Annotated in this window: 198 protein-coding genes, 1 tRNA gene and 1 pseudogene; 104 read left to right on the top strand and 96 right to left on the bottom strand. The window is 65.9% G+C overall.

The window, feature by feature from the left end; translation table 11 throughout:
* Positions 1-88: 88 nt before the first annotated feature.
* Positions 89-1420: a response regulator gene (locus DSAT_RS00970; RefSeq protein ID WP_020885703.1), complete on the bottom strand. Its 1332-nt coding sequence runs from the start codon at positions 1418-1420 to the stop codon at positions 89-91.
* Between the two features lie 111 nt (positions 1421-1531).
* On the opposite strand from DSAT_RS00970, the gene DSAT_RS00965 reads away from it, so the two are divergent.
* From DSAT_RS00965 to DSAT_RS00930, 8 genes are all read left to right on the top strand, one after another.
* Positions 1532-2065, top strand: a complete 534-nt coding sequence (locus tag DSAT_RS00965) for a tetratricopeptide repeat protein (RefSeq protein ID WP_020885702.1) — start codon at positions 1532-1534, stop codon at positions 2063-2065.
* Positions 2066-2203: 138 nt separating this feature from the next.
* Positions 2204-3013, top strand: coding sequence for a phosphate ABC transporter substrate-binding protein (locus DSAT_RS00960; protein ID WP_020885701.1), 810 nt, complete (start codon positions 2204-2206; stop codon positions 3011-3013).
* 77 nt (positions 3014-3090) lie between these two features.
* Positions 3091-3978, top strand: a complete 888-nt coding sequence (gene pstC / locus DSAT_RS00955; RefSeq protein ID WP_020885700.1) for a phosphate ABC transporter permease subunit PstC — start codon at positions 3091-3093, stop codon at positions 3976-3978.
* Positions 3979-3988: 10 nt separating this feature from the next.
* Positions 3989-4915 carry a phosphate ABC transporter permease PstA gene (gene pstA / locus DSAT_RS00950; RefSeq protein ID WP_020885699.1) on the top strand — a complete coding sequence of 309 codons (927 nt, stop codon included), beginning with the start codon at positions 3989-3991 and terminating at the stop codon, positions 4913-4915.
* A 282-nt stretch (positions 4916-5197) separates the two neighbouring features.
* A complete protein-coding gene (locus DSAT_RS00945) occupies positions 5198-7624 on the top strand; it encodes a methyl-accepting chemotaxis protein (protein WP_020885698.1) in 2427 nt (808 codons plus the stop codon).
* Positions 7625-7698: 74 nt separating this feature from the next.
* Positions 7699-8805: a DUF814 domain-containing protein gene (locus tag DSAT_RS00940; RefSeq protein WP_020885697.1), complete on the top strand. Its 1107-nt coding sequence runs from the start codon at positions 7699-7701 to the stop codon at positions 8803-8805.
* A 356-nt stretch (positions 8806-9161) separates the two neighbouring features.
* Complete coding sequence (locus DSAT_RS00935) at positions 9162-11474, top strand: DEAD/DEAH box helicase (protein ID WP_020885696.1); 2313 nt, start codon at positions 9162-9164, stop codon at positions 11472-11474.
* A gap of 4 nt (positions 11475-11478) precedes the next feature.
* Entirely contained in the window at positions 11479-12078 is a 600-nt protein-coding gene (locus DSAT_RS00930; RefSeq protein ID WP_020885695.1) for a class I SAM-dependent methyltransferase, read from the top strand.
* A 504-nt stretch (positions 12079-12582) separates the two neighbouring features.
* Here the strand turns inward: DSAT_RS00930 and DSAT_RS00925 are convergent.
* On the bottom strand, positions 12583-13857 hold the full coding sequence (locus tag DSAT_RS00925; RefSeq protein WP_020885693.1) for an adenylosuccinate synthase: 1275 nt from the start codon (positions 13855-13857) through the stop codon (positions 12583-12585).
* A 132-nt stretch (positions 13858-13989) separates the two neighbouring features.
* On the opposite strand from DSAT_RS00925, the gene DSAT_RS00920 reads away from it, so the two are divergent.
* A complete protein-coding gene (locus tag DSAT_RS00920) occupies positions 13990-15429 on the top strand; it encodes a transglycosylase SLT domain-containing protein (RefSeq protein WP_020885692.1) in 1440 nt (479 codons plus the stop codon).
* On the opposite strand, the gene DSAT_RS00915 is transcribed toward DSAT_RS00920, so the two are convergent.
* Entirely contained in the window at positions 15352-15690 is a 339-nt protein-coding gene (locus DSAT_RS00915; RefSeq protein WP_152490172.1) for a hypothetical protein, read from the bottom strand. The two genes, DSAT_RS00920 and DSAT_RS00915, sit on opposite strands and share 78 nt — an antisense overlap.
* Positions 15691-15831: 141 nt before the next feature.
* On the opposite strand from DSAT_RS00915, the gene DSAT_RS00910 reads away from it, so the two are divergent.
* Entirely contained in the window at positions 15832-17109 is a 1278-nt protein-coding gene (locus DSAT_RS00910) for an AICARFT/IMPCHase bienzyme (RefSeq protein ID WP_020885690.1), read from the top strand.
* Positions 17110-17605: 496 nt separating this feature from the next.
* On the opposite strand, the gene DSAT_RS00905 is transcribed toward DSAT_RS00910, so the two are convergent.
* The 3 genes from DSAT_RS00905 to DSAT_RS00895 all read right to left on the bottom strand — a co-directional run bounded on the left by DSAT_RS00905 (position 17606) and on the right by DSAT_RS00895 (position 20278).
* Entirely contained in the window at positions 17606-19678 is a 2073-nt protein-coding gene (locus tag DSAT_RS00905) for a methyl-accepting chemotaxis protein (protein WP_020885689.1), read from the bottom strand.
* 160 nt (positions 19679-19838) lie between these two features.
* Positions 19839-20060 (bottom strand): type II toxin-antitoxin system HicA family toxin, encoded by a 222-nt coding sequence (locus DSAT_RS00900; protein ID WP_020885688.1) that lies wholly within the window; start codon positions 20058-20060, stop codon positions 19839-19841.
* Complete coding sequence (locus tag DSAT_RS00895) at positions 20057-20278, bottom strand: type II toxin-antitoxin system HicB family antitoxin (protein ID WP_040370423.1); 222 nt, start codon at positions 20276-20278, stop codon at positions 20057-20059. The genes DSAT_RS00900 and DSAT_RS00895 overlap by 4 nt, the downstream gene beginning before the upstream one ends.
* Before the next feature lie 661 nt (positions 20279-20939).
* Here DSAT_RS00895 and DSAT_RS00890 point away from each other — a divergent pair.
* The 5 genes from DSAT_RS00890 to DSAT_RS00870 all read left to right on the top strand — a co-directional run bounded on the left by DSAT_RS00890 (position 20940) and on the right by DSAT_RS00870 (position 31658).
* Complete coding sequence (locus DSAT_RS00890; RefSeq protein ID WP_020885686.1) at positions 20940-22001, top strand: NAD(P)H-dependent flavin oxidoreductase; 1062 nt, start codon at positions 20940-20942, stop codon at positions 21999-22001.
* A 95-nt stretch (positions 22002-22096) separates the two neighbouring features.
* A complete protein-coding gene (locus tag DSAT_RS00885) occupies positions 22097-24001 on the top strand; it encodes an autotransporter assembly complex protein TamA (RefSeq protein ID WP_020885685.1) in 1905 nt (634 codons plus the stop codon).
* The gene (locus tag DSAT_RS00880) at positions 24001-28500 is read left to right on the top strand and encodes a translocation/assembly module TamB domain-containing protein (RefSeq protein WP_020885684.1); all 4500 of its coding nucleotides are present in this window, start codon (positions 24001-24003) and stop codon (positions 28498-28500) included. Before DSAT_RS00885 ends, DSAT_RS00880 begins: the two co-directional genes overlap by 1 nt.
* 120 nt (positions 28501-28620) lie before the next feature.
* Positions 28621-30609 (top strand): BCCT family transporter, encoded by a 1989-nt coding sequence (locus DSAT_RS00875; RefSeq protein WP_020885683.1) that lies wholly within the window; start codon positions 28621-28623, stop codon positions 30607-30609.
* Between the two features lie 104 nt (positions 30610-30713).
* Positions 30714-31658 carry a radical SAM protein gene (locus DSAT_RS00870; RefSeq protein WP_020885682.1) on the top strand — a complete coding sequence of 315 codons (945 nt, stop codon included), beginning with the start codon at positions 30714-30716 and terminating at the stop codon, positions 31656-31658.
* Between the two features lie 33 nt (positions 31659-31691).
* On the opposite strand, the gene DSAT_RS00865 is transcribed toward DSAT_RS00870, so the two are convergent.
* From DSAT_RS00865 to DSAT_RS00855, 3 genes are all read right to left on the bottom strand, one after another.
* A complete protein-coding gene (locus tag DSAT_RS00865; RefSeq protein WP_020885681.1) occupies positions 31692-33131 on the bottom strand; it encodes a lipopolysaccharide biosynthesis protein in 1440 nt (479 codons plus the stop codon).
* 67 nt (positions 33132-33198) lie between these two features.
* Entirely contained in the window at positions 33199-34470 is a 1272-nt protein-coding gene (locus DSAT_RS00860; RefSeq protein ID WP_020885680.1) for a glycosyltransferase, read from the bottom strand.
* A 152-nt stretch (positions 34471-34622) separates the two neighbouring features.
* Positions 34623-36134, bottom strand: a complete 1512-nt coding sequence (locus DSAT_RS00855; RefSeq protein ID WP_084712735.1) for an O-antigen ligase family protein — start codon at positions 36132-36134, stop codon at positions 34623-34625.
* Between the two features lie 86 nt (positions 36135-36220).
* On the opposite strand from DSAT_RS00855, the gene DSAT_RS00850 reads away from it, so the two are divergent.
* The 5 genes from DSAT_RS00850 to DSAT_RS00830 are packed head-to-tail and all read left to right on the top strand — an operon-like array spanning position 36221 to position 40678.
* Positions 36221-36943, top strand: coding sequence for an ATP-binding cassette domain-containing protein (locus DSAT_RS00850; RefSeq protein WP_020885678.1), 723 nt, complete (start codon positions 36221-36223; stop codon positions 36941-36943).
* A complete protein-coding gene (locus tag DSAT_RS00845; RefSeq protein ID WP_020885677.1) occupies positions 36934-37677 on the top strand; it encodes an ABC transporter permease subunit in 744 nt (247 codons plus the stop codon). Before DSAT_RS00850 ends, DSAT_RS00845 begins: the two co-directional genes overlap by 10 nt.
* On the top strand, positions 37674-39074 hold the full coding sequence (locus DSAT_RS00840) for an FG-GAP repeat domain-containing protein (protein WP_020885676.1): 1401 nt from the start codon (positions 37674-37676) through the stop codon (positions 39072-39074). Before DSAT_RS00845 ends, DSAT_RS00840 begins: the two co-directional genes overlap by 4 nt.
* Positions 39062-39985, top strand: coding sequence for a hypothetical protein (locus DSAT_RS00835; RefSeq protein WP_020885675.1), 924 nt, complete (start codon positions 39062-39064; stop codon positions 39983-39985). Before DSAT_RS00840 ends, DSAT_RS00835 begins: the two co-directional genes overlap by 13 nt.
* A 57-nt stretch (positions 39986-40042) precedes the next feature.
* Complete coding sequence (locus DSAT_RS00830; RefSeq protein ID WP_020885674.1) at positions 40043-40678, top strand: phosphate-starvation-inducible PsiE family protein; 636 nt, start codon at positions 40043-40045, stop codon at positions 40676-40678.
* A 158-nt stretch (positions 40679-40836) separates the two neighbouring features.
* Here DSAT_RS00830 and DSAT_RS15275 read toward each other — a convergent pair whose 3' ends face one another.
* Positions 40837-41928: a radical SAM/SPASM domain-containing protein gene (locus DSAT_RS15275; protein ID WP_161656076.1), complete on the bottom strand. Its 1092-nt coding sequence runs from the start codon at positions 41926-41928 to the stop codon at positions 40837-40839.
* A 136-nt stretch (positions 41929-42064) separates the two neighbouring features.
* Between DSAT_RS15275 and DSAT_RS00820 the strand changes: the two genes are divergently transcribed.
* The 4 genes from DSAT_RS00820 (at position 42065) to DSAT_RS00810 (ending at position 44384) form a co-directional block, all read left to right on the top strand.
* Positions 42065-42688: a TetR/AcrR family transcriptional regulator gene (locus DSAT_RS00820; RefSeq protein ID WP_020885672.1), complete on the top strand. Its 624-nt coding sequence runs from the start codon at positions 42065-42067 to the stop codon at positions 42686-42688.
* Positions 42689-42845: 157 nt separating this feature from the next.
* Entirely contained in the window at positions 42846-43364 is a 519-nt protein-coding gene (locus DSAT_RS00815) for a carboxymuconolactone decarboxylase family protein (RefSeq protein ID WP_020885671.1), read from the top strand.
* Between the two features lie 389 nt (positions 43365-43753).
* On the top strand, positions 43754-43903 hold the full coding sequence (locus DSAT_RS15475) for a hypothetical protein (RefSeq protein ID WP_020885670.1): 150 nt from the start codon (positions 43754-43756) through the stop codon (positions 43901-43903).
* Positions 43896-44384 (top strand): hypothetical protein, encoded by a 489-nt coding sequence (locus DSAT_RS00810; protein WP_040370415.1) that lies wholly within the window; start codon positions 43896-43898, stop codon positions 44382-44384. The genes DSAT_RS15475 and DSAT_RS00810 overlap by 8 nt, the downstream gene beginning before the upstream one ends.
* Here DSAT_RS00810 and DSAT_RS15665 read toward each other — a convergent pair whose 3' ends face one another.
* The 19 genes from DSAT_RS15665 to DSAT_RS00720 form a co-directional block, all read right to left on the bottom strand.
* Positions 44385-46316, bottom strand: coding sequence for an amino acid adenylation domain-containing protein (locus DSAT_RS15665; RefSeq protein ID WP_020885669.1), 1932 nt, complete (start codon positions 46314-46316; stop codon positions 44385-44387).
* A 96-nt stretch (positions 46317-46412) separates the two neighbouring features.
* Positions 46413-47096, bottom strand: a complete 684-nt coding sequence (locus tag DSAT_RS15265) for a hypothetical protein (RefSeq protein WP_020885668.1) — start codon at positions 47094-47096, stop codon at positions 46413-46415.
* A gap of 331 nt (positions 47097-47427) precedes the next feature.
* The gene (locus DSAT_RS15470) at positions 47428-47976 is read right to left on the bottom strand and encodes a virion core protein, T7 gp14 family (protein WP_020885667.1); all 549 of its coding nucleotides are present in this window, start codon (positions 47974-47976) and stop codon (positions 47428-47430) included.
* Positions 47973-48503 carry a hypothetical protein gene (locus DSAT_RS00795; RefSeq protein WP_020885666.1) on the bottom strand — a complete coding sequence of 177 codons (531 nt, stop codon included), beginning with the start codon at positions 48501-48503 and terminating at the stop codon, positions 47973-47975. The genes DSAT_RS15470 and DSAT_RS00795 overlap by 4 nt, the downstream gene beginning before the upstream one ends.
* Positions 48500-50914, bottom strand: a complete 2415-nt coding sequence (locus DSAT_RS00790) for a phage tail protein (protein WP_020885665.1) — start codon at positions 50912-50914, stop codon at positions 48500-48502. The genes DSAT_RS00795 and DSAT_RS00790 overlap by 4 nt, the downstream gene beginning before the upstream one ends.
* A gap of 2 nt (positions 50915-50916) precedes the next feature.
* Positions 50917-51489 carry a phage connector family protein gene (locus DSAT_RS00785; RefSeq protein ID WP_020885664.1) on the bottom strand — a complete coding sequence of 191 codons (573 nt, stop codon included), beginning with the start codon at positions 51487-51489 and terminating at the stop codon, positions 50917-50919.
* 135 nt (positions 51490-51624) lie between these two features.
* Positions 51625-52026: a hypothetical protein gene (locus DSAT_RS00780; RefSeq protein ID WP_020885663.1), complete on the bottom strand. Its 402-nt coding sequence runs from the start codon at positions 52024-52026 to the stop codon at positions 51625-51627.
* Between the two features lie 25 nt (positions 52027-52051).
* A complete protein-coding gene (locus tag DSAT_RS00775; RefSeq protein ID WP_020885662.1) occupies positions 52052-52978 on the bottom strand; it encodes a major capsid protein in 927 nt (308 codons plus the stop codon).
* Positions 52979-53737 carry a hypothetical protein gene (locus DSAT_RS00770; protein WP_020885661.1) on the bottom strand — a complete coding sequence of 253 codons (759 nt, stop codon included), beginning with the start codon at positions 53735-53737 and terminating at the stop codon, positions 52979-52981. It abuts the gene before it with no gap.
* A 2-nt stretch (positions 53738-53739) separates the two neighbouring features.
* A complete protein-coding gene (locus DSAT_RS00765; RefSeq protein WP_020885660.1) occupies positions 53740-54174 on the bottom strand; it encodes a hypothetical protein in 435 nt (144 codons plus the stop codon).
* Positions 54171-55871, bottom strand: a complete 1701-nt coding sequence (locus DSAT_RS00760) for a portal protein (RefSeq protein ID WP_020885659.1) — start codon at positions 55869-55871, stop codon at positions 54171-54173. The genes DSAT_RS00765 and DSAT_RS00760 overlap by 4 nt, the downstream gene beginning before the upstream one ends.
* 10 nt (positions 55872-55881) lie before the next feature.
* Complete coding sequence (locus DSAT_RS00755; protein WP_020885658.1) at positions 55882-56112, bottom strand: hypothetical protein; 231 nt, start codon at positions 56110-56112, stop codon at positions 55882-55884.
* Positions 56105-56791, bottom strand: coding sequence for a hypothetical protein (locus DSAT_RS15960; RefSeq protein ID WP_152490170.1), 687 nt, complete (start codon positions 56789-56791; stop codon positions 56105-56107). The genes DSAT_RS00755 and DSAT_RS15960 overlap by 8 nt, the downstream gene beginning before the upstream one ends.
* 41 nt (positions 56792-56832) lie before the next feature.
* Entirely contained in the window at positions 56833-57381 is a 549-nt protein-coding gene (locus DSAT_RS00745) for a GNAT family N-acetyltransferase (protein ID WP_020885656.1), read from the bottom strand.
* Positions 57378-58133, bottom strand: coding sequence for a phage terminase large subunit family protein (locus DSAT_RS00740; protein ID WP_020885655.1), 756 nt, complete (start codon positions 58131-58133; stop codon positions 57378-57380). Before DSAT_RS00740 ends, DSAT_RS00745 begins: the two co-directional genes overlap by 4 nt.
* Complete coding sequence (locus DSAT_RS00735) at positions 58133-58870, bottom strand: terminase large subunit domain-containing protein (RefSeq protein ID WP_020885654.1); 738 nt, start codon at positions 58868-58870, stop codon at positions 58133-58135. Before DSAT_RS00735 ends, DSAT_RS00740 begins: the two co-directional genes overlap by 1 nt.
* Positions 58830-59294, bottom strand: a complete 465-nt coding sequence (locus DSAT_RS00730; protein WP_020885653.1) for a hypothetical protein — start codon at positions 59292-59294, stop codon at positions 58830-58832. The genes DSAT_RS00735 and DSAT_RS00730 overlap by 41 nt, the downstream gene beginning before the upstream one ends.
* Position 59295: 1 nt before the next feature.
* The gene (locus DSAT_RS00725; RefSeq protein WP_020885652.1) at positions 59296-59580 is read right to left on the bottom strand and encodes a hypothetical protein; all 285 of its coding nucleotides are present in this window, start codon (positions 59578-59580) and stop codon (positions 59296-59298) included.
* On the bottom strand, positions 59577-60065 hold the full coding sequence (locus DSAT_RS00720) for a hypothetical protein (RefSeq protein ID WP_020885651.1): 489 nt from the start codon (positions 60063-60065) through the stop codon (positions 59577-59579). Before DSAT_RS00720 ends, DSAT_RS00725 begins: the two co-directional genes overlap by 4 nt.
* 496 nt (positions 60066-60561) lie before the next feature.
* On the opposite strand from DSAT_RS00720, the gene DSAT_RS00715 reads away from it, so the two are divergent.
* A complete protein-coding gene (locus tag DSAT_RS00715; protein WP_020885650.1) occupies positions 60562-60807 on the top strand; it encodes a YgdI/YgdR family lipoprotein in 246 nt (81 codons plus the stop codon).
* A gap of 152 nt (positions 60808-60959) precedes the next feature.
* Here DSAT_RS00715 and DSAT_RS00710 read toward each other — a convergent pair whose 3' ends face one another.
* Together DSAT_RS00710 and surE are read right to left on the bottom strand one after the other, a co-directional pair.
* Entirely contained in the window at positions 60960-61508 is a 549-nt protein-coding gene (locus DSAT_RS00710; RefSeq protein WP_020885649.1) for an OmpH/Skp family outer membrane protein, read from the bottom strand.
* An 8-nt stretch (positions 61509-61516) separates the two neighbouring features.
* The gene (gene surE, locus DSAT_RS00705; protein ID WP_020885648.1) at positions 61517-62278 is read right to left on the bottom strand and encodes a 5'/3'-nucleotidase SurE; all 762 of its coding nucleotides are present in this window, start codon (positions 62276-62278) and stop codon (positions 61517-61519) included.
* A 319-nt stretch (positions 62279-62597) separates the two neighbouring features.
* Here surE and DSAT_RS00700 point away from each other — a divergent pair, with 319 nt between their 5' ends.
* Positions 62598-63620 carry a 3'-5' exoribonuclease YhaM family protein gene (locus tag DSAT_RS00700; protein ID WP_020885647.1) on the top strand — a complete coding sequence of 341 codons (1023 nt, stop codon included), beginning with the start codon at positions 62598-62600 and terminating at the stop codon, positions 63618-63620.
* On the top strand, positions 63596-64255 hold the full coding sequence (tmk, locus tag DSAT_RS00695; protein ID WP_020885646.1) for a dTMP kinase: 660 nt from the start codon (positions 63596-63598) through the stop codon (positions 64253-64255). Before DSAT_RS00700 ends, tmk begins: the two co-directional genes overlap by 25 nt.
* Before the next feature lie 245 nt (positions 64256-64500).
* On the opposite strand, the gene DSAT_RS14670 is transcribed toward tmk, so the two are convergent.
* Positions 64501-64875, bottom strand: a complete 375-nt coding sequence (locus tag DSAT_RS14670) for a flagellar protein FlaG (protein WP_020885645.1) — start codon at positions 64873-64875, stop codon at positions 64501-64503.
* Positions 64876-65199: 324 nt separating this feature from the next.
* Between DSAT_RS14670 and DSAT_RS00685 the strand changes: the two genes are divergently transcribed.
* A complete protein-coding gene (locus DSAT_RS00685) occupies positions 65200-66102 on the top strand; it encodes a flagellin N-terminal helical domain-containing protein (RefSeq protein ID WP_020885644.1) in 903 nt (300 codons plus the stop codon).
* Positions 66103-66450: 348 nt separating this feature from the next.
* Here DSAT_RS00685 and rnc read toward each other — a convergent pair whose 3' ends face one another.
* Positions 66451-67188 (bottom strand): ribonuclease III, encoded by a 738-nt coding sequence (gene rnc, locus DSAT_RS00680; RefSeq protein ID WP_020885643.1) that lies wholly within the window; start codon positions 67186-67188, stop codon positions 66451-66453.
* Between the two features lie 89 nt (positions 67189-67277).
* Positions 67278-68102, bottom strand: coding sequence for a LexA family transcriptional regulator (locus tag DSAT_RS00675; protein WP_020885642.1), 825 nt, complete (start codon positions 68100-68102; stop codon positions 67278-67280).
* A gap of 220 nt (positions 68103-68322) precedes the next feature.
* On the opposite strand from DSAT_RS00675, the gene DSAT_RS00670 reads away from it, so the two are divergent.
* Positions 68323-69000, top strand: coding sequence for a LexA family transcriptional regulator (locus DSAT_RS00670; RefSeq protein WP_020885641.1), 678 nt, complete (start codon positions 68323-68325; stop codon positions 68998-69000).
* An 11-nt stretch (positions 69001-69011) separates the two neighbouring features.
* Here the strand turns inward: DSAT_RS00670 and DSAT_RS00665 are convergent, their stop codons facing one another.
* Positions 69012-69272 carry a helix-turn-helix domain-containing protein gene (locus tag DSAT_RS00665; RefSeq protein WP_020885640.1) on the bottom strand — a complete coding sequence of 87 codons (261 nt, stop codon included), beginning with the start codon at positions 69270-69272 and terminating at the stop codon, positions 69012-69014.
* A gap of 380 nt (positions 69273-69652) precedes the next feature.
* Here DSAT_RS00665 and DSAT_RS00660 point away from each other — a divergent pair, with 380 nt between their 5' ends.
* From DSAT_RS00660 to DSAT_RS00645, 4 genes are all read left to right on the top strand, one after another.
* A complete protein-coding gene (locus DSAT_RS00660; protein WP_020885639.1) occupies positions 69653-70336 on the top strand; it encodes a LexA family transcriptional regulator in 684 nt (227 codons plus the stop codon).
* A 275-nt stretch (positions 70337-70611) separates the two neighbouring features.
* Positions 70612-71478 (top strand): 3-methyl-2-oxobutanoate hydroxymethyltransferase, encoded by an 867-nt coding sequence (panB, locus tag DSAT_RS00655; protein WP_020885638.1) that lies wholly within the window; start codon positions 70612-70614, stop codon positions 71476-71478.
* 10 nt (positions 71479-71488) lie between these two features.
* Entirely contained in the window at positions 71489-72445 is a 957-nt protein-coding gene (locus DSAT_RS00650; RefSeq protein ID WP_020885637.1) for a nucleoside recognition domain-containing protein, read from the top strand.
* A 14-nt stretch (positions 72446-72459) separates the two neighbouring features.
* The gene (locus tag DSAT_RS00645) at positions 72460-73152 is read left to right on the top strand and encodes an aspartate/glutamate racemase family protein (RefSeq protein ID WP_020885636.1); all 693 of its coding nucleotides are present in this window, start codon (positions 72460-72462) and stop codon (positions 73150-73152) included.
* Between the two features lies 1 nt (position 73153).
* Here the strand turns inward: DSAT_RS00645 and DSAT_RS15250 are convergent, their stop codons facing one another.
* Entirely contained in the window at positions 73154-74362 is a 1209-nt protein-coding gene (locus DSAT_RS15250) for a hypothetical protein (RefSeq protein ID WP_020885635.1), read from the bottom strand.
* A gap of 181 nt (positions 74363-74543) precedes the next feature.
* On the opposite strand from DSAT_RS15250, the gene DSAT_RS00635 reads away from it, so the two are divergent.
* The 14 genes from DSAT_RS00635 (at position 74544) to DSAT_RS00575 (ending at position 89101) form a co-directional block, all read left to right on the top strand.
* The gene (locus DSAT_RS00635; protein ID WP_020885634.1) at positions 74544-75203 is read left to right on the top strand and encodes a DNA alkylation repair protein; all 660 of its coding nucleotides are present in this window, start codon (positions 74544-74546) and stop codon (positions 75201-75203) included.
* A 10-nt stretch (positions 75204-75213) separates the two neighbouring features.
* A complete protein-coding gene (locus DSAT_RS15035) occupies positions 75214-75504 on the top strand; it encodes a S24 family peptidase (protein ID WP_328285308.1) in 291 nt (96 codons plus the stop codon).
* 239 nt (positions 75505-75743) lie between these two features.
* Complete coding sequence (locus DSAT_RS00630; protein WP_020885633.1) at positions 75744-76673, top strand: LAPAL motif-containing putative phage structural protein; 930 nt, start codon at positions 75744-75746, stop codon at positions 76671-76673.
* Between the two features lie 421 nt (positions 76674-77094).
* Positions 77095-80586, top strand: a complete 3492-nt coding sequence (gene dnaE / locus DSAT_RS00625) for a DNA polymerase III subunit alpha (protein ID WP_020885632.1) — start codon at positions 77095-77097, stop codon at positions 80584-80586.
* 158 nt (positions 80587-80744) lie between these two features.
* Positions 80745-81134 (top strand): 6-carboxytetrahydropterin synthase QueD, encoded by a 390-nt coding sequence (gene queD / locus DSAT_RS00620; protein ID WP_020885631.1) that lies wholly within the window; start codon positions 80745-80747, stop codon positions 81132-81134.
* Positions 81131-81595, top strand: a complete 465-nt coding sequence (dtd, locus tag DSAT_RS00615) for a D-aminoacyl-tRNA deacylase (protein WP_020885630.1) — start codon at positions 81131-81133, stop codon at positions 81593-81595. The genes queD and dtd overlap by 4 nt, the downstream gene beginning before the upstream one ends.
* An 85-nt stretch (positions 81596-81680) precedes the next feature.
* Positions 81681-82820, top strand: coding sequence for a PP2C family protein-serine/threonine phosphatase (locus tag DSAT_RS00610; protein WP_020885629.1), 1140 nt, complete (start codon positions 81681-81683; stop codon positions 82818-82820).
* Entirely contained in the window at positions 82813-83253 is a 441-nt protein-coding gene (locus tag DSAT_RS00605; RefSeq protein ID WP_020885628.1) for an ATP-binding protein, read from the top strand. Before DSAT_RS00610 ends, DSAT_RS00605 begins: the two co-directional genes overlap by 8 nt.
* 3 nt (positions 83254-83256) lie before the next feature.
* Complete coding sequence (locus tag DSAT_RS00600; protein WP_020885627.1) at positions 83257-84984, top strand: CgeB family protein; 1728 nt, start codon at positions 83257-83259, stop codon at positions 84982-84984.
* Between the two features lie 26 nt (positions 84985-85010).
* Positions 85011-86438 carry a glycosyltransferase family 9 protein gene (locus DSAT_RS00595; protein ID WP_020885626.1) on the top strand — a complete coding sequence of 476 codons (1428 nt, stop codon included), beginning with the start codon at positions 85011-85013 and terminating at the stop codon, positions 86436-86438.
* A 161-nt stretch (positions 86439-86599) separates the two neighbouring features.
* Positions 86600-87460 carry a bifunctional methylenetetrahydrofolate dehydrogenase/methenyltetrahydrofolate cyclohydrolase FolD gene (gene folD / locus DSAT_RS00590; RefSeq protein ID WP_020885625.1) on the top strand — a complete coding sequence of 287 codons (861 nt, stop codon included), beginning with the start codon at positions 86600-86602 and terminating at the stop codon, positions 87458-87460.
* A 100-nt stretch (positions 87461-87560) separates the two neighbouring features.
* Positions 87561-87902, top strand: a complete 342-nt coding sequence (locus DSAT_RS00585; RefSeq protein WP_020885624.1) for an STAS domain-containing protein — start codon at positions 87561-87563, stop codon at positions 87900-87902.
* A gap of 203 nt (positions 87903-88105) precedes the next feature.
* Positions 88106-88540 carry an MOSC domain-containing protein gene (locus DSAT_RS00580; RefSeq protein ID WP_020885623.1) on the top strand — a complete coding sequence of 145 codons (435 nt, stop codon included), beginning with the start codon at positions 88106-88108 and terminating at the stop codon, positions 88538-88540.
* A gap of 159 nt (positions 88541-88699) precedes the next feature.
* Complete coding sequence (locus DSAT_RS00575; RefSeq protein WP_020885622.1) at positions 88700-89101, top strand: hypothetical protein; 402 nt, start codon at positions 88700-88702, stop codon at positions 89099-89101.
* 89 nt (positions 89102-89190) lie between these two features.
* Here DSAT_RS00575 and DSAT_RS00570 read toward each other — a convergent pair whose 3' ends face one another.
* The 3 genes from DSAT_RS00570 to DSAT_RS15465 are packed head-to-tail and all read right to left on the bottom strand — an operon-like array spanning position 89191 to position 91387.
* Complete coding sequence (locus tag DSAT_RS00570; RefSeq protein WP_040370403.1) at positions 89191-90264, bottom strand: radical SAM/SPASM domain-containing protein; 1074 nt, start codon at positions 90262-90264, stop codon at positions 89191-89193.
* A complete protein-coding gene (locus DSAT_RS00565) occupies positions 90261-91259 on the bottom strand; it encodes an NAD-dependent epimerase/dehydratase family protein (RefSeq protein ID WP_020885620.1) in 999 nt (332 codons plus the stop codon). The genes DSAT_RS00570 and DSAT_RS00565 overlap by 4 nt, the downstream gene beginning before the upstream one ends.
* Entirely contained in the window at positions 91232-91387 is a 156-nt protein-coding gene (locus DSAT_RS15465; RefSeq protein ID WP_161656075.1) for a hypothetical protein, read from the bottom strand. The genes DSAT_RS00565 and DSAT_RS15465 overlap by 28 nt, the downstream gene beginning before the upstream one ends.
* A 305-nt stretch (positions 91388-91692) precedes the next feature.
* Here DSAT_RS15465 and DSAT_RS15245 point away from each other — a divergent pair, with 305 nt between their 5' ends.
* From DSAT_RS15245 to DSAT_RS00550, 3 genes are read left to right on the top strand one after another with little or no spacing between them, the layout of a single operon-like run.
* Positions 91693-91989: a hypothetical protein gene (locus tag DSAT_RS15245; RefSeq protein WP_152490169.1), complete on the top strand. Its 297-nt coding sequence runs from the start codon at positions 91693-91695 to the stop codon at positions 91987-91989.
* Between the two features lie 50 nt (positions 91990-92039).
* Positions 92040-93146 (top strand): DegT/DnrJ/EryC1/StrS family aminotransferase, encoded by a 1107-nt coding sequence (locus DSAT_RS00555; protein ID WP_020885618.1) that lies wholly within the window; start codon positions 92040-92042, stop codon positions 93144-93146.
* An 11-nt stretch (positions 93147-93157) separates the two neighbouring features.
* Complete coding sequence (locus DSAT_RS00550) at positions 93158-94963, top strand: glycosyltransferase family 4 protein (RefSeq protein WP_020885617.1); 1806 nt, start codon at positions 93158-93160, stop codon at positions 94961-94963.
* 67 nt (positions 94964-95030) lie between these two features.
* On the opposite strand, the gene DSAT_RS00545 is transcribed toward DSAT_RS00550, so the two are convergent.
* The 15 genes and pseudogenes from DSAT_RS00545 to gmd all read right to left on the bottom strand — a co-directional run bounded on the left by DSAT_RS00545 (position 95031) and on the right by gmd (position 110571).
* Positions 95031-96767 (bottom strand): radical SAM protein, encoded by a 1737-nt coding sequence (locus DSAT_RS00545; RefSeq protein WP_020885616.1) that lies wholly within the window; start codon positions 96765-96767, stop codon positions 95031-95033.
* 46 nt (positions 96768-96813) lie between these two features.
* Entirely contained in the window at positions 96814-97827 is a 1014-nt protein-coding gene (locus DSAT_RS14665; RefSeq protein ID WP_020885615.1) for a hypothetical protein, read from the bottom strand.
* Entirely contained in the window at positions 97824-98981 is a 1158-nt protein-coding gene (locus DSAT_RS00535; protein WP_020885614.1) for a hypothetical protein, read from the bottom strand. Before DSAT_RS00535 ends, DSAT_RS14665 begins: the two co-directional genes overlap by 4 nt.
* Positions 98978-99676, bottom strand: coding sequence for an acylneuraminate cytidylyltransferase family protein (locus DSAT_RS15660; RefSeq protein ID WP_020885613.1), 699 nt, complete (start codon positions 99674-99676; stop codon positions 98978-98980). Before DSAT_RS15660 ends, DSAT_RS00535 begins: the two co-directional genes overlap by 4 nt.
* Positions 99673-100779 (bottom strand): glycosyltransferase family 4 protein, encoded by a 1107-nt coding sequence (locus DSAT_RS14655; protein ID WP_020885612.1) that lies wholly within the window; start codon positions 100777-100779, stop codon positions 99673-99675. The genes DSAT_RS15660 and DSAT_RS14655 overlap by 4 nt, the downstream gene beginning before the upstream one ends.
* Entirely contained in the window at positions 100769-102100 is a 1332-nt protein-coding gene (locus DSAT_RS00520) for a glycosyltransferase (protein ID WP_020885611.1), read from the bottom strand. Before DSAT_RS00520 ends, DSAT_RS14655 begins: the two co-directional genes overlap by 11 nt.
* On the bottom strand, positions 102097-102384 hold the full coding sequence (locus tag DSAT_RS15810; RefSeq protein ID WP_020885610.1) for an acyltransferase: 288 nt from the start codon (positions 102382-102384) through the stop codon (positions 102097-102099). The genes DSAT_RS00520 and DSAT_RS15810 overlap by 4 nt, the downstream gene beginning before the upstream one ends.
* Positions 102385-102525: 141 nt before the next feature.
* Positions 102526-102636 (bottom strand): annotated as a pseudogene (locus DSAT_RS15905) (polysaccharide deacetylase WbmS family protein); the annotation flags it as partial.
* Positions 102637-102638: 2 nt separating this feature from the next.
* A complete protein-coding gene (locus DSAT_RS00510; protein WP_020885608.1) occupies positions 102639-103646 on the bottom strand; it encodes a sulfotransferase in 1008 nt (335 codons plus the stop codon).
* Between the two features lie 9 nt (positions 103647-103655).
* The gene (locus DSAT_RS00505; RefSeq protein ID WP_020885607.1) at positions 103656-104696 is read right to left on the bottom strand and encodes a DegT/DnrJ/EryC1/StrS family aminotransferase; all 1041 of its coding nucleotides are present in this window, start codon (positions 104694-104696) and stop codon (positions 103656-103658) included.
* Positions 104693-105739 carry a GNAT family N-acetyltransferase gene (locus DSAT_RS00500; protein WP_020885606.1) on the bottom strand — a complete coding sequence of 349 codons (1047 nt, stop codon included), beginning with the start codon at positions 105737-105739 and terminating at the stop codon, positions 104693-104695. Before DSAT_RS00500 ends, DSAT_RS00505 begins: the two co-directional genes overlap by 4 nt.
* Positions 105739-107628 (bottom strand): asparagine synthase (glutamine-hydrolyzing), encoded by a 1890-nt coding sequence (asnB, locus tag DSAT_RS00495; RefSeq protein WP_020885605.1) that lies wholly within the window; start codon positions 107626-107628, stop codon positions 105739-105741. The genes DSAT_RS00500 and asnB overlap by 1 nt, the downstream gene beginning before the upstream one ends.
* 107 nt (positions 107629-107735) lie before the next feature.
* Positions 107736-108536 carry a glycosyltransferase gene (locus tag DSAT_RS00490; RefSeq protein ID WP_020885604.1) on the bottom strand — a complete coding sequence of 267 codons (801 nt, stop codon included), beginning with the start codon at positions 108534-108536 and terminating at the stop codon, positions 107736-107738.
* Entirely contained in the window at positions 108533-109477 is a 945-nt protein-coding gene (locus DSAT_RS00485; RefSeq protein ID WP_020885603.1) for a GDP-L-fucose synthase family protein, read from the bottom strand. The genes DSAT_RS00490 and DSAT_RS00485 overlap by 4 nt, the downstream gene beginning before the upstream one ends.
* On the bottom strand, positions 109474-110571 hold the full coding sequence (gmd, locus tag DSAT_RS00480; protein WP_040370457.1) for a GDP-mannose 4,6-dehydratase: 1098 nt from the start codon (positions 110569-110571) through the stop codon (positions 109474-109476). Before gmd ends, DSAT_RS00485 begins: the two co-directional genes overlap by 4 nt.
* Positions 110572-111020: 449 nt before the next feature.
* Here gmd and DSAT_RS00475 point away from each other — a divergent pair, with 449 nt between their 5' ends.
* The 8 genes from DSAT_RS00475 (at position 111021) to DSAT_RS00440 (ending at position 120649) form a co-directional block, all read left to right on the top strand.
* Positions 111021-112796, top strand: a complete 1776-nt coding sequence (locus tag DSAT_RS00475) for a 6-hydroxymethylpterin diphosphokinase MptE-like protein (RefSeq protein ID WP_020885601.1) — start codon at positions 111021-111023, stop codon at positions 112794-112796.
* Between the two features lie 151 nt (positions 112797-112947).
* The gene (locus DSAT_RS00470) at positions 112948-113691 is read left to right on the top strand and encodes a hypothetical protein (RefSeq protein WP_020885600.1); all 744 of its coding nucleotides are present in this window, start codon (positions 112948-112950) and stop codon (positions 113689-113691) included.
* A complete protein-coding gene (locus DSAT_RS00465; protein ID WP_020885599.1) occupies positions 113688-114260 on the top strand; it encodes a DUF2764 family protein in 573 nt (190 codons plus the stop codon). The genes DSAT_RS00470 and DSAT_RS00465 overlap by 4 nt, the downstream gene beginning before the upstream one ends.
* A complete protein-coding gene (locus tag DSAT_RS00460; protein WP_020885598.1) occupies positions 114257-115990 on the top strand; it encodes a V-type ATP synthase subunit A in 1734 nt (577 codons plus the stop codon). Before DSAT_RS00465 ends, DSAT_RS00460 begins: the two co-directional genes overlap by 4 nt.
* Positions 115983-117533 carry a V-type ATP synthase subunit B gene (locus DSAT_RS00455; protein ID WP_020885597.1) on the top strand — a complete coding sequence of 517 codons (1551 nt, stop codon included), beginning with the start codon at positions 115983-115985 and terminating at the stop codon, positions 117531-117533. The genes DSAT_RS00460 and DSAT_RS00455 overlap by 8 nt, the downstream gene beginning before the upstream one ends.
* 149 nt (positions 117534-117682) lie before the next feature.
* On the top strand, positions 117683-118288 hold the full coding sequence (locus DSAT_RS00450) for a V-type ATP synthase subunit D (protein ID WP_020885596.1): 606 nt from the start codon (positions 117683-117685) through the stop codon (positions 118286-118288).
* Positions 118285-120087 (top strand): V-type ATP synthase subunit I, encoded by a 1803-nt coding sequence (locus tag DSAT_RS00445; protein WP_020885595.1) that lies wholly within the window; start codon positions 118285-118287, stop codon positions 120085-120087. The genes DSAT_RS00450 and DSAT_RS00445 overlap by 4 nt, the downstream gene beginning before the upstream one ends.
* 79 nt (positions 120088-120166) lie before the next feature.
* Positions 120167-120649, top strand: coding sequence for an ATP synthase subunit C-like protein (locus tag DSAT_RS00440; RefSeq protein ID WP_020885594.1), 483 nt, complete (start codon positions 120167-120169; stop codon positions 120647-120649).
* Between the two features lie 116 nt (positions 120650-120765).
* Here DSAT_RS00440 and DSAT_RS00435 read toward each other — a convergent pair whose 3' ends face one another.
* The 8 genes from DSAT_RS00435 to DSAT_RS15460 all read right to left on the bottom strand — a co-directional run bounded on the left by DSAT_RS00435 (position 120766) and on the right by DSAT_RS15460 (position 128534).
* Entirely contained in the window at positions 120766-121578 is an 813-nt protein-coding gene (locus DSAT_RS00435; RefSeq protein ID WP_020885593.1) for a sugar phosphate isomerase/epimerase family protein, read from the bottom strand.
* Between the two features lie 193 nt (positions 121579-121771).
* On the bottom strand, positions 121772-123562 hold the full coding sequence (locus tag DSAT_RS00430; RefSeq protein ID WP_020885592.1) for a M99 family carboxypeptidase catalytic domain-containing protein: 1791 nt from the start codon (positions 123560-123562) through the stop codon (positions 121772-121774).
* Positions 123528-124241 (bottom strand): hypothetical protein, encoded by a 714-nt coding sequence (locus DSAT_RS00425; RefSeq protein WP_020885591.1) that lies wholly within the window; start codon positions 124239-124241, stop codon positions 123528-123530. Before DSAT_RS00425 ends, DSAT_RS00430 begins: the two co-directional genes overlap by 35 nt.
* The gene (locus DSAT_RS00420) at positions 124238-125509 is read right to left on the bottom strand and encodes a L,D-transpeptidase family protein (RefSeq protein ID WP_020885590.1); all 1272 of its coding nucleotides are present in this window, start codon (positions 125507-125509) and stop codon (positions 124238-124240) included. Before DSAT_RS00420 ends, DSAT_RS00425 begins: the two co-directional genes overlap by 4 nt.
* Positions 125510-125553: 44 nt before the next feature.
* On the bottom strand, positions 125554-126114 hold the full coding sequence (pyrE, locus tag DSAT_RS00415; protein WP_020885589.1) for an orotate phosphoribosyltransferase: 561 nt from the start codon (positions 126112-126114) through the stop codon (positions 125554-125556).
* Positions 126115-127410: an adenylosuccinate lyase gene (gene purB, locus DSAT_RS00410; RefSeq protein ID WP_020885588.1), complete on the bottom strand. Its 1296-nt coding sequence runs from the start codon at positions 127408-127410 to the stop codon at positions 126115-126117.
* A gap of 122 nt (positions 127411-127532) precedes the next feature.
* Complete coding sequence (locus DSAT_RS00405) at positions 127533-127838, bottom strand: FmdB family zinc ribbon protein (RefSeq protein WP_020885587.1); 306 nt, start codon at positions 127836-127838, stop codon at positions 127533-127535.
* Positions 127839-128222: 384 nt separating this feature from the next.
* Positions 128223-128534 carry a hypothetical protein gene (locus DSAT_RS15460; RefSeq protein WP_020885585.1) on the bottom strand — a complete coding sequence of 104 codons (312 nt, stop codon included), beginning with the start codon at positions 128532-128534 and terminating at the stop codon, positions 128223-128225.
* Between the two features lie 75 nt (positions 128535-128609).
* Between DSAT_RS15460 and DSAT_RS00395 the strand changes: the two genes are divergently transcribed.
* From DSAT_RS00395 to DSAT_RS00375, 5 genes are all read left to right on the top strand, one after another.
* On the top strand, positions 128610-129164 hold the full coding sequence (locus DSAT_RS00395; RefSeq protein ID WP_020885584.1) for an HDIG domain-containing metalloprotein: 555 nt from the start codon (positions 128610-128612) through the stop codon (positions 129162-129164).
* Positions 129165-129612: 448 nt separating this feature from the next.
* Positions 129613-131274, top strand: coding sequence for a dihydroxy-acid dehydratase (gene ilvD / locus DSAT_RS00390; RefSeq protein WP_020885583.1), 1662 nt, complete (start codon positions 129613-129615; stop codon positions 131272-131274).
* 239 nt (positions 131275-131513) lie between these two features.
* Positions 131514-132560, top strand: coding sequence for a methyltransferase (locus DSAT_RS00385; RefSeq protein WP_020885582.1), 1047 nt, complete (start codon positions 131514-131516; stop codon positions 132558-132560).
* Positions 132561-132563: 3 nt separating this feature from the next.
* Positions 132564-133088, top strand: coding sequence for a GNAT family N-acetyltransferase (locus tag DSAT_RS00380; protein WP_020885581.1), 525 nt, complete (start codon positions 132564-132566; stop codon positions 133086-133088).
* On the top strand, positions 133085-134458 hold the full coding sequence (locus DSAT_RS00375; RefSeq protein WP_020885580.1) for a deoxyribodipyrimidine photo-lyase: 1374 nt from the start codon (positions 133085-133087) through the stop codon (positions 134456-134458). Before DSAT_RS00380 ends, DSAT_RS00375 begins: the two co-directional genes overlap by 4 nt.
* Positions 134459-134466: 8 nt before the next feature.
* On the opposite strand, the gene DSAT_RS00370 is transcribed toward DSAT_RS00375, so the two are convergent.
* Both DSAT_RS00370 and DSAT_RS00365 read right to left on the bottom strand, forming a co-directional pair.
* Positions 134467-135255 (bottom strand): RNA methyltransferase, encoded by a 789-nt coding sequence (locus tag DSAT_RS00370; protein WP_020885579.1) that lies wholly within the window; start codon positions 135253-135255, stop codon positions 134467-134469.
* A 7-nt stretch (positions 135256-135262) separates the two neighbouring features.
* Entirely contained in the window at positions 135263-136474 is a 1212-nt protein-coding gene (locus tag DSAT_RS00365; RefSeq protein ID WP_020885578.1) for a class I SAM-dependent rRNA methyltransferase, read from the bottom strand.
* Positions 136475-136580: 106 nt separating this feature from the next.
* On the opposite strand from DSAT_RS00365, the gene ychF reads away from it, so the two are divergent.
* Positions 136581-137681 (top strand): redox-regulated ATPase YchF, encoded by a 1101-nt coding sequence (ychF, locus tag DSAT_RS00360; RefSeq protein ID WP_020885577.1) that lies wholly within the window; start codon positions 136581-136583, stop codon positions 137679-137681.
* Between the two features lie 132 nt (positions 137682-137813).
* On the opposite strand, the gene DSAT_RS00355 is transcribed toward ychF, so the two are convergent.
* The 5 genes from DSAT_RS00355 to DSAT_RS00335 form a co-directional block, all read right to left on the bottom strand.
* Complete coding sequence (locus tag DSAT_RS00355; RefSeq protein ID WP_020885576.1) at positions 137814-138440, bottom strand: tetratricopeptide repeat protein; 627 nt, start codon at positions 138438-138440, stop codon at positions 137814-137816.
* A 2-nt stretch (positions 138441-138442) separates the two neighbouring features.
* Positions 138443-138808: a hypothetical protein gene (locus DSAT_RS00350; RefSeq protein WP_020885575.1), complete on the bottom strand. Its 366-nt coding sequence runs from the start codon at positions 138806-138808 to the stop codon at positions 138443-138445.
* A complete protein-coding gene (locus DSAT_RS00345) occupies positions 138805-139686 on the bottom strand; it encodes a YkgJ family cysteine cluster protein (protein WP_020885574.1) in 882 nt (293 codons plus the stop codon). The genes DSAT_RS00350 and DSAT_RS00345 overlap by 4 nt, the downstream gene beginning before the upstream one ends.
* Before the next feature lie 166 nt (positions 139687-139852).
* Entirely contained in the window at positions 139853-140041 is a 189-nt protein-coding gene (locus DSAT_RS00340) for a ferredoxin (RefSeq protein WP_020885573.1), read from the bottom strand.
* 203 nt (positions 140042-140244) lie between these two features.
* Entirely contained in the window at positions 140245-141681 is a 1437-nt protein-coding gene (locus DSAT_RS00335) for a sensor histidine kinase (RefSeq protein ID WP_020885572.1), read from the bottom strand.
* A gap of 198 nt (positions 141682-141879) precedes the next feature.
* Between DSAT_RS00335 and DSAT_RS00330 the strand changes: the two genes are divergently transcribed.
* A complete protein-coding gene (locus DSAT_RS00330) occupies positions 141880-142374 on the top strand; it encodes a Crp/Fnr family transcriptional regulator (RefSeq protein WP_020885571.1) in 495 nt (164 codons plus the stop codon).
* A 16-nt stretch (positions 142375-142390) separates the two neighbouring features.
* Here DSAT_RS00330 and DSAT_RS00325 read toward each other — a convergent pair whose 3' ends face one another.
* Positions 142391-143356, bottom strand: a complete 966-nt coding sequence (locus DSAT_RS00325; RefSeq protein ID WP_020885570.1) for a calcium/sodium antiporter — start codon at positions 143354-143356, stop codon at positions 142391-142393.
* A gap of 201 nt (positions 143357-143557) precedes the next feature.
* Between DSAT_RS00325 and DSAT_RS15025 the strand changes: the two genes are divergently transcribed.
* From DSAT_RS15025 to DSAT_RS00270, 11 genes are all read left to right on the top strand, one after another.
* Positions 143558-144007 carry an ArsR/SmtB family transcription factor gene (locus tag DSAT_RS15025; protein WP_020885569.1) on the top strand — a complete coding sequence of 150 codons (450 nt, stop codon included), beginning with the start codon at positions 143558-143560 and terminating at the stop codon, positions 144005-144007.
* 51 nt (positions 144008-144058) lie between these two features.
* Positions 144059-144295 (top strand): thioredoxin family protein, encoded by a 237-nt coding sequence (locus DSAT_RS00315; RefSeq protein WP_020885568.1) that lies wholly within the window; start codon positions 144059-144061, stop codon positions 144293-144295.
* 108 nt (positions 144296-144403) lie between these two features.
* The gene (locus tag DSAT_RS00310; protein ID WP_020885567.1) at positions 144404-144796 is read left to right on the top strand and encodes a thioredoxin family protein; all 393 of its coding nucleotides are present in this window, start codon (positions 144404-144406) and stop codon (positions 144794-144796) included.
* A gap of 3 nt (positions 144797-144799) precedes the next feature.
* Positions 144800-145516 (top strand): cytochrome c biogenesis CcdA family protein, encoded by a 717-nt coding sequence (locus DSAT_RS00305; RefSeq protein WP_020885566.1) that lies wholly within the window; start codon positions 144800-144802, stop codon positions 145514-145516.
* 30 nt (positions 145517-145546) lie between these two features.
* Positions 145547-146857 carry a permease gene (locus DSAT_RS00300; RefSeq protein WP_020885565.1) on the top strand — a complete coding sequence of 437 codons (1311 nt, stop codon included), beginning with the start codon at positions 145547-145549 and terminating at the stop codon, positions 146855-146857.
* A 33-nt stretch (positions 146858-146890) separates the two neighbouring features.
* Entirely contained in the window at positions 146891-147358 is a 468-nt protein-coding gene (locus DSAT_RS00295; protein ID WP_020885564.1) for a thioredoxin family protein, read from the top strand.
* On the top strand, positions 147355-147915 hold the full coding sequence (locus DSAT_RS00290; RefSeq protein WP_020885563.1) for a rhodanese-like domain-containing protein: 561 nt from the start codon (positions 147355-147357) through the stop codon (positions 147913-147915). Before DSAT_RS00295 ends, DSAT_RS00290 begins: the two co-directional genes overlap by 4 nt.
* The gene (locus DSAT_RS00285) at positions 147912-148328 is read left to right on the top strand and encodes a MauE/DoxX family redox-associated membrane protein (protein WP_020885562.1); all 417 of its coding nucleotides are present in this window, start codon (positions 147912-147914) and stop codon (positions 148326-148328) included. The genes DSAT_RS00290 and DSAT_RS00285 overlap by 4 nt, the downstream gene beginning before the upstream one ends.
* A 315-nt stretch (positions 148329-148643) precedes the next feature.
* Positions 148644-151382 carry an excinuclease ABC subunit UvrA gene (gene uvrA, locus DSAT_RS00280; RefSeq protein ID WP_020885561.1) on the top strand — a complete coding sequence of 913 codons (2739 nt, stop codon included), beginning with the start codon at positions 148644-148646 and terminating at the stop codon, positions 151380-151382.
* 198 nt (positions 151383-151580) lie between these two features.
* Positions 151581-151826 (top strand): type II toxin-antitoxin system Phd/YefM family antitoxin, encoded by a 246-nt coding sequence (locus DSAT_RS00275; RefSeq protein WP_020885560.1) that lies wholly within the window; start codon positions 151581-151583, stop codon positions 151824-151826.
* The gene (locus DSAT_RS00270; RefSeq protein WP_020885559.1) at positions 151816-152106 is read left to right on the top strand and encodes a type II toxin-antitoxin system RelE family toxin; all 291 of its coding nucleotides are present in this window, start codon (positions 151816-151818) and stop codon (positions 152104-152106) included. The genes DSAT_RS00275 and DSAT_RS00270 overlap by 11 nt, the downstream gene beginning before the upstream one ends.
* A gap of 24 nt (positions 152107-152130) precedes the next feature.
* Here DSAT_RS00270 and DSAT_RS00265 read toward each other — a convergent pair whose 3' ends face one another.
* The 5 genes from DSAT_RS00265 to DSAT_RS00245 are packed head-to-tail and all read right to left on the bottom strand — an operon-like array spanning position 152131 to position 156640.
* Positions 152131-152901, bottom strand: a complete 771-nt coding sequence (locus tag DSAT_RS00265) for an aminotransferase class IV (protein ID WP_020885558.1) — start codon at positions 152899-152901, stop codon at positions 152131-152133.
* Positions 152898-154223: a chorismate-binding protein gene (locus tag DSAT_RS00260; protein ID WP_020885557.1), complete on the bottom strand. Its 1326-nt coding sequence runs from the start codon at positions 154221-154223 to the stop codon at positions 152898-152900. The genes DSAT_RS00265 and DSAT_RS00260 overlap by 4 nt, the downstream gene beginning before the upstream one ends.
* A complete protein-coding gene (locus DSAT_RS00255) occupies positions 154189-154737 on the bottom strand; it encodes an anthranilate synthase component II (RefSeq protein ID WP_020885556.1) in 549 nt (182 codons plus the stop codon). The genes DSAT_RS00260 and DSAT_RS00255 overlap by 35 nt, the downstream gene beginning before the upstream one ends.
* Positions 154734-155753, bottom strand: coding sequence for a nucleoside recognition domain-containing protein (locus DSAT_RS00250; protein WP_020885555.1), 1020 nt, complete (start codon positions 155751-155753; stop codon positions 154734-154736). Before DSAT_RS00250 ends, DSAT_RS00255 begins: the two co-directional genes overlap by 4 nt.
* On the bottom strand, positions 155750-156640 hold the full coding sequence (locus DSAT_RS00245; protein ID WP_020885554.1) for an ADP-ribosylglycohydrolase family protein: 891 nt from the start codon (positions 156638-156640) through the stop codon (positions 155750-155752). Before DSAT_RS00245 ends, DSAT_RS00250 begins: the two co-directional genes overlap by 4 nt.
* A 146-nt stretch (positions 156641-156786) precedes the next feature.
* Here DSAT_RS00245 and DSAT_RS00240 point away from each other — a divergent pair, with 146 nt between their 5' ends.
* From DSAT_RS00240 to DSAT_RS00220, 5 genes are all read left to right on the top strand, one after another.
* Complete coding sequence (locus DSAT_RS00240) at positions 156787-157545, top strand: class I SAM-dependent methyltransferase (RefSeq protein ID WP_040370396.1); 759 nt, start codon at positions 156787-156789, stop codon at positions 157543-157545.
* A 192-nt stretch (positions 157546-157737) separates the two neighbouring features.
* A complete protein-coding gene (locus DSAT_RS00235) occupies positions 157738-159183 on the top strand; it encodes an FAD-dependent oxidoreductase (RefSeq protein WP_152490167.1) in 1446 nt (481 codons plus the stop codon).
* Positions 159184-159825, top strand: a complete 642-nt coding sequence (locus DSAT_RS00230; RefSeq protein WP_235695900.1) for a winged helix-turn-helix domain-containing protein — start codon at positions 159184-159186, stop codon at positions 159823-159825.
* A gap of 2 nt (positions 159826-159827) precedes the next feature.
* Positions 159828-160925: an N-acetylneuraminate synthase family protein gene (locus DSAT_RS00225; protein WP_020885550.1), complete on the top strand. Its 1098-nt coding sequence runs from the start codon at positions 159828-159830 to the stop codon at positions 160923-160925.
* A gap of 109 nt (positions 160926-161034) precedes the next feature.
* Positions 161035-162009, top strand: a complete 975-nt coding sequence (locus tag DSAT_RS00220) for a glycosyltransferase family protein (protein WP_020885549.1) — start codon at positions 161035-161037, stop codon at positions 162007-162009.
* Between the two features lie 14 nt (positions 162010-162023).
* On the opposite strand, the gene DSAT_RS00215 is transcribed toward DSAT_RS00220, so the two are convergent.
* Complete coding sequence (locus DSAT_RS00215) at positions 162024-163697, bottom strand: P-loop NTPase fold protein (protein WP_020885548.1); 1674 nt, start codon at positions 163695-163697, stop codon at positions 162024-162026.
* A 134-nt stretch (positions 163698-163831) separates the two neighbouring features.
* The gene (locus tag DSAT_RS00210) at positions 163832-164710 is read right to left on the bottom strand and encodes a universal stress protein (protein WP_020885547.1); all 879 of its coding nucleotides are present in this window, start codon (positions 164708-164710) and stop codon (positions 163832-163834) included.
* A 182-nt stretch (positions 164711-164892) separates the two neighbouring features.
* On the opposite strand from DSAT_RS00210, the gene DSAT_RS00205 reads away from it, so the two are divergent.
* The 8 genes from DSAT_RS00205 to DSAT_RS00170 all read left to right on the top strand — a co-directional run bounded on the left by DSAT_RS00205 (position 164893) and on the right by DSAT_RS00170 (position 172713).
* Positions 164893-165447: a PH domain-containing protein gene (locus tag DSAT_RS00205; protein WP_020885546.1), complete on the top strand. Its 555-nt coding sequence runs from the start codon at positions 164893-164895 to the stop codon at positions 165445-165447.
* 3 nt (positions 165448-165450) lie between these two features.
* Positions 165451-166881, top strand: a complete 1431-nt coding sequence (locus tag DSAT_RS00200) for a sigma-54 dependent transcriptional regulator (protein WP_020885545.1) — start codon at positions 165451-165453, stop codon at positions 166879-166881.
* A gap of 296 nt (positions 166882-167177) precedes the next feature.
* A complete protein-coding gene (locus DSAT_RS00195; RefSeq protein WP_020885544.1) occupies positions 167178-167549 on the top strand; it encodes a hypothetical protein in 372 nt (123 codons plus the stop codon).
* 58 nt (positions 167550-167607) lie between these two features.
* Positions 167608-168903, top strand: a complete 1296-nt coding sequence (locus DSAT_RS00190; protein WP_020885543.1) for a KamA family radical SAM protein — start codon at positions 167608-167610, stop codon at positions 168901-168903.
* A 3-nt stretch (positions 168904-168906) separates the two neighbouring features.
* The gene (locus tag DSAT_RS00185) at positions 168907-169932 is read left to right on the top strand and encodes a D-alanine--D-alanine ligase family protein (RefSeq protein WP_020885542.1); all 1026 of its coding nucleotides are present in this window, start codon (positions 168907-168909) and stop codon (positions 169930-169932) included.
* Between the two features lie 11 nt (positions 169933-169943).
* Positions 169944-171110 (top strand): D-alanine--D-alanine ligase family protein, encoded by a 1167-nt coding sequence (locus DSAT_RS00180; RefSeq protein WP_020885541.1) that lies wholly within the window; start codon positions 169944-169946, stop codon positions 171108-171110.
* Positions 171103-171594 (top strand): GNAT family N-acetyltransferase, encoded by a 492-nt coding sequence (locus tag DSAT_RS00175; protein WP_020885540.1) that lies wholly within the window; start codon positions 171103-171105, stop codon positions 171592-171594. Before DSAT_RS00180 ends, DSAT_RS00175 begins: the two co-directional genes overlap by 8 nt.
* 24 nt (positions 171595-171618) lie before the next feature.
* Complete coding sequence (locus DSAT_RS00170; protein WP_020885539.1) at positions 171619-172713, top strand: acyltransferase family protein; 1095 nt, start codon at positions 171619-171621, stop codon at positions 172711-172713.
* A gap of 4 nt (positions 172714-172717) precedes the next feature.
* Here DSAT_RS00170 and DSAT_RS00165 read toward each other — a convergent pair whose 3' ends face one another.
* Positions 172718-173542, bottom strand: a complete 825-nt coding sequence (locus DSAT_RS00165) for a TVP38/TMEM64 family protein (protein ID WP_020885538.1) — start codon at positions 173540-173542, stop codon at positions 172718-172720.
* A 6-nt stretch (positions 173543-173548) separates the two neighbouring features.
* Positions 173549-174274 carry a glycosyltransferase family 2 protein gene (locus tag DSAT_RS00160; protein ID WP_020885537.1) on the bottom strand — a complete coding sequence of 242 codons (726 nt, stop codon included), beginning with the start codon at positions 174272-174274 and terminating at the stop codon, positions 173549-173551.
* Positions 174275-174364: 90 nt separating this feature from the next.
* Here DSAT_RS00160 and DSAT_RS00155 point away from each other — a divergent pair.
* Positions 174365-174441: transfer RNA gene (locus DSAT_RS00155), tRNA-Met, on the top strand.
* 101 nt (positions 174442-174542) lie between these two features.
* Here DSAT_RS00155 and DSAT_RS15865 read toward each other — a convergent pair.
* Positions 174543-174635 (bottom strand): hypothetical protein, encoded by a 93-nt coding sequence (locus tag DSAT_RS15865; protein WP_328285307.1) that lies wholly within the window; start codon positions 174633-174635, stop codon positions 174543-174545.
* A gap of 384 nt (positions 174636-175019) precedes the next feature.
* Between DSAT_RS15865 and DSAT_RS00150 the strand changes: the two genes are divergently transcribed.
* On the top strand, positions 175020-175580 hold the full coding sequence (locus tag DSAT_RS00150; RefSeq protein ID WP_020885536.1) for an OsmC family protein: 561 nt from the start codon (positions 175020-175022) through the stop codon (positions 175578-175580).
* Between the two features lie 26 nt (positions 175581-175606).
* On the opposite strand, the gene DSAT_RS00145 is transcribed toward DSAT_RS00150, so the two are convergent.
* Positions 175607-177220 (bottom strand): PAS domain-containing protein, encoded by a 1614-nt coding sequence (locus tag DSAT_RS00145; RefSeq protein WP_020885535.1) that lies wholly within the window; start codon positions 177218-177220, stop codon positions 175607-175609.
* A gap of 514 nt (positions 177221-177734) precedes the next feature.
* Between DSAT_RS00145 and DSAT_RS00140 the strand changes: the two genes are divergently transcribed.
* The 4 genes from DSAT_RS00140 to DSAT_RS00125 all read left to right on the top strand — a co-directional run bounded on the left by DSAT_RS00140 (position 177735) and on the right by DSAT_RS00125 (position 183761).
* Positions 177735-178673: an ArsR/SmtB family transcription factor gene (locus DSAT_RS00140; protein ID WP_020885534.1), complete on the top strand. Its 939-nt coding sequence runs from the start codon at positions 177735-177737 to the stop codon at positions 178671-178673.
* 26 nt (positions 178674-178699) lie between these two features.
* Positions 178700-180127: an adenosylhomocysteinase gene (gene ahcY, locus DSAT_RS00135; RefSeq protein ID WP_020885533.1), complete on the top strand. Its 1428-nt coding sequence runs from the start codon at positions 178700-178702 to the stop codon at positions 180125-180127.
* Between the two features lie 361 nt (positions 180128-180488).
* Positions 180489-181655, top strand: a complete 1167-nt coding sequence (locus DSAT_RS00130; RefSeq protein WP_020885532.1) for a pyridoxal phosphate-dependent aminotransferase — start codon at positions 180489-180491, stop codon at positions 181653-181655.
* A 111-nt stretch (positions 181656-181766) separates the two neighbouring features.
* The gene (locus DSAT_RS00125) at positions 181767-183761 is read left to right on the top strand and encodes a diguanylate cyclase domain-containing protein (RefSeq protein WP_020885531.1); all 1995 of its coding nucleotides are present in this window, start codon (positions 181767-181769) and stop codon (positions 183759-183761) included.
* A 17-nt stretch (positions 183762-183778) separates the two neighbouring features.
* Here the strand turns inward: DSAT_RS00125 and DSAT_RS00120 are convergent, their stop codons facing one another.
* On the bottom strand, positions 183779-185086 hold the full coding sequence (locus DSAT_RS00120) for a GGDEF domain-containing response regulator (RefSeq protein WP_152490166.1): 1308 nt from the start codon (positions 185084-185086) through the stop codon (positions 183779-183781).
* Positions 185087-185392: 306 nt separating this feature from the next.
* Between DSAT_RS00120 and DSAT_RS00115 the strand changes: the two genes are divergently transcribed.
* Both DSAT_RS00115 and DSAT_RS00110 read left to right on the top strand, forming a co-directional pair.
* The gene (locus tag DSAT_RS00115) at positions 185393-185851 is read left to right on the top strand and encodes a chemotaxis protein CheX (RefSeq protein ID WP_020885529.1); all 459 of its coding nucleotides are present in this window, start codon (positions 185393-185395) and stop codon (positions 185849-185851) included.
* A 179-nt stretch (positions 185852-186030) separates the two neighbouring features.
* The gene (locus tag DSAT_RS00110; RefSeq protein ID WP_040370392.1) at positions 186031-186567 is read left to right on the top strand and encodes a hypothetical protein; all 537 of its coding nucleotides are present in this window, start codon (positions 186031-186033) and stop codon (positions 186565-186567) included.
* Between the two features lie 6 nt (positions 186568-186573).
* Here DSAT_RS00110 and DSAT_RS00105 read toward each other — a convergent pair whose 3' ends face one another.
* From DSAT_RS00105 to DSAT_RS00075, 7 genes are all read right to left on the bottom strand, one after another.
* Positions 186574-186888: a zinc ribbon domain-containing protein gene (locus tag DSAT_RS00105; protein WP_020885527.1), complete on the bottom strand. Its 315-nt coding sequence runs from the start codon at positions 186886-186888 to the stop codon at positions 186574-186576.
* Positions 186889-186922: 34 nt separating this feature from the next.
* A complete protein-coding gene (locus DSAT_RS00100; protein WP_020885526.1) occupies positions 186923-187492 on the bottom strand; it encodes a type I restriction enzyme HsdR N-terminal domain-containing protein in 570 nt (189 codons plus the stop codon).
* Between the two features lie 258 nt (positions 187493-187750).
* Positions 187751-188899: a sulfite exporter TauE/SafE family protein gene (locus DSAT_RS00095; RefSeq protein ID WP_020885525.1), complete on the bottom strand. Its 1149-nt coding sequence runs from the start codon at positions 188897-188899 to the stop codon at positions 187751-187753.
* Positions 188900-189034: 135 nt separating this feature from the next.
* Positions 189035-189664 (bottom strand): hypothetical protein, encoded by a 630-nt coding sequence (locus tag DSAT_RS00090; protein WP_020885524.1) that lies wholly within the window; start codon positions 189662-189664, stop codon positions 189035-189037.
* 54 nt (positions 189665-189718) lie between these two features.
* Positions 189719-190222, bottom strand: coding sequence for a 4Fe-4S dicluster domain-containing protein (locus tag DSAT_RS00085; protein ID WP_020885523.1), 504 nt, complete (start codon positions 190220-190222; stop codon positions 189719-189721).
* A gap of 321 nt (positions 190223-190543) precedes the next feature.
* Positions 190544-191692 (bottom strand): cyclopropane fatty acyl phospholipid synthase, encoded by a 1149-nt coding sequence (gene cfa / locus DSAT_RS00080; RefSeq protein ID WP_020885522.1) that lies wholly within the window; start codon positions 191690-191692, stop codon positions 190544-190546.
* 100 nt (positions 191693-191792) lie between these two features.
* The gene (locus DSAT_RS00075) at positions 191793-192500 is read right to left on the bottom strand and encodes a superoxide dismutase (protein ID WP_020885521.1); all 708 of its coding nucleotides are present in this window, start codon (positions 192498-192500) and stop codon (positions 191793-191795) included.
* A gap of 226 nt (positions 192501-192726) precedes the next feature.
* On the opposite strand from DSAT_RS00075, the gene DSAT_RS00070 reads away from it, so the two are divergent.
* From DSAT_RS00070 to DSAT_RS00060, 3 genes are all read left to right on the top strand, one after another.
* A complete protein-coding gene (locus DSAT_RS00070; protein WP_020885520.1) occupies positions 192727-192978 on the top strand; it encodes a hypothetical protein in 252 nt (83 codons plus the stop codon).
* 160 nt (positions 192979-193138) lie between these two features.
* The gene (locus tag DSAT_RS00065) at positions 193139-194656 is read left to right on the top strand and encodes an alkaline phosphatase (RefSeq protein WP_020885519.1); all 1518 of its coding nucleotides are present in this window, start codon (positions 193139-193141) and stop codon (positions 194654-194656) included.
* Between the two features lie 247 nt (positions 194657-194903).
* Complete coding sequence (locus tag DSAT_RS00060; protein WP_020885518.1) at positions 194904-196040, top strand: YibE/F family protein; 1137 nt, start codon at positions 194904-194906, stop codon at positions 196038-196040.
* On the opposite strand, the gene DSAT_RS00055 is transcribed toward DSAT_RS00060, so the two are convergent.
* The 3 genes from DSAT_RS00055 to DSAT_RS00045 are packed head-to-tail and all read right to left on the bottom strand — an operon-like array spanning position 196037 to position 199021.
* Entirely contained in the window at positions 196037-196909 is an 873-nt protein-coding gene (locus DSAT_RS00055) for a deoxyribonuclease IV (protein WP_020885517.1), read from the bottom strand. The genes DSAT_RS00060 and DSAT_RS00055 overlap by 4 nt on opposite strands.
* A 4-nt stretch (positions 196910-196913) precedes the next feature.
* Positions 196914-197285 (bottom strand): gamma-glutamylcyclotransferase family protein, encoded by a 372-nt coding sequence (locus tag DSAT_RS00050; protein ID WP_020885516.1) that lies wholly within the window; start codon positions 197283-197285, stop codon positions 196914-196916.
* Complete coding sequence (locus DSAT_RS00045; protein WP_235695899.1) at positions 197282-199021, bottom strand: glycosyltransferase family 2 protein; 1740 nt, start codon at positions 199019-199021, stop codon at positions 197282-197284. The genes DSAT_RS00050 and DSAT_RS00045 overlap by 4 nt, the downstream gene beginning before the upstream one ends.
* A gap of 163 nt (positions 199022-199184) precedes the next feature.
* Here DSAT_RS00045 and DSAT_RS00040 point away from each other — a divergent pair, with 163 nt between their 5' ends.
* Both DSAT_RS00040 and DSAT_RS00035 read left to right on the top strand, forming a co-directional pair.
* Positions 199185-200357, top strand: coding sequence for a pyridoxal phosphate-dependent aminotransferase (locus DSAT_RS00040; protein WP_020885514.1), 1173 nt, complete (start codon positions 199185-199187; stop codon positions 200355-200357).
* A gap of 12 nt (positions 200358-200369) precedes the next feature.
* Positions 200370-201947 (top strand): cation:proton antiporter domain-containing protein, encoded by a 1578-nt coding sequence (locus tag DSAT_RS00035; protein ID WP_020885513.1) that lies wholly within the window; start codon positions 200370-200372, stop codon positions 201945-201947.
* Here the strand turns inward: DSAT_RS00035 and DSAT_RS00030 are convergent.
* From DSAT_RS00030 to htpG, 4 genes are all read right to left on the bottom strand, one after another.
* The gene (locus DSAT_RS00030) at positions 201937-202731 is read right to left on the bottom strand and encodes an ABC transporter permease (RefSeq protein WP_020885512.1); all 795 of its coding nucleotides are present in this window, start codon (positions 202729-202731) and stop codon (positions 201937-201939) included. The two genes, DSAT_RS00035 and DSAT_RS00030, sit on opposite strands and share 11 nt — an antisense overlap.
* 99 nt (positions 202732-202830) lie before the next feature.
* Positions 202831-203550, bottom strand: coding sequence for an ABC transporter ATP-binding protein (locus tag DSAT_RS00025; protein ID WP_020885511.1), 720 nt, complete (start codon positions 203548-203550; stop codon positions 202831-202833).
* Positions 203547-206156 (bottom strand): cobyric acid synthase, encoded by a 2610-nt coding sequence (locus DSAT_RS00020; RefSeq protein WP_040370425.1) that lies wholly within the window; start codon positions 206154-206156, stop codon positions 203547-203549. The genes DSAT_RS00025 and DSAT_RS00020 overlap by 4 nt, the downstream gene beginning before the upstream one ends.
* Before the next feature lie 424 nt (positions 206157-206580).
* Positions 206581-208476: a molecular chaperone HtpG gene (gene htpG, locus DSAT_RS00015; RefSeq protein WP_020885509.1), complete on the bottom strand. Its 1896-nt coding sequence runs from the start codon at positions 208474-208476 to the stop codon at positions 206581-206583.
* A 189-nt stretch (positions 208477-208665) separates the two neighbouring features.
* Here htpG and DSAT_RS00010 point away from each other — a divergent pair, with 189 nt between their 5' ends.
* Complete coding sequence (locus DSAT_RS00010) at positions 208666-210666, top strand: TIGR04283 family arsenosugar biosynthesis glycosyltransferase (protein WP_020885508.1); 2001 nt, start codon at positions 208666-208668, stop codon at positions 210664-210666.
* A 154-nt stretch (positions 210667-210820) separates the two neighbouring features.
* Positions 210821-211588 (top strand): MerR family transcriptional regulator, encoded by a 768-nt coding sequence (locus tag DSAT_RS00005; RefSeq protein WP_020885507.1) that lies wholly within the window; start codon positions 210821-210823, stop codon positions 211586-211588.
* Positions 211589-211611: the final 23 nt, after the last annotated feature.

Raw genomic sequence — 211611 nt, 5'->3', positions numbered from 1 at the left:
GCCGGGGCCGACGTGTATTTCTGATACACGTCGGCCCCGGCGCTTTCGGCAACGCCGCAGATGGCTCTTTTTCAGCGTCTGCCGTCTGCTATAATTTTGCCAGAATGTCCTTGGCCCGCGCGTTGTCCGGGTCGATCTCCAGCACGCGCTGCAGCCGCTCCCGCGCCTTGTGCGCGCGACCCGCAAGAAAGTAGATGTGTCCGATGTTGCAGGAGATCGCCGCGCTGCTCCCGCCCATCTTGGGGTTGATGCGCAACGCCTTGTCCAACCACGAGGCCGCCTTCTCGGGATTCTTGCCGTCCATGTAGGCCATGGCCACGTTGTAGTGCAGGTTCTCGTCCTCGGGCGCGATCTTCAAGGCCTTCTTATATTCCTTGATGGCATCTTCCCACTTGCCCTGCTGGCGCAGCGCGATGCCAAGGCTGTTGAAGGTGCCAAGATCCGAGGCGTCGAGCACGCCGTGCCGCGCTTCCAGACTCTGGCGCAGATAGACCTCGGCCAACTCGGGCGCGTTCTTCAGGCACATCTCGGCGATGCCCTTGTAGATGTTGGAGACCTTGGTCATGGACTGGCGCGTGGCCAGCTTTCCGGCGGTGTCGAAATAGATCTTGGCCCGGGCCGCCTTGCCCATGCTGATATGGATTCCGCCGATCTCCACCTTGCGGTCGATATTCAACGGCGAGAGCTTGTCCAGTTGTTCTAGGTACTTGAGCGAGGCGGCCTTGTCGCCCTGTTCGGCGTGGAACTGGGCCAGCTTCTTAATCGGCTCCAGATACATGGGGCCGCCGCGAGCGGCCTCCTCGTAGGCGGAAAGGGCCTCGGCCCCCCGGCCCAGGCCCTTCAGGGCGTCGCCGCGCAGCATGAGCCCGGCCGGACTCTGCGCCTTGAGTTCCAGCACCTTGTCCGCCAGCGTCAGGGCCTTGTCGTACTGACGGTCGCGCACGAGTTGCTTGCCCTTGTCGATGAGTTCGCCCATGCGCGAGGGCGGCTTGATGGTGAAGGCCACCTTCTCGATCATCCCGTTCACGGAGATGGGCTTGGTGATGAAGTTGGAGACGCCCATCTCATGCAGGAGTACCAAGCCGTCGCGCTCGATCTCCGTGGTCAGGACGATGATAGGGATGTCCGGATAGTCCACGCGCAGATAAGAGATGAACTCCACCGCGAGCACGCCGTCGAGTTCGCGCTCGATGAGCAGGAGCGGCTTTCTGCCATCCTTGTATACTTGGCCGATGTGCCGCTGGGCCGGAGCCTTTTCGGCGAAGCTCTCCAGGGAGTCAGGCGGCAAGGCCAGGATCTTCTGCACCGCGCTGCGGAATATTTTCAGAAACGCGCCGTCCTGGGACACGGCCACGAAATGCCCGCGCTCCTGGAGCACGAAGTTCCTGACGATTTCATCGAAATTCTTGCCGTTGCTCATGATTCGATCCGGACGTATTGTTGGGGGGCCTGAAGCGCCTTCTTTCTATTTCGCGAACCAAAGTTGATTGTCAACTATAACAATGAACATGCTGAACACGGAGCGCCGCCCATGACCGCCAAGAAACCCGAACCCTTCAGCCGCCGCGAACTCCTCTTCGGATTCATGGACCGCATCCGCGGCCGGGATCGCGCCGAGACCGCGCCCACGGGCCTGGACTCGGGCCTGGCCAAGGCGGACGAGGTCTTTGCCCAGGGCAAATGGAGTGAGGCGCTGGAGGCGTATCGCGACTCGCTTTCGACCTCGCCGCTGAACGACGAGGCCCGGGTTCGCGTGGGCATTTGCTTCTATCGCCTGGAGAAACACACCCAGGCCATGACCGAACTGAAGGCCGTCTTACGCAAGCGCCCCCACAACCTGGCCAGCCTTTACCTGGGGCTGACCCATGCCCGACGCGGCGAGCTGGACAAGACCCTGGCCGCCTGGAAGGCCTACTTCGATCCCGGCCGGGTGGCCCTGATGCGCGAGGTGAACCTGCAATGCGCCTGCATCGAGGAGGGGCACGAGGTGGACTCGGGCGAGGTGGCGCGCGCCGTGGAGAACGCCCTGGAGGCGGATCGCAAAAGCGTGGCGGATACGGCCTGAAAAGGGGCCGGAAGGGAGTTTTCGAACCGAAAAGCAGTCGTCACGGAATATCTCAACGGCCGTAACAGATTCGTCACATGACAAAAATACTCCTCAGACTCGCAAATGGCTCATAACCCATGTTTGAGGAGGATTTACATGAAGATCAGGATCGGCCTTCTTGCTTCGCTGTTGACTCTCGCCCTGTGCGGTTCCGCCTGGGCCAACACCATCACCATCAAGGGTTCGACCACGGTGCTGCCGATCATGCAGCTGGCGGTCGAAGGCTTCATGGCCGAGAACCCCGGCGTGCGCATCGACCTCTCCGGCGGTGGTTCGGGCGAGGGCATCAAGGCCATCATCGACAGCACCACGGACCTCGCCATGTCTTCGCGCTCCATCAAGGAGAACGAAATCGACCTCGCCAAGACCCGTGGCGTCACCCCCAAGGAATTCGTCGTCGCCAAGGACGCCGTGGCGGCCATCGTCCACCCGAGCAGCAAGATCGAGAACCTGACCGTCGAGCAGCTGCAGGGCATCTTCTCCGGCAAGATCACCGATTGGAAGGACGTCGGCGGCGACGCCGGCAGGATCGCGGTCATCTCCCGCGACTCCTCCTCGGGCACCTTCGAGACGTGGCAGCACTTCATCCTGCAAAAGGAGAAGGTCTCCCCCACGGCCCTGATGCAGGCCTCTTCCGGCGCGGTGCTCCAGTCCGTGGCCGGCAACCGCTTCGCCATCTCCTACGACGGCCTGGGCTACGTCAACGACAGCGTCCGCGCCCTGAAGGTCAACGGTGTCACGCCTTCCGCAGCCACCGCCCTGGACGGCAGCTACCCCGTCTCCCGCGACCTGTACCTGTACACCAACGGCGAGCCCACCGGCGTGCTGAAGAAGTTCGTCGACTACCTGCTCGGCCCCAAGGGCAAGCTGTTCGTCAAGGAAGCCGGCTTCGTTCCCCTGCCGTAATCATTCGCGAGCAACGCGCGGCTCCCCGGCCAGACGGCCGGGGAGCCGCCATCCGTTCAAGGCATAAGAGAGGCCGCATGCGCAGAGAGACCATCGAAAAGCTGATACACAGCACGTTCTTCACCATCGCGCTGGTGTCGATCCTCATCCTGGCGCTGATCTGCTTCTTCCTCTTCAGGGAAGGATTGCCGCTTTTCGAGACCGCCAGCGTGACGGGCTTCCTGTTCGGCTCGTACTGGTATCCGACCTACGATCCGCCATCCTTCGGCATCCTGCCCCTCATCGTGGCCTCGATCTCCGTGACCTTGCTCTCATCGCTCATCGCCATCCCGCTTGGAGTCATGACCGCCATCTACCTGGCCGAAATCGCCTCTCCGCGGCTGCGCGGCTTCCTGAAGCCCATCATCGAGCTCCTGGCCGCGCTGCCGTCGGTCGTTATCGGCTTCTTCGGCATGGTCGTCGTGGCCCCCTTTCTGCAAGACACGCTCAACGTCTGGGTCGGCTACAACCTCTTCAACGCGGCGCTGATGCTCGCCTTCATGTCCGTCCCGACGATCTGCTCCATTTCCGAGGACGCCATCTACTCAGTTCCCAGGGAACTCAAAGAGGCCTCCCTCGCCCTTGGCGCGACGCACTGGCAGACCATCTACCGGGTCATCGTCCCGGCAAGCATCACCGGAATCTGCACGGCCACGATCCTCGGCATGTCGCGGGCCATCGGCGAAACCATGGTGGTGCTCATGGTCGCGGGCGGCGCGGCCGGATTCCCGACCTCGATCTTCGATCCCGTGCGCCCCATGCCCGCATCCATCGCGGCCGAGATGGGCGAAACCCCCTTCGGCTCCGACCACTACCACGCCCTGTTCGCCATCGGCATCGTCCTCTTCGTGCTGACCCTGGTCTTCAACATCGTGGCCGACTACATCGCCGAAAAGAACAAGCAGATCGGGTCCGCCACCCTGTAAGGAGCCGGAGATGTCCCAGAACTCGCAACTCATGATCGAAGATTCCGCCGAGCAGACGCCCGCGAGGCGCGGTTTCCTGCACAGGACCGGGGGGAAGCGCCATCTGGTCCAGACCCTCTTCTTCACGAGCTTCCGCATCGCCGCGGCCATCAACGCCCTGGCGCTGCTGATCATCTTCTGGTTTCTGATCTACAACGGCCTTCCCGCGATCAACTGGTCCTTCCTTTCCGAAGCGCCCCGCAGGGCCATGACGGAAGGGGGTATCCTGCCTTGCATCGTCGGCACGGTCATTCTCGGCCTTGGCTCCATGCTCGTCGCCTTTCCGCTCGGCGTCGCCACGGCCATCTACCTGAACGAGTACGCCAAGGCCCAGCGAGCCGTCCGCATCATCAAGCTGGGCATCAACAACTTGGCCGGCGTCCCCTCGGTGGTCTTCGGCCTCTTCGGCCTTTCGTTCTTCGTCATCGTGCTGGGCATGGGAGTCTCGGTCCTCTCAGGCATCCTGACCCTCGGCTTTCTGACCCTGCCGGTCATCATCGGCGCATCCAAGGAAGCCCTGCTCGCCGTGCCCCAGACCTACCGCGAGGCGTCCCTGGCGCTCGGCGCGACCCGCTTCCAGACGATCACCCGCGTGGTCCTGCCCGCGGCCCTGCCGGGCATGCTCACGGGCTCGATCCTGGGCATCAGCCGGGCAGCCGGCGAAACCGCGGCCATCATGTTCACCGCGGCCGTCTTCTTCACCCCCGTGCTGCCGCAGAGCATCTTCGATCCGGTCATGGCCCTGCCCTACCACATCTACGTGCTGGCCACGGCCGGGACGAACATTGAACTGACGCGGCCCAAGCAGTACGGCACCGCCCTGGTGCTCATCGGCCTGGTCTTCAGCATGAACATCTTCGCCATCTGGCTGCGCGCCAGGCTCCAGAAGAAGCATTAACGGACCCTCCAGGTCAGGCCTCGTGCCTCCTTGCTCACCTCCGATGCGACCCGAAGCCTCGATACCCGGCGGCTTCGGGTCGCATCACGTGGCGGTGCGGGGCTTGCGCGCTCCTCCATGGACGGTTGGACAAACGGCCGGTCGCGCGCCGTAACCTATTCTCCACACGAATTCCATGCCCTCACAACACGCCGTCGTTATGGATCTTTTACCGCCAGCCTGCATGCACAAGCCTGTATTCACGAAGGCAAATGCGGCAACGTTTTCTGAAAGGATCAGCCCATGACACTCAAATCGAAACTCATCTCCTTTTGCTTGTGCATCGGCCTCGTTCCCCTGACGCTCATCGGGGTTTACGCCGTCAACGTCGCCAGCACGGAACTCGAACAGCAGGCTTGGCGCCAACTCGTCGCCGCCAGGGACGCGCGGGCGAACGCCCTGGAGGGGTTGATCGACGTCTGGCTCAAGGAAGTCCGGCTCTTCGGCACCAACAAAGGCGTCTACCACTCCCTGGGCTTCCTGCGCGACAAGGCCTACGGCGTCAACGAACAGAACCGGTTCGACATCGCAAGCGAAGACTACGCATTTTCCGCCGCCAACGTGCGCGATGCCTTCGACCCCATGGTCGAGATACTCGGCTACGAAGACGCCATGCTCATCGACGACTACGGATGGGTGCTTATCTCGGCCCTTCAGGGCGGAGAACTCGGCTACAACATGAAAGGGCCGGTCCTAAGCGGCACCAACCTGGCCCGCGCCTGGAAGGAGGCCATGAGCGGCAAAACCGTGTTCATCGATTTCGAGCCCTATCCCATTCTGGGCGGCGCGCCTGCAGCGTTCGTCGCCACTCCGGTCTGGAACCACAGCCACACCGCCATCGAGGGAGTCGCCGCCCTTCGCCTCTCGCAAGCCCGAATCAATTCGCTCATGGCCCTGCGCTCGGGCATGGGCGAAACCGGGGAGACGCTGCTCGTGGGCCCGGATTTCCTGATGCGCTCGGACTCCACGCTGTCTCCCGACCGGTTCACCGTGACGGCGTCCTTCGCCAACCCCAGGGTCAACCGCATCGAGACCGGTTCCGCCCGGGCCGCCTTGCGAGGGGAGTCGGGCGCGCTCGTCCTGCAGAACCATCTCGGGATGAACGTTTTGAGCGCGTACGCGCCCATCGCGGTCGGCGACGTGACCTACGCGCTGCTGGCCGAGATCAACGAGGAGGAAGCCTTCAAGGCGGTGGACGACCTTCGCCTGGCCGCCCTGATCCTGGGTCTGCTCACGGCCGTCTCCGTGGTCGCGCTCTCTTGGTTCGTTGTCCGCCGCGAGCTTGCCCGCCCCCTGGACTCCATGATCGCCTACCTGCGCGACATCACAAACGGCAATCTCGGCACCCGGTTGCAGGGCCGATACCGCGCCGAAATGGGCGACCTCGCCGGACACATGCAGGCGATGGTTTCGGAACTGAAGCAGAAGCTCGGCTTTTCGGACGGCATTTTGCGCGGCATGACAATACCTTGCTACGTCACGGACCTCGACAACCGCATCACCTTCGTCAACGCCCCGCTGCTCGAACTGCTCGAGGAAAGGGCGCAGCCCGAGACGCTCCTGGGGCAGGACGCGGACACGGTGTTCGGCCGTTGCGGGCTGCCCCGCGGTCTGGCCGGGCGCTGCATCGAACAGGGCGGCAGCGTGCGAAACGTGGAGCACGACATCACCGCCTGCCAGGGAACGCTCCGCCAGGTGCGCATGGATGCGGCTCCGCTGCGGGACCTGGACGGCAATCCCACGGGCGCTTTCGTCCTCATCACCGACCTCACCGACGTCAAGGCCCAGGAAGCCCGCATCCGCGAACAGCACGAGATCATGGCCCAGCTTGCGCGCGAGGTCGAATCCATCTCCAAGTACCTGTTCACCGACTCCCGACAGATCAAGAGCCGGGTGGCCCAGGTCACGGACGGCGCAAAACGCCAAAACGACCGCATCCACGAAACCTCCGTGGCCATGCAGCAGATGAACGCCACCCTCACGGCCGTCGCCCATAACGCCGCCAAGGCCGCCAAGAGCGCCGACGATTCGCGCGGCAAGGCCCTGGAAGGCGCGAAAATCATCGCGGGATCGAGCCAGGCCATGGAGCGTCTGCGGACCTACTCGCAACGCCTGGAGCAGGACATGCGCGACCTCGACAAACGGGCCGAGGGCATCGGCTCGATCATCGGGGTCATCTCGGACATCGCGGACCAGACGAATCTTCTGGCGCTGAACGCGGCCATTGAGGCCGCCAGGGCGGGCGACGCCGGGAGGGGATTCGCCGTGGTCGCGGATGAGGTGAGAAAGCTCGCCGAGAAGACAATGAGCGCCACGAGCGAGGTTTCCGTTGCGGTCAAGGCGATCCAGACCGCCGCGCACGGCAACCTCGACATCACCTCCCAGGCCGTTCGGGCCGTGGAGGAGGCCACCGGCCTCGTCGCGCAATCCAACGATTCCCTGTCCCAGATCGTCGCCCTGGCCGAAAGCACCGCCGCCAGGGTGGCCGAGATCGCGGGGGCCTCCGAGGAGCAGTCGTCCGCGCACGAGCAGATCAGCAAGAGCATGGAGGAGGTCCGGCACATCGCCGACGCCACCAGTTCGGAGATGCACGAATCGAGCAGCGCCATCGACCATCTGGCCAAGCAGGCCGAAGATCTGCAGCGCCTCATGTCGAACCTCGCCGCCTAAACGCCTTCGCCGCAGCGATTAGCCCATTGGCAAGCCGGTTCTGGCCGCACGCGCCAGGACCGGCTTGCTCGTGGATGCGCGTTGCGGTCCGGGCTCGCTCGCGCTACCCTGCCTGGATCATGAACGAACGCTACGACGCCCTGTCCCTTTTCTCCGGCGGCCTGGACTCGCTCCTGGCCCACAAACTCATCCAGCGCCAGGGGCTTCGCGTCCTTGGGCTGCACTTCGTCTCACCCTTCTTCGGCAAGCCGCATCTGCTCGACCACTGGCGCGCCACCTATGGCGTCGATGTCGTGCCCGTGGACGTGGGCGAGGCCTACGTGCGCATGCTCGAACGCGGCCCGGCGCACGGCCTGGGCAGCGCGCTCAACCCCTGCGTGGACTGCAAGATACTGATGCTCGCCCACGCCAAGACCCTGCTCGCGCAGCACGGCGCGCGCTTCCTCGTCTCGGGCGAGGTCGTGGGGCAGCGGCCCATGTCGCAACGCCGCGACGCGCTGAACGCGATCCGCCGCGACGCGGACGTGAAGAACCTGCTGCTTCGGCCGCTCTCGGCCCTGGTGCTCGAACCCACGCCCATGGAGGAGTCCGGGCTCGTGGACCGCTCGCGCCTTCTGAACGCGGCCGGGCGCGGCCGCGCCAAGCAGCTCGCCCTGGCCGCGGAGATGGGCATCACCGAGATCCCCACCCCGGGGGGCGGCTGCCGCCTGACCGAAAAGGAGCCAAGCGCCCGCTACGCACCGATATTTCGCCACCGGCCAAGCCCCTCGGCGCACGATTTCCTGCTGGCCAACACCGGTCGCCAGTTCTGGTCCGGGCCGCACTGGCTGGCCGTGGGCCGCGACCAAGCCGATAACGAGCGGCTGGCCGCGCTCGTGCGCGAGGACGACATCGTTCTCGATCTGAGCGAGTTGCCAAGCCCCCTGGCCGTGCTCAGGCTGCACCCGGATGCGCGGGGAACCGTGCAAGAAGACGCCTTGGTCGCGGACGCGGCCGCCTTCGCGGCCTCCTACTCGCCCAAGGCGCGGCGCGCGGGCGGCCCGGTGCGAGTAGACGTGACGCGCGGCGGCCAAACCCGCGTCATCGAGGTCTCGCCCTCCAGGAACACGCCCGCGAACTGGCGCGAGCCAACCTGGGCCGAGGCAGAGGCCTGGAAGAAAGAACGAGCGCCTGTGGCATGATGATTGCTTGACATTGCCGCGCGGCTCTGTGATTGCTTGACAACCCCGTACGCGGCATGACCGGCGGACGGCCGCGCCCAGGAATCGTCCTGCATGGCGCGCCGCCCCGGCCGCGAACGCGAAGGGCCCTTCGGAGATGCGCCGGGAACATCTCTCGCAGGGAGGATGAAGCGAACCTTTCACGGAAGATTCCCTTCCTCCTCCCTGCTCCACACCCGCGTCACTCCGCAACATTCAGCAATCGGGACGGTCAGGCCGAGTCTTCGGCCGCGCGCCTCTCGCGAAGCATCGCGCCCGGCCGTTCGACACGGCCCACGCGCCGCGAGAAGGCTGACCATCCCGCCGGAGCAGGCGAAATGACAGATTCGACAGACGTTTTGCAGGTCGAGGAGCCAGAGGATTCGCTTCCCGAAACCTCCTTCGACGAAATCCCCCAGGCGCTCAGGGACGCCTGCGGCCGCGCGGGCTGGACAAAGCTCATGCCCGTGCAGGCCAAATCCCTGCCTTACCTGCTCGCGGGCCGCGACCTCATGGTCCAGTCGCGCACCGGATCGGGCAAGACCGGCGCGTTCGTGCTGCCCATCCTGGACAAGGTTGATCCCAACGCCAACGTCTGCCAGGCGCTGGTGCTCGCGCCCACGCGCGAACTGGCCCGCCAGGTGGCGCGCGAGGCCGAGATACTGGCCGGACCCGACGGCCCCAAGGTGGTCGCGGTCTACGGCGGCGTGGGCTACGGCGCGCAGGTCGATGCCTTGAAGCAAGGCGCGCAGATCGTCATCGGCACGCCCGGCCGCGTGCTCGACCACCTGCTCAAGCGCACCTTCACCCTGGAGCACCTGAAGTTCCTGGTCTTCGACGAGGCCGACCGGATGCTCTCCATCGGCTTCTACCCGGACATGAAGGCCGTGCAGCGCTACCTGCCCAAGCGCCACGTGGGCATGCTCATGTTCTCGGCCACTTTCCCGCCCCAGGTGCTGCGCCTGGCCAAGGAATTCATGCGCGAGCCGCAGATGCTCTCGCTCTCGTCGAGCAGCGTGCACGTGGCCGAGGTCACGCACGCGGCCTACGAAGTGCCGCGCATGCAAAAGGACCGGGGGCTGATACGCATCATCGAGGTACTGAACCCGGCCTCGTGCTTCATCTTCTGCAACACCAAGAGCCAGGTTCACTACCTCTCGCAGGTGCTCCAGAACTTCGGCTACAACGCGGACGAACTCTCGGCCGACCTGACCCAGGCCAAGCGCGAACAGATCCTCGAACGCCTGCGCCGGGGCGAGGTGCGCTTCCTCGTGGCCACGGACGTGGCCGCGCGCGGCATCGACATCCCGGACCTCTCGCACGTGGTGCTTTACGAGCCGCCCGAAGACCCCGAGTCCTACATCCACCGCGCGGGCCGCACCGGCCGCGCCGGGGCCGTGGGCGAGGCCGTGAGCCTCGTGGACACCATGGAGGCCGTGCAGCTTGAGCGCATCGCGCGCCTGTACAAAATCAATTTCGAGAAGCGGCCGCTGCCCACGGACGAGGACGTGGCCGCCGTGGTCGCCGAGCGCACCACGGCCATTTTGGAGGCCCGGCTTCGGGCCATGAAGCCGCTGGCCCTGGAGCGCATGCGCCGGACCATGCCCCTGGCCCAGCAACTGGCCGAAAACGCGGAGGAACTGCCGCTTTTGGCCATGCTCCTGGACGAAATCTACCAGCACAGCCTGCACGCTCCGCCTGCCCAGCCCGATGGCCAGGAGCCGCGCCGCGAGCCCAGGCGCGATGAGCGGCGGGACGAAAGGCGGGACGAAAGGCGCGAACCGCGTCGCGACGACAGACGGGACGCCCGGCGCGACGACAAGCGCGACGACAAGCGGGATGACAAGCGCGAAGCCAGGCGCGACCGCGACCGCAACACGGAGACCGCTCCCAGCGCGGAAAAGCCCGAGGCCCCCAAGGCGGCCGAGAACTCCCCGAGCGAAGCCGTCGCGGGCGAGGCCGCGCCCAAGAAGCGCCGCCGTCGCCGCCGCCGCAAAAAGCCCGGCGCCAACGGCGCGACCGTGAACGGCCAACAGCAAAACGGTCAGACGCAGAACGGCCAGACGCAGAACGGCCAAACGCAGGCCGCGCAGGCCGAGCCCGGTCAGGCCGAGAGCCCCGCGCCCACGGTCGAGGTACCGGTCGCCGAGACGGCCAAGCCCGCTGCCACGCCTTCCGAAAAGCGCGGCGCGAAACCCGCGAAACCCCAGAAGGCTGCGGCCGAGGCCGAAACCGTGCCTGAAGCGACCGTCGAGGAGACCGAGGCCGCAAAGCCCGCGCGCAAGCGCCCAAGCCGGGCCAAGAGCGCCACGGCCAAGAAGACCGCCACGGCTGCCGAAACATCCAAGGATTCCGAAGCTCCCGAGTCGGCGGAAGTTGCTGCGCCCGAAAAGCCCGCCCCGGCCAAGAAGCCCGCGCGCAGCCGGACCGCCAAGGCCAAGGCGGCCGTCGAACCCGCTGCCGCCGAGACGGCCGAGGCCCAAGGCCCCGCGCCCACGGCGGCCGAGAGCAAGCCCAAGCCCAAGGCCGCGCCCGCCAAGAAGGCGCAAGCCCCGGCCAAGAAGACCGCCGCCCCGGCCGTCAAGCCCCGCAATCCATGGGAAGGCGCGGCCTTCGGCGGCTCCCTGGACGATCTGGACGACGACGAATGAGGCCATGGACCACTACCGGGCCATAGCTCCGATCTACGAACCTTTGCTCGGGCCGCCGCTCGCGCCGCTTCGGCGCGCGGCGGCCCGCCTTCTTTCGGACCACGGCGCGCGCCGGGTGCTCGATTGCTGCGCGGGCACGGGCGGCCAGATGCGGTTCATGGCCCGCGCGGGCCTCGTCCCCTTCGGCCTCGACCGTTCGCGCGCCATGCTCGCCCGCGCCCCGCAAAGCCTGCCCCGCGTCCTGGCCCAGGCCCAGGCCATGCCCTTTGCGGCCGACACCTTCGACGCCGCCTGCATCACCCTCGCCCTGCACGAGATGCCCCGGCCCACGGCCCTGGCCGTGCTCAAGGACATCGCGCGCGTGGTCGCGGCCCATGGCCTCGTGCTCGCGGCCGACTACGCCGCGCCGCTGCCGCGCCTCATGCGCCCGGCCGTACATCTGGCCGAACGCATCGCCGGACGCGACCACTACCAGGGCTTCACCGCCTACCAGCGACTGGGCGGCCTGCCGCCCCTGGCGCGCGAGGCAGGCCTCATGGCCACGCCGCTCGACGGCTTCCTCGGCGGCTCGCTTGTCCTGTGGCGGCTTGACGCCACCGCATAGCCTGGCCCTCTGGAGGAGGCGCTGCCTCCTCCAGACCTCCACCGCCAGGGAACGATGTTCCCTGGACCCTGGATTCGCACCGAAGCCATCGTTGGCAATGCCACCTTGGGTGCGGCGGGATCAGCCCCGAACCATGCTTTCCCGAAGCCGTCGCAGACGGTTTCGAAAATCGCCGGGGGGCCGGGGGAGATGATCTCCCCGGCGGGGTCCGGCGCTTTCGCGGCAAACGCAGCAGATGGCGTCTTTTCAGCGGGTGGATTTCAGCGAGGCGTCAAAAACCGCGAAGGCAAGACGCGAGAGCCGGTCAAGACCGACGCGTATTACAATATTACCCGGAGCAGAAAATATGCAATATTTTCGTGCTCCGGGTTATAAGTACGGCCTGCCGAAGGCGGGCATGAGCGGCGAAGCCGCGGGAGCGCAAAGTCTCTGCTTTGCGCTCGTAATACGCGAGGGTTTGACCGGCTCGAAGCAACGCAGCCAGCGCGGATTTTTCACGCCTCGCTAGCGGAGGATGGTCTGCTCGCGCCCAGGCCCCACAGAGACGATGGAGGCGGGAACGCCCAGAAGCTCCTCGATGCGCTCGATGTAGGCGCGCGCGGCGGCCGGAAGCTCGTCCATGCTCCGCGCGGCGGTGATGTCCTCGCTCCAGCCGGGCAGGGTCTCGTAAACCGGCGTCACCCCGGCCAGGGCGTCCTGCTCCTGGGGCGGATAACTCAGGGTCTGGCCCTTGTATTCGTAGGCCGTGCAGATCTTCAGTTCCGGCAGGCCGGTGAGCACGTCAAGCTTGGTCAGGGCCAGGCCTGTGGGGCCGTTCAGGCGCACGGACTCGCGCAGGATCACCGCGTCGAGCCAGCCGCAGCGGCGGCGGCGGCCCGTGGTGGAACCGAACTCCGCGCCGCGCTCGACCAGATAGTCGCCGCAGGCGTCCATCTGTTCCGTGGGGAAGGGGCCGGAGCCCACGCGGGTGGTGTAGGCCTTGACCACGGCGACGACCTGGCCGAGCACGCCGGGCGCGCAGCCAGAACCGGCGGCCGCGTTACCCGAGACGGTGTTGGACGAGGTCACGAAGGGATAGGTGCCGTGATCGATGTCCAGATGCGTTCCCTGCGCGCCCTCGAAGAGCACGTTTCTGCCCGAGGTCAGGCAGCCTTCGATGACCGCGGGCACGTCCTGGACGTGCGGCGCGATGCGCGCGGAAAGCGGCGCGAGCCAGGCCATGACTTCGTCCACGGTCATCTCGGCCACGCCGTAAAGTCTGAAGAGCGCGTTCTTCTCGACGAGCGCGGCCGCGATCTTCTCGCGCACCAGCGCCTCGTCGGCCAGATCGGCGGCGCGGATGCCCACGCGGGCCATCTTATCCTCGTAGCACGGGCCGATGCCCCGGCCCGTGGTGCCGATCTTGGCGCCTTCCTTGTGGACCTCGCGGGCCGTGTCCAAGGCGCGGTGGTAAGGCATGATGAGGTGGGTGCGCTTGGATATCAGAAGCCGCTCGGGCGAGGCGTCCACGCCTTTCTCGCGCAGGGTGTCCACCTCGCGCAGGAAGACCTCGGGGTCCAGGACCACGCCGTTGCCGATGCAGCATATCTTGCCGGGATGCAGGATGCCCGATGGGATCAGGTGAAGGATGATCTTCTTGCCCTCGACCACGAGGGTGTGACCCGCGTTGTTGCCGCCCTGGAAACGAACGATGGCCTGGGCCTGTTCCGTGAGTATATCCACGATCTTGCCCTTGCCCTCGTCGCCCCATTGAGCGCCCATGACCACGGTGTTCGACATTGACTCCTCCCTTGGGGGATGATATGGCGCTCGCCTTCGCCTCGCGAAACGGCCTGCGCGCAAGCCCATTAGCGGTAATGGGAAGGAGGCCGTCTGTCAATCGCGACGGCTCGTGACCACTGGATTTCCGGCATGCATCCTCATATTTCCTTACGACGCGACTGGCCCGGCTGGGCCATGGTCCTCGCCCTGGTCTGCGCTCAGGTCTGGCTGCTCGCGGTCTGGCCAGAGAAGCGCCCTGCCGTGCGCGACGGCGTGCTGGTCGTGGCGGCGGCCCATTCCGAGATGGTGCGCACCACCCTCTCGCCCTACGGCCCCGGCCTGGAGACCGACCTGGTGGAGGCGTTTTGCCGCGCCAACGGTCTGACGCCACGCTGGCTTTTCGTCGATTCCTGGGAGGAAGGCTGGGAGTTGTTGCGCACCGGCAAGGCCGACGTGCTCGTGGGACCAGGGCTCTCGCCGCCGCCCGGCGTGAACGGCGACCGCATCCGATCAGGTCCGCGCTACGCTCCCTCCGAAGTCGTCATCCTGAACACCACAGACAAATATCCGCTCAAGACGCCCAAGCAACTCTGCGACGTGCCGCTCATTCTTCAAAACGTCCAGACCCTGCCCACGATCCTCAACGAATACCTCGAACCGCGCGGCTGCACCTTCGGCCCCTCCATGACCACGAGTCCTGGCATGCGCGAAATGCTGGCACTTTTGCAATCTCCGGAGGCGCGTTTCGGCGTGGCCGAGGCGCGGCTCTTCCAGCTCTGGCAGCCGTTCGTTCCCGAAGTGGAACCCACGGCGCGCACGGGAGCGAGAATATTCCGGCGCTGGCACTGGCGGACGGACACGGCGTACGACGAATCCCTGGCACTGTTCTGGCGCGACCACGGCACGGCTCTTTCGGCGGAACTGAAGGAGCTCTACTTCGGGTTCTTCCCCGTGGGTTACGACGCCTATGAGATGATCCGTCTGCGGCAGACCGTCCGCGACCAGATGCAATTCTACCGCGAGGCCATCATCACGGCCGCTAAGACGAACCGCATCGACCCGCTGCTGCTCGCGGCCCTGATCTATCAGGAATCGCGCTTCGACCGTCACGCCCAAAGTCCCACCGGCGTGCGCGGTCTGATGCAGATCTCGCAGGAAACGGCCGACCACCTGGGCATGAAGGATCGTACAGACCCCTTCGAAAGCATCGAGGCCGGAGCGCGCTATCTGCGTTTTCTCTACGACAGCCTGGAAGACGAGGGGTTGCCGCCGTGGCACCGCTGGTTCGTGGCCCTGGCCGCTTACAACCAAGGGCTTGGCCGCACGCGCGCGGTACTGGCGCGAACGGCCGACAGGCAACTCGAACCGCTGGGCACGGCCGAGGATGAGGCGCTCTCGATGCTGGGATGGGAAACGCGGGGACGGCGCGCCGAGGCGGCCTACAACGGCCGCAACCAGGCAGGAGCCTTCGTGCGACGCGTCAGGCTCTTCTACTACATCCTGACCGGACTTTCAGTCCTCCCGGGGAACGAAGCGGAGCACCTTGCCCCCTTTGCCGCGGCCCTGCCCCCCGGCTGGCCTCGGACCTGACGGCCTTTCGGGCGTGGGCGAGTCCCCGGCCGGGGCAGGATGGTCTCCCGCGGATTCGCGGCTCTTGGACCAATGGTAGTTGAAGAGCTGGTTCTTGAAGCGCACGCCCTGGATCATGGACAGGGCCAGAACGGCCTCTTCCCAACGTTTGCTGGGCTCGAAACTCGCCACCTGCTCGGCGTATTTGTCCCACAGCTCCATCAGCGACGCCTCGTCGTATGCGCCAAGCTGCTTGGCCAGCTTGAGAAGTGCCTTCTCCACCATCATCCTCCTTGGATCACAAACAAAACGAGGGTAGCAGAAAGCGGGGGCGCATCCAAACCAAATTTGCATGGCCGCCCCGGCGCATGTTAGGAAGCCGACCACGCCATCCCCATCGCACCCAAAAGGAGCCCGCCGCCCATGAGCACGCTGAAGTCGATGTACACCGCCATATCCGATGACCCCTTCCCGCCCGAAATGACCATCACCCTGGGCGGGCAGACGCTGACCTACGCCAAGCGCGCCTGGACCATCGACGGCGAGGAGCGCGGCCTGCGCTACGGCGAGAACCCGGACCAGCCCGCCGCGCTCTACGAGCTGACCGGCGGCGGCCTCACGCTTGGCGGCGTGACCTTCCGGGGACCGGGCCAGGGGCTGGTGGCAGCGCTTTCCGAGGAACACATGCTCCAGGCGGGCAAGCACCCCGGCAAGATCAACCTGACCGACGTGGACAACGGTCTGAACATCCTGCAATACCTCGCCGCCCGCCCGGCGGCCGTGATCCTCAAGCACAACAACCCCTCGGGCGCGGCCTGGTCCCAGGACAGCCTGGCCGACGCCCTGCACAAGGCCTTTTACGCCGACCGCATCGCGGCCTTCGGCGGGGCCATCGTGGTCAACCGCACGCTGGATGCGGCCACGGCCGAAATCGTCAATTCCGCCTACTTCGAGGTCGTGGCCGCGCCGGACTACGAGGCCGACGCCCTGGCCATGCTGAAGACCAAAAAGAACTTACGCATCCTGCAGATTCCGGGCATCGCGCGGCTTTCCGAGCTCTCGGCCGCGCCGTTCCTGGAGTTCAAGTCGCTCATCGACGGCGGCCAGATCGTGCAGTTCTCCTTCCAAAACCGCATCCGCGAGGTCGCGGACTTCCTGCCGGGCCAGGCCACAGACAAGGCCGGGCTCTCGATCACGAGCCGCGCGCCCACAACGGCCGAGGCCGAGGACCTGCTCTTCGCCTGGGCCGTGGAGGCGGGCGTGACCTCCAATTCCGTGATTTTCGCGCGCGACGGGGCCACCGTGGCCATCGGCACGGGCGAGCAGGACCGCGTGGGTTGCGTGCAGATCACCATCAGCAAGGCCTACACCAAATACGCCGACCTTTTGGCCTGGAAGAAGCACGGACTCTCGATCTACGAATTGACGCAAAAGGCGGCGAGCGACGAGGAGGCGGCGAACCACTTGCGCGAAATCCAGGCCGAGACCGAGGCGGCCAAGGGCGGCTTGCCGGGCTCGGTGCTCGTCTCGGACGGCTTCTTCCCCTTCCGTGACGGTGTGGACCTGGCCATCGGCGTCGGAGTCACGGCCATCGCCCAGCCTGGCGGCTCGATCCGCGACACCGAGGTGCTGGCGGCCTGCAACGAGGCCACGCCTCAGGTTGCCATGGTCTTTACGGGCCAGCGCTCCTTCAAACACTAGCAGACCGGTGAAAAAGTCTCATCTGCCGCGTTGCCGCGAAAAGCTCAAACCCTCGCGTATTACGAGCGCAAAGCAGAAACTTTGCGCTCCCGCGGCTTCGCCGCTCATGCCCGCCTTCGGCGGGCCGTACTTATAACCCGGAGCACGAAAATATTGCATATTTTCTGCTCCGGGTAATATTGTAATACGCGTCGACCTTGCCCGGCTCTCGCGCCTTGCCCTCACGGTTTTTGACGCCTCACCTGAAAGACAACTCCACCAACGAAGCAGGCAGACAATTTTTCAGCTGGTGCCCATCACCGCCGTACCGGTGTCGGTTTTGCAGGAAACGATTTCGAAGCGCATTCGAACCCAATGTTTGACAAGCAGGCCGCTTAGAAAGTGCCAGATGCAAGGCGCAAGAAAGCGCCGGGCCCGACGCGTATCAAAGAATACGCGAGGGTCCGGCGCTTTTCGCGGCAACGCCGCAGATGGTGCTTTATAAGCGGCCTGCCCGCTAGTAGCGTTCGAAGCCCTCGTCGTCGGAGTCAGAAGACCCGCCGCCCATGTCCAGGCGCACGCCGCCGGTCTTGGCCTTGGCCTTGGCCTTGCCTGCCGGAGGCAGGGCGGCGGCAGCGGGCGCGGCCGGCTTGGCAGCGCGCGGTTTGGCAGCGGGCGGCAGGGCGCGGCGCTGGACGTGGCCGTCCTCCTGGACCCTGAAGAAGCTCATGGTGGCTTGCAACTGCTGCGCCTGGCTCGAAAGCTCCTCGGAGGTGGAGGCCATCTCCTCGGAGGCCGAGGCGTTTTGCTGCACCACTTGGTCGAGCTGCTGCACGGCCTTGTTGACCTGTTCCGCGCCCGCGTCCTGCTCGGCGCTGGCGGCGGCGATCTCCTGCACGAGCTCGGCCGTGCGCTTGATGTCGGGCACGATGCGGGCCAGCATGCCGCCCGCCTTCTCCGCCACCTCCACGCTCGCGGCGGAAAGCTCGCTGATCTCGGCCGCGGCCTGTCCGCTGCGCTCGGCCAGCTTCCTGACCTCGGCCGCGACCACGGCGAAGCCCTTGCCGTGCTCGCCCGCGCGCGCGGCCTCGATGGCGGCGTTCAGCGCCAAAAGGTTGGTCTGGCGCGCGATCTCCTCGATGATGGAGATCTTCTCGGCGATCTCCTTCATGGCCTTGACCGTGGAGGCCACGGCCGCGCCGCCCTCCTCGGCGTCCTTGGCGGCGGAAAGGGCCATTTTCTCGGTCTGGCGGGCGTTGTCCGCGTTCTGGCGGATGTTGGCCGCCATCTGCTCCATGGACGAGGAGACCTCCTCCACCGAGGCGGCCTGCTCCGTGGCGCCCTGCGAGAGCGTCTCGGACGAGGCGGAAAGCTCCTCGCTGCCCGCGGCCACGTTCTCCGAGCCCGAGCGGACCTCGGCCACGACTTCACCGATGCGATCGGCCATGTCGTTCAGGGCCTTGGCCAGCACGCCGATCTCGTCGCGCTGGTCGATGTCCACGCGGGTGGTGAAGTCGCCCTGCGAGAGCGACTGGGCAAAGGCCACGCCCTTGCGCACAGGTGCGGTGATGGCCCGCGTGAGCGCGATGCCCAGGATCACGGCCGCGGCAAGGCCGAAGACCATGCCCCAGATCATGGTCGTGCGCGCCGTGGCTCCGGCCTCATGCGCTTCGTTCACGGCCTGCGCACCGGCCTCCAGGGTCGCGGCTGCCAAGTCGCCTGCACCTTGGAAGGTGGCGTCCAGGCGACGGCGACCCTCGCCGAGCGCCAGCGTGTTCATTTCGTTGTAGATGTCGCGCGACTGGTCCACGGCCTGGATGATCTCGTCGAAATGCGAGAAGACCTGCTCGGCCTGGGCCATCATGCGGTCGCGGTAGATGGTCTCGGCCTCCTGGGCGCGGCCTGCGGCCCGTGCGGCCTTCAGGTCGGCCACGGCCGCGTGGAAGGCGTCGTGCGGCACGCGGATGCGGCGCAGGATGTCCTGCATACGCTGGTTGGTGGTGGTGTAGGTACCGAGCCAACGGCCAAAGTTGCAGCGCGTGGGGTCGTCGCCGCCGGGAAAGTCACGGCCGAGCATGAGCAGCATGGCCACGTTGTTGCCCAGGGCGTAGTGGTCGCCCTTGAACTGCTGGATGTTCGCCATCAGGGCGTCGGGGTTGAGCACGTCCAGGGCCATGAGATTGCGCGAAAGGTCGAGAATCTGGTTGTTGGTCTCGGTGGAGCGTGCGATAAGCCCCTTGAAATTATCCCACAGCTCGGCTTGGCGTGGCGTTTTGGGCAAGGCATCGTAAGCGCTGAAGGCCTCGCGGTATATCTGACGTGAACGGTCGATCTGGTCGTACTGCCGGGTCCTGTCCTCGGCGGACAGGGCCGGGCTCAGAAGCGTACGGATGTAGGCGATGATGTTTGCCACCTCCAGGCTGATGGCGTCCACGTATTCCAGGCCCTTCATGTGCACTTGGCCCAACTCCGTGGCGCGCTCGTCCACGGTGTTCACGCCGCGTACGCCCATGAAACCGACGATGACCACGATGGCGGCCACGGCCAGAAAGCCGCCCAGCAGTTTGACACCAAGCTTCAGGTTCTTCATGACTTCCTTCCCCGTTGTGACATGCCCATGCTTCTCCACCGCCCCACGCCCCGAAAAGGCGTTCAGGATACGTCCCTCCACCTTTGGCGTGAAGAACGATTCGGGCCAATTATTTTTTGGGGTCCTGATTCTGGCACATGAAAACCTCACCAAAACCCGCTCAGGCCGTCAATTCCTCCGGGCTCAGCCCCACGTCTCGCGCGATGCGGACCAACAGTCCCCGCCCGACGTCCGCGCCGGGCCTGTGCTCGGGCACCACCGCCCCCCGGCCGTCGGGATGGCGCATGAAGACGTGCGAACCCTTGCGCCGCACGGGCAGAAAGCCGCGCCGCTCAAGCGCCTTTCGCAGCCGGGCGGCCGTGGTCGTGGCGAGCCGGGTCACAGGTCGGCCCCGCACTCGTCGCACAGACACACGCCCGACGCGTCGCACGCGACCATTTCTCCGCCGACTTCGAGGCACAGGGCCACGACTTCGCGCAGGTTGTCCAGCATCTCTTGTCTGGTGGCGCCCTGAGCGTGGCAGCAGGCAAGCTCGGGCACGCTGCCCACGAAGAAGCCGTCCTCGTCGCGTTCCATGACGACGGCGAATTTCCTACTCATGGCGTCAACATGCCGCGCCACCCACAAAAAATCAACTCGTCACCGGCCATACCGGCCGACCTTCCGGGATCTGTTTCTGCCGCCCCGCCGTCCGTGCCCCGACCCGCCCACGCGGCGACGCCACGCTCCCTTGCCACGGCCACAGAATGGCACATGTCCTGAATCTCTCGCCTCCCAGGCTATTTCCGGTGCGGTGCCGAAATATGCCGTATCTGACCGCAAATGGGCGCACAGGAAATAATCCGGAAAAAAAATCGCGTCGCAGGCGGGACTAGGGGGGAGCGACACCTTGTGCGCGGGCCAGTTCAAGCGTATGGGTACGGGGCGGGTGAAGGACGGTTTCGTGGTCTTCCGGGGGTTCATGCGCCTGAAAAGCCGGATCGGCAGGCGTCCTCAAACACATCAACGCGGCAGGCGCCGCATCGCGACGCGCCAGCCCGACGGACACGAAACACCGCTCGCGCGGCGGCTCCCCCTTTGACCGGGCAGGGCTCGGCAAGGGGGTCTTTGCGCATCATCCGCCGGGCTCTGTCCTTGCGGCCGGGGCTCGCGCCGAAAGGGCCCCGCTCAAGGGCCGTTATGTCGGCGAAGTCATTACAAAGCGCGCCAGGCCAAGCCATCGCGCAGGCCTAGGCGAATCGTTTTTCGGAGCAGTGATTCCATGAGTTTGCAAGGTTTTGAAATCGACGGCCTTTATATCCCGGTGCCCATCGTCCAGGGCGGCATGGGCGTGGGCATCTCGCTCTCGGGGCTGGCCTCGGCCGTGGCCAACGAGGGCGGTGTGGGCGTCATCTCCGCCGCCATGATCGGCTTCCGCGAGCCCGACGTCAGCACCAACTACCGCGAGGCCAACATCCGCGCCCTGCGCAAGGAAATCCGCCTTGCCCGTGAAAAGACCAAAGGCGTCTTGGGCGTGAACATCATGGCCTCCATGACCAATTTCGACGACATGGTGACCTGCTCCCTGGAAGAGGGCGTGGACATCATCATCTCCGGCGGCGGCATGCCGCGAAATCTGCCCGCCTTCGCCTCGCCCGAGCACAAGACCAAGCTCGTGCCGGTGGTCTCCTCAGGCCGTGCGGCCGAGCTTTTGGCCCGCATCTGGAAGACGCGCTACGACCGCCTGCCCGACGCATTCGTGGTCGAAGGCCCCCTGGCGGGCGGCCACCTGGGCTTCAGCATGGAGGCCTTGGACGACGAGTCCGTGACCCTGGAGAACCTCGTGGACGACGTGCTGGCCGTGGCCGAAAAGCTGCGCGAAGCGCACGGCAAGAAGATCCCCGTCATCGCCGCGGGCGGCATCCACAGCCACGAGGACATCAAGCGCATGCTCGCACGCGGCGCGTCGGCCGTGCAGATGGGCACGCGCTTCGTTGCCACCCACGAGTGCGACGCCGACATCCGCTTCAAGGAAGCCTACGTGGCGGCCGGGAAAGAGGACATCACGATCATCAAGAGCCCGCTCGGCCTGCCCGGCCGGGCGCTGCGCGGCAGCTTCCTCGAAGACGTGGCCGCGGGGAAGCGCAAGCCGCACTCCTGCTACTGCCACTGCCTGGCCTCGTGCACCGTCGAGAAGGCTCCCTACTGCATCGGCCTGGCACTGGCCAACGCCCAGCGCGGCCGCCTCAAGGCCGGATTCGCCTTTTGCGGGGCGAACGCCTGGCGCATCGACAAGATCGTCTCCGTGCACGAACTGATGCGCGAACTGACGACCGGCGAATAGCCCGCCGAGCCCGCGGCGCGGCGCGGTTTTTGAGGCTGGCGATACCGATTCGGCTTTCCCGCCGGGCAGTGCTGTGTTAGCGTGAAGCGAGCACCATGAACGGCATCTCCGACTCGCGCCCCCACCCCATGGCCCGTGCGGCTTTTCTCGCCTGTCTGTATCTGGCCGCGCTCCTGTGCCTTCACGGCCCCGCCCTCGCCCAGCCGGGCGATTCCGCTGCCGACCAGCCCTCGATCCTGGAGGAAGACGCCAACGGCGAGCAGGCCGCCAGCCTGCCGCCCGGCAGCTACATCGCCGAACTGCGCGGCGACCTCGACCCCGCGCTTCGCGCCCTGATCCTCGAATCGCTGGACACCTTCACCCGCAAGGACTCCCCGCCGCGCACGAGAAGCCTTCTCGCCCACCGCATGCAGGGAGACGTCCAGACAACCCGACGGATCCTCAGTTCCTGGGGTTACTTTCAGGGCCGGGTGGAGACGGAAATCCTCGATGGGCCGGACAGGCCTGATGGCACTCCCGGCCTGCCGCTGGCCGTTTTCACTGTCGTGCCGGGCGAGCGTTTCCGCATCGGCCGCGTCGCGATTACGACCACGCCCGGCTCCGACCCCGCAGCCCCCCTGCCTGCCCCTGGAGAAATCGGCGTCTCGCCGGGCGACCCGTACGCCGCCAAGGCCGTCGTGGACGGCCAGGAGGCGATCGTGCGCCACCTCGCCACGCGTGGCTATCCCTTTCCCAGGGTCGAGGACCTCGACGTGCGCGCCATCGGGGCCGAGCGCATCGCGGACGTGACCTACGTCGTCTCGACCGGCCCGGTGGCCGACTTCGGCGAAACCACCATCAGCGGCCTCTCGCACGTCGACGAAGCATATGTTCGCAGCCGCCTGCCCTGGATCGCGGGCATGCCCTACGACGGTTCGCTGGTCGAGGAGACGCGCGCCGCCCTGGTCGCGGGGGGGCTTTTCAGCGTGGCCCTGTTCGAAAAGGGCGAGGTCGCGGAGGACGGCCGCGTGCCCATGCATCTGGAGTTGGTCGAACGCCGCCCGCGCACGATCAGGCTCGGCCTTCGCTACCGCACGGACAGCGGCCCCGGCGGCAAGGCCGAATGGGAGCACCGCACGCTCTTCGGCCGAGCCGAACGCCTGCTGGCCTCGGTGGAGGCGGACATGATCACCCAGCAGGCGGGTCTGGCCTTCCGCAAGCCGAACTTCCTGGTCGAGCCCATGAGCCTGCTCGTGGAGCAGCGCTTCGTGCGCGAACGCGACGACGCCTTTCACAGTCTGACGTCTGTGAGCAGCGCGGGCGTGGAGTACGCCTTCACTCCGCGTCTGGTGGCCGGAGTCGGCCTGTCCTATCGTCTTTCGCGGATCGATGCCGTGGAGCAGGACGAGACCTACGGCCTGTTCTCGGTGCCGCTTTCCTTGCGCTACGACGGCAGCGACGACCTCTTGAACCCCACCAGAGGCCAGCGCGTGACATTGAGCGGCGCGCGCTACTTCGTCAGCCGGGGCGATGTCTCGGACTTCTTTCAAAGCCAGATATCGGCCACCAAGTACCTGAGCATCCTGGGCGGCGACAGGCTGGTTCTGGCCTTGCGCGCCCAAGCGGGCGCGACCTCGGGCGCGGCGCTTTCGAACGTGCCCAAGGATCTGCGGTTGTATGCGGGCGGCGGCGCGTCCGTGCGCGGCTACGCCTACCGCATGGCGGGCGATCTCGACGACGCGGGCGACCCCGTGGGCGGCCGATCCGTCTTCGAGACCTCGGCCGAGGTGCGTTGGCGTTTCCACGAGGAATTTGGTCTGGTGGGCTTCGTGGACGCGGGCCGCGCCTTTGCCCGGGAATACCCCGATTTCGGGCGGAAGCTCTTCGTGGGGGCTGGATTCGGCATGCGTTACTACAGTTTCGTGGGCCCCATCGGCGTGGACATCGCCTTTCCCCTTGACAGGCGGCGCGGCCGTGACGACCGTTTCCAGGTATACGTCAGCCTGGGACAGTCCTTTTGATGACCACGAACGAAACGAAACCTTCCGCGCCCACAGCCGGACGCATGGCCTTCCCGCGTCTCGCGGCCTGGCTTGCGGCCGGGCTCGCGGGATTCGTCGCGCTCGTCCTGGCGGCGCTCCTGCTCGTCCTGAACACCCAGGTGGGCCGCAACGCCCTGGCCGGGCTCATCGAGAATCTGGCAGCGTCCGAGGATTTCCGCCTTGAACTGCACAGCCTGGATAGCGCCATGCCCTGGGACGTGAGGCTTTCGTCCTTCGCCTTGGCCGACGCGCAGGGCGTGTGGCTTGCAGGCCACGACCTGCGCGTGGGGCTCGATCTTTGGGCCACGCTCGCAAACCGCCCCACTGTGACCCACCTCACCTTGGAGCGCCTTTCACTCGCACGCCTGCCCAAAGCTTCGTCCCAGGCCGAGGCGCAAGCCGTCCAAGAGCCCGCATCGCTCTCTTTCGATATTCCTGATTTCTCCTGGCCGCACGTGGGATTGCTGCGCGTGGCGGCCATTGAGATCGCGGACGGGCTCCTCACCGAAGCAGAGGAAGGTTCGTCCGCGCGCGTCTATACTCTCTCGGGTGAGAGCCTGCCGCTGCGCGACAGCATCGCCGTGCGTCTCGATCTCGACGAGCTCTCGGAGGGCGCGGCCAACGGCGAAACGGACTCACTGTCCGTGCGGATCGACTGGCACCGGGCCGACGACGTTTTGCACGTGGACGTCCGCCTCGACGCAGGGCCGGACGGCCTGCTCGGCCCGGCCTTGGCCGAGGCCACGGGCGCGGACGTCGACTCGCTGCGCGCGCGACTGGCCGGGACAGGCCCCCTGAACGACTGGGGCGGAATCCTGACCCTGGACGCGAACGACCTCTCGCTTCTGCACGCCGACCTCTCCTTGCGGCGCGGCGCGGGCGCGCGGCCAGGCGTGGAGACGCTTCAGATCGGACTTGCGGCCGTGCTCGCCGACGTGCTCGGCCTCGTGCCCGACGACGCGGCCGACCTTCTCGGCCGCGAGGCCGAGGTGCTGGCGCGCCTTGTCGTGCCGCTTGGCTCCCGCGCAGCCGACGAAGTGCGCCTCGAAGCGCTCGACGTGGCCCTGGCCGCGCTGCGCCTGCACGCAAACGGCATCCTCGCAAGGGGAAAGCTCACCGCCGAGGCCGCCATCGAGGCCCTGGACCCGGCGCTGCTAGGCCGCTTCACGGGCGGGGTTCTCGACGGCTCGCCGCGCCTGGACCTTGCCCTGCGCGGAGGCGAGGACGAGCTTTTCGCACGCCTGGAGGCCGACCTCGGAAGCCTCGTCCTGCCCGATCTTACAAAATCTTTGGTGCGCCTTGCGGCCGATATCGATGCCCGCTCGCCTCTCGATGCGCCCACACGCACCGTGCGCGCAAAAGGAAGGGCCGACGTGGGGGGTCTTACGCCGCCGCCGGACACCGTGCTCGACGAGTCCTTGCGCATCGACTTCGACGCGAGTCTTCAGGGCGAGGACAGGCTTCGCCTCGACGCGTTCTCCCTCGTGAGTGGAGAGAACACCCTTTTTGCCTCGGGCAGCCTCGACCTCGCGGAAATGCTTCTCTCGGCCATCGCAAAGGCGGCGCTGCCGAACGCCGGAACCCTCTTCGGGCTGCGCCCAGTAAAGGCCGCCCTGAATCTCTCCGCCACGGCCCACGGCGACCTGGACGAGGGCATCCGCATCGAGGCCGACATCGATGCGAGCGGGATTCAAGGCCTCGATCCGGCCCTGGCCGCGCTCATTGGCGAGCACGCGGTCCTGCTCTTAGAGGCCGAGTTCGACGACGACGCGCTCACGCTGCATGGGCTCGACCTTACAAGCCGCACCACGCTTCATGCCAGGGGCCGCCTCGGCCTCGCCGACGACACGCTTCGCACCACGGCCCGCCTGACCCTGCCCGATGACCCCGCTTTCGTGGAACAGGCGCTGGGCATTCGGCCAAGCGGCCTTTCGCCCATCGATATAACGGTCGAGGGCGTTCTCGGCCAGCGCCTGGATATCAGCCTCGCCGCCCAGGCCAAAAGCCTGGAAATGGCCGGACAACGCCTGACCAGTCCGGCGCTTCGCCTCGCCTCGGGGATATCGCTTGCGCCCGACCCCGCGCCGGAACGCCTGGCCCTTTCCCTGGCCGCCCAGGAGATCGAACTGCGCGCCCAGGCCGCCTATATTCTCGACAACGACCACCTGCGTCTGCCTGAACTCGCGATCGAAACCCCGGGCGCGCGCCTCGACGGAGAATTGGCCCTGGCTCTGGCCACTGGCCTTTTGCGCGGCCGCCTTCAGTTGGATGCCCCGCGCCTCGACGCCCTGGCCCCGCTTCTGGGCCTCGACCTTTCCGGCGGCCTTCAGGCGCGCCTCGACCTTGCCGACGGCGCGAGCGCGCAGGCCGTGAACCTTACCGCCACAGGCCGCAGCTTGGTTCTCGACGAAATGTCGCTGGCCTCGCTCTCGCTTGAGGCCACAAGCACGGACCTGCACGCGCTTGTGGCTGAGCGCGGCGCGGCCCGGCTCGATCTGCGGGCAGCCGGGCTCGGCATGGAAGGCTTTTCGGCCGAAACCGTCAATCTGGCCACGACCGTCTCCGGCCCCGACGCGACACTCGATCTTTCCGCGCGCGGGGCGTCCGACGGCAAACCCTTCACGCTTGCGCTCACGGCCAAGCTCCAGCCCTTTGCCGAGACCTTCGCAGCCGAGCTTTCATCCCTTGCGGCCAACTACGCCGGGTTGCCGGTGCGCTCCCTGGCCCCGGCCCGCATCGAGGCGGACGCCTCGGGCCTGCGTCTTCAGGGGCTGGCCCTGGACGTGGGCGGCGGCGAATTGCGCGCGCAAGGTGAGTACGGCCCGCGCGCGGCTGACTTCGGGGCGACACTGCGCGGCTTTCCGCTGCGCGCCCTGGCCGCGCTCGATCTCACGGTTCCCTCGGGTTTGGTCGATCTCGATCTCGACGTGCAAGGCCCCGTGGCCGCACCGCGCGCCACGATTCGCCTCGAAGCCACGGGCATCACCGCGCCGCCTGACCAGGGACTCATGGACTTGCCGCCCGTCGCGCTTTCGGCCACGGCGCTGGCCGCAGACGGCCGCCTCGCCGCCCAGGCCGAGGTGCGGCACGAGACCGCGCGTCTGGTCTCGCTCGACGCATCCCTGCCCCTGGCCTTCGCCCTCGAACCCTTCGCGTTCTCCATGGACCAGGGCGCTCCCATCACGGCCACTGCCACGGGTGCGCTCGACCTCGGACTCTTGCGCGACCTGCCCGCCCTGAGCGACCAGATTCTCTCCGGCGCGCTCGCCTTCGACCTGGCCGCGCGCGGCAGCCTCGACGACCCCCTGCTTGAAGGCGACCTGAGCCTGAGCGAAGGCCGTTACGAGAACCTGCGCTTCGGCTCGGTTCTGCGCGACATCCAGATGGCGGCCAACGCCCGGGGGCGGATGTTCACCCTCACGCGTCTTTCTGCCAGGGATGGCGCGAACGGCCGCATCGAGGGCGACGGCAGCCTGACCCTGGCCGAGGGCGACGGCCCCATGCCCTTTGCGGTCCGGCTGGGCTTCGACAGATTCGAACCAGTGAACAACGAGATCATGCGCGGCACGGTGAGCGGCGACCTGAACCTTGCGGGCGACAGCGTGGAGGGTGCGAAGCTCGCTGGGCGGCTGACCGTGGACAGGGCCGAGGTGGACCTGCCGCGAGGACTGCCGCCCGACGTGGTGGACATCGACGTGACCTACGTGGACGAACGGGGGGACGAGGCCGAGACGCCCCAAGCGCGGGAGCGGGCGAAACCCCTGCCGCTGACCCTGGACATCGGCGTGACCCTGCCACCGCGCATCCGCGTGCGCGGACACGGGCTCGATTCGGTGTGGCGCGGCAACCTGGACATCACGGGCACGGCCGAGGAGCCGCGCATCATCGGAGGATTGCAGGTGGAGCGCGGCACCTTCGACTTCCTGGACCGGGTCTTCCGCATCGACGAGGGCCTGATCCAATTCAGCGGCGCAACGCCGCCCACGCCCGACCTGCGCGTCGTGGCGACCACGAACGCGGCCGCGATCCTGGCCAAGGTCATCCTCGCGGGAACGCCGCAAAACCTCAAGATCACGCTAGATTCGGACCCCGCCGTGCCCGAGAACGAAATCCTCGCGGCCGTGCTCTTCGGTCGCTCCCTGGACAGCCTCACTCCCATGCAAGCCCTGCGTCTGGCGCGGGCAGTGGACCAACTCGCGCGGGGCGGCTCGTCCGGGCCCGATATCACCCGCACCATCGCCCGAGGCGTGGGGCTGGACGATCTTTCCACCGGCGAGGGCGCGGCCACCGGCGGGACCACGGTGCAGGCGGGCAAATACGTCACGGACAACGTCTACCTCAAAGGCGGCAAGGGGCTGGACCCGCGCGACGATACCGTTGGCGTGGAGATCGAAATCAGCCCCCAGCTTGGCCTGGAGAGCCAGATGGGCCGAGAGTCGCAGGGGGGCATCGGCCTGAACTGGCGCTACGATTACTGAGCCTTTTCGCGGCCGTGGGAGGCTGTTGAGAAACTCATTCCTGGACGCCTATGCGCCATCGTTGTACACCTCATAAGTCATCGTTTGTCCATGGCACTTCAGCCCCCAAGGAGCCGCCAGATGAGCGATCAGCCAGAAACCGGGTCCAGACGCCCACGCGCGAGAATCAACCCGCCGGTTTTTTTCGGCTCGGCGGGACTCATCGTCTGTTTCGTGCTCTTCGCCATGCTCACCCCAAGGCTCGCCGAATCGGTCTTCGGCAGCGTACAGGCCTGGATAGTTCACTCCGTGGACTGGTTCTACATCCTGGCCGTAGCCTCGTTTCTCGTCTTCGTGGTACTCCTGGCCTTGTCGGGTTTTGGTCGCATCAAGCTCGGCCCCGACCACAGCGAGCCGGATTACGGCTACGTCTCCTGGTTTGCCATGCTCTTCTCGGCGGGTATGGGTATTGGCCTCATGTTCTTCGGCGTGGCCGAACCGGTGATGCACTACATGTCGCCGCCCATTGGCGACGCCCAGACCGTGCACGCCGCGCGAGAGGCCATGAAGATCACCTTCTTTCACTGGGGTGTTCATGCCTGGGCCATCTACGCCGTCATCGCCATCTCCTTGGCCTACTTCTCCTACCGCCACGATCTGCCCTTGACCATCCGTTCTTCATTGTACCCCCTGATCGGCGAACGCATCCACGGCCCCATCGGGCACGCCGTGGACACCTTCGCGATCCTGGGAACCATGTTCGGCGTGGCCACGTCACTCGGATTCGGGGCCATGCAGGTCAACTCCGGCCTGAACTACCTCTTCGGCGCTCCCATCTCCATCACCGTGCAGATACTCCTCATCGCCGTCATCACCCTCGTGGCCACGATCTCCGTGGTCCTGGGACTGGATGGCGGCATCCGCAGGCTCTCGGAACTGAACATGATCCTGGCGGTGCTCCTTTTGCTCTTCGTGCTCGCGGCCGGCCCCACGGTCTATTTGCTCCAGACCCTGACGCAGAACATCGGATCATACATCTCGGACATCGTGGCCACGACCTTCAACCTCTACGCCTATGAGCCCACAGGGTGGATCGGCGGCTGGACCCTCTTCTACTGGGGCTGGTGGATCGCCTGGGCGCCTTTCGTTGGCATGTTTATCGCCCGCGTCTCGCGCGGCCGCACCATTCGGGAGTTCGTTCTGGGAGTTTTGCTCGTGCCAGTGGGCTTCACGTTCATGTGGATGACCTTCTTCGGGAACACCGCGCTGCACATGATCATGGTCCAGGGCATCGCCAGCCTCGGCGAGGCAGTGTCGCGCGACACAACCATGGCGCTTTTCGAGTTTTTCGAACATCTTCCGCTGTCGGGCATCACCTCGCTCCTCGCCACGACCCTGGTGGTCACCTTCTTCGTCACGTCTTCCGACTCGGGCTCGCTGGTCATCGACATGTTGGCCTCTGGCGGGGACGACGACGCCCCCGTGTGGCAACGCATCTTTTGGGCCCTGAGCGAAGGGCTGGTGGCAGCCGCGCTGCTGCTTGCCGGCGGACTCGGCGCGCTGCAGACCGCCTCCATCGCCAGCGCTCTGCCCTTCACTGTGGTCATGCTCCTGATGTGTTGGGGGCTTCTCCAGGCATTGCGGCTCGAAGGGATCAAGCGCACGAGCCTGCGCACGGCAGTGCTCATGCCACAGGTCGGACACGCACCCACGCCCTGGCGCGCACGGCTGAACGCGCTCTTGCACCATCCAACAAAGGCCGAGGTGCATGAATTCATCCACGAGGTGATCAGACCAGCGCTCGACGACGTGGCCGAGGAACTCGCCAAACGCGGCCTGCGGGCCAGGGTCAAGCAAGGCGAAGATGGTCGGGTCTGGCTCGACGTCCTGCACGGCGAGGAGATCGACTTCTTCTATTCGGTGAGGCCCGCGGTTTCCGTCGCGCCGGTATTCGCCATGCGCGACACGCAGAAACGGCGTGGCGAGGAACTAAAGTTCTACCGGGCCGAGGTGCACCTGAGCGAAGGAGGCCAGGACTACGACGTTATGGGGTGGACCATGGAGCAAATCATCACTGACGTGGTGGATCAGTACGAGAAGCACCTGCATTTCTTGCACGCCGTGCGCTGAAAGCCCGAAAGGCCGCGAGAGGCCAACGGGGCCGCGAGCCGCACACTTCGCGCAGACGCGGCCAGACGCTTTCCCGCGATGGCGTTTCGCGCTATGAAGGCGGCATGACCGCCTCCTATCTCACGCTGCACGCCTCTGGCGAGCTTTCCCGCCGCGGCGAGGCCGCCCTGGCCCGGCTCGCCGCCTGCGATCTGTGCCCGCGCGAATGCGGCATCGACCGCACGGCCGGGGAACTTGGCTTTTGCCGCACCGGCCGTCTGGCCCAGGCGACCTCGGGCGATCTGCACTTCGGTGAGGAAGACCCGCTCGTGGGCGAGCGCGGCTCGGGCACGATTTTCTTCGCCCAGTGCAACCTAGATTGCGTCTTCTGCCAGAACTGGGACATCTCCCAGGGCGGGCCATGGCCCGAATCATCGGCCCGCGATCTGGCCATGGCCATGGTCGCGCTCCAGGAAAAAGGCGCGGCGAACATAAATTTCGTGACGCCGAGCCACGTCGCGGCCCAGATTCTCGAAGCCCTGCCCCTGGCCGTGGACATGGGGCTTCGCCTGCCGCTCATCTGGAACTGCGGCGGCTACGAGAGCCTCTCCACCCTGCGCCTGCTCGATGGTGTCGTGGACATCTACATGCCCGACGCCAAGTTCACGGACCCGGAGGCGGCTCGCGCCTACTGCCGCGCCCCGGACTATCCCGAGCGCGCCCGCGAGGCCATCCGCGAGATGCACCGCCAGGTCGGCGACCTCGTCATGGACGCCTCGGGGCTGGCCGTGCGGGGGCTTCTGGTGCGGCATCTGGTCATGCCCGGCCGCCTGGGTGACGCCCTGGCCTGGCTGCGCTTCCTGGCCGAGGAGGTCTCGCCGCGCACCTACGTCAACGTCATGCCCCAGTACCATCCCTGCGGCCAAGCCGGACACTACCCGGAGCTCGCCTCCCGCCCTTCGTCCGAGGAGATCGAGGCGGCACGGGCCGAGGCCCTGCGCCTGGGGCTTCGCCTGGATCAGCGGCGCGGCCTCTCGCCGAGGCTTCTGCGGCGTTTGTGGGGGGAGTGAACTCTCGGCCAATTCACCCGGATCGAGCCGAAATCAGGGAGACTTCCGCACGCCGGGCGCGACAAGAACGGCGGCCCACGCGGGCAACACGCCCGAAAGCCCGGAAAACCGTCCCGTGGCCCGGCCCAGAGCCAGGGCCGCGACGGTGAGCGCGCCGCCAAGGGAAAGGCTCCAGGCTGGTGGCATGACCGCGAAAAGCGCGGCGACGCCGACGCCTGCGAGACCCGCGAGCACCGGTCCGGCCCGAGGCATCCCAAGCAGCGTCCACTGCATGAACATGCCCGCGCCGTAGGCTGCGGCGGTCGCAAACGCCGCACCCTCGATGCCGAGCCTCGGGATCAGGAGCAGGTTGCCAAGCGCGTTGAGGCCCGCCATGGCCACGCTGATGACCACCGCGCGCGGTACGAGACGTTCATCGGCATAAATGCGCGGCTCAACCAAGGCCATCCCGGCCTGAAAGGCCACACCGGCACACAGGATGAGCAACACGGACGACGCACGCCCGTAGTCGCCCAGGGGAAGCACGGCGCAGGCCAGGGCGACAAGCCCAAGGCCGAGGGGAACGAGCGCGGCCAGGAGCAGACAGGCGGAGCGAATCCCCTGCGACAGACCATGCTGGCGGCCCTTCTCGCCGGAAAGATGCAAGTCCACAGCCTTTGGCCCCAGAACAGCCGCGACCGGGACGAGAAGCGTGGTCGCGACGAGCGTCACGGAATAGGCCCAGGAGTACTGTCCCACGTACGCGGCGTCGAGAAAGAACTTGATGAACCAAGCGTCCATCCAGGTGATGAGATAAGCGGCCATGATCGAGACGGGCAGAAGCCTGCCGTAGGCCACGAGACGGCGAACGTCGCCGCTCCTCACGCGCAGGCCAGCCCAGGCCTCGCGGGGCACGAGCAGCCAGGCGAGGATCGCGGCCAGGGCGTATCCGGCGAGAGACGCCAGGTAGAGCGCCTCCCAGGTGGCGGACAGACCAGCGTAGATAAACCCGATCACTGCGACCTGAAGCAGCCGTTGCACGAAGACGGACGTTCCGAAGGCGAGGAAGCGGCCCGTGGCCTGAGCGGCCACCCCCCCCATGTCTGAAAGCGGCATGATCGCAAACGACATCACGAGGAAAAGAACCGCGACGCCTTCGCCCACATCGGCCCATTCGGCCAGGACGGGACCCAGGAGCACGGCCGCGGGCACGAGCAACGCCAGCAGGCCGCCATGAAGGGCCAGGCGGGCGCCGAGAAATCCGCCGATTCCGCTCTTCGCGGTGAATTCCTCGCGCCCGTAGCGCAGAAAGCCTTGGTTGGGCCAGGCGAGCAGCGCGCCCACGACCACCTGGGCGCAGGATAAGACAAGTATGTAGCGGCCGTAGACTTGTGGCGGAACCACGGCCGTGACCCCGGCCAGAAACAGGGCCGCCAGAAGGACGCTCAGGATGCGCAGCGCGCCCACTGAAAGCACCGCTCGCGTGTAGTGCACACTCTCCCCGACGGCGGAAAAGACGTTCGACGCGGAATCGCCAGCGCGAAACGCGTCCCGCCTGGTTCTAGGCCTTGGGCCGCCCAAGCGGCAATAAAACCTCTCGCTCGAGCCTCTCGAACTGCTCGGCGCGGCCGATGTGCGCGCCTACCGCCTCGGGCAGAGGCGGAATGCCCCCTTCGGCGCGCTTCTTATCACGCATCGCCAGAAGCCAGGAACGCACCTCGTCCTCCGTCTTCAGGACCGCTCCGGCTCCACGCCGCCTGATCTCGTCGGGCGCGACCCCCTCCTCGCGCCCCAGGCAGAGGATGGGCCTGCGCGCGGCAAGGTATTCAAAGAGCTTGGAGGTAAAGACGCCCGCCTCGCCGTCGTTGTTCCACAAAAGCAGAAGCAGGATGTCCGCCTCGGCTTGGCGCCGCAGGGCCTCGGCGTGCGACACGGGCGGGTGCGTCTCGACGACATCTGCAACGCCGTGGCGCTCGGCGAGTTGCAATACCTCGGGCATCAGGTTGCCGTAAAAAACGACCCTGAAATCCGAGCGCGCCTCGCCCAGACTCCCCAATGCCTCGAAGAGCAGGGACGGATCGCGCTGCTTGGGATATACGAGGCCCGTATAGATGATCTCGACCGGCCCATCCGCCCGTCGCGCAACGGATTCGACGGCCGGGACGTCGGCGAGGTCGATGCCGTTGAGAATCGTCGCCACGGGCTTGCGATATCTCTTCCGAAGCGCGTCAGCCAAGGGCTCGGAGACCGTGACCAGGGCATCGGCGTGGCCAAGGAGCGACTCTTCGATGCGTTCGTCGATCCAGCGGCGCGGCGCGGGCATGTCGTAGTAGTGGCTATCCACCCATAGGTCGCGCATTTCTGCGACCCAAGGGATGCGGGCCGACTTCGCCACCCCCTTGGCCACCAGAAGTGAGGTGACAGGCATGGCGCTGGCGTAGATCATGTCAGGCTTCCAGGCGCCCACGATCTCCCTGCCCGCGGGTATGGCGCGCAGGCACCAGCCCACGTAGCGGTCAGGGATACAGAACAGCGTCTGGAAATACTTGTAGAGAATTCGCAGCCAGTCGCCGTGGCGCATGGTTCCGCTGCGGTACTGCCGCTCCAGGGGAGCGAGTCCCTTGCGCAGACGCGTCGCGAAGGGCAAGGGCACTTCCGTGACCACCCCCTCGGGCAGATCGACCGGCAACGTCTGCGGACAGCCTGGATCGCGCCCAGCCAGAACACGGACCTCGTGACCCGTGCTCAAAAGGTGCTTGACCAGCGCTCCGACCCGGATGGCCCCGGGGGCGTTTGTGGGCGGGAAGAACCAGGAGACGATCAGAATCTTCATCGAAAATTTATCCAGACTGCCTTGGGCTTGTTTCATGACGTTTCATACGCACCCGAAAACCGTACTTATCAATTTTGCGGGAAAAAGAAACCGTGTTTGCGAATGACAGGAAAAGCTACTCCTGCGCAGATCGGCGGGCAGGAGGTCAGAAGTCACGAGCGTCCGCCGACTCCGGGAGCCGACAACGCCGCGCCCGCCCCCAGAGCCATGCCCCATATGACCCACAAATATCGCTGGAACATGACATCGGTGGGCAAGGAAGCAAGCCCGAGCAGAAGCAGGGTTCCAAGGCCGAGTAGCTGCATACGTCCCCCGTCTCGTCGCCATGTTCGCCAAAGCGCCCAGAGACTGCCCAGATACAGCCAAGCGAAGAACGCGAATCCCACGGCCCCCGTCTCCGTGAGGAGCCATATCGGAGAGGAGTGAATAGTCGAGGCGTATACCGAACCACGTCGTTCCACCTCCTTGGCGTAGACGACTCCCACTCCGGCTCCCGTCGCCGGCGAGTCGCGCCAATGGCTCAAAGACTCGCGAAACAACTCGATTCTGTAATCGAGAGACTGCGCGCTCACGACATGGTAGCCGAAAGCGTCAGTTGTGCTGAGCTTCACCTTTTTCGGTTTTTTCTTGGGCTTACCCGCTGCATTCTGCGCCTGCACAGCGTCGTTCCCGAAGCTCGGCCACGGAATGATTCCAGGCTTGGAGACCATGGTCACATGCAAAACCACGGGTATGACCACAATGAGCGCCACACGCCGCCACGACAGCAAGCGCAACAGGGGAGCCACCGCGAGCACCAGCAGAAAAAGGATCCAGCCTGTGCGCGAAAACGAGGTCAGCTCCGCAAAGGCGAAAGTCAGGCATATCGAAATATCCAATTTTTTGTTCGCGCGCGCCACGCCGCCCATGGTCAAATAGACGAAAAAACAGACTGCGATCAAAATACCAAACGAGTTGGGATTGCTCAGCAACCCCGTGTTGCGGGGAAACGAGATGCCGATGATCTTGAGCGCATTCAGGTAATAGGCGAGGCTGCTGCCAGCGGCGATGAGCGCCGCGATGCCCCAGAATCCTGTGAGAAATGTCTTTGTCCGCCGTTGGCTCGCGGCCAGCCAAGCCCCGACGAAGAAGTAGCCGAGGACGACGACCCAACCCGCTCCCCTGTTGACCACGGCCCAACTTGTCCATTCGCCGAGATGCGCCCTGCCGATGAGCAGGCCGCAGGCAAGCCAGGCGCTGAACCCAAGACAGACAGGCGCAAACCACTGCATGTGCAGGCGAAAATCCCAATTCCTCCGCCATAACGCCCAGGCCCCAATCAGCACCAGCAAGGGGGCGAGAAAATCCGAAACCCCGACGCGCACGGGAAGACCGATTCCGGTAAAATTGAAAGTCGCGTTCAGGCTCGCCCCAAACAGCAGACATGCCGCCGCCTGCATCACGCCCGGTTCGCGCGGGTCGTCTTGCAACGGGCTGGACGCAGGGGCGTGTGCGTCGACCGAAGGCTCGCCGTGGCTCATATTGCTGAACGCTACCATTTGCTTCCGTAGCACGCGATTATAGTTTGAAAGCCCTTGATGCAAAGAAAACCTTCGACCGTTGCCCCGATACGTGAACACGGGGTGGAACACAAGCGAACGCACACCTCCCTTGACATCTTTCATCAGGGCATCCCGGCAAGACCGCCTGCGCCAGGGAGCGGGGCCGGGCGGTCTTGCCGGGGCCGGACAACAGGGATAGAAGCAGCCCGATGGGACTCGTCATTACAGGACTTCACGTGCGTTTGGGCAGCCGCGAGGTGCTTCGGGACGTCTCCCTTGCCGCTGCTCCCGGCGAAATCCTGGGCCTTTACGGCGGCAACGGCGCGGGCAAGAGCACGTTGCTTCGGACCGTGGCCGGGCTCGTGCGGCGTGAGCGCGGCGAAGTACTCGTTGCCGGGCGCGATCCGGACGGCGCGGCCGAGGCCAGGGCGCACCTCGCCTACCTGCCCGAAACCCCGGCCGTGACGCCCCACCTGAGCGGAAAGGCCCATATCGACCTCGTGGCCCGGCTCTTTGCCCGCGATCCTGCCCCGGCTTTTGAGGCCGCAAAATCCCTGGGCCTTGCCCCGCGCCTTTCCGGACACGTCGGGGGCTGGTCGCAGGGCATGCGGCAAAAGCTCATGCTCTGCCTGGCCTGCCTGGGCACCCCCGGCTGTGTGCTCCTGGACGACCCCTTGAACGCCCTGGATCCGCCCTCCCTCTCCGCCGCGCTCGGCCTGATCCGAAAACTTGCGGATGCCGGGGCGGCAGTGCTCCTGGCCGGGCAAAGGCCACGCGAGACGATCGGGCTCATCGACTCCTTCGCCGTGCTGCACGAGGGCCGACTGAACGGGAGCGGACGCCTGGAGCGCGGCGGTGACGGCACGGCCCGCATCGACGGCCATGACGCGGTCGAACGCATCGAGACTTTCGTGGAGGCCGCATGGAACTGACGTTCCTCACGAGAAGCGGCCTTGCCCGGGCGCTTGCGGCCGAATTCAGACGCAGTTCCACGCGCGCTGGCGTGTGGCTTTCACTCGCCTGCGTGGGACTCGTCGCGATGCTCACGGCCGCCATTCTGCCTGGCGGCGGCGATCTTGCGGCCTTGCGTTCGGCCCAGGCGCTCACGGCCACGCTGTGGCCGCTTCTGCCATTGACGGCCGCAGCCCTGTCCCTGGCTCAGGAGCGCCAATCCGGTTTCCTGGCGCTGCTCGCATCCGGTCCCGTGGCCCGCTCCCAGCTTCTGGCGGCCAAGGCCCTCGCCCTGATCGCCTATCTCGTTCTAGGCGCGGCCGCGCTCTTCGCCGGCGCAGCCCTGGGCGCAACGCTTACGGGCGGCATCCAGCGCCCGTTTCTGCTGGCAGCGACAGCCGCACTCTCGGCCCTGACGCTCGCGCCCATGATCTCGCTCGGCCTGGCCTGCGCCGTGTTCGCGCGCTCCCCGGCCCAGGCCGCCCTGGCCGCGCTCTCGCTGCACCTGCTGCTGGACACGGCGGGCAACGCCGTCGGCTTTGGGAACTTCACCCACACGACGCTTTGGGGCCTGCCCTTCGAGCGGGCTCAGGAAGCCCTGGCCGGGCTGCCACCCGCTCCCTTGTCCGGCGTTTCGCTGCTGGCCTTTACGGCCTGGGCGCTCGCCCCGCTCGCCCTCGCCCTGGCCGCCTTCAGGCGGACGAATCTGCCATGAACCGCGTCCGCCTCGCGCTCGCCATGGCGCTGCTCGTCCTCTGCGCCCCGGCCTTGGCCCGCGAGCCGCGCGCAATCGTCTGGGAGCTGCCCCAGCCGATCGATCTCCTTGCTCCGGCCGGTGTTCGCGCCCCACTGCCCGGCGAGGGGCGTGGTCCCGCGCGTGTCTGGCTTGCGGCCTCATCCGGAGCAGATTTCTATCTCGCGGCCGACGGCAACCTCCCAGGCGACGTGGACGTGGTTTCCCTGCCGCTCAGGCCCGAAGCGCTCTTTCCCGCAGTCTTTCGAGAACGTGCGGCCGTGGCCGCCTGCGGTATCGGAACGGCCGTGTTCGTGGACCTCGACTCACTCGCCCTGGCCGTGCCGGACTTCCTCGACTACACGACCGAAAACGGTCTCGGCGATGTACTCTGGCAGGCCGAGGACCTGAACGGCGACGGTTTGACCGACCTGTGGGGCACAAACGGCCAGAGCCTTTACGCGGCCCTGCAACGACCCGACGGCTCCTTTGCGCTCCTTTCGCGCGACCTGCCGCCCCCGGCCGCGCCCACGCCGCGGCTGCGCGAGCTTTGGCGGGTCAGCGCCAGGCGCGTGGCCCACGAACTCTCATCGCGCTCATCCGTGGAGCACCGCATCTGGGCCGACGACCTGACGGGCGACGGCCGCCGCGAACTGGTCGTGCTGAGCGAGGACGGGCACGGTCGGCGAGCCGATATCCTGGGCGTGGATTTTGCGGGATTCAGCTTGGTCCGCGCCCTGGACCTCGCCTCCCTGGGAACCCTCGGCGACGCCTTCCTGCTCACGCCCGAGGCCGGATGCGCCCTTGCGGCCGCGCGCTTGCGCCTTGTCCTGCCAGGCGAGGAGGACGCGCTCGCGCCGACCTACGTGCTCGAACTCTTCTCCCTCTCGCAGACCGCCGCCGCGCACACGCCCCATCTGCGGCTCTCATCCTCTTTTTTGCCCGGCTTCATGCCGCTCGTCCAAAGCCCGGACGGCTGGCATTGGATATCCCTCATCCCGCGCCTGCCCGCCACGCCCGGCGAGACGGCCCGCCTTGCCGCCGAGGGAACCATCGGGATGACCCTGCGCGCGTCCAGGCTCGACCGCCATGGCGCGCGCCATGACACGAGCGTCGCCCAGGTGCGCCTCTCCCTGGGCACAAACCCGAGGACCATGCGCGGCGGCTTCACCTCGGCCGTGGCCGGGCATCCCCTCCTCGCACGCCTGGACGCGGACGGCGTTCTGACCATGATAGCGCCCCAGGGCGAACGCAGCGTGAAGGTAGGGCCTGGCGCGGCGCTCGTAGGCGCGGCGGATGTGAACGGCGACGGGCAAGGCGAGGTGCTGGTGCTCAAACCCGGAGCGCGGCGCGTGGAGGCCTTGGCATGGCGGCCCTGAGCCTGTTCACGCTTTTGTGGCTCGCTCTCGTCTCGCCTCCGGCGTCCTGGGCCGTGGAGGCCGAGGATTTCCTAGGTTCCGTGCGCGAGCAGGTCAGTGTGCAGCACCGCTCCGCCGCGTCACTGCTCCTGGCTCCCTATCGCCCCACGGCCGGGCAGGAGCCGTTGCGCCGCACCGGCCCGCTCGATCCCCTGCTGGCGCGGCGCGCCAGCAACGCGCAGACCCGCGTGCTGCTCCTGGAACACAGCGACGAGATCCCAGCCGAGCTCGTGGTCATCTCCAACGCCCCGCACGGCGGTTTCCTGCACGAGGCACGGCCCGGATTGCAACGCGGCGGCTTCGCCGACGCCCCGCACCTCTCCCTGACGACATACGGCTCGTCGTGGCTTTCGGGCGATTTCCTGCCCCTGGACGAAACCGGAATTCCGGGACGGCTTGTCGTGGAGCCGTCGCCTTTCGGCCTTTTCGGGCTGCGCAGCGCCACCCGGCTGGCCTATCATCGCTGCGGCCCGGAACTCGACGGTTGCGCCGACAGGCCGTTCTGGCGGTTGGCCGCCAAGGGCGCGCTCGCGCCCGGAGCGGGCGTGCGCGACGTGAACGGAGACGGTCGGCCGGACCTCCTGTTCGTGGACATTCTGGCCGATGCCGTTTCCACGGGTGGGGCACTGGCCGATTTCATCTCGGGCCGCGCCTGGATCGTCTTCCGGCTGCACCTGCAGCGCGAGGACGGCCGCTATTCGGACTCCCCGGATCATGAAGCCCGGCTGCGCTTCGGCGTCCGCACGCCGCCACGCTTCACCTGGCACGAGACGGACGGCCAGGGACCGCGCCTTCTCCTGGGCGATCCCGCCGCGCCGTGGGGTACGCTCGCCTGGCGCGAAGGCCGGGGATTGGTCGCCACGTCGCCCTGAAAAGCGCCCCAACTCTCACGTCTTTGCAAACAGCGGACGGCCGTGTATAGGAGTGTCATGGATCTCAGCAACCCCAAATCAGGCGGCTCGTCCATGAAGGAAGACAGCGAGAAGCCGGGATTCGAGCATTGCCACATCCAGGGATCGACCGATCCGCTCGTGTCGCTGCTGCAATCCGTCCTGCGCCATTGCGTACGCATCCTGGCCCTGCTCATGACCCTGGTCATCGTCTGGGGACTGCTCGACGTGGTCCACGTGCTGTGGCAGCGGCTCAACGCGCCGCCCTACATGCTCCTGAACATCAACGACATCCTGGCCACGTTCGGCGCCTTCATGGCGGTGCTCATCGCCATCGAGATCTTCGCCAACATCGTGGTCTACCTCGAAGCCCACATCATCCACATCAGACTCGTGCTGGCCACGGCGTTGATGGCCGCGGCGCGCAAAGCCATCGTGCTCGACTTCCACCAGACAAGTTCCGCCCACGTCTTCGCCCTGGCCGCGATCATCCTGGCGCTGGGCCTTTCCTATTGGCTCATCGCCCGCAAGCAGGGCGGGGGCGACCCCTTCTGCCGCCCCATCGAGGGCAGCCTGTGGTCGCGGCGCAGGGCCGAGAAGCGCGCCCGCGCCCGGCAGGCCGAGGAAGCGCAGCGGATGTCCCAGGCTTCGCACAGCCTGGACCGAAACGAATAGCAGGCCGCCCCCAAAAGTCCCATCTGCTGCGTCGCCGCGAAACGTTCAAACCCTCGCATACCAGTAATACGCGTCGGGCCCGGAGTTTTCTTGCGCCTTGCACCTGGAGCTTTTTGAACGGCCTGCGAAACCGCTGCTTGTCAATAGTCACATAAGAATCACAAGCCTTGCAGCTTGACGCAGGCTCGGCAAGGCGCAGGCGCGGGGTTGTCGGCAAAAAAGGCCGCAAGCCGCGCCGGTGCCTCGCGCAGCCTGCGCCGCCCCTCCTCGTCGCGGCCAACGCTTCCCCAGGTCGCCTCGGCAAAGGCGTCGCGCCGCGCAAAGGTCGCGCGAAAGGCCTCATAATCCGGCCGGTTCCAGATATCCTCCAAGTCCGTCTCAAAGACGTTGCCGAAGATCATCTCCGGCGGGCGCTCTGGCGGTTCGGATTTCAGGGGCAATTGCAGGAAGATGCACGGGCTCACGGCCCCGCTCGCGCCGATGGTCAGGTTGCGGGTAGGATCGTTGGCGCAGACGGCCTTCTCCTCTGCCTTGCACTCCACGCGGGTGAAGGCCTGCCGCCGCCAGATGGCCCCCCACAAGGCGCGGCGCGCGGCCGAGCGCTCGCTGGCGCCTGGCCGCAAAAGGTGGCGCTCGTGCTCTTTGGTCGGCAGAAACGTCGCGTTCACGGCCAGGCAATCGTCCAGCCCCAGGCGCTTGGCCAGGGCCACCACCTCGGGCAGTTCCTCGATGTTCTCGGGCTGCTGCAGAAAACTCACGGTCAGGCGCACGGGCGCGCCCATCTCGCGCGCCAGGGCTCGCGTGCGCGCGATGCGTTCAAGCAGGGCCGAAAGATCGGAGGGCGGGCGCAGCCGGGCATGGGTCTCCGGTTTCGCGCCGCTGATGGAGACCGTGAGCAGCGGCAGCCCGGCGCGCAGGAGTTCGCGGGCCATGCGCTCGTCCAGCAGGCAGCCGTTGGTGGTTATGGTGCAGCGCGCCCCGGCCTCCGTAAGGCGCGCGACCATGCGCGGCAGCTCCGGGTTGCACAGCGGCTCGCCCCAGCCCTGAAGCACCACGAGCTCGGACCTGGCCAGCGCGGGTACGAGCGGCTCCAGGCGCTCGAAGGGGAAATGGGCGTTCTCCCAATGCGCGGCAAAGGCCGTGCGCGGGCAGGTGGGGCAGCGCAGGGTGCAGTGGGTGCTCGGTTCGAGCTGGACCACGGACAGACGCATGGGCGCGGCCACGGCGGCTCCTTGCGGATCGGATGCCATGCACGTTGCCCCTGCTGCCCGGTCCGCGTCAAGAGCCCAGGACTGAGACGCACGCCGTCTGGGCCGCTGGCACCAGGACGAGATTGACGGCACACCCCCTTGACACGAACTAGCCGACCGGTCTATTTCAGGCCGCATGAAGCGCGACGCACGACTCGCCATCCTCGAAGCCGGGGCCGAACTGGTCCACAAAAAGGGCTTCCACAACACCGGCATCAAGGAGATCCTGGATCTGGCCCAGGTGCCCAAGGGCTCGTTCTATTTCTACTTTCCCAGCAAAGAGGCCTTCGGCCTGGCGCTCATCGACCATTTCCGCGACAGCCGCGCCCCGATCATCGCGCAGATCCTGAGCGATCCGACGCGGCCGCCCCTGAAACGCCTGGCCCGCTTCCTGGCCGGGGCGCGGGAGCGCTTCGCGAACTGGGGCTGCGAGCGGGGCTGTCCGTTCGGCAATCTGGCGCAGGAATTGTCCGACCTCTCGCCCGCCATGCGCGAGGCGCTGCGCGCCTCGCTGGACGGCCTTTCGCAAAGCATCGGCCGGGTGCTGGCCGAGGCCGCGCGGCAGGGCGATCTGCCAGAAGGCCTCGATCCGGAGGAGACGGCGGCCTTCATCATGGACGCCTGGGAAGGGGCGATCCTGCGCATGAAGGCCGAAAAGAGCGTGGAGCCGCTGCTGCGTTTCGAAAAGCTGCTCTTCGCCCGCGTCCTGAACGCTCCGCTGTGCGGCGGGCAAACGGAACAGGAGACCGCGACAGGCTGACAGCCGCCGCGCCGCGCAGGCCGGGAGAACCGGCTGCCGCGTTGCGGCGTTTTCTTTCGGCAAGGGACAAGACGACCGGTCTACTACTGGCGGCGCAACATCTGGAGCCCGCGACTCCGAGACGACCGCAACCACCTCTAACCCCAAGGAGCATGCCATGTACCTGATCGACACCGTTTCCCGCGAGGACGCGACGGGCGTGGTGGCCGCAGCTTACGGCCACATCCCGCCGCAGATCGACATCCCCGTGCCGCTTCGACTCATGAGCGCGAGTCCGGCCCTCATGGAGCGTCAAACTGGCGTCATCGGCTATTTCCGGGCGCACGAGCGCCTTTCGCCGCCGCTTTTGGCCTCCATCCGCTACGTGGCCTCGCAAAAGACGGGCTACGCGCCCTGCGCCGTGTTCAACGCCGAGCTGCTGCGCGCCCAGGGCATGAGCGAGGCCGAGATGGCCAGCCTCTCCTGCAAGCCAGCGGAAACGCCGCTCGAAGAGAGCGAGGCCGCCCTGCTGGCCTTCGTGACCAAGTCGCTCGACGAGCCACAAAGCATCGCGCGCGGCGACGTCGAGGCGCTCTTGGCCCTCGGCTGGCGCGAGTCGGACGTCCTGGACGCCGTGACCATGGCCGCCAATATGCTGGCCTACACGCACGTCTACCAGACCTTCGTGCGGTCCTAGCAGGCTGCCCAAACGGCCTCGCGTCCGGCGGCCTCCCACGGAAAAAGGGAAGCCGTCGGGCGCGGGGCCGCGCAGCCGGAACGAGTTCGGCCAGCCGGGATGCTCCGCGCCATGCCCGGACCGAAGTCGGGGCAACCGGGCCAGGGCAACCGGAGTAGCCGCAGCCGGGCAGGGACCGAAACCGGGAAAGACGCGGCAGGCCGGGATGACATCCCGTCCCATCTGTTTTCATCCACGCCGGTATGTGCTAGGCGATTTGTCGCCCAAGTGAGATATGCTGAGGCGGGAGAGGCTACGGCGGGAGCGGGAGTGGCATGGCGTAGGCAGGCGGGATGTTCGGACGGGCAAGGCCCGGCCAGCATGAGCGACACGGCAGGATGGGGTGATTCATGGACTTCGCGCGGCGGATCGCCGAATACGACCTGATGCGGGCCTATGCCTGGTGGCGTGGCCTGCCCGGCCTAGTGCGCGGCATGGTAGTGCAGCAAGAAGGACAAACGCTCTCGGCTTTCGCCTGCACGGATGCACCCCATGGCTGAAAGCGGCATTGTCAGAATCTACCGGAAAGTATCTTCTTTCTATTTCTCTCTTCTCCCCGAACCCTTCTTGTGGTTCTTGCTCCTGATCTGGCTGATGGGCGCTCCGCCTTTTTTCACCGAGTTGTCCTTGCCGATTTTAGATAAGCTCTCCCTCTCTACATGTGCAAAGGACCTTAGCATACCGATTTTCATCCTATTGTTCTCTCTCGCCACAGGGATACTTCTTTCACCAAGAAAAAGCTTCTTGGTAGGCGCAGTGCTCTCCTTTTTGAATATTATTTATAATACGTTTATGATTTTATCATTTTTTGAAATTATCCATTTTAAATACATAGCCGTACTCGTTTTTTTCTTTCTATATATTCCAAAATCAATTTGCATGATTTATGGGTGCATGATATCTATATCAATTTCAACAATATATATTTTTGCTTTCTCCTCGCCTGGCCTGCTACGGAATAAGGCAGGCCAGACGGATTGATTATTTTACAAGCGCACGTTTTGCCCCTCCAGTGAATGTTTTTCCGGCAGCGTCGTTTATAATTTCAATGACATCATCACTTTTTACTTCTGCCTCAAAATCTGTCTTTCCCACGAGATTGCTAGCTTTTCCGACAACTTTGCTGTAGTAATGCTGTATTGTGCTCTCCCCTAGGTTCTTGAGCGAGGAGATTCCGAGCGCTTTGCCCGCCTTGACGGCTCCCTCGGCTATGACCTTGAAGTTCTCGGGTTTTTTCAGCGCCTCCTTGAGCGCCGCCGCGGCCGCCTTGCCGCCGACCTTGGCTCCCGACCCAAGGACCGCGCCCAGGCCCGCGTATTCCAGCACCTCCAGTCCGCTGTGCATGAGTCCGCCGAGCAACGCGCCGATCTGCGCCATCTCCTCGGGCATCGCCTCGCCGTTTTTGTCGCGCATCGTGCTGAATTCTTTGTAGTACTTGCCAGCAGACGTCTCGAACTCCCGCTGCACCGCCGCCGAGCCGACTATACCAAGTCCCCCGGCAGCAGCGACGCGCCCCGCCTTGTCCGCCTTGTCCTGGAACTCCTCGTTGGCCACAGTGATGAGCCAATCCATGGCGTTCTTCGCCTTCACCTCGGGCGGAAGATCCCGTTCGAGGCGTTCGAGACGGTCGTTCTCCTCGTCCGTGATCGTCTTGTTGCGCCTCTTGTTCCACAGCGCATGGATGTCGTCCTGCATCCGGCCCCGGTCCCGCGTGTACTGGCCCAGACTCTTCTCGTCGTTGGACACGGCGTTCGCCAATGTCTGCGGGTCAATCCCGGCCTGGGGAGTGAGGGCGGCGTTCACCAGGGCCGGGTCGGGCCGCCGCCGCGATTCGACCCCCTCCAACTCGGCCCAGACCGCCTTGCGCGCATCCCGGCCCAGCACCATCTCCGAGACGAACGTGCGTTGCAGTTGCTGCCGGTATTCCTCGCGCTGCGCATGGACATCGCGGTTGAGGTCGCCGGTTTCCGGAAACTTCAAGCGCGCCATCTGGTCGATGAGCGCCCGGATGTTCTCCTGCTGCACGATCTCCACGTCGGGAACGATATCGTGGTCGTAGTCCCTCTCCCGCAACGCCTGCGGCTTATCCGCGCCCAGTTGTCTGAGCCGCCAGTCCTCGTGACTGTCCGAAGCAGGAGCGGCAGGCTCGGCGGGGGCCGGAGCGACAGGAGCCGAAGCCTGGGCGGCGGGGTCGCCAGGGGCAGCCGGAGCCGGGACCGGGGCAACGGGTTCGGTCACGCCGGGATGTTCCGCGCCGGGCGCGGCGGGCGGCGACTGCCAGTCCCGTGTCTGGTCGAGCAAGGCCTCGCGGAAGCGCTGCGCCTGTTCCCCGGAGAGGTGCTTCGCCCGGCGCAGGTGGTCCAGCGCCCCGGCCGGGTCGTCCTGCGCCAGTTCCCAGAAGCGCTCGGTTTCCCGCTGCGCCCCCTGCTCCTGCTCGCGGGCGTGGTTCCGGCGGCTGGCGGCAAAGGCCACGGCCAGCCGGTCGCCCAGATGCGCCGCGTCGTCCGGGCTCAGGCCGTGGCGGGCGGCAAAACCCGGATCGCGCAGCGCGGCGCCGAGCGTTTCGGCATCCGCGTCGTGGCGGATGGCCGGGGCCACCTCCTGCCAGGCCTGGTCGATCCGTCTGCCGCGCAGCGCCTCGCCGATCTCCGCGTCCAGCCTGCCGCGCTCGGGATCGTGGAAAAACCCGCCCCAGCGATCGAGCAAAACCCTCGCCGCGCCGGGATCGTCGGCAAGGCGCGTCTGCACCGCCTTGCCGAGCACAGTCGAGGCCAGGCTGCGCACGTACTCGCCCCGCTTCGTCTCATCGTCCGGCCCGAAGAGCGCCGCATGGCGCACGGCCTCGTCCAGCTCACGCTCCACCAGTTCGGGATATGCGGCCAGCCGCGCCGCGCCAGGCGGCCTCCTGGCCACTGGAGCCCCGTCATAGATAAGCCAGCACCCCTCCTTCCATTCTCAGGAAAGAGGGGTGAGATGCAGAAGCGCTGGTGCTTTTCAGCCTAACTCATGCTAATCGGCAGCCACAGAAGGGTTCGTCTGCATTGCAATATCTGATGAAACAGCCTCTCGCACTTTGGTTGAGTTAGCTACTCGCTCGGCCAACCTTTCCATTGTGTCTCTTGTCGTCTCGTATATAGCCCGAGAAAGGACTTCTGCCCCTCCTCCGCATCCAGCTCCGGAATCGCCTTCCGTCGTTCTGTTTCCGCCAACTGTCGTATTGACAAGAGTTTGATTATTTTTATCCTTTACAACAACTTCAATGACCATATCGCATGTGCCAATTCCAGTCCCAGACCAAAAGCCCATTGCGAATCGTATGCTCGGCTCGAATCTCTTCATCTTAACGAAAACGACACCCTGAGCTCCATCTTTTCCCATCATCTCAACTGTTGGCATGTGATCAATCTCTTCTATGTTTTCAAAAACATTTTGAAGAGTCGCACGAACTGATTGCGATACAGATGAATCAACAGTCAATGGATATGAATGTGCGCTGCAAACGTAAGATGATGGTTTGATATCCCTATGGATATTTTTCATTCCAGAATCCGACACAAGGTAGAATTTACCTGGAATTTTGTCCTCATAGGTCGAGTAGATGTTTGTTGCGGGAGAAACTTCGGTTGGGACCTTATAGCTACAGGCAGATACAAATAGCGACAACATAACAATGAACAGCGACGTGATACGCATTTTACCCCCCTCGCTAAGTAAGAATGACGAGAAATATGATTATTACCACCAACTATCATTCGATTGTAAATGGGGGTAAATATGTATTTACATCTGTATGATTGCAACAAAAAGCCTTCGCCTCTCTTGCTAGAAATCATTAGATATTTTATTTCGCAGTAGCATTATAATGGCAATATATTATATCGCATAAAAACGTGCCGACGGGTCACATCTTAAGATCGTCAATGAGTTACGATTCCAAGTATGACCCTCGTTTTCCTACTTCCACAAAACAGGGCGGCTCCGCACGGAGCCGCCCTTCATCGTCTGTCGTCACTTTAGCGGTCCGCTACCACCAATTGTATTTGTGGCCGGAAGCCAGGGTGTTGTGCGTGAGGCCGAGCAGGCCCTGGGTGAGCGAACTCATGGACGAGCTCCGGATGGCCCCGGCCCTGGCCGCGCCCTCCATGTCCGCGAGCAGCCCGCCGTGCCGGTACGTCTCGGCGCGGTGCAGGAGATTCTGCACGGCATAGTCGCTCTTCCACTTCTCGGCCTCGGCGTGGCCCGCGTAGTCCGCCGCCACCTGGCCCAGCACGTCCATGGCCGAGCCGTCCTCGTCCAGCAGGCTCACACCGCTTCGCGCCATGCGCGCCCGAAGCGCGCCGCTCTGGCCCGCGCCCTCCTGGCGGATGGCCGCAAGCCGCTTCTCGGCCATCTTCTTCTCCAGATCGGCCTGCTGCTCGGCCGCCAGGGCGTTGTTCTCGGCCATCTGGCGCTGGTATTCGGCGGCCTGGCGCGCCGCCTGGGCCTGCGCCTGGGCCTGGGCCTGGCCCGAGATCATCCCCACGCCCGTGGTGGCGATGGAGCTCGCCAGAATCCAGGGTTCGATTCCGCTCATGATCCGTCCTCCCGTGTGAGTGCGTACAGGTGCAGGCGCGCGCCCGGCAGCATGCAGGCCATGCCCGGCTCCAGGGTCTCGCGCCGAAATCCAAGTCGGTTCAGCCAGCGCCGCGAGCGCGCGTGTCCGGCCAGGCACAAGGCCTGGACCCGCGAAAGGCCGTGCCCCGCCACGAGCGCGCCAAGCGTGCGCCGCACCGCGCGGTGAAAGGCCAGGGGAAAGCGCTCCACGGCCTCGCCCGTGAGCGCCCAGGCATCGCCCGCGCGCGTGCCGTCGGGCCGCACCGGCCCGAGCATGATCCCGGCGCAGGCCACCACCTCACGCCCGCGCAGCAGGCTGAAGGCCGGGCCGAGTGCGGCCAGGCGCGCGGCCGTCTCGCGGTCGTGGCCGCCCTGAAGCCCGAAGGTCAGGCGCTCAAAGGCGCGCGGCGAAAGCGCGGCCAGGTGCGCGGGCGCAAACGGGACCAGCCGGGGCCGCGAATCCGCGTCCGGCCGCCGCGCGGCGCGGCGTTCGATGTCGTGCCTCATCGCTCCATGACCTCCAGTTCCGTGACCAGGGCCAGGACGGTCAGCGGCAGCGGCAGATCCTGGCGCACGAGCACGCCCGCCGAGGCGTCGTAGCCGCCGGGCAGGGCCACGCGCCTGTCGCCCGAAAAGAGCGGCACGGCCGCGCCCATCTTGTGCTCCGAGGTGCGGAACATGATCTCGTGCAGGGCATTGGCCGACGCGCCCACCTTGCAGCCAAGCGAATTGTGCAGCCGCACCCAGACGAGCCCCACGCGCCGCGTACGGCCCTGGCTCGTGCCCGCCTGGTCCGGGGCCTCGGGCCGCATGGGCGCGAGATCCGAGACGTAGCCAAGCCCCGCGTGCACCACGGCCGCCGGACGCTGCAACTCGATCTCGCCCGGCCCCCACTCGCGGCTGGCCCACGAGGCGGACGAGGCGTCGCCCACGCGCACCTCGGGCTGGACCATGCCGTCGGCCAACACCTGCACGGTCGTGCCCTGCAGATGCTCAAGGCCCGAGATAAAGGACGAGAGCCGGGCGTGGTGCATGGTCGCGGCCTGGCGAAGCGCCGTGGGCACGGCCGTAAGCAGCCGGACCGAGGCGCTGGACTCGTCCTGCACGCAGGTCACGCGCACCTCGCAGACCGCGCTCCGATCCATGCCGCCGCCCGGCAGCGCCGCGCGCAGCCTAAACCGCCGCCCCTCGTCCTGGACCGAGAACGGCGCGTGGCCCACGGCCAAGAGCACGGCCTCGCCTCCCGGCGTCCAGTCGGCGGCCGAAAGGGTCAGGGTGCGCGCTTGATCCTCGTTCCAGGCCGAGCACGAGAGCCCGGCGTCCACGAAAAAGGCCTGCTCGGCATGTTCGCCGCGAAAGACCGGGGCCAGCCGCTCCACGAAGCGCCGCGTCTGGCCTTGCGCGTCCGTGCGGCGCACCGCGAGCCAGACTTCGTCCTCCACCGCGCCGGGGATCACGGCCACGGACTCCACGGCCCCCTGCGTCTCGTGGCGCGACCAGCCCACGACCTTGTGCTCGCGCAGATATGTGAGGGCCAAAAGCTCTCCGTCGTCGCGCACGGCCCATACCGTGGAGCACGGGGCCTGCTGGTAGGCCCAGTCCACGATGGCGCGCTCGCCCAGGATGTGCTCGGAGAGGATGGAGACGTCCGTGGCCGCGTAGCCGTCCACGTCCAGGGAGTAGGCGAACTCGCGCACCACGTTGCCCGGCCGCTGCACGAAGAGCACGGTGCTGCCGATGGTCACGGGCGGGATCGGCGCGGAGCCGTGGGCCGTCTCGCGCGCGGTCTCCACGGACAGGGGCGAGAGCGGATCGCCGCCCGCGCCGCCAAGCGTCCATTCGCCGCCCACGGTGCCGAAGAGCAGCTTCTTTTGCGCGGGCAGCATCCAGACCACGGCGTTGATCCGGTCGGCGGCCACGCCGTAGGTCACGGCGTCGTCGTCCTTGAGCGGCGTGGAGATGTTGAAGTTCTCGTAGTTGGCGCTCTGCGAACCCCACAGCTTCTGCGGTTCGTCGCGCGAGGCCGCGAAGAACAGCCGCTGCTCGAAGAACTGTACGCAGGAGGGATACTTGCCGGGGCCGTCGAAGGGATTGCGCGCTTTGGGCGGCGTGTCGCCCACGTCGGGCTTGGTCTCGCCCTTGTCCTCGAAGCGCGTGCCCTCGGCCTTGCCGATCCAGCCGAAGACGCCGTTGACCTTGCGATAGACGTTGAACTCCCTGGCCCCCTCCACGGCTTCCCAGTCGAGCCGCACGTGGTTGGCGGCCGAGAGCGTGGCGTTGCCGTCCGCGACCACGGCCTCGGGCGAGGGCAGCGACTCCTCGCCGATCTCGTCGCGCACGGCCGTGACCACGTAGGCGTACTCGGTTTGCCCCGCCTGGCCCTGGCGCGCGGCCGAAAGCGTCGCCGGGGCGGCGATGCCGGGCCTGAAGTCCACCTCGGTCAGCCGCCAGTCCGTGTGGCCGTGGCGGGCCAGCTTGTGCGGCGGGTGGTCCGGATGGGCCAGGTACATCACGTCCGCGCTCTGGCAGTAGCGCAGCGCGCGGATGGTCTGGGCCGAGCCGTAGGGCGTGGCGATCTCGCAGACCTCCTCCCCGTCCAGGACCGGCCCGCCGCCGATCATGCCGCCCGCAAAAACGCGCATCCGGCCGCCTCCTTCGGCGTCGGCGAAGAATTCGAGCACGTAGGCCGTGTCCGAGGCCACCTCGAAGGGAATCAGGCGCGAGGCCGAGTCCTCGTTGCCGCAGGCGGCCACGAAGCGCGTGCCCGGCCGCCGATGGGCCGCGCCGTGCGGCCACAGGCAGAAGTTGACGAGCCGCTCGCAGCCCGAGGCGTAGCGTTCCTGATCCACGCGGCCCTGGAGCAGGGGCGAAAGCTCGCCGCCGTTGAAGCTGGTCTGCAGGATGATGCTCTTGCCCATGGCTACCTCCTCGCCTCGATCCAGGCCACGCTCGGCTCGCCCGCGGGCGCGCCCTGGTCCGCGTCGGTCTCGCGCGCGGCCTCGACCAGGCTCAGGTACTTTTCGAGCATGGAGCGTTCGAGCTTCTGGCTTTGCATCAGCGGCACGGCCAGGAGCGAGGCCAGGAGAAAGCTCAGGGCGCGCGTGAAGGCGGCCGGGAACACGGCCGATTCGGTCAGGTCACGGGTGTAGATGAGCCGCGCCTTGTCCACGTTGCACAGGATCAGCCGCCCGGCGGGCTCGAAGGGCGCGTCGTCGGTCAGGCGGCGGGCCTTCAGGCAGTCCGCGGGGCGCATGAAGGCGAAGGCGTAGCCAAGCGCCCTGGCCGTGGCCGTTTCGGCCACGCCGTGCACCAGGGCCAGGTCGGCCGCGCCCGTGGCGAAGGCCCAGTGGTGGGCCTCCAAAAGCTCGCGCCGCGCCCCGTGGTAGTGCAGGCGGCACAATCCGGCGGCCTTGGTGCGCTCGTGCGGCGCGGCGATGGTCTCATGGCCGAGCGCGGTCAGGGCCATGTTGCAGATGGCGATGTCGGCGGTCATCGGTTCGCTCCGGGATGCGGACCGCCCCGCGAAGCGCGTTCGCGGGACGGCCCGGTCGAGGTTTTCGGCCTGACTCGCAGGCCGTTCAAAAAGCGCCGGATGCACGGCGGCAGATGGCGTTCTTAGGACGGTCCGCTAGCGGGCCAGGTAGGCGAGCCAGCCGTCCAGGGCGCCAGAGGCGGCCGGGTCCGTGGTGGCCAGTTGCAGCGCGGCGCGGCGCTTGAGCGTGGAGGGCACGGCCAGGCGGCAGACGATCTGCCCGGCGCGCCAGGTCAGGGCCGCGTCCGTGGCCTCGGCCGTGAAGGCCCCGCCCGCCGGGGCGAAGTCCTCGCCGTCCTCGGCGTGGACCAGGCCGATGGTCAGGCTATGGCCCTGGGCCACCTCCACGTCCTCGCGGGCCGCGACCACGACCTCCAGGGCGCCCTGGGTGTTGCAGAAGTCGCGCGCGCCCTGGTTGCCCAGGGCCGAGGCGTTCTGGGGCAGGCTCTGGCCCTTGGCCAGATAGTCGTCAGCGGACTTGAGGGTCTGCTTGTACATGCGTTTCTCCTTTGGATCGTTGCGGTTAGTCGAGGGCCACGGCCGTCTCGGCCCCTTCGAGGAAGTTGTAGGAAGCGACGATGGGGATGCCGTTCCAGGCCTCGAAGGTCCGGTTCAGATCCTTGGTCGCGGGCAGGGTCTGCAGGCTGCCGCCGCCCTGGCCGTCGCCGGCCTTGTAGCGGTTGAGCATGTTCTTGCAGCGCATGTGCATGAACAGCTTGGTGTCGGCGGAGTCGGCCCGGACCATGGCCAGCAGGTCGTCCACCTGGGCGGCCGTGGGCACGTTGTCGGCGTTGATGTTGACGATGGCGGCCACGGTGCGCGGGTCCGCGATCTGGATGCCGAAGTAGCCCTTGACGCGCATGCCGAAGACCAGCACGCCCTGGGCGTTCTTGTAGAGCGCGCCGCCGTTGATGGGCAGCGAGTCGAGCAGCGAGCCGCGCTTGAAGCCCTCGGGGCTGTACAGGCCGCAGGTCACGCCGGGCTCGAAGCGCACGGCCAGGATGGAGTAGCAGGCGTCGGTCTCGGCCCCGGCCGAGAGCGCCGCGCCGTGGTCCAGGGCGAAGGCCCGGAAGTTGTCGTAGATGATCTTCTTCTCGGCGGCCATGCCCGAGGCGCGCAGGATGGCGTCCATCTTCTTGGAGAAGTACTGCTCCTTGCCGCCGAACATGCGGGCCTTGTCCTCGGGCACCTCGATCTCGCCGCCCATGATGGCCAGATCGACCTTCTTCAGGTCCGCGTCGGCCGCGATGACCGGCAGCGGCGCGTTCATCTCCACGAAGCCCGCGCCCTGGATGTTCGAGAGATCCTCGTAGGCGTTCCAAAGCCCGTGGCTGGCCTCGTCGAAGGGCAGCGCGTCCAGGATCGGGGCCTTCTCGGTCAGGGCGTCCACCTGCTTGGGCTGCTTGGTGGCGTACTGAACGGCCAGTTCCTTCAGGGTGCTCATGCTCATCTAGTAGTCTCCTCGTTCTGCGCGTTTGAACGCGTCGGTGATGTACTCCAGGGTGGTCATCTCCTCGGAGCGGGGCGCGGGCCCGCCGCCGTCCATGAGCCGGTCCTCGGCCACATGGCGGCCGAGCCAGTGCATGAAGCGGACGAACTCGGGCGAGCCGCCCGCCCACGATCCCAGGGTGCCCACCCAGTCCTTGAAGCCGGGCAGGTGCGCGTCCACGTAGGAAAGCGCGGACTTGACCTCGCGCATGTTGCGGCCGAAGTCGCGGCCCCACTCGGCGCGCAGCGCCTCCTCGCAGCGCTCGGCCATGTCGGTCTGGGCCGTCATGACCATGCGCACCTGAAAGGCGGCCAGCCTGCCCGCCAGGTCGGGCGCGATGCCCTCGTCGGCCGCGAAGTCCCGAAAGGCCGTCACGAGCGCCTCGTCCGGGGAGAACCCGTCCGGGAACTCGAAGGCGTAGTCCTCGGGCGCGTAGGACGCGGCCACCTTGGCCTTCCTGGCCTTGTCGTGCAGGGCGCGCTCCACCTCCCCGGCCTCGTGGTCCGCGCCATCGGGTGCGTCCACGGGGTCGAGCAGGAGGTTTTTCACGCGCGGCAGGTCCGCCCCGCCCTTCTCCTTGTCCCTTGCCTCTTCCCGGCCGGGCGCATGGGCCGTGGCCGGGGTATCCCATCCGGTGTCCTGGGTGTCCGCGCGTCCGGGTGCGTCCTGCGGCGCGGCGCTGTCCATGATTCCGGCGTGGTCCGTGATCTCGTGGGGCATGATCATCTCCTCCGTGCGGTTGCGGCCGCCGCCTCCCGGGCGTGGGCGCGGGCGGCCAGGGTCATGAGTTCCAGGTATTTGCGCGGGTGGGCCATGGCCATCTCGGCCTCGCGCTCGCGGGCGTAGTCCATGAGCGCGGCGTTGGCGTACACGGCCGCGCCGGGCACGAAGACCTGGCCGAAGGCCAGGGCCTGCTCGCGCCAGTGCCACAGCAGCCGAAGCCCCGCGCCCGAGGGCAGGCACATGACCTCGCGGCAGTCGGCCAGAAGGCGCGCCAGACGCTCGGCCTCGGGGCCGTGCGCCGGGCCGTGCGCCGGGCCGCCGCAAAGGTCTTCGCCGACCGGATCGTCGGCAGCCCCGCCGAGCGCGGCCTCGAACCCGGCCTGGGCGTAGAGCGCGAACTCCGGATCGGGTTCGGGCACGTGCAGCCGGGTCACGGCCTGACCTCCGCGTGGGGACCGGCCGCACCAGGCCTGAGCGCGGCAGGCGGAATGGGAAGGGCGGCCGCGGGCGGCGCGCCGCCCTCGCCCGGCCCCTCGCCCGGCCCCATGCCCGCGCCAAGCGGCATCCCTTCGGCCAGGGCCGCGCGCCTGGCGCGCAGCTCGGCCACCTCGTCGTCGGGCCTGACCACCCCCGAGGGCACGCCCGTGACCAGCGAGAGCTCGTCCAGGGCCTGTTCGAAGTCGATCTTGTCCAGAACCTCGGGCCGTCCGGCGGCCATGCGCCCGGCCACTTCCAGCAGTTGCATGATGGACTGCGAGCCCGAGAGCTTCTGGGCCTGGGAGAGCATGGAGACGTACTCGATCTTGAGCTCGCCCCCGGCGGCCGCGTAGTGCAGCACCTCGGGCGGCGCGGGCGGCAGGGCTCCGGCCGCGTCCAGAAGCTCGAAGCAGCGCAGGGTCAGGGGATCGAGCAGCTCGGAGTGCAGCCGCTCCACGATGGGGCCGAGCATGAGCAGCTTCTCGGCCTGCTTCTCCATGATCTCCGTGGCCGTGACGTTGGAACGGTCCATGGAGGAGATCATCAGGAAGAGGTCGTTGAAGAAGCCCTCGCGCACCTGGCGGCGCACGTCCTCGATCACGGCCGTGACCTCGGCGATGGAGACCCGCGACTCGTAGAGCGGGGCCAGCCCCTCGGCCTGCTGGGGGTTCACGTAGTTCTGGCCGCCGGGCACCAGGTTCAGCCGCTTGGCGAACTTGGAGGGCACGCGCATGGGCGGACGAAGCCCCAGATGCACGGCCTGAAGCCGCCCCTTGGCCATCTCCTGGAGCATCTTCACGTCCGGCAGCACGGTCATGCCCGGCCCCCGGCCGTATTCCTCGCCGCCGGTCACGTCCCAGCGCGGGCACAGGCAGGGGAAGCGGTCGTAGCCGCCCTCGTGCAACAGCCCGCCGCCCGAACGCGCAGCGGCCGCGCTCTCGAAGATGAGCGAGGCGAAGGGCTTGGCCCTGGCCGAAAGCCGCGCCTCGCCTCCTTCGGCGCGCGGGACGATGAGCTGCGTCACCTCCACCCGGCCGTCGCCGCGCGCGGCCGTGAGCATGCGCCGCGCGCCCTCCGAGAGGTTGTCCTCGCCGAAGCGCTCGGCGAGCCTTCGCGCGGGCCACGTGCGGCGCACGGCCACGGTGTCCGGCGTGCCCGAGGCGTCGCAGGCCAGGGCGTACTCGCCGAAGGTCAAGGTCGTAAAGCGCGCGCCGCGCTCGGGATCGGCCTCGCAGAACATGCAGCCCGTGCCGAAGGCCCCCAGTTCCAGGTAGAGCCCGTGCACGCTCTGGTAGAAGTTGGAGCGGGCGTACATGCCGTACATGGCCCGCTCGGCCGCCTCCAGCCAGTGGCGCACCGGCCCCCACTCGCGCAGTTCCTTGTCCGCCAGGCCGAGCCGGAACCAGGGCCGGGCCGGGCTGGTCAGGCCGCCCATGAGCCCGGCGGCCATGATCTGCACGGCGCGCGTGGCCGTGGAGTCGATGATGCGGCCCATGCGCTTGCCGCCCTCGCGGCCCTGCTCGTGTCCGGCGAAGCGCCCCTTGTCGGGCAGCACGTATTCGGCCACCTCGCGCAGGTGCTCGTCCCAGGAACGGCGGCGATCCCACAGGGCTTGCGCCCGCTCGCGGGCCTGTCTCAGTCGTGATTCGCTCATCGCGCGCCTCCTATTGGCCGAGCAGGGTTTTCTGGGCCGTGGGCGCAGGCGTGCCGCGCTCGGCGAGCACCGTGCCGGAACGTCCGGCAGCCAGGAGCGCGGCCTTCTTCTGCTTCTCGCGCGCCTCCTTCATGGCCCTGGTCTCGGCCGCGTCCAGTTCCTCGGGCATGACCGGGGCCGGTGCGGGCGGGGGCGGCGGGGGCGCGGACGGGGCTCTGGGCGGGGAAAACAGGCTACCCATGGGCAAGAACCTCCTCTCGGGTCAGGCGGGAGAGGACCAGCCCTTCGAGGCGATCCGCTTCCGCGATGTAGGCCGCGCCGGGCAGGACCCCCATGGTCCTGAACCCGAGCTTTCGCGCCAACGACAGCGCCGGCCGGTTGGATTGGGGAATAATTGAGACAAACTTGCCTGGATTAACATTTGTTGCTATAGTCAATGCTAATTCAAACCTGTAACCTATTTTCCTCGGGAGGGATTGTCGATGCTCAATCTGATAGCCGAAGCAATAAGAGACAAAGCTGTTCTTGAATTTTATTATGACGGCGGTGAACGTACCGTCGAGCCTCATTGCTGTGGTTATGGCAAGGATGGCCAAGAGCTTCTTCGTTGCTACCAAGTCGCCGGATTCAGCAACTCTGGAAGACAACCGCCCTGGCGACTTATGCGTATTGAGAAGATTGAAAATATTAGAAGAACTGGTCAGCACTTTGACTCCCCAAGGGATGGATACAATCCAGAGAGGGATGCACACATACCAAATGTTATAGCTATGATCTGAGACCACACGTACACTCCACATTCTCAAACGCAGGAGAACTAAAAACTCCACAATCTGACGTGTGGAATGTTCTTTTTTTGCATTTTTTGCATGGCCATGGGCGCACTTTCTGCCCATTGCAATGCTTGAAACAATGATCATCCTCACCATATCGATTCAAAACAACAGCACTAGGCATCTTATTATTGATCATTGTCTATCTCCTCTCGGGTCAGGCGGGAGAGGACCAGCCCTTCGAGGCGATCCGCTTCCGCGATGTAGGCCGCGCCGGGCAGGACCCCCATGGTCCTGAACCCGAGCTTTCGCGCCAACGACAGCGCCGGCCGGTTGGATTGGGGAACGCCCGCGTAGAGCGTCTCCAGGTAGGATTCGCCCCCTTCATCGCGGGCGGTGAGCAGGAAACGGGTGAAGAGCCGCCCCAGGGAAAGGGCGTGTCGCCTGGCGTGGCGGAAGAAACAGAAGTGCAGGCGCGCGGCCTTGCCCTCCTGCGCGTTCAGCCAGGCCAGGCCAGCGGGCCGCGAGCCCGTCCCGAAGGCCGCGTAGCAGGCCGTGAGCGGCGAGAGCATGAGCGCGGCGAAGGCTGCGGCGTTTGTCACGCGGCCCTCGTAGAAGACCGTGGAGACGAGGCCGTCGTCCCAAAGCATGTCCCAGAGCTGGTCAAGCGTCTCGCGGGCCAGGTCCGGCGACATGGCGTCGGTGCCGGGAGAGATCAGATAGATGGCGTGGTTCATGCGAACATCTCGTAGTCGTGGTTGGCCGCCTCGCCGGGCCTGGCGCGCAGGGCGTCTCGCCCGGGCGGCACGGCGCGGGCCGCGTCGAGCCCGGAGGCCACGAGGTAGCGGGTTGCATCCATGAGGTGGTCGCGCTCCTTGACCACCCTGCCGTTGGCGTCGCGGCGGTAGAGCCGGTATTCGGCCAGCCAGTTGGAGAGTGTGGCGAAAACCTTGATCCGGCCCGTGGAAAGGAGGCTCCAGACGCGATAAATTCCCGCCTCCACGGCGTTGTCCGCGCACGAGAGGTCGAGCCCGAGGGACTGGTAGATGGCCAGCAGGCTCGTGCCGTCGATCTGCGAGCGGCCGCGCGCGGCCGGGTCGATGACGCCGGGAATCCACTCGCCGCGCGCCTTGACGGCGGCCGCGTGGACCTCGGCCTCGGCCTGGCCCCGGTAGTGCTCGGCATACAGGTGCAGCACCCCGCCGGAGCGGTCGAAGGCCCCCCACACGGCGGCCGTGCGGTTCCAGCCCACGTCCAGGCCGTAGGCGCGCGGCCAGTGCGCCGGGATTTCGAAGGGCGAGACCACGATCTCGTCCTCGGGCACGGGATAGACGGCCCCGGCCCCGAGCTGCGGCACGCCCTTGGCGCGGGCGTCGCGCTGGTGCGGCGGGATCTGGGCCCACAGCTCGCGTTTTTGGGCCTTGGAGAGGTGCGGCACGTCGTCCCAGGTGGCGGTGACGAGGTATTTGCCGGGCGCGACCTGGGGCATCAGGCCACCTCCTCGGCCTGGGGCAGCTTGCCGCCAGGCAGGAAGGAAAGCACCACCTCGGACAGCCCGAGCAACGGCGTGAAGGTCAGCATGAGCAGCCCGCCCGTGGTCATGGTGCGCATCAGGCACTCGGCGTAGACGTCCATGGGCGGCTCCTCGTCCAGCCAGATCACGTCCTGCTCCGTGCCCTGAAAGGCGCGGCGCTTCTGGTCGTAGGACTTGAATTTGAGCCAGGAGAGCCCGCCCGTTGCATGAGCCACGGCCACGCGCTCCACGGCGTCGGCCACGCCGCTGCCGCGCCTAGCCACCTCGCGGATCGCGCGCCTGGGGATGAGCCCGGCACCAGGGGCCTCGGGCGGCCCGAGGAGCTTTCGTTGCAGGATCTCGCGCACGGACTCGGTCGTGTCGCCGCAGGCCCAGGCCCGCACCGGCCGCGTGAAACGGCGGCCCTCCCACCAATGGGGGTAGAGCCCGGTCAGGTGCAGGGTCAGCTCGTAGCCGCCCACGCCCTCGGTCTTGCCCACGCGGTTGGCGGCCAGCATCAGCCGCTGGCGGCACGCGGCCCCGGCGCGGAAGAACTCCAGGTGGCGCGGGTACAACACGCGGGCCAGCGGCCCCTCGTCCGGGTAGTAGGCGGCGATGGCGTTCTCCGCGCGCAGCCTGGCCTTGGCCGAGAGCGCGCGCAGCTTCTCGCGCTTAGCCGCCAAGCTGGTGTTCGAGCTCGCGGATGCGGGCATCGATGTCCTCCTCGGAGAGCGCGTTCATGGGGTCGTCGTCCCCGCCGTCGCCCCACAGATCGGGACGGCGGCGCGAGAGCCAGAGCTTGAGGGCCTGAAAATCGGGCGGCAGGCGCTTTCTCACCACGCGGCGCTCGCGCACCTCCTCGGTCACGGCCCCGTCCTCGCCGCGCACGGGCGCGGTCTTGATGGTCGTCTCGGTGCAGGTCAGGCCCAGGGCGCGGGCGAGCAGCATGCGCTCGGCGCGGGTGTCGGCGTCGCCCCGGCCGCGCGCCAGGGCCTTGGCCAGGTCCGGGCGCTTGGCAACCCAGGCGCGCCATTCGTCGATGGAGAGGCCGAAGAGCTCGGCCAGGTCGCGCTCGGCAAATCCCTTGCGCGCGGCCACCTCGGCCATGCGGGCGTAGTCAGTGAGCCAGCGGGCCATCCTAGCTTCCCCCCAGCGTCTTGAGCAGCCAGTGCCCGGCCAGGGCGGCCGCGCCGCCAGCGAGCGAGGCCCAGGCGAAGAGCCGCGCCTGGCCGCGCTCCAGGGCGGCGATGCGCAACCCCGCGCCCTCGATGGCCTGGCCCTGGGCGTCCATGCGGCGGGCGCGCTCGCGGCAGCGCTCGTTCAGCGCGGCCTTGACCTCGGAGAGGCCGACCAGGATGTCGCCCTGGCCGCGCCGAAGGCCCTCGATGGCCTCCCACAGTTCGCGGATGTCTTCGCCGCTCATCGGACGGCCCCCCCGCCCTCGCGCGAGAGGTCGAGGCGCACCGCGCCCTTGTCGAAGGCACTGCGGCCGATGAAGTAGTAGCCGAAGACGTAGAGCCCGAGCTCGGTCAGGGCGCGCAGCTTGCCCTCGTCCACGGACGTGAAGACCCCGCCGACGACCGCGGCCGTGAGGCCCAGCAGGCACAGGGGCCGCACGTTCTTGGAGAGCCAGGAGTCCGAGGACATGTCCGCCTCGTGGCGGCGGGTCAGGCTCTCCTGCAGCCCCATGTCCACGCCCGCCCAGAGCTTCTCGAACTCCAGGGCGAACTTCTTGTTGATCTTGAGCTGCTCGATGGCCGTGGCCGGGTCGCTCGCGCCGGTGACGCGCATGGCCACGTCGGCGGCCTTTTGCGCCACTTCGGCGGTCTTCGACTTGTCGCCGCCGATCCAGCGGGCGATGGTCGGCACGACCGAGGCCACGCCCGCGATGATGGTGATTGGGTCCATGCTCCGCTCCTCGTGCGGGTTTGCGGCTCCCGTGCGGCCGCGCGGATGCGTCGGGCAGGGGGCCGTTTCCGTGTTCGAGGCGGAGTCTAGGGGATGGTTTTTCGCGCGGGCGCGGCCGGGCGCGTCCGGTTCGCGTCAGGGCGCGAATGAGCTGTTGACGCCTTTGGCGTCCGGCGCGGCGGAAGTAAAAAATGCAGTGATGATAGACAGATGCAGGGCGAAAAACTCGTCAACGCGAGCAGTCCGACGCCCGCGTCCGATCGCCCGTCATTCCGGCGGATTGGCGACGCGGCCTGTCAGGTGGCCTGCCGCCTGAAAATAGAATTGACGTTATTTCAGGATGATGGACAAAATAGGAGACGACGCGGCACGGCCAAGGGCCGGAAAAAAATCCCCCGCAGGCCATGAAAACTCCGCCACCCTTCGCGCCGCACGCCTTGCCGCGACCTGTCGGGTGGTGCTATTGGGCAAAGAAAATCGTTATAAGGAGTCCGCCATGCGTTCCATGCTTTCTGGGCTTCACCGCGTCGCGCTCGTCGTCCTGTGCCTTGCCGCCCTGACCCTCACGGCCTGCGGCTCCCGCCACTACACCATCACCACCACGGACGGCACGACCCGCGACGCCGTGGGCGAGCCGCGCTTCGACGAGACCTCGCAGACTTACACCTACAAGGATCTCGACGGCCGCAAGGTGACCATCAAGCGCGAGGACGTGCAGGTCATCCAGGAACGCGCCGACTAGCAGCCCGGCCTGAACGGACCGTTCAGAAGGCCGTTCGCAACGCGCCGGACGCAACGCGCGAGAGCCGATCAAACCCTCGCGCATACTGCGGCGTGAGGATTTGACCGGCTCTCGAAACAACGCCACGGGTGGCGTTTTGGGGCGGTCTGCGCTTACTGCGCCGGGGGCGCGGGCGTCTCGCCCGGAGCCGGGACGGCCGGAGTCTCGGCCGGAGCCTCGGGCGCAGCCGGAACCTCAGGCGCGGCCGGAGCCACCACGATCTTCTTGGCGTCAAGCAGCGCGAGCACGGCCTTGGTGCCGTCCACGGCCGGGGAGATGGCCAGGGTCTGCTCGCGCAAAAGCACCACGTCGAGCTTGTTCTTGGCGCGGTATTCCTCCACGGCCTCGTCGAAGCCGGTCTGGATCAGGCCCATGATGCGGCCCTGCTCGGTGTTGAGCTGCATGCGCGCCTGGGCCAGCACCTGCTGGTAGGCCTCCAGCTTGTCCTGAGCCGCGTTCTCGTCCAACTCGGCGTCGAGCTTCTTCAACTTCTCGCCCAGTTCCTCGCTCAGGGAGCGCAGGTAATCCATGCCGTCCTTGCCTGCCTGGCACTCGGAAAGCACGATCTCCGCGTCCACCACGCCCACGCGCGGCGCGGACTCGGTGCAGGCGGCAAGGCCGAAGGCGGCCAGACAAACGATAAGCATCGCCAATGTGCGCATATGATTCCTCACGAGTCGTCCCCAGCGGCATCCTTGAGCGCGTCCAGTACCTCGTAGTCCGTGAAGTCGAAGCGCAGGGGAGTTAGGGTGATGTAGCCCTCGCTGAGCAGCGCCCGGTCCGTGTCGGCCGAAAGCTGCTCGGGCGGGATGACTCCGTCGAGCCAGAAGTATTCCCGGCCGCGCGGGTCGGTGCGGCGGTCGTAGAAGTCCCGGTAGGCCGCCCGCGTGTGGCGGCAGATGCGCAGGCCCTTGGCCTCGGCCAGGGGGCAGGCCGGGAAGTTGAGGTTCAGGACGCAGCCCCGGCGCACGCGATCCCAGTCCAACTCGGCGGCGAAATCCGCCACCCAGGCGGCCTGGGCCGAGAGGTCGAAGGGGTTGAAGTTGTCGTAGGACACGGCCATGGAGGGGATGCCGGTCAGCGCGCCCTCGGTGGCGGCCGAGACCGTGCCCGAGTACAGGATGTCCACCCCGCAGTTGCCGCCCGCGTTGATGCCCGAGACCACGAGGTCGGGCACAGCGTCCATGATGGCGCTCAGGCCGATCTTCACGCAGTCGGCCGGGGTGCCGGAGATGCCGTAGCCGCGAAAGCCGTTTTCCTTGAAGTTTTTCACCCGCAGGGGGCTTGAAAGGGTCACGGCGTGCCCCACGGCCGACATCTCGGAGATGGGCGCCACGCAGACGACCTCGTGCCCGGCGGCGGCGAACGCCTTGTACAGGGCGCGCAGCCCCACGGCCTGGATGCCGTCGTCGTTGGTCAAGAGAATGCGCATGATCCGTCCTTGGCTGGAGCCGTTTCCCCCTTTCGGGCCCCGGCTTCCATGTACCCGCCGCATGCGGCGGGCCGTGAAGCAGCCCTACGCGGCGATTCGAGGTTTGACAATCCCCGCTGGTCGAGGCACTTCACGGTGACGCGCCAAACAGCGCGAACCATCTTCATTACTACTGGGAGCGCAAAGTTTTTACTTTGCACTCCCGCGGCTTCGCCGCTTCAGTCCGCCCTTGGCGGGCCGTACTGGCAACCCGGCGCACGAAAATATTGCATATTTTCTGCTCCGGGTAATAGGGCAGCCGCCGGAGTTTCGCAAGCGAATGACCGCAAAGACCGTCTATGTCCAGGATCTGGCAGTGGGCCAGGCCGTCGCCGACATCTTCGTCATCGCCGAGGCCAAACAGGGAACCTCGCGCAACGGGCCGTATTGGAGCCTTTCCCTCTCGGACCGCAGCGGCCGTATCGACGCCAAGGTCTGGAGCCCGCTGGCCCAGAGCCTGCCAAGCCTCGCGGCCGGGCAGGTGGCGCGCGTCTCGGCCCAGGTGGAAAGCTACCGCGACACGCCGCAGTTGGTGGTCCGCGACCTTTCGCTCGTGGACAGCGACCTCGACCACGCGGCCATGGCCGCGCTTTTGCCCATCTCAAGCGTCCCGCCCGAAGAGCTTTTGCGCCAGTTGGAGGAGCTTTTGCGCGACAACCTGCGCCACAAGCCCTGGCGCAAGCTCTGCTCGCTGGTCTTCGGCGACGACGCGAACCGCGAACGCATCCTGGCCGCGCCCGGCGCCAAGACCATCCACCACGCCTACCAGGGCGGCCTTCTGGAACATACCCTGGCCGTGTGCCGCATCTGCCGCTCCATGGCCGAGCAGTATCCCGCGCTGGATGCCGAGGCCCTGCTCGTGGCCGCGGCCTTCCACGACCTGGGCAAGGCCTGGGAACTTTCTTCCGGCCTGGCTCGCGACTTCACGGACGAGGGCAGGCTGCTCGGACACATCCACCTGGGCCTGGAAGTCGTCGAGCCCTTCGTGCGCAAGGCCAGGCTCGAGCCCAAACTCGCCCTGCACCTGAAGCACATGATCCTCTCGCACCACGGGGAGTTGGCCTACGGTTCGCCCAAGCGGCCCAAGACCGCCGAGGCGCTGGTGCTGCACTTCGCCGACCAGATGGACTCAAAGCTCGGCACGGTGTGCTCCGCCTTCGACGCCGAGGCCGAGGAAGGCACTTGGTCGCCCTTCGTGCGCTCCCTGGAACGCCCCCTCTACCGGCCCAGGCCCACGCCCAAGCCGCAAGCCGCCAACGCGGAGAAAGGACCAGCCCAATGTTTGTTACCTTTGAAGGCATAGAAGGCACGGGCAAGTCCACGCAGATCGGGCTGCTCGACGCCTGGCTGCGCGAACAGGGGCGCGCCACCGAGATCACCCGCGAGCCGGGCGGCTCGCGCCTGGGCAGGGAGCTTCGCCGCATCCTGCTCTCCATGGAGAGCAGCGACCTGACTGGCCAGGCCGAGTTGTTCCTCTACCTGGCCGACCGCGCCCAGCATGTGGCCACGGTCATCCGCCCGGCCCTTTTGGCCGGACACGACGTGCTCAGCGACCGTTTCGCCGACTCGACGGTTGTCTATCAGGGATACGGTCGGGGGCTCGATCCGAAGACGTTGCACGGCCTGAACGAGGTGGCCGTGGACGGACTATGGCCGGACCTGACGATCCTCTTGGACATCGAGCCGGAGGAGGGGCTCCGCCGCGCCCTGGCGCGCAACATCGCCGAGGGCACGCACGCATCCGAGGGCCGGTTCGAGGCGGAGCATATGGAGTTTCACGCCCGGGTGCGCGAGGGCTATCTGACCTGGGCCGCGCTGCACCCGGAGCGCTTCCGGGTGGTGGACGCCTCGGCGAGTCCGGAAGTGGTGCATGCGCGGGTGCGCGAACTCGTGGCTGCGGCCCTGGACGAAAAAGAACAGCCCGGGCTGAGAATGTAAGCCAAGGCGGCCGAGAGGCTCCCGTTTCCCTTCACCACGCGCCTGACCGCGCGGCGCGCAGCACGCTTAGCCCCGGACAGGCGGCGAACTCGATCTTGCAGACCGCTTACGCTTCATGCCACAGGCCGCTGAAAAGGTGGCAGACGCAAGGCGCGAGAGCCGGTCAAGGCCGACGCGTATTCCCGATACGCGAGGGTTTGACCGGCTCGAAGCAACGCCGCAGATGCCGCCTTTTCAGCGGCCTGTCAGGACATTTTGTCGAGAAAGCCCCTGGCCATCTCGCGCACGGAACGCGCCAACTTCAGGATATCGTCGGGCGGCAGCTTGCGGACGACCTTGCCCGATTCGGGATCCACAATCTCCACCTGCACGGTGTCCGACGCCTCGTCCACGTGATATTTGAGCTTCAGGCCGCGCTCGGCCAGCGCCTCTTCGAGCTTCTTTCCGGCCGCGTCCAGAATTTCCTTGTCCTTGCGCAGGCTGTCGTCGGTTTTGCGCTCAAATGCTCGCTCAACCAGATCGACCGGCTCACCGCCCCCTTGACGCGCGCCACCGGTGTCCTTGCGAACGCGTCCCTCGGCGAGCGACGCGAGCTGCGTGGTGATGTGTTCGATGTGCATGGCTCCCTCCATGGAGTCCCTCGAAAACGGAGTTCGTCAGCAGTCTGGCGCCCCCTTGCCGGCCACTTTTCACCCCTTCCGTCATTGATATCGGTCAACCGCCTCCCGGACTTTAGGCCGCCCCATTTTTTCCGCCTCAGGGCCGGTCAAAAGCCTGACCAGCCTCGCACCGAGGGCTCCTTTAGCCGGGAAAAAAATGCCGCAGAACCTTTTTTGAAAACATATCCCGCCGACATGCTTTGAAAAAAAACATTTGGCACCGTGGTTGCTTTGCGCTCGGCAAACCCCAAGGAACGGCAGGATGTAGACAAGGAGGTTTCTACAATGTCTCTCGTCATCAACCATAACTTAATGTCCATGAACGCTGCCCGAAACCTGAACTCGGCGTACGGCAACCTCGGCGTCTCGGTCAGGCGGCTGTCTTCGGGCCTGCGCATCGGCACGGCGGCCGACGACGCGGCTGGCCTTGCGATCCGCGAACTCATGCGCGCGGACATCGCCACCATCAACCAGGGCGTGCGCAACGCCATGGACGCGATTTCCATGATCCAGACCGCGGACGGCGCGCTCGGCGTCATCGACGAAAAACTGATCCGCATGAAGGAGCTCGCAGAGCAGGCGGCCACGGGCACCTACAACTCGGATCAGCGTCTCATCATCGACTCCGAGTACCAGGCCATGGCCTCGGAAATCCAGCGCATCGCCAACGCCACGGACTTCAACGGCATCTATCTGCTGAACGGACAGTTGAGCGCCGAGGAGCACGACGGCACCGGCCTCGTTTCCACCGGCAAGATCAAGATCCACTTCGGCACCGGCAACGACTCGTCCTCGGACTACTACTACATCCAGATCGGCAACTCGACCGCCTCGGCCCTGGGCGTCGGCCTCATGTCCGGCGGCGGCGCGAACGGCGCGGGCCGGTCCATCTCCACGCAGGCGATGGCCCAGCAGGCCCTGGCCCAGATCCAGCAGGCCATCATCTCCAAGGACAAGATCCGCGCCAACCTCGGCTCCATGCAGAACCGGCTGGAGAACACCATCACCAACCTGCAGATCCAGGCCGAGAACCTGCAAGCCTCGGAATCGCGCATCTCCGACGTGGACGTGGCCACCGAGATGACCGAATTCGTGCGCCAGCAGATCCTTTCGCAGGCGGCCGTGGCCATGCTCGCGCAGGCCAACAGCCTGCCCAGGATGGCCATGCAGCTCATCGGCGGCGGCTAGACCGGCGCTTAAGGAGATGCATTTCAGGAGGCTCCGCGCGGAGCCTCCTCCATGCACGGCGACGAGAGGCGACAACCTCATCCCCGGGGGACGCGCCATCACGCGGCCGGGCCGTTCTCAAGCGAGGCGGTCCGGCCTTTTCAGGCCGCTTAAAAGACGCCATCTGCCGCGTTGCCGCGAAAGCGCCGACCCCTCGTGTATATCTTTATACACGTCGGGCCCGGCGTTTTCTTGCGCCTTGCATCTACCACCTTTTGAGCGGCCTGCGGGGCGAGGCATGAAAATCCCACGCAGCAAGATTGGGGAAACGTGTCCTTTGCCGCGTTGCGCGAGCAGTCTTTTCGCTTTTCAGGATCGATCGTTGTTCGCGGGGACGAGGGCGTCAAGCGCCTGTTCGGCGGCGCCTTGCTCCGCCTTTTTCTTGCTCGCGCCCTGGGCTCGGAACTCGCGGCCGTCGGGCAGCCGGACGACAATCTCGTAGATCTTGGCGTGGTCGGGGCCGTGCATCCCGGCCGGCGCGTACTCGGGGCGGGCCTTGAAGAGTTGTTGCGTGACTTCCTGCAGGCGGGTCTTGGGATCCTTGACTTTCGGCAGGTCGGGGCTTTCGGGCCAGTGCTCGGCCATTATGCGATGCACGCAGCGCATCGCGGCGGCGAACCCGCCGTCCATGTAGACGGCGCCGATGACTGCCTCCAGGGCGTCGGCCAAGAGCGCGTCGCGCTGCCTGCCCCCTTGCGCCTCTTCTCCCCTGCCGAGCAGGATATGCGCGGGCAATCCCAGTTCGCGTGCCACCTCGGCCAGACTCTGCTCGCGCACCATTCGCGCCCGCAGCCGCGTCAGTTCGCCCTCGCGCTCCACGGGGAAGCGCCTGAACAACTCGTCGGAAACGACCAGTTCCACCACCGCGTCGCCCAGAAATTCAAGGCGCTCATTGCTCTCGGCCTGGCCGCCGTTCTCGTTGACGTGGGAGGAGTGGGTCAGGGCGAGCACGAGAAGCTCGCGCCGGGCGAATGAGTGTCCCAGAACGCTTTCGAGCGTGCTGAGGGACGTTTGGGGGCGCTGTGTCTGTTCGGCTGTCTCGGACATGGGGCTCACCTCGTGAAGCCACAGCCTTGTCGCCGATTTTTCCCCTTCTGGCAACAATCCCGGCGGTTGTCGACGACTTCACGCGCTTCTCAGCCCAGGTCACGCGCGGCCCACAGCACCCGCGCCAGCACCATCGGCTCTGCGGCGGGCCAGGGCACCTCGCGCGGAGGCACGGACGGATTGTCCGAAGCCAGGACCAGACTGCCGGGCAGGCGATCGAGGCGCTTGATCACGACTTCCGCGCCGATGGCCAGGGCATAGATACCGCCGGGCACGACCTCGGTCCGCGAGCGGTCGAGGAGAAGCAGGCTCTTGTGGGCGATGGTTGGCTCCATGTGCGTCCCTTGCATCTCCATGACCACCATGCCGCGCACCTGCCCCCTGGCCGTAAGCCAGAAATGCTGAAAAGCCACGCCGGGCTGGCTTTCATCCTTTTCGAGGAGCGCCGAGCCAGGATGCAGACGGGGCAAAACGCGCGGCAACACCACGAGTTGGCCCGCCTCGTATACCGCTTTCGGCGCGAAGCCGTCGTCGGCCGGAGGCTCGCGGCTGGCAGTCCTCTCACCGAGCGGCCGCGCATATCCATCCAGACTGACGATCGTCGGCGGCGGAGGGCTCTTCTCGTCGGGCAGCCGCATCTCGCCCAGGCCATAGAACAGCCAATCCAGCGACACGCCTCGCCCCTCCGAGACCAGAAGCAGCCAATTGAGCGGCACCTGACGGCGCTTGCGCGCGGCCGACACCGCCTGGTGTTTGATACCCAGGGTCTTGGCCAGTTCCGCCGCCGACCCGGCCTCCACGGCCTGCATCAGACGCTGGAATCGTTCCGCGAACAGTTCGTCGCCCATCTCGCCATACGGGAAAAAAGGTTCCTCCAGGGATACGGCCCCGAATCCGATGTCATGCCGCGCCATTCACTTCCCCTTTTCAATATCAGTCAGCGCACAGAATGCGCAATAGGTTAATTTATTTTGCATTCGTGTCAACATATATTGCATAAGCCAAACCTGTCCTTGGTCCTTCGCCTCATCCTGCCAGAATCCATGAAGACCTTGCAATTTCGTATTGCTTTGCCGTGTCCGGTGGCGTAGATTGAATTGACCGATTTAAGCCTTTAACGGTAGGAGATAATAGATGAATCAGGCAGGGAGCGCGTTGCGAGACGCCGAAGAGTTCAATGATATATACCTTCGCGTTCTCGAGGCTGCCGGAGCCCAGACCCAACAGGATCTGGCGGAACGCCTGGGAATTCGTCAATCCAGCGTCTCCGACGCCAAGAAAAAGAAGCGCGTACCTGCTTCCTGGATTCTCTCGCTGTGCCTGGAGGCGGGCTACAATCCGCGCTGGCTCCTGTCCGGAGAGCCTCCCCGACGCCTGACAGCCCCGGACGCGGGCGACGCTCTGGACTCCTCCGAGGGGTTGACCATCGTGGCTGTCAACGCTCCGACGCCATCACGCGGTGCCAACGGAGCGTGGACCGCGCCGGAAACGGATCGCATCTGCATCCCGTCCAGCTATCGCCGCCCCGGCCTGCTCGTTTTCACAGCCACGGACGACAGTCTGTCTCCGGTCATCAGGCGGGGTGCTTACGTCGGCGTCGAAACGCGGCGCAGGAACATCGCCGAGGGCGACGTTCACGCCGTGCTCCTGCCCGAGGTGGGACTCGTTTTCCGGCGGGTCTTCGTGGATATCGGACGCGGGGCGCTTCGGCTCCAGGGCGAGGGCAAGGGCGTCTTCGACCTGCATTTGCCGTTGGACAGAAAGGACGAACGACTCGTGGGCCGCGTGGCCTGGACCATGCAAGAAATATAGCCGGTGCACGGCTACTTCCGGCGCTTGCGCGGCCTTCCGGGGGGACGGACACTTGGCGCGGGCAGAAGGCGCGCGGGCACGCCGATGTCACGCAACTGCTCGATGCGCCGCGCCGGGGCGCGCTGCCCTTGAAAGATGCGGGTGATCATGGACGGATGCACGCCGATCTCCTCGGCCAGAACCCTTTGGCTGAACCCCTTGGCAGCCATCCATTCCTTGAGCAGCCTGACCCTGCGTTCAGGCTCACGCGCCCTGCCTTCTCGTCGCGGCATCTTCCCTCCAGGCGCCATCTCGATTTATTCGATACCTGCATATCGACTTTTTTCTCATTTGCAAACACATATCCGGCCCACCAGAGGGCATCGCCCCTTTGCAACCATTGTCGCGCAAATTATCCGTTGCCACGTTCATATTCCGGGCGTACAGAATGATTATTGACCCTCATAACCATCCTTCAGGGCGGCACGAACGCGCGCAAACCCCTCTGCTCGCTGAATGCAAACAGCCGCAATGGAGCCGCAATGGGATGACACATGGGAGGACCGACTCGGGGATAATGGGTTGACTTTTTTAGTCATCAGGCGTAGCCCCACGAAACCGTTGCATTTTTAGTCAACGTGATTATAATTTTACGCCATACGCGAGGTGACATATGAACTTCGACAACGTCCTCGAACGCATCAAGAAGGCCACCGGCGCACGTACGCAGGTGGAACTGGCCAGCATCCTTTCCATCAGGCAGTCTTCCATTTCCGACGCCAAGCGCCGCAATTCCGTGCCGGCGGACTGGTACCTGAAGCTCTACCGCAGCCACGGCCTGAATCCGGACTGGCTTTCCGACGGCATCGAGCCCATGTATCTCAAGCCCGGCATGGCCGAATCCTCGGCCAACTTCCAGGGCGCTGCCGAGGCCTCGGCGGCCTACGGCAAGACCCCCTCTCGCAGCCGCGTGGTCAACGTCTCCTCCATGGCCGGACTCGTCACGGACCAGGGCGGCTGGCAGCCCGACTTCGTGAGCCAGCTCTCCATCCCCGAGACGCTGCACAAGCCCTCCATCCTGGTGGTGCGCGTGGACGGCGCGGGCATGGAGCCGCTCATCCGCCGGGGCGCTTACGTGGGACTGGACAGCGACCGCACCCGCGTACGTTCGGGCGAGATTTACGGCATCCACGTGCCCCACGAGGGGCTCGTGCTCAAGCGCGTCTTCTTCGACGCGGACAACGACCGCTTCCTTTTGCGCAGCGAAAACCCCGAGCATCCGGAACAGTCCGTGCCCACCTCCACCGCCGAGGACAAGATTGTCGGCCGCGTGGTCTGGCTGCTCCAGGAATTCTAGAACCTTCCACGACGCGCGCGATCTACGGCCGCGAGCCCCTGTCAGGGGTTCGCGGCCGTGGCTGCTTTCGAACTCCTGCATCCAGGCTGCTCAAAAAGACCCAGATGCAAGGCGCTAGAAAAGCTCAAGGCCGAAGCGTAGTTTGACCTGCGCGAGGGGCTGAACTTTTCGCGGCAGCACAGTAGATGGGACTTTTTCAGCAGCCTGGGCCGCGTCTTTTCTTGCGCCATGTCCTACGCTATGATCCCATGCCTTACCCCGGCAAGGAGGACCACATGACCAAACCCCTCACCGCTCCCGACATCCGCGCCATGAAGGGCAGACAGCGCATCGTGGTGCTCACGGCCCACGACGCCCCCACGACCCGCCTCGCCGAGGAGGGTGGCGCGGACGTCGTGCTCGTCGGCGACTCCCTGGCCATGGTCGTGCTCGGCCACGAGGATACCCTTTCCATAACCATGGAAGAGATGTTGCACCATGTGAAAGCCGTGACGCGTACGGCAGCACGCGCCCTGGTGGTCGCGGACATGCCCTTCGGCTCCTACCAGGAATCCCCGGTCCAGGCCGTGCGAAACGCCGTGCGCTTCGTCTCGGAGGGCGGCGCGCGGGCCGTGAAGATCGAGGGCGCACGCCACATGGAGGCCGTGCGCGCGATCATCGACGCCGGAGTGCCGGTCATGGGCCACGTGGGCCTCACGCCGCAGCGCCTGGCCGAGATCGGCAGCTTCACGGTCCAAGGCAAGAGTGTTCCGGCCGCGGCCGCCATCCTGTCCGAGGCCAAGGCCCTGGCCAAGGCCGGGTGCTTCTCCGTGGTCCTCGAATGCCTGCCCTCGCCCCTGGCCGCGCGCGTCACGCGCGCCGTGTCCGCGCCCACCATCGGCATCGGTGCCGGGCCGGACTGCGACGGCCAGGTTCTCGTTTCCTACGACGTGCTCGGGCTTCAGGAACGCCTCGCGCCGCGTTTCGTCAAACGCTACGCCTCCCTGGCCCGCGAGGCCGCGGCAGCGCTTGCGGCCTACTCCGGGGAGGTCCGCGCCGGGACATTCCCCGCGCCCGAGCATGGCTACGGCCTGCCCGGCGGCCTGAGTGAGGACGACCTCGACCGCCTGCTCGAGGAAACGCTCGCCCGCGACGAGGACTGATCAAGGCCCGATGGACATCGATCTTCTGTGGTCCGCGCTGGTCCTGCCACTGCTGCGCCTGACACTGGCCATCTCCATGGGGCTCATCGTGGGCAACCTCATCGAGGCGCTCAACTGGACCCATACCATGGCCCGCCTGGCCTCGCCGCTCATCCGCATGGCCAGACTCAAGGACGTCTCCGGCGCGAGCTTCTCCATGGCCTTCTTTTCCAGCATCACGGCCAACACCATGCTCGCCGAAGCCCACGACAAGGGCGAGATGAGCCGCCGCGAACTGGTTCTGGCGAACCTTTTCAACGCGCTGCCCACCTATCTTTTGCATCTTCCCACCGTCTACTTCCTTACCGTGCCCTATATCGGCGACGCGGCCGCAGTGTACGTGGGGCTCTCCCTGCTCGCGGCCGCGTTGCGCACCCTGTTCATCATCGCGCTCGGCCGCCTGACCCTGCCGCCCATTCCCGAGGGCTGCGTGGTCTGCCGCCTGCAAGAGAACGGCTTCAAGGGCTTTCGGGCCGCCTTTCGGCTCGCGCTCAAGCGCTTCCGTACCCGGCTGCCCAAAATCCTCTACATCACCGTGCCCATCTACGTGGCCATCCACTTCGCCGCCCGCCACGGCCTGTTCGCGCGCCTGGAGCAGTTCATGGCGCAAAACGTGGGCGAGTTGTCCTGGCTGCCCGCCTCGGCCCTGCCCATCGTCATCTTCCAGATGGCATCGGAATTCACGGCCGGGCTGGCCGCCGCCGGCGCGCTCATCACCACGGGCGGACTCGAACCGCGCTTCGTCATCCTGGCCTTGCTCGTGGGCAACATCCTCTCCTCGCCCATGCGCGCCTTCCGCCACCAGTTTCCGTCCTACGCGGGCATCTTCTCCCCGGCCCTGGCCCTTCGCCTCATCGTCTACAACCAGGCCCTGCGCGTGGGCGGCATGATCGTCGTGACCTACGGCTACTGGCTGTGGGCCTTCTGAAAAAGGAGCATCGCATGCGCACCCTGGGCATTCTCGGCGGCATGAGCCACGAATCCACCCTCGAATACTACCGCCGCCTGAACCGCGACGTGGCCGCGCGCATGGGCGGCCTGCACTCGGCCCCCCTGCTCATCCACTCCTTCGACTTCGCCGGGATCGCGGCCCTGCTGGAGGCGGAGCGATGGGACGCCCTGGGCGAGACGCTCGGCCAGGCAGCGCTGAACCTGGCGCGAGCCGGGGCGCAGGGCATGGTCATCGCCACCAACACCATGCACCTCGTGGCCGACGAGGTGGCCCGCGTCTCGGGCCTGCCCGTGCTGCACATCGCCAAGGCCACGGGCGCGGCCGCGCGCCGGGCCGGGTGTTCGCGCGTGGGGCTCCTTGGCACCCGCTTCACCATGGAGACGGGCGTGTACGCCGACGTCCTGAAGGCCGATTTCGGCCTCTCCACCCTGATCCCGGATGAGCCGGACCGGGCCTTCGTGCACGAGGCCATCTTCGGCGAACTCGTGCGCGGCGTCTTCGCGGACTCGACACGGGCGCGTTTTCGCGAGATCATGGCGCGGCTGGCCGAGGCCGGGGCCGAGGGCGTGATCCTCGGCTGCACCGAGATCCCGCTGCTCATCGGCCCGGACGACGCGGCCATGCCCCTGTTCGACACCACTGCCCTGCACTGCGACATGGCCGTGGACTGGATGCTGTCCTGACCTAACAGCCCTTGTGAAAGGAACATTCTTTTAAGAGCTTATCTTCTAATCCATCTAAATATTCTTTTGTCAACGATTTGCGCGTCCGGACAGGAACATGAGTATCAATTATTTGCACTATAGAATCATAATAAACTTTATCCAATTTCTCCATCATTAAAGAGTTGTTAAACAAAAATTGCGGCTGGATAAAATTCTTTTTTTTACACACATCAATACGCTCATAGCTTACCATTTCGCAAATTTCTTTAATAAATTCTTCTCCTGTGCAAATAGTTGCCACCGTGACCTCATCAGGGGATGAAAATGTTAGCAACATCTCTGGCATTCTAGCAAGCAAGATATCCCATGCTGTTGCTTGAAGATTATGCTTGAGATTTATAATGTTAATATTTTTGTCAAAATATTTTATTGATCGTCCTGTCCTTGATGAAAAATACAGAGCGGACAACACAATCTCCCGCGCAAACAACAAGCCAAATTCTTCTATCATGAATTCATAGACTGCCTGAATCTTTCCGCTGTCTTCTATCCTACGATCATATTTTATGAGAACCATTTTTAACAATACAAGATACGTAACATTGGGCATTATGCTCATCTCATGCTGTTGCGCATCAGCGAAATTATCAATATAATTTTTCGCAACTTGCTCTAGCGAGGAGCACATCTTATTTTTGCATAACTCCGCAACAAGTCGCGGGTCTTCTTGAATTTCATAATCGCTAACAAACTTTTCTTTGTCCATAACTTGAATTTTGAGCAACGCCATATAAGATTTTAGAGCAAATTGTTTAAAATCTTTTACTTCTTGCTTATGAAAGCTCTCATAAAAATAAAATACTGGACTAAAGTCATAATTTAAATTAACGTGTACCTCTTTTATAAAGAGAAAAATAGAATAGTAAAAATCTTTATGTAGAGTTTTCTCAACAAATTGTTGCAAATATGAAACAAGATTTGAATCTAGCATAACAGTAGGGACCAATCGCACTTCTTCTGGAAATGGATTCTTAATATATGCAATTTTTTTTCCTTTAAATCCATCTACGTTATACAATTTGCCTATTCTGCCAGCATTAAACATAGGAGAGATGGGCTTCACATTTGGTTCACCATCGACTACTATCAAAATAGAATACCCATCAAACCCTTCCAGCTCTTTTTTATTAATAAAATCGGTGAGTTTTCGCGCTTCAGGCGTTGGCATGGAACACCCCCAATAATTTTTCTATTATGCCATAACCTACATGGCTAACCTTATAGTTATTCTTTGTCATTCGCCAGATATTATAACAAGACATTGCAATTCAGTCCTGCTTGATTAAGGACCACGGCTTTATTGGCAATACCACGCAATCCCGATAGACTCTTCACCAAGGAGATTATCCGTGAACCGCGCCGAAGAGATCGTCGCCAGACTGCGCAGCCTGGGCGACGAGAAGAACCGTGAGGGCATGGCCCGGTACGGCATCAACACCGCCCGCGCCTGCGGCGTGCCCGTGCGGGTCATCCGCGGCCTGGCCATGCAGGTGCACCGCGACCACGCCCTGGCCCAGGATCTCTGGAAGACCGGCCTGCACGAGGCCCGCATCCTGGCCACGGTCATCGCCGATCCGGCCCGGACCGCCGACCCGCTCCTGGAGGCCTGGGCCGCGGACATCGACTCCTGGGACCTCTGCGACCAGTTCTGCCAGAACCTCGTCTGGCGCACCCGCTACGCCTGGACCAAGGCCGAGGAGTGGACCGACCGGCCCGAAGAGTTCGTGCGCCGCGCCGCCTTCGTCACCCAGGCCGTCCTGGCCAGGAAGGAGCACGACGCCCTGCCCGCCCAGTTCCTCTCCTTTTTGCCCCTCATCCGCCGCGCCGCCGGGGACGAGCGCCGCATCGTGCGCAAGGCCGTGGCCTGGGCGCTGAAGAACGTCGGGCAGCGTTCGGACGACCTGCGCCAAGCCGCCCTGGCCCTGGCCGACGAGCTCGCCGCCTCGGCGGACAAGCACGCCGCGTCCGTGGGCAAGGAAGCCAAACGGAAAATCGTGAAGGGGAAATAGCCCGCGCGAGATGGTCCTCATGCGAGTCATGGGCGATAGCATGGAGCCAGAGATCAAGAATGCTGACGTCGTCCTGATAGATCAAAGCCAGAGGCAGCTAGGCCACGGCCAAGTCTTCGCCGTCGGTGTCGAGGATCTCGTCTATCTAAAAATAATAGACACACTGTCTGGAAAGCTGTTGCTAAAGAGCTTCAACCCGGCCTACCCCCATAGAAATCGACGCCAAGGGCGACCTCGGCGACGGCGTCAGGATAATCGGCCATGTGATCTGGGTGGGAAGGGAACTGCGCTAGAAAAATAAGGATGGTAACCGTGTGTAATGGCGGTGAAAATTTATATTCCAAGAGATGTTTCGCGCGTTACACTCGTACATTTGGGCTCGCTGAATACTAAGATATAGATTATGTAGCGACCAGGACTAGAGAGAATAGTGCCTTCAAAATGATTCATCAACGAGACTATTTGCCTTGGGAAAATTGAACGGTGGTTGTTTTAGTAAAACTGCAAGCGTTGAGGAACCATCGCTTAAAAGAGACGTAGATGAGTAGTAAAGCGAATTTTTATGTACTCTATGATGGCCCAGCCTTGGCCAATCACGAAATGGATGTCCGAGACCTTGCCCCGGCCCTCTTGGCGCTTTCAGATGTTCTGGAAGGTGCGAACGAAGTGCTCAATGGCGACCGGGCGTCCATCAGCGTCAGTGTCCGTGCCTCCTTCGAGCGGGGTTCATTTGGCATTGAACTTAGCACAGTACAAAGCATATGGGGTAGTCTAGGGGGATTGCTGTCTTCATCGGATGTTGTGACCGCAAAAACGCTTTTAGAGGTACTGGGATTATTGGGAGGCGTTTATGCCTTATTCAAGGACGGACTAATCGGATTCATTAAGTGGGTCCGAGGGCGTCGGATCACAAAGGTTGAGCCACTCCAGGATGGAAACGTCAAGATCATCATCGAAGATGAAAGTACAGTCATCTCAAGGACGTTACTCAAGCTCTACCAAGATGTAAGAGTGCGCAAAGGACTTGAAAATTCAATCAGCAAGCCCCTTGAACGCAACGGTGTGGAGCTATTCGCAGCACGGGCGACGCCAGGGACTGAGTCTGTTTTTGTGAGCAAAGAGGAGGCTCATCACTTTAAGTTTCCTGTGCAAGAGGATGTCTTGCTTTCCGAGGATATCAGGACAACAAATCTTCAACTTAAGAGTATCAAGTTCAAGGAGGGAAACAAGTGGGAATTTTACGATGGTGCCTCTGAGTATTCAGCCAGCATCGCTGACCAAAATTTCTTGAGAAAGATCGATGAAAACCAATTAGCTTTTGCAAAAAACGACATTCTTGTTGCCGAGGTTTTGGAACGCCAATACCACACTGACAAGGGCCTGAAGACAGAGCGCACTATCTTGAAGATCAAAGACCACATCCCTGCTGCTCGCCAGATAAGGCTTCCATTTGGCGACACGAAAGAGTAAAATAATAAATACTAGACTAGCTGGACGCGCGTTCTCGTGAAAACATTTTCTCATGTTGGCTGCAAAAAACGTAGATTTTTAGCTAAAATTCTCAAGTTGGCATTCGTGCCTATTCATTTTCGTGCGTGCCCGCAAACCAGCGTCAGTCGCGCATCTGGCTCATATCAAGCCTCACGCGCTCCCCGGATTCCTTAGTTCTCATCTTGCCTGACCCACCATAGCCCCGCTCCAATGGACGGCGGGTCCGGCGCTTTCGCAGACGCGGATGACGACTTGCGGCCCGGGCTCCGGGGCAGGTCTTCCATGGCCGCCAGGGGCATCTCCCGGCAGGCTTCCCCTTCGCCTCCGGATGGGGTAGCGTGTCCGCCACGAGGCCATCCCATCTGGCCTCGAAAACGAATCATTCCCACAGGTTGACCGAATGTCCACGTTTGTCCATCTGCACTGCCACACCGAGTATTCGCTCCTCGACGGGGCGATCCGCGTCGGCGACCTCTGCGCCCGCGCCATCGACTACGGCATGCCCGCCTGCGCCATCACCGACCACGGCAACATGCACGGCGCGCTCGACTTCTACCTCACGGCCAAGAAGTATGGGCTCAAACCCATCCTGGGCTGCGAGGTCTACGTGGCCAACGGCTCGCGCTTCGAGAAGAAGGCTGCGTCGCAGCGCGAGGCGGGCTTTCACCTCGTGCTGCTGGCCCAGAACCTGAGCGGCTACAAGAACCTGCTCAAGCTCGTGACCTCGGGCTACCGCGAGGGCTTCCACTACAAGCCGCGCGTGGACCACGAGCTTCTGGCCGCGCACAACGAGGGCCTCATCGCGCTCTCCGCCTGCCTCGCGGGCGAGATCCCCAGGGCCATCATCGGCAGCGGCATGGACGAGGCCCGCCGCCTGACAGAACTCTATGCCTCGCTCTTCCCTGGCCGCTTCTACCTGGAGCTTCAGTCCAACGGCATCGCCGAGCAGCACACGGTCAACGACCGGCTCCTGGAACTGGCCGAGGGCCTCTCGCTGCCGCTGGTGGCGACCAACGATTGCCACTACCTGAACGCCGACGACGTGAACGCCCACGACGTGCTCCTGTGCATCCAGACCGCGGCCCAGGTGGACGACCCAAAGCGCATGCGCTTTGGCACCAACGACCTGTATTTCCGGCCGCCCGAGGAGATGGAGAAGGAGTTCGCCCACTGCCCCGAGGCCGTGGCCAACACCGTGCGCATCGCCGAGCAGTGCGAGGTGGAACTGGACCTGAAGAGCCTGCACTTCCCGGTCTACGACCTGCCCGAGGGCATGACCCTGGAGGCCGAATTCCGCCGCCTCTCCGAGGAAGGGCTGAAGAAGCGGCTGGCCCTGATCCCGGCCGAGCGCCACGAGGAGTATTGGGCCAGGCTCAAACACGAACTCGACGTCATCTGCGAGATGCAGTTCCCGGCCTACTTTCTGATCGTGCAGGACTTCATCAACTGGGCCAAGGACAACGGCATCCCCGTGGGGCCGGGGCGCGGCTCGGCCGCCGGAAGCCTGGTGGCCTACGCCCTGCGCATCACCAACATCGACCCCTTGCCCTACAACCTGCTCTTCGAACGCTTCCTGAACGTGGAGCGCGTCTCCATGCCGGACATCGACATCGACTTCTGCGAACGCCGCCGCCTGGAGGTCATCCGCGACTACGTCTGCAAGAAGTACGGCGACGATTCCGTGGCCCAGATCACGACCTTCGGAAAGATGAAGGCCAAGGCGGCGGTGCGCGACGTGGCCCGGGCCATGGGCTTCTCCTTCGCCGAGGCCAACCGCATCGCCAAGCTCATCCCCGAAGAGCTGAAGATGACCATCGACAAGGCCCTGGACAAGGAACCGGAGCTGAAGACGCTCTACGAGACGGACGAGCGTGTGCACGAGCTCCTGGACGTCTCGCGCCGCCTGGAGGGGCTTTGCCGCCACGCCTCGGTGCACGCGGCGGGCGTGGTCATCTCGGACAAGCCCATGGTCGAGTACCTGCCGCTGTACACGGGAAAGAACGGGGAAATCGTCACCCAGTTCGACATGAAGAAGGTGGAGAAGGTCGGCCTGGTCAAATTCGACTTTTTGGGCCTTCGGACCATGACCGTGATCCAGGACACCCTGGACAACATCGCGCGCCAGGGAAAGGCCCCGCCCGACCTGGACACCCTGCCCCTGGACGACCCCGCGACCTACGAACTGTATGCGCGCGGCGACACGGACGGCGTCTTCCAGGTGGAGTCGCAGGGCATGCGCAAATACTTGATGAAGCTGCGCCCGACCTGCTTCGAAGACCTCATCGCCATGCTCGCCCTGTACCGGCCGGGTCCGCTCGGCTCGGGCATGGTGGACCAGTTCATCGACCGCAAGCACGGCCGCATCCCGGTCGAATACCCGCACCCCTCCCTGGAGGAAACGCTTCGCCCCACCTACGGCGTCATGGTCTACCAGGAGCAGGTCATGAAGACCGCCCAGGTCATCGCCAACTACTCCCTGGGCGAGGGCGACCTCTTGCGCCGGGCCATGGGCAAAAAGATCGCCGAAGAGATGGCCGCGCAGCGCGAGCGCTTCCTTTCTGGCGCGCGCGAGAACGAAATCTCCGAGGCCACGGCCAACGAAATATTCGACCTCATGGAGAAGTTCGCGGAATACGGCTTCAACAAGTCGCACTCCGCGGCCTACGCCCTCATCTCCTACCACACGGCCTGGCTCAAGGCGCACTACCCGCGCGAGTTCATGGCCGCCCTGATGACCTCGGAAATCGAGGATCAGGACAAGATCCTCAAGTACATCAACGCCTGCCGCGACATGGACATCCGCGTGCTCGGCCCCGACATCAACAAGAGCCTGTACGCCTTCGGCGTGGAGACGCTGCCCGAGGGCGGCGCGGCCGTGCGCTACGGCCTTGGCGGCGTGAAGAACGTGGGTCAGGAGGCCATCCGCGACATCATCGAGCACCGGGAGGCGGACGGCCCCTTCACCTCCATGCTCGACCTGTGCAGCCGCGCGAACCTGCGCAAGACCACCAAGCGAGTGCTCGAACACCTCGTCAAGTCCGGCGCGCTGGACTGCTTCGGGGCCACACGCGCGGCCATGTTCGCGGGACTCGAACGGGTCCACGGCCAGGGCAACAAGCGCCAGAAGGACAAGGAATCCGGCCAGATGTCGCTAATGGGACTCTTGAGCGAGAAGCCCGCCTGCCTGCCGGGCCTCGGCCTTTCCTGCGAGGAGCAGACCCTGGCCGAATGGGAGGACGAGGAGAAGCTGCGCTTCGAGAAGGACGCGCTCGGACTCTACCTCTCCTCGCACCCGCTGCTCGCCTGGCGAAACGAGATCAGGCGGCTGCGCCTGGCCACCTTGGCCGAATGCGCGGAAATGGGGGCCGAAACAGAGGTCGAGACGGCCGTGGTCATCGCGGGCAAGCAGGAGCGCTTCACCAAGAAGGGCGACAAAATGGCCATCTGTCAGGTGGAGGACCTGACCGGCTCGTGCGAGATGCTGGTCTTTCCCCGGGCCTTCGAGACCATGCGCGAGCTTCTGGACACGGACCAGCCGCTGAAGATCACGGCCAGGATCGCCCCGGCCGAGGAGGACGCGGCCGAGGACGCGCCCAAGAAGGCCAAGCTCTTCGCGGAAAAGGCCCAACTCCTCTCCGAGGTCCAGGCCGGGGCCGAGGAGCCCTGCCGCCTCGTGCTCTCCATCCCGGAGGAACGGCTCGACGCGCTCGCGGAGCTTAAGGACATCCTGGCCCGCCACCCGGGCCTGGCCGAGATCCACGTGACCCTTGTGCTGCCCGAGGTCTCGTGCCACCTGAAACTCGACACACGTTTTCGCGTCTCGCCGGGGCCGCAGTTCCAGAAGGACATCGACGCCTGGATGAAAACCCTGGCCGCCTCCGACGCGGCCTGAGAATGTTGACAAACCCTGTTTTCAGGCTGCTCAATAAGGCTCAGATGCAAGGCGCACAAAACATTCAAGGCCGACGCGCATAACAATCGCGAGGGTTTGAACGTTTCACAGCAACGCGGCAGATGGGACTTTTTCCGCGGCCCAAAAGGAGATTCGCCATGCCGGGACGCTGGCTGATCGGTGTGACCCTTGATTTCTCTGCCTCGCACTGCCTGCGCAACTACGGCGGTAAATGCGAGGCCCTGCACGGCCACAACTTCTCGGTCACGGTGGAGGTGGAGGGCCGCGACCCCGACCCGGCCACGGGGCTGGTGCTCGATTTCAAGATACTCAAGACCGAGACCAAGGCCGTGCTCGAAACCCTGGACCACGCGCACCTGAACGACACGCCGCCCTTTCGCGACGTCAACCCGTCGAGCGAGCACATCGCGCGCCACGTCTTCCGGCTGCTTGCCGAGCGCCTCTCTCCCTATCCCGTGCGGCTGAAGAGGGTGCAGGTGGCTGAAAAACCCGGCCAGTGGGCCGTGTACCTGGAGGACGAGCCATGAGGATCCTCGCGCAGCGCGTGAGAAACGCCCGCGTGCGCGTGGACGGCGCGGTGGTCGGCGAAATCGGTCCCGGCCTGCTGTGCCTAGTGGGCTTCGGCCGCGAGGATGGCCCCGATCTGCCGACCCTGCCGCGCTGGTCCAAGATGCTCGACAAGCTCTGCGGGCTTCGCGTCTTCGCCGACAAGGACGGCAAGATCAACCTTTCCGTAGCCGACATCGGCGGCTCCGTCCTGGCCGTGTCGCAGTTCACGCTCTACGCCGACTGCGCCAAGGGGCTCCGACCCTCGTTTCACCTCGCCGCGCCCCCGGACGTCGCGCAAGTCCTCTACGAGCGGCTGCTCGCGGATCTGAACGCACGGCTGCCCGGCCGGATCGCGGCCGGAGTTTTCGGCGCGCACATGGACGTGGAACTGACCAACCACGGCCCGGTCACGATCCTTCTCGACGACGCGGGGATGTGACGGTGCCCGGGTGCGGCGACTTTACCAAAATCCCGCCTTGGCCTACCATGCCTCGCATGCCGCGCCCAAGGAACGCCCGCCCGCGATGAACGCCGAACCCGTCACCGTCCTCGTGGTGGACGACACCACGCCCATCAGGAATCTTCTGCGCCGCATCCTTGAAGAGGATTATGCGGTGCATACCGCGCCGGACGGCGAAACCGCGCTTTCGGCCTTCGCCCGCAACCGTCCCGAGATCGTCATCCTCGACGTGAACATGCCTGGCCTCTCGGGTCTTGAGGTGGTGAGCGAACTGAGGCGGCGCGGCGAGGACGAGGCCGTGGTCATCATGCTCACAGCCTCGGACGACCAGGCGCTCAAGGCCGAGGCCCTGAACCTGGGGGCCAACGATTTCCTGACCAAGCCCTTCCACAAGGGCGAACTCCTGGCCCGCGTGGGCGCGGCCGCGCGCCAAGTGCTGCTGATGCGCGAATTGCGGGCCGCGCACGAGCGTACCGCCCTGGAACTGTCGCGCATCGCCGCCTTACAGCGGCGCATGCTGCCCGAAACGCCGCCAAGGCTGCCGGGGGGGCTTTCGAGCGAAGTCCTGCACCGCGCCTCGGCCTTGGCCAGCGGCGACTATTTCGACTGCGTCCCGCTCGGCGAGGACCGCGTGCGCTGCATCGTGGCCGACGTTTCGGGCCACGGCGCGCGCGCAGCCTTCCTCATGGCCGTGGTGCGCACCCTGTTCCACGCCGCCTGGGCCGACGGACTGGCTCTGGACGTCCTGGCCGGACGCATCAATCGGCATCTTCTGGACCTGCGCGGCGACGGCGACTTCGCCACCCTCTTCGCCGCCGACCTGGACTGCGCGAACCGCCTCCTGACCTACGTGAACTGCGGCCACCCGCCCGCGCTGCTCGCCCGCGAAGGCGAGGAGCCGCTGCTCCTCGAAGCGACCATGCCCCTGCTCGGAGTCATGGATTGCAATGCCTCGCTGGGCCATGCCGAATTGACCGAGCGCTTCGGCCTCTTTGCCTTCACCGACGGCCTCTTCGAATGGCGCGACGAGTCGGGTGGCGTCTTCGGCCTGCCGCGCTTCCTCGATCTGGTCGGTGAGCGCCTGACATTTTCCGGCCCCTTCCTGGCCCCCCTGGCCGAGAGTTTGGACGCGCTTTCCAAGGGCGATACTGCGGAAAGAGACGACCTGACCGCCCTATGGCTTTCGCGGAGTCCCCATGCTTGAGTTCCGCCTCGAAACCCTGGCCACGGCCCCTGCCGCCTGCCGCCTGGCCAAGGCCGCCGTGGCCATCCTGGCCGACTCCCTGGCCGACTGCGAGATCGTGCATGACTTCGATCTGGCGCTGACCGAGGCCTGCGCCAACGCTGTGCGGCACGCCTACAGACCCGGCGCGCCCGGCACGCTGCAAATTGTGCTACGCCTCTTCCCAGAAGAGGCCGTGGAGGCGCTGGTCATCGACCACGGCCAGGGGCCGCCCGAAGATTTCGGCAGCGCGCCGCCGCCCGGCCCAGGGGAGGAAGGCGGCCGGGGCCTGATCATCATCGAGCGGCTCATGGACCGCATGCGCCTTGTGCGCGAAAACGGAACGACGATCCTCTCCATCGGCAAGAACGTCGGCCCCGGCCATTGGATCGCGGGCCGCTCATCCACCTGCTGAGCCATGTCCGGAAACGACGCGTCTCCCCCTCCCTATCTGGTCGAACCCCTCTTCACCGACGCCTCCAGGCAGCCGGACGGCCGCCCCGACGACCTGCAACTCACCGTGCAGGGCAAGGTCTGGCGCATGCTCGGCCGCGCCGGGGCACAGACCGAGACGCGCGGGGCCGAGGAATTCCTGCGCGCCGGACGGGGCCTGCCCGTGCTGCTCGGCGCGGGCCTTGGCCACGCCCTGAAGCTGCTCTTGGCCGAGCACGACGGCCCAGTGGCCGTGATCGACAAGGAAACGACCATCGCCGAGGCCTCGGGCGCGCGTGCCCTGCTCGACGGCCAGCCCGAAGGCCGAGTGCTGTGGATCGCCGAGGAGGACCGCGAGGCCGCGCTGGCCGCGCTGACGCGCTTTCAGTCCGCGCACGGCGGCTTGCCCTTCGCGCCCATCGTCCACCCGCTCTACGCCAGGCTCGACCGCGACTATTACGGCGCCCTGCGCGAAGCGCTTTTGGCCAGCAGCAAGGCCGACTTCTGGGGCCGGGCGCGCTACGCCAAATTCAAGGGCGATCTGCCCCGCGTGCTGCTCATCACCAGCCAGTATTTCCTCATGGGCGAGATCGTCGCGGCCTGCGAACGGCTCGGCGCGCCGCATCGCCTGCTCTCCCTGGAGGCCAGGGAGATGGGCCGCACCGAATTCGTGCAGGCCCTGCTCACGGCCGTGGTGGAATTCAAGCCGGACTTCGTCTTCACCGTGAACCACCTCGGCGTGGACCGCGAAGGCGTGCTGACCGAGCTTCTGGCCCGCCTGGAGCTGCCCCTGGCCTCGTGGTTCGTGGACAACCCCCACCTCATCCTCTACATCTACGATCGCCTGAACTCGCCCTACACGGCCATCTTCACCTGGGACGCGGACAACCTGGGTTCGCTCAAGGCCATGGGCTTTCCCCACGTGCGCTACCTGCCCCTGGCCACGGACGCGCTGCGCTTTCGGCCCGGCGCGCCCGGCCTGCCCCAGTGGCGCTCGCGCGTCTCCTTCGTGGGCAACTCCATGGTCACCAAGGTGGCCAAGCGGCTTACCGCGGCCGAACCCACGCCGCGCCTCGCGGCCGCCTACCCCGAGATCGCCAGGGGCTTTTCCGAAAGCAGCGAGCGCTCGGTGCGCGCCTATCTGGAGCACGCCCACCCCGACCTCGCGCCCGATTTCGCCGCGCTGTCCACGGTCGAACGCCGCCTGGCCTTCGAGACGCTCGTGACCTGGGAGGCCACGCGCCAATACCGCCTGGGCTGCATCCAGGCCACCCTGCCCTTCTCCCCGCTCATCGCGGGCGACCCGGCCTGGAAGGAGCTTCTGCCCGACGAGGGCCGCGCCTGGCGCTGGATCGGCGAGCTTTCCTACTACGACGACCTGCCGGGCTTCTATCCGCAGGCCGAGGTCAACTTCAACTGCACGAGCAAGCAGATGAAGGGCGCGGTCAACCAGCGCGTCTTCGACGTGCCCGCGGCCGGGGCCTTCCTGGTCACGGACCACCGCGAGCAGATCGAGGAGCTCTTCAGGCCCGGCACCGAGGTCGTGTGCTACCACGAGCCCGCCGAGGCCGAGGACCTGATCCGCTACCACCTCGCCCACCCGGCCACGCGCGAACGCGTGACGCGGGCCGCGCGCGAGCGCATCCTGGCCGAGCACACCTATGACATCCGCCTGCGCGAACTCTTCGCGGCCATGCGCGAGATTTACGGCTGACCGGGTATGAACGGGGACCACGGGCCGTGAAGAATCCCATCTGCATCCTGCAAATGCAGCGCATGGGCGACCTCGTCCTGACCTTTCCGCTCATCCTGTGGCTGCACCGCCTCTACCCCGGCCGCGAGATCTGGGTCGTGGGCGAGGAGAGCTTCTTCTCGGCCATCTACCACGTCTCGCCCCAGGCCGTATTTTTCCCCTGGAGCGCGGCCCCTCGCCTGAAAACCCGGCGCTTCGAGGCGGTCGTCAACCTGAGCCACCGCGACGAGGCCGCGATCCTGGCCGGGAGCCTGGACACGGAAACCGTGATCGGCCCCTACCTGGACAAGAACGCCGTGCGCCGCATCCGGGGAGATTTCCAACTCTACCGGGCCTCGCTCACCGGCTGCAACCGCCACAACCGCTTCCACTGGGCCGAATTGAACGCCCTGGACCTCGTGCCGCTGTCCCTGATCGCGGCCACGCGGCCCGATCCGCCCCGCCGCCTGCCGCCGGAGAAGCGGACCGTGGGGCTGTTCGTGGGCGCGTCCGAAGCGGCCAAGCGGCCCGCCCCGGCCTTCTTCGGGCAACTCGCCGTGGAGTGTCTCAAACGGGGGCTGCGGCCCGTGCTCCTGGGCGGCCCCGGCGAAAAGGATCTGGCCGCCGAGGCCATGCGGACGGCCAGAGAGCGGGCGCGCGGGCCCGTGCGCATCCTGAATCTGGCGGGCAAGCTCTCCCTGAAGGAATTCATCGCCGTGGGCCAGACCATGGCCCTGCTCGTGACGCCGGACACCGGCCCCATGCATCTCGCGGCCTGGACCGGCCTTTCCTGCCTGAACCTTTCCCTGGGCAACGTGCACCCCTGGGAGACCGGGCCGTATCAGCCCGGACACCACGTCCTGCGCTCCTCGGTCTCCTGCTCGGGCTGCTGGTCCTGCGAGCGCGAAAGCCATCTCTGCCACGCGGCCGCCAGCCCACGCCGGGTAGCGCTTCTGGCCGACCACCTCACGGCCGCGCCGTCCGCCAGGACCGCGCGGCTGCGCACGCCCGGAGCGCGGCTCTTGCGCACCGGCAAGAGCCCCCTTGGTCTGTATGCGCTCTCCCCGGCCACGCGAGAGACGGGCCGCGCGGTCTTTGCCCGCGACCTGAGCGGCGAATTCTGGCAGGCCTATTTCGGAGCCCGCCTTGGCCTGTGGGACGAGGCCCCGGCGCTTGCTGCGGCCACGCGGCTGCGCGAGGATGCGCCGCATCTCGCCGAGGTGCTCGGCCGGGCCATGCCGCGCTTCGCGCGAAACCTGGGGCAGGGGCTTCGGGGAACCATGCCCGACGATTTCTGGCGGGCGCAGATTCCGTTCCTGCGCCCCCTGGCGAGCTGGCTGCACATGGCCCTGGCCAACGACGACTTCTCGGCGAAGGCACGGCGCAAGGCGCTTTCGGACGCCGAGGCCTGTCTTTCTTTTCTTCTCCACCGTTGAGCCTGGCGATCGTACTGGCAGACAGCGGTACGCTCGTATGCCCCCGCAGGTCGTTCTGTGCTTGACGCGGGCCGCAATCTCTCCCAAAGATGTCCCTGCGCCGCGCCCCGACCCCCTGCGCCGCATTGCCCGCGAAACAGCCACGACGCCAAGGAGGCCCCATGATCCTGCTCGACGGAAAGACGACCGCCGCCGCCATCCGCGCCGAAGTCAGGGACGAGGTCGCCCGCCAAAAGGCCATGCGCGGCCGCGCGCCGGGCCTAGCCGTGGTCCTCGTGGGACAGGACCCCGCCTCCGAGGTCTACGTGCGCAACAAGGTCAAGGCCTGCGAGGAGACCGGCATCGTCTCGCGCAAGCTGACCCCGCCCGAGAACATCAAGCAGGTCGACCTCGAAGCCCTGATTCTGGAGCTGAACGCCGATCCCGACATCGACGGCATCCTGGTGCAGCTTCCGCTGCCGCTGGGCCTGGAAAGCCAGAGCATCCTCGATCTCATCGACCCCTGCAAGGACGTGGACGGTTTCCACCCGGTCAACATCGGCCGTCTCGCGGCCGGGCTGCCCGGTCTTCGGCCCTGCACGCCCGCGGGCTGCATCGAACTGCTCAAGCGGCACAACCTGCCCACGCGCGGCAAGCGGGCCGTTGTCGTGGGCCGCTCCAACATCGTGGGCAAGCCGCTCGCCATGATGCTCATGCAGTCCGGCGAATACGCCGACGCCACGGTCACGGTCTGCCACTCGCGCACGGCCGATCTTGCGGCCGAGGTCAGGCGCGCGGACTTCGTTTTCGCCGCCATCGGCAAACCACGCTTCATCACCGCCGAGATGGTCAAGGACGGGGCCGTGGTGGTGGACGTGGGCATCAACCGCACCGAATCGGGTCTTCAGGGCGACTGCGACTTCGAGGGCCTGTGGGGCAAGGTCGCGGCCATCACGCCCGTGCCTGGCGGCGTGGGCCCCATGACCATCGCCATGCTCATGCAAAACACCCTCGCCGCCTTCAAGGCGCATCTGGAGATGTAGATTCGCCGCTTCGTTGCTTTTTCCATGGCGCCCGGATGTGATGCGTGCTATGTTTTCATATTGAGTGAAGAGCTTCGCGCCTCGCCGCGAGGGAGAATCCATGGAGCTGAGCGTATCGCCCCGGCCGGGCTGCATCGTGGTCGCCCCCAGCGCAACGGACCTGCGTTTCGACGTCAGCACCGAGTTCAAGCATGCTCTTTTCGAGCTCATCGAGGCCCATGACGCGCATCTGGTGCTGGATCTCTCGAACGTCGAATTCGTGGACTCCACGGCACTTTCGGCCTTCATCGCGGCCAAGTCCCGGCTCGCGGTCAAGGGACGAACGCTGGTTCTGTGCGGCGACTCCAAGGCCGTGAGCGGCGTTTTGCGCCTGACCTCCCTGGACAACTTCCTGAACCTGCGTCCCGACCTTCAGGCGGCCCTGTCCGCCCTGCCCTCCTAGCGCGACTCTCCCCAAGACGCCCTTGCGGCGTGCCGCAAAAAGCCCCCAATCATCCTCCATGCACCTTGTGGCCCCGCGTGCACATCCTTGATCCATCCCGAAAGAGTATGATAAAGGAGGTCCATGGCCCGGAAAGACCATCGCCCGGCGATCTCCGCCGACCGCGACGCGCTGTCTGCACCACGGGCCGCATGGGAGGACGCATGCGCGGTGAAATCGCGGCGGTGTGCACGAGTGAGAAGACCGGCATTTCCAAGACGCCGGTGGAGTGCATCGAACTGGTGGCGGACTATGGGGTCAAGGGCGACGCGCACGGCGGCGGCGAGCGCCAGGTGAGCCTTCTGGCCGAGGAGGCCGTGGCGAAGGTCGGCGCGAAGCATCCCGGCATCGGCCCCGGCTCCTATGCCGAGAACCTGCTCCTGCGGGGCATCGACCCGGCCTCGCTGCCGCTCGGCGCGCGCCTGAAGGTGGGCGGCAACGTGCTCCTGGAGATCACCCAGATCGGCAAGAAATGCCATTCCAAATGCGCCATCCACCAGCAGGTGGGCTCGTGCATCATGCCCAAGATGGGCGTCTTCGCGCGTGTGCTTTCGGGCGGCACGGTCCGCCCCGGCGACGCGGCGCACCTGCTCGACTGACGATTTTCCGAGCTACCTCGCCTTCGCCATGCGCATGCTTCGGGTTCCGGCAATTTGTCCGGAGTCCGGCGCGCATTCCTCGCGGCGTGTCCGCCCCCTTGCCGTGACGCCCAGGTAAAGATATACCCTCCGATACCCATCAACACATCGGAGATTGACATGAAGCTCGCGCGCACCCTGCTCCTGGCCCTGGCCGCAGTCGTTCTGGCCGCTCCGTCCGCCTCCTTCGCCGACGCCTTGGAAGGGGCCTGGAACGTCGTCGGCTGGGAATCCGGCGCGGCCCAATCAGAGGAACCGGCCTACGAGGGCCAAGCGGTCATTAAAAAGCACGGCGACGGCTACGTCTTCGAGGGAATCATCGATGGGGGGGAGTATTTCGGCGTCGGCCTTTTCGACGAGAAGGGCGCGACCCTGAGTCTGGCCTTTCAGGGGCCCTCCGGCAACGATGCCGGGCTCACGGTCCTGACGCTTTCGGGCGACACGCTCACGGGACGCTGGCTTTACCTGGGCGACGAGGAAGGTCGGGTGGGACGTGAGGTGTGGACCCGCGAAAAACAATAGACCGTTGAAAACGCACCATCTGCCGCGTTGCCGCGAAAAGCGCCGGGCCCTCGTGTATTCTTTGCGTGGCGTCGGGAAACCGACGCCGCTCACGTCCCGCTGACGTAAAGCTCCCCGGCCCTGGCCGAAGACACGTGCCAGACCTGCCAATGGTCGCAGCCGCCGCACGGCGAGACTCCCTCAAGGTCGCCCTGGCCGTGCCTGCGTCGCAATTCGCGGTAGGCGGGGCCGTTGTACACGGCCTCGATGGACGAGGCGGCCACGTCGCCAAGCGGCTCGTTCGCGCCACGATCCCAGTCGTGGTTGCACACGGCCGCGCTGCCGTCGGCCAGGACCACCATGTCCAGCACGGGCTTAAGGCACGGCAGCCGCTTATCGTGCGGGGCCACATGTTCCGGCGCGAGACTGCCGAAGACTCCGTTCTCCGAATGACGCGGATAAAAGCGCACATCGCAGCCGCGCGAGAGCCAGTAGTCGATGAAGCGCTGCCTGCCTCGGGCCTGCTCCCCGGCCTGTGCACCTTCAACGGCCGTGCGGGGCAGTTCCACCGAGCTGATCTGGACCTTGGTCGCGGCCCCGCGCTCCTGGCGCAGGCGCAAAAACTCCCCGATGTTGGCCAGGGTCGCTTCGAGCTCGCCGTTCTGCCGTCTTTGCGCGTACAGGTCCGGGTCGATGGTGTCCACGGAGAAGGAGACGAAATCGAGGCTGGCGTCGAGCAGCAGCGCAGCGCGCTCTGGCGTCATGAGCGTGGCGTTGCTGGCAAGCTGTACGCTGGCGATGCCGCGCCGCTTGGCATGGGCCACGATGGCCGCAAGGTCCGGGTGCAGCACGGATTCGCCCCGAAAAAACGGCACGAGCGCCGTGACTCCGTTGGCCGAGGCCTCGTCCACCAGGCGCAGGGCGAGATCCGTGCGCATGCGCCCCGCCGCTGGCGGGGCGGTCACGCTGTGGCGCGGACAGGCCGGGCAGGCCAGGTTGCAGGCGTAGGAAAGCTCCAGGGTCAGCCGCTCGGGAAAGATGCGTATCGCCTCACACCGTTGAGCGAACCTGCTCGTGGATTCCCCTATGCGTTCAGGATCAAGCGTGGGCATGAAGCCTCCCGGCGGACGGCCACGGGGCAGTTCGCCAGCGACCGGACGGCCGTCGGTTCCTGTCGTGGTCATGGCTGATATTTCTCCAAGAACCAGCGCACCGTCTCCTCCAGTCCTTCGCGAAGTTCCCGGCCGGGTCTCCAGCCAAGGACCTGTCGCGCCTTGGTGATGTCCGCCCAACTCCGCATGACGTCCGCCTGCAAGGGTGGGCCGAAGGTCGTCGTGGTCTCGATGCCCCCCTCCCGCCTGAGGATGTCCGACAGCATCGCCGCCATGCTCGCCACCGAGGTCTCGACCTGGGTCGATATCTGATAAACCTCGCCGCCATGCGGGGAATGCGCGGCCGCGACGAGCGCGGACACGATGTCGTCGATGTGGATGAAATCACGGGTCTGCGTCCCATCGCCGTTGATGATCCACGGCTCCCCGGCCAGGGCTTGGCGGATGAACAGTGCGACCACGCTCCCCTTGCGCACGGAGAGTGGGCCGTAAACATTGCTGAAACGAAGAGCCACGGTCTTCAGGCCGTAGCTGCCGTGATAGGCGCTGCAATACGCCTCGCCCGCCAGTTTGCTTGCGCCGTAGGGAGAAATGGGGCGGCAAACCGTCTTTTCGGTGACGGGCGGCTCGGCCCGGCCGATGGGAGCGGACGACGAGGCGAACACAAAGGAGTCGACCCCATTGCGCCGGGCCGCCTCCAGATAGTTGACCAGCCCGACGACGTTGCATTCCATGTCCATGACCGGATCCCGGAGCGAAGGCTGCACCCCGGTGTTGGCCGCGAGATGGACGATGACGTCCGCCCCGGCTGCGGCCTGCATGGCCGTGCTCGCGTCACGGATGTCGGCGGCCACGAGTTCCACGCCCGGGGCAGACATGGGCGGGATGCCGCTGTCCAGCTTGCGGACGCTGGCCACCCGTTCGAGGTCCCGCTGGGAACCTCCGGACAGGTTGTCCACCACGCGGATGGACAGATCCGCCGCATCGGCAAGCAACTGCCGGATGAGCGAGACGCCGATGAATCCGCAGCCTCCGGTTATCAGCCAATTCCGCAATCCGTTACCCATTCTATTCCCCTGGGGCCGTAAACCCTAATGATGGCGATCTCGTACTCGTCCGGCAACTGCCAGACGAGTTCCTTGCCCACGATACCGCAGGCATCGGTCTCGAAGGCTTTCATGTCCTTGAAATTCATTGCTCCCACGGCCGCATCACTTCGGCATTGTGTGCCGCACGCATTCGTCATCTTTCCGTATCCCGCAAGATTGCGTTGCAAAAGTCTCGCCATCGGGCGTGAAGAAAGGCATCTCCGTCATTATTCACTCAGTGAATTAACAAAAGCCGTTCCCTAACGCCATCGCTCATCTTCCCTGCGGGCCTTCGAAAGGCTCCTTTCGGTTGTAAGTGGCGTCTGCCGACGCCAATTTCCCTACACCCAGCGCAACCGCCGCACGGGCGATCGTTGTTGCGGGCTTGGCAAGGCAATGGCGAAGGTGCGACGTGGTCACCGGTTTCGTCCGCATGATAGGAAAGTCGGAACCAAGCGTCTTCAAGGCAATGGACACGCTGGCCGATGAACCATATGATTCGTTGGATTTTCATCGAGGATGGCGGCAAAAAGCATCCTCGAATCCGCCGCCGCGGACGGAAACATCTGGTCAGGGCCGGACGGACTGGCCGTTGTCACGGATCGCGTGGCTCGCCCCCAAAGACGCGGAGAAGAAACGCACCTTCAAGGCCAAAGCGATGCTCGGACAAGGCCCGCGAAAATTCATCGCGCGGCGCGACGGGCGCTAGGCCGGAGTCGAAGGCAGGCGCAAGGGCGCGGGAATCGAACAGGAGCAGCCATGTACGCCATTCCGCTCATCAAGCCGTACGTCACCGACAAGCTCAGGCAACGGGTTCTCGACGTGCTGGACTCCGGCTATCTGACCGAAGGGTCCGTCACCCAAGAGTTCGAGACGGCCATTCGCGACTTCATCGGCTGCCGGCATGCCCTGGCTGTCACCTCCTGTACCGCCGGGCTCGAAGTGGGCCTGCGCTGTCTGGGCATCGGGCCGGGCGACGAGGTCATCGTCCCGGACTACACGTACCCGGCCACGGCCTGTGTCGTGAACATCGTGGGCGCGACCGCCGTCGTGGTGGACGTGGACCCGAGGACCATGCTCATCGACTGCGACGCCCTGGAGCGGGCCGTCACGCCCAGAACCAGGGCGGTCATCCCGGTTTCGCTGTTCGGCAGCCCGCTGGACTACGGACGCCTCGACGCCCTCAAGGCGAAACACGGCTTCTTCATCCTGGAAGACGCGGCGTGCTCCCTTGGGGCCTCCCAAGGCGGGGCCATGGTCGGAACCCACGCCGACATCTCGGTCTTCAGCTTCCACCCGCGCAAGTTCGTGACCACCGGCGAGGGCGGCGTCATCACCACGGACAACGCCGAATGGGCGGACTGGATGCTGTCGTACAAGCATTTCGGCATGGGCGTGTCCGAATCCCGGCTGGCCACGAGCTTCGACCGCATCGGCGCCAACTACAAGCTCTCCAATGTGCTGGCCGCCATCGGGCTGGCCCAGATGGAGGACGTGGACGAACTCCTGGCCGAGCGCCGAGTGCTCGCCGCGCGATACAAGGACCTGCTGGCGGCAAGACCGGGCATCGACCTGCCGGAAGCAGTCGCGGGCGGAGAGCATTCGTGGCAGACCTTCTGCGTGTTCGTAAAGAACCGCGACGCGGTCATGGCGGCCATGCGCGAGAAGGGCATCGAGGCTCAGATCGGGACCTACTCCCTGCACATGCACAAGGCCTTCAACGACAACCCCCTTGTCCGGTTCGGAGGCGACATGGCCAACAGCGCCTTCGCGTTCCGGCACGCCCTGGCGCTGCCCATGTTCCACGGCATGACCGAGGAGGAGCATATCCAGGTCGTCGATGCGCTCGCCGCTGCCGTGGGCTGAACGGAGGAGACGTGGCGCAAGGGCAACTCGGCATAGCGCACATCGGATGGGTCGCCTCCTGCCATCTGGTCCGGCGGGTGGACGAACTCTGTCGGCGCGGAGTGCGCAACGTGGTGTTCACGGACAACGTTCCGCCCCACTTCGACCCCTCGGCCCACGACTTCACGGTGTTGGACCTGCCAAAGGACCTCTTCTCCGCCCCGTTACGGCTGGTCCGATGGATCGAGGACCGGCTGAAAGCCCTGGGCATCGACCTGGTGCACGCCCACTCGACCCATTTTCCGGCCAGCCTTGGCTTCTTCATCCGCACCGTTCCCGCGATTTGCTCGCCATGGGATTTCGTGCACAGCAAAGACCCGTTTTCCCCGCTCTTCCATCGCGCGATACTCGACCAACTCCCCTGCGGCACCCTGCTGGACGGCGTCTCGTTCTCATCCAAGCCGTACATGGACGACGTCGTCGCCAAAGGGCTGCCCGCCGAGCGGGCCTTCTGGCACTCCTGGGGCGTGGACCTGGCCATCTTCTCGCCCGGCAGACACGCGGAGCGGGCTGCCCGGCTGCGCGAAAGGCTCGGCATCGGGCCGGACGAAATCCTCTTTCTCAGCCCCAGGACTCCAAGCCTTCCGGCCAACGTGGACATCGCCATGCAGGCCGTGGCCGAATTCGGCAGGACCCGCCCCGCACGGCTCGTGGTCACCGGACACCACATCACCCGCGAGTCGCTCTACTACGAACGCCTGGCAGCCAGGCCGGACATCGCGCGGACCACCGTCTTCATGGACACGGTGCGCAACGACGAGGACATCGCGACGCTCTATGAAGCCTCGGACATCGTTTTGTCCCTGCACAGCAACGACTTCAACCCCGCTACCGTGCTCGAAGCCTTTGCCATGGAGCGGCCGGTCGTCACGCACGACTTGAGGACCGTCTCTTTCTGGGCCGAACACGGCGTCACCGGCTGGCACGTGCCGCCAAGGGACGTGCAGGCCACAGTGGCCGCGCTTGAAAGCATCGCCCGCGCAGGCAGGGAGACCTGGCGGGCCATGGGCCGGGCCGGACGGCGGCGCGTCGTTGAGCTCGCCGATTTCCAGAAAACCATGGATCGGCTACCCGGTCACTATCGGCAGGTGATCCGGCTCGCCGCCTCGTCACCGCGCCCGCCGCTGACCTCCTATGACAAGGGCTTGCTGCACGACATCTGCAACGTTCCTGACCAGGCCGCAGCCTTCTACCGGCAGGCCGCCGAAGCGGGCGAGCAACGCCCCCTGCTCGCCGAACTGCTCGAGGAAAAGACGGCCATGGCCCGGCCCGACAAGGGACTGGAGTATTTCGCCGCGAAGCGGAGTCAGGCAGTGGTCAGGGAGATGGTCGCTGCCGACGGATCGCAGTGGCCCCGGCTGGCAAAACGCCTTCCTCTGCCCCTGAGTCTTTTCCGGCACGACTTCATCGTCGCCTTCTGGCCGCTCCTGGAAAGGGGCGACTTCGGCGCCGTTCTCGACCTGACGGTCTGCCTTGCCGATCATTACCGGACGGACACGCTGGAGTGGATCGGCGAGACGGCTTTCCTGTTCGGTCGGCGGTTCGGGCAATGGGAGCGCTGCGCCCGCCTGCTCGCCGCTACCAGGGACGGCGGCGTCTCGCTGGCCGCCTTGGCGTGCGAAACGGCGGAACGCCTCGGCCCGGACCACGACCTGACTCCCGTTCTCGCGGCCAGGGCGCTGGCCTGGAGCGGCGAAGGAGGCGTCGCCTCCCACCCGAACCTCGCCGCCCTGCGGGCCGAGGTGGCGAAGCGGGCTCGCGGATTGGCTCGGCCCTGACGACGTCACCCTCCGGATTGCGCCGGGTTGTTTTTCAACAGCCCCGGCCTGGGATGGCGCGCCGCGCTCAGGAGAATAGCGTGTGTACGGCCAGCCTGTCGCCGTGAGCGTTTTGCAGGGATCGAGCGATGTCGTATTCGTAGGCACGGCTACAGACGATCACATCCCTGGCCACCTCGGGGATCAAGGCCGGGGCGACAACAGGCTTGCCCTCGAAACGGGTCCCCCACTTCGCTTTGTCGTTGTCTGAGAACGCGACGATGTTCGCCCGTGACAGGTGCGTGCTGCGAAGGAGCATGGCGCTGAACCCGCCCGCGCCGAAAAGCACCACCGGCGCGTCGCCCACCCGCTCCAGAACGCCGGGCACGTCGGCCTCGACCGTGTCGGACGAGAGCACCGCGACCCGGTCCATGGGGTAGGTGTCACGCGCGTAATCCATGTACCGCCCGAAACTGCGGGAATCGCAGGAGACCAGAATCGGCCCTTGCCAGTCGGCCAGTGTCTCGGGCGGCACCCGGTCTATCCCGAGCACGCCCGTCACCTGGGCGGGAATGTCTTCGAGCAGGGCGATGGCGCCGATGGTGAAGCTGGTTTTCACGGAATGATAGTAGTGCAGGAAGTATCCGATTTCCTCGGTCATGCCGAACAGCGCGATCCGTTTTCCGGCGAAGTGCCGTTCGCACCAGTCCGCGAACCGCCGGAACTGCGTGGGCGAAGCCCGGTAGTATCCGTAGTCGCCCTTCTCGATCTGGCGGCGCAGCTCGGCCAGGCGGAAGGCCAGCTCTCCTGCCACGCCGTCGCTTCCCCGGGACTTGGCCACGGCGATGGCCTCGGCAAAGTGGGCCTTCCAATCCATGTCGGCCAGCAGTCCCGAATACCAGTAGATGTTCTCGTCGTAGAAATCGCCGAAGATCGGCGCGAAGAGCGGCTTGAAACCGTGATCGAGAAAAAGTCCGACCAGTTCCGGCAGGCTCGGCAGGCTCGTGCGCATCAGGACCGTGCGCGTGGTGATGTGCCAATTGGGAAAGTTCCTGGCCGTTTCGCTCACCAGGCGCAGGTTTTCGAGAATGGTCTCCCAGGCGATGCCCACCCGGATGGTCTCGTATGCGGAGCCGACGGCGTCCACGCTGATGTTCATGTCGAGGTTGGGAAACCTTTTGAGCAGGTCGATGCGCCTGGCAAGCTCCTTGCCGTTGGTTCCGGTCGAAAGGACCGTTTCCGGGTGCATTCGCTCGGCCGCGTATTCCATCATTTCGAGCGTGGCCGGATTGAACAGAGGCTCGCCGCCGCCGATGCGCAAAGTCGCGACGTTTTCGAATCCGACGGACGACAGGAGCGCCTTGGCGTCGTCGAGAAAGACATTGCCGATCCGCCGTTTCCCGAGCTTGGAATACGAATGCACCGTGCACATCTTACAATGAATGTTGCACACGCCAGGAAAAGAAAACCCCAGTTCGAGGGGAGGCTCGTTCAGAACCTCCGCACCCCGGCGGACAGCATCGCGGGTTTTGTCGATCCTTTCGAGAAGGCGCGGGTCCGCCATATGGCGATAGTCGTACAGCTCCGGCTCGTTCATGCCGGAGCGGACGCAACTCTCGCAGATGGTCCCGCCGATCTCTTTGGCGTGGACCTGCCTGCGCAGTTCCCGCATGAAGGGGCTGTTGACGTGCGCCATCAACTCTTCTTGCGTCGTCGGAAACCGGGAGTATTCCCCGGCGACGATCCGGCAGCAAGGGCGGTAGCGATTCTCCGCCAGGGTGATGGTCCGCCACGGAGCCGTGCAGATGACCGTGTGAGTCGCCATGAAGCGCTTCCTTCTCTTCAGTGTTTTCCCGTCATCCGTCCGGACCTCACTCGCCATGGATCACGGAAATCCCTTCGACCACGCCGTGCACGACGCAATACGAATGGCTGCTGCCGACAAGCGGCACGTTGAACTTACAGGCCACGTACAGCGAACCGTCCACCAGCGCCGCTTCATACCCGACGCCCCGGTCGCGCCCGAGCCATCGCAGCAGGGGCGTCCACGGCATGCAGACCGAGCGGAGCACGTTCAGGCCGTCCATGACCAGGATGTGCAGCCCGGAAAAATCGCAGACCAAAAGGCCATGTTCGAAGGCGCTGACGTGCCCTGGCGACCTGAACCCGCCAGCGACGTGCCGTGGCGGGCCTTGCGGCGGAAAATACAACAGGTTGGCGCCGCAATACCCGTCGCCGAGCGATTCCAGGAATACATGCCCGTCCCGAAACGGCGCGCCGGTCTGAAGCCGGTGGTGGCAACAAAGCCGCCTTCGATCCGCCAGGGTCCACGAGGGGCCGAGCCTGAAAAGGACTTTCGCGGCGGGAGACAGGATGGTCGCACCGTCCGCTCCGGCCTGTACGAGCGTGGCGTTCGGGCCGATGCCCTCTGGCAGGCCGATGCTCTCGACTGCGGACAGGTCGCCTTCGGCAATCCAGAGAGTCGAACCGTCCTGCGCCAGCATGTAGGTGCGGCCCCCGGCATGGAGAGTCGAGGCCAGGGGCCTGCCGCCCGGCGCGGGAAGCGGCCGGACCGCCCCGGAAACGTCGAGATGGTGCGCCGCGCGGCTGACCTGATCGCATCCGATGAATCCCTTCCCTGCGCAGGGCGAAATCGACCGGAGCAAGGAAGGCAGGGCCGCTTCCTCGGGAATGACGCAGCGCAGCGAGGAGAACGTGAGCGCGCCGGACGCGCTCGCCTCGCCCTCTTGTTCGCCGCCCCGGCAAAAATTTTTGTAGAACGTCCGCAGACCTTCCCCGCCGCCCAGGAGCATGTCCCGCCCAACGGCTGAAACCGACGACTCCCGGACGCGCTCGAAAAGCGGAAAAACGGTCGGCCCCGTCATGCCGCACCATCCCGCAGGTCGTCTCGGCCCGCCTGCCAGACTTCGTGGCGCAGGACGTCCAGGAACGTCAGCACCCGGATCGATTCGCGCGAGGCGTTGGGCAGGCGCTGCACCCTTCCCGAGGCCATGCGCTCGTCGAGTTCGAGCAATTGCCTTCGGGTGCCGAGGCACAACGCTTCGTCGAAGCGAAAAATATCGGGGAAGTCCTGGCGCCCGGTCACGACCCTGGCCTTGCAGGCAAGGCTTGGGACATGAGGAGTGGACGCCGCGTATGCCCCACTGCCCACATGGCTCTCCACAGTATAGAGATAGCCGCTGACCGCGCCTTCCGGGACAGGGAGCGCCACGCTGCCCCTCTCCAGCGGCAGCGTCTCGGGGAACTCCGCGACGATCCCGGTCCGGGAAAACGGCACAAGGCTCAGCACGGACATGGGAGGGGCTGAAACGTCCAGGACACAGCCGTTTCCGTTTTCCGACACCCGGACAACCCCCTCGCGGCGGGCCGACACGGCGATAATGGACGCACTCCCGGCCGGAGGCTGGTTCAGCCAGACAATACGCGCCGAGTCGGCGTCCTCACGCACCGTCAACACGCCATCCCCCGGCTCGAGCCCGCCCATGCCGGCGCGGGCGGGGAACGCCCGGCTTGCCGCGGCCACGGGAAGCCGCAGCCTTTCCCGAAGGTCCGCGACGGCGTCTTCGGACGCCAACAGGTGCAAAACCCCCGAATCGAGGACGGTGTACGTGGTCCGGAACTGGACCGGATTGTCCCTGGGCTTTTCCATCGAGATGACGGGCTCGGCCGGGTTTTCCTCGAAGGCCGTGCGGGCAAGCTGGATGTCGCTTCCGGTGACGGTGACCGTCCTGAAGTCGAGGACGAGCAGCGGTTCGTCGGAAGAGATGCCGTCAATGCCGGGCAGGGCCAGCGCGCGCGCGTGCAGCGGGCCGGGAGGCGGGGCCTGGGTCTTGGTGCACGGCAGCGAAAGTGCGGCCGCCAGTGCAGCCACATGATCGGAGTCCGTGAACACCCGGACGTCGGCTGCGGACGCCTGATCGCGCACCATGACGAGCCGTTCGGCCAAAAGGCCGGACAAGGGCGGAGCGGTCCAGTCCAGTTCCGCGTCGGCGATGAAAATGGGTAGCAGCAGCTTCATAATTCGAAATCGAACAGGTTGTGTTCCAATACCTTTCTGGCCAGTTCCAGATCTTCCTCCGCGTCGATATCGATGAGTTCGACGGGATCGGTGAGCACGTGCTGGTAGTGTCCGGCGGCCGAAAAATCCAGATACCTGCCGTAGCAGTATCCGTAGGTGCGCACGTGCGGCGCCAGCGCCATGGCCACCTCCGCCTCGCCGTAGGGATGCAGCAGACCGCCCTCCTCGCAGAAGAACCGCTCCTGCGGCGTGTCGATCCGCCGGACGGTGGAGACCGTCTCGTACCCGGCCAGCAGCGTGTCCACGAGGTGTTCGATGGTGGAGCGCCTGCGGAATGGGTGCGTGGGGTAGAGCACCACCTGCCCCAGCGGCCGGTATCTCTCCCGTTCGAAGAGGCCGTTGCGGATGTGTTGCAAGGCCAGCCCCACGTCCGCCCTGTCGCCGCTCAGGTGGGCCGGGCGCAGGAACGGCACCTCGGCCCCGTATTCCCTGGCGATGTCCGCGATCTCGGGGTCGTCGGTGGACACGACCACCCGCGTGATGTTGCGCGCCGCCCTGGCCACGCTCACGGACCACGCCACGAGGGGTCTGTCGCCAAGCATGAGGGCGTTCTTCCTGGGTAGCCCCTTGGAGCCGCCGCGGGCCGGGATGATGGCCAGGACTTCCGGCCGCGATGCCGCGCGCTCGCCCGTCATCGTCCCTCTCCCGCCGCGCGTTCGCCAATGACGCGCCGTATGGCCCGCTCAAGGATCGCGCAGGTCCGGTCAATGTCGAAATCCATCCCGCGCTGGCGCGCCCTGTCCGCATAGCGCCTGTACCGGTCGGGCGCGCGCAACTCGGCGAGCAGCGTCGGCACGGCCTCGAACCGCCCCGCGGGATAGAGCATGCCGTGCTCGCCGCTGCCAAGCAGTATCCCGACATCGCCCACGTCGGGCGCAACGCACGGCAGCCCGGCGGCCATGGCCTCCATGATCACCGTGGGCCAGCCTTCCCTGGTGGAGGTGAGCAGCAGGACGTCGATGTCGTCGTAGAACGTCTCGGCCTGGGCAACATATCCCCGGAACTCCACGGGCAGCCCGGCGGCCGCTTCGCGTACCTGCCGGGCGTAGTCGGGATACTGCTCCTCGCCCGCAAGGTGCAGGGTGCACCACCCGGCCTCCATGCCCGGCCGCAACACCGTCACGGCTGCGAGTTGGTTCTTGTGGGGCGCGATGTTGGCCAGGATGCCGACGCGAAGGGGCGCATCCTGCGGCGGCGGAGTGCGCGGCGCGGCGCAGAAGCGGGCCATGTCCACGCCATTGAAGAGAATTTCGCCGCCCTTGATCGGGATGCCCAGTCTCCGGGCGCTACGTTGCAGTGAGGGACCACTGAAAAAGACATGTTCGGGGTAGGCGTAGCTCAGCCGTTCGAATTCCGGATCGAAATGAGTGTCATTGCCTTCGAACCAGCGCAGAAAACTCCTGATGTAGACCACCGGGACGGACGAGGAGGCGAAATACGCGGCGACTTCGCGCGCATGGCGGTTGGTGCGGACCACGGCGCAATCGAAGGTTCCCGCGTCCAGCATGTCGCGCAGCACCGCGAAATCCCCGGCGCGGTGGGGGATGCAAAGCGCGTCCAACTCCGCTTCGAGCGGCCCGTGGATGTACGACCAGCACGCCTGCTCGAAACGGGGGGCGAGCCGCTCGACGAGCATCATGTGCTGCCGCTCCACGCCGCCCACCTCAAAGGCGTTGAAGAGGTGCACCAGGCGCGGCCTGGATTGGGGCGGACATGCCGCAGCAATTTCAGCCGCCATCGTTTCTCCGGAGCAGGGTGCGAAACTTTCTTTGGGCCATGAGGAGAAGACGCTGGACGAACAGGATCGCGCGCTCCCCCCTGCGAGACACAGCGAACTCCCTGTGCAGGAGCGTGTTGGCCCAGGCGTAAGTCGTCAGTTCGCACGCGATCTGCCGCATGGCAAAGGACCGCCTGTAGTCCAGGTGCTCCCCGGCCCAGGTCAGGACCGATTCCCGAAGCGCCGCGAACTCCTCGGCGCTCATGTCGAGATAGTGAAGCATGGCCGCATGGCAGTCGTCGGCATCGTGCGCCACGCGTAGCGGAACACGCGAACCGTACAGGACGCTGATTATTTCTATGTTGATCTGGCGCACCACGCATGCGCCCACGGACAGGGCTTCGCGCGTCAAACCGCCGATGGCGTTGCTCCCAGGCTGCAGACTGTCGAAGACCACGGCGTTCGAAATGGAGAGATAGGTCGCCAGTTCCCAGAACGAAAGATGATCGACGAAATCGATATGCTCCAGCACGCCCAGTTCCCCGGCCAGGGCGTGGAAGGCGTCGGCGTCGTTGCCGTGCCGCGCGACCACCGCCCGCACGTTGCGCGTCTTCGCGATCCGCGCGAACGCCTGCAGAAAGCTGTCCGCCCCCTTGTACTGGTTGTCCCGGACCTGGTAGTTGAGGCGTGACAACCAGAGGAAGACCTTGTCGTACCGGCCGTAGGCGTCGTTCAGACGGGCCAGGAGGGTCTCGTCGCGCACGTCGAGGTTGTGTCGCTGGTCCTCGGGCAAACTGACGAAGGTGACCCGGCCCTGCATGCGCAGTTCGCGCATGGTCATGGCCGTGCCGCCGGACATGCCGCTGAAGATGCGGGTGCAGTGACGAAGCGCCTTCCGGAAGATGAAGCCCCGTATCTTCTCGTCAAAGGGATGCGGGCCGAACCACCCGATGCGCGGGATGTCGCGCACGTCGCCGCCCAGGGCGATGTGGAACACCGGAATCCGGTCGAACTGCAGGCCGAACATGACGGACGAGCCGCTGGTCACGACCGCGTCGAAGTCGTTCTCGATTCGCCTGGACGCCGGGGTCTTGCCGAAATACGGATACCACGCGTCGAGATCGGAATAGATGTGCGTCCACGGGCAGGCGGCGATGTCCAGCCCCGGACTGACCAGCGCCGGATGCGACCGCCGCTGCGTCAGGTTGTCCGGATGAATGAACAGGTGGCTGTCGAATCCGAGTTCCCTGAGCCAGCGGCACAGGCGATAGGCGTTGTTATCCTGGTTGCCCACAAAGGCCACGCGGGGCCTGGATACGGCCCTGACCGCACCGTCCGTCATCGCCGCTCCCCGTTTGCGCCGCTGGTCGTGTAAAATTCCACCGCGTCCCCCTCGACCGCAACCGTCCCGAGAATCCTGGCCGGAACCCCGCCGACAATGGAGTGGGCGGGAACGTCCCTGGTGACCACCGACCCGGCGCCCACCACGCTGCACCGGCCGATGCGCTCGGCTAATTGCTGGGCCGTGCGCGGCACGATCTGTTTGTTGCCGGGCGCGACGTACTTGTCCTCGCGGACGATCCACTTGCCGCGCACCTTGGGGGGGATGATGATGGTCACTTTCATGGCGTTCGCTCCAGACCCAGAACGGGGGTGTTTCTGAACCACAGGCCGGCCCCGAGCCCTTCCTTGAACTGGAAGAGCCCCTCGTTGCAGGGCTTGCCCAGCATGCTCGTGGCGCTCCGGCAGGTCTAGGTTCGGGCTGTCCGTGAGAAAGAACGTGGCTGAGATGTTGGCCTCTTCCAGCAGGTCGAGCAGATGGCGGCAGACCGGCTCCGGTGTCCAGTCAATGTCGAAAGTCAGGCAAACGCGGTCCATGTTTAGCCCTCCATGTTCCAGCCGTCGTGGACGGGACCGAACCGACGCAGGCAGGCCTTGTGCAGCAACTCCCATTCGTCATCGGGCAGGACGCGCCGGTCCTGGGCGGCAAAATGGACCCCAGGTTCCGCCGGGACGACCTCGATCCTTCGGCGGCGCAGGGCCTGGACCGCCTCCCGGAGCGGGGCGCCGGGATCCCGGCAAAGGACCTCGTAGCGCACGCGGATGATGTCTGCGGGGTCCACCGCGCCCAGGCCGTCCTCCAGGTCGTCCAGGGTGTGACGCATCTGCCCGGCCACCTGCTCCCACCACGGCAGAAGCTTCAGTTCCGGATACTGCGCCGGGCGCACGGACCACCAAGCGCGGATGTCGCCGTAGCGGAGCCTGCGGCCCACGGCGATGGACTGCGCGTTATAGAGCGGATGCCGCTGGCAGACCACCCAGAGGCTGTCCGGGAAAAGTTGGCGGAGGAAGGCCACCTGGAAGGTGCACCAAGTGTTGTTCTTGAAGACCATGGGGCGCCCGTCCACGGCTTCCATGCGGCCCATGGCCGCGCGTAGGCCGTCCCGGTCCACCCGCTCCAGCAGGTCCGGGCCAAGCTTGTGCACGCCCTGCCCCAAGTCGAACCAGCGGTCCCAGAAGTAGCCGAATTCGTGGGGCTCGCCCCAGCCCGAGGTCACGCCGTACTCGGAGCGGAAGCTGTCCGGAGCCGCGCCTTCCAGTCCCAGGGCCCGCTGCAGGAGCAGGCCCAGGCCCGGAGCCTGATAGAAGCGAGCCACGAAATTGCTTACGTAGCCGAAGCAGCCAGCATGGGAAAATATCTGGCTCACCAGGGTGGTGGCCGACTGCGGAGCCCCGACGATGAAGATCACGGGCAGGCGCGGGGCCAGGATCCCAGCGGCCCCGGCGATCTCGACGTCCAAGGGCGCCAGAAGCCCGTTGAGGCGGCGCAGCAGATCCTCGCGGTCCTCGTCCTTGCGGTAGCGCTCAGTGCGCATCGTTTCTTCCATGACCTCCTCCTAACCCATCCGACCCAGGACGCCCCGGGCCACATTGAGCACCATCTCCAACTCCCCGTCGCCCAAGCCCGGATAGATGGGCAGGGACAAGGTACGATCCCAGACCTCTCGCGCCACGGGAAAGTCCTCGTCCCTGACCCCGGGCTCGAAACGGTGGGTCAGGATGTCCACAGGTCGCCGCACCGCCACGCCGCGACTCTCGAAAGCTGCCATGAGTCCCTCCACCCCGCGGCCCTCGGGCACGAGCACGGGAAAACGGAAATGCATACAGCGCACGGCTGCGGGCCAGGACAGGCCCGGCAGATCCCGAAGCAGGGACAGGTACGCCTCGGCCACGCGGGCGCGGCGGGCCGTGAAGTCTCGGAGCCGGTCGAGTTGGGCCAGGCCCAGAGCGGCCTGCAGGTCGCTCAGGGGCCAGAGGTTGAGGGCGTATATCGAACCGTCGATACGTTTAAGGTCCGCCAACCGGTCCACTAGCCCGGGCTCGGCTGCCACGACCACCCCGCCTTCCCCGGCGCAAAGAACTTTGGTGGCCTGCAGGGAAAAGATACTCAGATCGCCGACAAGTCCCGGAAAGTCCTCGCCAGGGCAGAGGAACTGAGCGAAATCCTCGATGACCACGGCCTTATGGCCGCGTAGCGCGGAGAAGTCGCGCCAGCGCCCTAGGATGTGGGGCACGATGAGGGCCTCGCAAGTCTGGGCGGCCGCCAGGGCCTGGTCCGGGTCCAGCAGAAGATCATGAGCGATGTCGCAGAACACGGGCCGGGCGCCCACATGGCGGATGGCCGCCAGCAGGCTGGGGCAAACATAGGTAGGCAGGGCAACTCGGCAGCCCGTTCCGACTCCCGCCGCCAGCAAGGCCAGGACTAGGGCCTGGGTTCCGGACCCGCAGGCCACGCCCCCGGCGCCTCCGGCCAGCGCGCTCAGACGCCGGGCCAGTTCCCCGGCCAGGGCGCCCTCGGCCAGCATGCGGCCGGACATAACCCGTTGCATCGCCTGGAAGTCCTCCGCTTCGATGGTCGGTCGCAAATGGGGGATCATGACGCGCACATCCTGAAGGGCAAGCTGTAAAAGAAGGGAAAGGCCTCGGACAGCCGCGCCCTGGTCATTCCGGCCAAGGCCGGATCGTAGATCCGGATGAGGTAGTGGTAGGGACGGTCCTCCGCCCCGAACTGCCTCTTGAAGCGGTGCACGCCCTCCTGTGTATCCCAGGTGCCTCCGAAATTCCACCGCGCGGCCCCAGCCCCGGCGGCCCGGCGCATGCCCTCGTAGACCAGGAGGGAAAGGGCGTTGCTATCCTGCACCGCAGCGTCCATGGCCGGGACTAGGTACTCCCAGCAATCGCCGAAGCGGGCCACGAGCATGCCTGCGGCGATGCAGTCGTCCTTCTCGGCGAAGAGGAACGAGCACATGCCGCCCGAGCGCGCCGAACGCGCGGCCCAGGCGAAAAAGGCTTCGGGTTTGGTCAGGCCGCCCCTGCCGCCGATACCCCGCTCGTGCATGGCCCGCAGCCAGTCCAGGGCTTCGTCGTCGCAGCGCTCGCGCACGGTCACCCCTTTGCGCTGGGCGTTGCGGATGTTGTTGCGCCGCTTGCCCTCCACTAGGTCCGGCAGGATGCGTTCCGGATCCCCGGGAAGCGGGGCTATCTGGCCCAGGCGCCAGTCTTCCGCGTCCGGGCGCAGAATCCGGCGCAAATCCTCCAAGCGGGTTTCGACGGGTGTAAGGATGAAAGTGGCGGAGCGGCAGCCGCTCTCACGAGCCACCTGGTCGAACTCCCCGGCCAGAGCCTCCAGAACGTCCGAGCCGTCCAGGCCGGGCCGACACACGGGGCCGCCGTGGCTGCCGAAGAACGGCAGGGAGTTGATGACCCTGCCTTCCCCCTGGTCGGGCGAAATCACATACGGTAGGACGCCGACCAGCCCATCGCTGTCCCAAGCGGCGATGAGTTGGGCCTCGGCGCCTGTGACTTCCCCGAGCATGTCCAGCCACTCCGGGGAGTGGGTCATCATGGCCGCCGGAGACACGGCCAGGAGGCCGTCGTAGTCCGGGAGGCTGCGGACCGGGAGACGCTCGACCCGGAGCATCAGGCCCTCCCCTCGCCGCGGATGTACTCGCGCAGCCAGCACTCCACGTTGAGCAGCGACCAGATCAGCAGGCGGCGGTTCTTCTTGCCCTCCAGGTGCTCCATGACCAGCCGTCGCACCGCGTCGCGGTCCAGATACTCGTACACTGCGGCTTCGCGCTTGATGAGCCGGTTGGCCACGTAGCGGATGCTCTCGCCCCTGAACCAGCTCTCGTCCGGCGCGGAAAAGCCCTGTTTGACGCCGCCAGAGATGTCCTGCGGCACATGGCGGCCGAGCACTCGGCGCAGCGCCATTTTTCCGTCACGGGTTTTCTCGAAGTACTTAGGCCCCTTGGGGCCGGGCTCGTTCTCGTTCATCCGCACGACCTCGGTGAGGTTGCCGAGCTTCATGGACACCGGCAGGCGCATGGCGAAATCCACGAGGTCGTTGTCCAGGAACGGCACCCGGTTCTCCAGGCCGTGAGCCATGGACATCTTGTCCTCCACCGTGAGCAGGCCGTGCAGGAAGGTCTTGGCCTCGAAATAGAGCGAATTGTTCACGGACTGCTCCGGCGTGCAGGGCAGGTGCCTGCGTTCGCCGAAAACGTCGCGGAAGATGTCGCGCGTCCAGACGTGGCCGACCTCGCCCCAGATGGGCGCGAAGACCTCCTTGATGAGGCGGTTTGGGATCAGCCGCTGCCAGAAGACGTAGTACTTGTCGATGTAGTCCTCGAAATCGCTGCACACGGCGGCGCGGTAATAGCGCCAGGGATAGCCCGCGAACAATTCGTCCCCGCCCGTGCCGCCGAGCACCACCTTGACGAACTTCGAGGCCAGTTTGGCCGCGTAGAAGTTGGGGTAGCACTGCCCCACCCTGGGCTCTTCCAGGTGCCAGGCCAGGGTGGGCAGGCAGCGCTCCATGTCGCCCGCCTTGAGCACCATCTCGTAGTGCTCGGTCTTGAAGAGGTAGGACATGTACTCGGCATTGGCCCGCTCATCGCAAGCCAGCTCCAGGCCCGAGGCCGAGCGCAGGTCGAAGCCGCAGGTGAAGCTCTTGATGTAGGGCAGGTGCGAGGCCGCCACCGCGGTGATGGAGCCCGAGTCGATGCCGCCGGACAGATAGGCCCCGAGTTCCACGTCGCTGACGAGTTGCCGCTTGACTGCTCGACTGAAGAGCATGTCCAGTTCTTCGAGATACTCGCCCTCGCCAAGCGGCCTTTCCGGCTCCCGGAAGTCGAAGTCCCAGTAGCGCGAGAAGCGCAGGGCGCGCTCCTCCTGCGTGGCGGGCACGAAGGCCGTGCATCCGGCCGGAAACATCTCTACGCTCCTGGTCAGGGTCTTGCGCGTGAAGAAGTTCTGGAAGGTGAAGTATTCCAGCAGGGCCTCGGCGTCCATGGCGCGCCTGGCCTCGGGGTGGGCCAGGATCGCCTTCTGCTCGGAACCAAACAGGAAGCTTCGGCCAAAGAAGGCGTAATACAGCGGCTTTATGCCGTAGCGGTCCCTGGCCAAGAACAGGCCTCGCCGCTCCTGGTCCCAGACGGCGAAGGCGAACATGCCGTTTAAGCGCGTCACGCAGGCCTCGCCCCACTGCCTGTAGGCGGCCAGGACGACCTCGGTGTCGGTGCGCGAAGAAAAGACGTGGCCGTGGGCTTCGAGCTCGGCGCGAAGCTCGAGGAAATTGTAGATCTCGCCGTTGTAGGTGATGCAGACAGGCCCGCGCCGCATGGGCTGCGCGCCCTCGTCGGAGAGGTCCAGGATGGCCAGCCGCCGATGCCCGAGCCCCACCGGACCGTCCAGCCACACGCCCTCGCCGTCTGGACCGCGATGCGCGATCGCCCGCGTCATTCTTCCGAGAACGCCGACCTCGGCCGGGGAGCCGTCATAATTTATCAGTCCACAGATTCCGCACATCGCTCGTTTTCCGATCCAGATGGGCACCCATGACGATCAGTCGCATGCCGTCCGGCCTTTCCGTCCACCCCGACATTCCCTCGGTTTTTTCGCCCGGCAAGGAATAGTCAGTCCTTCCGGTGTTCCCGCGCAACCCTCACCAGGGACGAGGATTCCGCCAGCAACTTCTTCCACGATTCTTCGCCATGCACGTCCCGCCCCCGCTGATCATGGCTCCGGACGGAATAGAGCACCTTGGGAACATGCTTGAAGCGCGCCCCGTTCAAGGCGAAACGCAGAAAGCATTCGTGGTCGTTTGCCGTGTAGGCATTGTCGAAATAGCCGAACCGCTCATGCAGCGAGCGGCGGTAGAGCTTGGACACCCCGCACAGGTACCAGTCGCAGAAGCAATCCTCGAAACTGTAATCTGGCAGACGGAATTCGCGCAGGACGCGCATGTCGTCATCCACCACGAACATGTCCGAATAAACGAAATCCGCCTCGTCGCGGTCGAGGTACGCCGCCATCTCGGAAAACATCTGGGGATGGCAGATGTCGTCCGAGGCGACGTAAGTGCAGTATTCGCCGGACGCCATCTCGAATCCCTTGTTGTAGGACGGCGTGTGGCCGAGGCGGGTCTCGTTCTCCTGAACGATCAGGGTACGGCCCGCAGCCCGATAGCGGGGATACACGCAGCGGGATATGGTTCCGTCGTCCTCGAGCCGCGCGGCATGCGACACCGTGTCGGACGCAACGGCGCGCACGTATTCGGCGAGCAGCCCGGATGTGTTGTCGGGCGACGGGTCCGCCACCACGATGATCTCGATGTCCGGATAATCCTGGAACCATATGGAATCGAGGCACGCCCACAGGTATTCGGCCTGATTGTAGGTGGGCACTATTGCTGAAATCCTGGGCGCGTTGCTCATGATCCTTCCCGTTGCCCAATGGCATGACAATACCACCGATAGGTTTCTGCCAATCCTTGCTCCAAGGCGCGCCTCGGTTTCCAACCCATGGCCTTCAGCCTGCGACTGTCAGTCAACTTGCGCGGCGTGCCGTCCATCTCCGGCCGCACGAACCGGATGGCCCCCTCGAATCCGACAACGCGACCGATGGCTTCCGCCAGTTCCCGAATAGAGACCTCGGCTTGGGAGCCCACGTTGATGATGGATTCGTCCGAATAGTTGTCCATGAGAAAAACCAAGGCGTCCGCCAAGTCGTCTACATGGAGGAATTCCCTGAGCGGAGTTCCGGTTCCCCAGACCTCGACCTCGGCGGCTCCCGCAAGCCTCGCTTCATGGAAGCGGCGCATGAGACCGGGAACCACGTGGGAATTCTCCGGATGAAAATTGTCGCCCGGGCCGTAGAGATTCGTCGGCATGGCGCAAATGGCGTCAAACCCATATTGTCTCCGAAGCCCCTGGCAAAGCTTGATCCCCGCTATTTTGGCAACGGCGTACCACTCGTTCGTCGCTTCCAGCGGCCCGGTCAACAAGGCGTCTTCCGAAATGGGCTGCCTCGCATCGCGCGGATAGATACAGGACGAGCCAAGGAACAAAAATTTGCGCACCCCGGATTGCCAGGCCGCGTCGATGACATTGGTCTGGATCAGCAGATTGTCGCGAATGAAGTCAGCCGGATACCGGCTGTTGGCATGAATGCCGCCGACTTTGGCCGCAGCCAGGAAGACGTACTCGGGGCGCTCCTGCTCAAAAAATCGACGGACATCGGACTGGCTGGTCAGGTCCAACGCGGCGCGGGTGCGCAGAATCAGATTTCCGCACCCTTCGGCATTCAGCCGCCGCACGAGGGCCGAACCCACAAGCCCCCCGTGGCCCGCGACATAGATTCGTGCGCCCGGATTCATCCTTCCCCCCGGCATCCGGGCTGGACGCCGTGGCCATTTTCCCTGCACAGCACTTCCAGCCTGGCTTTCTCCAAGTCCGAGGCGACCATCTCCTCCACCATGGCCTCAAAGGACGTCTTCGGAACCCAGCCCAGCTTTTTCCTGGCCTTCTCCACCTCGCCGGTCAGGCTGTTTACCTCGGTGGGGCGGTAATATCTGGGATCGATGCGCACCACCACGTTGCCGGTCACGGTGTCGATGCCGATCTCATCCACCCCTTTGCCCTGCCAGTGCACCGCCATGCCGAGCTTCCGACCCGCGATCTCCACGAAATCACGTACGGAATAGCTTGTCCCGGTAGCAATCACATAGTCATCGGGTTCATCCTGCTGCAGCATCAGCCACATCATCTCGGTGAAATCCGCGGCATGGCCCCAGTCGCGCCGGGCGTCGAGGTTTCCGAGCCAGATCGTCGATTCGATGCCCGCCGCTATCCGCGTCAGGCCGCGGGTGATCTTGCGAGTGACGAACGTCTCTCCCCTGCGGGGAGACTCATGGTTGAAGAGGATGCCGTTGCACGCGTACATGCCGTACGCTTCCCGGTAGTTGACGGTGATCCAGTAGGCATAGAGCTTGGCGGCGGCATAGGGAGAGCGGGGACTGAACGGCGTCATCTCACTTTGCCTGTCCATGCCGGAATTACCGAACAGTTCGGAGGTAGAGGCCTGATAGAACCGGGTCTTCTTCTCCAATCGGAGAATGCGGATGGCCTCCAGGAGGCGCAAAGGCCCCAAGGCCGTCGAGTCGGCCGTGTATTCCGGCGTCTCGAACGAAACCGCCACATGGCTCTGAGCCGCCAGATTGTAGATTTCGTCCGGCTGCACTTCCTGAACCACGCGGATCAGATTGGTGGCGTCGGTCATGTCGCCATAGTGGAGAATGAAACGGCGCTCGGCCTCATGAGGGTCCTGATACAGATGCTCCACCCGCTCGGTGTTGAACAAGGACGCCCTGCGCTTCAGACCATGAACCTCATAGCCTTTGCCCAGCAACAGTTCGGCCAAGTACGACCCGTCCTGACCGGTCACGCCGGTGATCAACGCTACCTTACGCATGTCCCAACCGTTTCGGCCCACGGCCTTTCCCTTGATTTGCGCGATCCACCCGCCTGACACTGTGCCATTGCCGGCGTATCGCCTTGCTTTCCCATGAGCGGCCCACGCATCCGCCTTTTCTTGCTTCGCCTCGTTTCCGTGCCGGAAAGGGAGCCCGCGCCCGGCTCGCTTGCAAGATGAGTGCCTTGCCCCGAAACATGGCCGAACGCCGCGCCACTTCAAAGGACACGGCGGCCAGGGAAAGTCAACCTCCCCCGGCACGCTCGCGCGGGCGTAAAAACATTGACACCGTAGCGAGCCCGGCACACAATCGCCATGGCAATACGGCCCGCGTGCGAGAAATTGTCCGGAGCGCAAGCACGTCCTCTTTTCGCGCTCCGGGTGATATGAAGCCGCGCGCGGCGGCCCAGGCTCTTGCGCCCAGAACCCCACGACCCCTGAAGCGAGTCATGGCCGGACTGAAATTCACCATCGACGAGATCCCTCCGCCCGGAGAAGGCCCCGCGCCGCACGTCGTCTGCCTGGGCGCGCCCTCCCTCGGGCTGCCGGGCGACGCCTCGCGCCTGACCCTGCTCGATCCGGGCAGCGAGGAATCCATGATCGAGGCGATTTCCCTGAACCCGGCCCTGTTCGCCCACGGGCTGGTGGTCTGCACCTCCTCCAAGGCCTTTGCGCGTCATCCCCGCGAGGTCGTGAGGCTGCAAAAGCTCCTGGCCTTCCTCCACACCAAGTTCGTGGCCTATCCCAAGGGCTCGGCCAAGATTCCGGACCCCCTGAACCTGCGCGACGAAAACCAGACGCACGAGTACAGCCACGAACTGAACCGGCTGCGCAACATGCCGCTGCTGCTCGACGCGCCGTTGGCCGAAAAGCTGGCTGCGACCAGGATCGGCCTGCCCGCCCTGATCTGCATGCCCGGCCCCTCCCTGGCCGGGCTGGGGCCATGCGTCAGAGACATCGCCAAGGGCCACCTGGTCATCGCCATCGCCCGCACCCTGCCCTTCCTGCGCGTCCATGGCGTGACGCCCGACATCGTGGTCCAACTGGACACCTATCCGGGGCAACGCCACTTTTACGCTCCTGGCGACGACTTTTCACGCAGCGTGCTCATCTCCCTGAGTCTGGCCCCGGTGAGCGCCATCGCCGCGCGCTTTCACCGCGTCTTTTTCATGGAATCCTTCGACCTCGCCGCGCTGCCCAACCCCTACCGGATGCGCGAATCCTGGCTCAGTTCACTCCTCTCCTGCCTGGGCGCGGCCGAAACCGTTCACGCGCCGCGCGTTCTCATGGCGGGCTGCGACCTCTCCTTCCGGGGAAACGACGTCTACTGCACCGCCGACACGCCGGACGCCCCCGCCTCCTGTCCGGCCGCCGAGCCACACGATGGTCCGGTGGAGATCCACGGCAGCGAAGCCGTCCTGGCGGACAACGCGGGCCGCAGGGTACGCACCCGGCTGGGCTATCTGGCCACGGCCGTGGAGGCCGAACTCTTCGCCGCGGACATCGCCCGGACCGCGGGCACGGCCTTCTTCAACCTGAGCCGGGAAGGCATCCTTTCGCCCGAGGTCTTTCCCTTCCTTTCCCCTGAAGATGCGGCGGGCGCCCCGGCCATCGATCGCGAGGCATTCCTCGGCGCGGCGCGAAGCGCCTACGCACGCAAAGAGCGCGTGGATTTCGAGGGACTGTTCAGGGAATTCGACGCCGGGACCAGACGCGCGGCCCTGGACAGAGCCATCATGAGCTGTCTGAAGGTGGCCGCGAACGAGGACGCCGTCACCGGCAATCCATACTTCCGCTATGTGCGCTCGCAGCCTCTGCTGGCCAAGGGCGCAAGCAGGGACGACCTCCTGGACGCCGCCCGCCGCCTGACCGAAAAGCTCCACGACGCCTGTGAGCTGGCCCGGGCTGCCGCGGCCATGCACCTGGCCCACACCAGACGCCAGCCTGTGCCGGTCCTGTGCCTGGGCGAGGAGGAGGCCGAGCTTTCGGCCCGGCTGTCCCGCTTCCGCCCGAACTTCGAGTGGCGCTTCGTGGGATTGCGCGACTTTGGCGCCTCGCGGCCCGCGCCAAGCGGCGGCGCGCTCGAACTCAAGAACCTCGGGGTCTGGCTTTCCCGGCAGGCGGTGGCCCTCGTCTCGCGCGGCGCGCGCGAGGAGTACGGCTACGCCTACACGATCCTCGAACGGCCGAACGTGGTTCTGGCCGAAAGCCTGCCTTTGCCCTAGCAGACTGTACTCTATCGCCCGGAAAGGCCCGCAGGGAGCCGATTTTCCGTCAAGGGGGCTTCCCCCGAGCGAGACTAATGTGTTAGGCAAGAAGGCAGGCGCCGATTCGCCGTATCCGGGCGAGAACCGCCATTTCTTCCAGGAGAACGCAATGTCCGGCGATTTGCAGCATCTCATCGAACGCATCCGCAACGAGGGCGTGAAGGCCGCCGAGGCCGAGGCCGAAGAGATCGTGGCCGCCGCGCGCAGCCGGGCAGGAGCCATCGTGCGCGAGGCAGAGGACCAGGCCCGGGCGCTTCTGGCCAAGGCCGAAGAGGACGCCAAGGTCTTCACGGAGCGCAGCCGCACCACGCTCGTCCAGGCGGCCCGAGACCTGCTGCTCTCGGTCAGCCAGGGCGTGGAGAACATCATGTCCGAACTCGTGGCCGAGGCCGCCCGCGAGGCCCTGGACACGGACTGCGTGAAGCGCATGCTGCGCAACCTGACCGAGAACTGTGACTTGGTCGAGGGCAAGGTGGACATGAGCGTGCTCGTCTCGCCCGAGCAGGAAAAGGAACTCGTCCACTTCTTCGCCGAACTCTACAAACAGCGCCTAGCCAAGGGCATCGAACTGCACGCCTCGGGCGACATCCTGCGGGGCTTTCGCATCGCCTACAAGAACGAGGCCGTGTTCCTGGACTTCACCGAGGAGGCCGTGGCCGAGGCCATGTCCAGCCTGCTGCGACCGCACTTGGCCGAGATCGTGAGCCACGCCCTGACCATCCGCGAAGGCGTGGAGAAGGCCCGGCGCACCATCGGCTTCGACGCGGGCGAGGCCGCCGCAAAGGCGGCCGACGCCAATGCGTCGAGCGAGAGCGCGGACAAGGCCGATCAAACCGGGGAAGACACGGCGTGAACCATTACTACCTCGTGGCCTCGTTGCCGACGCTCACCTTCGGCGAGAAGCCGCCCTTCACGCTCGATCGCTTCCGTTCCATGGTGCACGGCGTGCTCACTCCCGAGGAGGAACGCGATCTCGCCCTCGTGCTCGACGGCCGGGACGGCGGAAGCGACGCTTTCGTGGACGAGTGGCGCGAGGCGTCCAAGGGCATCGAACTGGCCGTGGTCAAAGGGCGCATCGCCCGCGCCTGCCGTCTGGGCGAGGATTGTCTCCAGGAGGCGGGCGTGGTGGCCGGATACGCAGGCCAGCGGGTGGAGGCGGCCTTTGAAATGGAAACGCCGCTGGAGACGGAGCTTGAGATCGACCGCGTGCGCTGGCTCGTGCTCGATGAACTGACGCGGCTTGCTCCCTTCGCCTTCAAGCAGATCCTGGCCTATGCGGTCAGGCTCTCCATCCTGGAACGCTGGGCTGCCATGCGCGAAGAGGAAGGCTTTTCACGGGTCGAAGAATTCGTGGACACTGCGGGCGAGACGACCCGGGCGCACGATGCCTTCGCCACGCACGAAACGAGGACGGACGCATGAGCGAGAATGTTGGGCGGGTGATGGGCGTCAACGGCAATCTCCTGACCGTGGAGTTCAGCCACCCGGTCTTCCAGAACGAGATGGCCTATGCCGAGGTCGGCGAAGAACGCCTGAAAGCCGAGGTCATCCGGGTGCGCGGCCGCTACGCCGATCTGCAGGTCTTCGAAGACACCAAGGGGCTCAGGATCGGCGACCGCGTCCATTTCAGCGGCGAACTGCTCTCGGTGCAGCTTGGCCCCGGCCTTTTGACCCGCGTCTACGACGGACTGCAGAACCCGCTGGCCGAGTTGGCCGAGCAGTCGGGCTTCTTCCTCAAACGCGGCCTGTATCTCGACGCTTTGGACATGAAGCGCGAGTGGGATTTCACGCCTTCTGTCAAGGAAGGCGACGAGGTGGCAGCCGGGCACTTCCTGGGCCACGTGCCGGAAGGCATCTTCGAGCACCGCATCATGGTTCCCTTCGGCCTGGCCGGACAATGGACGGTCAAGGAGATCGCTCCCGAGGGAGCATACAACGTGACCGAGCGCATCGCCCTTTTGACCGACGCCAAGGGCAACGAGCGCGAAGTGACCATGATGCAGCACTGGCCGGTGAAGATTCCCATCAAGGCCTACGTCGAGCGGTTGCGTCCCAAGAAGCCGCTGGTCACCAAGGTGCGCATCATCGACACCATCTGCCCCGTGGCCGTGGGCGGCGTCTACTGCACGCCCGGCCCCTTCGGCGCGGGCAAGACCGTTTTGCAGCAGATCACCTCGCGCCACGCCGACGTGGACGTGGTCGTCATCTGTGCTTGCGGTGAACGCGCGGGCGAGGTCGTGGAGACCATCCGCGAATTCCCCAAGCTCACGGACCCGCGCACGGGCAAGAGCCTCATGGAGCGCACCTGCATCATCTGCAACACCTCGTCCATGCCCGTGGCCGCGCGCGAGGCGAGCGTCTACACGGCCGTGACCATCGCCGAGTACTACCGCCAAATGGGCCTGAATGTGCTGCTCCTGGCGGATTCCACCTCGCGCTGGGCCCAGGCGCTGCGCGAGATGTCGGGCCGTCTTGAAGAAATCCCCGGCGAGGAGGCCTTCCCGGCCTACCTGGAGTCGGTCATCGCGAGCTTCTACGAGCGCGGCGGCATCGTGCGCCTGCACAACGGCTCCACCGGCTCGGTGACCATCGGCGGCACGGTGAGCCCGGCGGGCGGCAACTTCGAGGAGCCCGTGACCCAGGCCACGCTGAAGGTCGTGGGCGCGTTCCATGGGCTCTCGCGCGTCCGTTCGGACGCACGGCGCTACCCGGCCGTGGACCCCCTGGACTCGTGGTCCAAGTACGACCCCGTGGTGCCGCGCGAACAGGTGGCCCTGGCCGAACGACTTTTACGGCAAAGCGCCGAGGTGGCCCAGATGATGAAGGTCGTGGGCGAGGAAGGCACCTCCATGGAAGATTTCGTGATCCACCTCAAGGGCGAATATCTCGACGCGGTCTATCTGCAGCAGGACGCCTTCGACGAGGTGGACGGCGCGACCTCGGCCGACCGGCAGCGCCACGTCTTCGCCCGGCTTCACGACATCCTGGAGACGGAGATGGACTTTTCCGACAAGAACGAGGCGCGGGCCTTTTTCCAGCGCCTGATCCAGGCCACGCGCGACTGGAACCGCGCGGCCATGGACACGGACGAATTCGCGGAACTCGAATCGAAGGTGCGGGGCATGGTCTCGGAGGCGGCCCGCTATGCGTAAGGTCTACCACCGCATCGACAACATCGCGGGCAACGTCATCATTCTCACGGCCACGGACGCGGCCTACGGGGAACTCGCGTCCGTGACCTCCACGCGCGGCACCTCGCTGGCCCAGGTCATCCGTCTGGAGGGCGACCGCGTATTCCTGCAAGTCTTCGCGGGCAGCCGAGGCATCGCCACTGACGCCCAGGTGCGCTTTCTGGGCAGGGGCATGGAAATCCCCTTCTCCGAGCACCTTCTGGGACGGATATTCGACGGCGCGGGCCGCCCGCGCGACCGTGGCCCCGAGATCCGCGACAACCCCGTTCCCATCGGCGGCCCGCCGGTGAACCCCATCCGCCGCGTGATCCCGCGCCACATGGTGCGCACGGGCATCCCCATGATCGACATCTTCAACACCCTGGTGGAGTCGCAGAAACTGCCCATCTTCTCCTCCGCGGGCGAGCCCTACAACCCGCTCCTGGCGCGCATCGCGCTGCAGGCCGAGGTGGACATCATCGTTCTGGGCGGCATGGGGCTCAAGCACGACGACTACCTTTTCTTCCGCGACCACCTGGAGGAGCACGGCGCACTCTCGCGCTCGGTGCTCTACATCCACACCGCGGCCGAGCCCACGGTCGAGGCGCTGCTCGTGCCCGACGTCTCGCTGGCCGTGGCCGAGCAGTTCGCCCTGGACGGCAAGCGGGTGCTGGTGCTGCTCACGGACATGACCAACTTCGCGGACGCCATGAAGGAGATCGCCATCACCATGGAGCAGATCCCCTCCAACCGAGGCTATCCGGGCGATCTCTACTCGCAGCTCGCGGCGCGCTACGAAAAGGCCGTGGATTTCGACGGCGCGGGCTCCATCACGGTCCTGGCCGTGACCTCCATGCCCGGCGACGACGTGACCCACCCCGTGCCGGACAACACGGGCTACATCACCGAGGGCCAGTTCTACCTGCGCGGCGGGCGCATCGAGCCCTTCGGCTCGCTCTCGCGCCTCAAGCAGCAGGTCAACGGCAAGACGCGCCCGGACCACCGCACGATCATGAACACCATGATTCAGCTTTTCGCCTCCTACCGGGAAACGCTGGAAAAGCAGGCCATGGGCTTTCGCATGAGCGGCTGGGACAAGAAGCTGCTCAAGTACGGCAAACGCTTCGAGAACGAGATGATGGACCTCTCGGTGAACCTGCCGCTGGAAAAAGCCCTGGACCTGGGCTGGGCCATCCTGGCGGACTGCTTCACGCCGGAGGAGACGGGCATCCAGTCCGCGCTGATCCGCGAATACTGGCCGTCAAAAAAGGACGCCAAGGAGTCTTCCGAGGTCGATTCCAAGGACTCTCCCGAACCCGACTCCGAGGACGGTGGCAAGAGAACACCCTCTTCGGATGCAGCCAAAACCAAGCCCGAGCCCAGGGACGAGGCCGACGACGCGCCCGAGCCGCGAAAAAAATCCGGCGCTGACGATGAAGCGGCCTCCTCCGGGGACTCCGAAGAGCGACCCGACGCACACCCCAAAAGCGAGAACATCCAAGGAGAGAAAGACTCCAAACCATGACGGGGCTGTAGACAGACACCGAACCCAAGCCAAAAGATTTTGAGGAAAGGGAGAGGGGTCCGGGGAGAGGGGAAACCCCTTTTGCACAAGGGGGTTTCCCTCTCCCCGGAAGCATCCCTCCCTCCTCCGACAGGAAAAGCACGACGGCCATGGCGAAGATCAAACTGACCAAGAACGAGCTGAAGACGCAGCGCGACGCGCTGGCGCGGTATCGTCGTTTTCTGCCCACGCTGCAGCTCAAGAAGCAGTCGTTGCAGCTCGAGGTGCGGCGGCTTGCGCACGAGCTCAAGGAGAAAAAGCAGGAGGAGGACCGAACGCGAGCCGAAATGGCGGCCTGGATCAAGCTCTTTGCCGAGCCGTTCGATTTCTCGCCATATGTCGCCCTGGACGGACTCGTGATATCTCGGGGGAACGTGGTGGGTGTGAGCATCCCCGTGCTGGAAGAGCTCAGGTTCCCGGCCAGGATGCCCGACCCGCGCGAGACCCCGGCCTGGACCGACGAGGGCGTGCGCATGCTGCGCCGCCTGATCCGGCTGCGCGTGGAGCGCGAGGTGGTGCGCGAGCAACACCTGCGATTGGCCGAGGAATTGCGCACCACCACGCAGCGCGTGAACCTCTTCGAGAAGGTCAAGATTCCCGAAAGTCGGGAGAACATCCGGCGCATCCAGATATTTCTGGGCGACGAGCAGACGGCGGCCGTGGCTCGGGCCAAGATCGCCAAGACCAAGACGCGCGAGCGGGAGGCGCAGCTATGATCGTCGGCATGCGCAAGCTGACCCTTTTGTGCCGCGCGGCGGACCGCGACGCGGTGCTCTTCGGCCTGCGCGGCCTTGGGCTGGTGCACGTGGAGCAGTTGCGCCAGCCCGTTGGCGACGGCCTGGACGAGGCCAAGCAACGGCTGACGTACCTGCGCACCGCGCTCGACGCCCTGCCTGACGTGCTGCCCGAGGGTGTGCAGGCCAGGGTCTCGGAGGACCCCATCGAGGAGGTCATCGAGCACGTCTGGAGGCTGGTGCACGAGGCCGACGATCTGCGCGACGAGTTGGCCGGTCTCGTCCAGGAGGAGAAGCGTATCGCGCCGCTTGGCGATTTCGACCCCCAAGTCGTGGCCGAACTCGCAGCCAAGGGCATCCACGTCCGCTGCTTCCACACGCCGCTTCGTCGAGGTCTGCCGCGCATCGAGGATTTCATCACGCTCGAACTCTCGCGTGACCGCGACCGTATCCACTTCGCGCTCGTCGGGCGGACCGAGCCGTCCGAGGATACGCTTGGCCAGGCCACGGAGGTGCGCCTGCCCAAACAGTCGCTCTCGGCGGTCAGGTTTCGCATCGCTTGGGTGCGCGACGCCCTGGAGCGAAACGCCCTGCGGTTGGCCGAACGCTCGGGCGACAAGCCACGCCTGGCGGATGTGGTCCACTCGGCCTTCGAGAAGGTCCGCTACCTGGAAATCCGCCAGGGCATGGACCTTGCGGACGCGGGCCAGGAACTGGCCGTGCTCACGGGCTGGTTCCCGGCCAGGAACGAGGCTCAGATACGGGCGGCGGCCGAGGCATTCTCCTTCGGCCTGCTCGTGAGCGAACCAGGGCCGCACGACGAACCGCCGACCCTGATCGAGAACCCGCGCTGGGTCAGGCCCATCCACACGGTCATGGACATGATCGGCGTGCTGCCCGGCTACCGGGAGACCGACTTCTCGCCCATCTTCCTGCTTTTCCTGAGCCTTTTCTTCGCTATGCTCGTGGGCGACGCCGGATACGGCCTGCTCTTCACGGGCCTGCTGCTGGCGGCTCGAAAGTTGCCGCTCAAGGTTCCGCAGGGTTTGTTCCCGCTGCTTTGGGTGATGAGCCTTTGCACCATCGCCTGGGGAGCCTTGACCGGCACGTGGTTCGGCATTGCACGATTGCCTGGGCCGCTCGCGGACCTTCGCGTGGACTGGCTGACCAGCGAAGGTGCAGAGCAGAACATCATGCTCCTGTGTTTCTTTATCGGGGCAACGCACCTGACCATCGCCCATTTGTGGAACGTCATCCGCTTCTTCCCGGACCCGCGCTTTCTGGCCCAGATAGGCTGGATTTGCACCACCTGGGTGATGTTCTACGCGGCCAGGGCCTTCGTGCTGCTGCACGACTTCCCCTCGCCGCTGCTCTACGTGCTGGCCGTGGGCGCGGCCCTGATCGTGCTCTTCATGACCCCGGTGAAACGGCTGAAGGAAGACTGGATCGGCCACGTCATGTTCCCGCTGAACCTGATCGGCAACTTCGTGGACGTGGTCTCCTACGTGCGGCTGTTCGCGGTGGGCGCGGCCACCCTGGCCGTGGCCTCGGCCTTCAACGCCATGGCCGCCGAAACCGCGCAGGGGTTGTTCACGGGCCTTGCGGCGGCGCTGATCCTTTTTCTGGGCCACACCCTGAACATCCTTTTGGCCATGATGGGTGTTTTGGTGCACGGGGTGCGGCTGAACACCCTGGAGTTCGCCACCCACCTGGGATTGCAGTGGAAGGGCCGCAAGTACTCACCGTTCAGGCGGCGGGAAATGGACGAGGACGAGGCATGAACGCGGGAGTCCCGACCGGCGGTTCCGGACGCCCGGACCGGCCATACGATTTCGGATCGCAGCAGACAAGGAGACGCACATGGACACGTTGACCATGATCGCCCTGGCCAAGGCGGGAGCGCCTGCGGCGCTCGGTTTCGCGGCGCTGGGCTCGGCCATCGGCATCGGCACGGCGGGCATGGCCGCCATCGGGGCCTGGAAAAAGGCCTACATGCAGAACAAGGCCGCGCCCTTCATCCTCATCGCCTTCATCGGCGCGCCGCTCTCCCAGACCATCTACGGCATGATCCTGATGAATGTGATGAACGGCATCTGCGACGCGGCCATGCTGGCCCTGGAGCAGGGGCAGGACGTGATCGTGAACTGGCCCGCGATGCTCATGGCGGGCATCGTGGGCGGCATGGCCATGGGGGCCTCGGCGGCCTACCAAGGCAAGGCGGGCGCGGCCGCGGCCGACGCCCTGGGCGACACGGGGCAGGGATTCGGCAACTATCTGATGACGCTTGGCGTGGTCGAGACCGTGGCCCTGTTCGTGATGGTCTTCATCCAGGCCTCGCTGTAGCGGGCCGCGAGCCCGGCGAGCACTGCCAGCGCAGGCGCCACGGCGCGGAGGAGTCCGGAATGATCCGGACTTCTTCGCGTTTTTTTTCGCTCTGGCGTGAAAAACCCCCTTTCCGCCTACACCGGCCTGAAGAGGCGGGCGAAGAGGACCGAGTGCTCGGCGATGAAGGCTTCGCTTTGGCGCAGGGCGTCCTTGGTGTGCGGCTCCAGGGTGGCCGTGGGCCGCGCGGGCAGCGCCTCGACCAGATCGAAGAACTCGCCCCAGGGGATACTCCCCTGCCCAAGCCCCAGATGCTCATCGCCCTCGCCCCGGTTGTCGTGCAGGTGCACGTGGCCGATGAAGGGCGAAAGGGCCGCGAACCAGCGCGAGAGGTCGCGCCGCGCCACGCCCTGGCTGAAGCTGTGCCAGTGCCCCACGTCCAGACACACGCCCACGTCCAGGCCAAGGCCGCGCAGCGCGGCCACGAGCCCGGCCAGCCGCTCGGGTTCGGCGTCGTGCGTGTTTTCGAGGTACAGGGGCGGATGGCCCGGCCAGGCCGCGAGCACCCGCCGCCAGGTGGCCAGCGCGGCCTCGAACTGCTGTTCGGCCTGCTCGGGGCTCGCGGGCGGGGAGAACGAAGCGTGGCCCACCATGTGGCGCGGGGCGTAGATCCTGGCGATGCGCACGGCGCGCAGAAGGCGCTCGCGCGAGGCCTCGGCCATGAGCGGGTCGCAGCTTGCGGGGCGAAGATCGTCGAAGGGCAGGTGCACGGCCGTGGCCAGCCCGGCCGAGGCGAAGGTGCGCGCCATGGTCTCGTGCCAGGCCGTGTCCAGACTGTCGCAGGCAAAGGCGTCGATACCCAGCTCAGGGCACAGGGAATGGGTCAGGAAGTAGTCGAGATAAAAGGGCTCCCGGGCGCAGTACCGAAGCGGCAGATTGACGAAGAACATGGCGTGCAGCTCCTCCTTGCCCGATGTGTTGGCGTTTTCGCGAAGGAAAATTCGTCGCGGCGGCCGAAAACCACGTTTTTCGGCGCGCGGCAGCCGTTAGGCGAGCGTCCTCTCGGCGCGAGTCTTACGGATGCCGACAGCATCGCAGCGGTTCTCCGCAAAATACGACTTTGCGTATTTTGCGGACGTCACACTAGGAGCGTGAGTCCTGCGAGCTTCGCGCCGCCATGCTCGCCGGGGCGAGCAGCACCTCGCCCAGGGGCTTGAAGGTCGTGGCCTGCCGAATGTTCAGCACCGTGTGCCGCCCTGGGCCGACCACGAAGGTCTCGCCGAAACGAAGTGGCAAGCCGTCCGCCATGACCAGCAGTTTGTCCTGCTCGCCATTGCTCCAGGCCGCGTCCAGAGTCCAGGTTCCAGGCTGTGCGAGCAGCGGCGCGGAGTCGCCCACGGCCACGAAAACGGTGCGCCCGGCCGGGTCCAGAAGGCGCAACGCCTCCACCCGGCGCGGCGAAAGCTCGATCAGGAACTCCGCGCCGCGTGCGCCCGGCGTCTCACGCACCACCTGAATGCGCGTCTTGTCCGGCCCGCTCTTGAGCAGGAAACGGGGAATGAACATCTCTGAATCAAGCACGATCTCCACGTTCGCGTCCTGGCCCGTGTTGCGGCCCGGCCGGGTGACGATGCCCTTGATGTTCACGATCTCGTCGCGGCCGCCGCGCACGCCCTCGATGATGAGCTGGTCGCCTTCCAGGGCATGCAGCACCTGGCCGGGGGCGAGGCGCTTGAGGCGGTTGTTGTGCCAAAGCACGAAAAGCACGGGCTCCTTGGCCGTGTCCGGGCCTTTTCCGGCAAAGCGCGCCGTGGCCCGCCCCACCAGTTCACCATCGCTGCGCAACTCGAAGGAGCCGAAAGGTTCGAGAGGCAGATGCGGCGAGCGAGTCAGATCCACCAAGGGCCTGCCTTCGGCGAAAAGGCCGGGAACCGGAGCCATGCGGGCGTCCTCGCCTGAGGTCGCGACCTCTACGCGAAGCGGCGCGCCTGCCTCGACCGTGATGACCCCGCCGGGCGCGAAACGCTGGCCGTTGACCCGCACCTCGGGCGGGGCGGCGGCGAAGGCGTCGAAGGACATGCCCTCGATGCACGGCGGCTCCACGTGGACGCCGAAATGCTCCAGGAACATGACCGTGGCGCGCAACTGCTCGCGCACTTTCCAGTCCAGAGAGGAGATGCTCTTGCTGACCTCGATGGCCAAGGCCGGAATGCGGTGCGCCGTGAGCGCATGGCACGTCAAGGTCTTTCGCATTTCGGCCCCGAAAATAGAATTCAGGGAAAAGGTGTCGGTGTTGAACAACTCGAAGCGGTAGCTGGCCGGCCGAACAAGGGGATTGAGGCGCGCGAGCACGCCCTGGACCAGCCCCGAGAGGTCCACGGTCTCCTCGTAGACGTCGGTGTCGATGATGATGCTCTGACCCCAGCGTCTGGGGTTGCGCAGATCGTTGACAAAGGTGGGGCTGTAGAAGCCCGATCCTTCGTGCAAGTGGATGAAGGCGTCGCTTTGGGCCACGAGATGGCGGATAACGCGGGCCAGCCGGTCCTCGAAGAAGTCGTCGTACTCACGGTCGAAGCGGCGGTTCAGGTCCACATTCACCTGACGCACGCGGTGATGGATGGAAGGCACGTTGGCGCGCGGCACCACGATCAACGTGCCGCGCGTGACACGAGCGGCGGTGAGCAGTTGGGCGGTGATAAACCCCGCCACCTCGTCGCCCTGGATGCCGCCCTGGACCATGACCGTGGGACCGGGCTCGCTCCCGTGCAGGGTATGCACGGTGATGGGATGCTGCGTGCCCTCGAAGTAGGTGAAGGACGAGGCCTGGGCCTGGGCGCAAAAAAGGAGCGCGACAAGGGCAAACGCCCCGGCGAAAGCCGAAATCCGGTCCAGGTTCCGGCTAGGAGACGATGCGCGAAAGCGGATAGGTTTCACTGTAGATCGGGTTCCCGTCCTGCCCGGAAATGACCACGCGCACCCCGAAAAGGTCGCCCCGCTCAACGCCCGTGGGCAGATTGAAGGTGGCCTGGATGCGCTTGAAGCGCTGGATGGAGAAGACCAGATCGGCCTCCGGCGCGCTCACCCGCTCCATCCTGCCCGAATTCAATATCACGTGGAAATCCACGCGGCCGCTCAGGGTCGTGTCCGCGATGAGGTTGTTCAGGTCGAAGCGGACCTGCATGGAACTGTTCACCAGCCGGGCCTGAATATTCTCCACCCCGGCCTGACGCAGATTCTGATAGGCGAAAATCTCTCCGAGATTGGGCGGCGAGGGGGGAGGCGCCGTGCGTTCACGCTCGGCCATGTTTCCCGCCTGGATCAGGTCCTGCACGTCCTTGGGATCGTGGGAGCGCAGGATCTTCTCCACGTTGCCCAGGCGTTCGAGCTGCACTTCGGCGTCGATCAGGCGGCGCTCAAGCCCCCTTTTCTCGTCCACCAGCGCCGCGTTGGCGCTCCAGTAGCGAAACCCCGCGTACAGCCCGCCGCCCGCGGCAAGCATGAGCAGCGCGAGCAGCCAGATCGCGACCCGGATCCAGGCGGACCCCAGGCGAAAACGGCGCACCTGGGCGTCGTCGCGCATGAAAATGATGTTGTACTTGCTACGGGGGCTCATGAAGATGACTTTGTCCAGGTTTCACTGACGATGCGCCAGCCAGAGGCCGTGGGTTCGAGAAGCAGGGTCTTCACGCCCCTGTCGGCGAAGCCCGAAGCGCTCTCGTAATCCTGCACGAAGGTCACCCGCAACCCTGCGGGATGCAAATCGACGCTCAGGCCGGAAAGCTCGACACGGCGCGGCGGGTTGTTCTCCCACAGGGTCGTCTTCTGGACCACGATGGCCTCGATGCCCTGGCGGGCGTCCTGCACGGCCGCAGGCGCGTAGTGGCGCGAGTAGGCCACGATGTCGCCGCTCTCCCAGGCTTGCCGCCAGTTCTCGACCAGCCCCGAAACCCTGTCCCTCGCCTCACTCAGGTAGAGTTGTTCGAGGTCGCGTTCAGGGCGGTCGTATTCCGCGCCCACGATGATCCAGTTCCCTTCCTTGTCCCGCTGCCAGTACAGCCTCTTGTGCACCTGGGAGACGAAGGTGTCGGTGCGATAGTACTGGTCGAACCAGGTCACCCAGTAGTCCGTGCCGGGCAAAATTTGCACGTCGTAGGTCGCGACCTCGATCCAGGACTTGGAGGCGAAGATGCGTTCCTTGTTCTCGCGAAACGCCCTGAAGGTCGGCGCGCCGGGTTCCACGTAGCGCTTCTGGTCGTAGAAGCGGAAATACTCGTTGCTGCGCGCCCGCCAGGATTGCCGCCACTGCTCAAGCAGCCCCACGATCTCGCTCGCGGTTCTGCTCGTGTCGCCGGGCGCGTCGTTGACCACGACATCGCGCGCGATGACCACGGGCGTGCCGCGCGTCAGGCTGGCCTTGATGGAGTGCAGGTCGGGATTGTTCAGGGCCACGCAGCCCTGGGTATCGCGCGGCACGATCGTCTGGCCTCGGCCGTGTATCCAGATGCCGCTGCCGGTCTTGCCCTTGAGCCGGTCCACCGGATTGGGATAGTTCAAAGTGAAGGCCAGATCGCCGTAAAGGCCCCAGTCCAGGCCCCTGGTCAGGGTACGCTGGATGAAATAAACGCCCTCTGGGGTCTTCAAGTCGCCTTCCTTGAACTTGTCGCCAGCACCCTGCCCCGTGGTGCACGGCAGGGTGTGGATGGCAGTCAGCGGCGAGCGCCGCCCGAAGGCGTAGAACGTCTCGCTGTCCTTGGCCACTGCCAGGAAGAACGGCGGAGCGTCGGGATAGTCCTCTATGTTCAGGGAAAAGGCATGGGTCGTGGAAGCGCAAAGCCAGACGACCATGGTCAGGACGGCGGACACCGCGGCGACAGGCTTCATCTCGAATCTCCTGGGAAATTCCGGTCGTCTCGCTGACGAGGGCCTCATGCCTTCGCGGCGCTAAGCAGCTCCGCGCGCGTAAACACGGGCAAAAGATCGTACCCCGCGCGGGCGAGATTCTCGCGGCCGCCCTCCTCGCGGTCGAGGATGGTGCACACGGCCACGATCTCGAGTCCGGCGTCGCGCACCCGCTCACAAGCCTTGATGAGCGTGCCGCCCGTGGTCACCACGTCTTCGAGCATGGCCACCTTCATGCCGGGCGCGAAGTTGCCCAGGCCCTCAAGATAGCGTCCCGTGCCGTGGCCCTTGGCCTCCTTGCGCACGATGAACCCGGGCAGGGGCCGCCCGGCCAGGTGGGAAAGCACCGTCACCGAGGAGACGAGCGGATCGGCCCCGAGCGTCATACCGCCCACGCCCTGCACGTCCACGTCGCGCAGCAGATCGAGGAACAGGGTGCCGATGCACCATGCCCCTTCCGGATGCAGCGCGGTCTGCTTGCAGTCGAAGTAGTAGTCGCTTTTTTTGCCCGAAGTGAGGGTTATCTCGCCCTCGATGTAGGACTTCTCGTAAAGCAGTTTGGCCAGCGTGCGCCTGACAGCGTCCATCTATCCCCCGAAAACACGATCAAATATGGTCTCTTCAAAACGAAGGTAGTAGCCGGGATCGAACAATTCATCAAGCGCCGCCGCGCCCAGGCGCGCGGCTATGCCCTCTTCGGCGCGCACCGCGTCCGGGAAGGGCGTGCGCTCGCGCCAGCAGCGCATGGCCACGCCCTGCACGAGCTCGTAGGCCTCTTGCCGGGCCATGCCGCCCTCCACCAGGGCCAGCAGCACGCGCTGCGAGAAGAACAGCCCCATGGAGGACATGAGGTTGCGCTCCATGTTCTCGGGGATCACGCGCAGGCCCGAAAGCAGGCCGGCCAGCCTGTGCAGCACGTAGTCGGCCAGGATGGTCGAGTCGGGCATGATGACCCGCTCCACCGAGGAGTGGCTGATGTCGCGCTCGTGCCACAGGGCCTGGTTCTCCATGGCCGCCAGGGCGTTGGTGCGCACAAGGCGCGAAAGCCCGGTCATGTTTTCGGCCGAGATGGGGTTCTTCTTGTGCGGCATGGCCGAGGAGCCCTTCTGGCCCTTGGCGAAGCCCTCCTCCACCTCCAGCACCTCGGTGCGCTGCAAGTGGCGCAACTCCACGCACAGCCGCTCCACACCGCCCGCAAGAAGCGCCAGGCTGGTGAAGAAATGGGCGTGGCGGTCGCGCTGCACGATCTGGGTGGAGACCGGATCGACGGACAGGCCGAGGATGCCCAGGGCGATCTCCTCCATCTCGGGCGAGAGGAAGGCGTACGTGCCCACGGCCCCGGAGATCTTGCCAACGCGCACGCCGTCGAGCGCGGCCAGGAAGCGCTCGCGGTGACGCGCGAACTCGGCGTAGAACCCGGCCATCTTCAGGCCGAAGGAGGTCGGCTCGGCATGGATGCCGTGAGTGCGGCCCATGCACAACCTGCCCTTGTTGGCCTTGGCCACGTCGGCCAGCACGGCCAAAAGGCGGTCCAGGGCCGCGAGGATCATATCGCCCGCGCGCGAAAGCAGCACGCCGTTGGCCGTATCCACGATGTCGGAAGAGGTGCAGCCCAGGTGGATATAGCGGGCCGAGGGTCCGACCTTCTCCTCCACAGCCGTGAGGAAGGCGATGACGTCGTGGCGCGTGGTTTCTTCGATTTCAAGAATGCGCTCGACGTCGAAATCGGCCTTGGCCCGGATGTCCTCCATGGCCTCGGCCGGGATCACTCCCAGACGATGCCAAGCCTCGCACACGGCCAGCTCGACTTCGAGCCAGACGCGGAATTTGTTGTCCAGGGTCCAAAGCGCGCCCATCTCGGGGCGGGTGTAGCGGTCGATCATGACAAGGCTCCAGGCAGGCGGTTTCTGCAGAGATGCGCCGTCGCGCGCGTTGCGCGGGAATACGCGATTTTCGGGCAAAAAAAAAGGGCGGCCGCGCGGACCGCCCGGAATCGGGCCAGGAGTTATGCCGAAGGGCTGGCCGGGGCGGCCTTGTCCTTGGCGGGCTTGGTCTCGGCCGCCGGGCTGGCCGAATCCGATGAGGCCGACGAATCCTTGGTCTCGGTGCCGCCGTTGCCGTTGCCCGAAGCCTTCTTGCCGCAGTAGTCGGTCACGTACCAGCCCGACCCCTTGAGCATGAAGGCGGTGTTGGAGACGATGCGGCTGGCCGCGGCGCCGCAGGCGCAGGGCGACGTCACGTCGTCGAAGCTCTTGTTCCACTCCTCGAAGACCTTGCCGCAGGCGGGGCATTCGTACTCATAGATGGGCATGTGCCGCTCCTTTCTCGCGCTGATCGTGAAACGGAAAAAATCCGGTCGCGGTCGGCCGTGACAACGGCTCCGCGACCGGCGCGAGATGACAGATAATCAGACGGACCGGCCAGTCAAGGGCCGGGAGCGCGTTTAGGCCTTCTTGGCCTGGGCCTTGGCCTCGCGGACGCGGGCCTTGAGGTTTTCCTTGCGGCGCTTGCGGCGGCGATCCAGTTCCTTCTTGCGCTCGTGCTTCTTGTGCTTGGCCATGTGCCCTCCAGTATTCCGGCAGTTATTTCACAATGTTGCCGGAGAAATATGCTTGCGTGACCCGGGCTTTCGGCCCGGCTGCACGTACCCGTGCGAAGACGAAGACCGCTCCCTTACCCCAAGCCGCCGCACCCGTCAACCTGACATCCCGCTGCCAGATCGCTCGCCAGCCGCCGCACCCGCCAGCGCGTCCAGCGCCCCGGCCGGATCGCGCACCTCCGCCACGGGCGCATGGCCCTCGGCAAAGACCTCGGCCGCGCGCCGCGACAGCGTGCCATCCAGATCCAGCGCCACGGCGAAAGCCGCGCCGCGCCGCGTGGCCGATTCCATCAGGCGTAGCGCCTCGGCCGTTCCGGCCGCCTCGGCCACTTCGGCCCCGGCCGCGCGCGCGGCCTTGGCCACGGCCTGGCGCGCCTCGAACTCCCCGCCGCTCACAAGCACCCGCATCGCCTCTCCTTCCTTGCCCGGTTTACAAATCGCCGCCACGGTCGTACCACCGAACGGCCAACAGGAGGAAGCCCCATGCTCGACCGCGACCAGGCCCTTTCCCTCGTGCAGGAGCACACGCCCGAACCGCACATGCGGCACCACGCCCTGGCCTCCGAGGCCGTCATGCGCGCCCTGGCGCGCCAGCTCGGCCAAGACCCCGAACTGTGGGGACTGACCGGGCTTCTGCACGACCTGGACTACTCCGCCACCAAGGACGAACCCGCGCGCCACGGTATCGAAGCCGCCGCCATGCTGGACGGCAGGCTGCCCGAAGAGGCCCTGTGCGCCATCCGCGCGCACAACCACGAGCACACGGGCGTGGCCCCGGCCGCGCAACTGGATTTCGCCCTACGCTGCGGCGAAACCGTGACCGGGCTCGTGGCGGCCGCCGCCCTGGTGCGGCCGGACAAGCTCGTGGGCATGGCCCCGTCGAGCCTGAAAAAAAAGATGAAGGACAAGGCCTTCGCCCGCTCCGTGAACCGCGAGACGATCAAGGAGTGCGAACGCCTGGGCCTGGACCTGACCGCGTTCCTGGCCCTGTCCATCGAGGCCATGCAAGGCGTGGCCGAGGATATCGGGCTTCAATGAGAGAACGGAGGAGGCGCTGCCTCCTCCAGACCTCCTCCGCCAGGGTCAGGCCGCCCCAAAAGCACCGTCTGCTGCGTTGCCGCGAAAGGGCCGATCCCTCGCGTATTCTTTGATACGCGTCGGGCCCGGCGCTTTCTTGCGCCTTGCACCCGGCACATTTGGAACGGCCTGCGGGACGAAGAATGTCGCTAAGATGTTCCCTGGACCCCGCGATTCGCTTCGAAACCATCGCTGGCAGAGCCGACTTGGGTGCGGCGGCGATGGTCCGCCCCAGAACCCTGCTTTCCCGAAGCCGTCGCAGACGGCTTCGGGAACCGCAGGGGGTCCGGGGGAGATCATCTCCCCCGGGATGATCCCCCGGCGCGTAGCGGGGCTTTGCCCCGCTACGCGCTTGCTTCGTACCCCCAAGGGGGCTAGGATGGCGGGATATTTTTTTCTGGAGGAAGCAATGCGCAGCAAAAAGATGACCGCGGGCATCGAGCGCGCGCCGCACAGATCGCTGCTGCACGCCCTGGGGATGACGCGCGAGGAGATGAACCGCCCCCTGGTCGGCGTGTGCAACGCGGCCAACGAGATCGTGCCCGGCCACAAGCACCTGGACGTCATCGCCGAGGCCGTGAAGGCCGGAGTGCGCATGGCTGGCGGCACGCCCATCGAATTTCCGGCCATCGCCGTGTGCGACGGCCTGGCCATGAACCACGAGGGCATGGGCATGTCGCTGCCCAGCCGCGAGAACATCGCCGATTCCGTGGAGATCATGGCCACGGCGCACCCTTTCGACGCCCTGGTGCTCATTCCCAACTGCGACAAGTCCGTGCCGGGCATGCTCATGGCCATGCTCAGGCTCGACATCCCGGCCGTGCTCGTCTCGGGCGGGCCGATGTACGCGGGCACCGGCGGCACGGATCTGATCAGCGTCTTCGAGGCCGTGGGCAAGGTGCGGCGCGGACTCATGGACGAGGAAGAACTTTCGCGCCTTGAGGAATACGCCTGTCCGGGCTGCGGCTCGTGTGCGGGCATGTTCACGGCCAACTCCATGAACTGTCTGGCCGAGACCATCGGCCTGGCCCTGCCGGGCAACGGCACCATCCCAGCGCCCACGGCCGCGCGCTCCCGTCTGGCCAAGGAGGCCGGGGTCGCGGTCATGGAGCTTCTCGCGCGCGGCATCACCCCCCGCGCGATCGTGACCGAACGGGCCGTGCGCAACGCCGTGACCCTGGACATGGCGCTTGGCTGCTCCACGAACACGGTGTTGCACCTGCCCGCCATCTTCCGCGAGGCCGGGCTTGACCTCACGCTCTCTATCTTCGACGAGGTCAGCCGCGCGACCCCGAACCTGTGTAAACTCTCGCCCGCCGGGCCGCATCACATCGAGGATCTGCACGCGGCCGGGGGCATCCCGGCGGTCATGGCCCAACTGGCCCAGGCCGGGCGCGTGGACACCTCGTGCCTCACCGTGACCGGCAAGACCGTGGGCGAAAACCTCGCGGCGCTTGGCGCGCGCGTGGCCAACCCCGAGGTCATCCGGCCGCTGGACAACCCCTACGGCACGCAGGGCGGAATCGCCGTGCTCATGGGCAACATCGCGCCCGAGGGCGCGGTGGTCAAGCAGTCGGCCGTGGCCAAGGACATGCTCACGCATAGCGGCCCGGCGCGGGTCTTCGACTCCGAGGAGGCGGCCAACGCGGCCATCCTGGAAGGCAAGATCAAGCCCGGCGACGTGGTGGTCATCCGCTACGAGGGACCGCGCGGCGGCCCCGGCATGCGCGAGATGCTCTCGCCGACCTCGAACATCGCGGGCATGGGCCTCGACGGCGCGGTGGCGCTCATCACCGACGGCCGCTTCTCCGGCGGTACGCGCGGCGCTGCCATCGGCCACGTCTCGCCCGAGGCGGCCGCGGGCGGCCCCATCGCCCTGGTGCGCGAGGGCGACGTGATCGCCATCGACATTCCCGGCCGCAGCCTGACGCTTCGGGTGGACGAGGCCGAACTTGCCCGGCGCAAGACCGAGTGGAAGCCCGTGGTGAAGGAACTCAAGTCGCCGCTGCTCAGGCGCTATGCGCGGCAGGTGACCTCGGCCGCGTCGGGCGCGGCCCTGAGCGACGAATAGAAGCGACACGGGCGGCGAAAGAAACCGCCCGCATCCCCATGGATGATCGTGGGGGCCCGTGAGCCGGGACATGGCTTGCGGGCCCCTTTGCATTGCTGACAAACTCCGTTTCCCAGACCGTTCAAGAAGCTCCGGACGCACGGCGCGCCAAAACACAGCAGATGGAATTTTCGGGACAGCCCGGGAGGCGTTCACCTCTGGCGAATGGCGTGCTACAGGGCGAAAAACAAGGAGCCGCCATGAAGCCCATCGGACCGGACGAACACGGCAAGGCCAACACGCCCCGGACTTTTCCGACGCCCGACACCCCCGAGGCCATCATGGCCCTGGCAGGCGGCTTTCAGAGAAGCCGCACCCTGCTTACGGCCTTCAAACTGGGCGTTTTCGGTGAACTCGACCGCGAGCCGCGCGCCTCGGACGAAGTGGCGAGGCGGCTTGGCTGCGATGCGCGGGCCATGGACCGGCTCCTGCGCGCCCTGGTCACGCTTGGGCTGTTGACCCTTGAGCAGGGCCGCTTCGCCTGTACCAGCGCCTCGGCGCGCTTTTTGTCGCGCCAAAGCCCCGACTGCCTGACCTCCCTGGACCACACCGAGAATCTGTATCACGCCTGGGGCACGCTGACCGGAGCCGTGCGCGCGGGCACGGCCCAAAAGACCGGCCTGGGTAGCGAGAGCTTCGATTACGAGGCCTTCATCGAAGCCATGGACCGCCGCGCCAGGGGCGACGCCGACGCCCTGGCCGAGGCCATTGGCCTTGTGGGCGTGACGCACGTGCTCGACGTGGGCGGCGGCTCCGGGGCCTACAGCATGGCCATGGCCAGGGCCGAGCCAAGCCTTACGGCCGTGGTTCTCGATCTGCCCGAAGTCACGCCGCTGACCATGCGCTACGTGGACAAGGCCGGGTTCACGGGGCGCGTGGTGACGCGCGCGGGCGACTATCATACGGACGAACTGGCCAATCCGGACGGCCCCGGCTTCGATCTGGTGCTGCTCTCGGCCATCGTCCACATCAATTCGTCCGAGGAGAACGTGTCGCTGCTGCGGCGCTGCCACGCGGCGCTTGCGCCCGGCGGGCGGGTGGCGATGGTGGACTTCGTCATGGACGAGGAGCGGCTGCGGCCGCCGTTCGGCGCGCTCTTCGCCCTGAACATGCTGGTCAACACCGCGCGCGGCGACACCTACACCGCCTCGGAAATCGCGGACTGGCTCGCCCGGGCGGGGTTCACGCCCCTGCCGCCCAAGGCGTTCGGGCCGACCACGAGCCTGATTTTGGGCAGGAAGGACTGAGCCGTGCGCATCCGCGAGGCGGAATTGTGCGACGCGGCCGCGCTGCTCGTGCTCGAACGGACAGTGGAGGACGGCACGCCCCATCTGCTGGACGAGGCGGCCGAACTCGGCCTGGACGTGCCCGCCATGACGCGCAGGCTCGGGCAGTTCCTTTCCCGGCCCAACTGGACCGTGCTCGTGGCCGAGGACGAGGCCGGGCTCCAGGGTTATCTCTTCGCCGTTGGCGGGCATCTGCGCGGCATCGCGCACGCGGCGCGCATAAACGGCCTGGGCGTGGCCGAGGCCGCGCGCCGAAAGGGTGTGGGGCTTGGACTCTTGCGCCGCCTGGACGCCTGGGCGGAAGGCTCGGGCGTGCGCCGCCTGGAGCTGAAGTTCATGGCCCCCAACGCGGCCGCCCGCGCCCTCTACACCCGCGCGGGCTACCTGGAGGAAGGCGTGCAGCGCGGGGCCTATCTGGTGGACGGGCGGCTCGTGGACGCCGTGCTCATGGGCAAGCTCGTGAGCGGCCCGGACGAGGAAGGGGCGTGAACGAGCGCCGCCTTCACGCTCTGAACGCTGGCGAGCCAGGCCAGGGGCCCGTGCTCTACTGGATGCACCGCGAGCACCGCGCGCGCGACAACTGGGGACTGCTGCATGCCCAGGGATTGGCGCTTCGCGCCGGGCGGCCCCTGGCCGTGGTCTACGGACTGGCGGACGCCTTTCTGGGCGCGACCATGCGTCAGTTCGGCTTCCTGCTCGACGGCCTGCGCCTGGTCGAAGCCGAACTCTCGGCCCTGAACATCCCTTTTTTCCTGCTGCGCGGCGACCCGCCCGAGGAGATCGCGCGTTTCGCCGGACACCACGGCGCGCACACCGTGGTCACGGATTTCGATTCGCTGCGCCTGAAGCGGCAATGGCTCGCGCGCGCCGCCAAGGCCCTCGCCTGCCCGCTCGTGGAGGCGGACTCGCGCAACATCTGCCCCTGCCGCGCGGTCTCGGACAAGCGCGAGTACATGGCCCGCACCATCCGACCCAAGATCATGCGCCTTCTGCCCGAGTTCCTAGAGCCGTTCCCCGCGCTCGCACCGCATCCCGTGCCATGGCCGGGGCATGGCCCGGCGAACTATTTCGTGGCCGCGCGCGCGGCCCTGGCCGTGGACCGTTCTGTGGCCGAGGTGGACTGGGCCAGGCCCGGCACGGACGCGGGAATGGGGATGCTGCGCGCCTTCATGGCCGAGCGCCTGGCGCGCTATCACGAGCGCAACGACCCAAACGCGGGCGCGGTCTCGCTGCTCTCGCCGTGGCTGCATTTCGGCATGATCTCGGCCCAGCGCGTGGCGCTCGAAGCCTTGCGGGCCACGGCCCCGGCCGAGGCCAGGGACTCCTTCGTGGAGGAGCTCGTGGTCAGGCGCGAGCTTGCCGACAACTTCTGCCTGCACGCGCCCGATTACGACTCGATCTCCTGCTTCCCGGACTGGGCCGTGCGCAGCCTGGACAAGCACCGGGGCGACGAGCGGCCCTGGCTCTACGGCCTCGACGACCTGGAGGGCGCGGCCACGCACGATCCATTGTGGAACGCGGCCCAGCGCCAGATGGTCCGGCGCGGCCACATGCACGGCTGGCTGCGCATGTACTGGGCCAAAAAGATTCTGGAATGGTCAGCCACGCCCGAGGAGGCGCTGCGCGCGGCGATCCTCCTCAACGACCGCTACCAACTCGACGGCCGCGAGGCCAACGGCTACGCGGGCATCGCCTGGGCTTTGGGCGGGGTGCACGACCGCCCTTGGGCAGAGCGGCCGGTGTTCGGGTCGGTGCGTTACATGAATTTCGCGGGCGCGCGGCGAAAGTTCGACGTGGCCGCGTTCGTGTCAGCCTTCGGCGACGCGCGCGACCGGGAATTGCTTACGGCCATGCGCTGACGCCGGTTCTAATCCGCGCGCCCGGCCTTTTCGGCCAGCCACTCGACCTGGCGGCACAATCCCATGAGCATGTCGAACTCGCGGCGGGAGATGTCCGTGCGGGCCAGGAAACGGCGAAACGGCATCAGGAAGTAGTCCGGGTTGTCGCCATGCAGCACGTCCAGGGCGAGCAGGGCCTTCTTGACGCGCGCCATGAGCAGTTCGCGCTCGGGCACGCCGATGCCCTGCCCCGGCGCGGCCCCGACCTGCGCGTCCGTCTCCCGCTCCACCAGCCCGGCCGCAATCGCGCGCCGCGCCTTCAGGCATTCCCAGAGCAGCAGCAGTGCGGCCTGGGACAGGTTCAGCGAACGGCCCGCGCTGGCCGTGGGAATGGTCACAAGCCGCGTGCACAAGGCCAGGTCGTCGTTGCCAAGGCCCTGGTCCTCGGGGCCGAGCACCAGCGCGGCCGTGCCGCCCTTTGCGATGCGCCGCGCGACCATCCCGGCGGCCTTGTCCGGCGAAAGCAGCGCCTTTCGCCAGCCGCCCAGGCGGGCCGTGGTGGCAAAGGCTTCCTGCACGCCCAAGAGCGCGCCCGCGAGATCGGCGTGGATGGTCGCTCCTTCGAGCAGATGGCGCGCGTGCTGCGTAGCCAGCACGGCGGCCTTCTCCACATCCCAGTTCTCGGGCGCCACAAGGCGGATGTCCGAAGCGCCCATGTTCAGGCAGGCCCTGGCCACGGAGCCCACGTTCTCGGGAAACCTGGGCCGCACCAGGACCACGGACAGGCCGAAAAGCTCGATCCCGCCTCCGTCTCTCATGTGCGCCTCAGCGGAGCAGCCTGCACAGGAAGGCCTTCAGGTAGTTGGTCTCGGGCATGGCCGGGTGTACCGGGTGGTCCGGTCCTTGGTGCAGTTGCTCGACGATCTGCACCGAGGCCCGCCGCATGTTGGCCGCGCGCAGCACGGCGCGCTTGAGCGACTCCGCATCCATATGCTGCGAGCACGAACAGGTCAGCAGCATGCCGCCGTCGTCCAGCAGTTTCATGGCCTCGCGGTTGGCCTTGACGTAGGCCTGCTCGCCCTTGGCCGCGTCCTTCCTGTGCTTGATGAAGGCGGGCGGGTCCAGACAGATGAGGTCGAAGCGACGGCCTTCGGCCTTGAGCGCGTCGAGCGCCTCGAAGACATCGCCCTCGGCCGTGCTCAGGCGCTTTTCCACGCCGTTTCCGGCCGCGTTGGCGCGCGCGTGTTCGAGCGCAAGGCTCGACGCGTCCACGCACAGAACCTCTTCAGCCCCGGCCCTGGCCGCGTTCACGCCGAACGAGCCGACGTAGGAGAAGAGGTCCAGCACCCGCGCGCCCTTGGCCCTGGCCGCGAAGCGCGCCCGGTTCAAGCGCTGGTCGAAGAACCAGCCGGTCTTCTGACCCGCGGCCAGGGGCGCGGTGAAGCGAAGCCCGTTCTCCTCGACCTCGACCACGTCCGGCGGGGTGCCGAAGGCGGGCTCCACGTATTCGGGCAGCCCCTCGTAGGAGCGGCCAGAGGCGTCGTTCTTGAAAAGAATGGCCCCTGGATCGAGCAGTTCACAGAGCGTCTCGACCACGGCCAGCCGCTCGCGCTCCATGCCCGCCGTTGTGATCTGGACGACCAGCACGTCGCCGTAACGGTCCACGACCAATCCGGGCAGGAAATCAGCTTCCGCGAAACACAACCGATAGTATGGCGCGGAAAAGAGCCGCTCGCGCAGTTCCAGGGCCGTCTTCAGACGGTCGAAGAGAAGCTTTCGGCCCAGGAATTCCGTGGGCCTGCGGCTGACGACGCGCACGCTGATCAGCGATGCAGGGTTGATGAAGCCGTTGGCCGTGAATTGGCCCCGGCTGTCCTCGACGCGCACCGGCTCGCCGGGCGCAAAGTCGCGCAGGGGGGACTTCCTCGTGTCGATCTCGTTGGAGAAGACCCACAGATGGCCTGTCTTGATGCGCCGTTCCTCGCCCTTCTTGAGGGTCACTACTTTTGCCGCGATGCGGTCTTCGTTTTGTGTCATGGGCGCACCCCTAGCACCGCAAGTCAGGGAAAACAACATTTTGACACCCGCCCCCGCAGGGCTTATGGAAGCGCCGGACCTGATCGTCCCCACAGGAGAACGCAAAATGTCCCTCAGCATAGGCATCGTCGGACTGCCCAACGTCGGCAAGTCCACCATATTCAACGCCCTCACGCGCGCCCAGAACGCCGAGAGCGCCAACTATCCCTTCTGCACCATCGAGCCCAACAAGGCCGTCACGCCCGTGCCCGACGCGCGGCTGATCAAGCTGTCCGAGCTGGTCAAGCCGCAGAAGATCGTCCACGCCACCGTGGATTTCGTGGACATCGCGGGTCTGGTCAAGGGCGCGAGCCAGGGCGAGGGCCTGGGCAACAAGTTCCTGGCCAACATCCGCGAGACCCAGGCCATCCTGCACGTGGTGCGCTGCTTCGAGAACGACGACGTGATCCACGTCTCGGGCACGGTCGATCCGCTGCGCGACATCGAGACCATCGAGACGGAACTCATCCTGGCCGACATGCAGACCCTGGAGAACCGCGTCGATCGCCTGGAGAAGCAGGTCAAGGGCGACAAGACGCTCAAGCCGCTCATCGACGCCGGACGCGCGCTGCTCGCGCACCTGGAGAAGGGCGAGCCCGCGGCCTCGTTCCCCGGCCGCGACGACGAGCGCGCGCGCGAGCTGATGCGCGAGGTCAGGCTGCTCACGGACAAGCCCTTCATCTACTGCGCCAACGTGGACGACGCAGGCCTGACCGAAGACAACGAGCACGTGAACGCCGTGCGCACCCTGGCCGAATCGCGCGGCGCGCAGTTCGTGAAGGTCGCGGCCAAGGTGGAGGAGGAGTTGATCGGGCTTTCCGACGCCGAGGCCAAGGAGTTCCTGGAGTCCTACGGCGCGGCCGAATCGGGCCTGGGGCAAATCATCCGCACGGGCTACCACGCGCTCGGGCTCATCTCCTACTTCACGGCCGGAGAGAAGGAAGTGCGCGCCTGGACCGTGACCAGGGGGGCCAAGGCCCCGCAGGCCGCCGGAGTCATCCACACGGACTTCGAGCGCGGCTTCATCCGGGCCGAGGTCATCGCCTACGACGACTACGTGAAGCACGGCTCAGAGGCAGCCTGCCGCACGGCGGGCGTGCTGCGCACCGAGGGCAAGGAATACGTCGTCCGCGACGGCGACGTGGTGCATTTCCTTTTCAACGTCTAGCCTTTGACGAGGCATTAAAAATCCGCGATCACCGCGTTGTCGCGTAAAATCAGGACCCTCGCGTATCATGACATACGCGAGGGTCCGGCGCTTTTGCGGCAACGCCGCAGACGGCGTCTTTTCAGCGGCCTGCTACGGAAGAGCGGCGATGTCGTCGATGAGCTTCTGGGGGATGTCGTAACCGCTCTCGCGGGCCTTCTCCACGTTGGCCGTGGCCGTGGCCTTGTCGCCGCGCTCCAGGGCCACCATGGCCAAGTTATGGTAGGCTGGACCGAACTTGGGCTCCACGGCCAGGGCCTTCTTGCACCAGTTCTCGGCCGCGTCGAGCATGCCTTTCATGTAGTAAACGCCGCCCAGGTTGGCCATGGCTTGCACGAACTTGGGATCCTGAGCCACGGCCTTCTTGAAGGCCGCGATGGCCTGGTCGGCCTCGCCGCGCTGCATGTGTACGAAGCCGATGTTGGCGTGCGGCACGGCGAAAAAGGGGCGCTCGCGCACGGCCATCTGGTTGTAGCGCAGGCAGGTCTCGAGATCGCCGCGCTGCATGGCGATGCCGCCGAGCTGCACGTAGGCCTCGACCAGCTTGGGCGAGCAGTCCAGAGCCTTGATGAGGCTCTCTTCGGCCTCGCGGAACATGCGCTTGGAGAGATAGCCCACGCCCAGGTTGTAGTGGGTGTTGGCGCATTCGGGGTTGCGGGCCAGGGCGTTCTGCTGTTCCGCGATGTATTCGTCGACGTTGGTGGCCTTGGTGGGGGGCATGGTTAATCCTCGTTGTTCGTGTTGCCTTCCATGGTGGTCACGTACCAGCGCGCGAAGTCGAACATGCCGAGGATGCGCTCGTCCTCGTTGATCATCCCGGAGCAGGCCTCGAAGGCGCCCCGGGCGTACGTGTCGGTATAGCGTTCACGCGGCACGGTGTACAGAAACGCCCGGATGAGTTGCTGCGTGGTCATCTGGTTCTTGTCCTTGCGGATGTCTATGGGATCCTTGGGCTCCTGGAAAGGATCCCAATTCTCGTATCCGATACGGTCGATGAACTTGCGCCGCCTGGGCGAGAGCGACTCGTAGATGCCGCGCTTGAGCTCCTCGCGCTCCTCGGCGGAAATCTTGGGCTGCTCCTCGCTCACTTGGGGCCTCCGATCTCGATGATCATGGGCTTGCCCGAGCAGCCGCCGGACGAGGCACTGGCGCAGCCGTCACAGTTCTTGTCGTCGCAGGAGGAGCACTCCTCGGAGGGGAACTCGAGACGCGAGCCCGGGGCGAAGGTCTTGGGATCGGCCGGACCCGTGGGGCGCTGCGCAGTTTCGGCGAAGGCCTCGGGGATGGCGTCCGGGTCCTCGTCCACCGGGGTCTCCTCGGTTTCGAGCCCCAGGTACTTCTCGTCGTAGGTGTTCATGAGCGCCACTGACACGGGCACGAACAGCGTGGCCAGCCCGGTGAACTTGGAGCCCACGCCCTCGGCGGCCCGGGCCGAGAGTTCGACCAGCCGGTCCTGGATCTTCTCCAGTTGGACCGTGGGATAGGGCTTGCCCTGTTCGAAGCCGGAGCGGCCGCAGGTCCTGGTCTGGCCCTCGAAAGCCGTGGGGATGCCGTAGAGGCGGCAAGTGATGGGCCGGTGCTCGTACAGGGCGCAGGAGCTGTCCTCGGCCAGCAGGGGGCAGCGGATGCGTTCACGGGCAAGTTCGGCCAGCACGGCAAGAGTGTCCGCACCCGACTCCTTGGCCTTGAAGGCCGCGCGCACGATCTTGTGCTGGCGGCGCTCGGCCTCGTCGGCGCGCATGAGGATGGCGTCGCGTTCACGACCGCCGAAGGTCGCGAGGAACCGATCGTTGAGGTAGGCGCTCTCGATGAAGGAAAGATCGAAGAGGGCGTGGCAGCAATCGTCGCAACCCTTCTCGCAGGTCACGAGGTCGCCGCACTGGCCTTTGACGGCGGAGAATATCTTGTCGATTTCGGCCACCAGGGCCTCGTACTCGGCAAAGTATTCGGAAAGGTCGATACCCATCTCGGGCCTCCCTGAAAAAACAGCCACACCTTCGTGGCGGCATTGCGGGACTGGAAGAAGGGGCGACGCCGCGTGGCGCGCCGCCTGCCGTCGCCGGGACGCGCCCGGTAAAAAAAGGGAGCGGCAGAGTCGCCGCTCCCGAAATCCCGTTCGCGAAGAGAGCGGACTACTCTTCTTCGATGGTGATGGCGTCCTGCTCGCAAACCTCGACGCAGGATTCGCAGCCCAGACACTCTTCCTCGTTCACGGCCACGGCCTTGCCGTCCTGCAGCTCGTAAACCTCGACAGGGCAGACGTCGACGCACTCGCCGTCGCCGGTACACTTCTCAACGTCGATGGTGATCTTGTAACCCATGAGCTTCCTCCGATTGGATGTATTCGGGTCTCGCCCGCATGCGCCCGCCTCGCGCAGGCCGCGTTTGGAGCCGAAAAAATGCCGTCCTGAGGCCCTTGGGCCATCGACGGGTCGCCTTGCAATAGCTTCCGCACTCTAGGCTGTCAAGCATGCGGAATGTCGATGTAGAGACGTCGGCGAACTTCGCCGCGCGCCGCCCAGAATCAGTCGTCCGCCTGGACCGGCAGATAAAAATAAAAGAGGTTGCCGCCCTCGGTGCGCTCGTATCCGACCGCCCCGCTATGCAGCCCCACCACTTCCTTTATGAAAAACAGACCGTGGCCCGTGCCGTATTCGCTGCTGGCGTTGGCGCCCCGAAATCCCTCGCTGTACAGACGCGACGCCTCGCTTTCCGCGAGGTGCTGCCCCGTGGAGAAGACCGAAACCTTGACCGCCTCCACGGGCCGCTCGCCGATGGCGGAGACGACCTCCCAGTCGTACGCCACGCGCGGCGGCGAACCGTCCGCTGGCGAGCGCGCGTACTTGACCGCGTTGGAGAAGAGGTTGGCCACCACCTGGCTAATGAGTCCCACGTCGGCCAGCACCTGGGGGTCGGGGTTCGCCTGCGTGCCCGGCCCGGCCGCGATTTCTATGCCTCGCTCGGCGAAACGCGCCCGGTAGCGTTCGAGCTGCGGCTCCAGGATCTGGGTGCGTAGGTTGCACGGCCGCATCTCCAGCACGTAGCGGCCCTGCTCGAAATGGCTACGTCGCAGAAGCGTCTCCAAAAACATGGAGGTCTGCTCGTAGTGGCGGTATATCTCGCGGTACTGCCCCATGAGCGCGGCGAAGGCCGCGTCCATGTCGGTCTGAAGCCGCTTGCAGGCCTCCATGCGCTCGGGGTCGTCCAGGGCGCAGTCGTTGGTAAACTCGGAAAATTTGGTCGCGATGTCGCGCAGGAGCATGATCCGGCTCTCCAGGCGGCGGTAGAAGAGCTTGAAGTACATGTTGGGCACGATGACGTTGTGCCCGATGTCTTGCACGAGGCTGCGAATGAACTCCAGATGCTCCTGGTTCTTGCTGGCGATGAGGCGGTTGTGGATGCGGTAGCCGATACGGTTGGCGTACTTCTCGAAAAAGAGCTTCTCGTGTTCGGAGATGTCGGTGCCAGGCGTGATGTCCAAAAGGCCGATGACGTCGCGCTCCGGCTCAAAAGGAAGCTGGGAGACGAGTTCGTGGTTGCCTTTGATGGGCAGAAGGTAGTGGCCGTTGCGGACTTCGGGCTTTTCGACCAGCGGAGGCTCGGGCGCGTCCTCGGGCGGCGTGCCGAAACAGCCCTTTATGGAGCAACAGCGCCATTCCAGGCGTTTTTCGGCGTTCAGGAGAAAAAGGCTCGCCTCCTTGTCGAAAAAGACCTTGGGGATGACCACGGAAAGCACCCACAAATCCTGCTTGGCCGTGAATTCCTGGGCAAGGTCGAAAAAGACGTTCAGGGCCCGGCTCTCGCGCTTGCTGAACTGGTATTTCTCGTAGGCCCCGATCTTCTCACGGATACGCCGGACGAAAAAGTCCACCCGTTCGCGCGCCTCCTCGGGGGCGATGCCGTTTCCCGGTTCGAGGTCGGAAAAGAAGATGTCGCCTGTGGGCGTTTCGTCGCGCTGCATATGGCCCTTCACGCTTGAGGTTGGCCGATCGCGCGTATTCTGTAGAATGGCGTGGCCCGCATTGCAAGCCCCGCCGCCCCTTCAGACAATGCCTGCGGGCTGAACAAGCGAACAATGCCCGGCTTCCGCCGGACCACGGACGGCGTTGCCTGCGAGGGTGCCCTGGTGTACAGTGCGCCAGCACCTTCAGGGGGGATCATGCGCGAAACCGGCTACCTTCTCAGCCGCGACGAACTCGTGGACAGGTTCAGGACGCTGCCGAGCCTGACCAACTTCGACAACGCCTACGTCAAGCGCATCCTGTCGCTTTCCAAGCTCAGGATGTACGAGCCCGGCGAGACGATCATCGAAGAAGGACTCACAGACCGCTGGCTGTACGTCGTCATCTCCGGCGAGGTGAGCGTGAGCAAGGGTGGCGAGGAGCTGACGCGGCTGTCGCACGTGGGCGACATTTTCGGCGAAATGAACGTCATCGACGGCAAGCCGCGTTCCGCGACCATTACCGCCGTGACCAACACCACCTGTCTGGCCATCGACGCCTCGTTCCTCGACGCGCTGGACGAGGCGGACAAGCACCCTTTCAATGCGGTGCTCTACCGCCTGTTCTCAGAAATCCTGGCCGAACGCCTGCGCGAGACCGACGCCGAGCTCGCCCGCTGCCGCCGCGACCTGGAGCGCCTGCGCCGGACCTGAGCCGGTGCCTTGCGCGTCATCCTGCGGCCGCGAGCCAGACCGTGTAGCCGAAAAAGCAGACCAGGAGCAGCACACCCTCGAAGCGGTTGATCCGGCCCGGTCTGCCCCCAAAACCATAGCCAAGCGCGAACAGCGAGAGGGTCAGCGCGCCCATGACCGGCACGTCGCGCGTGAGGACCTCTGACGGCACGGCCAACGGGCTGATGGCCCCGGCGATGCCGACCACGGCCAGGGTGTTGAAGAGGTTCGAGCCGAGCACATTGCCCAGGGCAATGTCGTGTTCCCCTTTGCGCGCCGCAGCCACGGACGAAGCCAGTTCGGGCAGCGAGGTGCCCACGGCCACGATGGTCAGACCGATGATCAGGTCGCCGACGCCGAGCGCCTGGGCGATCTGCACCGCGCCGTGCACGAGCACGCGCGAACTGGCGATGAGCAACGCAAGGCCGATCGAAAGCCGCCACACGGCCCTGGGCAGGAGCATGGCGGGAGCGGCAAGCTCCTGCTCCATCTCTGCGCCGAGTGAATCCGTGCGTTGCACGAGTCCCTGACGCACGGTCCAGGCCATGAGTCCCGCGAATACGGCCAGCAGCGCCTGGGCGTCCAGACGCGAAAGCGTGCCGTCGAGAAGCAGCAGCGCGGTCAGGGCCGTGACCGCGACCAGAATTGGCAGCTCCTTGCGCAGTACCGTCGAATGCACGGCGATAGGGCTTATGAGAGCGCTCACGCCCAGGATCAGGGCGATGTTGGCGATGTTCGAACCATAGGCGTTGCCCAGTGCAATCCCGGGATTACCTTGCCAGGATGCCAGGGCCGAGACCATCATCTCCGGGGCCGAGGTGCCGAACCCTACCACGACCATGCCTATGAGCAACGGCGGCATGCCGAAATGCCGCGCCACGGCGGCCGAGCCGTCCACGAAGCGGTCCGCGCTCCAGACCAGGAGCGCCAAGCCGACGGCCACGGACAAAAGCGCCACTATCATGCATTCTCCATACACCGAAACGGGCGGTGACGCACCATGCGTCCCCTTCACCGTGCGGCGGGTCACATACGCCCCATCCAGGGGTTTGTGAAGATGTCCGGCCACGCCCGCCTGCGGCCGTCCGCGGGTCAGCTTCGGACTTCCCCTTGACGCGCGGCGCATGTTTTCCTATTTTCCAAATCAGGAAAATTTGGAGGCGCAATGAACTCGATCAACGCCCGCCGGGCGCAGGTCTTCAAGGCCCTGGGAAATCCCGTGCGCATGGCCCTGGTGCAGGAACTGCTCGCGGGCGAGCGTTGCGTGTGCGATCTGGCCCAGGCGCTTGGCGGCAACATGCCCGCCGTGTCCAAGCACCTGGCCACGCTGCGCGAGGCCGGGATCGTCTCCTGCCGCCGCGAGGGCACGACCATCCATTATTCGCTGGCCATGGCCTGCGTGGCCGGGTTCCTGAACTGCGTGGACGGCCATCTGCGGCGCGAGGCCGCCCGCCTGACCAGTGATCTGGCAGGCGACATGGCCGCGCGCGCGCCCGCTTCGGCTCTGGACGGGGCAGGCGCGGAGCCCGGCGTCTCGTCCGCGCACGGACAGCAACCAATCCGGCCCGCCTGCGCCTGCGAAAACACCACGCAAGCCGCCACCGGAACCCTCTGACCTCCGCAAATACCCATCCCAAGACACGACACAAACAGCAAGGAGCATCCCATGAAACTCATCCAGGTTCTCGGCCCCGGCTGCGCCAAATGCAAGGAAGCCGCGCGCATCGCAAGCGAAGCGGTCGCCGAATCGGGCATCGAGGCCCGCGTGGAAAAGGTCGAGGATTTGCAGCAGATCATGAGCTTCGGCGTCTTCTCCACCCCGGCCGTGGTCGTGGACGGAGAGGTCAAGGCCGTGGGCAAGGTCCCGAGCAAGAAAGAGATCGTCGCCTGGCTCGCGGGCTGAGTGATCGCCCCCAAAGCCCCCTCTACCGCATTGCCGCGAGAACCCCGATCCCTCTCGCATGAGAGCCGTGCACCGGGGTCGATCGTCAACCCGCCAAGGAGACACGCCATGTCCCTGCGCAAGATCGTGCGTCTCGCCGCCTGCCTGCTCGTCCTCGCCCTCGCGCCGGTCTGGGACGCCAGCCCGGCCAAGGCCCAGGAAACCGTGCCCATCGTGCCCGTGCCGGGCATGGTAACCATGGTCGATCTGGGAGCCAAAAACTGCATCCCCTGCCGCATGATGGCCCCGATCCTCGTGGAACTCGAAAAGGAGTACCAAGGCCGGGCGGCCATCGTCTTCATCGACGTCTGGCAGCATCACGACCAGGTGGAGCGCTTCGGCCTTCGCGCCATCCCCACCCAGATATTCTTCGACAAGGAAGGCCGCGAGGCCAAACGCCACACCGGCTTCCTGAGCAAGGAAGCCATCGAGGCGGAACTCAAACAGCTTGGAGTCGAATAGCCCATGGACCAGATATTCTTGACCGTGCACGGCTGGATGACCGGCGGAGCATGGCTGGCCTTCGTGGGCAGCTTCCTGTGGGGCGTGGTCAGCGTGCTCTTCAGCCCCTGCCACCTGGCCTCCATTCCGCTCATCGTCGGCTACGTGGGCGGCCAGAAAGAGGCCGTGGCCGGACGCCGCGCCCTTCTCTACTCGGCCTGCTTCTCCTTCGGGCTGTTTGTGACCATCGCGCTCATCGGCGTTGTCTGCGCCATGCTCGGCCGGATGCTCGGCGACATCGGCCCCTGGTGGACCATCCCCGTGGGGCTCATCCTCATCTGGCTGGCCATGGACATGCTCGGCGTGGCCCGCTGCTCCACGGGCGGCGGCCTGCTCTCGCGCTTCACCCTCAAGGGCGTCTTCGGGGCCTTCGTGCTCGGCCTTCTCTACGGCATTCTTTCCGGTTCGTGCACCTTCGGCTTCATCGCCCCCATCCTGGCCGTGATCACCCTGCAAGGGGAGGTCGCCACGGGCGTGGCGCTGATCGTCCTTTTCGGCCTTGGCCACTGCCTGCCCATCCTGATCGCGGGCGGCTCCACGGCCCTGGTCCGCCGCCTGCTGGCCAAGAACGAGTTCCATTCGGCCAGCCTGCGTTTCCGCCGCCTGGCGGGCGTACTGGTGGGACTCCTCGGCCTGTATTTTGTGAGCATGCCCTTTCTGCCCGAGTATTCCTTCTTCTAACTCTAAAAGCCCGCGACAACGAGTATCCCCATGCCCCACAGCGAATTCTGGAAAGAAAACTGGCGTCCCCTGGCGCTGATGATCGGCCTGTTCCTGGCCTGCTTCTATCTCCCCGTGGGCCAACCGCGCTTCGACAACGCCGTCGTCGAGGCCCTGGAACTGGTCAAGTGGTACGCGCAGGAGCACGTCATCCTGTGCCTGATCCCGGCCTTCCTCATCGCCGGGGCCATCTCGGTCTTCGTCAGCCAGGGCTCGGTCATGAAGTATCTGGGCCCCTCGGCCAACAAGGCCTGCGCCTACGGCGTGGCCTCGTGCTCGGGCACCATCCTGGCCGTGTGCTCGTGCACCATCCTGCCGCTCTTCGCGGGCATCTATCGCATGGGCGCGGGCCTGGGGCCGGCCACGGCCTTCCTCTACGCGGGACCGGCCATCAACGTCCTGGCCATCATCCTCACGGCGCGCGTGCTCGGCCCGGAACTGGGCATCGCCAGGGCCGTGGGGGCCATCGTTTTCAGCGTGGTCATCGGCCTGATCATGCACTTCATCTACCGCAAGGAAGAGCAGGAGAAGGCCATCAAGATGGCCCAGGTGCCCGAGCCCGAGGCCGCGCGGCCGCTGTGGCAAAACGGGCTCTACTTCGCGGCGCTCGTGGGCATCCTGGTTTTCGCCAACTGGGGCGCGCCCGCCGAACCCACGGGCATGTGGCAGGCGGTGTTCGCGGCCAAGTGGCCGCTCACGGCCCTTTTCGCGGCAGGGCTCGGCGTCATGTTGCATCTGTGGTTCGGCCTTGCGCGCGGGCCGCTGCTCCTGGCCTTCGCCGCCACCACGGCCTCTGCCCTGGTCTTCGACGAGCCGCTCGTGCCCTTCGTCGTCGGCCTGGCCGCGCTCTCGATCATCATCGCGGGCCGCGAGGACGATTCCGGACAGTGGTTCTCCTCCTCCTTCGGCTACGCCAAGCAGATCCTGCCGCTGCTCTTCCTCGGCGTGCTCATAGCGGGCGCGCTGCTCGGCCGCCCCGGCAACGAGGGGCTGATCCCCTCGGCCTGGGTTGCCGCAGCCGTGGGCGGCAACTCGATCCTGGCCAACTTCGCGGCCTCGTTCGCGGGCGCGTTCATGTATTTCGCCACCCTCACCGAGGTGCCCATCCTGCAAGGCCTCATCGGAAGCGGCATGGGCAAGGGCCCGGCCCTGGCGCTGCTGCTCGCCGGACCGGCCCTCTCGCTGCCCAACATGCTGGTCATCCGGAGCGTCATGGGCACCCGCAAGACCGTGGTCTTCGTGGCCCTGGTCATCGTCATGGCCACGCTTTCGGGCCTGATCTACGGATCGCTCTTTGACTAGCGCCGCAATCGGCACCATAATGGGATCATACACATGAAAACGAACTCCCTGCTCATCCTCGCCGGTCTTTTGGCCATCGCCGCCGGACTGTTCTTCTTCGGCGCGCCTGACGGCCAGAAGCAGTCTGCCGCGCCCGAACCGCTGCCGCGTGTCGGCGCGGGCTTCGAGCAGCCGGGGGGAGCCACTGCGGCTTTGGTTCCCAGGTTGCCCGCGCTGCCCGTGCCGGGCATGGTCACGATGATCGACCTGGGTGCCAAGGGCTGCGTCCCCTGCCGCATGATGGAGCCGATCCTGGCTGAACTCGAAGCGGAATACGCGGGCCGCGCAGCCATCGTCTTCATCGACATCGAGATGCACCGCGAGGAAGCGGCCCGCTATCGCGTGCGGGCCATCCCCACCCAGATCTTCTACGATACGAACGGCGTGGAGCGTTATCGCCACGAAGGGTTCCTGGACAAGGCGACCATCGAGGCCACGCTGCGCACCCTTGGAGTCTCATGAGCCTCTTCACCACCGCGCCACGGCGCACCACCCTGGCCCAGGCCGCGCGCCAGGCGCTGCTCATCCTGCTCATCTCGGCCGTCGTGGCCGTGGCCAGCAACGCCGTCCGCACGGACGGCCTGCCGCTCCTCGGCGGCGGGGGCGCCCGGACCGGGGACCCGGCCACGGGCGAGATATCGCTTGCCGACGCGGCCATGCTGTTCGCGGCCGGACGCGCCCTGTTCCTCGACGCCCGCTCGGCCTTCGAATACGACCTGGGACACATCAAAGGCGCGCTCTCGCTGCCCCCCTCGGAATTCCAGCCCGCCTTCGAACGCTACAAGCCGCGCTTCGAGGAGGGCCTGACCGTCATCACCTACTGCGACGGCGAGCGCTGCCCCCTGGGCCATGAACTGGCCGAAAAGCTGCGCGCCGAGGGCGTGGCCGAGATCTATGAACTGAAAAACGGCTGGTCGCGCTGGCAGGCCCAGGGGCTGCCCACGGAGAGCGGCGGCGCGCCGGACTTCCTGGGCACCCAGGAGGGCGGCATGTGCACGGTCTGCGGGGACGAGCAATGAGCCGCCTGCACCTCGTCCTGCGCCTCGCCCTGGGCGCGCTGTTCGTGGCCGCGAGTCTGGACAAGCTCCTGCATCCGGCCGAGTTCGCGGCCATCATCGCGGATTACCGGGTGCTGCCCGCCGTGCTGGTGAACGCCTCGGCCGTGTATCTGCCCTGGCTCGAACTGATGGTCGGCGTGCTGCTTCTGGCCGGGCGCATGGCGGCCGGGGCGCTGTGGCTGGCCAACCTCATGCTCTGGGCGTTCTGGGCGTCGCTCTTCGCGGCCTACGCGCGCGGCCTGGACGTGGATTGCGGCTGCTTCTCCGTGACGGCCCAGGGCGGCGGCAACATGGAGTGGTACCTGCTGCGCGACGGTCTCTTCGTGGTCCTCGGACTCGCCGCCCTTCTCACTGCCCGCTTCTCAGGCCGCTGAAAAGACGCCGTCTGCTGCGTTGCCGCGAGAGCGGCGCATCTATCTGGAGGAGGCTCCGCCTCCTCCAGGCCACCTCCGCCAGGGGGCTGAGCCCCCTGGACCCCGCGATTCGCTTTGAAGCCATCGCTGGCAAAGCCGACCTGGGTGCGGCGGCGATACGCCCCCTTGCCTTTCCTGTCGGCGCGATTATCATTCACTTTCGCGCGCGGCGCGCCTGGCTTCGCCCCTTCCTTCCAACGGCTCAGCCTTTCCCGGTTTTCCGCGAAGCACCCCGCCGAACACGCAGCCGAAACACCCGCAAAGGAACCCACGCGCATGTCCGTCATTCATATAGAAGGCGCTCGCCAGCACAACCTGAAGAACCTGACCCTGGACATCCCCCGCGACAAGCTGGTGGTGGTCTGCGGCCCGTCCGGCTCGGGCAAGTCCACCCTGGCCTTCGACATCGTCTACGCCGAGGGCCAGCGGCGCTACGTGGAGTCGCTTTCGGCCTACGCCCGCCAATTCCTGCCGCAGCTCGACAAGCCGCTGGTGGACAAGATCGAGGGACTTTCGCCCGCCATCTCGCTGGAGCAGCAGACCTCGGGCCGCAACCCGCGCTCCACCGTGGGCACCGTGACCGAGGTGCACGACTTTCTGCGCGTCTTCTATGCGCGGCTGGGCCGGTTCCACTGCCCGCAGTGCGACCGCCCCATCCGTTCGCAGACCGTGGACGAGATCGTGGCCTCCATCCTGTCGCTGCCGCAGGGCACGAAGTTCCTGCTTCTGGCTCCGCTGGCCGAGAACAAGAAGGGCACGTTCAAGGACCTCTTCGCCAAGCTCAAGCGCGAGGGCTTCGCCCGCGTGCGTGTGGACGGCGCGGTGCACCTGCTCGACGAGGTCCCGGAGCTGGACAAGAAGCGCAAGCACGACATCGCGCTGGTGGTGGACCGGCTGGTGATCAAGGACGGGATGCGCTCGCGCCTGGCCGACTCGGTGGAGCTGGCCCTGAAGTGGGGCGAGGACCGGCTCGTGGCGGCCGAGGTGGACGGCCCCGAGCACCTCATGAGCACCTTGTCCGTCTGCCCGGAATGCCGGGTGAGCCTGCCCAGGCTCACGCCGCAGCTTTTCTCCTTCAACAGTCCGCAGGGCGCGTGCCCGCGCTGCTCGGGCCTTGGCAGCGTGGAGTATTTCGAGCCCGCCTTGATCGCGCCCAACCGAGGCTTGTCGCTGAACCAGGGCGCGGTGCTGCCCTGGAAGTCCGGCCCCGGCCACCACGCCGCGTCTTTGGAAGGCTTTTTGCGCGGCCACGGGCTTTCGCTCGACACGCCGCTTGCGGAGTATTCCGGGACGGCGCTCGACGCCCTGTTCCAGGGCGACGCGGCGCACGGCTTCGTGGGCGTCATCCCGGTGCTGGAGCAGGGCATGGCCTTCGGCCAGATCTGGCGCGACGAGCTTTCGCGCTTTCGCCAGTCCGCCCCCTGCCCGGAGTGCCACGGCGCGCGGCTTCGGCCCGAGTCGCTGGCCGTGCGCGTGGCGGACCAAAACATCCACCAGTTCGCCAGCCTGCCCATCGCGCGGGCCCTCGAATGGCTGCAAGGGCTCACCTTCGCGCCGGGCGAGACGGTCATCGCCGAGCCGCTGCTCAAGGAACTCACGCACCGCCTGGGCTTTCTGGTCAACGTGGGGCTGGACTACCTGAACTTGGCGCGCGAGATGTCCACGCTCTCGGGCGGCGAGGCGCAGCGCATCCGGCTGGCCGGGCAGCTCGGCTCGGGGCTCGTGGGCGTGACCTACGTGCTCGACGAGCCCTCCATCGGCCTTCACCCGCGCGACAACGAACGGCTCCTGGGCACCTTGCGCAGCCTGCAGACGCGCGGCAACACCGTGCTCGTGGTCGAGCACGACGAGGAGACGATCCTTTCGGCGGACCACGTCATCGAGCTTGGGCCGGGCTCCGGGCTGCGCGGCGGCGAGATCGTCTTTCAGGGCGGCGTGCAGGGGCTTTTGAACGCGCCCGAGAGCCTCACGGCCTCATACCTGCGCGGCGACATGGCCATCCCGCGGCCCGAGGAACGGCGCGCGGGGAACGGCCTCCTGACCCTTCGCGGCGTGACCACCAACAACCTGAAAGACATCGACTGCTCCATTCCGCTTGGCTGCCTGAGCGTGGTCACGGGCGTCTCGGGCTCGGGCAAGAGCTCGCTGGTCATCGACACCTTGTACGCGCACCTGGCCTTGCGCATGGGCATCAAGGCCGAGCGGCCGGGCAGCATCAAGGGGATCGAGAACGCCGGGGCCGTGGAGAAGATCGTGGCCATCGACCAGACGCCTATCGGCCGCACGCCGCGCTCCAACCCCGCGACCTACACCAAGGTCTTCGACGAGATCAGGACCATCTTCGCGGCCAGCAAGGAGGCCAGGCAGCGCGGCTACAAGCCCGGCCGCTTCAGCTTCAACGTGCCCGGCGGCCGCTGCGAGAACTGCAAGGGCGACGGCCAGATCAGGGTGGAGATGCATTTCCTGCCCGACGTCTACGTGACCTGCCCGGTGTGCAACGGCAAGCGCTACAACGCCGAGACGCTGGACGTGCGCCACAAGGGGCTGAACATCTCCGAGGTGCTGGACCTGACCGTGCGCCAGGCCCTGGACTTCTTCTCGGCCCATCCGGCGCTCAGGCGGCGTCTGGAGGTGCTGGACGAGGTGGGCCTGGACTATTTGCACCTGGGCCAGCCCGCGACCACGCTTTCGGGCGGCGAGGCGCAGCGCATCAAGATCAGTCGGGAGCTTGGCAAGCGCTCGCTGCCCGGCTCGCTCTACGTGCTGGACGAGCCGACCACGGGGCTGCACATGCACGAGGTGGGCAAGCTCATCCAGGTGCTGCACCGGCTGGTGGACAAGGGCGCGACCGTGGTGGTCATCGAGCACAACCTGGACATCGTGGCCTGCGCGGACTGGGTCATCGACCTGGGACCGGGCGGCGGCGAGGCCGGGGGCCGGATCATCAGCCAGGGCACGCCGGAGCACATCGCCTCCGACCCAGGCAGCGTCACCGGTGCATTCCTGAAAATCTAGCCGGGCGCTCCAAAAGCCCCGTCTGTTGCGTTGCCGCGAAACCGAAGTCGTCAACAATCTCGGGTCCGCATCCTCACGCAAGCCGCAGGGGCGCATGGCAATAACCATGCGCCCCCTGACGTGCAGCCTCCACATTGACACGCGCGATATAAGGCGCTATTTTCAGTTCCGAATAAAGTACTGAAAATGAGGTGTCCCATGCAGACCATCTATGCCAGCAAGACCGTCAGCGTCACCGAGCTCAAGCGCAATCTGGCGTCCATCCTCACCCAGGCCGGAGACGATCCCGTGGCCGTGCTCAACCACAACAAGCCCGAGGCGTACCTGCTCTCGGCCGCGCTGTACGAGCGGCTCCTGCAACGCATCGAGGACCTGGAAGACGCGCGGCTCGTCCAGGAGCGGCAGGACGGCCCCTTCGTGGAAGTGAACCTCCGTGACCTATAGGCTGCGCTTCCACGAACTGGCCCTGAAGGAATGGAAGAAGCTGAACGAAGCCCTGCGCGAGCAGTTCAAGAAGAAGCTGGCCGAGCGCCTACAAAACCCGCGCATTCCGTCCGCGGCCCTCTCGGGAATGCCGGACTGCTTCAAAATCAAGCTCCGCAAGGCTGGCTACCGGCTTGTCTACCGCGTCGATGAGGACGTCGTCTTCGTCACCGTCCTGGCGGTGGGCAAGCGGGACAAACTGCGCGTGTACGCATCGGCAGGCGGCAGGATTGCGGAATAGCCCGCGCCCGGACCCTGCACCCACTCACAGTATAACCGCATCCGCCGCCGCGCAGGGGGCGGTGTCGATCTCGTAGGCGTGCGGGCCGATGCGCTCCACCGGCCGCATGCCGATCAGGCTGTTCAGCACGTAGGCATGGGCGAAGCCGCCCAGTTCCTCGGCCAGCACGGGATGCCGCCTGACGGGCAGCGCCTCGGCGGCGAGTGAAAGCGCGATGCTCGGCAGCGCCAGGGCGTGCGCGGGCGCGACAAGCCCCTCGGCGTCGGCCAGGAGCAGCGCACAGGCCGAGGCCTCCACCACCAGCCCGTCCTGATCCACCAGCACCGCATCGAAAAGACCCGCGCGCCTAGCCCCGCGCCGGGCCAGCAGATAGGGCAGGTAGCTCGTGGACTTGTGCGCGCCAAGATACGAGGCATGCGGCTCGGGATGCACCGCGAGCGCAAGCGGCCCTGGCGACGGGGGCGTGAAGGCCGCCGCGAGAAGGACCGGCCGCGCGGGAGCGGCGTCAAGCTCGGGCCCTTCCAGGGGATAGACGAGGTTGATCCTGCCCACGCGGCCCGAAAGTCCGTTTCGCCGCGCCACTTCGGCCGCGACCTCGGCATCCGGCGGCGCCAGCCGGGGCAACTCGAAATGGTCCAGGCTGGCCAGGAGCCGCGCCGCATGGCGGGCGTAGTGGCGCGCCTCGCGGCCGTCCCAGCGCACGGTGGCGAAGAAGCCCGCGCCCAGGCGCGCGGCCGCACCCGGCCACGAGAGCGCCCCCTCGTCCACGAAGCGGCCGTCGCGCCAGGCGATCACGACAGCTCCTCCATGAGCCGCAAAAACTTGTCCGCCTTGGCCACGGTCTCGCGCTCCTCGGCCGCAGGGTCCGAATCCACCACGATGCCGCTGCCCGCGTGAAAGACCATCTCCCCCGCGTCCGCGTCGTGGCGGGCCGTGCGGATGGCCACGGAGGCGTCCATGTCGCGCGGGCCGTGCACCAGCAGCACGCTGCCGCAATAGGCCTCGCGCGTGTGCGGCTCCAACTCCTCGATGATCTCCAGCGAACGCTTCTTGGGGCAGCCCGTGACCGAGCCGGGCGGAAAGGCCTCCTGCACGAGGTCGAAGACGTTCAGATCGGGCCGAAGCCGCCCCGTGACCTCGCTGTACATCTGCAGCAGGTCGTCCACCACGAAGACCGACTTGTGCGCCCGCACGCCCACGCTGCCATACTCGCAGGACGCGGCCACGTCGTTGCGCATCAGGTCCACGATCATGGAAAGCTCGGCGTCCTCCTTGGGCGAGGCGCGAAGCGCCCGCGCCAGATCGGGCGGCGGCCCGGCCAGACCCTTCCGGCGCTGCCCCGGCGGCAGGCGCAGCGTGCCCTTGATGGGCTGCGAGAGCACCTCGCCGTCCGCCACGCGCACAAACCGCTCGGGCGAGGTGGAGATCACGGCCTGCGGGCCGCAGCGGAAAAAGGCGTAGTGCGGCGCGGGATAACGTCCGAAGAGCAGCCGGAACAGAGCAAAGGGGTCGCATTCGCGCACGGGGGCGCGAAACTCCACGGACAGGTTGAGCTGGTAGGTGTGGCCCTGGCGGATGCGCGCCAGCACCTCGGTTACGGCCGCCTCGTAGGCCTCGCTGGACAGGGAGCGGCGGACGTGGCCCGTAACGCGGGCCGGGCGCGGCGCGCCGTATGCGTCGGGGACGAAAGCTTCCGGGTTCGCGGCCAGCCTGCGCGCCAGATCGAGCAGGCGCACGTCCGGCTCCGCGTGGTGCAAGAGGTCGAGCCGCTTGGCCTTGGGGTCGTAGGCCAGGTGCAGGCCGTACTTGCGCAGCATCCCGCGCGGCATGACCCGTTCCTTCCTGCTGCGCACGCCCAGACGGTCCAGGCCGAACTCGTAGGCCAGCAGGCCCATGGTCGGCCGCTCGTCGGCAAAGGCGAAGGCCGCCATGTCGCCCGCGTCCGCGCCGGGCAGGAGCACGAACTCCTCCTCGGGCGCGACGCCCATGAAGAGCGTGGGCGAGCGGCCGTCCGCGCCCGGCGCGCAGAGCACGTCCGCCCCGGCCTCGCGCTCCAAGGCGGCCGCAAGGCCCAGCACGGCCTCAGGCGGATACGGGAAGGAGTCGCGCACATGCATGGCGGATGAATATCTCCGGCGATTCGGTGAGAAAGGATTCGGGGTGGAACAGATACCCCAGAAGCGGCCGCGTCTCGTGGCGCACGGCCATGATCACGCCCTCGTCCGTGGCCGCCTCGACCACCAGGCCTTGGGCCAGCCGCGAGAGATGCAGCGAATGGTAGCGGGCCACGCGAAGCCGCCTGCCCGCGAACGCTATCTCGGAGGCGCGGCCGTGCACGCAGCCGGGCAGGGGCGCGACCTCGCCGCCCAGGAAGTGGTTGATGATCTGCATTCCCAGACACACGCCGAGCACCGGCGGGCCGTCCGTGGCCGTAACGAGCGGCTCGTAGGCCGGATAGTCGGCCGGATGCCCCGGCCCCGGCGAGACGACCACGAGGTCGGCCGCGCGCGCGGCCCGCATGGTGAAGGCCGCGTAGGGCAGCACCAAAGGGGCCGTTCCCGTGACCGTGGCCAGCAGATGTTCGAGGATGCGGGTGAAACTGTCCTCGTTGTCCACCAGCAGAAGCTTCATGGCCGCGCCTGGGCCTTGGCCGCGCCCACGGGCCAGAACAGGCGGTCGAAGACGCGCTCGGGCAGGCCGCGCGTGAGACGCACCAGAAGGGCGGTGAAGAGCAGCGAGAAGATCAGGCGGCCCCAGAGGATGCCCGAGAAGTGCGCCCCGGCCAGGACCATGATCATGGTGTCCTCGATGACGGCGTGGCAAAAGCCCATCAGCGTCAGGCTGAAGACCACGTCGCGCTTGGAGAGCGCGCCCGAGCGCGCCTGCTGGATGATCAGCCCGCCGCCGTAGGCGAGCCCGAGCGTCATGCCGACCACGGTGATGGGCGCGGCCGCCGGACCGATGCCGCACAGCCTGAGCACCGGGGCCAGGAGACGGTTCAAGAGGGCCGTGGCGCCGATGAGTTCGAGCAGCCCCATGGCCACCATGAGCGTGAAGATGATGCCGAGGATGAGGCCGAGGTTCTTCAACTCGCCCAACGCCCAGGCGGCGATGGTCGCGGGCGGGGCCTCGGGGGTGAAGATGATCCTGGCGGGCTCCTGCAGCCAGCCGCCCGCGAGGTAGATCTGGTTCAGGACCGCGCCGACGATCAGCGCGCCCGCGAGCCGAAGCGCGAGCTGCATGGCCGCGCTCGTGCCCGAGGCGCGGGCCACGGCCGACTCCACGAGGAGGTTGTGGGCCACGAGCATCATGGTCGCCAGCACCGTGGCCTGGGCGATGGTCACGGGCTCGTGCAGGGCGAGTTGGGCGAAGACCACGAGCCCGGAATACATGCTCGTGAGCATGGCCGAGGCCCAGGCCAGGCCGAAGACGCCGGGCAGGCCGACCAGCCCCATGACCGGTTCGAGCGGCCGGGCCAGCGGTTCCACGAGGTCGTACTCCTGAAGGATCTTGACCGCGACGATGACCGGGATCATGACCTTGAAGAGCGAGAAGGCGGCCGCGAAGGTCTGGCGCAGCCGCGCGCCGAGCCAGGCGGCCAGGCCGCCGCAGATCTGGACGGGCCAGGACGAGGGGGAGCGGTTCACGGTAAAAGGGCCTCGATGCGCCCATGCGCGTTCATGGCCGTGCGCCAGACGGCCGGGAAGGCGTCGAGCCCCCTGGCCGCGCCAAGCAGCGCGCCCACGGCGATGCCCCTGCCAGCCGAGTCGCCGCCCGCGAGGACGTTTTGCAAAAGCCCGCGCGCGGGGTCGTCGGCGTACGCGGCCACGAGGTGCACCACCGCGGGCAGGGCGCCGGGGCTATGGCAGTTCTGGCCGAAGGCGGCGATCAGGGACAGGGTTTCGCCGCCCGCGGAGGCCAGACCCTTTTCCACCAACTCGGCCACGGACCCGCCAGCGAGCGCCTGGGCGGCCGCGCGCATGGCCGGAACCGGCTCCTCACCGCCAAGGATGCGCGCGGCGGCGCGCGCGAAGAACTCGGCCGCGTCGAGCACCAGCGGCGCGGTGTGGGTCAGGCCGGTCTGCTGCCGCGCGGCCTCGGCCAGGGCGTCCTCGTCCGCGATGAAGGCCAGGAGCGGCGCGAAGCGCGCGGCCCCGGCCAGATCCTCGGAGGTGCTGCCCGCGTCCTCGAAGGGCCAACCGGCCTTCAGATTCTCCAGGGTGCGGCGGCTGGCCGCGTCCACGTAGCCGCCGTAGGTCTCGAAAAGCGTCTTCCAGCGGGCGGCGAAGTCCGCGCGGTCGAAGCCTCCCCGCTCGGCCAGCGACTCCAGGAGCACGAGCATCTGGTCGCCGTAGTGGGTGAAATCGCCCAGGCCCTTGGTTTTGTGATAGGAATCCGGCAGCGGCGCGGCCGGGGCGGCGAAATCCGGAAATTCGCGTGCGATGCGCTCCTGGTCGTATATCCAGTGCGGACCGAGCGCCAGGCAGTCGGCCATGAAGGCCGCGACCACGGCGTCGCGTCTGGTGTTGCGCATGACTCCTCCCTGCCCGTGCAACGGGCCTCGCGGCAATCTCGCACGAAGCCGGGGCGATGACAAGGCGAGGCCGGGGGGTGGTCAAAAGCGCCCGGCAAAGGTACACTTCCCCGGAAAACGCACGGGACCCGGAGCACGACTTCGCCATGCAGCACGACGACGCCTTCGCGGCACGCTACGACGCCTGGTTCGCCACCCCAGAGGGAAAGGTCGCCTTCGAGCGTGAAAAGGCGCTTTTGGCCGACCTCGTCTCGGCCTGGCCCCGGCGCGGCCAGCGGCTCCTGGAGATAGGCTGCGGCACGGGGATGTTTCTCGAATGCTTCTACGAATGGGGCTTCGATGTGGACGGAGTGGACCCCTCTGCGGCCATGCTCAAGGGTGCCCGCGCGCGCATGGGCAAGCGCGCCGACCTGCGCCTGGGCCACGCCGAGCACCTGCCCATGGACGACAAGGAATACGACTACGTGACCCTGATCACGGCCCTGGAGTTCTGCGAGGACCCCGAGGCCGCCATGCGCGAGGCCGTGCGCGTGGCCCGCAAGGGCGTGCTCGTGGGCTTTTTGAACCGCCGCTCGTTCTATGCCTTGTCCACACGTTGCTCCTGCCTGTGCGGCGACAAGGGGCACGTCTCGTCCATGCGCGCGGCGCGCTGGTTCAGCCTGCGCGACGTGGTCAGACTGTTCGCGAACGCGGCGGGAAAAAAGCCGCGTCGGGCGCGCTCCGTGCTGCCCGGCCCCCCGGCCACCTGGCGGGAGGGGCTGCCGTTTAGGCTCCTGAATCATCCGCTGTATCCCGGCTGGCTCGGGGGATTTTGCGCCGTACGCTTCGATCTCGTGGGTGACAAACCCTTGACGCCCCTGGCGGCCTTCACCACCGAGGCCAGCCCGAGCGGCGGCAGCGCGTGACCGTTGCGCAGGGCTGGATGTCTCTTCCTCCCACGCCGACGCGCAGTTTTTCCGCCCCCTATCCACAGTCAATCCCGAACATGCCGACATAAAAGGATTTCAATTTCACTGGTCCAGACATTGCTTCGGCCCGGCCACGGCGGCCAGGAGGCCGCCATGCGGCCCACGCGCCGCACAAGCCGAGGGAGCGGCATGGACCACACGCGAACGCACATCACTCGCCACGAGACCGACGTCCTGGTGCTCGGCGCAGGCCTGGCCGGGCTGCGTGCGGCCTGGGCCGCGCTGGCCGAGAATCCCGGCGCGCGCGTGACCGTGATCAGCGCGGGTAGTGGTCCGTCCGGCTCATCCTTCGCCAATCTCCACGACAGGCTGGGCATGCAGACCTGCCCCACAGACGAGGACGCCGCCGATCTCGTGGCCGAGGCCCTGGCCGTGGGAAGGCCCGGCCACGTCGAGCCCGTCCTGGCGCAGGCCCTGGCGACCGACGCGCGCGAGCGCTTCGAGGACATGAAGGACCTTGGGCTTCCCTTCATTGCCCGTCAGAACGGTAGTCCGGAGCTTTTTTCCGCCTGTTTCAGCCCGGCCTCGCGCCGGGCCGTGGTCTTCGAGGATCTGGGCCGCGTCTTTACGGCTTTCAAAACCAGGGGCGAGGAACTGGGCGGGCACTTTCTTTCCGGCCTCACGGTGCGCGGCTTGGTCGTGCGCGACGGCCGCGCCCTGGGGGCGCTGGCCGAGGACGCGCGGGGACGCGCATCGCTTTTCATGGCCAAGGCCGTGATCATGGCCCTGGGCGGGCCCGCGCCGCTTTTCGCGCACAACCAGGCCGGGCCGGGCAACCCCGGGTTCTCGCTCGGGCTCCTGGGCCGGGCCGGGGCCAGGCTCGTAAACCAGGGCTACCTGCAATACATGTGGGCCAGCCTGCCGGACCGTGCCTTCTGGAACCTCGCGGCCAAGGCGCGTCAAGGACTTGTCGTTCGCTCGCCAGACGGCGGACTCGTGCCCCTGCCCGACGACCTCGCCGAACTCGCGGCCGAGCGCAAAACGCACTGCCCCTTCGGCCACGGCCTGCCCGACGCCGAACTGGACCGCTTCCTCCTGCGCCACCTGGACGCGGAGGGCGCGGTCATGGTGCGCGCCGCAGCCGAGGATTTCACGCGCGTCGCGCCCATGGCCCACGCGGGCAACGGCGGGGCGCTCATCGACGAGCACGGGCAGACGTCGGTCGCCGGGCTTTACGCCTGCGGCGAATGTGCCTCGGGCATGCACGGGGCCAACCGCATCGGTGGGGCCATGGTCCTGGCCACACAAGTCTTCGGAACCCGCGCCGGACGCCACGCCGCGGGCACACTTAAGAAAAATCCGGAATCGTCCGATATATCGTTCAGTGAGTTAATGAATGATTCCCTGGCGCCCAGAAGCCAGGGCGGCCGTGGCACTGAACCGGACCGCGACAGGGAGCATCTGCACGCGTTGGCATGGAGCCTGCAAATGAACATGGCGATGCAGAAATCTCCCACCCTGGAGGCTGCGCGGGCGGAACTCTCCAGGCGGCGGGAACAAACGGCGGGATGGCGCGCCAGACTTGCCCTGGAAACGGGGATGGAGCTACTTACGCACATCGCGTCACATAACTAAGTGAATGAACGAAAGAGGGCCGAGGCAGTGATCCCCATCCAGAAGCGATTCTTCAAACCGGGCAAGGAATCCCGCATGCTCTCCATCCTGGACGGCATCCACGCCCGCGCCCGGATCAGCCAGCAGGAACTGGGGAACAAGGCCGCGCTCTCCGGAGCCATGGTCAATAAATACGTCAAGACGCTGCACCAGGGCGGGCTCATCACCCTGACCCCGGTGAACGGCAAGTCGTTCTCCTACGGTCTGACCCAGGAGGGCGAGAGCCAGCGGCGGGCCATGCTCGGCCAGTTCTGCGCTGAAATCGTGCAGGTCTATTCCGCGCTCAAGGAGAGCATCCGCGAAAAGCTCACGGGGCTCCTCGACCAGGGCTTGACCCAGGTGGCGCTCTTCGGCGCGGCCGAGACCTGCGAGGTGGTGCTGGCCGCCCTGGAGGACACGCCGTTTCGCGTCGTGGCCATCATCGACAACGACCCCTCCAAACACGGCCAGGCCTTCCACGGTCACCGCGTGGTCTCGCCGAGCCTTCTTCCGACGATCCCCTGCCAGGCAGTCATCATCTCCTCGTTTGGACGGCAGGACGAGATATACGGGCAGCTCACGGCTCCGGCCGCAGCAAGGAACCTTCAAATAGTCAGGTTGTAGCCATGCCAAAACACATCGTTTCCCAAGTCGTCCTCCCCTCCGGCGTCGTCATCGGTCACGGCCAGCCCTGCTTCGTGGTCGCCGAAATCGGCAACAACCACCAGGGCAAGCTCGAAATAGCCAAGGAGATGGTCTACGCCGCGGCCGAATGCGGCGCGGACGCGGTCAAGTTCCAGAAGCGCCACACCCCCTCGCTGCTCACCCGCGAGGGTCTGGCCGCGCCCTATACCGGCCCCAACAGCTTCGGCCCGACCTACGGCGCGCACCGCGACGCCCTGGAGCTGGATATCGAGGAGATGGCCCAGATCAAGGATCTCTCGGAGCGCCTGGGGCTGGTCTTCTTCGCCTCGGCCTGGGACATGATCAGCCTGCGCCAGATCTTCGGCCTGGGCGTGGAGCTCATCAAGATCGCCTCGGCCGACCTGACCTGCATCCCGCTCCTGCGCGCCATCGGCCAGGAAGGCGTGCCGGTCGTCGCCTCCACGGGCATGAGCACCTGGGAGGACATCGAGGTCGCCGTGGCCGAACTGCGCAGCTTCCACGACAACATCGTGCTCTTGCACTGCAACAGCTCCTACCCCTGCCCCGAGGACGAGATCGCCCTGCCCGTGATGCACCGGCTCGGCCGCCGCTTCGGCCTGCCCGTGGGCTACTCCGGCCACGAGGAAGGGCTCGCCCCCTCCATCGCGGCGGCCGCACAGGGCGCGTGCCTGGTGGAGCGCCACTTCACCCTGAACAAGATGCTGCCCGGCACGGACCACAAGGCCTCGCTCGAACCCTCGCAGCTCAAGACCCTGGTGGGCATGATCCGCGACGTGGAGCGCGCCATGCGCGAGACCGAAAAGAAGGTCTTCCCCAAGGAAGAATCCACGGCCAAGAAGCTGCGCAAGAGCATCGTGGCCGCGCGCCGCATCCCGGCGGGCAGGATCATCACGGCCGACGACCTGACCGTGAAGAGCCCCGGCACGGGCATCTCGCCCCTGGACTGGGACAACGTCATCGGCCAGAAGGCCGTGCGCGAGATCGGCGAGGACACGCTGTTGTCCTGGGAGATGGTGGGGCATCTGCACTGCGTGACGCCGGTGCGCCAGATCGCCTGAGGCGAGACGTGCGGACCATGACTGCCATGTTTCGGGAAAGCCGGACCTGCGCGCGCGGCCTGCGCGTGATGGGCCCGGCTTTCTCGCGTCCGGCAGCGGGAGGCGCGGCGTGAGCGCGGTCGGCCCGCGCATCCTGATGATGGCCGTGAACGACCCGGCCGGGACGGCCATCGCCCTGGCCAACGCCGTGAACCGCTTCACGTCGGCCCAGTGCCGCGTGATAACCCTCGAGACGCGCTACAACCACGGCTGGCAAAAGGATCTGCACCTGCCCGATCTCGGCCCCGAGGAGATGGCCGAGGTCGAGTGGCTGCTCAAAACGAGCGACATCTTCCACTTCCACATGACCGCGGACGAAGACCTGCGAATCGGGCCGTTCACGCCGCGCGACTTCATGGCCGGAAAGCTCGTGGTCCATCACCACCACGGTCACCCGGACTACCGCTCCGACCCGGAGAAATACCGCTGCAAGTACCGCGAGCGCGGCCGCAGGCACATCCTGGTCTCCACCCCCGACCTTCTGCGCCACTTCCCCGAGGCCCTGTGGATGCCGAACACCGTGCCCCTGGAAGACCCGCTGCTCAGGCCCATGGGCGGAAAGCCCAGGGCCCCGGACGAGGCGCCCATGCTCGTGGGCCATTCGCCAACGCGCAAGGATCTGAAGAACACCGACGAATTTCTCGCGGCCATGGCCGAGCTTTCGGCGCGCGGCGAGCCGGTGCGGCTCGACCTCATCGACGACGCGCCCAACGTGGAGTGCCTGCGCCGCAAGCGGCGCTGCCACGTGGTTTTCGATCACTTGCAGGGATATTACGGGGTCTCGTCGCTGGAGGCCATGGCCCAGGGCGTGCCGGCCATCGCAGGGCTCGACGAGTGGAACAGGCGGCGCATCGCCGAGTTCGCGGGCACGGACGACCTGCCCTGGGTGATCTGCACGCCCGGCGAGATCGCGGCCACGCTTGAGGGACTTTTGCGCGACCCGGACCGGCGCGAGGCCATCGGCCTCGCCTCGCGGGCCTTCATGGAACGCTCCTGGCGCGGCAAGACCATCGCCCAACGCCTGCTCGACTTCTACGAATCGTGATTGACTTGCAACGCTTACTCGTCGAGCTTTACTCCAAGTCCTTGAACCCGCAGGCGGTTGATCTTGCTTTCTTTTGCAATTCGCTTGAGCGCATTTTCTATTTTCGAACCAGTCGGCCCACCTTCATCTGGTGCATCAACAAAACCTTTATACATCAGGCAGGCCTTGACATAAAAATAAAGTTTTTCACCAGAGTAACTTTTGAAAAAACTATAATACTCATCCTCCGAAAGCCGCAGCAGGTATTCTTTTTCGCTTTCACCAAAACCCTTGTCATTCACTATTTTCTCCAAAACATCTTCCAAAGACCGCTCATCTAGACGGCTTGATCTGACGTCTTGAATTGCCGCCAGAAACTTTCCGTCAAGCTCTCTTCGGAAGAAACTGTCACCAGGATTAAATCCTTCTATCTTGCTTCGTTGACTCTTGATATATGTATCGATCAAAAAGTCTGCCTTCTCTTCTTCTCCAAGCTGCCGCAACAAGCTGATACCCTGCCCCAACTGGTCAACACTGATAATATCAATATTGTCGGCGCATCCATGGAACATGGCATTGACTATTTCTCTTGTATTATTATCAAAGCTGTTGTGATATGCATTCCAGGCGTTTTGATAAGACTCCATTCTAGAATTTATCTCTTCGTATCTATCAATACTTGATGCATGGCGCTTCATTTCGAACTCATCAACCCACCCCTTCGAAACGAAACTCGCAAGAGCCAAATCGAGATCGCCAAGCCCCCCAAATTCATATCTACTCAACAGGCGGTTCCATTCATTGTACTTATCATCAACACCATCTTTGTCCAAAAAACGAGCCGCCCTGTGATTCATGTTCAGAGCGAACTCTAAATCAGGATACGAGTCATCAGATTTATAGTTACACTGAACATAAAGAAGAATTTTCCGAACAATATTCCTCAGGACACTCTTTTTGCAATGCGAGAGGAGGCTTTCGATATCGCGCACAAACTTTTCGGCAATTTTCAGTATCCGTATATTCTTGACACCTAAGTCAATCGCAGCTTCTTTGAGATAATCATATATATCCCCAGAAGAAGGATAGGCGATTTCGGCCAACTCGGCCGTTGTAGGATCAAAAAGAATTTCACTATCTAAAATTTTTTCTCTGAATTTTTCATATTCACATTCTTTAAGCTCAGTCTCATTAAAAATGAGTACGACCTTGCACTCCCTCTGCTCTTTCAGTAACGATACCAAACCATACACGTCTCGATCCCTTAAGGGGCTTCCCCTTCTCTCTAGATCGTCAATGCACACGATACACTTGTTCACTGATAAAAAAGCTGCTGAAGGATAGTCGTAAACGTATTGCTTGAAAAATCCAGTTCCGAAAACATGACTTAAGCATTTTCGCCCATATGATCCAATTGTTGAAATAGCGTTGCTCTCCAATGTTGTTATCGTTGGGCTCTCTCCTATGAGTCCCCCTCCTACCGAATTTTCAAATATGGACAGCTTTATGTCCTTTATAGAGTCAATTCCGAACAGTGAAACATATGCATACTTGCCGAGCTTAATTCCTCCTCGCTTCTTCGCGTCCTTCAGAATGCGATTCCAGGCGAATGTTTTGCCTATTCCCCATGGCCCCTTGATTGCTATGACTTCCGGCGTATCGCTTGCCAGGAAGCTATTTAGCCTTTTCTTGATTTGTTCTAACGACACAAGGCTTCTCCCGTCTTAGAGTTGTAGAAGACTCAAAGACACCACGACAAAAATCACGCAGCTCTGCCGCTCGGGTTTTCGTTCAAAGTGAGGCTTGTTGGTCGCCAGCGTTTTGCCTGCGGCGCGGGCGTCTTCTACTTGCTGATCCACAGCGAGCAGCGGGTCAGGCTGCGCAGGAGCTTGGTCGTCACCGAGGTGGGCACGAGCGTGCCGATCGCGGACGGGTGGTCGATGGTCCGGCCCGTGGCCACCACCGCGTAGTTCTTCGAGTGCGCCTCCTGCACGATGGTCTCGGCCACGTCGCGGCCCTCCACGATCCTGATCTCGATCCGCTTCTCGGGAAAGCCATTGTCCAAGAGCGCCTTCTCCGCGCCGATGATCATCTCCTCCACCTGTGGCGAAAGCTGCACTCCCATGGGCCGGACGTGGAACAGCGTGACCGTGTGCGGCTCCTTTTCGCCCAGAATGAAGCCCACGTGGTCGGCCACGCGCATGGCGGGCATGGACGAATCCACGCACAAGAGCACGTTCCTGCGCTCCTGCTCGTCGGGCCTGCGGCAGATCCAGATGGGAAAAGTCAGGTCGTTCCACAAAATCTTGTGGCTCACGCTGTCCTGCACCAGTTCCTCGAACCAGGAGAGCCCCCGGCGACCGAGCACCACGGCGTCGTAAAGACCCCTGTGGGCCTCGTGGATGATCTCGTGCACCGTGCCGAGCTTGGAGTGGACCACCTTCTTGCTGACCTTGTCCGGGTCGCAGGCCCGGTACGTCAGCCATTCCCAGGCCTTTTCCAGCGCCTCGTGGCTGTGGGCCTTCTTGGCCTCCTCCATCTCGGCCAGAGCCGCCTGCTCGGGCTCTCGCGTCTCGTCGAAGGTCCACGAGGCCGGGCGGGGGGCCACGTAGAGGAGTGTGATGCGCAGATCGCAGAACTGCGTGAAGAAGTTCTTCACGAAGCGCAGGTTATATGAGGCTGCGCGGTCTCCCGAGACCGCGAGGAGAAGATGCTTTTCCATTATGGCTCCCGGCAATAGAAGCGAATATGGCAGTAGCAGACAATTTTATCAAGCGGACCGGGCCACGGCCACGGGAAAAGCCGTGCCTGCGGCGTCGCATCGCGCCTTGTCCGGCGGGGAGTTCGGCCCGGATGCCCCCGAGGAGTTGACGGCGACGGGGGAATGGCGGAAAGTCCATCGCCATGACAGACGACGCCGCCACCCCCACCCTGCCCGACCCGGACGTCTTCCCCGTGCCCATGCCCCTGTCCGTGATCCTGGGCGTGCTGCTCCTGGCCCTGCTCGCGGCCGGGCTCACGGCCTGGTTCTTCAAGGGCCACATGTTCATGGCCGGATCGGTGATGATCGTCATCTTCACGCCCATCCTGTCCATCGCCTGGTACGCGCTGTACATGAAGCCCAAGGACACGCGCATCCTGGTGGGGGACGGCACGCTCGTGGTGGAGGCCCCGCCCTACTTCACGGCCACCTTCCAGGCCGGGTCCATCCGCAAGGCCTACCGCTGCCGCCTGGACCAGGAGGAGCACCTCGCCGGGCTGACCAAGGATTCCGGCGTTTCCTCCGGCCCCTACCGGGCAGGGATATTCAAAGGCAAGGGCCGCGAGACGGTCATCGTCTGCCGCCGAAAGGATCTCGTTTGCCTGGTCACGGACGAACGCCTCGTGGCGCTCGGCCCGCGCGACCCCGAAGCCCTGGCCGCCGCCATCGAGCGCCGCCTGGGCGTCAAAGTGGAATAGGGCATGAAACGCATCCTCCTCGCGGCCGCGCCGCCCGACGCCGCGCGCGTGGTGCGGGAAGCCTTTGGCGGCGAGGCCCAGGTGACCCAGGTTTTGGACTGGCCATCCTTGCGCGACAAGGCCGCGCAGGGGGCCTACGATGTCATCCTGGCCGACGTCTCGTGCCTGGGCGCGGCGCCGGGCAAGCTGCCCGGCGAGTACCGCGAGGCCCTGCGCGCCCTGTGGGCCAAGAATCCTCAGGCCGAAATCATCGTCCTTGCGCCGCCCGCGCAGGTGCGCGAGGCCGTGGGCCTGGTCAAGGCCGGGGCCGGAAACTACCTGACCTACCCCCTCGTCAAGGACGAACTGCTCTACGTCCTGGAGAGTCTGTCGCTCTCGCGCAAGGTGGAGAACGAACTCTCCTATTTCCGCGACGAGTTCGTGACCGGCGAAACGCGGCGCGTGGCGCGCATGGACAGCCCGGCCATGCAGAGCGTCTACGAGAAGGTCAAGCTCGTGGCGGCCTCCGGGGCCACGGTGCTGCTCATGGGCGAGACGGGCACGGGCAAGGGCGTGGTGGCGCGGCTCATCCACTCGCTCTCCGAGCGGCGCGAGGGGCCGTTTATCGGCGTGCACTGCGGCGCGATCCCGGACACGCTGATCGAGTCCGAACTGTTCGGCCACGAGAAGGGCGCCTTCACTGGCGCGGCCAAGCGCCGCCTGGGCAAGTTCGAGTTGGCCGCCGGAGGCACGATCTTTCTCGACGAGATCGGCACCATCGGCCCGGCCGTGCAGATCAAGCTCCTGCAGGTGGTGCAGGAGAAGACCTTCTCGCGCCTTGGCGGCGAGGCCGAACTCAAGGCCGACGCGCGGCTCATCGCGGCCACCAACATCGACCTGCGCGGGCTCGTGGAGCGCGGCGACTTCCGCAAGGATCTCTATTACCGGCTGAACGTCTTCCCCATCGAGATACCGCCCCTGCGCGAGCGGCCCGAGGATATCGCCACCCTGGCCGAGCATTTCCTGGAGCGGCTGGCCCGCACCTATCTCAAGGACGTGCAGGGCTACGACCCCGTGGTGCTCGACGCCCTGACCCGCTACGATTGGCCTGGCAACGTGCGCGAACTGGAGAACCTGGTGGAGCGCGCCTTCATCCTGGAGACCTCGCACGTCCTGACCCCGGCCAGCTTTCCGGCCGAACTTTTCGACCGGCCGCACCCGGCCGCGGCCATCCCCCTGGACACCAGCCTGCCCCTGGCCAAGGCGCGGCGCATGGCCGTGGACAACCTGGAGCACGCCTACCTGAGCGAACTCTTGCGCGCCAACCGGGGCGCGGTGGGCCGCACGGCCAAGGATGCGGGCGTGACCGAACGGCAATTGAGAAATCTCATGACCCGCCACGGTCTGCGCAAGGAAGATTTTCGCGCCGAAAGCGGAAGTGAAGATTCCGCATGACATGTCACCGGAAATTTTGATTCCGGTGACTGTTGTCTTATGTAAATAATCTGCAATCCCAATGCAATATGGCGCAAGATGGGCGCGGCTGAACACCCTGGATTGTCATTTCAAGGTCGGCTCGGCGTGCTTTCCGCGATCCTCATTATCGCCTGATCGGAACTTTCGTTTCCGGGCACCTCTCTTTCTTCTTGGAAAACATGAATAAAATCGATGCCATGGATCATGGCACAGCGGTTGCTCTGCGTTTTCGAGCCGCATGTGCGGTCTGCACGGACCAAGGAGAAGAACGAACCATGCCCTCCCCCTTCCTCTCGCGGGCTCTTGCCAGACAGGCCAAAGGCGCGATCCTGTGCGCCATCGCGGCGCTGGCCCTGACCATGCTCACGGCCCCCGACGTGGCGCGGGCCGAGGACGGCCGCGTCACGGGCTATGTGTTCGAAGCCGACCGGACCGTGTTCCTGGAAGGCGACGACGGCGCGCTGTACGTCCTGAAGGGCAAGAACCTGAAGGCCTTCCACGACGCCTACGTGAGCGTCGCCGGAACCCTGCGCGTCACCAGCCAGGGCGAGTACGAGTTGACCGTCTCCTCCATCGACAACGCCACCCCGCCGAGCGACCTCTTTGTCGAGGAACAGCCCCAGACCGTGGCCCATGGCGTCCAATAACGCTTTGGCAACCGCAACGGCGCGCGGCACAACCGTCCGCGCGCGACAAGGAGCGAACGTGACCCAGGCCAGCGAAGCCGCCGAGCAGTCGGCCGCGCCCATCGAACCTCCGTCGTCACCCCTCTCCCTCGCGTTCTCGCGGCGGGGCCGTCCAACTCCGTTTGGCGCGCAGACGCGCAAGCCTCCGGTCATGGTCGTGGACGCGGCCAGGGAGGCGTTTTATTCCACCCATTTCCCCAACTCCACCGCAGAGCAATGGACCGACTGGCGCTGGCAGATCAGGAACCGCCTGACGAGCGTGGCCCAGATATCCCGCGTCATCGCGCTCAGTCCCGACGAACTGATGGCCCTAAGCGCCAAGGGCGGACGCCTGCCCGTGGCCGTGACGCCGTACTATCTTTCCCTATTCGCCGCGCAAGGGCCTCAAAGCCCCCTGCGCCGCACCATGATTCCCTCCATGGCCGAATTCACGCCTTCCGAATGCGAGGCCGCCGACCCCCTGGGCGAGGAGGACGACTCCCCCGTGCCTGGGCTCGTGCACCGCTATCCGGACCGCGCCCTGTTCCTGGCCACGGACTTCTGCTCGGCCTACTGCCGCTACTGCACCCGCTCGCGGCGTGTGGGCAAGGGCCCCTCGCGCATGCCCGCGGCCCATGTCTGGGAGCAGGCCCTGGCCTACATCGCCCGCACCCCGGCCATCCGCGACGTCATCGTCTCGGGCGGCGATCCGCTCACGCTCTCCGACCGCGCCATCGAGCACATCCTCTCGCGGCTGCGTGCCATCCCGCACGTTGAGGTCATCCGCCTGGGCACCAAGACCCCGATGGTCCTGCCGCAGCGCATAACCCCCGCGCTGGTGAAGATCCTCAAACGCTACCACCCGCTGTGGATGAGCGTGCACTGCACCCACCCCGACGAGTTGACCCCGGAGTCGGCCCAGGCCTTCGCCAGGCTGGCCGACGCGGGCATCCCGCTGGGCAGCCAGACCGTGCTCCTGTCGGGCGTCAACGACTCTCCGGCGGCCATGGTGCCGCTCATGCGCGGCCTGATGAAGAACCGCGTGCGGCCCTACTACCTGTACCAGTGCGACCAGGTGCGCGGCGCGGGCCATTTCCGCGCGCCCCTGGCCACGGGCGTGGAGATCATCCGCTCCCTGCGCGGCCACACCTCGGGCTACGCCGTGCCGCAGCTCGTGGTGGACCTGCCCGGCGGCGGCGGCAAGGCCCCGGTGCTGCCCGAATACCTCGCCGGCGTCTCGGGCGACGACTTGGTCTTCGTGAACTACGAGGGCCGGACCTTCCTTTCCCGCGACCCGGCCACGGCCGCGCTCATGCGCGGTCACGCAGAGGCCTGAGCCATGCGCGTCGGCATCACCTACGACCTGAAGGAAGCCTATCTCGCCCAGGGGTACACCCCGGAGGAGGTGGCCGAATTCGACTGCCCCGAGACCATCCAGGCCATCGAAGAGGCCCTATGGGCCATGGGCTGCGAGACCGATCCCATCGGCACGGTGCGCGATCTGGTGCGGCGTCTGGCCCTTGGCGAGCGCTGGGATCTGGTCTTCAACATCGCGGAGGGGCTTTCGGGCTTCGCGCGCGAGTCCCAGATTCCGGCCCTTCTGGAGGCCTACGCCATTCCCTGCGTCTTCTCCGATCCGCTTGTCCTCTCCCTGTGCCTGCACAAGGCCATGACCAAGCGCGTGCTGAAAAGCGCGGGCGTGCCCACCCCGGACTTCGCCGTGATCGAGCGGCCCGGCCAGGCGGCCGCGGTGTCGCTGGCTTGGCCGCTGTTCGCCAAGCCCGTTGCCGAGGGCACGAGCAAGGGCGTCTCGGCCCGCTCGTTGTGTCGCACGCCCGAGGAGCTTTTGGCCGTGTGCGACGAGCTTTTGGCCGCGCACAGGCAGCCCGTGCTCGTGGAGCGCTACCTGCCGGGCCGCGAGTTCACCGTGGGCATCATGGGCAGCGGCGAGGAGGCGAAAAGCCTTGGCGTGATGGAGGTTTTGCTGACCGAAAACGCCGAGGCCGGGGCCTACTCCCTCGAAAACAAGTGGCTCTACGAGGATCGCGTGAAATACCGCCTCGTGGACGACCAGGCGGCCCGCGACGCGGCCCGCGTCTCTTTGGACGCCTGGCGCGCGCTCTCCTGCCGCGACGGCGGCCGCGTGGACGTGCGTCTGAACGAGCACGGCCAGGCCGAGGTCATCGAGATCAATCCCCTGCCGGGGCTCAACCCCGACTACTCGGATCTGCCCATCCTCTGCCGCCTGGCGGGCATGCCCTACCAGGAACTCATCGCGGGCATCGTGCGCTCGGCCTGCGCGCGCGCGGGGCTCTCGCTGGACGCGCCCAAGGCGCGACGGCCCGTGCGCCGGGCCGCCATCTGAGCGCCCGGGCCATGCGCGTCGCCCTGCTGACAAGCCGCCTCGCCCCGGACAGCCCGGCCGACGACCTGGATTCCCTGGTCCAGGCCGAGGCCGTGGGCGAGGCGCTGCGCTCCCTGGGCCATGCGACCGTGAACGTCTCGGCGGACCTTGATCTTTCGCGCCTTCTGGCCGAGATCAAGGCCGCGCGCGTGGACGCGGTCTTCAACCTGGCCGAGACGCTCATGGGCACGGACGCGCTGGCCCATGTCGTGCCCGACGTGCTCGCGCGCGCGGGCGTCGCCTGCACCGGCTCGGGCGGGACCGCGCTCGTCCTGAGCAACGACAAGCCCTTGGCCAAGCGGCTCCTGGCCGCGCGGGGCATCCCCACCCCGGCCTGGGCCGAGGTCTGGTCCGAAACCGGGGCCGCGTCCCGGACGAACGCCACGGACTTGCTGACAACCCCCTTTTCCCAGGCTGCTCAAAAAGGCCCAGATGCAAGGCGCACAAAAAGTTCAAGGCCGACGCGTAGTCCAGCTACGCGAGGGCTTGAACTTTTCACGGCAACGCAGCAGATGGGACTTTTTCAGCAGCCTGCCCGGTTCGCTCCCGGACCCTACATCATCAAACCCTGCCGCGAGCACGCCTCCAAGGGCATCGGCCAGGATTCCGTGGTCGAGGCGGCAAGCCCCGCCGATCTGGCTGAAGCGCTCGCCAAAGCGCACGCGCGCCAAGGGCTGGACCTGTTCGCCGAGGCCTACGTGGAGGGCCGTGAGTTCGCCGTCTCGCTGCTCGCGGACGAGGACGGCCTGCCGCGCGCCTTGCCCCCGGCCGAAATGCGCTTTTCGGGCCAGTGGCGGCGGACTATCCTGACCTACGACGCCAAATGGAATCCCGAGTGCCCGGAGTACGGGCTCTCCACGCGCGCCTTCGACCTTTCGCCCGAGGACGCCGGGCTGACCTCGACGCTCTCGGCCCTCGCCCTGGCCTGCTGGCGGGCCTTCGGCCTTTCGGGCTACGCGCGGGTGGATTTTCGCGTGGACAAGAACGGCGCGCCGTGGGTCATCGACATCAACGCCAACCCCTGCCTCGCGCCGGACGCCGGATTCGCGGCGGCCTGCGAACAGGCCGGGATACCGTACGGACGGGCCGTGGAACGCATCCTTTCGGCCGCCGTGCGTACACGGAACACACATGCCTAGTCTCACGCTCCGCGATAAGGCCAGGCCCGACGACGTCGAGGCTGTGGCCCGCATCCTCGCGACCGCCAACGCCTTCACCCCGGCCGAGATCGACGTGGCCCGCGAACTCGTGCAGGAGAACTTGGCCAAGGGCGCGGCCGCCTCGGGTTACCACCTGCTCTTCGCCGAGGCGGAGGGGGAGGTGCGCGGCTATGTCTGTTACGGCCCGGACGCATGCAGCGACGGGGCCTGTCACCTCTACTGGATAGCCGTGGACGCGGCCGCGCGCGGCCAGGGGCTGGCCCGCCGCCTGCTCGACGCGGCCTGCGAGGCCATCCGCCTGGCGGGCGGCAGAAAGCTCTACGCCGAGACCTCGTCCACCGAGCCTTACGCGGCCGCGCGCGGCTTCTACGAGCACAGCGGCTTCACGTGCGAGGCTAGGCTCGCCGAGTTCTACCGTCCCGGCGACGACAAGCTCATTTACGTGCGGTCCCTGATGCGCTAGTCAAGGGGCGATACCGGAGGAGCCATGGGCCTTGTCCGCCTCTTCCTCGCCCTCGCCGTATATTTCTCGCACGACCCGTTCTGCGGGGTGCGGCTTCTTCCGGGCGGCGTGGCGGTTCAGGCTTTCTTCGTCATTTCGGGCTTCTACATGGCGCTCATCCTGCGCGAGAAGTACGCAGGCGCGCCGCTCTCCCTGTTCTACGGCAACCGCGCCCTGCGCCTTGCCCCCACCTACTTCCTGGTCCTGGCCTGCTCCGCGGCGGCCCTGCATTTTCTTTCCGCCGCGCCCCTGGCGGGGCCGAGGGATTTCGGCGCGGCCATGTCCGGCCCGGCCTGGCCAATGATCGCCTGGAGCAATCTGCTGCTGTGGGGCGACGAGTTGCTCTTCCTCTTCGCCCTGGACCCCGCGAGCGGGACGTTTCGTTTCGCGCCGGGCGGCGACGTGACCGGGGCCTACGTCTTCCTGCTCGTGCCCCAGGCATGGTCGCTGTCCATGGAGATGAGCTTCTACCTGCTCGCGCCGTTCCTCGTCCGGATGCGGGCGCGCACGCTCGTGGCGATTGTCCTGGCAAGCCTCGCGCTGCGCGCGGGGCTGCTTTTCGCCACGCCCGGCGCGGAGCTTCTGGCGCGCAAGATATTCTTCTCGGAGATGTGGCTCTTCCTTCTGGGCATGCTCGCCTATGAAGTCCACGTCGCGAACAGGGCGCGGGCCGCCGCGAAAAGCCTCGGGCTCGCGCTGTTCTTCGGGGCCATGGCCCTGGCGGCGCTCTTCTCGGGCCTGCCGCCGGTTCTCAAGACGCCGCTGTGGGCCGCCTGCTTCGCCCTGGCCGTGCCGCACGCCTTTCGCCTGAGCGCCGCAAACCGCCTGGACCGCTTCCTGGGCGACCTCTCCTATCCCTTCTACATCGTGCACTTTCTGGTGATTTCGCTCGTCTCGCGGCTGGCGGACGAGCCTTGGGGCGGCACGGCCCTGGCGCTTTCGCTGGCCGCCGCCGTGTTGCTGCACCTGGCGCTGGAGCGGCCCATCGACCGCTGGCGGCAGGCGCGCGCCGCGCGCGGCGCGGCCGAGGCGGGAGCGTCGCGGCTGCCGGACGCGGCGGTCTCCGCGCCCATTCCCTGAGATTTTATTTGCCGCAGGAATCCGAAGCGGCGTCCTCGGCCTCGGGCGAGCCGTTGGCCTCGTTCAAGAGCCGCGCGCAGCGGTATTTGCGGTAGAGAACGAAGCCCCACAGGGTGGTGGCCACGAAGAGCACGCTGGCGATGCCGATGCGCAGCCCCGGGTCCACGCGCACGCCCTTGCCGATGAGGGCGAAGATGAGGGTCTGGGGCAGGTAGCCGATGGCCGAGCCGAGCAGGTAGGGCGCGAGGCGGATGGAAGTCAGCCCGGCCAGCAGGTTGGTGATGGTGTTGTTGCCCACGGGCATGAGCCGGATGAGCATGGTCATGGTCACGGGGTTCGTGTTCACGAACTCCTCGAAGGCCTTGATGCGCCGGCCGAAGCGCTTGCGCACCAGCTCGCGGCCCAAAAAGCGCGCGTAGAGAAAGGAGATGGCGCAGCCGAGCACCGTGCCGAGCGCGGCCAGGGCCGTGCCCCAGACCACGCCGAAGACGTAGCCGCCGATGAAGGCCGGAATCTGACGCGGCAGGGCCACGGCCGTGAGCAGCCCGGTGCCGACCACGAAGGCGAGCCAGCCAAGCGCACCCAGGCTGTCGAGGTGGGCCGCGATCACGTGGCGGTCGAGGGTCTGGTCGAGCTTGGCCGCGTGCAGGGCCACGCCCGCGGCGGACATGGTGGCGATGAGCAGAAGTCCCTTGAGCACGGCGCGCAAACGGCGCTTGGGCGGGATATCCGGGGTCTCGCAGGGCGCGGCGGGCGTGCGCGAGGGGTCGCGCGTCGGTGCGGCCGCGTCCGGCCCTTGCTCGTGCCCGGAACGCGAATCAGCGGCCATGGGAAATCAGCCCTGTTCCTTGATCTGGTAGGCGATGAAGCGCGAGCGCAGCCAGCGCACGCCCAGAAGGTCCATGCCGCCCTGCACGGCCCTGTCCAGGGTGCCGTACTTGGAGACGCCCGCGTTTCTCGGGCGGTGGTTCACGGGCATTTCGGCCACGCGCGCGCCCTGCCAGAGCATCAGGTTGGGGAAAAAGCGGTGCATGCCCTTGAAGGGGGGCATGCGGCGGGCCATGTCGGCGCGCATGATCTTCAGCGAGCAGCCCGTGTCGGTCACGGTCTTGCCGGTCAGGCGCGTGCGCACGGCGTTGCCGAACTTGGAGGAGATGCGCTTGACGAACGTGTCGCGGCGCTTGGCGCGCAGGCCGCAGGCCATGTCCAGCCCCTCGCGCTCGAACAGGCCGAGCAGGGCCGGGATGTCGGCGGGGTCGTTTTGCAGGTCCGCGTCCATGGTCACCACCAGATCGTTACGCGCGGCCGCGAACCCGGCCACGAAGGCGGCGGACTGGCCCCGGTTGGCCACGAAGGCGAGGTAGCGCACGCGGGGGTCGGCGTCGGCCAGTTCGCGGAGCACGGCAAGGCTTTGGTCCGTGGAGCCGTCGTCCACGAACACGGCCTCCCATTCGCGGCCGAGCGGGGTGAGCGCGGCGCGGATCTGCTCCATCAGGGGGCGCAGATTGGCCTCTTCATTGTAGACCGGGACGACGACGGAAAGCGAGTGGCTGTGCTGCATGACCGGGATTGTCTAAACCCCGTGCGAGAAAATGTAAAGCCGGGGGTTGACACCCACCGCCCAGGTGGGTACATACACCTTCCTTCGTGACGCGGGGTGGAGCAGTACGGTAGCTCGTCGGGCTCATAACCCGAAGGTCGTCGGTTCAAATCCGGCCCCCGCTACCAAAGAAATCGAGGGCTTGCAGGAGAAATCCTGCAAGCCCTTTTTCTTTTGCAGCAGTGCCGCAGGCGGTGTTTTTGGAAAGAAGGTGCTCTCGGGCGGTCTGCTAAACGGCCAGGAAGCGCCGGGCGTGGACGCCCAGGGCGGCGGCCAGCTTGCGGGCCTTCTGCTCGCCGAGGCTCCGCTTGCCGTGCTCCATCTCGGAAATATGCCGCCGGGGGGATGCCGGTCTTCCCGGCAAGCTCCGCCTGCGTCATGCCCTCCCTATACCGCGCACCGGCAAGAAAGACGCCGGGCAATTCCTCGTCGGAACAGCCCAGGGTCTCGCGCCAGGGCATGGGCTTTTCCCCTTCGGTGAATCCGAGCGCCAGCATGGCCGCGCGGGCCTCTTCCATCTTGCCCTCGCTCATCCTACGCCGTAAGGGAGGCCCCGGTGTCGATCCGGGAGACCCGTTTCCAGTCGTCCTGGCTGTTCCCGGCCTGCCCGCGCCAGCATCGCATTTCTTCCCAAACGCATTGCCATGAATTCTCCATCTGGGGTATAGTTGGTGATAGTCCCCCATTTTCAGCAAAGGAGTCGGTCATGGCAGAGAACATTTTCAACGGCGTCAACGTGGACGCCCTGGTGCAAACAATTGAGGCCGTGAAGAAAGACCCGCAGATCGGCGAGTTCAAATTCCGCGTCAGGAACACATGGCAGGACGGCACGCTGAACCGCGCCACGGTCAAGGGATTCTACGGAGCAAAGGAGGAACACCCCGACCGTGCCGGACGGCTGGAGTACGACATCGACGAGCCGCCCGTGCTGATGGGCAATGACCGGGGCCCAAACCCGGTGGAGTACCTGCTCGTCGGGCTTTCCGGCTGCGTCACGACCTCGCTGGTGGCGCATGCCGCGGCGCGGGGCATAAAGCTCAACTCCGTCGCCTCAGAACTCGAAGGCGACATCGACCTGCGCGGCTTCATGGACATCGACCCCAACGTACCCGTGGGCTACAAGGAAATCCGCATCACCTTCGCCATCGACGCCGACGCCACCAGGGACCAGATCGAGGAGTTGGCCGAGTTCGCCAAGAACCACTCGCCCGTGGCGGGAACGATCATGAACGCCACGCCGGTCACGGTGAAGGTCAAGAAGGCGTAGGAAAATCGGGGAGGGGCCAGCCCGCCCTACTCGGGCCGCGCCGGGCGGGGCGCCGATGCTTCGGGCAGGTGGATGCGGATCGTGGTCGTGTCGTGCTCGTCGGAAACGTCGGCTTCCACGCTCCCGCCCTGCACCTCGATCATCCGGCGCGCCGAATAGGCCCCAAGGCCCGTACCGCCATTCTTGCCGAAGGTCACGTACTTGCCGAAGAACCTGTCCCTGATCTGCCTGGGGATGACGCCCGCATTGCGTATCGCGATGTCGCAGCCGTGGCCGCTCGTGATGCTCACCTCCACCGGTCGGTCCCTGGATGACGCCTCGATGGCATTGGTGATCAGGTTCATGAGCGCGGACCTGAGCAGGTGACGCGAACCGAGGGTCGTGCATCCCCCTCCGTCCCGGTGACTTGGGCAGTGCACGCGCACCTCCACCCGCGAATCGAACCGGGGAAAGGCGAAAGACATCTCCTCCAGGACCTCGGCCACGGTCCGCGCGCAGTCCAGCGGCTCGGGCGTGAACTCGAAGCGGCCGGTCTCGATGCGGAACAGGTTCAGGGAGGTGTCGATCAATTCGATCATCTGCCGCCCCGAAGACTCGACCGCGCCCAGCGCCTTGGCGAGGTCGCCCTCGCTCAGGTCGCCTTCGCGGATGAGCCGGACGGCGGAAATCGCGTTGATGGCGGGCTTTCGCAAGTCGTGCTGCACGATGCGCTCGATCTCCTGGCGCATGAGTTCCGCGCGCTTCAGGTCGTCGATGTCGATGTGCGTGCCGACCATGCGGCTGGGCCGCCCCGCGGCGTCGCGCTCCACGGTCTTGCCCCGGCCCACGACCCAGCGCCAGCCGCCCTCCTTGGTGCGCAATCTGAATTCCACGCGAAAGCGGCCCTCGCCCCGGTTCATCTCCTCGCTCACCCGCGCCACGGCCTGAACGCGATCCTCGGGATGCAGCATCTGCTCCCACATCTCGCGGCTCATGGGAAACTCGCCCGGCTCGTAGCCAAGCATGGTGTAGCAGCGGTCGTTCCAGTAGACACGGCCGGTGGAGATGTCCCAGTCCCACAGGCCGTCGCGCGTGGCCTCCAGCGCCAGGCGCAGCCGCTCCTCGCTTTGCCGCAGCGAGATCAGGGCCTGGGCGCGCTCCCTGTTGAGCAGGGCCAGGGCGAGCTGGTCCGCAAGCTGGCAGGCGAAGGCGATTTCGTCCACTTCCCAGACGTGCGGCCTGTTCACGTGCTCCAGACAAATCACGCCCATGACCCGGCCCGAGGTGCGGATCGCCGCGTCGAGCATGGCGGTAATGCCGTTGGGCTTGATGTAGTTTTCGGCGTATCCGGAAGTGCGCGGGTCGCTCAGCGGCTCCGAGGTCATCATGTAGCGACTGGTCGCCAGGGCCTCGAACTCGCCGAGGAACTGGTCGCGGCCAAGCCGCAGGCCGCAGTGGTCGTTTCCCGTGGAGAGCATGAACAAATTGATGCAGGAAAGCGTCTGCTCGTCGTTTTCGAGCAGCCAGACGCTCGCGCGCTCCACGCCAAGGGCACGGGCCGCCTCCCGCATCATGTCGGCGGCGAGCCGCTCCACGTCGCCCTCGGCCAGATGCTTGCTCAAGGCGAAATCATACACGACCCGTTGCAGATCCGAACGCATGACCAATCCCCCCGAATGAATCGCGCCCATGTTACCAGATAGTGAATTAGCAAAGAATTATGCGCAAGTGTAGTTTTTTCGCTGACCACGGACTGGGCGGTTCCGGGACGGGCGGACGGCGATGCAGGGAACGGACTTTGCACCTGTCGCTCCCACCCACTTGTACTGCCCAGGCCGCATGCCCCGCGCGACCGCCCACCTCATCCAAGCAAGTTGTTGACAACAACAAGCTGGACCGCATGCCCGCACGCAGCACTTCGCCCGGCAGCGGCCGCAATGCCAGAAGCTTGAAAATCATCCGTTGAATGGCTGAAAATCGTCCACAAAATGGCTGAATTTCAGCCATCCGGTGGATGATTTTCACCTCCTCCATGATTCCAAAAACCTTTAATTATTCATTATTTCATGTTATCCCCGGACAAATCGCCCCGATTTCCTCACACTCCTCCTCCCTTGACACACGCCCCGATTCCGGACTACCCAGTCGATACATCAACAACCATTGATACGGAATATGTCGATAGTTCAATTCAGCAAGGCGCTCGCCGACGGAACACGGGCCCGGCTCATGGCCGTTTTAGCGCGGCACGAACTGAACGTGCGCGAGTTGACCGAGGCGCTCAGGCTGCCGCAGTCCAGCGTCTCGCACCACCTGCGCATCCTCGCCGAGGCTGGGCTGGCCGAGGCCAGGCGCGACGGCCTGTGGGCCTTCTACCGCGCTACGGCAAGTGGTCCGGCCGCCGAGTACCTGCGCTGCCTCGCGCCCTTTCTCGACGCCCCGGATTTCGCCACGGACCTCGGCGCCGCGGCCCGCGTACTGGCCGCCCGGCGCGAGGCCGCGCGCCGCTTCTTCGACGCCCACGCCCCGGATTGGCCCGCCATGCTGCGCTCCGTGCTCGGCGACACCGACCTTGCCCGCGCCGTGCGCGAGCGCCTGCCCGCCTGCACGGACGGCGCGGGGCAACCACGGCCCTGCGCCACGGCCGCGGACCTCGGCTGCGGCGCGGGGCAGCTTCTGCCGGTGCTGCACGAGCGCGCCGAGAATGTCATCGGCGTGGACCACTCCCGGGCCATGCTCGCGCGCGCCCGCGAGACGCTTGGCGACGCGCCGTGGGCTTCGCTGCGCGTGGGCGAGCTCGAACACCTGCCGCTGCGCGACGCCGAGGCCGACCTGGCGCTCGTCTGCATGGCCCTGCACCACCTGCCCGAACCGCCCCTGGGCGTGGCCGAGGCCGCGCGCGTGCTCGCGCCCGGCGGGCATCTGCTCATCGCAGACTTCGACAAGCACGGAGACGAGACGCTGCGCGAACGGCACGGCGACCACTGGCTCGGCTTCTCGCGCGCCGAGCTGGCCGCCTTCTGCGAGGCGTCAGGACTTTTCATCGCCGCCGAGGACACCCTCGCGCTGCCCGGCGGCCTCACGCTTCGCTTCATGACCGCGCGAAAACCCTGAAATCACCATTCCCAAGGAGGAAGCCCATGACACTGCAAGCCATCGACCTTTCCCTGCCCCACAAGGTCAAGGACCTGAGCCTGGCCGACTGGGGCCGCAAGGAACTCGACCTGGCCGAGAACGAGATGCCGGGCCTGATGGCCCTGCGCGCCAAGTACGGTCCGCAACAGCCCCTCAAGGGCCTGAAGATCATGGGCTCGCTGCACATGACCATCCAGACCGCCATGCTCATCGAGACCCTGACCGCGCTCGGGGCCGACGTGCGCTGGTGCTCCTGCAACATCTTCTCGACCCAGGACCACGCCGCCGCAGCCATCGCCAAGGCCGGATCGGCCGCCGTCTTCGCCTGGAAGGGCATGAACCTGGACGAGTACTGGTGGTGCACCGAGATGGCCCTGACCTGGCCCGATGGTTCCGGCCCTGACCTGATCGTGGACGACGGCGGCGACGCCACGCTCATGATCCACCTGGGCGTGAAGGCTGAGAAGAACCCGGCCGTGCTGAACGAGAGCGGCGATTCGCAGGACTTCGTCACGCTGGTCAAGCGCCTCAAGCACATCCTGGAAACCGACCACGGCAAGTGGACCCGCTTCGCCGCCAATATCCGTGGCGTGTCCGAGGAAACGACCACCGGCGTGCACCGCCTGTACCACATGCAGGAGCAGGGCGAACTGCTCTTCCCGGCCATCAACGTCAACGACGCCGTGACCAAGTCCAAGTTCGACAACCTCTACGGCTGCCGCGAGTCGCTCCTGGACGGCATCAAGCGCGCCACGGACGTGATGATCGCGGGCAAGGTGGCCATGGTCTGCGGCTACGGCGACGTGGGCAAGGGCTGCGCCCAGTCCCTGCGCGGCTTCGGAGCGCGCGTGCTGATCGCCGAGATCGACCCCATCTGCGCGCTGCAGGCCTGCATGGAAGGCTATCAGGTGACGACCGTTGAGGACTGCCTGCCCGAGTGCGACATCTTCGTCACGGCCACGGGCAACTGCAAGGTGCTGCGCGGCTCGCACATCGAAGGCATGAAGAACGAGGCCATCATCTGCAACATCGGCCATTTCGACAACGAGATCGAGATGGAATACCTTGAGAAGTCGCCCGATTGGACGCGCACCGAGGTCAAGCCCCAGGTGGACAAGTGGACCAACGCGAAGACCGGCAGGTCCGTGGTCGTGCTCGCCGAGGGCCGCCTCGTGAACCTGGGCTGCGCCACGGGCCACCCGAGCTTCGTCATGTCCGCCTCGTTCACCAACCAGGTACTGGCCCAGATCGAACTGGCCACCAAGAGCTTCGAGCCCAAGGTCATGGTCCTGCCCAAGCACCTCGACGAGGAAGTGGCGCGGCTGCACCTGGACCGCCTGGGCGCGAAGCTGACCGTGCTCTCGCCCGACCAAGCCTGCTACATCGGCGTGGACGTCAAAGGACCCTACAAGTCCGAGCACTACCGCTACTAGCAGACCGGTGAAGTGCCCCGGAGGAGGCGCTGCCTCCTCCGAACCTCCTCCGCCAGGGGCATGATGCCCCTGGACCCCGCGATTCGCTTCGAAGCCATCACTGACAAAGCCGACGCCGGTGCGGCGGCGATGCCCGCTCCGGAACCATGCTTTCCCGAAACCGTCGCAGACGGTTTCGGGAATCGCAGGGGGTTCGGGGGAGATCATCTCCCCCGACGGGTGCGGGGCGCTGCCCCGCAAGGCCGACAAAAGAGCTTGATTCCAACCTCTCAATAATGGAACCTGCGCTTTCGCTGCAACGCAGCCAGCGCGGGTTTTTCACGGCCCGCGCACACAAAAATAAAGAGCGAGAGCACACGCAATGAAGCCATCCTGCCGCACCAGCGAGCTGACGTCGTTCATGGTCATGGACGTGCTCGAAGCCGCCCAGGCCATGGAGGCCAGGGGCGAGCACGTCATCCATCTGGAAATCGGCGAGCCCGACTTCGACACGCCCGAGCCCGTAAGCCGAGCGGCCATCAGGGCCATCGAGGAAGGCCGCACGCATTATACCCATTCACTCGGCCTGCGCGAGCTGCGCGAGGCCATCGCGGCCGACTACAAAAGCCGCTACGGGGTGGACGTCTCGCCCGACCGCATCCTGGTCACGGCCGGCACCTCGCCCGCCATGCTGCTCCTCTTCGCGGCCATCCTCGAACGCGGCGACGAGGTCGTCGTCTCCGACCCCTGCTACGCCTGCTACCGCAACTTCATCCGCTTCGTGGACGGCGTGTCCGTGGACGTGCCCGTGGGGCCTGAGAACGGCTTCCAGCTCACGGCCGAGGCCGTGGCCAAACGCCTCACGCCGCGCACCCGCGCCATCCTCGTCAACTCGCCCGCCAACCCCACGGGCACCCTGCTCTCGGCCGAGAATATGCAGGGCCTGGCCGATCTGTGCGGCGAGAGCGGGCCGCTCATCGTCTCGGACGAGATCTACCACGGCCTGGTCTACGAGGGCCGCGAGCGCTGCATCCTGGAGTTCACGGACCGCGCCTTCGCACTCGGCGGCTTCTCCAAGCTCTACGCCATGACCGGCTGGCGGCTGGGCTGGCTGGTGGCGCCCGAGGCCTACATGGACTGTCTGCGCAAGGCGGCCCAGAACCTGTTCATCAGCGCGGGCTCCGTGGCCCAGTGGGCGGGCATCGCCGCGCTCACCCAGTGCGCGGACCACGTCGAGCGCATGCGCGCCGTCTATGACGAGCGCCGCCGCTTCATGCTCAAGCGGCTGCGCGAGATCGGCTTCACCGTGGCCTTCGAACCCACGGGCGCGTTCTACGTGCTGGCCGACGCACGCGCCTTCACGAATGACTCTTTGGCCTTCGCCTTTGAGCTCCTGGCCGAGGCGCGCGTGGGCGTGACGCCGGGCGTGGACTTCGGCCCCGGCGGTGAGGGTTTCATCCGCTTTTCCTACGCCAACTCCATCGAAAACATCGCCGAGGGCATGAACAGGCTCGAACGCTATCTCAAGGAACGCGGCTCCCGGCCCTGAAGCGCCCGCGCCACAGAAGCAATCGGCTTTTTTCGCCACGATCTGGCCTTTCCCCCGCAATGGGAGTATGAACCAAAGAAGTCCCTGCTGGGACTTCTGGGGGATCGCGGCATGGCCGAAAGTGAAACGACCGCGCATGCACCATTGCTCGTGGTCGCGGGGGAGGATACCCGGCGCGAACTGGCCGACGCCCTGACCAGGGCCGGACGCGAGGTGGTGGGATTGTCTTCGGCCGACGAGGCCGTAGCCGCCGCCGCGAAGAAAGCCTTCGCCGCGGCCTTCGTGGCCGTACGCCACCTGGGCGGCAGCGGCTTCGAGGTCGCCGAGCGGCTTCGCGCCATCGCTCCCGCCATTGGCCTGGCCTTCGTCTCCGGCGAGGAATACGCCGACGACGTGGTGCAAGCCATGCGTTTCGGCGCCTGTGAGTTCGTGCGCCTGCCGCTGCGCGAGGCCGAAGTGAGCCTCGCCCTGGCCCGGCTGGCCGAGCGCGCCGAGCTTGAGGATTTCGCCTTCCAGGCGAGGCTTCGCTACGACCACTTGGTGCAGAACATCCCTCTGATCATCTTCTCGCTGGCGAGCGACCTGCGCCTTTCCTTCATCAATCGCGCCTGCATCGACATTTTGGGCTATAGCCCCGAGGAAGCCGCGACTGAGAACGGTTTTCTCGCCGAGCGACTGCATCCGCAGGACCGGGAATCCGTCCTGTCCCATCTGCGGGCGGCTCTGGCCCACTCCACGCCATTCACCGAACAGGCGCGGCTCGTGCATCGCCACGGGCACACCGTGCACGTCATCATCAAGAGCATGCCGCGCTTCACCTTCACCGCGCAGGGGCCGGAACCCGAGCTTTCGGGCGTGATCATGGACATCAGCGAACGCGTGGTGCTGGAGCGCGCTCTGATCCAGGACGAGAAGCTGAAGATGCTCGGCTCCATCTCGGCCGAGGTTGCCCATGAAATCAGAAACCCCCTGGTGGCCATCGGCGGTTTCGCCAGGCGGCTGAAGACGGCGCACCCCGACCTCGACGACGTGGACATCATCCTGCGCGAGACAGCCCGGCTGGAAAACCTCCTGGCCCGCATCCGCGACTATCTCAAGCCACTACGCATGACACCGCGCCCCTGTTCGCTCGACGAGATCATCGAGGAATGCCTCGTGCTCCTGGCCTCGGAGTTCTCGGCCGTGGGCGCGCAGACCCGCTTCATTCCCACGCCGGACCTACCCATGGTCACGGCCGACCCCGACGTGCTCGGGCAGGTGGTGGTCACTCTTTTGCTGCACGCCTTGCGTCATCTGCCGCGCGGCGGAGCGCTGAATCTGGCCAGCGAGCGCGACGGCGCGAACGTGCGCATGACGCTTCAGTCCCCCACCTCGTCCACGGTCCTGGACTCGCCGGAACGCTCGCTCCTGCCCTTCGACACCGAGACCGAGCACCTGGGGCTGCCGCTTTGCTACCGCCTGATCAAGGGTATGGGCGGCCTGCTCTCCTACACCCGAGAGGCAGACGTAGCGCGCTACGCCATATCCCTGCCCGTGGAGGCTGGAGCCGCGAGCGGCGTGGTCTACGACCTGGCCGATTCGCGCCGCTGGCCGGACGAGCATCCGGCGGGCGTTCCGCACGATTCGGAGTTCGAGGCCGCCCTGGCGCGGGAGTGGAAACGCGGCGGCAGGCATCACACGCCGCTGTGCATGCTGATGATCGACGTGGACGACTACACCGACTTCGTGGCGCGGCATGGCGCCGACGTCGCCCAGGAAGCTCTTTCGCGCGTGGCCCGGGTGCTGGAGGACATGCTCAAACGGCCCGGGGATTTCGTGGACACGGGAGGCGGGCAGCAGTTCACGGCCGTTTTGCCCGACACGGACGAACTCGGCGGCATGATCGTGGCAGAGGACATCCGGGAGAACGTGGCGGCCTTGGCCATCCCACACCGGGACGGCTCGGGCGCGGGCGTGCTCACGGTCTGCGTGGGCGTGGCCTCTCTCGTTCCCACGCCCGAGACCGAGCCAACGCACCTCATCGAGGAGGCAACGCGGGCGCTCTATGCGGCCAAGGCGCAAGGCGGAAACAAGGTCCACGCGGCGCGCCTGAGCAAGCGCAGATAGGTGGGGGAAAAACAGATTCAGGCCGAGGAGATCGTGTCCTTGCCGCTCTTCTTGGCGACGTACAGCGCCTCGTCCAGCCGCCGCAAGAACGCGTCCATGGATTCGCCCTTGCGATGGGAGGTGACTCCGAAACTGCAGGAGATGCCCCGTCCCGGGCCGATAGCCGCCTCGCACAGCAGGTCGCGCAATTTTTCGGCCGTGCGCAAGGCCTGGTCCAGATCGCAGTTCGGCGTGGCCACGAGAAATTCCTCGCCGCCCCAGCGACCGAAGAGATCGGTGGTCCGGATGTTGGTCCAGACCAGTTTCGCCAGGGCCTTGAGCACCCGGTCGCCCTCCTCGTGCCCATGCTCGTCGTTGACCCGCTTGAAGTCGTCGATATCGAACATGATGAGCGAGAGCGGCTGTCCGTAGCGCTCGGCCCGGGCTATTTCGGCCTGGAGGCGCTCACTGAATCCGAGACGGTTGGCGACGCCGGTGAGGTGATCGGTCCTTGCCTGAAGGCTCAAAAGCTTGCGCTCGTCGTCGAGCCGGGTGATGTCCGTGAACACGACCACATATTTACGCGTTTCGGGAAAGCGGTTGAACGTGGCCCAGAAGACGCCGCCGAAGCGCTCGTCGCAGCCCTTTAGGCGCACGACCACGCCGTCCTCGCCGCTGCCCGTGATCTCCTCGAACCAGCGGCCGATGCGCGTGGCGTCCTGGTGCCCGCCAACGTCCTCCACGAAATCCGCGATGTCACGGCCCGAGAGGATAAAGGCCTCAAGGGATCGGAAGCCCATGAAAGAGAGAAAGGTGGAGTTCACGTATTCCACTTCGCCGTCGTCCAGGACCACGATGAAACTCGGATTGATGTCCAGAAGGAAGCGGTTGAAGCGGTTGGCCTCGTTGATCTCGCGCTGCCGGGCCATGCCCTCCGCCGCGCGACTCACAGCCTTGACGACCTGGCGGTGGTCGAAGGGCTTGATGAGGTACTTGTCCACGCCAAGCTCGATGGCCTTGAGCAGGTAGTCGGCGTCGCTGTAGGCCGAGGTCACGATGACCGGGATGTCGGGATCGGTCTCGCGGATGATCTCGATCATCTCCAGCCCGTTCATGCGCGGCACGCGGATGTCGGTGATGATGACGTCAGGCGCGTGTGCGCGAAACATCGCCAGCCCCTCCACGCCATCCGCGGCGGAAAAAAGCTCGCGGACCCGCTTTTCCAAGATCGTGCGCATGTGGAACTGGATAATGGTGTCGTCCTCGACGTGCAGCACACTGACGGAGCGAAGCGTCTGGGGCTCGTCCGGGTCGGGCTTCAAGGAATTCGCGGTCTTATTCGTCATGGCGGCCATCGGGGTCAGTGAATGCGAAAGGCATACTCCCAAAACGCCTCCAGGCCAAGCGATTCGGGTTTCCTACTGTGCCGGACCGGATAGGGGGACATCGCATCCTCCTTGATTGTCATGAATTATTTTTTCCGCTCTCCCGGTCGCGGCCATCCGCGTCCGCCCCGGCTAGGTGCCTGTGCGGCCAGACGGCTCGGGCCGGGCTTGCCTTGCGACCGTCTTCGGTTGTACATTCTCAAACGGCCCGCCATCCCGGCAAACGCCCGCCGGGCGGCCCCACGGAGAACCCGCAAGGAGCTTCCATTGGATATCAATATCGCCAAACCCTTCATCAAGGCCACGGTGGACGTGCTCTCGACCATGGCCATGATCACGCCCAAGCCTGGCAAGCCTTACGCCAAGAAGGACACCGTGGCCCGGGGCGACGTCACCGGCGTGATCGGCATCACCGGCGAGAAGAACGGCACCATCTCCGTGACCTTTACCAAGGACTGCGCCATCGCCATCGTCAAGAACATGCTCGGCGGCGAGATCGAGGACATCATCCAGGACGTGAAGGACGCCGTGGGCGAGGTCACGAACATGATCTCGGGCCAGGCGCGCCGTGGCCTCTCGGAGATGGGCTACGTCTTCCAGGCGGCCACGCCCACGGTCATCATGGGCAACAACCATACCATCTCCCACGTCGTCTCCTCGCCCATCATGGCCGTGCCCTTCGAGACGGAATTCGGGGAATTCACGGTGGAAGTCAGTTTCGAGTAGGCGGGGAGCGGGCCGGACGAGAACGTGCGCTTCAAGGACTACCTGAAACAATCGGGCTACCGCCTGTTCCACGGCACAGTGGATGCCTCGGTCTACATTTTTTTCGCGTGCCCGAACCCTCGGCGCGCGGTCTGGTTCCACAAACCAGGGAGTTTTCAGTGCGCAGGCTGCAAAAATCAATGCGAGACGGATTCTCCGGCAGGTTTTCAGGTCTTCCTGGACTTTTCCTAGGCATTTTGCTCGCAGCCGCGCTGCTCGCGACCGCGTCGCTCGCTCCGTCTTCCGCCCTGGCCCAGGACCAGGCCACCCCGCCGCCACAGCCGCCTTTCGGCGGTCCCGAGGCTGTGAAGGACCTTCCCATCCGCCTGCCCGCCCCAGCGCCCGACGAGGAACGCTTCGACCTCTCCTCGATCATGGACTGCCTGTGCCAAAAAGCGCTGGCCGCCGTGACCTGCAAGGATCCCGACTCCTACAATTTCGTGCGCGAGGTCAACTCGGTCTACCTCTTCAACTCCTACTACGCGGCCAACCCCACGGATTTCTACTGCCACGCCCTCGAAGGTCGGCTGGTCCTCTCCAGCGAAGCCTGGGGCTCCATGCGCGTCACCGTGCCCTACACCGTGGACGCCAAAACACGCTGCGCCTCGGCCTCGGTGGGCCGCTCGCTGTGCGACAAGCCGCAATCGGTGCGCTGCTGCGCGCCCGCGCCCCGCTGATTCGCCTCACAATCTCCTGAGCCAGGCATACAGGCCGATCACGGGCAGCGCGGCCCAGGCCGCGCGCACGTCGTCCAGCCAGGCAACCGCGGCCACGACGAGCGCCAGGGCCGCAAGACAGCCCCAGGCCTCCAGATGTTTGCGGAACGGACCGTGGCGGCCGAGCAGGTCATGGTATTCGACGTGATCGCTCAAGAACTCGGCACCCTCGGCGTCGTCCTCCGAGGGCTCGCGCCTGACGCTTTGCAGCTTATGGCGGCATGCGGCGCAAAATCGCGCGTCGTCGGGGTTCTCGCTCCCGCAGCGGGTGCAGACGATCATCGCTTTGCCATCCACGCGCGGCCGGAGACGGCCCTCAGGAAGGTATCGGAGAGCACGTTCCCTCGCAGCAGCTCGTGAGCATCTCGCTGTAGGCGTAGAGGATGCGCCGCTCGCGCAACAGCCGTTCGCCCGAAAGCGGCTCCATGAAGCGATCGCGGCACAAGCCGGGCAGATCGTCGTAGCGCGGCAGGGCGCGCGGCCCCTGGGCCAGGGTCTGGCCGTCGGGCACGGAGAGCAGCACGGCATCGCGCGTGTCCGTGGACACGGCCAGGGGCGCGGGCCCGCCGGGGATCAACCGGGCCGCGGCCACGGTCTCGCGGTCGTAGGTGCCGGGAAGCCCGGAACAGAAGATGACCACCAGAAGCGGGCGGCCGTCGTCGCCATAGGCGACCAGATCGGCCACGCGGCAGTACTCGGGAGCGCCCTCCTCCCAGGTCACGGGAAAGCGCACCCCGACCTTGGCTTTGAGCCGATCGGCCGGATACCCCAGTTCCTCGACCATGAGCCGGGCCAGGGCCTGGCGCACCTCCTCGTAGGTGGTGCTCGGCACCTCCTCGCCGCTCAGGTAATCGCGGATGGTTCCTCCCAAGGATATCTCGTGCATGGTGCTCTCCTCAGGCTGCTGAAAAAGTCCCATCTGCTGCGTTGCCGCGAAAAATCCAGCCCCTCGCGTATGTCTTGATACGCGTCGGGTCTGGATTTCTCTTGCGCCTTGCATCTGGCCCTTTTTGAGCAGCCTGAAAAAATGGATTTGTCAACAAGCTCCTCCTACTCGAAATTTATAATAGCGCGATGTGGGCGAAACGAAAAGAGCCCCGGGCATTCGCCCGGGGCTCTTTTGCAGTGTGTGCGGCGGCCGCGATCAGCCGAAGATGCGGAATCCGAAGAAGCCGCGCAGCACGAAGTCGATGCCCACGTACATGGCGAGCACGATGAAGATGCGCTTGAGCAGCTTGTCCGAGAAGTACTTGGAGGTGCGCGGGCCGATGATCGAGCCGATGAAGATACCCACGAGTTCGATGCCGATCATGCTCATGTCCAGCGGGGTTCCCTTGGAGACCAGGGTGGCGATGGAGGTGATCATGGAGATGAGCACGGCCAGGGCCGAGGTGCCCGCGGCCAAGTACATGGGCACCTGCGACACGGAGGTCAGGAAGGGCACGAGCATGAAGCCGCCGCCCACGCCCAGGAAGGCCGAGATGGCGGAGATGAGCACGCCGCCGAGCACCGGCAGCAGCGGGTTGAAGGTGAATTCCACGCCGTAGAAGGTGAAGGTGCAGGAGCTGATGCCGAAGGACTTGACCTTCACGCCCAGGGAGGAGGTGTCGATGTTCTCGCCCGCCTTCTGCTTCTTCACGGTCTCCTCGAAGGCGCGCGCGGCCTCCTTGGCCTTTTTCTTGGAACGTTCGCCAGCCGGGGAGGTCTCGTAGATCAGGTAGCAGCCCAACACGAGCACGAAGAGGCCGAAGTAGCCCTGGTAGGCCGAGAAGGACAGCTTGCCCGCGGTGAGCATGTTGGAGCCCCACGCGCCGAGCAGCGAGCCGCCGCCGAGCGTCAGGCCCAGGGGCAGCACCAGGCGGCCCATCTTGTAGTAGTTGAAGGAGCTGATGAGGGCGGAAAGGCCCACCAGCCACTGGTTGGAGGCGCGGATGGAGTCGGTCATGAGCTTGTTCAGCTCAGGCGCGGTCTGACGGAAGGACTTGGCGTAGTCGCCCAGGCCGAAGACGCTCATATGGCCCACGCCCGCCATGACGCCGCCGAAGGCGCCCACGGTGGAGAAGATCCAGCCGACCCAAAGGGCCCACAGGAAGGCCACGATGGGGTTGACCACGACGCCGCCGGGAATGCCCAGAAAGCCCGCTGGCTTGGAGGGGTCGATCATGCCCGGACCGTCGCCGACCGGGGCCTTGGCGATGAATTCCGCCAGCTTCTGGGCGTGCGCGTCGCCCAGGGTCACGAACAGAATCGCCACGGCGGCCAGGGCCACCACGAACAATGTGTTCCGTTTCATAGACTCTACTCCATCTCGTTTGAGGTTTATCTCCTGCCTCGCGCCATGCGCCCGAAGGACATTTCCGCGCCTGGTCAAAGGCGCGGCCGCCTCCCCACGGGCCAAACGACGAGGCCGGTTGCCGTCATGGATTCTTCAGGCGGGATGCCCGGCGGTCTTGCCGTCCTTGTCCTGGACTTCCTTTTTGGCCGGGGCGCGGGGCATCAGGTCACCCCAACTCATCATCTCCTCGCCGCAATCCTCGTTCCTGCGCATGGCCTCGACGATACGATTGAAGGGCCACAGCCTTGGCCGCGCCCAACGCGCGAAGGAGACGCGCACGGCGACGTAGGTCAAAACGAAAATCAGCATGTAGCCGACCTGAACACCGAGCAGGGGGATCGTGAAGTCAAGGCCAGAAAACCGCAGGCCCATCCAGGCCAAGGCGAAGCAGGCGGGCCACAGCGCGGCCGAGAACAGGGCGATGTTGGCGAAGAAACTCTTACCGAAGGCCTCGTTGGCCACCGTGTTGCAGGCCTTGTAGCTCTCCTTGTCCTTGAGCATGATGGCCTTGATGCTCAAGTTCTGGTGGCGCACCATCTCCTTGCGCATCTTGGCGTAGTGGTCGCGGTTGATGAAGTAGGCCAGGGACATGGTCAGCTCCCCGACCAGGACGCACAGCAGGCAGACCGCCACGGTGCCCGTGAAAAAGGCGAGAAACGACGGCAGCCCGGCGGAAAGCGCGAGTTCAAATGGCACGATGAGCACCGGGTCGAGCATGGTCATGACGCGTCACCTCTTCGCGCGGGCAAGGGCGTGAAAGCCGCCCGCGCGCACTGACTACAGATTCAGGAACTTCTCCAGGGCGTAGGCGCGGCGCACTCCGGCGCTGTCCACGTTGGGCTGCAGGAAATCCAGGGCGTGGCTCGTGCAGGCCGTGACGCAGGCGGGCTTTTTCCCCTCGTCCAGGCGGTCGCGGCAGAAGTCGCACTTGATGACCGTGCCGCTTTGCTCGTTGAACTGGGGAATCTCCCAGGGACAGGCCATGATGCAGGCCTTGCACCCCACACACAGGTCCTGCTCCACGAAGACGATGCCGTCTTCCTCGCGGCGGCTCATGGCCCCGGTGGGGCAGGCGGCCACGCACCAGGGCTTTTCACACTGGAAGCATGGCAGGAACTGGTTCAGGTAGGCGGGCGATCCAGCCCTGGAGACCGGACCCATGCTCACCAAGAGGCCGAGCTTGGCTCCGACCGGGACTCGGTTCTTGAGCTTGCAATGAACTTCACAAGCCTTGCAGCTGATGCAGCGGTCCTTGTTGGTCTTGATCATATACTTGCTCATGGCTCCTCCCTTTCTCGGGGCGCGGCGAACCGCGCGCGAATCGTGACGGGTCGCGGACATTCTCGGCCTAGCAAAGCGCCGCGACAGGAGGGAAGGAATTTCCCAAGACGTGAAAAAAAAGACACCGAGCAGGGCGGCGAGCCCCTTGGTATGGGATGAATTTCACGAAGTCGCGACGGTGGTTTCCCACCTGGACGGGTTGAAACTCTGCCGGGACAACCCGCTCATCAGCGCAAAAGCGATGGGCTCACGGCGCGTTGCGAGATCTGGGGACGCAGCTTTCCGCCCGGCGCGCCCTGAGTGCCGCCGCGCCGGGTTCTTTCAATTCCAACGCACGGGCTCATCCCGCCCGGCGAAGGCCGGGCGGCAGGCTGGCTGGGGCCTGCCCACGCCGTCCTTGGTCATGACGACCTGCCAAGCCTGGATGCGCCGCGCCCGAAACGCTCCGGCGCAGGACAGCAGGTAGTATTCCCACATGCGCCTGAAGCGCTCGCCGTAGCGCTCGGCGAAGCCCGGCCAGGCGGCCTGGAAATTCCTGTTCCAGGCCATGAGCGTCTTGTCGTAGTGGGGGCCTATGTTGTGCCAGTCCTCGATGACGAAGAGCCCTTCGGCCGCCTTGCCGACGAGCGCGGCGCTGGGAAGCATGCCCACGGGGAAGATGTGCTTGGCGATCCAGGGGTCGCAGTTGAAGCAGGTGACGTTGCCGCCGATGGTGTGCAGCAGGAACACGCCTCCCGGCGACAGGCAGCGATGCGCCACACGCATGAAGGTCCGGTAGTTGCGGCGGCCCACGTGCTCGAACATGCCCACGGAGGCAATCTTGTCGAAGCGCCCCTCGATGGCCCGGTAGTCCTGGTCGAGAACACGCACGGGCAACCCGGCGCAGATGTCCCTGGCGTGGCGCATCTGCTCGCGCGAGATGTTCACGGCAGTGACCTCGCAGCCGTATTCGGCGGCCGCGAACCGGGCCAGCCCGCCGAAGCCGCAGCCGATGTCCAGAAGATGCTCGCCCGCGCACAGGCCGAGCTTCTCACAGATCATGCGCAGTTTGTTGCGCTGTGCCTCGTCGAGGTCGTCCGTGCCCTCGAAATAGGCGCAACTGTACTGCACGGTGGCGCCGAGGAAGGACAGGAAGAGATCGTTGCCCAGGTCGTAGTGCCGCTTGGCGATAAGTCGGGACCGCGCCCGCGACTGAAGGTTGAAGAGCACGGCCGGAAGGAGCCGCAGCAGATAGCGCGGGCTGCCCCTGATCTTTTTCTCGATGCCGCTCGTCAGCAGGCGGTGGAACAACTCGTCGAGCCGCTCGCAGTCCCACCAGCCGTCCATGTAGGACTCGCCCAGGCCCAGGTTCAGTTCGCGCATCACGCGGGAGCCGAAGCGTTCGTCATGGACCCGGATGTCCCAGGGATTATCGCCATTGATCTCAACGCCCGCCTCGTTCAGCAGGCTCACCAACGTCCGATCCACCATGCTTCCCCCTTTCGGGGAGTCTCCCCCGTCGCGGAAAGATGCACGGAAATCGCGGCCAGACCCCGGCATCCCCCAGGATCCGGCCGCGCAAAACCACGGGCTACGCCAAGCGCGAGGCCACCACTTCCCAGTTCAGGCAGTTCTCGATGACCAGCTTGACGTGCTCGGCGCGCCTGTTCTGGTAGTCCAGGTAATAGGCGTGCTCCCAGACGTCGATGGTCAAAAGCGGTCTGTGGCCGTGCACGATCGGCGTCATGGCGTTGGAAGTCTTGGCGATTTCAAGCCTTCCGTCACCACGCTGTACGAGCCAGGCCCAGCCGCTGGCGAACTGGGTCACGGCGGCCTCGGTCAGGGCCTGCTGGAAAGTGTCCAGCGACCCGAAGGCCCCGGTCAGCGCATCGCGCAGCTTTCCGGGCATGGCCTTGCCGCCGGGGGTCAGGCCTTCCCAATAGAAGGTGTGGTTCCAGGATTGGGCCGCATTGTTGAAGAGCGGGCTTTCGCCCTGCTCCACGTGGATCTCCCGCACCGCGTCGGCGAGCGAGGCCTTCTCGTGCCTGGTGCCGACCACGGCCTTGTTCAAGTTGGCGTAGTAGGCGGCCGTGTGCTTGCCGTAGTGGAAGGACACGGTGCGGGCCGAGATGACCGGCTCCAGGGCGTTATCGGCATACGGCAGGGCCGGAGGCGGAAAGGCCTGCGGCTCGGCCGCGACGGCCACGGCCGGCCCCAGGATCGAAAGCCCCACCGCCACGGCCGTGGTCGCGCCCGCCAGGGACAGGAACTGTCGGCGATTGATGCCGGACGTATTCATAACGCTCTCCCTTTTTCTTTTTTCGATACGTGAAATTCACCTACCTACTTTAATGTCTCGCGCTTTGCGTCGCCGCTGTCAAGTTCACTGGAGGCGAAGCTCCACAACCGCACAGAAGCCAAAATTTTTGACAAAAATACTAATTTAATCTTGATTTAATCCAAAAAATAGAGCTACTAATGACAAAGATGGAAAAACAATATCCTGCCTTACAAGGAGCATCTCGATGAAAGACATTTGGATCAAGGTCGTGGAGTACGCCTCCATGCCGCACCTGGGCCTCTCGCGGAAAATTCGCCCCGGCTACGCCATCGAATTCAACGGTGACGGCAGGCCTCTGTCCGGCGATGTGGTCTTCGAAATCTACGACACCTATCTGCGTGTCATCTCGGAAGAGCATGGTGAGCCTGCAAACACCTATTACGACTGGGAAAAACTCGCTTCGGTGAAGACCGTGGGCAGCCCACGGAAAAAATAGGCCCGCGCTTCACAAAAAACGGCAATCGTGGCGAGGGCTTGCAACAGCAGGCCCTCGCCGCCACCAATCATTCATTCATCCGTCACGGCCGCGTCACCGCGCCCGGCGATGTCACTCCTGCGGTTTCCCCCCAAAACCCCCTGACCGGAGGACCAACATCATGACGAACGCATTCTTGCGCAGGACGGCCGTGACCCTAGCCGCCCTTCTGGCCCTGACCCTTGCTCTTTGTTCCGGCGCCTTCGCCGGAACCACCCTGTACTCGGGCAAGGAGAAGCCCAAGTACGTCTTCCTCTTCATCGGCGACGGCCTGGGTCTGCCCCAACTCTCGGCGGCCCAGTTCCTGTTCGCGGCCAGCCAGGGCAAGATGGGCGAGGACAAGCTCCTCATGTCCACCTTCCCGGTGCAGGGCATCACCACCACCTACTCCGCCGAGACCGCCATCACGGACTCCGCGGCCGCGGGCACGGCCATCGCCTCGGGCGTGAAGACCTACAACGCGGGCATCGGCGTGGACGCGAACAAGAAGCCCTACCGGAACTTCGCCTCCATGGCCAAGGACAAGGGCATGAAGGTGGGCATCGTCTCCAGCGTCTCGCTGGACCACGCCACCCCGGCCGCTTTCTACGCCGTCTCCGAATCGCGCAACGCATATCACGAGATTTCGCACCAGATCGCCACGAGCGGCTTCGACTACTTCGCGGGCGGCGGACTGATCGACCCCGATGGCAAAAAGTCCAAGGCCCCCAAGGGCAACGCCTTCGAGGCCATCAAGGGCGCGGGCTACTCGGTGGTCAGCGGCCGGGCCGAACTCCAGAAGCTCACCCCCAAGTCCGGCAAGGTCATGGCCATGAACGACCGCCTGCCCGACGGCAACGCGCTGCCCTACGCCATCGACTACACCCCGAACGACATCAGCCTGGCCGAGTTCACGGCCAAGGGCATCGAGCTTCTCGACAACCCAAAGGGCTTCTTCATGATGGTCGAGGGCGGCAAGATCGACTGGGCCTGCCATGCCAACGACGCCATGGCCGCCATCGGCGACCTGGTGGCCTTCAACGAGGCCGTGGCCGAAGCCGTGAAGTTCATGAAAAAGCACCCCAAGGAAACCCTCATCGTGGTCACCGGCGACCATGAGACCGGCGGCCTGACCGTGGGCTTCGCGGGCACCAAGTACGACAACTTCTTCACCGTGCTCCAGGGCCAGAAGGTCTCCTTCCAACACTTCACCGACGTCGTCCTCAAGGACTACCGCGCCAAGTGTGGCGGGAACTTCAACTTCGAGGACATGAAGCCCATCATCACCGCCAACTTCGGCCTCAAGTTCGAGGGCGACGCCGCGGCCGACCGCACCGTGCTCAAGGACTTCGAGATCGCCATGCTGAAGGAGGCCTTCAACCGCTCCATGGGCGGCGAGACCGAAAAATCCAAGGACGAGATGACCTACCGTCTCTACGGCGGCTACGACCCCCTGGCCGTGAGCCTGACCCAGATCCTGAACCAGAAGGCGGGTCTTGGCTGGACCACCTACTCCCACACCGGCGTGCCCGTGGCCACGGCGGCCGTGGGTCTGGCCGCGGAAACCTTCGGCGGCTACTACGACAACACCGACCTCTTCAAGAAGTTCTGCTCGGTCCTGGGCATCGCCACCGAGCCCGTGACCCTGGCCGCCAACTAAAACGCATCACATCCGTCCGGCGGGGGCGGCGGCCGCATGCCGCCGCCCCCGCTGCTTAACAAACCACTTTGCGCAGGCTGCTCAAAAAGGCCCAGATGCAAGGCGCAAGAAAGCGCCGGGGCCGATGCGTATAATGACATACGCGAGGGTCCGGCGCTTTCGCGGCAACGCAGCGGATGGAACTTTTTCAGCAGCCTGGGGCGGCGGCTGTAGGCCGCCGTCCCGCATCTTCATGGGAGCACCCACCGTGTTCGATTTCAAAAGCACCCGCCGCGACGTTCTCCTGTGTCTGCTCTTCGCCGTGCTCACGGCCGCGCTCTGGCGCATGCCCACCGGCTTCGAGGAACGCGGCGACCAGACGGCCCTTCGCGCCCGCGCGCACGTGATCGAGGTGGACGACACCCTCGTGCAGCAGTACGGCATGATCCGCCTGGGCGCGCAGGCCGTGACCATGAAGATCGCCGAGGGGCCGTTCACGGGCCGGGTGGTGACGGGCGAGAACCTGCTCACCGGCAAGCTCGAACTGGACAAGATCTTCGCGCCCGGCGACGACGCCCTGGCCGTGATCACCCGCGACGAGCTCGGCGAAATCGGCCGGGTCAACCCGCAGGACCACTACCGCCTGGACACCGAGCTTTGGCTCCTTTGCCTGTTCGCGGCGCTGCTCCTGGCGTTCGGCGGCTTCACCGGGGCCAAGGCCCTGCTCTCCTTCCTCTTCACGGCCCTGGCCATCTGGAAGCTGCTCATCCCGGCCATGCTCAGGGGGCACGACCCCATCTACGCCACGCTCGGCCTGGTCACTGCCATCACGGCCGCGATCATCTTCCTGGTGGGCGGCATGAACCGCAAGGGCATGGTGGCCTTCCTGGGGGCCATGCTCGGCGTGGCCGCGACCTGCGCCCTGGCTCTGGTCTTCGCGCCGGAGTTCAAGCTGCACGGGGCCATCCGGCCCTTCTCCGAGTCGCTCCTGTACACCGGCTTCGCCCACCTCGACCTCTCGCGCATCTTCCTCGCGGGCATCTTCCTGGCCTCGGCGGGCGCGGTCATGGACCTCTCCATGGACGTGGCCGCGGCCCAGGACGAGGTGGTCCGCGCCAAGCCCGACATCGGCTTCGCCGGGGCGCTTCGCGCTGGCTTCGCCGTGGGCCGCGCGGTCACGGGCACCATGACCACCACGCTGCTCCTGGCCTATTCGGCCAGCTACATGACGCTTTTGATGGTCTTCATGGCCCAGGGCGTGCCCATGGCCAACCTCTTCAACATGAGCTACGTGGCGGCCGAGGTCTTCAACACCCTGGTGGGCAGCTTCGGGCTGATCACGGTCGCGCCCTTCACGGCCCTGGCCGGGGCGTTCCTCTTCACGCGGGGGAGGCAGGGGGCCTAACGCGCCTTCCGGCCCCCTTTCATAAGCCCCCGCAGCGTCATCAGGTTGCGGCGGTCCTCGGCCAGGTCCTTGCCCTTGGGCGTCTCCAGGGTCATGGGCAGGTGCGCCAGGCGCGGGTCGTTCAGGATCACGGCAAAGCCCGCGCGGCCGATTTCGCCCTCGCCGATGTGCTCGTGCCGGTCCACCCGGCCGCCAAGCGGCGTCTTGGAATCGTTCAGATGCAAAAGCTCCAGCCGCGAGAGCCCCACGGACGCGGAAATCCTGTCCATGACCGCGTCCCACGTCGCACGCGTGCGCGGGTCGTGTCCGGCCGCGAAGCCGTGGCAGGTATCCCAGCACGCGCCGAGCCGCTCCGGATGCCGCGCGGCCGCGACGATCGCGCCGAGTTCCTCGGGGTCCGCGCCGATGGTGCTGCCCGCCCCGGCCGTGTTCTCCAGCAGCACGCCCACCTCGGCCGCGGCCTCGCCCGCGCGCTCGAAAGCCGCATCCAGCCCCTTAGCGACGCGCGAAATCCCGGCCTCGATTCCTGCGCCCTTGTGCGCGCCCGGATGCAGCACCGCCCGCCGGATGCCCAGCCGCGCGCAGCGGACCAGCTCATCCGCCAGCGCGGCCACGGACTTCTCGCGCAGATCGTCCTCGGGCGAGGCCAGGTTGATGAGGTAGGAGGCGTGCGAAAAGACGTGCGGCAAGCCGAATTCCTTCCAGGCCTTGGCAAAGGCCCCGGCCTCCTCGTCGCTCACGGGCTTGGCGCTCCACTGCCGCTGGTTGCGGGTGAATATCTGCACGGCCTGGCCGCCCACGCTCATGATGTGCCGAAACGCCAGATGCAGCCCGCCAGCCGTGGGCATGTGCGCGCCCAGAAACGGCACGGCTTCAGTCCTCGCGGGCCGCGCGCGAAAAATCGCCGTGGCTGATGAGACGGCCGCGCGGCGCGGGATGGAAATAGCACCAGGCCTCGATCTCGCGGCCCGAATCCAGGACCACCGGGATCACGAAGCGCTCATAGACGCGCGGGTGTTCCTCCAGGGCGTCCAGGGTCATGAGCATGCCCTGCGATATCTCGTAGACCTCGCCCGCGACGCGGCACAAGGCCTGATCGCGCGAAAGGAAGGGATACTCGCCCAGGTACAGGGCGTAGCGCTCGCGGGTCAGCGCCCCGCCGAGCGGCCGCGCGGCCGCGAGCAGATGGTGGTTGGAGAAGCCGCGCCTGAGCGTCCCGTAAACGAAGACCAACTGCCCGTTCACGCCGCGCCTCCGCCGGATGTTTGCCCCTCGTCCAAGTCCGCGAGCACGGCCTCCAGGTGCGTCCAGCACGCTTCCAGGTCCAGCTTGGCCAGCCGCGCGACCTCGTCGTCCGCGTACTTGCCTTCGAGCTTGACCTTGTTGCCCGCGATGTGCGCCACCTGCGCCGGGGTCTTGGCGCGGGCCAGGCTCGCGTGCTGCACGTGGCGCACGGCCAGGCCGCCGTCGTAAAGACTCGGGAAGCCCGCCAGGGTCGAGCGCATGTCGCGCTCCAGGTCGTCGAACTGGGTCGGCGTGAAGCGTACGTCGAAGCCGCCCGAGGCCTCGCGCGCCTCGCGCGAGATCAGGTGGCAGCAGCCCGAGACCGACAGGCACGGCCGCACGTAGGAGAAAAGCCCGGCGTCGAGCTGCCCGGCGCAGTTGTCGAAGACGCCGATGCGCTCGGCAAGCGGCTCCTGGCCCTTTTCCCGGGGCGGCGGCAAAAAGAGGTGATAGTCGGCCGATTGCAGCCCGAACGGGGCCGTGGCCTCGGTGATGCGGCAGCCCACGGCTCCGGGCCGAAACCCCCGCGCCTGCGCGTTTCTGGCCGTGGCCAGCAGCCGGGCCAGCCAATCCGGGGGCAGGATCACGTCGTCGTCCACGAAGGCCGCCCAGCGGGCATTCGCCGCCTCGGGCAGCGTGAGCAGCCAGTTGCGCGCCGCCGGAGCGCCCACGTTGACCAGAAGCGAAACGTGGCCGAAACAGCCTTCGGCGAAACGCGGGGCCATCTCGCGCAGCATCTCGGCCGTGCCGTCCGTGGAGCCGTTGTCGAGCACGAGCACGCGCGCGGCCCCAAGCCGCGAGGCGGCCAAGCTTTTGAGCGTGGCGCGCAAGAGATCGCACTTGTTCCACGAATACAGGCACACCGCCGCTTCGTCCCTGGCCGGGTCGGGCAGCGCGGGCTTTGGCGCGCGCAGGGTGTGCAGGCGAAGCGCAAGGTTCACGTGCCAGGGGTTGTCGCGCCACAATTCCGCGTAGAGGCGCGCGGCCTTGGCCGTCTCGCCCAGCGCGGCCAGGCACTCGGCCCGGCGCTGCGCGGCCCACGGCCCCCATTCTCCGCCCAGGTCCGAAAGCGCGGCCAGGGCGGTTTCAGGCGGATCGTAATGAAAGGATATCTCGGCCATGAGACGCGGGCGAAGCGCGTCAGCGCCGGGGCCGAAGTCGCAGGCCCGCACCAGGTCGCGCGCGAGTTCGGGCGAGCCCAGGCGCAGGAGCGTTGGCCACGATGCGGCCAGACAGGCCGGAGCGTGGCCGCGCTTCGCGGCCACAAGCGGCACGAGCAGCCGCACGAGCAGATCGGGCTCGGGATCGTGCAGCACCACGCGCAACTCGTCCGGGACATGGCCCGAGAAGGCGCGCTCGCAGGCCGAAAGCAGGCCGAGCTGCGCGGGCGAGAGAAACGGCGCGGCCGTCTCGGCCTCACGCGCGAGGGCCGCGGCCTGCGTATCGAGCGGCCGCGACAGGAAGGCCCACAGGGCCACGGCCCGGCGCATGGCCCCGAACAGCGGCGCGGACGACGCCAGACGCGCGAAGAGCCCGGCGAACCCGGCCTGGGTGCGCGGCTCCTCCTGGCCGTAGGCCCAAGTGGGCGCGTGGCGGCGCAGGAAGGCCAGGAACTCGGCGCGCTCGGCAGGCGCAAGAAAAGCCTTGGCGGACGACATGGCCCGAACATACGGCCCTGGCCCGCGCTTGGCAATCATTGCCCGGCCGGGCCACAAATCCGCTGTTCAGCCCCTTTACGGCCGGGAGTTTTTCGGCTTATCACCAGGGCGCTGTTTTCCGCACCCGAACCCTTGCGCGCCCGCGCGCCCGGCCGGACTCCGGCCCCGCCCGCAGCCGCGAACAAAGCCCAAGGAGCCCGTCATGCGCCGCGCGCAGCGCCTCGCCCGCATCACCCCCTCGGTCACCCTGGCCATCAACGCCAAAACCCAGGAGCTGAAGGCCCAGGGCCGCACCGTGGTCAGCCTGGCCGTGGGCGAGCCGGACTTCCCCACGCCCGATCACATCCGCGAGGCCGCCAAGGCGGCCATCGACCAGAATTTCACCCGCTACACGCCCGTGCCGGGCATTCCCGAACTGCGCGAGAAGGCCGCGGGCTACTACGAGCGATTCTACGGCGTTGGCGCGCCCAGGGAATCGGTCATCATCTGCAACGGCGGCAAGCAGGCGCTCTACAACCTCTTCCTGGCCCTGCTCGATCCGGGCGACGAGGTGCTTTTGCCCGCGCCCTACTGGGTCAGCTACCCGGACATGGTGGCCCTGGCCGACGCCTCGTGCGTCACCGTGCCCGCCGGACCGGAGAAAAACTATCTGGTGGACGCGAGCGACCTGGAGGCGGCCTGGACGCCGCGCACCCGCGCCGTGATCCTCAACTCGCCCTCCAACCCCACGGGTTGCTGCCACACCCAGGAGCAGCTCGACGCCATCGCGGCCTGGGCCGTCAGGCGCGGAGTCTTCGTCGTCAGCGACGAGGTCTACGACCGCCTCGTCTTCGCCCCGGCCAAGCCCGTGACGCTCTCAGGCTGGTGGGCCAAGCATCCCGAGAACTTCGCCATCATCGGCGCGCTCTCCAAGACCTTCTGCATGACCGGCTGGCGCGTGGGCTGGTGCCTGGCGCACCCCCTCCTCATCAAGGCCATGAACACCATCCAGGGCCAATCCACCTCCAACGTCTGCTCCATCACCCAGAAGGCGGCCCTGGCCGCCCTGACCGGGCCGTGGGACATCGTGGAGGAGATGAAGACGGCCTTCGCCCGCCGCCGCGATCTGGTCATGAAGCACATCGCGTCGTGGCCCGGCGCGGTCTGCCCCACGCCCGACGGCGCGTTCTACGCCTTTCCCGACGTGAGCGCGCTCTACACCGAGGAGACGCCGAACTCGGCCGCGCTGTGCGAAAAGCTCCTGGAGGAGGCCTCGGTGGCCCTGGTGCCGGGCAGCGCGTTCGGCGACGACCGCTGCATCCGCATCTCCTACGCCCTGGACGACGCAACGCTCGACGCGGCCATGCAGCGCATCGGCGCGGCGCTCACGAAATAGGCCGCGCGGCGCATGCTCGTCATCCTCATCAGTTTCGCCTTCGCCTTCGGCCTGATCCTGACCCGCGTGGGCCTGCCGCCCATGGTCGGCTTTTTGCTGGCCGGGTTCGTCTACCACATGGCCGGACTCGCCACTCCCGCTGGCCTGGACACGGTGGCGGACCTGGGCATCACCCTGCTGCTCTTCTCCATCGGCCTGAAGCTCGACGTGAAGGGGCTGCTCAAGCCCGAGATATGGGCCAGCGCCACGTCGCACATCGTGCTCTCCACGGCCTTCATCACGGGCGCGCTCCTGCTCGGCCAGCACTGGCTGACCACGCCGCTGCTCGACATGTCCTGGCAGACCATGCTCATCCTGGGCTTCGCCCTGTCCTTTTCGAGCACGGTCTTCGCGGTCAAGGTGCTGGAAGACAAGGGCGACCTGACGGCCTTCTACGGCCGCATCGCCATCGGCATCCTGATCATGCAGGATCTCTTCGCCGTGCTCTTCCTCAGCGCCTCGGAAGGCAAGCTGCCGAGCCTGTGGGCCCTCTCGGTCCTCGCCCTGCCGCTGCTTCGACCCGTGCTCTTCCGTTTTCTGGACATGGCGGGACGCGGCGAACTGTTCATCCTCTGCGGATTGTTCATCGCCCTGGGCGTGGGCGCGGAGGGCTTCTCCCTGGTCGGGCTCAAGCCGGACCTGGGAGCGCTGGTCGTGGGCGTGCTCGTGGCCGGGCACAAGCGCGCCTCCGAGCTTTCCAAGGCCCTGTTCGGCTTCAAGGAACTGATGCTCGTGGGCTTCTTCCTGTCCATCGGCATGGCTGGCCTGCCCACCTGGGATATGCTCCTCGCGGCCGCGCTCCTGTGCCTGCTCTTGCCCTTCAAGTGCGGCCTGTACCATCTCATCATCAGCCGCTTCGGACTGCGCTCGCGCACCAGCCTGTTCGCCACGCTCTCGCTGGCCAACTACTCGGAGTTCGGGCTCATCGTCACGGCCATCGCCGTGGGCCAGAACCTGCTGCCGACCGAGTGGCTGCTCGTCATGGCCATGACCGTGAGCCTGTCCTTCGCCGTGGCCTCGCCCTTCAGCACCTCGTCGGAGCGGGTCTACCGCTGGATGAGTTCCTGGCTCAAGCGCTTCGAGTGCGCCTACTGCCATCCGCACGACGCGCCCATCGACGTGGCCGGGGCCAAGGCCCTGATCTTCGGCATGGGCCGCATCGGCAGCGGGGCCTACGACGAACTGGTCAAGACCTACGGCCGGGCCGTGGTCGGCGTGGAGCACGCGCCCGAGCGGGTGGACTTCAACCGCGCCGACGGCCGCCGCGTGATCCTGGGCGATGCCTGCGACACGGAATTCTGGCTGAAGATCAAGGCCGACGCGGCGCTCGAACTGGTCATCCTGGCCATGCCCAACCACCATGGCAACGTGTTCGCGGCCAAGCAACTGCGCAACCTGGGCTTCGAGTGCCATGTGGCGGCCATCGCCCGTTACCCCGAAGAGGTTGAGGAACTGGCCGAGTTGAACATCTGCGCGGCTTACAACATGTACGAGCAGGCGGGCGGCGGGCTGGCCAAGAAGGCTTTGGAAAGCTGCAGCTTCAAGCCGTAGGCGGGCGAAGCACAAGCGCGCCGCCCGGCCCGAAGCACGAGCGTCGGACCCACAGCACCGTGAACAGGCTGCCGAGCACCGTAGAGCCCACCAGCATGAGCATGACCACGATCTGGTAGCTGATGGCGTCCCTGGGGTCGGCCCCGGCCAGGATCTGACCGGTCATCATGCCGGGGATGAAGACGATGCCCACGCCCATCATGGAGTTGATGGAGGGCATGATGCCCGCGCGAAGCGCCGCACGCACCGCGTCGCGGCTGGCCTCGGCGGGCGAGGCCCCGAGCGAGAGCAGCATCTCCACCCGCTCGCGCTTGTCGCGCAATTCCGAGAGCAGGCGCTCCAGGGCCAGGGCCAGGGCGCTCATGGAGTTGCCGATGACCATGCCCGCCAGGGGGATGAAGTATTCCGCCCGCCACCAGGGCGAAGCCTGCACGATCACGCCCGTGACCATGACCGAGACCACGAGATAGGACAGGAACATGGACGCGAAGACCGGCAGGCCGACCGCGACCTGCCGGTCCTTGACCCGGCCGCGCACGATGTGCGCGGCCGTGGCCACCATGACCACGAACACGCCGAGCACCACCACAAGCATCTGAGCCTGGAAGATGTACACCAAAAGCCAGCCCATGAGCAGAAGCTGGGCAAAGGTGCGCACCGTGCCCACCACGAGGTCGCGGCCGATCCCAAGATCGTAGCGCCTGGAGCCCCATAGTCCGAGCAGGACGAAGACGAGCCCCAGCGAAAGCTGCAACGGGCCTATTTCTGCGGGCATGGCGTTCATGCGCTCTCCTTGCGGCCGTCCCTAAAGCACCATCTGCTGCGTTGCCGCGAAAAGTTCAAATCCTCGCGTAGCTGGACTACGCGTCGGCCTTGAACTTTTCTAGCGCCTTGCATCTGGCGCTTTTTGAACGGCCTGTGAAACGGATTCTTCACGATCACCCTTGCGGCCGTCCCCGCCGACGCGGACCTCGCGCGCCCGCGCGGGCATTTTCAACCCTTCGGCGTGCGTCACCATGATCACGGCCACGCCCTCCTCGGCGTTGACGCGGGCGATCTCGGCCATGACCACGGCCGCGCTCTCGGGGTCCAGGGCCGAGGTGGGCTCGTCGAGCAACAGGGCCTTTGGCCCGAGCAACAGCGCGCGGATCAGGCACAAACGCTGCCGCTGGCCCACGGAGAGCGAAGCCGCCTGGGACGTGAGCGCCACGTCTGCGAGGCGAAAGCCGTGCAGCCTGGCGAGCAGGTCCTGGTCGCTTGGCCGTGGCAGCGAGGCGTTGGCCGCCAAGGTGAAGGGCACAAGCAAGTTCTCGCGCACCGAGACCGGAAACACCTGCGGCGTCTGCTGGATCAGGCAGACCGCGCGGCGAAGCTCGGGCGGGGCGTATTCGGCCAGCGGCCGACCCTGGAACAGGATCTCGCCGGACACGGGCTCTTCCAGACGGCACAGCAGGCGCAGCAGCGTGGATTTGCCCGCGCCCGAAGGCCCGCGCACCGCGTAATAGCCCCCGGCCTCGACGGCCAAGTCGAAGTCCGTGAAGAGGTCCGGCCCGCCTGGATGCGCGAAGCGCACCCTGCGGCATTCAAGAAGCGGCGTGCTCATATTCCTAGCATACCCTCGATGCGCTGCATGTCGAGCGACGATTCGAGCGCGTCCGCGAGGCGGTCCAGGGCCGCGTCCAGGCCGAAGGCCGCGCGGGCCCCGGCAGGCAGCGGCGCAAGCCCCTTGCGGCGGCGCAGGAAGTCGAGAAAGGCGTGGCGGTGGCCGTCGGCGTCGAACACGCCGTGCAGATAGGTGCCCAGCGTCAGGCCGTCGGCCGAGACGCGGCCAAGGCCCGCGTCCTCGGCGTACAACGGCCGCGAGGCCCCCCCGTCTGGAGCCGTTCCCCCCGAAGCGGTCTCTCCCAAAACGGTCTCACCGTGATGAATCTCGTACCCCGTGACCGCGCAGCCCGTGGTCAGGTCCGTGACCAAGCGCCGCGCCAGGGTCTTCTCGGCCGCGAGCACCGTGCGCACGTCCAAAAGCCCAAGGCCCGGCGAGACGCCGCGCGCGGATTCAAGGCCCAAGGGGTCGGCCACGCTCTGCCCGAGCATCTGGAAACCGCCGCAGATGCCCACGATCACGGTCTGGCCGCGAAGCGCGGCCACTGCCCCGGCCAGACCCGATTCGCGCAGCCGGTCGAGGTCGGCCAGGGTGTTCTTGGAGCCGGGCAGGATCACGCAGTCGGGCCGCCCCAGGTCGCGGCCGCGCGCCACGCGGCGAAGGCGCACGTCCGGCTCGGCGGCCAGGGCGTCGAGATCGGTGAAGTTCGAGATGTGCGCCAGGTCGGCCACGGCGACGTCCAGGGCGGCCCCCTCCTTCCCGGCAAGCGTCAGCCCTTGCTTGAAGGACACAGAATCCTCCTCGGGCAGGCCCAGGCCGGGCAGCCAGGGCACAACGCCGAGCACCTCGCGGCCGGTGTGCAGGCGCAAAAAGTCGAAGCCCCCGGCGAGCAGCGAGGCATCGCCCCTGAACTTGTTGAGCACGAACCCGGCCACAAGCGCGCGCTCCCATTCCTCCAGGCAATCCATGGTCCCGGCCAGCGAGGCGAAGGAGCCGCCCCGGTCGATGTCCGCGACGAGCAGCACTCGCGCCCCGGCGTGGCGGGCCATGGCCATGTTCACGATGTCGTGGGCCTTGAGGTTGACCTCGGCGGGCGAGCCCGCGCCCTCGACGACCATGACCCCGGCCGTGGCGGCCAGCTCGTCGTAGGCCGCGCGCGCGGCCGCGAAGGCCGTGGGCTTGTAGGCGACGTACTGGGCCACGCGCATCACGCCCACGGGCCTGCCCAGCACGATGACCTGCGAGCCGGTGTCGGAGCTGGGCTTGAGCAGCACCGGATTCATGCGCGCCTCGGGCTCGCGCCCGGCGGCCAGGGCCTGCGTCACCTGGGCGCGGCCCATCTCGCCGCCGTCCATGGTCACGAAGGAGTTGAGCGACATGTTCTGGGCCTTGAAGGGGCACGGCGAAAGCCCCTTGCGGGCGAATATCCGGCAAAGGCCCGCCGCGAGTACGCTCTTGCCCGCGTTGGAGCAGGTGCCCTGGACCATGATCGCGGGCGTACGGCGCGCCCTTGCGGCGCGGGCGCGCGCGGCCGGACGGAACACCTTGCCCAGGGCCTCGGCCAGCCGCTCGTTCTCGGCCTTTTGCCGCACGGCCAGCCGGAACCACGAGGCGTCAAGCCCCGCGAAGGTATCGCAGGCGCGGATGGCGATGCCGTGTTGCAAAAGCCGCTCGGCCAGGTCGCGCCCGTCAAGGCCCGGCGCGTTCAGGCGGCAAAGGACGAAATTCGCCTCGCCCGCAAAAACCTCGATCTCCGGGAAGGCCGCGAGCAGCCCCAGAAGATGCGCCTTGAACTCCTGCGCCACCGTGCGCGACCGCTGCTGAAACTCCAGGTCCGCCAGAGCGCGCGCCCCCACTGCCTGGGCGATGGTCGAGCACTGCCAGGGCGGCGAGATATCCGCCAGCTTCCGGATCAGGCCGGGCGCCGCGGCCGCAAGGCCCAGGCGCAGGCCCGGCACGGCGAATATCTTGGTCAACGAGAGGAGCACGACCATGTTTTCCGGCCGCTGCCCGGCCAGGCGCGGCAGATCGGCCGTGAAATCGGCAAAGGCCTCGTCGATGACGAAGAGCGAATCGGGGTGGGCCTGGGCGAGGCGGGCCAGTTCGCCCGGCGGGACGCTTGTGCCCGTGGGGTTGTTGGGCTGGCCCAGGAAGACCATGGCCGGGCCGTTTGCGAGCGCCTTCTCGATCAGGCCCGGGTCGAGGCGAAAGCCGTTCCCGGCCGAAAGGGGCACGTGCGTCACGTCGAGCCCGGCCAGCCGCGCGGCGCGCTCGTAGTCGCCGTAGGCGGGCACGGGGATCACGGCCCGCGCGTGGCCGCCCAGGCGCGGCAAGACGTACAGGATGTCGCTCACGCCGTTTCCGGCTAGGTATTCCTCCGCCCCGCCGCCGTGGAGCGCGGCCGCGGCCTCGCGCAGGGTCAGGGCCTCGGGGTCGGGATAGTGCACGGCCTGCGAGAGGCTGCCCGCGACCACGGAACGAAGCCACGCAGGCGGCCCGAGCGGGTTGATGCTGGCCGAGAAGTCGAGGATTTCCGATGGATTGCGACCAGCGCGCTGGGCCAGGGCCCGGATGTGGCCGCCGTGGGAGAAGGAGTGCTCGGGCATGCGGGGGTGGTAGCGCGAAGGGTGCTTGGACAGCAAGCCCAGACCGCTGAAAAAACGCCATCTGCTGCGTTGCTGCAAAAAATCCAGACCCTCGCGTATTGGCAATACGCGTCGGGCCTGGATTCTTCTTGCGCCTTGCATCTGGCACTTTTTGAGCGGTCTATGAAACCGGGAAGGGCAATCTAAAAACAGGGTCGCCTGGAGGGGGCTGAGCCCCTTGGACCCCGCGATTCGCAATGGAACCATCGTTGGCAAAGCCATCCCCGTGCGGCGGTGATACGCCCCGCACCCACGGACCGTTCAAATGGCGTCAGATGCAAGGCGCAAGAAAGCGCCGGTCCCGACGTGTATTGAACATACACGAGGGGCCGGCGCTTTCGCGGCAACGCCGCAGATGACGTCATTTCAACGGTCCGTCAGCAGACTATTTCCGGGCGTAAAGGTCGCTGGCCGCAGCCAGGGTCTTGCGCATGCGCTCGGCCAGGGCGTGGGGGTCCTGCAGATACCCCTCCTGGAGCATGGCCGACTCGTAGAGTTGCCAGGCGGCCAGCTCGATGAACGGGTCGTCGGCCTTTTTCGCGGCCACGGCGAGCAGGTCGCGGATCACCGGATGGCCGGTGTTGATCTCCATGGCCTTTTGCGGCAGCGACTCGTCCTTGGTGATGAGGCGCATGATCTTGTGCATGCCGGTGGTGGGCTGGCCGTCCGGAGCCACCAGGACCACGGGCGAATCCTTGAGGCGGCGCGACTCGCGCACCTCGGTGACGCGCTCGCCCAGCACCTCCTTCATGCGCGAAAGCAGCGCGGGCAGGGCCAGGGCCTGGTCCTCGGAAAGCTCGGCGGGCTTGTCCGACTCATCCCCGGCCTCGTCGGGCAGCTTCTCCAGAACGGCCACGTCAGCGCGCTCGGCAGGCGTGAGCGCCTTGCCCTTGAACTCGCCCACGCTCTCCATGACGAACTCGTCGATGGGCTCGTAGAGGTAGAGCACCTCCACGCCCTTGCGGCGCAGGAACTCGATCTGGGGATTGGCGGTCACGGCCTCGCGCGAGGGGCCGGAGATGTAGTGGATGTCTACTTGTCCTTCCTTCATGCGCGAGACGTACTCGTCGAGGGAGACGAGGCCCTTCTCGTCCTCGCAGGCCGAGGAGTTGAAGCGCAAAAGCTCGGAGAAGGCCTCGCGGTTCACGTAGTCGCTGTAGCCGAGCTTGAGGATCTTGCCGTGCTCGCGCCACAGGTCCGCGTAGGCCTCGGGCCTGTCCACGGCCGCCTTCTTCAGGTGCGAGAGCGCGTGCTTGGTCACGGCGTTGCTGATGGCACGCAAAACCCGGTTCTCCTGCAAGGTCTCGCGGGCCACGTTCAGGGGCAGGTCCTCGGAGTCCACCACGCCGCGCAAAAAGCCCAGGTACTCGGGCAGCACGTCCTTGTTGCCGTGCTGGATCAGCACGCGCCTGACGTAGAGGTCCACGCCCTGCTGGCCCTGGTACGAGCCGAGCAGCAGGTCGCGGTTGGCCTTGGGCGCGAAAAGCAGCGCGGTCCACTGGATGGGCGCGTCGGCCGTGACGTGGATGGTCTCAAGCGGGTCTTCGGTGTCGTAGGTCAGGTGCCTGTAGAATTCGGCGTACTGCTCGGGCTTGATCTGGAACTTGGGCTCGCGCCAGATGGCGGGCACGGTGTTCACGCGCTCGTCGTTGACGAAGATGGGGTGGCCCAGGAACCCGGAGTGGCGGGTGATTATCTCCTTAAGCCGCGCGGGATCGGCGTATTCCAGGTCCTCGTCGCGCAGCGCGATCTCGATGCTCGTGCCGCGCGGCGCGCCTTCAGCCTGAGCGATGGCGTATTCGCCCTTGCCGTCCGAGGTCCAGATCCAGGCGGGCTCGCCCTCGGCGAACGACCGGGTGGTGAGCTTCACCTCGCGCGCGACCATGAACACGGAATAAAAGCCCACGCCGAACTGGCCGATGATGGACTTGGCCTTCTCGGCGTCCGCGGTCTCGGCCAGGCGCGAGACGAACTCGCGGGTGCCGGAATGGGCGATGGTGCCGATGTTCGCGATCAGCTCGTCGCGGGTCATGCCGATGCCCGTGTCCGTGACGGTCAGGGTCTTGGCGTCCTTGTCCGCCCGGATGCGGATTTCAAGTGGCAGGTCGTCGAGACTTGCCCCGCGCAACTGCTCGATGCGCAGCTTGTCCAGGGCGTCCGAGGCGTTGGAGACCAGCTCGCGCAGGAATATCTCCTTGCTGGCGTAAAGCGAGTGGACCAGGATGTCGAGAAGCTGGCGCACCTCCGCCTTGAAGGCGAAGGAACCGGTTTCGGTGCTCATGCGGATGTCGTCCTCCTTGCGCGTGATGAAAAATCTCAATGGTCGGTCAAACAACAACGATACATAAGATGTTTCGTGTTCCTGGCAAGGGGTATGGGCGGCGAATCCGGCCTCATCGCCCCGGCCAGTCCTTGAAGCCCGGCCGCATGCGGGCTATCGTTCAAGCATGGAACGCATCCGGAATCGGCCGTGCGCCTGACCTTCTGGCTCTGGCTCACGCTCTTCTCGCTCGGCCAGGCCTGGCTCGTGGCCCTTTCCCTGATGCCGGGCGGCCGCGCCGCGCCGCTCTTCGCGCTGCTCTACGCCCTTTGCGTGCTCCTGGTCTGGCCGCTGGCCCGGTCCTTTCGCGTCAAGGGCCGGGCAGGGCTCATCCTGGCCGTGGGCCTGGGGCTGGCCTTTCGCGCGCTGTGGCTGCCCGCGCCCGTGGACGCCGACGTCTTTCGCTACGTCTGGGAAGGGCTGGTCCAGCTCGCCGGGGAAAACCCCTACCTCCTGGCCCCGGACGCGGCCGAGCTGACGCCCCTGGCCTTGGCCCATCCCGAGGTCTGGGGCGGCGTGTTCTGGCGCGAAATACCGGCCATCTATCCGCCGCTGCTCGAACTCGTCTTTCGCGGCGCGGCCGCGCTTTCGCCCGAGCCGTGGGCCATGAAGGCGGTCCTTGTCGTCTTCGACGCGGCCTGCCTCGCCCTCCTGGCGCTGCTCGTCCACGGCCGGGGCCTTCGGCCCGGACGCCTCCTCTACTGGGCGCTCAACCCCCTGGCCCTGCTCTTTCTCGCGGGCGACGCCCATGCCGAGTCCGTGCAGGTCTTCTTCCTGCTGCTCGGGCTCCTCTGCTTCGAGCGCGGCCGCGAGCGCTCGGGCTTCCTGGCGCTTGGCGCGGCAGTCATGAGCAAGTACCTGGCCCTGCCCGTCCTCCTCATGTGCCTGACACGCAAAAACCTGCGCCACGCATGGTGGGCGGCTCTGCCCCTGGCGGCCTTCCTGCCCTTCCTGGACGCCGGGGGCGGCATCTTCGCCGGGCTCGTCGCCTTCGGCGGCGGCCATCATTACAACGGCCTGCTGGCCGAAGCGCTGTGGCCGCTCCTGGGCCGCGGCACGCCGCTCGCCCTGGTCGCGATCCTCGCGCTCATGCTGGCCGCGATCTTTCTTTCGGTGCACGACCGGATGCGCTCGGCGTGGCTCTCCCTGGGCTGTGTCGTGCTATGCCTGCCCACGGTCCACCCCTGGTATCTCGCGCCCGTGGCCGTGCTCCTGCCGCTGTTCCCCTCGCGCGCCTGGCTGTGGCTGTGCGCGGGCATGGCCGTGACCTTGCCGGTGAACTGGATCACGGCCACGGGCGGGCTGCTCACCAACTGGCACTGGCTGACCGTGGCCGCGTACGCGCCCTTCGTGCTCCTCATCCTTCACGGCGTCTTTCGCGACGGCAGGATCGAGCGCTCGCGCCGCTTCTCTCCTCCAGGCACCCTTTCCGTCATCATCCCCACCCTGAACGAGGCCGAGCGCCTGCCCGAGTGCCTGCGCGCCGTACGTGCGGCTGGCTGCGTGGACGAGATCGTGGTCGCGGACGGCGGCTCAACGGACAAAACCCCTGAAGTGGCCGCAAGTTTCGGAGCCGTGGTCGTGTCCGGGCCAAGGGGCCGGGGAACGCAGATCGCGGCCGGGATACGCGCCGCCAAGGGCGACGTGCTGGTCGTGCTACATGCCGACTGCCTGCCCGAGCCGGGCGTGTTCGCGCGCATCAAAAAGGCGCTGGTCGAGAACCCGGCCGCGCCCGGCGGGGCCGTTGGCATGCGCTACGGCAATTCCTCGCCGCCCACGCGCCTGATCGCGGGCCTGAACAACCTGCGGGTGATTGCGGCGGGCATCGCCTTCGGCGACCAGATGCAGTTCGCGCGGCGCGAGGCCCTCAACCACGCTGGAGGCTTTCCCGAACTGCCGCTCATGGAGGACGTGGAGCTTTCGCTGCGCCTGAAGGAGATGGGGCCGTGCCTGTTTCTGCCGCGCGGGGTGACGGCCTCCGGCAGGCGCTGGAGGCGCGAGGGCTTTTTCGCCAACGTGGGACACGTGGTCGGGCTTCTGGCACGCTATCTGGCCGAGCGCAGGCTCGGCGTGATTCGCCCGGACGACGCCTATTACGAACAGTATTACGGTCCGGCCGCGGCCATGGAAAAGCGGCTGGGCGATCCGTGACGATTGCGCTCCATCTTCCCGTCAGTCTTGACGTTCGCGGCCCCCCGCCCTAGAAACGTCGGGAGTGCATCCATCTTGGGCGGCCGTTTGCAGGCGGGCGACACGCAACAGGTTGCCCGGCCGCCCTGAGCATCACAGGCCCAAGCGAGGCGTCGTGACCGCGAAGAAGCTGCTTTCCATCGCCGTGATCTCACGGGAATTGAACATCCCCGAGTCAACCCTGCACTATTGGAAGAACCGCTTCTCTGAATTCCTGCCAATTGTCGGGCGGGGGCGACAGCGCCGCTTCAGGCCGGAATCTTTGGATATTTTTCGCACCATCTCTGAAATGCTCAAGCTCGGCCACACCACCCGCGACGTCAAGGCCGAGCTTGCGACCCACTATCCGCTGAACATCGATCCGGCGCGCGAGGCCGTACCCGTCCATGGTCCGCAGCACCCTTCCGCCCCCTTGCAGCAGATGCAGCCGGTGCTGGAGGGCACGGCCCAGATCGCGGCCGCCGTGGGCCTGGAGATCGCCAAGGTCATCGGCGAGAAGCTGGGCGAGGCCATGCGCATGGCCAGCGGCGATGGCATCGGCGACCTCATCGACCGCCTCGACGCGGCCGACCGGGCCGTGGAACGCCAGACAAGGGAGATGGATGGGCTGAGACAGGCCAGCGGTTTTTGCGAGGCGCGGCTGGCCGACCAGGACGCCATCATCAGGGAATTGCGCGAGACCATCGCGACGCTGCGCGAGACGCCCGCCCTGCCGCCGCCCGAGAACTTGGCCGATGCGGCCGAGATCCAGAGCCTGCGCCAGGAGAACGAGGGGCTGCGCGAAAAGCTCTCGGTCCTGGAATCCGAACTGGTCCGCCTGCGCAAGGACCGCCGCGACCTGGAAAAATTCCTCTTGGAGAAGATTAACGCCATCAAGGGCTGAAAAGACGCCATCTGCCGCGTTGC

Source organism: Alkalidesulfovibrio alkalitolerans DSM 16529 (assembly GCF_000422245.1).
GTDB lineage: Bacteria > Desulfobacterota > Desulfovibrionia > Desulfovibrionales > Desulfovibrionaceae > Alkalidesulfovibrio > Alkalidesulfovibrio alkalitolerans.
The sequence above is the reverse complement of the archived record's forward strand: the minus strand, read 5'-3'. Positions and strand labels throughout refer to the sequence as shown.

What these genes read in the sequence shown, in the direction of transcription:
- DSAT_RS00970 (WP_020885703.1), bottom strand. Translation starts at nt 1,420, where the DNA reads ATGAGCAACGGCAAGAATTTCGATGAAATCGTCAGGAACTTCGTGCTC.
- DSAT_RS00965 (WP_020885702.1), top strand. Translation starts at nt 1,532, where the DNA reads ATGACCGCCAAGAAACCCGAACCCTTCAGCCGCCGCGAACTCCTCTTC.
- DSAT_RS00960 (WP_020885701.1), top strand. Translation starts at nt 2,204, where the DNA reads ATGAAGATCAGGATCGGCCTTCTTGCTTCGCTGTTGACTCTCGCCCTG.
- pstC (WP_020885700.1), top strand. Translation starts at nt 3,091, where the DNA reads ATGCGCAGAGAGACCATCGAAAAGCTGATACACAGCACGTTCTTCACC.
- pstA (WP_020885699.1), top strand. Translation starts at nt 3,989, where the DNA reads ATGTCCCAGAACTCGCAACTCATGATCGAAGATTCCGCCGAGCAGACG.
- DSAT_RS00945 (WP_020885698.1), top strand. Translation starts at nt 5,198, where the DNA reads ATGACACTCAAATCGAAACTCATCTCCTTTTGCTTGTGCATCGGCCTC.
- DSAT_RS00940 (WP_020885697.1), top strand. Translation starts at nt 7,699, where the DNA reads ATGCGCGTTGCGGTCCGGGCTCGCTCGCGCTACCCTGCCTGGATCATG.
- DSAT_RS00935 (WP_020885696.1), top strand. Translation starts at nt 9,162, where the DNA reads ATGACAGATTCGACAGACGTTTTGCAGGTCGAGGAGCCAGAGGATTCG.
- DSAT_RS00930 (WP_020885695.1), top strand. Translation starts at nt 11,479, where the DNA reads ATGGACCACTACCGGGCCATAGCTCCGATCTACGAACCTTTGCTCGGG.
- DSAT_RS00925 (WP_020885693.1), bottom strand. Translation starts at nt 13,857, where the DNA reads ATGTCGAACACCGTGGTCATGGGCGCTCAATGGGGCGACGAGGGCAAG.
- DSAT_RS00920 (WP_020885692.1), top strand. Translation starts at nt 13,990, where the DNA reads ATGCATCCTCATATTTCCTTACGACGCGACTGGCCCGGCTGGGCCATG.
- DSAT_RS00910 (WP_020885690.1), top strand. Translation starts at nt 15,832, where the DNA reads ATGAGCACGCTGAAGTCGATGTACACCGCCATATCCGATGACCCCTTC.
- DSAT_RS00905 (WP_020885689.1), bottom strand. Translation starts at nt 19,678, where the DNA reads ATGAAGAACCTGAAGCTTGGTGTCAAACTGCTGGGCGGCTTTCTGGCC.
- DSAT_RS00895 (WP_040370423.1), bottom strand. Translation starts at nt 20,278, where the DNA reads ATGAGTAGGAAATTCGCCGTCGTCATGGAACGCGACGAGGACGGCTTC.
- DSAT_RS00890 (WP_020885686.1), top strand. Translation starts at nt 20,940, where the DNA reads ATGAGTTTGCAAGGTTTTGAAATCGACGGCCTTTATATCCCGGTGCCC.
- DSAT_RS00885 (WP_020885685.1), top strand. Translation starts at nt 22,097, where the DNA reads ATGAACGGCATCTCCGACTCGCGCCCCCACCCCATGGCCCGTGCGGCT.
- DSAT_RS00880 (WP_020885684.1), top strand. Translation starts at nt 24,001, where the DNA reads ATGACCACGAACGAAACGAAACCTTCCGCGCCCACAGCCGGACGCATG.
- DSAT_RS00875 (WP_020885683.1), top strand. Translation starts at nt 28,621, where the DNA reads ATGAGCGATCAGCCAGAAACCGGGTCCAGACGCCCACGCGCGAGAATC.
- DSAT_RS00870 (WP_020885682.1), top strand. Translation starts at nt 30,714, where the DNA reads ATGACCGCCTCCTATCTCACGCTGCACGCCTCTGGCGAGCTTTCCCGC.
- DSAT_RS00860 (WP_020885680.1), bottom strand. Translation starts at nt 34,470, where the DNA reads ATGAAGATTCTGATCGTCTCCTGGTTCTTCCCGCCCACAAACGCCCCC.
- DSAT_RS00855 (WP_084712735.1), bottom strand. Translation starts at nt 36,134, where the DNA reads ATGAAAGATGTCAAGGGAGGTGTGCGTTCGCTTGTGTTCCACCCCGTG.
- DSAT_RS00850 (WP_020885678.1), top strand. Translation starts at nt 36,221, where the DNA reads ATGGGACTCGTCATTACAGGACTTCACGTGCGTTTGGGCAGCCGCGAG.
- DSAT_RS00845 (WP_020885677.1), top strand. Translation starts at nt 36,934, where the DNA reads ATGGAACTGACGTTCCTCACGAGAAGCGGCCTTGCCCGGGCGCTTGCG.
- DSAT_RS00840 (WP_020885676.1), top strand. Translation starts at nt 37,674, where the DNA reads ATGAACCGCGTCCGCCTCGCGCTCGCCATGGCGCTGCTCGTCCTCTGC.
- DSAT_RS00835 (WP_020885675.1), top strand. Translation starts at nt 39,062, where the DNA reads ATGGCGGCCCTGAGCCTGTTCACGCTTTTGTGGCTCGCTCTCGTCTCG.
- DSAT_RS00830 (WP_020885674.1), top strand. Translation starts at nt 40,043, where the DNA reads ATGGATCTCAGCAACCCCAAATCAGGCGGCTCGTCCATGAAGGAAGAC.
- DSAT_RS15275 (WP_161656076.1), bottom strand. Translation starts at nt 41,928, where the DNA reads ATGGCATCCGATCCGCAAGGAGCCGCCGTGGCCGCGCCCATGCGTCTG.
- DSAT_RS00820 (WP_020885672.1), top strand. Translation starts at nt 42,065, where the DNA reads ATGAAGCGCGACGCACGACTCGCCATCCTCGAAGCCGGGGCCGAACTG.
- DSAT_RS00815 (WP_020885671.1), top strand. Translation starts at nt 42,846, where the DNA reads ATGTACCTGATCGACACCGTTTCCCGCGAGGACGCGACGGGCGTGGTG.
- DSAT_RS15475 (WP_020885670.1), top strand. Translation starts at nt 43,754, where the DNA reads ATGGACTTCGCGCGGCGGATCGCCGAATACGACCTGATGCGGGCCTAT.
- DSAT_RS00810 (WP_040370415.1), top strand. Translation starts at nt 43,896, where the DNA reads ATGGCTGAAAGCGGCATTGTCAGAATCTACCGGAAAGTATCTTCTTTC.
- DSAT_RS15265 (WP_020885668.1), bottom strand. Translation starts at nt 47,096, where the DNA reads ATGCGTATCACGTCGCTGTTCATTGTTATGTTGTCGCTATTTGTATCT.
- DSAT_RS15470 (WP_020885667.1), bottom strand. Translation starts at nt 47,976, where the DNA reads ATGAGCGGAATCGAACCCTGGATTCTGGCGAGCTCCATCGCCACCACG.
- DSAT_RS00795 (WP_020885666.1), bottom strand. Translation starts at nt 48,503, where the DNA reads ATGAGGCACGACATCGAACGCCGCGCCGCGCGGCGGCCGGACGCGGAT.
- DSAT_RS00790 (WP_020885665.1), bottom strand. Translation starts at nt 50,914, where the DNA reads ATGGGCAAGAGCATCATCCTGCAGACCAGCTTCAACGGCGGCGAGCTT.
- DSAT_RS00785 (WP_020885664.1), bottom strand. Translation starts at nt 51,489, where the DNA reads ATGACCGCCGACATCGCCATCTGCAACATGGCCCTGACCGCGCTCGGC.
- DSAT_RS00780 (WP_020885663.1), bottom strand. Translation starts at nt 52,026, where the DNA reads ATGTACAAGCAGACCCTCAAGTCCGCTGACGACTATCTGGCCAAGGGC.
- DSAT_RS00775 (WP_020885662.1), bottom strand. Translation starts at nt 52,978, where the DNA reads ATGAGCATGAGCACCCTGAAGGAACTGGCCGTTCAGTACGCCACCAAG.
- DSAT_RS00770 (WP_020885661.1), bottom strand. Translation starts at nt 53,737, where the DNA reads ATGCCCCACGAGATCACGGACCACGCCGGAATCATGGACAGCGCCGCG.
- DSAT_RS00760 (WP_020885659.1), bottom strand. Translation starts at nt 55,871, where the DNA reads ATGAGCGAATCACGACTGAGACAGGCCCGCGAGCGGGCGCAAGCCCTG.
- DSAT_RS00755 (WP_020885658.1), bottom strand. Translation starts at nt 56,112, where the DNA reads ATGGGTAGCCTGTTTTCCCCGCCCAGAGCCCCGTCCGCGCCCCCGCCG.
- DSAT_RS15960 (WP_152490170.1), bottom strand. Translation starts at nt 56,791, where the DNA reads ATGATCATTGTTTCAAGCATTGCAATGGGCAGAAAGTGCGCCCATGGC.
- DSAT_RS00745 (WP_020885656.1), bottom strand. Translation starts at nt 57,381, where the DNA reads ATGAACCACGCCATCTATCTGATCTCTCCCGGCACCGACGCCATGTCG.
- DSAT_RS00740 (WP_020885655.1), bottom strand. Translation starts at nt 58,133, where the DNA reads ATGCCCCAGGTCGCGCCCGGCAAATACCTCGTCACCGCCACCTGGGAC.
- DSAT_RS00735 (WP_020885654.1), bottom strand. Translation starts at nt 58,870, where the DNA reads ATGCCCGCATCCGCGAGCTCGAACACCAGCTTGGCGGCTAAGCGCGAG.
- DSAT_RS00730 (WP_020885653.1), bottom strand. Translation starts at nt 59,294, where the DNA reads ATGGCCCGCTGGCTCACTGACTACGCCCGCATGGCCGAGGTGGCCGCG.
- DSAT_RS00725 (WP_020885652.1), bottom strand. Translation starts at nt 59,580, where the DNA reads ATGAGCGGCGAAGACATCCGCGAACTGTGGGAGGCCATCGAGGGCCTT.
- DSAT_RS00720 (WP_020885651.1), bottom strand. Translation starts at nt 60,065, where the DNA reads ATGGACCCAATCACCATCATCGCGGGCGTGGCCTCGGTCGTGCCGACC.
- DSAT_RS00715 (WP_020885650.1), top strand. Translation starts at nt 60,562, where the DNA reads ATGCGTTCCATGCTTTCTGGGCTTCACCGCGTCGCGCTCGTCGTCCTG.
- DSAT_RS00710 (WP_020885649.1), bottom strand. Translation starts at nt 61,508, where the DNA reads ATGCGCACATTGGCGATGCTTATCGTTTGTCTGGCCGCCTTCGGCCTT.
- surE (WP_020885648.1), bottom strand. Translation starts at nt 62,278, where the DNA reads ATGCGCATTCTCTTGACCAACGACGACGGCATCCAGGCCGTGGGGCTG.
- DSAT_RS00700 (WP_020885647.1), top strand. Translation starts at nt 62,598, where the DNA reads ATGACCGCAAAGACCGTCTATGTCCAGGATCTGGCAGTGGGCCAGGCC.
- tmk (WP_020885646.1), top strand. Translation starts at nt 63,596, where the DNA reads ATGTTTGTTACCTTTGAAGGCATAGAAGGCACGGGCAAGTCCACGCAG.
- DSAT_RS14670 (WP_020885645.1), bottom strand. Translation starts at nt 64,875, where the DNA reads ATGCACATCGAACACATCACCACGCAGCTCGCGTCGCTCGCCGAGGGA.
- DSAT_RS00685 (WP_020885644.1), top strand. Translation starts at nt 65,200, where the DNA reads ATGTCTCTCGTCATCAACCATAACTTAATGTCCATGAACGCTGCCCGA.
- rnc (WP_020885643.1), bottom strand. Translation starts at nt 67,188, where the DNA reads ATGTCCGAGACAGCCGAACAGACACAGCGCCCCCAAACGTCCCTCAGC.
- DSAT_RS00675 (WP_020885642.1), bottom strand. Translation starts at nt 68,102, where the DNA reads ATGGCGCGGCATGACATCGGATTCGGGGCCGTATCCCTGGAGGAACCT.
- DSAT_RS00670 (WP_020885641.1), top strand. Translation starts at nt 68,323, where the DNA reads ATGAATCAGGCAGGGAGCGCGTTGCGAGACGCCGAAGAGTTCAATGAT.
- DSAT_RS00665 (WP_020885640.1), bottom strand. Translation starts at nt 69,272, where the DNA reads ATGCCGCGACGAGAAGGCAGGGCGCGTGAGCCTGAACGCAGGGTCAGG.
- DSAT_RS00660 (WP_020885639.1), top strand. Translation starts at nt 69,653, where the DNA reads ATGAACTTCGACAACGTCCTCGAACGCATCAAGAAGGCCACCGGCGCA.
- panB (WP_020885638.1), top strand. Translation starts at nt 70,612, where the DNA reads ATGACCAAACCCCTCACCGCTCCCGACATCCGCGCCATGAAGGGCAGA.
- DSAT_RS00650 (WP_020885637.1), top strand. Translation starts at nt 71,489, where the DNA reads ATGGACATCGATCTTCTGTGGTCCGCGCTGGTCCTGCCACTGCTGCGC.
- DSAT_RS00645 (WP_020885636.1), top strand. Translation starts at nt 72,460, where the DNA reads ATGCGCACCCTGGGCATTCTCGGCGGCATGAGCCACGAATCCACCCTC.
- DSAT_RS15250 (WP_020885635.1), bottom strand. Translation starts at nt 74,362, where the DNA reads ATGCCAACGCCTGAAGCGCGAAAACTCACCGATTTTATTAATAAAAAA.
- DSAT_RS15035 (WP_328285308.1), top strand. Translation starts at nt 75,214, where the DNA reads ATGGTCCTCATGCGAGTCATGGGCGATAGCATGGAGCCAGAGATCAAG.
- DSAT_RS00630 (WP_020885633.1), top strand. Translation starts at nt 75,744, where the DNA reads ATGAGTAGTAAAGCGAATTTTTATGTACTCTATGATGGCCCAGCCTTG.
- dnaE (WP_020885632.1), top strand. Translation starts at nt 77,095, where the DNA reads ATGTCCACGTTTGTCCATCTGCACTGCCACACCGAGTATTCGCTCCTC.
- queD (WP_020885631.1), top strand. Translation starts at nt 80,745, where the DNA reads ATGCCGGGACGCTGGCTGATCGGTGTGACCCTTGATTTCTCTGCCTCG.
- dtd (WP_020885630.1), top strand. Translation starts at nt 81,131, where the DNA reads ATGAGGATCCTCGCGCAGCGCGTGAGAAACGCCCGCGTGCGCGTGGAC.
- DSAT_RS00610 (WP_020885629.1), top strand. Translation starts at nt 81,681, where the DNA reads ATGAACGCCGAACCCGTCACCGTCCTCGTGGTGGACGACACCACGCCC.
- DSAT_RS00605 (WP_020885628.1), top strand. Translation starts at nt 82,813, where the DNA reads ATGCTTGAGTTCCGCCTCGAAACCCTGGCCACGGCCCCTGCCGCCTGC.
- DSAT_RS00600 (WP_020885627.1), top strand. Translation starts at nt 83,257, where the DNA reads ATGTCCGGAAACGACGCGTCTCCCCCTCCCTATCTGGTCGAACCCCTC.
- folD (WP_020885625.1), top strand. Translation starts at nt 86,600, where the DNA reads ATGATCCTGCTCGACGGAAAGACGACCGCCGCCGCCATCCGCGCCGAA.
- DSAT_RS00585 (WP_020885624.1), top strand. Translation starts at nt 87,561, where the DNA reads ATGGAGCTGAGCGTATCGCCCCGGCCGGGCTGCATCGTGGTCGCCCCC.
- DSAT_RS00580 (WP_020885623.1), top strand. Translation starts at nt 88,106, where the DNA reads ATGCGCGGTGAAATCGCGGCGGTGTGCACGAGTGAGAAGACCGGCATT.
- DSAT_RS00575 (WP_020885622.1), top strand. Translation starts at nt 88,700, where the DNA reads ATGAAGCTCGCGCGCACCCTGCTCCTGGCCCTGGCCGCAGTCGTTCTG.
- DSAT_RS00570 (WP_040370403.1), bottom strand. Translation starts at nt 90,264, where the DNA reads ATGACCACGACAGGAACCGACGGCCGTCCGGTCGCTGGCGAACTGCCC.
- DSAT_RS00565 (WP_020885620.1), bottom strand. Translation starts at nt 91,259, where the DNA reads ATGGGTAACGGATTGCGGAATTGGCTGATAACCGGAGGCTGCGGATTC.
- DSAT_RS15465 (WP_161656075.1), bottom strand. Translation starts at nt 91,387, where the DNA reads ATGAATTTCAAGGACATGAAAGCCTTCGAGACCGATGCCTGCGGTATC.
- DSAT_RS00555 (WP_020885618.1), top strand. Translation starts at nt 92,040, where the DNA reads ATGTACGCCATTCCGCTCATCAAGCCGTACGTCACCGACAAGCTCAGG.
- DSAT_RS00545 (WP_020885616.1), bottom strand. Translation starts at nt 96,767, where the DNA reads ATGGCGACTCACACGGTCATCTGCACGGCTCCGTGGCGGACCATCACC.
- DSAT_RS14665 (WP_020885615.1), bottom strand. Translation starts at nt 97,827, where the DNA reads ATGACGGGGCCGACCGTTTTTCCGCTTTTCGAGCGCGTCCGGGAGTCG.
- DSAT_RS00535 (WP_020885614.1), bottom strand. Translation starts at nt 98,981, where the DNA reads ATGAAGCTGCTGCTACCCATTTTCATCGCCGACGCGGAACTGGACTGG.
- DSAT_RS15660 (WP_020885613.1), bottom strand. Translation starts at nt 99,676, where the DNA reads ATGACGGGCGAGCGCGCGGCATCGCGGCCGGAAGTCCTGGCCATCATC.
- DSAT_RS14655 (WP_020885612.1), bottom strand. Translation starts at nt 100,779, where the DNA reads ATGGCGGCTGAAATTGCTGCGGCATGTCCGCCCCAATCCAGGCCGCGC.
- DSAT_RS00520 (WP_020885611.1), bottom strand. Translation starts at nt 102,100, where the DNA reads ATGACGGACGGTGCGGTCAGGGCCGTATCCAGGCCCCGCGTGGCCTTT.
- DSAT_RS15810 (WP_020885610.1), bottom strand. Translation starts at nt 102,384, where the DNA reads ATGAAAGTGACCATCATCATCCCCCCCAAGGTGCGCGGCAAGTGGATC.
- DSAT_RS00510 (WP_020885608.1), bottom strand. Translation starts at nt 103,646, where the DNA reads ATGGAAGAAACGATGCGCACTGAGCGCTACCGCAAGGACGAGGACCGC.
- DSAT_RS00505 (WP_020885607.1), bottom strand. Translation starts at nt 104,696, where the DNA reads ATGATCCCCCATTTGCGACCGACCATCGAAGCGGAGGACTTCCAGGCG.
- DSAT_RS00500 (WP_020885606.1), bottom strand. Translation starts at nt 105,739, where the DNA reads ATGCTCCGGGTCGAGCGTCTCCCGGTCCGCAGCCTCCCGGACTACGAC.
- asnB (WP_020885605.1), bottom strand. Translation starts at nt 107,628, where the DNA reads ATGTGCGGAATCTGTGGACTGATAAATTATGACGGCTCCCCGGCCGAG.
- DSAT_RS00490 (WP_020885604.1), bottom strand. Translation starts at nt 108,536, where the DNA reads ATGAGCAACGCGCCCAGGATTTCAGCAATAGTGCCCACCTACAATCAG.
- DSAT_RS00485 (WP_020885603.1), bottom strand. Translation starts at nt 109,477, where the DNA reads ATGAATCCGGGCGCACGAATCTATGTCGCGGGCCACGGGGGGCTTGTG.
- gmd (WP_040370457.1), bottom strand. Translation starts at nt 110,571, where the DNA reads ATGCGTAAGGTAGCGTTGATCACCGGCGTGACCGGTCAGGACGGGTCG.
- DSAT_RS00475 (WP_020885601.1), top strand. Translation starts at nt 111,021, where the DNA reads ATGGCCGGACTGAAATTCACCATCGACGAGATCCCTCCGCCCGGAGAA.
- DSAT_RS00470 (WP_020885600.1), top strand. Translation starts at nt 112,948, where the DNA reads ATGTCCGGCGATTTGCAGCATCTCATCGAACGCATCCGCAACGAGGGC.
- DSAT_RS00460 (WP_020885598.1), top strand. Translation starts at nt 114,257, where the DNA reads ATGAGCGAGAATGTTGGGCGGGTGATGGGCGTCAACGGCAATCTCCTG.
- DSAT_RS00455 (WP_020885597.1), top strand. Translation starts at nt 115,983, where the DNA reads ATGCGTAAGGTCTACCACCGCATCGACAACATCGCGGGCAACGTCATC.
- DSAT_RS00450 (WP_020885596.1), top strand. Translation starts at nt 117,683, where the DNA reads ATGGCGAAGATCAAACTGACCAAGAACGAGCTGAAGACGCAGCGCGAC.
- DSAT_RS00445 (WP_020885595.1), top strand. Translation starts at nt 118,285, where the DNA reads ATGATCGTCGGCATGCGCAAGCTGACCCTTTTGTGCCGCGCGGCGGAC.
- DSAT_RS00440 (WP_020885594.1), top strand. Translation starts at nt 120,167, where the DNA reads ATGGACACGTTGACCATGATCGCCCTGGCCAAGGCGGGAGCGCCTGCG.
- DSAT_RS00435 (WP_020885593.1), bottom strand. Translation starts at nt 121,578, where the DNA reads ATGTTCTTCGTCAATCTGCCGCTTCGGTACTGCGCCCGGGAGCCCTTT.
- DSAT_RS00425 (WP_020885591.1), bottom strand. Translation starts at nt 124,241, where the DNA reads ATGAGCCCCCGTAGCAAGTACAACATCATTTTCATGCGCGACGACGCC.
- DSAT_RS00420 (WP_020885590.1), bottom strand. Translation starts at nt 125,509, where the DNA reads ATGAAGCCTGTCGCCGCGGTGTCCGCCGTCCTGACCATGGTCGTCTGG.
- pyrE (WP_020885589.1), bottom strand. Translation starts at nt 126,114, where the DNA reads ATGGACGCTGTCAGGCGCACGCTGGCCAAACTGCTTTACGAGAAGTCC.
- purB (WP_020885588.1), bottom strand. Translation starts at nt 127,410, where the DNA reads ATGATCGACCGCTACACCCGCCCCGAGATGGGCGCGCTTTGGACCCTG.
- DSAT_RS00405 (WP_020885587.1), bottom strand. Translation starts at nt 127,838, where the DNA reads ATGCCCATCTATGAGTACGAATGCCCCGCCTGCGGCAAGGTCTTCGAG.
- DSAT_RS15460 (WP_020885585.1), bottom strand. Translation starts at nt 128,534, where the DNA reads ATGCGGGTGCTTGTGAGCGGCGGGGAGTTCGAGGCGCGCCAGGCCGTG.
- DSAT_RS00395 (WP_020885584.1), top strand. Translation starts at nt 128,610, where the DNA reads ATGCTCGACCGCGACCAGGCCCTTTCCCTCGTGCAGGAGCACACGCCC.
- ilvD (WP_020885583.1), top strand. Translation starts at nt 129,613, where the DNA reads ATGCGCAGCAAAAAGATGACCGCGGGCATCGAGCGCGCGCCGCACAGA.
- DSAT_RS00385 (WP_020885582.1), top strand. Translation starts at nt 131,514, where the DNA reads ATGAAGCCCATCGGACCGGACGAACACGGCAAGGCCAACACGCCCCGG.
- DSAT_RS00370 (WP_020885579.1), bottom strand. Translation starts at nt 135,255, where the DNA reads ATGAGAGACGGAGGCGGGATCGAGCTTTTCGGCCTGTCCGTGGTCCTG.
- DSAT_RS00365 (WP_020885578.1), bottom strand. Translation starts at nt 136,474, where the DNA reads ATGACACAAAACGAAGACCGCATCGCGGCAAAAGTAGTGACCCTCAAG.
- ychF (WP_020885577.1), top strand. Translation starts at nt 136,581, where the DNA reads ATGTCCCTCAGCATAGGCATCGTCGGACTGCCCAACGTCGGCAAGTCC.
- DSAT_RS00355 (WP_020885576.1), bottom strand. Translation starts at nt 138,440, where the DNA reads ATGCCCCCCACCAAGGCCACCAACGTCGACGAATACATCGCGGAACAG.
- DSAT_RS00345 (WP_020885574.1), bottom strand. Translation starts at nt 139,686, where the DNA reads ATGGGTATCGACCTTTCCGAATACTTTGCCGAGTACGAGGCCCTGGTG.
- DSAT_RS00340 (WP_020885573.1), bottom strand. Translation starts at nt 140,041, where the DNA reads ATGGGTTACAAGATCACCATCGACGTTGAGAAGTGTACCGGCGACGGC.
- DSAT_RS00335 (WP_020885572.1), bottom strand. Translation starts at nt 141,681, where the DNA reads ATGCAGCGCGACGAAACGCCCACAGGCGACATCTTCTTTTCCGACCTC.
- DSAT_RS00330 (WP_020885571.1), top strand. Translation starts at nt 141,880, where the DNA reads ATGCGCGAAACCGGCTACCTTCTCAGCCGCGACGAACTCGTGGACAGG.
- DSAT_RS00325 (WP_020885570.1), bottom strand. Translation starts at nt 143,356, where the DNA reads ATGATAGTGGCGCTTTTGTCCGTGGCCGTCGGCTTGGCGCTCCTGGTC.
- DSAT_RS15025 (WP_020885569.1), top strand. Translation starts at nt 143,558, where the DNA reads ATGAACTCGATCAACGCCCGCCGGGCGCAGGTCTTCAAGGCCCTGGGA.
- DSAT_RS00315 (WP_020885568.1), top strand. Translation starts at nt 144,059, where the DNA reads ATGAAACTCATCCAGGTTCTCGGCCCCGGCTGCGCCAAATGCAAGGAA.
- DSAT_RS00310 (WP_020885567.1), top strand. Translation starts at nt 144,404, where the DNA reads ATGTCCCTGCGCAAGATCGTGCGTCTCGCCGCCTGCCTGCTCGTCCTC.
- DSAT_RS00305 (WP_020885566.1), top strand. Translation starts at nt 144,800, where the DNA reads ATGGACCAGATATTCTTGACCGTGCACGGCTGGATGACCGGCGGAGCA.
- DSAT_RS00300 (WP_020885565.1), top strand. Translation starts at nt 145,547, where the DNA reads ATGCCCCACAGCGAATTCTGGAAAGAAAACTGGCGTCCCCTGGCGCTG.
- DSAT_RS00295 (WP_020885564.1), top strand. Translation starts at nt 146,891, where the DNA reads ATGAAAACGAACTCCCTGCTCATCCTCGCCGGTCTTTTGGCCATCGCC.
- DSAT_RS00290 (WP_020885563.1), top strand. Translation starts at nt 147,355, where the DNA reads ATGAGCCTCTTCACCACCGCGCCACGGCGCACCACCCTGGCCCAGGCC.
- DSAT_RS00285 (WP_020885562.1), top strand. Translation starts at nt 147,912, where the DNA reads ATGAGCCGCCTGCACCTCGTCCTGCGCCTCGCCCTGGGCGCGCTGTTC.
- uvrA (WP_020885561.1), top strand. Translation starts at nt 148,644, where the DNA reads ATGTCCGTCATTCATATAGAAGGCGCTCGCCAGCACAACCTGAAGAAC.
- DSAT_RS00275 (WP_020885560.1), top strand. Translation starts at nt 151,581, where the DNA reads ATGCAGACCATCTATGCCAGCAAGACCGTCAGCGTCACCGAGCTCAAG.
- DSAT_RS00260 (WP_020885557.1), bottom strand. Translation starts at nt 154,223, where the DNA reads ATGCATGTGCGCGACTCCTTCCCGTATCCGCCTGAGGCCGTGCTGGGC.
- DSAT_RS00255 (WP_020885556.1), bottom strand. Translation starts at nt 154,737, where the DNA reads ATGAAGCTTCTGCTGGTGGACAACGAGGACAGTTTCACCCGCATCCTC.
- DSAT_RS00245 (WP_020885554.1), bottom strand. Translation starts at nt 156,640, where the DNA reads ATGCGCAACACCAGACGCGACGCCGTGGTCGCGGCCTTCATGGCCGAC.
- DSAT_RS00240 (WP_040370396.1), top strand. Translation starts at nt 156,787, where the DNA reads ATGCAGCACGACGACGCCTTCGCGGCACGCTACGACGCCTGGTTCGCC.
- DSAT_RS00235 (WP_152490167.1), top strand. Translation starts at nt 157,738, where the DNA reads ATGGACCACACGCGAACGCACATCACTCGCCACGAGACCGACGTCCTG.
- DSAT_RS00225 (WP_020885550.1), top strand. Translation starts at nt 159,828, where the DNA reads ATGCCAAAACACATCGTTTCCCAAGTCGTCCTCCCCTCCGGCGTCGTC.
- DSAT_RS00210 (WP_020885547.1), bottom strand. Translation starts at nt 164,710, where the DNA reads ATGGAAAAGCATCTTCTCCTCGCGGTCTCGGGAGACCGCGCAGCCTCA.
- DSAT_RS00205 (WP_020885546.1), top strand. Translation starts at nt 164,893, where the DNA reads ATGACAGACGACGCCGCCACCCCCACCCTGCCCGACCCGGACGTCTTC.
- DSAT_RS00200 (WP_020885545.1), top strand. Translation starts at nt 165,451, where the DNA reads ATGAAACGCATCCTCCTCGCGGCCGCGCCGCCCGACGCCGCGCGCGTG.
- DSAT_RS00195 (WP_020885544.1), top strand. Translation starts at nt 167,178, where the DNA reads ATGCCCTCCCCCTTCCTCTCGCGGGCTCTTGCCAGACAGGCCAAAGGC.
- DSAT_RS00185 (WP_020885542.1), top strand. Translation starts at nt 168,907, where the DNA reads ATGCGCGTCGGCATCACCTACGACCTGAAGGAAGCCTATCTCGCCCAG.
- DSAT_RS00180 (WP_020885541.1), top strand. Translation starts at nt 169,944, where the DNA reads ATGCGCGTCGCCCTGCTGACAAGCCGCCTCGCCCCGGACAGCCCGGCC.
- DSAT_RS00175 (WP_020885540.1), top strand. Translation starts at nt 171,103, where the DNA reads ATGCCTAGTCTCACGCTCCGCGATAAGGCCAGGCCCGACGACGTCGAG.
- DSAT_RS00170 (WP_020885539.1), top strand. Translation starts at nt 171,619, where the DNA reads ATGGGCCTTGTCCGCCTCTTCCTCGCCCTCGCCGTATATTTCTCGCAC.
- DSAT_RS00165 (WP_020885538.1), bottom strand. Translation starts at nt 173,542, where the DNA reads ATGGCCGCTGATTCGCGTTCCGGGCACGAGCAAGGGCCGGACGCGGCC.
- DSAT_RS00160 (WP_020885537.1), bottom strand. Translation starts at nt 174,274, where the DNA reads ATGCAGCACAGCCACTCGCTTTCCGTCGTCGTCCCGGTCTACAATGAA.
- DSAT_RS15865 (WP_328285307.1), bottom strand. Translation starts at nt 174,635, where the DNA reads ATGGAGCACGGCAAGCGGAGCCTCGGCGAGCAGAAGGCCCGCAAGCTG.
- DSAT_RS00150 (WP_020885536.1), top strand. Translation starts at nt 175,020, where the DNA reads ATGGCAGAGAACATTTTCAACGGCGTCAACGTGGACGCCCTGGTGCAA.
- DSAT_RS00145 (WP_020885535.1), bottom strand. Translation starts at nt 177,220, where the DNA reads ATGCGTTCGGATCTGCAACGGGTCGTGTATGATTTCGCCTTGAGCAAG.
- DSAT_RS00140 (WP_020885534.1), top strand. Translation starts at nt 177,735, where the DNA reads ATGTCGATAGTTCAATTCAGCAAGGCGCTCGCCGACGGAACACGGGCC.
- ahcY (WP_020885533.1), top strand. Translation starts at nt 178,700, where the DNA reads ATGACACTGCAAGCCATCGACCTTTCCCTGCCCCACAAGGTCAAGGAC.
- DSAT_RS00130 (WP_020885532.1), top strand. Translation starts at nt 180,489, where the DNA reads ATGAAGCCATCCTGCCGCACCAGCGAGCTGACGTCGTTCATGGTCATG.
- DSAT_RS00125 (WP_020885531.1), top strand. Translation starts at nt 181,767, where the DNA reads ATGGCCGAAAGTGAAACGACCGCGCATGCACCATTGCTCGTGGTCGCG.
- DSAT_RS00120 (WP_152490166.1), bottom strand. Translation starts at nt 185,086, where the DNA reads ATGACGAATAAGACCGCGAATTCCTTGAAGCCCGACCCGGACGAGCCC.
- DSAT_RS00110 (WP_040370392.1), top strand. Translation starts at nt 186,031, where the DNA reads ATGCGAGACGGATTCTCCGGCAGGTTTTCAGGTCTTCCTGGACTTTTC.
- DSAT_RS00105 (WP_020885527.1), bottom strand. Translation starts at nt 186,888, where the DNA reads ATGATCGTCTGCACCCGCTGCGGGAGCGAGAACCCCGACGACGCGCGA.
- DSAT_RS00100 (WP_020885526.1), bottom strand. Translation starts at nt 187,492, where the DNA reads ATGCACGAGATATCCTTGGGAGGAACCATCCGCGATTACCTGAGCGGC.
- DSAT_RS00095 (WP_020885525.1), bottom strand. Translation starts at nt 188,899, where the DNA reads ATGAAACGGAACACATTGTTCGTGGTGGCCCTGGCCGCCGTGGCGATT.
- DSAT_RS00090 (WP_020885524.1), bottom strand. Translation starts at nt 189,664, where the DNA reads ATGACCATGCTCGACCCGGTGCTCATCGTGCCATTTGAACTCGCGCTT.
- DSAT_RS00085 (WP_020885523.1), bottom strand. Translation starts at nt 190,222, where the DNA reads ATGAGCAAGTATATGATCAAGACCAACAAGGACCGCTGCATCAGCTGC.
- cfa (WP_020885522.1), bottom strand. Translation starts at nt 191,692, where the DNA reads ATGGTGGATCGGACGTTGGTGAGCCTGCTGAACGAGGCGGGCGTTGAG.
- DSAT_RS00075 (WP_020885521.1), bottom strand. Translation starts at nt 192,500, where the DNA reads ATGAATACGTCCGGCATCAATCGCCGACAGTTCCTGTCCCTGGCGGGC.
- DSAT_RS00070 (WP_020885520.1), top strand. Translation starts at nt 192,727, where the DNA reads ATGAAAGACATTTGGATCAAGGTCGTGGAGTACGCCTCCATGCCGCAC.
- DSAT_RS00065 (WP_020885519.1), top strand. Translation starts at nt 193,139, where the DNA reads ATGACGAACGCATTCTTGCGCAGGACGGCCGTGACCCTAGCCGCCCTT.
- DSAT_RS00045 (WP_235695899.1), bottom strand. Translation starts at nt 199,021, where the DNA reads ATGATTGCCAAGCGCGGGCCAGGGCCGTATGTTCGGGCCATGTCGTCC.
- DSAT_RS00040 (WP_020885514.1), top strand. Translation starts at nt 199,185, where the DNA reads ATGCGCCGCGCGCAGCGCCTCGCCCGCATCACCCCCTCGGTCACCCTG.
- DSAT_RS00035 (WP_020885513.1), top strand. Translation starts at nt 200,370, where the DNA reads ATGCTCGTCATCCTCATCAGTTTCGCCTTCGCCTTCGGCCTGATCCTG.
- DSAT_RS00030 (WP_020885512.1), bottom strand. Translation starts at nt 202,731, where the DNA reads ATGAACGCCATGCCCGCAGAAATAGGCCCGTTGCAGCTTTCGCTGGGG.
- DSAT_RS00025 (WP_020885511.1), bottom strand. Translation starts at nt 203,550, where the DNA reads ATGAGCACGCCGCTTCTTGAATGCCGCAGGGTGCGCTTCGCGCATCCA.
- DSAT_RS00020 (WP_040370425.1), bottom strand. Translation starts at nt 206,156, where the DNA reads ATGCCCGAGCACTCCTTCTCCCACGGCGGCCACATCCGGGCCCTGGCC.
- htpG (WP_020885509.1), bottom strand. Translation starts at nt 208,476, where the DNA reads ATGAGCACCGAAACCGGTTCCTTCGCCTTCAAGGCGGAGGTGCGCCAG.